This is a genomic window from Sediminibacterium roseum (assembly GCF_009939005.1).
Lineage (GTDB): Bacteria > Bacteroidota > Bacteroidia > Chitinophagales > Chitinophagaceae > Sediminibacterium > Sediminibacterium roseum.
The window spans coordinates 707367-938052 of record NZ_JAACJS010000015.1 but is presented as its reverse complement, the minus strand read 5'-3'; the positions used below and the strand labels follow the sequence as shown (position 1 = coordinate 938052).

Annotated in this window: 206 protein-coding genes, 3 tRNA genes, 3 rRNA genes and 2 pseudogenes (2 of these 214 only partly in view); 109 read left to right on the top strand and 105 right to left on the bottom strand. The window is 48.4% G+C overall.

The window, feature by feature from the left end; all coding sequences use genetic code 11:
* The 6 genes from gap to GWC95_RS19930 form a co-directional block, all read left to right on the top strand.
* A protein-coding gene (gene gap / locus GWC95_RS15275) for a type I glyceraldehyde-3-phosphate dehydrogenase (RefSeq protein WP_161819580.1) crosses the window boundary here: on the top strand, positions 1-389 show its end. 628 nt of this gene lie to the left of the window's left edge; 389 of the gene's 1017 nt are visible here — the last part of the coding sequence; its start codon lies beyond the left edge, outside the window; its stop codon occupies positions 387-389.
* Between the two features lie 291 nt (positions 390-680).
* The gene (locus tag GWC95_RS15270) at positions 681-1877 is read left to right on the top strand and encodes a phosphoglycerate kinase (protein ID WP_161819579.1); all 1197 of its coding nucleotides are present in this window, start codon (positions 681-683) and stop codon (positions 1875-1877) included.
* Positions 1878-2003: 126 nt separating this feature from the next.
* On the top strand, positions 2004-4391 hold the full coding sequence (locus GWC95_RS15265; protein WP_161819578.1) for a TonB-dependent receptor: 2388 nt from the start codon (positions 2004-2006) through the stop codon (positions 4389-4391).
* 178 nt (positions 4392-4569) lie between these two features.
* Complete coding sequence (locus GWC95_RS15260) at positions 4570-5223, top strand: LemA family protein (RefSeq protein ID WP_161819577.1); 654 nt, start codon at positions 4570-4572, stop codon at positions 5221-5223.
* A gap of 26 nt (positions 5224-5249) precedes the next feature.
* Positions 5250-5705, top strand: a complete 456-nt coding sequence (locus tag GWC95_RS15255) for a TPM domain-containing protein (protein ID WP_161819576.1) — start codon at positions 5250-5252, stop codon at positions 5703-5705.
* A gap of 16 nt (positions 5706-5721) precedes the next feature.
* Complete coding sequence (locus GWC95_RS19930) at positions 5722-6576, top strand: TPM domain-containing protein (RefSeq protein WP_161819575.1); 855 nt, start codon at positions 5722-5724, stop codon at positions 6574-6576.
* Between the two features lie 191 nt (positions 6577-6767).
* Here GWC95_RS19930 and GWC95_RS15245 read toward each other — a convergent pair whose 3' ends face one another.
* Positions 6768-9233 carry a M1 family aminopeptidase gene (locus tag GWC95_RS15245; RefSeq protein WP_161819574.1) on the bottom strand — a complete coding sequence of 822 codons (2466 nt, stop codon included), beginning with the start codon at positions 9231-9233 and terminating at the stop codon, positions 6768-6770.
* Positions 9234-9436: 203 nt separating this feature from the next.
* Between GWC95_RS15245 and GWC95_RS15240 the strand changes: the two genes are divergently transcribed.
* The 10 genes from GWC95_RS15240 (at position 9437) to GWC95_RS15195 (ending at position 20102) form a co-directional block, all read left to right on the top strand.
* Positions 9437-10201 (top strand): hypothetical protein, encoded by a 765-nt coding sequence (locus GWC95_RS15240; RefSeq protein WP_161819573.1) that lies wholly within the window; start codon positions 9437-9439, stop codon positions 10199-10201.
* A 4-nt stretch (positions 10202-10205) separates the two neighbouring features.
* Positions 10206-10967 carry a tRNA pseudouridine(38-40) synthase TruA gene (gene truA / locus GWC95_RS15235; protein ID WP_161819572.1) on the top strand — a complete coding sequence of 254 codons (762 nt, stop codon included), beginning with the start codon at positions 10206-10208 and terminating at the stop codon, positions 10965-10967.
* A gap of 693 nt (positions 10968-11660) precedes the next feature.
* Positions 11661-13187, top strand: a 16S ribosomal RNA gene (locus GWC95_RS15230).
* Between the two features lie 138 nt (positions 13188-13325).
* Positions 13326-13399: transfer RNA gene (locus GWC95_RS15225), tRNA-Ile, on the top strand.
* Between the two features lie 14 nt (positions 13400-13413).
* A tRNA-Ala gene (locus GWC95_RS15220) sits at positions 13414-13487 on the top strand.
* 225 nt (positions 13488-13712) lie between these two features.
* A 23S ribosomal RNA gene (locus GWC95_RS15215) occupies positions 13713-16513 on the top strand.
* A gap of 73 nt (positions 16514-16586) precedes the next feature.
* Positions 16587-16697, top strand: a 5S ribosomal RNA gene (gene rrf / locus GWC95_RS15210).
* The 16S, 23S and 5S rRNA genes sit together here with 2 tRNA genes alongside, the layout of an rRNA operon.
* A 489-nt stretch (positions 16698-17186) precedes the next feature.
* The gene (locus tag GWC95_RS15205) at positions 17187-17792 is read left to right on the top strand and encodes a hypothetical protein (protein WP_161819571.1); all 606 of its coding nucleotides are present in this window, start codon (positions 17187-17189) and stop codon (positions 17790-17792) included.
* Positions 17793-17836: 44 nt separating this feature from the next.
* Positions 17837-18697 (top strand): GH25 family lysozyme, encoded by an 861-nt coding sequence (locus GWC95_RS15200; RefSeq protein ID WP_161819570.1) that lies wholly within the window; start codon positions 17837-17839, stop codon positions 18695-18697.
* Between the two features lie 124 nt (positions 18698-18821).
* A complete protein-coding gene (locus tag GWC95_RS15195; protein WP_237722171.1) occupies positions 18822-20102 on the top strand; it encodes a sensor histidine kinase in 1281 nt (426 codons plus the stop codon).
* A gap of 104 nt (positions 20103-20206) precedes the next feature.
* On the opposite strand, the gene GWC95_RS19925 is transcribed toward GWC95_RS15195, so the two are convergent.
* From GWC95_RS19925 to GWC95_RS15170, 5 genes are all read right to left on the bottom strand, one after another.
* Positions 20207-20614 (bottom strand): RNA recognition motif domain-containing protein, encoded by a 408-nt coding sequence (locus GWC95_RS19925; RefSeq protein WP_161819568.1) that lies wholly within the window; start codon positions 20612-20614, stop codon positions 20207-20209.
* A gap of 313 nt (positions 20615-20927) precedes the next feature.
* The gene (rplI, locus tag GWC95_RS15185; RefSeq protein WP_161819567.1) at positions 20928-21374 is read right to left on the bottom strand and encodes a 50S ribosomal protein L9; all 447 of its coding nucleotides are present in this window, start codon (positions 21372-21374) and stop codon (positions 20928-20930) included.
* Between the two features lie 98 nt (positions 21375-21472).
* On the bottom strand, positions 21473-21736 hold the full coding sequence (rpsR, locus tag GWC95_RS15180; protein WP_161819566.1) for a 30S ribosomal protein S18: 264 nt from the start codon (positions 21734-21736) through the stop codon (positions 21473-21475).
* Positions 21737-21738: 2 nt separating this feature from the next.
* Positions 21739-22098 carry a 30S ribosomal protein S6 gene (rpsF, locus tag GWC95_RS15175; protein ID WP_161819565.1) on the bottom strand — a complete coding sequence of 120 codons (360 nt, stop codon included), beginning with the start codon at positions 22096-22098 and terminating at the stop codon, positions 21739-21741.
* A gap of 188 nt (positions 22099-22286) precedes the next feature.
* Positions 22287-23324, bottom strand: coding sequence for an endonuclease/exonuclease/phosphatase family protein (locus tag GWC95_RS15170; RefSeq protein WP_161819564.1), 1038 nt, complete (start codon positions 23322-23324; stop codon positions 22287-22289).
* A 228-nt stretch (positions 23325-23552) separates the two neighbouring features.
* Here GWC95_RS15170 and GWC95_RS15165 point away from each other — a divergent pair, with 228 nt between their 5' ends.
* The 4 genes from GWC95_RS15165 (at position 23553) to GWC95_RS15150 (ending at position 30901) form a co-directional block, all read left to right on the top strand.
* A complete protein-coding gene (locus tag GWC95_RS15165; RefSeq protein WP_161819563.1) occupies positions 23553-26108 on the top strand; it encodes a TonB-dependent receptor in 2556 nt (851 codons plus the stop codon).
* A 9-nt stretch (positions 26109-26117) separates the two neighbouring features.
* Complete coding sequence (locus tag GWC95_RS15160) at positions 26118-27461, top strand: DUF5689 domain-containing protein (RefSeq protein WP_161819562.1); 1344 nt, start codon at positions 26118-26120, stop codon at positions 27459-27461.
* Between the two features lie 474 nt (positions 27462-27935).
* Positions 27936-29786, top strand: a complete 1851-nt coding sequence (htpG, locus tag GWC95_RS15155; protein ID WP_161819561.1) for a molecular chaperone HtpG — start codon at positions 27936-27938, stop codon at positions 29784-29786.
* Positions 29787-29851: 65 nt separating this feature from the next.
* On the top strand, positions 29852-30901 hold the full coding sequence (locus tag GWC95_RS15150; RefSeq protein ID WP_161819560.1) for a ferredoxin--NADP reductase: 1050 nt from the start codon (positions 29852-29854) through the stop codon (positions 30899-30901).
* Here the strand turns inward: GWC95_RS15150 and recJ are convergent.
* The gene (gene recJ, locus GWC95_RS15145; RefSeq protein ID WP_161819559.1) at positions 30890-32620 is read right to left on the bottom strand and encodes a single-stranded-DNA-specific exonuclease RecJ; all 1731 of its coding nucleotides are present in this window, start codon (positions 32618-32620) and stop codon (positions 30890-30892) included. The genes GWC95_RS15150 and recJ overlap by 12 nt on opposite strands.
* Positions 32620-33582: a polyprenyl synthetase family protein gene (locus GWC95_RS15140; RefSeq protein ID WP_161819558.1), complete on the bottom strand. Its 963-nt coding sequence runs from the start codon at positions 33580-33582 to the stop codon at positions 32620-32622. Before GWC95_RS15140 ends, recJ begins: the two co-directional genes overlap by 1 nt.
* A 195-nt stretch (positions 33583-33777) precedes the next feature.
* Here GWC95_RS15140 and GWC95_RS15135 point away from each other — a divergent pair, with 195 nt between their 5' ends.
* From GWC95_RS15135 to GWC95_RS15120, 4 genes are all read left to right on the top strand, one after another.
* Positions 33778-35310, top strand: a complete 1533-nt coding sequence (locus tag GWC95_RS15135; protein ID WP_161819557.1) for an OmpA family protein — start codon at positions 33778-33780, stop codon at positions 35308-35310.
* Between the two features lie 240 nt (positions 35311-35550).
* Positions 35551-38505 carry a PAS domain S-box protein gene (locus tag GWC95_RS15130; RefSeq protein WP_161819556.1) on the top strand — a complete coding sequence of 985 codons (2955 nt, stop codon included), beginning with the start codon at positions 35551-35553 and terminating at the stop codon, positions 38503-38505.
* A gap of 47 nt (positions 38506-38552) precedes the next feature.
* A complete protein-coding gene (locus GWC95_RS15125) occupies positions 38553-38927 on the top strand; it encodes a response regulator transcription factor (protein ID WP_161819555.1) in 375 nt (124 codons plus the stop codon).
* A 39-nt stretch (positions 38928-38966) separates the two neighbouring features.
* Entirely contained in the window at positions 38967-40229 is a 1263-nt protein-coding gene (locus GWC95_RS15120; RefSeq protein WP_202630300.1) for a YaiO family outer membrane beta-barrel protein, read from the top strand.
* Between the two features lie 38 nt (positions 40230-40267).
* Here GWC95_RS15120 and GWC95_RS15115 read toward each other — a convergent pair whose 3' ends face one another.
* On the bottom strand, positions 40268-43846 hold the full coding sequence (locus GWC95_RS15115) for a sulfatase-like hydrolase/transferase (protein ID WP_161819554.1): 3579 nt from the start codon (positions 43844-43846) through the stop codon (positions 40268-40270).
* Positions 43846-44952, bottom strand: coding sequence for a HEAT repeat domain-containing protein (locus GWC95_RS15110; protein WP_161819553.1), 1107 nt, complete (start codon positions 44950-44952; stop codon positions 43846-43848). Before GWC95_RS15110 ends, GWC95_RS15115 begins: the two co-directional genes overlap by 1 nt.
* Positions 44953-45155: 203 nt before the next feature.
* On the opposite strand from GWC95_RS15110, the gene GWC95_RS15105 reads away from it, so the two are divergent.
* Positions 45156-46355, top strand: coding sequence for a GAF domain-containing sensor histidine kinase (locus tag GWC95_RS15105; protein ID WP_161819552.1), 1200 nt, complete (start codon positions 45156-45158; stop codon positions 46353-46355).
* 8 nt (positions 46356-46363) lie between these two features.
* Here GWC95_RS15105 and hxpB read toward each other — a convergent pair whose 3' ends face one another.
* On the bottom strand, positions 46364-47026 hold the full coding sequence (hxpB, locus tag GWC95_RS15100) for a hexitol phosphatase HxpB (protein WP_161819551.1): 663 nt from the start codon (positions 47024-47026) through the stop codon (positions 46364-46366).
* Positions 47027-47168: 142 nt separating this feature from the next.
* Here hxpB and GWC95_RS15095 point away from each other — a divergent pair, with 142 nt between their 5' ends.
* A complete protein-coding gene (locus GWC95_RS15095; RefSeq protein WP_161819550.1) occupies positions 47169-47936 on the top strand; it encodes a lysophospholipid acyltransferase family protein in 768 nt (255 codons plus the stop codon).
* An 85-nt stretch (positions 47937-48021) separates the two neighbouring features.
* On the opposite strand, the gene GWC95_RS15090 is transcribed toward GWC95_RS15095, so the two are convergent.
* Together GWC95_RS15090 and GWC95_RS15085 are read right to left on the bottom strand one after the other, a co-directional pair.
* Positions 48022-48534: an acyl-CoA thioesterase gene (locus GWC95_RS15090; protein WP_161819549.1), complete on the bottom strand. Its 513-nt coding sequence runs from the start codon at positions 48532-48534 to the stop codon at positions 48022-48024.
* 86 nt (positions 48535-48620) lie between these two features.
* Positions 48621-49718, bottom strand: coding sequence for a mandelate racemase/muconate lactonizing enzyme family protein (locus GWC95_RS15085; protein ID WP_161819548.1), 1098 nt, complete (start codon positions 49716-49718; stop codon positions 48621-48623).
* A gap of 164 nt (positions 49719-49882) precedes the next feature.
* Between GWC95_RS15085 and GWC95_RS15080 the strand changes: the two genes are divergently transcribed.
* From GWC95_RS15080 to GWC95_RS15045, 8 genes are all read left to right on the top strand, one after another.
* On the top strand, positions 49883-51070 hold the full coding sequence (locus GWC95_RS15080) for a proline dehydrogenase family protein (RefSeq protein ID WP_161819547.1): 1188 nt from the start codon (positions 49883-49885) through the stop codon (positions 51068-51070).
* Positions 51071-51253: 183 nt separating this feature from the next.
* Entirely contained in the window at positions 51254-52048 is a 795-nt protein-coding gene (locus tag GWC95_RS15075; protein WP_161819546.1) for a thymidylate synthase, read from the top strand.
* Between the two features lie 50 nt (positions 52049-52098).
* On the top strand, positions 52099-52596 hold the full coding sequence (locus GWC95_RS15070; protein WP_161819545.1) for a dihydrofolate reductase: 498 nt from the start codon (positions 52099-52101) through the stop codon (positions 52594-52596).
* A gap of 47 nt (positions 52597-52643) precedes the next feature.
* Positions 52644-53102, top strand: a complete 459-nt coding sequence (locus tag GWC95_RS15065; RefSeq protein WP_161819544.1) for a hypothetical protein — start codon at positions 52644-52646, stop codon at positions 53100-53102.
* Positions 53103-53900 carry an O-methyltransferase gene (locus tag GWC95_RS15060; protein WP_161819543.1) on the top strand — a complete coding sequence of 266 codons (798 nt, stop codon included), beginning with the start codon at positions 53103-53105 and terminating at the stop codon, positions 53898-53900.
* Positions 53901-53966: 66 nt separating this feature from the next.
* Positions 53967-55316 carry a methyltransferase RsmF C-terminal domain-like protein gene (locus GWC95_RS15055; RefSeq protein ID WP_161819542.1) on the top strand — a complete coding sequence of 450 codons (1350 nt, stop codon included), beginning with the start codon at positions 53967-53969 and terminating at the stop codon, positions 55314-55316.
* 8 nt (positions 55317-55324) lie between these two features.
* Positions 55325-56413 carry a LysM peptidoglycan-binding domain-containing protein gene (locus tag GWC95_RS15050; RefSeq protein WP_161819541.1) on the top strand — a complete coding sequence of 363 codons (1089 nt, stop codon included), beginning with the start codon at positions 55325-55327 and terminating at the stop codon, positions 56411-56413.
* 4 nt (positions 56414-56417) lie between these two features.
* Positions 56418-57107, top strand: coding sequence for a thioredoxin domain-containing protein (locus tag GWC95_RS15045; RefSeq protein WP_161819540.1), 690 nt, complete (start codon positions 56418-56420; stop codon positions 57105-57107).
* A 62-nt stretch (positions 57108-57169) separates the two neighbouring features.
* Here GWC95_RS15045 and fmt read toward each other — a convergent pair whose 3' ends face one another.
* Together fmt and GWC95_RS15035 are read right to left on the bottom strand one after the other, a co-directional pair.
* Positions 57170-58111, bottom strand: a complete 942-nt coding sequence (gene fmt, locus GWC95_RS15040; RefSeq protein ID WP_237722170.1) for a methionyl-tRNA formyltransferase — start codon at positions 58109-58111, stop codon at positions 57170-57172.
* A gap of 129 nt (positions 58112-58240) precedes the next feature.
* Positions 58241-59512: an exo-beta-N-acetylmuramidase NamZ family protein gene (locus GWC95_RS15035; RefSeq protein ID WP_161819539.1), complete on the bottom strand. Its 1272-nt coding sequence runs from the start codon at positions 59510-59512 to the stop codon at positions 58241-58243.
* Between the two features lie 185 nt (positions 59513-59697).
* Between GWC95_RS15035 and GWC95_RS15030 the strand changes: the two genes are divergently transcribed.
* Positions 59698-60153, top strand: coding sequence for an FKBP-type peptidyl-prolyl cis-trans isomerase (locus GWC95_RS15030; RefSeq protein ID WP_161819538.1), 456 nt, complete (start codon positions 59698-59700; stop codon positions 60151-60153).
* An 83-nt stretch (positions 60154-60236) separates the two neighbouring features.
* On the opposite strand, the gene GWC95_RS15025 is transcribed toward GWC95_RS15030, so the two are convergent.
* Positions 60237-60788 carry a hypothetical protein gene (locus GWC95_RS15025; RefSeq protein ID WP_161819537.1) on the bottom strand — a complete coding sequence of 184 codons (552 nt, stop codon included), beginning with the start codon at positions 60786-60788 and terminating at the stop codon, positions 60237-60239.
* Positions 60789-60948: 160 nt separating this feature from the next.
* Between GWC95_RS15025 and pepT the strand changes: the two genes are divergently transcribed.
* From pepT to GWC95_RS15005, 4 genes are all read left to right on the top strand, one after another.
* Complete coding sequence (gene pepT / locus GWC95_RS15020) at positions 60949-62181, top strand: peptidase T (RefSeq protein WP_161819536.1); 1233 nt, start codon at positions 60949-60951, stop codon at positions 62179-62181.
* A 188-nt stretch (positions 62182-62369) separates the two neighbouring features.
* Positions 62370-63308 (top strand): SPFH domain-containing protein, encoded by a 939-nt coding sequence (locus GWC95_RS15015; RefSeq protein ID WP_237722169.1) that lies wholly within the window; start codon positions 62370-62372, stop codon positions 63306-63308.
* A gap of 222 nt (positions 63309-63530) precedes the next feature.
* The gene (locus GWC95_RS15010) at positions 63531-64211 is read left to right on the top strand and encodes a MotA/TolQ/ExbB proton channel family protein (protein ID WP_161819535.1); all 681 of its coding nucleotides are present in this window, start codon (positions 63531-63533) and stop codon (positions 64209-64211) included.
* 77 nt (positions 64212-64288) lie between these two features.
* Positions 64289-64693 (top strand): ExbD/TolR family protein, encoded by a 405-nt coding sequence (locus GWC95_RS15005; RefSeq protein WP_161819534.1) that lies wholly within the window; start codon positions 64289-64291, stop codon positions 64691-64693.
* Between the two features lie 66 nt (positions 64694-64759).
* On the opposite strand, the gene prmC is transcribed toward GWC95_RS15005, so the two are convergent.
* On the bottom strand, positions 64760-65626 hold the full coding sequence (gene prmC, locus GWC95_RS15000) for a peptide chain release factor N(5)-glutamine methyltransferase (RefSeq protein ID WP_161819533.1): 867 nt from the start codon (positions 65624-65626) through the stop codon (positions 64760-64762).
* A 44-nt stretch (positions 65627-65670) separates the two neighbouring features.
* Here prmC and ribD point away from each other — a divergent pair, with 44 nt between their 5' ends.
* From ribD to GWC95_RS14985, 3 genes are read left to right on the top strand one after another with little or no spacing between them, the layout of a single operon-like run.
* A complete protein-coding gene (gene ribD / locus GWC95_RS14995; protein ID WP_262886306.1) occupies positions 65671-66732 on the top strand; it encodes a bifunctional diaminohydroxyphosphoribosylaminopyrimidine deaminase/5-amino-6-(5-phosphoribosylamino)uracil reductase RibD in 1062 nt (353 codons plus the stop codon).
* A 22-nt stretch (positions 66733-66754) separates the two neighbouring features.
* Positions 66755-67645 (top strand): EamA family transporter, encoded by an 891-nt coding sequence (locus tag GWC95_RS14990; RefSeq protein ID WP_161819531.1) that lies wholly within the window; start codon positions 66755-66757, stop codon positions 67643-67645.
* Positions 67642-68247 carry an IMPACT family protein gene (locus GWC95_RS14985; RefSeq protein WP_161819530.1) on the top strand — a complete coding sequence of 202 codons (606 nt, stop codon included), beginning with the start codon at positions 67642-67644 and terminating at the stop codon, positions 68245-68247. The genes GWC95_RS14990 and GWC95_RS14985 overlap by 4 nt, the downstream gene beginning before the upstream one ends.
* Before the next feature lies 1 nt (position 68248).
* Here GWC95_RS14985 and GWC95_RS14980 read toward each other — a convergent pair whose 3' ends face one another.
* The 3 genes from GWC95_RS14980 to GWC95_RS14970 form a co-directional block, all read right to left on the bottom strand.
* The gene (locus GWC95_RS14980) at positions 68249-69007 is read right to left on the bottom strand and encodes a YdcF family protein (protein ID WP_161819529.1); all 759 of its coding nucleotides are present in this window, start codon (positions 69005-69007) and stop codon (positions 68249-68251) included.
* Between the two features lie 28 nt (positions 69008-69035).
* The gene (locus tag GWC95_RS14975) at positions 69036-69941 is read right to left on the bottom strand and encodes a 3-hydroxyacyl-CoA dehydrogenase family protein (RefSeq protein ID WP_161819528.1); all 906 of its coding nucleotides are present in this window, start codon (positions 69939-69941) and stop codon (positions 69036-69038) included.
* A gap of 72 nt (positions 69942-70013) precedes the next feature.
* Entirely contained in the window at positions 70014-70661 is a 648-nt protein-coding gene (locus GWC95_RS14970) for a carboxypeptidase-like regulatory domain-containing protein (protein ID WP_161819527.1), read from the bottom strand.
* A 133-nt stretch (positions 70662-70794) separates the two neighbouring features.
* Here GWC95_RS14970 and GWC95_RS14965 point away from each other — a divergent pair, with 133 nt between their 5' ends.
* From GWC95_RS14965 to cmk, 4 genes are all read left to right on the top strand, one after another.
* The gene (locus GWC95_RS14965; protein ID WP_161819526.1) at positions 70795-71889 is read left to right on the top strand and encodes an Mrp/NBP35 family ATP-binding protein; all 1095 of its coding nucleotides are present in this window, start codon (positions 70795-70797) and stop codon (positions 71887-71889) included.
* Positions 71890-72062: 173 nt separating this feature from the next.
* Positions 72063-72689, top strand: coding sequence for an FMN-binding negative transcriptional regulator (locus GWC95_RS14960; RefSeq protein WP_161819525.1), 627 nt, complete (start codon positions 72063-72065; stop codon positions 72687-72689).
* A 188-nt stretch (positions 72690-72877) separates the two neighbouring features.
* Positions 72878-73420 carry a fasciclin domain-containing protein gene (locus GWC95_RS14955; protein WP_161819524.1) on the top strand — a complete coding sequence of 181 codons (543 nt, stop codon included), beginning with the start codon at positions 72878-72880 and terminating at the stop codon, positions 73418-73420.
* A gap of 92 nt (positions 73421-73512) precedes the next feature.
* Positions 73513-74193: a (d)CMP kinase gene (gene cmk, locus GWC95_RS14950; protein WP_161819523.1), complete on the top strand. Its 681-nt coding sequence runs from the start codon at positions 73513-73515 to the stop codon at positions 74191-74193.
* 1 nt (position 74194) lies between these two features.
* Here the strand turns inward: cmk and GWC95_RS14945 are convergent, their stop codons facing one another.
* From GWC95_RS14945 to GWC95_RS14875, 15 genes are all read right to left on the bottom strand, one after another.
* Complete coding sequence (locus GWC95_RS14945; protein ID WP_161819522.1) at positions 74195-74776, bottom strand: hypothetical protein; 582 nt, start codon at positions 74774-74776, stop codon at positions 74195-74197.
* Positions 74777-74892: 116 nt separating this feature from the next.
* A complete protein-coding gene (locus tag GWC95_RS14940; protein WP_161819521.1) occupies positions 74893-75747 on the bottom strand; it encodes a ChaN family lipoprotein in 855 nt (284 codons plus the stop codon).
* A 7-nt stretch (positions 75748-75754) separates the two neighbouring features.
* The gene (locus GWC95_RS14935) at positions 75755-76771 is read right to left on the bottom strand and encodes a DUF3500 domain-containing protein (protein ID WP_161819520.1); all 1017 of its coding nucleotides are present in this window, start codon (positions 76769-76771) and stop codon (positions 75755-75757) included.
* Positions 76772-76847: 76 nt separating this feature from the next.
* Positions 76848-77936 (bottom strand): MBL fold metallo-hydrolase, encoded by a 1089-nt coding sequence (locus GWC95_RS14930; RefSeq protein WP_161819519.1) that lies wholly within the window; start codon positions 77934-77936, stop codon positions 76848-76850.
* A complete protein-coding gene (locus GWC95_RS14925) occupies positions 77936-79066 on the bottom strand; it encodes a Gfo/Idh/MocA family protein (protein ID WP_161819518.1) in 1131 nt (376 codons plus the stop codon). Before GWC95_RS14925 ends, GWC95_RS14930 begins: the two co-directional genes overlap by 1 nt.
* A 166-nt stretch (positions 79067-79232) precedes the next feature.
* Complete coding sequence (locus GWC95_RS14920) at positions 79233-80882, bottom strand: M28 family peptidase (protein WP_161819517.1); 1650 nt, start codon at positions 80880-80882, stop codon at positions 79233-79235.
* A gap of 100 nt (positions 80883-80982) precedes the next feature.
* Positions 80983-81192 carry a hypothetical protein gene (locus tag GWC95_RS14915; protein WP_161819516.1) on the bottom strand — a complete coding sequence of 70 codons (210 nt, stop codon included), beginning with the start codon at positions 81190-81192 and terminating at the stop codon, positions 80983-80985.
* 12 nt (positions 81193-81204) lie between these two features.
* Positions 81205-81612 carry a VOC family protein gene (locus GWC95_RS14910; protein ID WP_161819515.1) on the bottom strand — a complete coding sequence of 136 codons (408 nt, stop codon included), beginning with the start codon at positions 81610-81612 and terminating at the stop codon, positions 81205-81207.
* 11 nt (positions 81613-81623) lie between these two features.
* On the bottom strand, positions 81624-82154 hold the full coding sequence (locus GWC95_RS14905) for an SRPBCC family protein (protein ID WP_161819514.1): 531 nt from the start codon (positions 82152-82154) through the stop codon (positions 81624-81626).
* Between the two features lie 67 nt (positions 82155-82221).
* Positions 82222-82617, bottom strand: coding sequence for a DoxX family protein (locus GWC95_RS14900; protein WP_161819513.1), 396 nt, complete (start codon positions 82615-82617; stop codon positions 82222-82224).
* A gap of 187 nt (positions 82618-82804) precedes the next feature.
* Entirely contained in the window at positions 82805-83242 is a 438-nt protein-coding gene (locus GWC95_RS14895; protein WP_161819512.1) for an SRPBCC family protein, read from the bottom strand.
* An 18-nt stretch (positions 83243-83260) separates the two neighbouring features.
* Positions 83261-83725, bottom strand: coding sequence for an SRPBCC family protein (locus GWC95_RS14890; protein ID WP_161819511.1), 465 nt, complete (start codon positions 83723-83725; stop codon positions 83261-83263).
* A gap of 25 nt (positions 83726-83750) precedes the next feature.
* Positions 83751-84248: an SRPBCC family protein gene (locus tag GWC95_RS14885; RefSeq protein ID WP_161819510.1), complete on the bottom strand. Its 498-nt coding sequence runs from the start codon at positions 84246-84248 to the stop codon at positions 83751-83753.
* Positions 84229-84570, bottom strand: a complete 342-nt coding sequence (locus GWC95_RS14880; protein ID WP_161819509.1) for an ArsR/SmtB family transcription factor — start codon at positions 84568-84570, stop codon at positions 84229-84231. Before GWC95_RS14880 ends, GWC95_RS14885 begins: the two co-directional genes overlap by 20 nt.
* A gap of 190 nt (positions 84571-84760) precedes the next feature.
* Positions 84761-85987, bottom strand: coding sequence for a 4-hydroxy-3-methylbut-2-enyl diphosphate reductase (locus tag GWC95_RS14875; RefSeq protein ID WP_161819508.1), 1227 nt, complete (start codon positions 85985-85987; stop codon positions 84761-84763).
* 163 nt (positions 85988-86150) lie between these two features.
* On the opposite strand from GWC95_RS14875, the gene GWC95_RS14870 reads away from it, so the two are divergent.
* From GWC95_RS14870 to GWC95_RS14850, 5 genes are all read left to right on the top strand, one after another.
* Positions 86151-88616 carry a penicillin acylase family protein gene (locus GWC95_RS14870; protein ID WP_161819507.1) on the top strand — a complete coding sequence of 822 codons (2466 nt, stop codon included), beginning with the start codon at positions 86151-86153 and terminating at the stop codon, positions 88614-88616.
* Between the two features lie 11 nt (positions 88617-88627).
* Positions 88628-88987 carry a hypothetical protein gene (locus tag GWC95_RS14865; protein ID WP_161819506.1) on the top strand — a complete coding sequence of 120 codons (360 nt, stop codon included), beginning with the start codon at positions 88628-88630 and terminating at the stop codon, positions 88985-88987.
* 203 nt (positions 88988-89190) lie between these two features.
* A complete protein-coding gene (locus GWC95_RS14860; protein ID WP_161819505.1) occupies positions 89191-91635 on the top strand; it encodes a DUF5686 and carboxypeptidase regulatory-like domain-containing protein in 2445 nt (814 codons plus the stop codon).
* 137 nt (positions 91636-91772) lie between these two features.
* The gene (gene trhO, locus GWC95_RS14855; protein WP_161819504.1) at positions 91773-92816 is read left to right on the top strand and encodes an oxygen-dependent tRNA uridine(34) hydroxylase TrhO; all 1044 of its coding nucleotides are present in this window, start codon (positions 91773-91775) and stop codon (positions 92814-92816) included.
* Positions 92817-92874: 58 nt separating this feature from the next.
* Positions 92875-95223 (top strand): TonB-dependent receptor, encoded by a 2349-nt coding sequence (locus GWC95_RS14850; protein WP_161819503.1) that lies wholly within the window; start codon positions 92875-92877, stop codon positions 95221-95223.
* Positions 95224-95257: 34 nt separating this feature from the next.
* Here the strand turns inward: GWC95_RS14850 and GWC95_RS14845 are convergent, their stop codons facing one another.
* Positions 95258-96190 (bottom strand): phosphoribosylaminoimidazolesuccinocarboxamide synthase, encoded by a 933-nt coding sequence (locus GWC95_RS14845; protein ID WP_161819502.1) that lies wholly within the window; start codon positions 96188-96190, stop codon positions 95258-95260.
* Positions 96191-96336: 146 nt separating this feature from the next.
* Here GWC95_RS14845 and GWC95_RS14840 point away from each other — a divergent pair, with 146 nt between their 5' ends.
* The 6 genes from GWC95_RS14840 to GWC95_RS14815 all read left to right on the top strand — a co-directional run bounded on the left by GWC95_RS14840 (position 96337) and on the right by GWC95_RS14815 (position 106176).
* A complete protein-coding gene (locus GWC95_RS14840) occupies positions 96337-99225 on the top strand; it encodes a TonB-dependent receptor (RefSeq protein WP_161819501.1) in 2889 nt (962 codons plus the stop codon).
* Positions 99226-99485: 260 nt separating this feature from the next.
* Positions 99486-100472 carry a pyruvate dehydrogenase complex E1 component subunit beta gene (locus tag GWC95_RS14835; protein WP_161819500.1) on the top strand — a complete coding sequence of 329 codons (987 nt, stop codon included), beginning with the start codon at positions 99486-99488 and terminating at the stop codon, positions 100470-100472.
* Positions 100473-100560: 88 nt separating this feature from the next.
* Positions 100561-102648 carry a TonB-dependent receptor gene (locus GWC95_RS14830; protein ID WP_161819499.1) on the top strand — a complete coding sequence of 696 codons (2088 nt, stop codon included), beginning with the start codon at positions 100561-100563 and terminating at the stop codon, positions 102646-102648.
* Between the two features lie 156 nt (positions 102649-102804).
* On the top strand, positions 102805-103956 hold the full coding sequence (locus GWC95_RS14825) for a sigma-54-dependent transcriptional regulator (protein WP_161819498.1): 1152 nt from the start codon (positions 102805-102807) through the stop codon (positions 103954-103956).
* A gap of 140 nt (positions 103957-104096) precedes the next feature.
* Positions 104097-105599 (top strand): signal peptidase I, encoded by a 1503-nt coding sequence (gene lepB, locus GWC95_RS14820; protein ID WP_161819497.1) that lies wholly within the window; start codon positions 104097-104099, stop codon positions 105597-105599.
* 91 nt (positions 105600-105690) lie between these two features.
* Positions 105691-106176 (top strand): cytidine deaminase, encoded by a 486-nt coding sequence (locus GWC95_RS14815; protein WP_161819496.1) that lies wholly within the window; start codon positions 105691-105693, stop codon positions 106174-106176.
* A 9-nt stretch (positions 106177-106185) separates the two neighbouring features.
* Here the strand turns inward: GWC95_RS14815 and GWC95_RS14810 are convergent, their stop codons facing one another.
* From GWC95_RS14810 to GWC95_RS14800, 3 genes are all read right to left on the bottom strand, one after another.
* A complete protein-coding gene (locus GWC95_RS14810; protein WP_161820423.1) occupies positions 106186-108222 on the bottom strand; it encodes a T9SS type B sorting domain-containing protein in 2037 nt (678 codons plus the stop codon).
* 121 nt (positions 108223-108343) lie between these two features.
* Positions 108344-108841 carry a methylated-DNA--[protein]-cysteine S-methyltransferase gene (locus tag GWC95_RS14805; RefSeq protein ID WP_161819495.1) on the bottom strand — a complete coding sequence of 166 codons (498 nt, stop codon included), beginning with the start codon at positions 108839-108841 and terminating at the stop codon, positions 108344-108346.
* Positions 108841-109170 carry a tRNA-binding protein gene (locus GWC95_RS14800; RefSeq protein WP_161819494.1) on the bottom strand — a complete coding sequence of 110 codons (330 nt, stop codon included), beginning with the start codon at positions 109168-109170 and terminating at the stop codon, positions 108841-108843. The genes GWC95_RS14805 and GWC95_RS14800 overlap by 1 nt, the downstream gene beginning before the upstream one ends.
* Positions 109171-109205: 35 nt before the next feature.
* On the opposite strand from GWC95_RS14800, the gene GWC95_RS14795 reads away from it, so the two are divergent.
* Both GWC95_RS14795 and GWC95_RS14790 read left to right on the top strand, forming a co-directional pair.
* The gene (locus tag GWC95_RS14795; protein ID WP_161819493.1) at positions 109206-109622 is read left to right on the top strand and encodes an OsmC family protein; all 417 of its coding nucleotides are present in this window, start codon (positions 109206-109208) and stop codon (positions 109620-109622) included.
* Between the two features lie 110 nt (positions 109623-109732).
* Positions 109733-110173, top strand: a complete 441-nt coding sequence (locus GWC95_RS14790; protein ID WP_161819492.1) for a GNAT family N-acetyltransferase — start codon at positions 109733-109735, stop codon at positions 110171-110173.
* A gap of 33 nt (positions 110174-110206) precedes the next feature.
* Here GWC95_RS14790 and GWC95_RS14785 read toward each other — a convergent pair whose 3' ends face one another.
* Complete coding sequence (locus GWC95_RS14785; RefSeq protein ID WP_161819491.1) at positions 110207-111076, bottom strand: transglutaminase family protein; 870 nt, start codon at positions 111074-111076, stop codon at positions 110207-110209.
* A 231-nt stretch (positions 111077-111307) separates the two neighbouring features.
* On the opposite strand from GWC95_RS14785, the gene GWC95_RS14780 reads away from it, so the two are divergent.
* On the top strand, positions 111308-112387 hold the full coding sequence (locus GWC95_RS14780) for a fatty acid desaturase family protein (RefSeq protein ID WP_161819490.1): 1080 nt from the start codon (positions 111308-111310) through the stop codon (positions 112385-112387).
* 106 nt (positions 112388-112493) lie between these two features.
* Here GWC95_RS14780 and topA read toward each other — a convergent pair whose 3' ends face one another.
* Both topA and GWC95_RS14770 read right to left on the bottom strand, forming a co-directional pair.
* On the bottom strand, positions 112494-115076 hold the full coding sequence (topA, locus tag GWC95_RS14775) for a type I DNA topoisomerase (RefSeq protein ID WP_161819489.1): 2583 nt from the start codon (positions 115074-115076) through the stop codon (positions 112494-112496).
* Between the two features lie 142 nt (positions 115077-115218).
* On the bottom strand, positions 115219-116082 hold the full coding sequence (locus GWC95_RS14770; RefSeq protein WP_161819488.1) for an alpha/beta hydrolase: 864 nt from the start codon (positions 116080-116082) through the stop codon (positions 115219-115221).
* 15 nt (positions 116083-116097) lie between these two features.
* Here GWC95_RS14770 and GWC95_RS19920 point away from each other — a divergent pair.
* The 8 genes and pseudogenes from GWC95_RS19920 to GWC95_RS14735 all read left to right on the top strand — a co-directional run.
* Positions 116098-116382, top strand: a pseudogene (locus GWC95_RS19920) (NAD(P)-binding domain-containing protein); the annotation flags it as partial.
* Positions 116383-116427: 45 nt separating this feature from the next.
* Positions 116428-116874: a DUF2520 domain-containing protein gene (locus tag GWC95_RS19915; protein ID WP_317164141.1), complete on the top strand. Its 447-nt coding sequence runs from the start codon at positions 116428-116430 to the stop codon at positions 116872-116874.
* 94 nt (positions 116875-116968) lie between these two features.
* Positions 116969-117304, top strand: coding sequence for a 2Fe-2S iron-sulfur cluster-binding protein (locus GWC95_RS14760; RefSeq protein WP_161819486.1), 336 nt, complete (start codon positions 116969-116971; stop codon positions 117302-117304).
* 38 nt (positions 117305-117342) lie between these two features.
* Positions 117343-117582 carry a Fe-S cluster assembly protein IscX gene (gene iscX, locus GWC95_RS14755; protein WP_161819485.1) on the top strand — a complete coding sequence of 80 codons (240 nt, stop codon included), beginning with the start codon at positions 117343-117345 and terminating at the stop codon, positions 117580-117582.
* A 52-nt stretch (positions 117583-117634) separates the two neighbouring features.
* Entirely contained in the window at positions 117635-118150 is a 516-nt protein-coding gene (locus GWC95_RS14750; protein WP_161819484.1) for a KdsC family phosphatase, read from the top strand.
* Positions 118151-118214: 64 nt separating this feature from the next.
* Entirely contained in the window at positions 118215-119150 is a 936-nt protein-coding gene (locus GWC95_RS14745) for a geranylgeranylglycerol-phosphate geranylgeranyltransferase (RefSeq protein WP_161819483.1), read from the top strand.
* Positions 119151-119264: 114 nt separating this feature from the next.
* On the top strand, positions 119265-119852 hold the full coding sequence (locus GWC95_RS14740; RefSeq protein WP_161819482.1) for a Maf family nucleotide pyrophosphatase: 588 nt from the start codon (positions 119265-119267) through the stop codon (positions 119850-119852).
* Positions 119853-119923: 71 nt separating this feature from the next.
* Complete coding sequence (locus GWC95_RS14735; RefSeq protein ID WP_161819481.1) at positions 119924-121207, top strand: DUF2851 family protein; 1284 nt, start codon at positions 119924-119926, stop codon at positions 121205-121207.
* A gap of 96 nt (positions 121208-121303) precedes the next feature.
* Here the strand turns inward: GWC95_RS14735 and GWC95_RS14730 are convergent, their stop codons facing one another.
* Positions 121304-121723 (bottom strand): OsmC family protein, encoded by a 420-nt coding sequence (locus GWC95_RS14730; RefSeq protein WP_161819480.1) that lies wholly within the window; start codon positions 121721-121723, stop codon positions 121304-121306.
* 44 nt (positions 121724-121767) lie between these two features.
* Here GWC95_RS14730 and GWC95_RS14725 point away from each other — a divergent pair, with 44 nt between their 5' ends.
* The 3 genes from GWC95_RS14725 to GWC95_RS14715 all read left to right on the top strand — a co-directional run bounded on the left by GWC95_RS14725 (position 121768) and on the right by GWC95_RS14715 (position 124639).
* Entirely contained in the window at positions 121768-122592 is an 825-nt protein-coding gene (locus GWC95_RS14725; protein WP_161819479.1) for a hypothetical protein, read from the top strand.
* A gap of 51 nt (positions 122593-122643) precedes the next feature.
* Positions 122644-123579, top strand: a complete 936-nt coding sequence (gene lipA / locus GWC95_RS14720) for a lipoyl synthase (protein ID WP_161819478.1) — start codon at positions 122644-122646, stop codon at positions 123577-123579.
* Positions 123580-123688: 109 nt separating this feature from the next.
* Complete coding sequence (locus GWC95_RS14715; RefSeq protein ID WP_161819477.1) at positions 123689-124639, top strand: phosphodiester glycosidase family protein; 951 nt, start codon at positions 123689-123691, stop codon at positions 124637-124639.
* Positions 124640-124745: 106 nt separating this feature from the next.
* Here the strand turns inward: GWC95_RS14715 and GWC95_RS14710 are convergent, their stop codons facing one another.
* Positions 124746-125702, bottom strand: coding sequence for an ROK family protein (locus GWC95_RS14710; protein WP_161819476.1), 957 nt, complete (start codon positions 125700-125702; stop codon positions 124746-124748).
* 187 nt (positions 125703-125889) lie between these two features.
* Between GWC95_RS14710 and GWC95_RS14705 the strand changes: the two genes are divergently transcribed.
* From GWC95_RS14705 to GWC95_RS14695, 3 genes are all read left to right on the top strand, one after another.
* Complete coding sequence (locus GWC95_RS14705) at positions 125890-127308, top strand: glycogen synthase (RefSeq protein WP_161819475.1); 1419 nt, start codon at positions 125890-125892, stop codon at positions 127306-127308.
* A 53-nt stretch (positions 127309-127361) separates the two neighbouring features.
* Positions 127362-128645 (top strand): glucose-1-phosphate adenylyltransferase, encoded by a 1284-nt coding sequence (locus tag GWC95_RS14700; protein WP_161819474.1) that lies wholly within the window; start codon positions 127362-127364, stop codon positions 128643-128645.
* Between the two features lie 62 nt (positions 128646-128707).
* A complete protein-coding gene (locus GWC95_RS14695) occupies positions 128708-128905 on the top strand; it encodes a cold-shock protein (protein ID WP_161819473.1) in 198 nt (65 codons plus the stop codon).
* 133 nt (positions 128906-129038) lie between these two features.
* Here GWC95_RS14695 and GWC95_RS14690 read toward each other — a convergent pair whose 3' ends face one another.
* The 4 genes from GWC95_RS14690 to GWC95_RS14675 all read right to left on the bottom strand — a co-directional run bounded on the left by GWC95_RS14690 (position 129039) and on the right by GWC95_RS14675 (position 136316).
* Positions 129039-129776, bottom strand: coding sequence for a GLPGLI family protein (locus tag GWC95_RS14690; RefSeq protein ID WP_161819472.1), 738 nt, complete (start codon positions 129774-129776; stop codon positions 129039-129041).
* Position 129777: 1 nt separating this feature from the next.
* Positions 129778-132549: an outer membrane beta-barrel protein gene (locus GWC95_RS14685; RefSeq protein WP_161819471.1), complete on the bottom strand. Its 2772-nt coding sequence runs from the start codon at positions 132547-132549 to the stop codon at positions 129778-129780.
* Between the two features lie 198 nt (positions 132550-132747).
* Entirely contained in the window at positions 132748-133512 is a 765-nt protein-coding gene (locus GWC95_RS14680) for a GLPGLI family protein (protein ID WP_161819470.1), read from the bottom strand.
* A 26-nt stretch (positions 133513-133538) separates the two neighbouring features.
* Positions 133539-136316: an outer membrane beta-barrel family protein gene (locus tag GWC95_RS14675; protein ID WP_161819469.1), complete on the bottom strand. Its 2778-nt coding sequence runs from the start codon at positions 136314-136316 to the stop codon at positions 133539-133541.
* A gap of 116 nt (positions 136317-136432) precedes the next feature.
* On the opposite strand from GWC95_RS14675, the gene glgB reads away from it, so the two are divergent.
* Together glgB and GWC95_RS14665 are read left to right on the top strand one after the other, a co-directional pair.
* Positions 136433-138448, top strand: a complete 2016-nt coding sequence (gene glgB, locus GWC95_RS14670) for a 1,4-alpha-glucan branching protein GlgB (protein ID WP_161819468.1) — start codon at positions 136433-136435, stop codon at positions 138446-138448.
* 95 nt (positions 138449-138543) lie between these two features.
* Positions 138544-139200, top strand: a complete 657-nt coding sequence (locus GWC95_RS14665; RefSeq protein WP_161819467.1) for a GIN domain-containing protein — start codon at positions 138544-138546, stop codon at positions 139198-139200.
* Positions 139201-139326: 126 nt separating this feature from the next.
* Here GWC95_RS14665 and GWC95_RS14660 read toward each other — a convergent pair whose 3' ends face one another.
* Positions 139327-140502 (bottom strand): sensor histidine kinase, encoded by a 1176-nt coding sequence (locus GWC95_RS14660; protein WP_161819466.1) that lies wholly within the window; start codon positions 140500-140502, stop codon positions 139327-139329.
* Between the two features lie 215 nt (positions 140503-140717).
* The gene (locus tag GWC95_RS14655; protein WP_161819465.1) at positions 140718-141713 is read right to left on the bottom strand and encodes a hypothetical protein; all 996 of its coding nucleotides are present in this window, start codon (positions 141711-141713) and stop codon (positions 140718-140720) included.
* 44 nt (positions 141714-141757) lie between these two features.
* On the opposite strand from GWC95_RS14655, the gene GWC95_RS14650 reads away from it, so the two are divergent.
* On the top strand, positions 141758-142450 hold the full coding sequence (locus GWC95_RS14650) for a ribonuclease H-like domain-containing protein (RefSeq protein WP_161819464.1): 693 nt from the start codon (positions 141758-141760) through the stop codon (positions 142448-142450).
* 66 nt (positions 142451-142516) lie between these two features.
* Here GWC95_RS14650 and GWC95_RS14645 read toward each other — a convergent pair whose 3' ends face one another.
* Complete coding sequence (locus GWC95_RS14645; protein WP_161819463.1) at positions 142517-143596, bottom strand: serine hydrolase domain-containing protein; 1080 nt, start codon at positions 143594-143596, stop codon at positions 142517-142519.
* 146 nt (positions 143597-143742) lie between these two features.
* On the opposite strand from GWC95_RS14645, the gene holA reads away from it, so the two are divergent.
* Complete coding sequence (gene holA / locus GWC95_RS14640; protein ID WP_161819462.1) at positions 143743-144741, top strand: DNA polymerase III subunit delta; 999 nt, start codon at positions 143743-143745, stop codon at positions 144739-144741.
* A 217-nt stretch (positions 144742-144958) separates the two neighbouring features.
* Here holA and GWC95_RS14635 read toward each other — a convergent pair whose 3' ends face one another.
* A complete protein-coding gene (locus tag GWC95_RS14635; RefSeq protein WP_161819461.1) occupies positions 144959-145141 on the bottom strand; it encodes a hypothetical protein in 183 nt (60 codons plus the stop codon).
* Positions 145142-145152: 11 nt separating this feature from the next.
* Positions 145153-145929, bottom strand: coding sequence for a hypothetical protein (locus GWC95_RS14630; protein WP_161819460.1), 777 nt, complete (start codon positions 145927-145929; stop codon positions 145153-145155).
* Positions 145930-146242: 313 nt separating this feature from the next.
* Between GWC95_RS14630 and GWC95_RS14625 the strand changes: the two genes are divergently transcribed.
* A complete protein-coding gene (locus GWC95_RS14625; protein WP_161819459.1) occupies positions 146243-146497 on the top strand; it encodes a helix-turn-helix domain-containing protein in 255 nt (84 codons plus the stop codon).
* On the opposite strand, the gene GWC95_RS14620 is transcribed toward GWC95_RS14625, so the two are convergent.
* The gene (locus GWC95_RS14620; protein ID WP_161819458.1) at positions 146498-147451 is read right to left on the bottom strand and encodes a bifunctional riboflavin kinase/FAD synthetase; all 954 of its coding nucleotides are present in this window, start codon (positions 147449-147451) and stop codon (positions 146498-146500) included. It abuts the gene before it with no gap.
* Positions 147452-147615: 164 nt separating this feature from the next.
* On the opposite strand from GWC95_RS14620, the gene GWC95_RS14615 reads away from it, so the two are divergent.
* Both GWC95_RS14615 and GWC95_RS14610 read left to right on the top strand, forming a co-directional pair.
* Positions 147616-148785 (top strand): AIR synthase related protein, encoded by a 1170-nt coding sequence (locus GWC95_RS14615; RefSeq protein ID WP_161819457.1) that lies wholly within the window; start codon positions 147616-147618, stop codon positions 148783-148785.
* A 131-nt stretch (positions 148786-148916) separates the two neighbouring features.
* Positions 148917-149603, top strand: a complete 687-nt coding sequence (locus tag GWC95_RS14610) for a cell division ATP-binding protein FtsE (protein WP_161819456.1) — start codon at positions 148917-148919, stop codon at positions 149601-149603.
* A gap of 1 nt (position 149604) precedes the next feature.
* On the opposite strand, the gene GWC95_RS14605 is transcribed toward GWC95_RS14610, so the two are convergent.
* A complete protein-coding gene (locus GWC95_RS14605) occupies positions 149605-150726 on the bottom strand; it encodes a glycosyltransferase (RefSeq protein ID WP_161819455.1) in 1122 nt (373 codons plus the stop codon).
* Positions 150726-151811, bottom strand: a complete 1086-nt coding sequence (locus GWC95_RS14600; protein ID WP_237722168.1) for a glycosyltransferase — start codon at positions 151809-151811, stop codon at positions 150726-150728. Before GWC95_RS14600 ends, GWC95_RS14605 begins: the two co-directional genes overlap by 1 nt.
* Positions 151812-152104: 293 nt before the next feature.
* On the opposite strand from GWC95_RS14600, the gene smc reads away from it, so the two are divergent.
* Both smc and GWC95_RS14590 read left to right on the top strand, forming a co-directional pair.
* Complete coding sequence (smc, locus tag GWC95_RS14595) at positions 152105-155626, top strand: chromosome segregation protein SMC (RefSeq protein WP_161819454.1); 3522 nt, start codon at positions 152105-152107, stop codon at positions 155624-155626.
* Positions 155627-155844: 218 nt separating this feature from the next.
* Entirely contained in the window at positions 155845-156129 is a 285-nt protein-coding gene (locus GWC95_RS14590) for a hypothetical protein (RefSeq protein ID WP_161819453.1), read from the top strand.
* Between the two features lie 84 nt (positions 156130-156213).
* On the opposite strand, the gene GWC95_RS14585 is transcribed toward GWC95_RS14590, so the two are convergent.
* Entirely contained in the window at positions 156214-156384 is a 171-nt protein-coding gene (locus tag GWC95_RS14585; RefSeq protein WP_161819452.1) for a hypothetical protein, read from the bottom strand.
* 126 nt (positions 156385-156510) lie between these two features.
* On the opposite strand from GWC95_RS14585, the gene GWC95_RS14580 reads away from it, so the two are divergent.
* Positions 156511-156957 carry a hypothetical protein gene (locus GWC95_RS14580; protein WP_161819451.1) on the top strand — a complete coding sequence of 149 codons (447 nt, stop codon included), beginning with the start codon at positions 156511-156513 and terminating at the stop codon, positions 156955-156957.
* A gap of 41 nt (positions 156958-156998) precedes the next feature.
* On the opposite strand, the gene smpB is transcribed toward GWC95_RS14580, so the two are convergent.
* From smpB to GWC95_RS14555, 5 genes are all read right to left on the bottom strand, one after another.
* Positions 156999-157427, bottom strand: coding sequence for an SsrA-binding protein (gene smpB / locus GWC95_RS14575; protein WP_161819450.1), 429 nt, complete (start codon positions 157425-157427; stop codon positions 156999-157001).
* Between the two features lie 133 nt (positions 157428-157560).
* A complete protein-coding gene (gene accD / locus GWC95_RS14570) occupies positions 157561-158481 on the bottom strand; it encodes an acetyl-CoA carboxylase, carboxyltransferase subunit beta (RefSeq protein ID WP_161819449.1) in 921 nt (306 codons plus the stop codon).
* 116 nt (positions 158482-158597) lie between these two features.
* Positions 158598-159656, bottom strand: a complete 1059-nt coding sequence (locus tag GWC95_RS14565; protein ID WP_161819448.1) for a class I fructose-bisphosphate aldolase — start codon at positions 159654-159656, stop codon at positions 158598-158600.
* Positions 159657-159838: 182 nt separating this feature from the next.
* A complete protein-coding gene (gene fbaA / locus GWC95_RS14560; RefSeq protein WP_161819447.1) occupies positions 159839-160906 on the bottom strand; it encodes a class II fructose-bisphosphate aldolase in 1068 nt (355 codons plus the stop codon).
* A 66-nt stretch (positions 160907-160972) separates the two neighbouring features.
* On the bottom strand, positions 160973-161752 hold the full coding sequence (locus tag GWC95_RS14555; protein ID WP_161819446.1) for an ABC transporter substrate-binding protein: 780 nt from the start codon (positions 161750-161752) through the stop codon (positions 160973-160975).
* A gap of 78 nt (positions 161753-161830) precedes the next feature.
* On the opposite strand from GWC95_RS14555, the gene GWC95_RS14550 reads away from it, so the two are divergent.
* Positions 161831-162595, top strand: coding sequence for a DUF4846 domain-containing protein (locus tag GWC95_RS14550; protein WP_161819445.1), 765 nt, complete (start codon positions 161831-161833; stop codon positions 162593-162595).
* A 66-nt stretch (positions 162596-162661) separates the two neighbouring features.
* Here the strand turns inward: GWC95_RS14550 and GWC95_RS14545 are convergent, their stop codons facing one another.
* The 6 genes from GWC95_RS14545 to GWC95_RS14520 all read right to left on the bottom strand — a co-directional run bounded on the left by GWC95_RS14545 (position 162662) and on the right by GWC95_RS14520 (position 166909).
* Positions 162662-163234: a hypothetical protein gene (locus GWC95_RS14545; RefSeq protein WP_161819444.1), complete on the bottom strand. Its 573-nt coding sequence runs from the start codon at positions 163232-163234 to the stop codon at positions 162662-162664.
* 21 nt (positions 163235-163255) lie between these two features.
* Positions 163256-164614, bottom strand: coding sequence for a pyridoxal-phosphate dependent enzyme (locus GWC95_RS14540; protein ID WP_161819443.1), 1359 nt, complete (start codon positions 164612-164614; stop codon positions 163256-163258).
* Between the two features lie 56 nt (positions 164615-164670).
* Positions 164671-164853, bottom strand: a complete 183-nt coding sequence (locus tag GWC95_RS14535; protein ID WP_161819442.1) for a hypothetical protein — start codon at positions 164851-164853, stop codon at positions 164671-164673.
* Between the two features lie 297 nt (positions 164854-165150).
* Positions 165151-166107 carry a phosphate acyltransferase PlsX gene (gene plsX, locus GWC95_RS14530; RefSeq protein WP_161819441.1) on the bottom strand — a complete coding sequence of 319 codons (957 nt, stop codon included), beginning with the start codon at positions 166105-166107 and terminating at the stop codon, positions 165151-165153.
* A 30-nt stretch (positions 166108-166137) separates the two neighbouring features.
* Positions 166138-166332: a 50S ribosomal protein L32 gene (gene rpmF / locus GWC95_RS14525; RefSeq protein WP_161819440.1), complete on the bottom strand. Its 195-nt coding sequence runs from the start codon at positions 166330-166332 to the stop codon at positions 166138-166140.
* Between the two features lie 34 nt (positions 166333-166366).
* A complete protein-coding gene (locus tag GWC95_RS14520) occupies positions 166367-166909 on the bottom strand; it encodes a YceD family protein (RefSeq protein ID WP_161819439.1) in 543 nt (180 codons plus the stop codon).
* Between the two features lie 118 nt (positions 166910-167027).
* Between GWC95_RS14520 and GWC95_RS14515 the strand changes: the two genes are divergently transcribed.
* Positions 167028-168149, top strand: a complete 1122-nt coding sequence (locus tag GWC95_RS14515) for a DUF3810 domain-containing protein (protein ID WP_161819438.1) — start codon at positions 167028-167030, stop codon at positions 168147-168149.
* A 55-nt stretch (positions 168150-168204) separates the two neighbouring features.
* Positions 168205-168678: a TspO/MBR family protein gene (locus tag GWC95_RS14510; RefSeq protein WP_202630298.1), complete on the top strand. Its 474-nt coding sequence runs from the start codon at positions 168205-168207 to the stop codon at positions 168676-168678.
* Between the two features lie 16 nt (positions 168679-168694).
* On the opposite strand, the gene dcd is transcribed toward GWC95_RS14510, so the two are convergent.
* Positions 168695-169231 (bottom strand): dCTP deaminase, encoded by a 537-nt coding sequence (gene dcd, locus GWC95_RS14505; protein WP_161819436.1) that lies wholly within the window; start codon positions 169229-169231, stop codon positions 168695-168697.
* Positions 169232-169300: 69 nt separating this feature from the next.
* Between dcd and GWC95_RS14500 the strand changes: the two genes are divergently transcribed.
* Positions 169301-169939 carry a 4'-phosphopantetheinyl transferase family protein gene (locus tag GWC95_RS14500; RefSeq protein WP_161819435.1) on the top strand — a complete coding sequence of 213 codons (639 nt, stop codon included), beginning with the start codon at positions 169301-169303 and terminating at the stop codon, positions 169937-169939.
* On the opposite strand, the gene GWC95_RS14495 is transcribed toward GWC95_RS14500, so the two are convergent.
* The 4 genes from GWC95_RS14495 to GWC95_RS14480 form a co-directional block, all read right to left on the bottom strand.
* Entirely contained in the window at positions 169936-171048 is a 1113-nt protein-coding gene (locus GWC95_RS14495; RefSeq protein WP_161819434.1) for a hypothetical protein, read from the bottom strand. The two genes, GWC95_RS14500 and GWC95_RS14495, sit on opposite strands and share 4 nt — an antisense overlap.
* Positions 171041-172147, bottom strand: a complete 1107-nt coding sequence (locus GWC95_RS14490) for a hypothetical protein (RefSeq protein ID WP_161819433.1) — start codon at positions 172145-172147, stop codon at positions 171041-171043. Before GWC95_RS14490 ends, GWC95_RS14495 begins: the two co-directional genes overlap by 8 nt.
* Positions 172140-173384: a DUF2130 domain-containing protein gene (locus tag GWC95_RS14485; RefSeq protein ID WP_161819432.1), complete on the bottom strand. Its 1245-nt coding sequence runs from the start codon at positions 173382-173384 to the stop codon at positions 172140-172142. The genes GWC95_RS14490 and GWC95_RS14485 overlap by 8 nt, the downstream gene beginning before the upstream one ends.
* A gap of 102 nt (positions 173385-173486) precedes the next feature.
* Positions 173487-173987 carry a GtrA family protein gene (locus GWC95_RS14480; protein ID WP_161819431.1) on the bottom strand — a complete coding sequence of 167 codons (501 nt, stop codon included), beginning with the start codon at positions 173985-173987 and terminating at the stop codon, positions 173487-173489.
* Positions 173988-174046: 59 nt separating this feature from the next.
* Here GWC95_RS14480 and argS point away from each other — a divergent pair, with 59 nt between their 5' ends.
* A complete protein-coding gene (gene argS / locus GWC95_RS14475) occupies positions 174047-175834 on the top strand; it encodes an arginine--tRNA ligase (protein WP_161819430.1) in 1788 nt (595 codons plus the stop codon).
* A gap of 124 nt (positions 175835-175958) precedes the next feature.
* Positions 175959-176044: transfer RNA gene (locus GWC95_RS14470), tRNA-Leu, on the top strand.
* A 104-nt stretch (positions 176045-176148) separates the two neighbouring features.
* Here the strand turns inward: GWC95_RS14470 and GWC95_RS14465 are convergent.
* The 3 genes from GWC95_RS14465 to GWC95_RS14455 form a co-directional block, all read right to left on the bottom strand.
* A complete protein-coding gene (locus GWC95_RS14465) occupies positions 176149-176904 on the bottom strand; it encodes a hypothetical protein (RefSeq protein WP_161819429.1) in 756 nt (251 codons plus the stop codon).
* Positions 176905-177087: 183 nt separating this feature from the next.
* Positions 177088-179265: a right-handed parallel beta-helix repeat-containing protein gene (locus GWC95_RS14460; RefSeq protein ID WP_161819428.1), complete on the bottom strand. Its 2178-nt coding sequence runs from the start codon at positions 179263-179265 to the stop codon at positions 177088-177090.
* Between the two features lie 89 nt (positions 179266-179354).
* Entirely contained in the window at positions 179355-181898 is a 2544-nt protein-coding gene (locus tag GWC95_RS14455) for a DUF5686 and carboxypeptidase-like regulatory domain-containing protein (RefSeq protein WP_161819427.1), read from the bottom strand.
* A 294-nt stretch (positions 181899-182192) separates the two neighbouring features.
* On the opposite strand from GWC95_RS14455, the gene dnaK reads away from it, so the two are divergent.
* A complete protein-coding gene (dnaK, locus tag GWC95_RS14450; RefSeq protein WP_161819426.1) occupies positions 182193-184100 on the top strand; it encodes a molecular chaperone DnaK in 1908 nt (635 codons plus the stop codon).
* 101 nt (positions 184101-184201) lie between these two features.
* Here the strand turns inward: dnaK and GWC95_RS14445 are convergent, their stop codons facing one another.
* Entirely contained in the window at positions 184202-184495 is a 294-nt protein-coding gene (locus GWC95_RS14445) for a hypothetical protein (RefSeq protein WP_161819425.1), read from the bottom strand.
* A 361-nt stretch (positions 184496-184856) separates the two neighbouring features.
* On the opposite strand from GWC95_RS14445, the gene namA reads away from it, so the two are divergent.
* Complete coding sequence (gene namA / locus GWC95_RS14440; RefSeq protein WP_237722167.1) at positions 184857-185969, top strand: NADPH dehydrogenase NamA; 1113 nt, start codon at positions 184857-184859, stop codon at positions 185967-185969.
* Positions 185970-185972: 3 nt separating this feature from the next.
* On the opposite strand, the gene GWC95_RS14435 is transcribed toward namA, so the two are convergent.
* Positions 185973-186188, bottom strand: a complete 216-nt coding sequence (locus GWC95_RS14435; protein ID WP_161819424.1) for a VF530 family protein — start codon at positions 186186-186188, stop codon at positions 185973-185975.
* A gap of 72 nt (positions 186189-186260) precedes the next feature.
* On the opposite strand from GWC95_RS14435, the gene GWC95_RS14430 reads away from it, so the two are divergent.
* On the top strand, positions 186261-186857 hold the full coding sequence (locus GWC95_RS14430) for a pseudouridine synthase (RefSeq protein WP_161819423.1): 597 nt from the start codon (positions 186261-186263) through the stop codon (positions 186855-186857).
* Here GWC95_RS14430 and GWC95_RS19795 read toward each other — a convergent pair.
* The 3 genes and pseudogenes from GWC95_RS19795 to GWC95_RS14420 form a co-directional block, all read right to left on the bottom strand.
* Positions 186854-187090 carry a hypothetical protein gene (locus GWC95_RS19795; protein WP_237722257.1) on the bottom strand — a complete coding sequence of 79 codons (237 nt, stop codon included), beginning with the start codon at positions 187088-187090 and terminating at the stop codon, positions 186854-186856. The two genes, GWC95_RS14430 and GWC95_RS19795, sit on opposite strands and share 4 nt — an antisense overlap.
* A gap of 63 nt (positions 187091-187153) precedes the next feature.
* A pseudogene (locus GWC95_RS19790) lies at positions 187154-187366 on the bottom strand (ORF6N domain-containing protein); the annotation flags it as partial.
* 164 nt (positions 187367-187530) lie between these two features.
* Positions 187531-189798: an aconitate hydratase gene (locus GWC95_RS14420; RefSeq protein ID WP_161819421.1), complete on the bottom strand. Its 2268-nt coding sequence runs from the start codon at positions 189796-189798 to the stop codon at positions 187531-187533.
* A gap of 248 nt (positions 189799-190046) precedes the next feature.
* On the opposite strand from GWC95_RS14420, the gene GWC95_RS14415 reads away from it, so the two are divergent.
* Positions 190047-190268, top strand: a complete 222-nt coding sequence (locus GWC95_RS14415) for a PspC domain-containing protein (protein WP_161819420.1) — start codon at positions 190047-190049, stop codon at positions 190266-190268.
* 31 nt (positions 190269-190299) lie between these two features.
* Here the strand turns inward: GWC95_RS14415 and kdsA are convergent, their stop codons facing one another.
* Complete coding sequence (kdsA, locus tag GWC95_RS14410) at positions 190300-191124, bottom strand: 3-deoxy-8-phosphooctulonate synthase (protein WP_161819419.1); 825 nt, start codon at positions 191122-191124, stop codon at positions 190300-190302.
* 142 nt (positions 191125-191266) lie between these two features.
* On the opposite strand from kdsA, the gene GWC95_RS14405 reads away from it, so the two are divergent.
* The gene (locus tag GWC95_RS14405) at positions 191267-192214 is read left to right on the top strand and encodes an NAD-dependent epimerase/dehydratase family protein (RefSeq protein ID WP_161819418.1); all 948 of its coding nucleotides are present in this window, start codon (positions 191267-191269) and stop codon (positions 192212-192214) included.
* Between the two features lie 120 nt (positions 192215-192334).
* Here GWC95_RS14405 and GWC95_RS14400 read toward each other — a convergent pair whose 3' ends face one another.
* Both GWC95_RS14400 and GWC95_RS14395 read right to left on the bottom strand, forming a co-directional pair.
* Positions 192335-193075 carry a DUF3575 domain-containing protein gene (locus GWC95_RS14400; RefSeq protein ID WP_161819417.1) on the bottom strand — a complete coding sequence of 247 codons (741 nt, stop codon included), beginning with the start codon at positions 193073-193075 and terminating at the stop codon, positions 192335-192337.
* Positions 193076-193109: 34 nt separating this feature from the next.
* Positions 193110-193520, bottom strand: a complete 411-nt coding sequence (locus GWC95_RS14395; RefSeq protein ID WP_161819416.1) for an RrF2 family transcriptional regulator — start codon at positions 193518-193520, stop codon at positions 193110-193112.
* A 68-nt stretch (positions 193521-193588) separates the two neighbouring features.
* Here GWC95_RS14395 and GWC95_RS14390 point away from each other — a divergent pair, with 68 nt between their 5' ends.
* A complete protein-coding gene (locus tag GWC95_RS14390) occupies positions 193589-194092 on the top strand; it encodes a hypothetical protein (protein ID WP_161819415.1) in 504 nt (167 codons plus the stop codon).
* Between the two features lie 19 nt (positions 194093-194111).
* Here GWC95_RS14390 and dapB read toward each other — a convergent pair whose 3' ends face one another.
* The 5 genes from dapB to GWC95_RS14365 form a co-directional block, all read right to left on the bottom strand.
* Positions 194112-194828: a 4-hydroxy-tetrahydrodipicolinate reductase gene (dapB, locus tag GWC95_RS14385; protein WP_161819414.1), complete on the bottom strand. Its 717-nt coding sequence runs from the start codon at positions 194826-194828 to the stop codon at positions 194112-194114.
* 84 nt (positions 194829-194912) lie between these two features.
* Entirely contained in the window at positions 194913-195608 is a 696-nt protein-coding gene (locus GWC95_RS14380) for a DUF5683 domain-containing protein (RefSeq protein WP_161819413.1), read from the bottom strand.
* 6 nt (positions 195609-195614) lie between these two features.
* Positions 195615-196538: a ParB/RepB/Spo0J family partition protein gene (locus GWC95_RS14375; protein ID WP_161819412.1), complete on the bottom strand. Its 924-nt coding sequence runs from the start codon at positions 196536-196538 to the stop codon at positions 195615-195617.
* 123 nt (positions 196539-196661) lie between these two features.
* Positions 196662-197462 carry a ParA family protein gene (locus GWC95_RS14370; RefSeq protein ID WP_161819411.1) on the bottom strand — a complete coding sequence of 267 codons (801 nt, stop codon included), beginning with the start codon at positions 197460-197462 and terminating at the stop codon, positions 196662-196664.
* Positions 197463-197505: 43 nt separating this feature from the next.
* Positions 197506-198186: a metal-dependent hydrolase gene (locus tag GWC95_RS14365; protein ID WP_161819410.1), complete on the bottom strand. Its 681-nt coding sequence runs from the start codon at positions 198184-198186 to the stop codon at positions 197506-197508.
* A gap of 276 nt (positions 198187-198462) precedes the next feature.
* On the opposite strand from GWC95_RS14365, the gene GWC95_RS14360 reads away from it, so the two are divergent.
* Together GWC95_RS14360 and GWC95_RS14355 are read left to right on the top strand one after the other, a co-directional pair.
* Positions 198463-199710: a metallophosphoesterase gene (locus GWC95_RS14360; protein ID WP_161819409.1), complete on the top strand. Its 1248-nt coding sequence runs from the start codon at positions 198463-198465 to the stop codon at positions 199708-199710.
* Positions 199711-199832: 122 nt separating this feature from the next.
* On the top strand, positions 199833-200426 hold the full coding sequence (locus GWC95_RS14355) for a porin family protein (RefSeq protein ID WP_202630297.1): 594 nt from the start codon (positions 199833-199835) through the stop codon (positions 200424-200426).
* A 70-nt stretch (positions 200427-200496) separates the two neighbouring features.
* On the opposite strand, the gene GWC95_RS14350 is transcribed toward GWC95_RS14355, so the two are convergent.
* On the bottom strand, positions 200497-202713 hold the full coding sequence (locus tag GWC95_RS14350) for a DUF4954 family protein (protein WP_161819408.1): 2217 nt from the start codon (positions 202711-202713) through the stop codon (positions 200497-200499).
* A 27-nt stretch (positions 202714-202740) separates the two neighbouring features.
* Positions 202741-204579: a glutamine--fructose-6-phosphate transaminase (isomerizing) gene (gene glmS / locus GWC95_RS14345; RefSeq protein WP_161819407.1), complete on the bottom strand. Its 1839-nt coding sequence runs from the start codon at positions 204577-204579 to the stop codon at positions 202741-202743.
* Between the two features lie 102 nt (positions 204580-204681).
* Here glmS and GWC95_RS14340 point away from each other — a divergent pair, with 102 nt between their 5' ends.
* Positions 204682-205281 (top strand): GNAT family N-acetyltransferase, encoded by a 600-nt coding sequence (locus GWC95_RS14340; protein WP_161819406.1) that lies wholly within the window; start codon positions 204682-204684, stop codon positions 205279-205281.
* A 79-nt stretch (positions 205282-205360) separates the two neighbouring features.
* Here GWC95_RS14340 and mgtE read toward each other — a convergent pair whose 3' ends face one another.
* Positions 205361-206752 (bottom strand): magnesium transporter, encoded by a 1392-nt coding sequence (gene mgtE, locus GWC95_RS14335; protein ID WP_161819405.1) that lies wholly within the window; start codon positions 206750-206752, stop codon positions 205361-205363.
* Between the two features lie 151 nt (positions 206753-206903).
* On the opposite strand from mgtE, the gene GWC95_RS14330 reads away from it, so the two are divergent.
* The gene (locus tag GWC95_RS14330; protein WP_161819404.1) at positions 206904-207284 is read left to right on the top strand and encodes an SET domain-containing protein; all 381 of its coding nucleotides are present in this window, start codon (positions 206904-206906) and stop codon (positions 207282-207284) included.
* Positions 207285-207367: 83 nt separating this feature from the next.
* Here GWC95_RS14330 and GWC95_RS14325 read toward each other — a convergent pair whose 3' ends face one another.
* The 5 genes from GWC95_RS14325 to GWC95_RS14305 all read right to left on the bottom strand — a co-directional run bounded on the left by GWC95_RS14325 (position 207368) and on the right by GWC95_RS14305 (position 213000).
* Positions 207368-208648: a TolC family protein gene (locus GWC95_RS14325; protein WP_161819403.1), complete on the bottom strand. Its 1281-nt coding sequence runs from the start codon at positions 208646-208648 to the stop codon at positions 207368-207370.
* 43 nt (positions 208649-208691) lie between these two features.
* The gene (locus tag GWC95_RS14320; protein WP_161819402.1) at positions 208692-210275 is read right to left on the bottom strand and encodes a DHA2 family efflux MFS transporter permease subunit; all 1584 of its coding nucleotides are present in this window, start codon (positions 210273-210275) and stop codon (positions 208692-208694) included.
* A 39-nt stretch (positions 210276-210314) separates the two neighbouring features.
* The gene (locus GWC95_RS14315; protein WP_161819401.1) at positions 210315-211361 is read right to left on the bottom strand and encodes an HlyD family secretion protein; all 1047 of its coding nucleotides are present in this window, start codon (positions 211359-211361) and stop codon (positions 210315-210317) included.
* A gap of 28 nt (positions 211362-211389) precedes the next feature.
* Positions 211390-212010, bottom strand: a complete 621-nt coding sequence (locus tag GWC95_RS14310) for a TetR/AcrR family transcriptional regulator (protein WP_161819400.1) — start codon at positions 212008-212010, stop codon at positions 211390-211392.
* Positions 212011-212118: 108 nt separating this feature from the next.
* A complete protein-coding gene (locus GWC95_RS14305; protein WP_161819399.1) occupies positions 212119-213000 on the bottom strand; it encodes a bestrophin family protein in 882 nt (293 codons plus the stop codon).
* 145 nt (positions 213001-213145) lie between these two features.
* Here GWC95_RS14305 and GWC95_RS14300 point away from each other — a divergent pair, with 145 nt between their 5' ends.
* Positions 213146-214855: a DUF3472 domain-containing protein gene (locus GWC95_RS14300; protein ID WP_161819398.1), complete on the top strand. Its 1710-nt coding sequence runs from the start codon at positions 213146-213148 to the stop codon at positions 214853-214855.
* Between the two features lie 194 nt (positions 214856-215049).
* A complete protein-coding gene (locus GWC95_RS14295) occupies positions 215050-215457 on the top strand; it encodes a hypothetical protein (protein WP_161819397.1) in 408 nt (135 codons plus the stop codon).
* 18 nt (positions 215458-215475) lie between these two features.
* Here the strand turns inward: GWC95_RS14295 and GWC95_RS14290 are convergent, their stop codons facing one another.
* A complete protein-coding gene (locus tag GWC95_RS14290; RefSeq protein WP_161819396.1) occupies positions 215476-216600 on the bottom strand; it encodes a lactonase family protein in 1125 nt (374 codons plus the stop codon).
* A 75-nt stretch (positions 216601-216675) separates the two neighbouring features.
* On the opposite strand from GWC95_RS14290, the gene GWC95_RS14285 reads away from it, so the two are divergent.
* Positions 216676-217398, top strand: a complete 723-nt coding sequence (locus tag GWC95_RS14285) for an endonuclease/exonuclease/phosphatase family protein (protein WP_161819395.1) — start codon at positions 216676-216678, stop codon at positions 217396-217398.
* Here GWC95_RS14285 and hisC read toward each other — a convergent pair.
* Genes hisC through hisG form a run of 4 tightly spaced genes read right to left on the bottom strand, consistent with a single transcriptional unit; the run spans position 217395 to position 221067 of the window.
* Positions 217395-218450 carry a histidinol-phosphate transaminase gene (hisC, locus tag GWC95_RS14280; protein ID WP_202630296.1) on the bottom strand — a complete coding sequence of 352 codons (1056 nt, stop codon included), beginning with the start codon at positions 218448-218450 and terminating at the stop codon, positions 217395-217397. The genes GWC95_RS14285 and hisC overlap by 4 nt on opposite strands.
* Positions 218451-218477: 27 nt before the next feature.
* Positions 218478-218903, bottom strand: a complete 426-nt coding sequence (locus GWC95_RS14275) for a GNAT family N-acetyltransferase (RefSeq protein WP_161819394.1) — start codon at positions 218901-218903, stop codon at positions 218478-218480.
* 10 nt (positions 218904-218913) lie between these two features.
* Positions 218914-220185, bottom strand: coding sequence for a histidinol dehydrogenase (hisD, locus tag GWC95_RS14270; protein WP_161819393.1), 1272 nt, complete (start codon positions 220183-220185; stop codon positions 218914-218916).
* Between the two features lie 21 nt (positions 220186-220206).
* On the bottom strand, positions 220207-221067 hold the full coding sequence (hisG, locus tag GWC95_RS14265; RefSeq protein WP_161819392.1) for an ATP phosphoribosyltransferase: 861 nt from the start codon (positions 221065-221067) through the stop codon (positions 220207-220209).
* A gap of 305 nt (positions 221068-221372) precedes the next feature.
* Here hisG and GWC95_RS14260 point away from each other — a divergent pair, with 305 nt between their 5' ends.
* Together GWC95_RS14260 and GWC95_RS14255 are read left to right on the top strand one after the other, a co-directional pair.
* Positions 221373-222155, top strand: a complete 783-nt coding sequence (locus GWC95_RS14260) for a glycoside hydrolase family 16 protein (protein WP_161819391.1) — start codon at positions 221373-221375, stop codon at positions 222153-222155.
* 31 nt (positions 222156-222186) lie between these two features.
* Positions 222187-224604, top strand: a complete 2418-nt coding sequence (locus GWC95_RS14255; RefSeq protein WP_161819390.1) for an alpha/beta hydrolase family protein — start codon at positions 222187-222189, stop codon at positions 224602-224604.
* Positions 224605-224716: 112 nt separating this feature from the next.
* On the opposite strand, the gene GWC95_RS14250 is transcribed toward GWC95_RS14255, so the two are convergent.
* Positions 224717-225949: a redoxin family protein gene (locus GWC95_RS14250; RefSeq protein ID WP_237722166.1), complete on the bottom strand. Its 1233-nt coding sequence runs from the start codon at positions 225947-225949 to the stop codon at positions 224717-224719.
* Positions 225950-226067: 118 nt separating this feature from the next.
* On the opposite strand from GWC95_RS14250, the gene GWC95_RS14245 reads away from it, so the two are divergent.
* The 4 genes from GWC95_RS14245 to GWC95_RS14230 are packed head-to-tail and all read left to right on the top strand — an operon-like array spanning position 226068 to position 229560.
* Positions 226068-227426 (top strand): PQQ-dependent sugar dehydrogenase, encoded by a 1359-nt coding sequence (locus GWC95_RS14245; protein ID WP_237722165.1) that lies wholly within the window; start codon positions 226068-226070, stop codon positions 227424-227426.
* Positions 227427-227432: 6 nt separating this feature from the next.
* Positions 227433-227885 (top strand): c-type cytochrome, encoded by a 453-nt coding sequence (locus GWC95_RS14240; protein ID WP_161819389.1) that lies wholly within the window; start codon positions 227433-227435, stop codon positions 227883-227885.
* 50 nt (positions 227886-227935) lie between these two features.
* On the top strand, positions 227936-229114 hold the full coding sequence (hisB, locus tag GWC95_RS14235) for a bifunctional histidinol-phosphatase/imidazoleglycerol-phosphate dehydratase HisB (protein ID WP_161819388.1): 1179 nt from the start codon (positions 227936-227938) through the stop codon (positions 229112-229114).
* A gap of 23 nt (positions 229115-229137) precedes the next feature.
* On the top strand, positions 229138-229560 hold the full coding sequence (locus GWC95_RS14230; protein ID WP_161819387.1) for a hypothetical protein: 423 nt from the start codon (positions 229138-229140) through the stop codon (positions 229558-229560).
* Positions 229561-229592: 32 nt separating this feature from the next.
* Here GWC95_RS14230 and GWC95_RS14225 read toward each other — a convergent pair whose 3' ends face one another.
* On the bottom strand, positions 229593-230030 hold the full coding sequence (locus tag GWC95_RS14225; RefSeq protein WP_161819386.1) for a DUF2147 domain-containing protein: 438 nt from the start codon (positions 230028-230030) through the stop codon (positions 229593-229595).
* Between the two features lie 9 nt (positions 230031-230039).
* On the bottom strand, positions 230040-230686 hold the final stretch of the coding sequence (locus GWC95_RS14220) for a metal-dependent hydrolase family protein (RefSeq protein WP_237722164.1). The gene runs 730 nt beyond the window's last position; only the last 647 of its 1377 coding nucleotides appear in the window; its start codon lies beyond the right edge, outside the window; its stop codon occupies positions 230040-230042.

Here is a 230686-nt window from a genome sequence, read left to right as displayed (position 1 = left end):
CCAACAGCACGGGCGCCGCAAAAGCAATCGGGCTGGTACTGCCCGAACTCAAAGGCAAACTCGATGGCGGCGCACAACGCGTGCCAACCATCACCGGGTCGCTCACAGAACTCTGCAGCATCCTCAATAAAAAAGTAACGGCAGAAGAGGTTAACGCAGCCATGAAAGCCGCCAACAACGAAAGCTTTGGCTACAACGAAGACGAGATCGTAAGCACCGACATCATCGGCACGCACTTCGGCTCCATCTTCGATGCCACACAAACCAAGGTAATGACCGTTGGCGATGCCCAACTCGTAAAAACAGTAAGCTGGTACGACAACGAAATGAGCTACGTAAGCCAGCTCGTTCGTACAGTGAAATACTTTGCAGGATTGATCTCTAAATAAACAGGTCAATGCTTTTTCGTAACCAGCAGTGGTAATCCTGCCCGGCACCTGTTGTGTCACTCACTTCAGCGTCCGGATCAGCATTCAGCAAATACAAATAAGTAGGGCCCCGGCAAATACAGCCGGGGCTTTTTGTGCCGGTCAGGTGATGCTTTCTCTCCGGCCGTTTGCGCCGTTCCCGGTTATATTATTATTTTCTTTAGCGGATACTGGCATTGGCCGCTTCTACCTATCCCATTAAAGGATTAACTTAGCAGAGGAACAAGGCACCTAAAAGAAAAATTCTATCCCATGAGCAAATTCACAGACCACAATTTCAAAAATCAAAAAGCGCTGATCCGCGTAGACTTTAACGTTCCGCTGGATGCAAACTTCACCATCACCGATGATACGAGGATGAAAGCCACCATCCCCACCATCAAAAAAATATTGGGCGATGGCGGCAGCGTTGTTTTGATGAGTCACCTGGGCAGGCCCAAAGACGGTCCTTCAGACAAATATTCCCTCAAACACCTCGTAAACCACCTCATAAAATTACTCGACGGCGCCACCGTAAAATTTGCAGACGACTGCATCGGCGAAGAGGCCAGCCAAAAAGCGGCCGCATTGCAACCCGGTGAAGTATTGCTCCTCGAGAACCTGCGCTTCTACAAAGAAGAAGAAAAAGGCGACGAGGCATTCGCAGAAAAACTAAGCAAACTGGGCGATGTCTACATCAACGATGCATTCGGCACCGCACACCGCGCACACGCATCTACCGCGGTGATCGCAAAATTCTTCCCGGGCGATAAAAAAATGTTCGGGCTGGTAATGGAAGGCGAAGTGGCAAGCGCAGAAAAAGTAATGCACCAAAGCGAAAAACCATTTACCGCCATCATCGGCGGCGCCAAAGTGAGCGACAAGATCCTCATCATTGAAAACCTGCTGGAGCGCGCAACAGACATCATCATCGGCGGCGGAATGGCCTACACCTTTATGAAGGCGCAAGGCGGATCGATCGGTAGCTCTCTGTGCGAAGACGACCGCCTGGACACTGCGAGGGATCTTCTAAAGAAAGCAGAAGAAAAAGGAGTTTGCATCCACCTTCCATCCGATTCCGTGATCGCCGACCGGTTTGCGGCAGATGCCGATATCTCTTCGGCCCCCAGCAATGAAATTCCCGCGGGATGGATGGGCCTCGACATAGGCATGAACGCATGCGAACAATTCACCAACTGCATCAAACGCTCCAAAACCATTTTGTGGAACGGCCCGATGGGTGTTTTTGAAATGGAAAAATTCCAGCACGGCACCAAGGGCATCGCTACCGCTGTTGCCCAGGCAACACAAGCCGGCGCGTTCTCGCTGGTAGGCGGCGGCGACAGCGTGGCCGCGGTAAACCAGTTCGGTTTCGCCGATAAGGTCAGCTATGTTTCCACCGGCGGCGGCGCACTTCTCGAATATTTTGAAGGAAAAGTGCTGCCGGGCATCGCGGCAATTAACGGGTAGAAAACTGTTTCAGTTAAAGAGGTTAAACCTTTGGCCGGTTTAACCTCTTTCACAACCTCCCTCCCATAATTTAAATCCACCTGTAACTTTTCCCCGGTCCCTCCGTTCAACGGCAAACACTGCTGTATGAAAAATGGCCTCGCCTTCGTCGTTTCCGTTTGTATATGCCAGTTGCTGCATGCACAAACCATCACAGGAAAGATAACAGACGAAAAAAACAAACCTGTTAAGGGCGCCGTGGTATTGTTGCGCCAGCAAAAAGATTCTGCACTCGTTTCTTCTGCACTCAGCACCGAAAACGGCTCGTATTCCTTCGCAAACATCAGGAACGGTAATTATTATGTGCTGATCGAAATGCTGGGTTATCAAAAGGCCAACAACAAAATATCCCTGGCAGACAATACCGTTTCCGTTCCCGATATGAAACTGGTGCCGCAAGCCTTTTCTCTTGGTGAAGTAACGGTTACATCAACCAAACCCTTTCTTGAACAGCGCGCCGATAAACTGGTGGTGAATGTAGAGAACAGTCCTACCGCCGCTGGCTCAACCGCACTCGAAATACTACAGAAGGTGCCCGGTGTAATGGTGACCAACGACCAGGTAAAACTCGCCGGCAAAAGCGATGTGAATATCATGATCGATGGAAAGCTATCGCAGTATACCGATATGTCTGTTCTCCTGTCCAGCATGGGCGCCTCAAACATCGAAAAGATCGAACTCATCACAAACCCGGGCGCAAAATACGATGCAACCGGCGGCGCCATGATCAACATCATCCTGAAAAAAAATGCCAACCTCGGCACAAACGGAACGGCTTCTTTGACCCTGGGAACAAGCCTTTATAAAAAAGGAGAATTTGGTATCGACAAAAGCTACAACCGTTTGATCCCTTCGTTATCACTCAACCACCGCAAAGGAAAGATCAATGTATACGGAAGCGTAAGCTACGTATACAGGAACAGTTTTGACTACGGCGAATACGACAGGATCATCGGCCCGAACCGTTTCTTACAGATCAACAAAGAAGACAATTCGCGCAATTCGGTGAATTACCGTGCGGGCATTGATCTCTACGCAGACAAGAAAAATACATTCGGTATTCTTATACGCGGCTCTGATTTCAGCAGGCTGTCTGATGCGCTCAATCTTACGCAACAGTTCAATGTGGCATCGGGAAACGTGGTGAGCGAGTTCAACACACTGAACAATAAAAACAATACGAACAACAATTTTGCGGCAGACATCAACTGGAAACATACATTCGACAGCACGGGCAGGGACCTGAACATCGATTTCGATTATTCAAGGTTTGGCATCCGGAACGCGAACGACATCGTTACCCAACTTTCTTCATCAAACACCTACCTGCAAAACCAGTTTGTAAACAACCCGGTAAGGTTTGGTGTGTTGAAAATAGATTATACCAACCCCATCAGCAAGGATGCAAAGTTTGAGCTGGGTATAAAATCAAGTTTTGCAACGATCGACAATTACCTCACCTTCAAAAAAGGAAGTGTGGTCGATCCATCGCGCAGCACCGATTTCGAGTACTCGGAAAACCTGAACGCGGTATACGGAAGTTTCCAGCAGAAAATAAAAAAATGGGAATTCATCGGCGGCCTGCGCGCCGAACAAACCATCGCAAAAGGAACGAACATCGGCGTACGGGTACTCGACAGGAACTACTGGCAACTGTTTCCATCTCTTTTTATCACAAGGCAGGTAAGCGCAGATTTTTCAACCGGGCTGCAATACAGCAGGAGGGTGCGCAGGCCAGGCTACCAGCAGCAGAACCCTTTTGTGCAATACATAGATTCGCTGACCTATACAAAAGGAAACCCGTTGATCAGGCCGCAGGTTTCGGATGTTTTTAAATGGACATTGTCTTACCAGAATCAACCATTCGTTTCCATCAGCTACAACAAAACCAAAGACATCATCTTTAACGATGCGCCCAAGCAGGATGGCAATCTCACCTATACCACACCGGAGAACCTCGCGGCATTCGATAACCTTGTATTTGAAGTAAACTTTCCATTGAATTTCGGAAAGAAGATCAGCGGCTACGGCGGCAATCAACTCATCCTGAACCATTACAAGGCAGATTACCTCGGCGGATTGTACAACCGTTCTGTGTGGAACTGGCAGGCTTACTGGCAGGTCGCCTATAAACCGGCAACAGGCTGGAACATAGAAGTATCGGGTTTTTATACTACTAAGTTCCTGGACGAGTTCATCGACGTAAATGAATTCGGAAACATCAACCTTGCCATCCAAAGAACATTCAAAGACAAAAAGACAAGACTCACGCTCAACGTAAACGATGTTCTTTTTTCCCAGAAGATGCGTGGCCTGATCAAATACCAGGATATCAACGTAGGGTTCCGGAATATAGAAGATTCAAGAAACCTGCGGTTAACACTCTCTTACAGTTTCGGCAACCAGAAACTGAAAGCCGTACGCAACCGCAGCACCGGCTCAGACACGGAAGCCGGCCGCGTCAACACCAATTAAATCGGGTTATTTGCAATAGGATGATGGAAAGAAAGACTGCCAGGGATGGCGGTCTTTTCTTTTAAACGTGAAACCGGCAAAAAAATGACAGAATGCCATTTTTACCCTCCCGGCACTTCTTTTGTAATATTTCGAACTGTATTACGACAAACAAGTAAATTACATTAAAATCAAAAGCATGAAAACTAGAAACCTAACGCTTATCGTCATTGTTGGTTTGATCCTTCTTTTAGGCGGTTGTGGCTGCGGAAGTTATAACTCTATGAATGGTTTGCAGAAAGAAACCTCCGAAGCATGGAGCAATGTTGAGAACCAATACAAACGCCGTTCAGACCTGATCGGTAACCTGGTGAATACAGTAAAAGGTGCTGCCAACTTCGAAAAAGAAACCCTTACACAGGTGATCGAGGCAAGGGCCAGTGCAACATCGATCAAAGTTGACCCAAAAGATCTCACTCCTGAAAAAATGCAGCAGTTCCAGGCGGCGCAAGGACAATTGTCGCAGGCTTTGGGCAGGTTGATGGTGGTTTCAGAAAGATACCCTGAGCTTAAGGCAACAGCGGCTTTTGCAAACCTGCAGACAGAATTGTCGAGCACAGAAAACAAAATTGCCACAGAACGCAGCCGTTACAACGAAAAAGCAAAAACATACAATACAAAGATCACCAATATGCCGAACAGGATCTATGCGGGTTTCTTTGGATTTAAAGAGAAACCTTTCTTCGAGGCAACAGAAGCAGAGAAAACCGTTCCGAATGTTGATTTCAGCACTCCGGCGCCCACTTCGGCTGCACCGGCAGGAAAAGCTGCGCCGGATACGGCAAGAAAATAAAACAATAAACCGTTTCAATTTTTTCAATGTTTGATTTCCTCTTTAAGAAGAAAGAATATTTCACCGCCGAACAGCAGGAGCAGGTAGTGAACGCGATCCGCCAGGCAGAAACGGCCACCAGCGGGGAAGTGAGAATTTATATTGAAACAAAATGTAAAACAGCCGTTCCCCTCGAAAGGGCAATGGCTGTTTTTCAATCTTTGAAAATGGACCAGACCCGCGACCGCAATGCCGTGCTCCTCTACATCGCAATGGGCAGCCGTAAACTGGCTGTGTATGGCGACGAAGGGATCCACAAAATTGTGGGACAGAATTACTGGGACGGAACCATCGCACAACTGGCCATGCATTTCAAGAACGGCAACATGACCGCCGGCATAGTAGAAGCGCTGACAGACATAGGCCAGAAACTGCAAAAACATTTCCCTTATCTCGAAGGAGATAAAAATGAGTTGCCCGATGAAATGGTATTCGGCAAATAAATCGTAAACAAGTTCCATGCGGAAAATTTTTCTTTTACTTTTTGTGTTGATCGCAGGTGTGTTGCAGGCGCAGATCGTTCCGCATGACCTGCTGCCGCCCAAGCCGGCGAATGCACGCGGGGTTGTAGACGTTGCCGACATCCTATCAGACGATGAAGAAAATGCACTCGTAAAAAAGCTCGATGCGTACAATGCAAGCACAAGTAACCAGATTGTTGTGGTTACCGTTAAAACCTTGCACGGGTACGAATCGGATCAATACGCAACAGAGATCGGCCATGCATGGGGCGTGGGCGGACAAGCCAGCAAAGACAACGGTGTTGTTATCCTGGTAAGCACCGGAACAGAGGAGAACGGAAGAAGAAAAGTTTTTATAGCACCAGGTTATGGTCTGGAAGGCGCGCTGCCATCGATCACCGTAAAAAGTATCGTGGACAATGAAATGGTGCCGTTCCTGAAGAACAAAAATTATTACCAGGCATTCGACAACGCGATCGATGCCATCATCAAGGCAGCTGCCGGCGAATACACCGCGCCGGAAGGATATGCAAAGAAAGCCAGTCCTGCCAAAGGCAAATCCATCGGTAAAAACATCCTCCAATTCGTGATCATCGCGGTGATCATCATCGTGATCATCGCGAGCCGCGCGGGCGGTGGCGGCAGGGGCGGTGGGCGAGGCGGTGGCATGATGAGCCGAAGGGGCTGGGGCGGACTTGCAGAAGGCATCATCATCGGTTCACTGCTTAACGGCGGACGAGGCGGTGGCGGTGGTTGGAGCGGCGGCGGAGGCGGCAGCTCAGGCGGAGGCGGCGGCTTCGGAAGCTTCGGAGGCGGCGACTTTGGCGGCGGTGGCGCCGGAAGCGATTGGTAACGGCTGTTAAAATAACCAAAGCAGTTAAATAAGTTTCCAGGAAATCATTTCCTGCGCTTGTTTAACTGCTTTTGTATTTACGGCAGTTTATGCAAAACACTTTATCTTCAGGCTCAATGTTGTTCCCAACATCAACCAAAAAAGCCACCCTGCGCAAGTAGGGTGGCTTTGCTTTTGTAAATAAGTTTGAATTATTTTGAAATCTTGGACCTTGCAAAATCGGCAAGCTCTTTCTGCCCGGCCGAATCTTTTTTATCAGCGATGTTTTTCAGCAACGCATTCAGCTGCGGCTCAAATTGCGCCCTCGCCTGCGATGGAATATCCTGGCGGAACAGTTTTTCGATCTGCTCAACGCCTTTCCTGAAATTTTCCTTGTTGGAAACTTTTGTAAGGAAATTTCCGAAGGTCTCTGCCATTCTTAGTTTGTTTTGTGTCAATGGCATTTCTCCAAAGTTGTCGCTTACGAAATCGAAAGTCGATTCGTCACCATATTGAACGGTAACATTGGTGAGCGCAGTAAGCAAACGCCCGCGGTTATCGTCTTTCGAGAGTTCGTTACGGATGGCGAATGCTCTGGGCCCGTCGAGTAATCCCAACGCTTCCAAAGCTGCGCCTGCAACGCTGTACGAAGAATCACGTGTTGCCTTCACAAAGAAATCTTTATAGCTTTCGTTTCTTTGTTTTGCAAGCAGATCGATCGCCACGGCGCGGGTTGTACTGTTCGCATCTGTTTTTGCGATGGATTCGATTTTACTGAGCGTTGCATCATCCAGTTTCGCGTTTGCAAAACTGTTGATCGCTCTTGAACGCGCCCTCCAGTAAGGATCGCTCAATGCTTTCACCAGCAAATTGTAACCTGTCTGGTCCTTAACATTTTTTGCTGCCGCATCAATCGCTTCCCTCCTGTCTATGTAATTGGTAGCATAGTTGTATTGATGGATGAACTCTGCAAGCGTTTTGTTGTCTTTCTTTTCCAGCAAAGTTGTTTTTGTCGCATCTACATTGATCAGGTCAGGTTTGGATGAAACAGGAAATGAAAAAGTATCTGCCTTATTCTCTGCCCATACATCGAACCGTTTTTTATTGCTGCCATTGTATACATCGATCGCCAGCGGCAGCTTGAATAATTTATCGCCGGGCTGCGTTTGTTTGATGTACACTTTCGCGGTTTGCGTGGGGGCATCGTATCCGTAGCTGATGTCAAGCTTAGGATGGCCGCTTCCAAAATACCATTGGTCAAAGAACCAGTTGAGATCCTTACCGGTAACCTCTTCAAACGCAAGACGAAGTTTGTGCGCATTGCCGTTCCCGAATTTGTAAGTGGTAAGGTATTTATTGAGCGATTTGAAAAATGCACTGTCGCCCACATAGGTTCTCAGCATATGAAGGATTCGTCCGCCTTTTTCGTATGTCACCGCATCAAACATATCTTCTTTGTCTGCGTAGTTGAAGAATACAAGGTCGCGGCTCCTGTCGCCACGCGTGAGGTAGGTCTGCATATCGTTTATGTTCTCAAAGTCGGCCGCATCGGATCCGTATTTGTATTCAAACCAGAGCAATTGGCTGTAGTTGGCAAAGCTTTCGTTAACGGTGAGGTTGCTCCAGCTTTCGGCGGTAACATAATCGCCGAACCATTGGTGAAACAGTTCGTGTGCAACGGTGCTTTCCCATTCGTTGCCATCAACCAGTTCACGTGCATTTTGCTGTGCGCTTTCCTGGTGAAGGGTTGCGGTAGTGTTTTCCATTGCACCGCTTACGTAATCGCGGCCCACTACCTGGCTGTACTTGATCCAGGGATATTCGATGCCCGTGATTTTTTCAGAAAAGAATTTCATCATCTCCGGTGTAAGGCCAAAGATTTTGCGCGCCACTTTTTCGTATTCTTTCTCTACGTAATAGCTCACTTCTTTTCCTTTATAGCTGTCCTTAACTACGGCCCAATCGCCCACGCCAATAAAGAAAAGATACGGCGCATGCGGAAGGTCCATCACCCATGAATCGGTACGCGTTCCATCGGCATTCTTTTTCTGCGTGGTAAGTTTACCGTTTGAAAGTGTAATGAATTTTGAGGGAACGGTGAGGTTGAATTCGTTGGTGGTTTTCTGGTTGGGTTTATCGATCGTAGGCACCCATACAGAGGTTCCTTCCGTTTCGCCCTGCGTCCAGATCTGTGTGGGTTTGGTCTTGTCTTCTCCTGTCGGGTTGATGAAGTACAGGCCCTTTGCATCGGTTATCGCCACGCTTCCTTCACCCTTGTAATCGTTCGGCCTTGCGGTGTAATCGATGTAAACGACGTAGTTTTCGTTGCTCTTGTAGGTTCTGTCCAGTTTGATGTTGAGCACCATGCTGTCGTACCTGTATTTGAGCGGAATGTTTTTCCCTCCTTTAACCAGTTCGACCTTGTTGATGTTCATTCCTTTTGCATCAAGCTGTAAGGAGTCGGTAGGATAGAAATGAGGTTTGAGTGTGATCCACACTTTGCCATTGAGATAAGACCTGCTGTAATCAAAACCTGCGTCAAGCCTGGTGTGTACAAGGTCATTGATCTTTGTCGCAAATGCGCGGTACTCAGGTTTTTCCACCGAAATGGAGACGGTATTCTGCGCCATCAGCAAACCATTTGCAAAAACAGCGATCGCCAGTAAGAGTTTCTTCATAGATAGTTTTTAGAATCTATAAAGATAAAATAGTATCGCTTAGAAAGATGCTAAATCGTGCGCAAAGGTGAGGTGAACTGTGGTGCACCGGCAAAGCTCGGTATTTGTTAAGCATATCCTATTTATCCGGCGAAGGGGCTGCGATTGCCACCCGTGTTTCACGATTGCGCCCTTGTTCGCCCCACATTAATTATCTTCGCCTTATGAATCTGTTCCGAAGCTACTGCTGTTTGATCGTGCTGTGTTTATTTGTGCCGGATGCGTCTGCACAGGAGCAGCAACCCGTTTCGGTGCACCTGCAAACAGAATTCGGCCAGCCCTTTGTGGTCAGATGGAACGGCAAAAAATTTGAGTCTTCTGCTTCCGGTTATCTTGTATTGCCCCAGGTGGGTTCGGGCAACCAGTCGTTCACCGTATTTTTCAATGGAATGGAAAAAGCGGAATTCAGGTATACGATTGCCGTTGGCAATGATACAAAGGGATATACGCTGCGACAGGCAATCGACAACAGCTGGCGTTTATTTGATATGGTGGAATGGGCCACGATAGAAGGCGTATATATAGAGCCGGCACCCAAAGAGGTTATTGCAGAAAAACCCCCGGCATCAATACCCGCGCCCGTTTCAGAAGATAGGCCCGTAGAAAAAATACCAGTCAGGTCTGTGGAAACACCTGCGGTAAAAACGGGTTCGCCGGTTGTTGCGCGGCCCAGGGAGCCATTGACCACGGGCATTTCGAAGATCTTCGATAAATCGGGTTCCACGGGAATTGACCAGGTATATGTACTTACCAATGGGGTGAGATCGGATACGATCGCATTGTTCATCCCCGTGCTCACCGAAGAAATGCCGAAAACAGGAACCAATCCTGCAGCGGTTTTGAAACATACAAATCAAACCATCGATATGGTGGCGCAGAATCGGGAGTGGTTGGCAACCCGCAGGCGCTACCTGTTCATGTCAAATTAGATCTATGCCGCGCTATTTCCTGGAACTTTCATACAAGGGCACGGCCTATAGTGGTTTCCAGGTGCAGGATAATGCACCCACCATCCAGTTCGAGGTAGAAAAAGCTTTGCATACCTTGTTCCGCCAGGGTTTTGAGCTCACCGGCTCATCGCGTACAGATGCGGGGGTACATGCTTTTCAGAACTTCTTTCATTTCGATACGGAGCTGGACATTACTGCAAAGAGCGTTTACAACCTGAATGCGATCCTTCCGCCCGATATAGCCGTGCACGGCATTTACCCCGTGCCAGCAACAGCCCATGCGCGTTTTGATGCGGTTGCACGCGAGTACAAATACTTTATCTATCATAAAAAGAACCCTTTTTTGCCTGATAGGGGATGGATGTATCCTTTTCCGCTGCATCTGGACTTACTACAGCAGGCCGCCGGTATTATAAAGGAGTACCGTGATTTTACCAGTTTCTCGAAAAGGAACACGCAGGTAAATAATTTCAACTGTACGATAGAATATTCCCATTGGGAGAAAGAAGGCGAAGTGTTGGTGTACCGGGTAAGGGCCAACCGGTTTCTGCGGGGGATGGTACGGGGATTGGTGGGCACCATGCTGAAAGTGGGCAGGGCGCAAACGCCGGTCGCGGCATTCCGTGAGATCATCGAAGCGAAGGATTGCAGCCGCGCAGACTTCTCAACACCGGCGCAGGGGCTTTTTTTGAACCGTGTGTATTATAACGATACGTTAAAGCAGTTGCTGGGTCCGGCTCGCTAGTATGCGCTGGCTTGGGCAACACGGGCAATTTCCCCCGTATTTTCCGCATGAATGGTTGTACCCGGGCCGAAACGAAGCCGGCGCCGTAATTTTTTTTTGCGCTGAAACCCTTTGCCAGACGGGGTTTAACGTTTAGCCATGGAAATAGTTTTGAAAAAGATTTGGAGAAAAGGAAACTGCGGTTATCTTTGCATCCCGCTTTTAAAAAAAGAGGATGTTCTTTCAAAATACGGCGAATGATTCATCAGTAAATTTTTCTGATTTTTTTGAAGAAAAATTTGGTGGTAAAAATAACAGTCCTATCTTCGCCGCCCGTTCAACAAAACGGGATGTTCATTGAAGCAAAAACAAAGAGAATCTCACAAAAAATTTGAATAAAATTTGGTGAAGAAAAAAAGCCTCTTATCTTTGCAACCCGTTTGAAAAAACGGTAGTTCTTAAAATGATTTCTGCGGCTAAAAAAGTTTGAAATTTTTTCAAATAAATTTGGTCACTAAAATAAAGGCTCTTACCTTTGCAACCCGATAAAAAGGGAGGCTTAGTAAAGCCAACAAGATCTTTGAAAGTTTGGAAACAACAGCAGCATGAAATTTGAATTTCATGGTAAGATTTACGCTATCAAAAAAAATAACAAACATATCCGACGTTAATTTCAATTTATTGAGAATAATAGTCAGATTGAACAATTCATTTACAATGGAGAGTTTGATCCTGGCTCAGGATGAACGCTAGCGGCAGGCTTAATACATGCAAGTCGTGGGGCAGCAGGGGTAGCAATACTCGCTGGCGACCGGCAAACGGGTGCGGAACACGTACACAACCTTCCGAGAAGTGGGGAATAGCCCAGAGAAATTTGGATTAATACCCCGTAACATAATGAAATGGCATCATTTTATTATTATAGTTTCGACGCTTCTTGATGGGTGTGCGGCTGATTAGATAGTTGGCGGGGTAACGGCCCACCAAGTCTACGATCAGTAGCTGATGTGAGAGCATGATCAGCCACACGGGCACTGAGACACGGGCCCGACTCCTACGGGAGGCAGCAGTAAGGAATATTGGTCAATGGACGAAAGTCTGAACCAGCCATGCCGCGTGAAGGATTAAGGTCCTCTGGATTGTAAACTTCTTTTATCTGGGACGAAAAAAGGGAATTCTTTCTCACTTGACGGTACCAGATGAATAAGCACCGGCTAACTCCGTGCCAGCAGCCGCGGTAATACGGAGGGTGCAAGCGTTATCCGGATTCACTGGGTTTAAAGGGTGCGTAGGCGGGTAGGTAAGTCAGAGGTGAAATCCTAGAGCTTAACTCTAGAACTGCCTTTGATACTATCTATCTTGAATATTGTGGAGGTAAGCGGAATATGTCATGTAGCGGTGAAATGCTTAGATATGACATAGAACACCTATTGCGAAGGCAGCTTACTACGCATATATTGACGCTGAGGCACGAAAGCGTGGGGATCAAACAGGATTAGATACCCTGGTAGTCCACGCCCTAAACGATGATTACTCGACATTTGAGATACACTTTAAGTGTCTGAGCGAAAGCATTAAGTAATCCACCTGGGAAGTACGACCGCAAGGTTGAAACTCAAAGGAATTGGCGGGGGTCCGCACAAGCGGTGGAGCATGTGGTTTAATTCGATGATACGCGAGGAACCTTACCTGGGCTAGAATGCTATTTGACCGCTAGTGAAAGCTAGTTTTGTAGCAATACACAGATAGTAAGGTGCTGCATGGCTGTCGTCAGCTCGTGCCGTGAGGTGTTGGGTTAAGTCCCGCAACGAGCGCAACCCCTATCAGTAGTTGCCAACAGGTAATGCTGGGAACTCTACTGAAACTGCCGCCGTAAGGCGTGAGGAAGGAGGGGATGATGTCAAGTCATCATGGCCTTTATGCCCAGGGCTACACACGTGCTACAATGGGCAGGACAAAGGGCTGCAACATAGCGATATGAAGCCAATCCCAAAAACCTGCTCTCAGTTCAGATTGGAGTCTGCAACTCGACTCCATGAAGCTGGAATCGCTAGTAATCGTATATCAGCAATGATACGGTGAATACGTTCCCGGACCTTGCACACACCGCCCGTCAAGCCATGGGAGCCGGGTGTACCTAAAGTCGGTAACCGAAAGGAGCTGCCTAGGGTAAAATCGGTGACTGGGGCTAAGTCGTAACAAGGTAGCCGTACCGGAAGGTGCGGCTGGAATACCTCCTTTTAGAGACGGTGTAAATCGTTGTCTGTTGTTTCCAACTCTTTCAATTTCCTGCAAGGGAAATTGTCCACCGAAGCCTTGGCGAAGGAGGACAAAACCAGTTCTTTATTTAGTTAACAAAGTACAGTTAGTACCCGATTCAGACCCGTAGCTCAGTTGGTTAGAGCGCTACACTGATAATGTAGAGGTCACCAGTTCAACTCTGGTCGGGTCTACTAATAACACAGCGGGGGGATTAGCTCAGCTGGCTAGAGCACCTGCCTTGCACGCAGGGGGTCAACGGTTCGAATCCGTTATCCTCCACTTTTTAGTACTAAACAGAAAGTTACTGAGGCGGTGCGTTGTACAAGTTAAACATGAGATGTAGGCAACAGGCCACGAGGATCGGATCCTTAACATCTGCGATTACAATTATTAATTCTTATTTACTAATTATTAATTTTTGTATAAGCTCTTTGACATATTGGGAAAGCGAAATCAATTACAAGAGAGGTTATGATTATATGCAAGATCATAACTGATAAATTTTTTAAAGCAATTAAGGGCGCATGGTGAATGCCTAGGGTCTGAGAGGCGATGAAGGACGTGGTAAGCTGCGATAAGCTACGGGGAGATGCACACGATCGATATATCCGTAGATTTCCGAATGGGACAACCCAGTACACTGAAGGTGTATTACTCGAAAGAGAGCCAACCCCGAGAACTGAAACATCTAAGTACCGGGAGGAAAAGAAAATAATAATGATTCCCCAAGTAGTGGCGAGCGAAAAGGGAAGAGCCCAAACCAGGTCGGCGTGCCGATCTGGGGTTGTAGGACCTCGTTTAGAAAGCGTTATCAAATCGAATTAACTGGAAAGTTAAGCCATAGCAGGTGATAGCCCTGTAGATACAAATTAACGTGGACGAGAGGTATCCTGAGTACCGCGGAACCGGAGGAATTCTGCGTGAATCTGCCAGCACCATCTGGTAAGGCTAAATACTCCTCAGACACCGATAGTGAACCAGTACCGTAAGGGAAAGGTGAAAAGCACCCCGAACAGGGGAGTGAAATAGTACCTGAAACCGTGCGCCTACAAGCGGTCGGAGCTCTGAAATATGAGTGACGGCGTGCCTTTTGCATAATGAGCCTACGAGTTAGTCCTGACTGGCGAGGTTAAGTTCTTATTTAACGGAGCCGAAGCGAAAGCAAGTCCAAATAGGGCGATTAGTCAGTCGGGCTAGACGCGAAACTTTGTGATCTATCCATGGGCAGGTTGAAGTTCTGGTAACACAGAATGGAGGACCGAACCCGTTGACGTTGAAAAGTCTTGGGATGACCTGTGGATAGGGGTGAAAGGCCAATCAAACTGAGAGATAGCTCGTTCTCCCCGAAATGTTTTTAGGAACAGCCTCGGATATAGAAGTATGATAGAGGTAGAGCTACTGATTGGGCTAGGGGGCTTCACCGCCTACCAAACCCTGACAAACTCCGAATGCTATCATATATCTCCGGGAGTGAGGCTGCGGGCGCTAAGGTCCGTGGCCGAGAGGGAAATAACCCAGATTAGCAACTAAGGTCCCTAATACATGGTTAAGTTGATCAAACGAGGTGGGATTTCTATAACAGCCAGGATGTTGGCTTGGAAGCAGCCATTCATTTAAAGAGTGCGTAACAGCTCACTGGTCGAGAGATCCTGCACGGAAAATAATCGGGCATCAAACCATGAACCGAAGTTCTAAATTCTAGCTTGCTAGAGTGGTAGGGGAGCATTCAAATCTGCACAGAAGGTGTACGGCGACGTATGCTGGAGCGATTTGAAAAGAAAATGTAGGCATAAGTAACGATAATTAAAGTGAAAAACTTTAACGCGAAAAGTCTAAGGTTTCCTGATCAACGTTAATCGGATCAGGGTTAGTCTGGTCCTTAGGAAAACCCGAAAGGGGTATCTGATGGAAAGAAGGTTAATATTCCTTCACCTACTATGCATTAAAAGTGACGCAGGGACGTGGTGGTTGCGTACGTACGGAAGTGTACGCCTGAGTGGAGTCTTCGGACGAAGCGAAACCATAAAATCCCTGCCAAGAAAAGCGAGCATAGCAGCCAGTACCGGAATCCGACACAGGTAGACGGGATGAGTATTCTAACGCGCTCGGGTGAGCCGTGGAGAAGGAACTAGGCAAATTAACGCTGTAACTTCGGGATAAAGCGTACCGCAGCGATGCGGTCACAGTAAAATGGTTCAACCAACTGTTTAACAAAAACACAGGGCCCTGCAAAAACGAAAGTTGACGTATAGAGCCTGAAACCTGCCCGGTGCTGGAAGGTTAAGGAAGGGTGTTCGGCGCAAGCCAAAGCTCCTGACTGAAGCCCCAGTAAACGGCGGCCGTAACTATAACGGTCCTAAGGTAGCGAAATTCCTTGTCGGGTAAGTTCCGACCTGCACGAATGGTCTAATGAGTTGAACACTGTCTCCTCCACGAGCCCGGTGAAATTGTAGTATCGGTGAAGATGCCGGTTACCCGCCACGGGACGGAAAGACCCCGTGAACCTTCACTACAACTTTGCATTGATTTTGAGCAACAAATGTGTAGGATAGTTGGGAGACTTTGAAGCAGCATCGCCAGGTGTTGTGGAGTCATCGTTGAAATACCAACCTTTTGTTGCTTAGAACCTAACCCCTTGCGGGGGACATTGCATGGTGGGTAGTTTGACTGGGGTGGTCGCCTCCTAAAAAGTAACGGAGGCTCGCAAAGGTACCCTCAGTACGGTTGGTAATCGTACGCAGAGCGCATTAGTAAAAGGGTGCTTGACTGTGAGACAAACACGTCGAGCAGGAGCGAAAGCTGGCTAAAGTGATCCGGTGGTTCTGTATGGAAGGGCCATCGCTCAAAGGATAAAAGGTACTCCGGGGATAACAGGCTGATCTTACCCAAGAGCTCATATCGACGGTAAGGTTTGGCACCTCGATGTCGGTTCGTCACATCCTGGGGCTGGAGAAGGTCCCAAGGGTTCGGCTGTTCGCCGATTAAAGTGGCACGTGAACTGGGTTCAGAACGTCGCAAGACAGTTCGGTCCCTATCTGTGGTGGGCGCTAGTAAATTGAGTGGACATGTCCTTAGTACGAGAGGACCGGGACGTACGTACCGCTGGTGTATCTGTTGTGCCGCCAGGTGCAATGCAGAGTAGCTATGTACGGCAAGGATAAACGCTGAAAGCATCTAAGCGTGAAACCTTCCACAAGATGAGTTTACTTTTAAGGGTCGTCGAAGACTACGACGTTGATAGGCTATAGGTGTAAAGCTGGTAACAGCAAAGCCAAGTAGTACTAATTGCCCGTAAGCTTTATTTTTTTTCTTGTAATTCTTCTAGCTTCCCAATATGTAAATTATTTACGTGTCAGTAATGTTCATGTATTAAGATCTTATGGTGGTTTTGCCGGGGGTGTTCACCTCTTCCCATTCCGAACAGAGAAGTTAAGTCCCCCATGGCCGATGGTACTCGCATCACGCTGGGAGAGTAGGTAGCTGCCATATTTATTGAAAGCCTTTCAGGAAACTGAAAGGCTTTTTTGTTTTTAGACCCTACCCGATTTACTTTTTTGTTAGCGGGTTGCCTCCACCAAGGTACCAGCCTCCACAATTGCTGAATGTCCCACAGAAAACGAAAGGATTTTTGTTATACCAACGCTCGCTCGCGATCATACCACTGCACTTGCAGTTTCGGAAATTAGATAGCCGCTGTTTTTTTGAAAACCTCCAGGCAACTGGGCGTTTTTTTTGTTTTTAGGCAACGACAGACTGCTTCGGGGCTTGCCTGTCTGATACCCCCTACCCATTCAGTTTAAAAAAAATGTATATATATTTAGGAAACTTCCTATCTTTATTTTCTCCTCCCGATCCAGGATCAGTTCCATCCACAGTTTTGCGCCCCCCCAAAATGAAACATACTGAAGTTGTTTAGGGTCCAGGCCCGCTTCTTCGCACCGGTATATTTCAATCGTTTGGCAACCAAAACAATTTTATATGGACCCAAGACTGATCTACCTGTTCGTATTTGCCGTGTTGTTCCTCCTCGCGGTTTTCTTTCAGAAAAAATACTGTTTTATCTGCGATGCCACCAATGTGGTTCATCCCAAACCTTACAGCTACGCGCGTCTTCAATTGGTTTGGTGGACCTTCATCGTGTTCGCTTCCTTTATCTCCATCGCACTTGCCTCAGGGCAGATCCCTACACTCGACTACTCGACTTTAAAACTGCTCGGTATCGGGATACTCACAACAGCCACAGCGCGCATCATCGATATAAGCGACGATGCTTCGGCAAGCGCCGCAGGTGCAGCGGCAACGGCTAACCTGAGTAAGAATTTGCCAAGCCAGGGTTTCTGGCTCGATATCCTTTCAGACAAAAACGGGATCAGCATCCACCGCCTGCAGGCTTTTGTATTCAACCTGGTGTTTGGCGTGTGGTTTATTTATCGTTCCGTAGTCAATATCGGCCCGGTAAATACCAAGTCGGACCCACTCACCGTCATCAATAAAGTGATCCCGGTGATCACCGATCCCAACCTCATCCTGCTCGGGCTCAGCGCCGGCGCGTATGCGGCTTTGAAGAGTACGGAGAATAAATAATACACCGGCTGCAAACCAATATTCCATCATTTAACCAAAATCAAATGTCAATCATTCAACTCAACAGCAACGGCGCTGCCGTTACCCAATGGCAACAATTTTTAGCTTCGCTCGGCTATGCGGTGGGCACACCCGACGGGATCTTCGGCCCTGCAACACAAGCCGCTACCCAGGCATTTCAAACCAAAGAGGGGCTCACGGCCGACGGCATCGTTGGTCCATCAACCTATGCCGCCGCTGCGGCGCTCGGATTCAGCGAGGGCAGCAATCCGGGGGGCGGCTCATCGCCGGTGATCGCCAACTTTTTGGGCATCGATGTTTTTCATGGCAATGGAACGATCGATTGGAACGCCGTGAAAGCAGATCCACAAAATATTAAGTTCGTGTATGTGAAAGCCACGCAAGGCAGCACTTTCCAGGATCCCTGTTATGCGGCCAATATAAAAGGCGCGACCGCAACAGGCTTCGCTACGGGTGCGTATCATTTTTTCTCACTGGAATCAACTGCGCAAAGCCAGGCTGATAATTTTATACAACAGGTTGGCGATACTTATCCCTATACCTTACCACCGGCTTTTGACTACGAGATGAATGTGACTGGTGCAGATTCCGCTTCTGTACTGGCGGCGATTGAGACATGGCTGAATGCGGTAAAAAGCAAATGGGGAATCACACCGGTCATTTACAGTTCGGTGAATTATTGGAGCCAGCTTGGTAATCCCGCCGGATTCAGCCAATACCCGTTGTGGTTGGCCAATTACAACCCGGGTATGCCTGGTGTTCCGGGTGGATGGAACGAATGGGCAATCTGGCAATACAGCGAAAGCGGCTCGGTGAGTGGCGTGAGCGGGGCTGTAGATATGAACAAATACAATACCGCATCAGGATTGCTTCCTGCTTCGTAAGCAAAGCCCCGGTGAGCATTTTCACCGGGGCTTTTTAATAACGTGGTTATCCGGAGGATGTATCCGTTCGCGGTTACTTTGTAACTTCATCGCGCAACAGAACCCATACCCCCCGAACCAGCGCATGCATTTCTTTCAACATATCTATAAAAGGGTTACGGGAATTTTCTATTTGGGAGTTACACCTGGTATGCCGTTTTCCGATGTTCAGAAAACGGTGATGTTCAATATGGCGCTGATCATCGGGCTGCCGTTTATCATCGCCGGCATCCCCATCAATTTTTCCAATGGGCGGTATGAGCTGGCCGTATTTAATTGTGTGCTTCTTTTTTTGTACAGCATCGGGCTTTACATCAATGCCATCCAGAAAAAATTATGGATGCGCACGCTGGTCTTTTTACTTTCTTCGTGGATGTTCATACTCGGCCCGCTGTATTTCCGCAACGGCACAGAATATATATTGTTGATCACGCTCATGAGCGCGGTGATCTTGCTCGACAACAAGTTACTGTTCGTTCTTTTTTCACTCACCATCATCGGTTTTGTTACCTATATCCGCGTGCGCGATATCAACCTGCTTGGCTTTAAATCCTATGCCGAAGCGAATCCATACATCAATATTTTTTATTCGCAGTTTCTGTATGTGTTGTTCCTGTATTCGTTTAAGTATCTCTACGATAAGTACCAGAACCAACTCACCCTTGCGTATCAGAACCTGAAAAGATCAAAAGAAGCAAAGGATAAAATACTGCGTATTGTTGCGCACGATCTCCGAAGCCCCATCGGCGGCATTCATTCGCTCGCTTCTATTGTCCTGGATGGGAAAGACAAGCTTTCGGACGAGAACGAACAATATGTAAAGATGATCCGGCAAACATCCGCGCAGTCGCTGAACCTGATCAACGAATTGTTGAAGAATGATGTTGATGCTTCCGGCGAATTAAACCGCGCGCCAGCGAATCTTAACCTGCTGATCGAAAATGTCGTACGTCTTCTCCGGCCCATCGCAAAGGGAAAAGAGCAAACGCTGGTGGCAGAGCTTCCGCCTGCACCGCTTGAAGGTTTCTTTGACGCTGAAAAGATCACCCGCGTGATCCAGAACCTTGTTTCGAACGCGATCAAGTTTACGCCGGGCGGCGGCAGGATCGTTATTGCTGCAGCATTGAAAAACGAAGGCTTACAGATCACGGTAACCGATAACGGAATTGGTATTCCCGTTGGCCTTCAACCGCATCTCTTCAATATGTTCTCGAAAGCGCAACGCAAAGGCACCGCAGGCGAATCGAGTTTTGGGATCGGGTTGTCTGTTTGTAAAAAGATCATACAGGATCATGGAGGATCGATCGCTGTTTCGGGCGAAGAAAATGCAGGCACCGTTTTCACGGTTCAACTTCCGGCCGGCTGATTTTTTTCACGGTCGAAAAATATTCTGATGTGCGAACGGCGATGCCGGGAAATAAAAAAGTCCGGCTGTATACCGGACTTGAATAATTTTAATTGTGCGTGGGATTAATACCTGTTGTATCCACCGCCACCGCCATTGCCACCACGATCGCGGTTGTATCCGCCACCGCCGCCATTGCGGCTTCCGCCACCGTAGCCACCACCGCCACCAGGACGGCCGCCGCCACCACCGAAGCTCTTCTTCTTGAAGCCGCCTCTTTCGCCTTCAGGGCGTGGTGTCGATTCGTTAACAACGATCTTACGACCCAAAACATCTGTGTCGTGCAACGCTGCGATTGCTGCGCGTGCAGCTTCATCATCAGCCATCTCAACAAAACCGAAACCTTTGCTGCGGTCGTTGTTGAATTTGTCGGTAACAATTTTGGCGCTGGTTACTTCGCCATACGGTGCAAAAAGGTTTTGCAAGTCTTCGCTGGACATGTTCCAGTTCAGATTTCCTACGTAAATGTTCATGTTCTAAAAAAAATTAAATGAAAAAAACCAAAAACAGTAACCAAAACCTTGAAGCATTTACGTGAATAACCTTCCGGAATATAGATCTACTGCCATTGGGAACTATGAAGATAGGGATTTTATGGATTTTAAATGTTTTTTTACAGGTCTTAAAGCAGCGAATTAATACAGGGGTATTTCCCCATTTTGGGGATCGGTAATAGGGGTATTTTGGAAACACGGCCCTGCCGGGCAGGGGGTTTAACCCCTGGTCTGGGCCAAATAAAAAGCCCGTTCGTTGTTCGAACGGGCTCTATGTAGAAGGAGTTTAAGCTTATTCGCCTACCACTTCGAAATCAATTTCAACAACGTTTCCGTTGCCGAAGTCGATAGAAGCCTTGTGCGTACCGAGTTCTTTCACTTCATCAACAATGGTGATGCGGCGGCGGTCGATCTCGTAACCTTTCTGGTCGCGGATCGCTTTGGTGATCTGGAGGGCAGTAACGCTTCCGAAGATCTTGCCGCTTGTACCGGTTTTTGCACCGATGGTTACAGGAGATGCTTTCAGAACATCGATTACTTTATTCAGTTCAGCCAGCATCGCTGCTTCTTTCTTGCTTTGAACTTTCAGGCGCTCTTCGTGCTGTTTCAGGTTTGAAGGGCTCGCCTCGATCGCAAACTTTTGTGGGATCAGGAAGTTACGCGCGTAACCGTTTTTTACAGTTACCAGCTCATTACGGCCACCCAGGTTGTCTACGTCTTGAATTAAGATTACTTGCATTTTATTTTGTTTAGTCCCAAGAGCCCAGGCCTGCGCTGAAGCTTCGGCCTGTCTTCGACAGTTTTGTAGTCGAATTAGGGATGGTTACTAATAATTGTTTATTTCAACAGGTCCGTTACATACGGCAACAATGCCATCTGGCGCGCTTTTTTAACAGCGTCCTGTACTTTACGCTGGTATTTCAGGGAGTTTCCTGTTAAACGGCGCGGCAACAATTTACCTTGCTCGTTGATGAATTTTTTCAGGAACTCGATGTCTTTGTAATCAACGTATTTAATGCCATATTTTTTGAAGCGGCAGAATTTTTTCTTTGGCTTCTCCTGTTTGATGGCCGTCAGGTATTTTATTTCATTCTTTGCCATGATTAAGCCTCCTGTGGTTGTTTATCCTGCATTGCAAATCCGCCATTTCTTTTAACATGGTTGTACTCGACGGCGTATTTATCGAGACGTGTGATCATGTGACGCATAACCTGCTCGTCACGCAATAACTGGATCTTCAATTTTTCGTTCAGATCAGAAGGCCCCTGGAATTCAAATAACCAGTAGATACCGGTTGTTTTCTTTTCGATAGGGTAAGCGAGGGACTTCAATCCCCAAGGGTTGCTGTGCACGGCTGCACCACCCAGTTCAGTGATCAGGTCCGAATATTTTTTCTGTGAAGCTTTGAAGTCTTCTTCAGAAAGAACCGGAGTAAAGATCACCATCAATTCGTAATTGTTCATTACCTGAATTTTTAGGTTTTAAATTGGTTTGTCCCAGTGGTCATCCCTTCGGTCTAACCCGAATCGGAGAATCTGCCAAATACAGATTTGGGGTTGCAAAAGTAGGGAAAAGATGTGGGTTTGGCGTAGGAATACCGGAGTATTTTTGGCTAAAATGCCCGTAAACAGGGGATTTTCACCCGTTTTATTCAATCCGGCGCTTTCAGGAGCACAAGATAAGTAGGAAAATGATCACTGTAACCACCCCGGTAGGTGTTGCCATCCCAGGTACGCATGGGATAACCGGTGTAACGTCCTGCGTTCTCCCGCATAAAATTCCTTGAGAAAATATGCGCCCCGTGGTAGAATAAACCCTCCTGGCGCCGGTTCAGCCACGCATGGGATAGGATGATCTGGTCGAACAACCCCCAACTATCCCTGTTGGCCAGGGTGCCGATCCCCTCCGCATACAGGGCCGCCCAGGGATTGAACAGCTCACCGGGCTTTGTGCGTGCGATGGAAACCCGGGCCTGAAGTGCGTCTACGATACTCGGGCTATCCGGATCGTCGTTCAGATCACCCATCACAATGATCTTGGCCCCGGGTTGCCTGCGAAGAACAGAGTCGAGATGGTGTTTGCAAACCAACGCAGCCGCCTTTCTAGCAGGCGAACTCCTTTCTTCACCGCCGCGCCTGCTGGGCCAGTGGTTCACGTAAACATGGATGGTCTCACCCGCCAGCGATCCTTTTACGTAAAGAATATCCCTTGTAAAAAAAGCTTCCTTGCTGTTGCCCGGCAAGGGAACGAATAATTTTTCTGCTTTTTCGGGGCGAAACATTTTCGGATCATACAAAAGCCCTACATCCACGCCGCGTGCATCCCTCGAATCAAAATGAATGATCTTATAATTGCGTTTAAGCAGGAACGGATGATGAACAAGGTCGTTCAATACCGTATCGTTTTCAATTTCAGCAACACCCAGGATGGTGGCGCCCAGGGGAGAATCGTCCGTGCCGATCAGGCTGATCACGGAAGCCAGTTTATTCACTTTGTCTTTGTAGATCGCGGTATTGTATTTTTTTATACCGCCCGGCGTAAAATCTTCATCGTTTACCAATGTGTTGTCAACCGTATCGTAAAAGTTCTCGAGGTTGTAAAATGCCACGATACATACTTTGTATTTTTTTGTTTGCGCCGGCAGAGACAGGCAAACCATCAACGTTATCGATAAAAATAGTTCCCGCATGGCTTTGTTTTTTCGAATGCAGGGATGACGAATCCTTCAACATTCAAGAGCAAATCTATTACTGCGTTTCATCTTGAAAAAGCGTATTTGCCACCGGATTTAAACACCGTATTTAACGCATAAAATTCACTGTGCTGATTGTTTTGTCGCATCGCATTTTATTTTTACATCCTGTTTGTAAACGCTTCGCGCAGCCTCCTCTTTTTTATTGACAAAAATCATTTCACCATGATCAAGCTATTGTGGTTACTGGCTTTCGTGTGCCTGCAGCAATTGCTATGCGCACAGCGAAGCAAACCCTTTAAAGATAAAAATACAGATACCTCATTGCAGGCGCAGGAGCAGGTATACGAGATGCCCGTGGTTACGGTCAATGAAAACGAACGGTCTGACCAGGGCGCTCCATACGTTCCCTCTGTATTGTATTCGAACCGCGATGTTTTCCTGAACATGGCCTCTTTTCATTTCTCTGCGCTGCGTTTTAAAATGCGTGGTTATGATGCGGATCTGTTCAGCACGCAGGTAAACGGTATGCACATGAACAACCTGGATGATGGCAACACCCAATGGAGTTTATGGTCAGGCCTCAACGATGTTACGCGCAACAGCCAGCTTGTTCTTGCCTTGCGTGCCGGTGAGCAATCGTTTGGCAATGTGGGCAACATGGTATCGACAGACATGCGCGCATCCAAACAAAGGGTGCAAACACAATACGGATATTCATTCGGCAACAGGTCGTATACCCATCGGTGGACGTTCACGGAAACAAAACCGATGAATAAGAAAGGGTGGGCTTACGCTGTTTCGGCCAGTTGGCGAATGGCAAAAACGGGTGTTGTGCCGGGTACGGATTATCAAAGTGCGGCCTATTTTGCGGGCATTGACAAGAAGCTGGGCGGGAACCATCTTTTGTCGCTCGTGCTTTTTGGAAACCATACCACAAACGCGAAGCAGGGGCCCGTACTAAAGGAATGTTCAGCGTTCCTGGAGAATGATTTTCACAATCCATACTGGGGTTACCAGAACGGCAGGAAAAGAAATGCGAACATTGCCCGGGCACATCAACCGGTGATCATTCTGAGCGATGAACACCGCATCAACAACCACACTACCATCGTTACCAGCATCGGCCTGGTAAAAGGAATGAAAAGCAGTACGGCACTGGATTGGTACAAAGCGCCGGATCCGCGGCCGGATTATTACCGGTACCTGCCGTCCTACCAGCCGGATTCAGCGCTTCGGGTGATGTTGAAAGATGCGATAGAAGCCGATCCATCGCTGTTGCAGATCAATTGGGACCGCCTCTATGAAATCAACCGCAACAGCCTTGAGACAACACCGGATGCAGATGGTATCCCGGGCAATGCATACACCGGGCTGCGCGCGCATTATTTGCTCGAAGCGCGTGTTGTGGACCTGCAAAGAATTGAGTTGAACAGGGTATACAATACAAGACTGAATGAATGGCTGGGTTTCAGCGGCGGATGCTCTTTTCAGTCACAGCAGAGCCGCTATTATAAAAAGATACACGACCTGCTGGGGAGCGACTACACCATGGATTGGAACCAGTTTGCCGAAAGAGATTTTCCAGATAACATGACCGCCATTCAGAACGATCTTAACCATCCGAACAGGGTGCTGCATGAGGGTGATGTTTATGGTTACGACTACATGATCCGCACCAGCAAAGCGGCAGGATGGGTACAACTGGTGGCGACAAAAAAACGGTTCGATTTTTTTGCAGCGGCTGAGTTTTCTTATACGAATTACCAGCGCGACGGAAAGATGCGGAACGGTCTGTTCCCGGGTAATTCTTATGGACGATCAATACCGGTTGAGTTTGGCAACCTTGCCGCCAAGGCGGGAATCGTTTATAAGATCAACGGGCGCAAATATTTTTATTTCAACGCGCTGCAGATGAGCAGGCCGCCTTTGTTCGATAACGTTTTCATATCCCCCCGGACAAGGGACACAAAACAGGAAACGATCCAATGCGAAAGCATCACCTCGGCGGAGAGCGGTTTTATCTGCAATGCACCCGCTGTAAAAATGCGGGCAACTTGTTATGTTACCTCGTTTGCGAAAGGGATGAATGTAATGACCTTTTACCACGATGGTTATGGAAACTTTGTGAACTACGCTTTGTCGGGAATTGACAAGATCCATTACGGGATTGAATTTGGCCTTGAATGGAAACTTGCAAAACGATTCACACTGAATGCGGCCGCATCGGCAGGGCGATTTTATTACAACAGCCGGCCCATGGTTTCGGTAACGGCAGATAACGATGCCTATGTTTTGGAGCGGACGGTCATCTACCAGAAGAATTACCGGGTGGGAGGGACGCCGCAGGAAGCCTATGGCCTGGGCATCGGTTACCAATCGGCCAATGGGGCATGGTACCTGAATGTATCAGGTAATTATTTCAGGGAGCAGTGGCTCGACATAAACCCGTTGCGCAGAACGTATGAAGCACTGGAGGATGTTGCCGAGGGAAGTGATCAATGGAACAGGATCATTGCGCAGGAAAAATTACCGGAACAATATACAATAGACTTTTCAGGAGGAGGTTCGGTACGCACAAAATTATTTGGTTCAGCAAAAAGGAAAACCATCGTACTTAATCTGAGCATCAGCAACCTGATGAATAAGAAGAACATGTTTTCGGGCGGGTACGAACAACTGCGTTTCGATGTGGAGACAAAAAATACAGGGAAGTTTCCACCAAAATATTTTTATGCCATGGGATTGAATTTTTCACTTAACTGTTCACTCCGTTTATAAACAGTCGTTATGAAAAAAAGGAATCGGAATTATCTATGTATGTTGTTGATACTGTCTGTTATCGGGTTTTGTTGTTACAGGAAATTTGATATGCCACCTCCGTATACCGGTATAAACCTAACGGCAAATCTTACCATAAAAGAACTCCGGGCGATGCATTTTGCCGGAGGGTTCGAATGTATCCTGGATGATTATGTTATTGAGGGTATTGTTGTTGCAGACGACAGGCATGATAATTTTTACAAATCGATCGTGCTGCAGGATAGCACGGGCGGCATCACCATCCGGATGGACGGTACAGGGTTGTACAACAATTACCCTGTGGGTAGAAAGATCGCCGTGAAACTTAAAACCCTCTGGCTCGGCGATTATGCAAAGATGATCCAGCTTGGCGCTGCTGTTGACAGGTCCGATTCTGCTTTCCCTGAACTGAGGCCGATACCCACGCCGTTGTTTGACAAATTTATCCTGCGCGGCACGCTTAACAATCCCGTCATCCCCAAACCCGTCCGGATGGATGAGTTGCAGGACTCGTTGCAAAGTTGCCTGTTATTGATAGACAATGTTGAGTTTTCGACAGCCGATACAGGAAGAACATACGCCGATGCGGTTAACAAACTTTCTGACAACGCAACCGTAAAATCCTGCACAGGCGGCAGCGCATACCTTCGAACGAGTGGGTTTGCGGGTTTCGCGGGCGCAAAGATTCCCAGGGGAAATGGGAGCCTGGTAGCCGTTTACAGCGTATTCAGAACAGAAAAGCAATTGATGCTGCGCGACACATCCGATGTTCGTATGGATGGATTGAGGTGCACGGCTGCTGGATTTAAAGTGCTGGCAGCGGAGAACTTCGAGCAGGCTGCACTGGGGCAGGAGCTTTCGATCAACGGGTGGAGAAACATAGCAGAAAGCGGGGGCATTCGTTTCGCTGCAAAGAAAACTGGGGGCAATACGTTCGCGGAGATCAGTGCATTCGCCACAGGTAAGGCGGGAGTTGTATCCTGGCTGATCATGCCCTCCATTAACCTCAGCAATTCTGCGAATGAGGTACTTCGTTTTGAAACCAAAGATGCATTCGACAATGGAGGAACCTTGCAGGTATTCGCATCTACGAACTACGATGGTGGCAGCACGCCTTCAAAATTCAAATGGACATTGTTGAAAGCGGTGGTTGCAAAAGGTTCGGTCTCTGCTGTACGGGGAGATTGGTTGTCATCTGGAAAGGTGAGCCTCTCCGGGTTGAACGGCAATGTATGGCTGGCTTTTCGTTACGATGCAGCGGATCCTCCCAGTGCTTTTGATAAGAGGACGACGACCTTTCAGTTAGACAATATTCGCGTTGATGGGAACTGAAGCCAGGAAGTTTGTTTTTGAAGAGGAAAGCTTTTTGGGTGAAATACACATGTATCAACCAAAGGGAGATTGCCTTGTCACCGGGCTCGCGGCCGTGCGAGATGCCTAATACAAAGTCATTGTGTTCCCCGAACAACCGGATCGCTCATTGTGAAAGGCCATTTTTTATGGCAAAGTGGCTTTTTTATTTTTCGAGCGACAGGACCAAACCTGTGCGACTGTTAACAAGCGGGTCTGGTGCCGCTGACTCGTAGATTGGATTGGTAGCCTGCCGTACGAGCAAATAGTTGATCATGGCCAGCCAAAGACAAAAATTCAGATCTTTTCAGGGGGTCGAGCACAGACCGTAACCGTCGCTGCCCCTGCGTTTGACTTCTTTGCAGCCTGGACCAAACGCCACAAAAACGCTTTGCCAATCTGACAGCGGCCCGGGGTTTGGTATTTTCTTTGTTCATTTGCAGCAAAACAAACAATATGCAAAAAGGCCAGATACGTGTTCAGACGGAGAATATCTTTCCGATCATCAAAAAATTCCTGTACAGTGATCATGAGATCTTTTTACGTGAGTTGGTGAGTAATGCAGTCGATGCTTCACAGAAATTAAAGACATTATCGTCGATCGGTGAAGCAAAAGGCGAGTTGGGTGAATTGCGCATAGATGTGGTGCTGGACGCCAAGGAAAAAACACTTAGCATCATCGATCGGGGCGTGGGTATGACCGGCGAAGAGGTTGACAAATACATCAACCAGGTTGCTTTCAGTGGTGCGGAAGAATTCATGCAGAAATACAAGGATGCCAATATCATCGGCCATTTCGGCCTTGGGTTTTACAGTGCCTTTATGGTAAGTGATAAAGTGGAGATCTTTTCAAAAAGCCACAAAGAAGGCAGCGGCGTTTACTGGAGCTGCGATGGAAGCCCGGAATTTGAATTGTATGAAGTTGATTACAACCAGCGCGGCACCAAGATCGTTCTTCACATCAACGAAGAAAGCAAAGAGTTCCTTGAAGCCGGCCGCATAAGGGGAATACTGGAACGGTTCTGTAAGTTCCTGCCGATCCCTATTTATTTTTCAGAAGCGGGAGAAACAAAAAAAGAAGATGAGGTGGAGCAGTCCATCAACAACACAGACCCTATCTGGATCAAAAAACCGTCGGACCTCAGCAAGGAAGATTACGAGAAATTTTACAAAGAGCTCTATCCATACAATGAAACACCGTTGTTCTGGATACACCTGAATGTTGACTATCCTTTCAACCTCACAGGTGTTCTGTATTTCCCCAAGATCAAGCAGAGCTACGAGATACAGAAAGACAAGATACAGTTGTACAGCAACCAGGTTTTTGTTACAGACGAGGTGAAGGATATTGTTCCGGAGTTCCTGATGTTGCTGCAGGGTGTGATCGACAGCCCGGATATTCCATTGAACGTGAGCCGCAGCTATTTGCAGGGAGATCCGAACGTTAAAAAGATCAATGCCCACATCACCAAAAAGGTAGCGGATAAACTCGATGAGATCTTCCGCACAGAAAGAAACGCACTCGAAGAAAAATGGGAAAGTCTGGGCCTGTTCGTGAAATACGGAATGATGACCGATGATAAGTTCCTCGAAAAAGCAAACAAGTTCCTGGTGATGGAAGATACCGATGGCAAGTTCCACACCCTTGAAGAATACAAAACGGCTACGGAGACACTGCAGAAGAACAAGGATGGAAAACAGGTGATCCTGTATACCACCAACCCGGTGCAACAGGACGCATACATCCAGGCAGCGAAAGAAAAAGGGTTCACGATCATAAAAATGGAAACATTGGTGGATGCTGCATTCATCAATACCATGGAGATGAAATGGGATAATGTAAGTTTTGTTCGCGTGGATGCCGATATCGTAGACAATCTCATCGACAAACAGGAATCGAACGAAATGGTGCTGAGCAAAGAGGAAGAAGAGCAATTGAAAAACCTGTTCACGCTCGATATTTCGGACCTGCATGTTACCACCGAGATCAAGGGACTAAGCACAGGCGCCGCACCGGTGGTGGCCACACGGCCGGAGTTTATGCGCCGCATGAAAGACATGGGTGCAGTAGGCGGCGGCATGACTGCCTTCTATGCGCAGATGCCGGATGAAGTAACGCTGACCGTGAACGGCAACCACCCGATCTATCAAACCTTACTCAAAGAAAAAAATACAGAAACGCAGCAAAAACAAGTGAAGAACCTCGCAGACCTTGCGCTGCTTTCACAAGGTTTGCTGAAAGGAAATGCGTTGACAAGTTTCATCAACCGCAGCGTGGAATTGCTGCAGGGCAACAAGGACGCGTAATACAGTTAAATAGTACCAGGGCTGCCCGTTTTGCGGGCAGCTTTTTTTATGCCTACATTTATTTAATGGATGATGTATCACCAAAGGGCGTTTTCCCGCTTCGCATCAGGAAGATCATCGAAGAAACGGGCGATGCAAAATCTTTCGTGCTCGAAACGGTGGATGGAAAGCCGCTGCAGTATACCGCCGGGCAATTTCTCACCTTTGTTTTCAACAAGGACAATGGTAAACAGGAACGACGGAATTATTCATTGTCTTCCCTGCCCGGAAGCGAGCCGGTTATTACGGTAAAACGCATCCCCAACGGAGAGTATTCGCGTTTTCTTTTCGACCACGCGAAAGAGGGCGACCTGCTGCAAACGATCGGCGCTTCGGGTTTTTTTACGTTGCCCGGGAACCGTACATCCTATCGCCAGTATGTTTTTTTTGCGGCTGGAAGCGGTATAACACCTGTGATGGCGCTGGCCAGGGAAATACTTTCCCATGCAGAAGACACGAAAGTGCTGCTGGTGTACAGTAACCGGTCCCTCGACAGCGCAATCTATTATAAACAATTGCTGGAGCTGCAAGAACAACATGCCAACCGGTTCAGGATCGATTTTTTGTTCAGCGATGCGGCACATGTAGAACAGAAACGGATGGGCGTTTATGTGCTCGAAAAGATTTTGGCGGAACATGTGTTGCAACCGGTTTCGGAACAGATCTATTATCTCTGCGGCCCGTTTGAATACATGCGCATGATCACGATCATTTTAAAGAACAACGGCGTGCCGGCTGCGCAGATCCGCAGGGAAACATTTACGATAGAAGTGCCCGCTCACAAGCCGCAACCGGCCGACCAGGACGAACACACGATCCATGTAACGCTTTCAGACAAAACATACCGGTTTAAAAGCAGGTATCCGCAAACCATCCTGCAAGCGGCAAAGGCGGTGCAGATCCCGATGCCATTCAGTTGCGAAGCGGGGCAATGCGGTACCTGTGCCGCAACCTGTATTTCCGGCAACGTTTTTATGTGGCGGAACGATGTTTTGCTTGACGAAGAAATTGCAAAGGGCAGGGTGCTTACCTGTACAGGGTATGCAGTGGGAGGCGATGTTGTGTTACAGGTCTGAGGCCACCGGTACTCCGGGTACGGTGCCCGCCGCACGGAAATCGATCATTTTCAATTGAAGTGTTTTTTCTCCGTTCCATTCGTTTTCGTCGATGGTGAAAACAATATCGATGGGTTGCCTGGTTTGCAGGAGCGGAAACTTCGAAGCCATGTTAAATCCTATTCCCGTAAGCGTTACATTGTTTTGACGCAACACGAAACGAATGTGTTGTTCCTTCACGATCTTTGAAAAACCTGTATCCTGAACATTGCGCGAAACAAAGACAGGGCGCATATTTTCGGGACCGAACGGTTCCATCTGGGTAAGGATGCTGTACATAGACGGATGGATCTCTGTAAAACTGATCTCCGCATCAATGATTATTTCCGGAACAAGCAGGTCGTCGGTGATCAGCCGGCTCACTTCTTTTTCAAAAGCCGCTGCAAATGCAGTTACATTTTCGGGGAGCAGGGTCATACCGGCCGCGGCAAAATGCCCGCCGTAACCCAGCAAATGCTCGCGGCACGCATGCACCGCTTCGTATAAATTAAAACCGGCAACGCTTCTTGCGCTTCCTGCAACATAGTCGCCGCTTTTGGTAAGCACAACGGTTGGGCGGTAATGGGTTTCTATCAAACGGCTCGCAACGATCCCTACCACGCCCTTGTGCCAGTGCTCCTGGAAGACCACGGTTGTTTTCTTCCTGGTAGATGCTGCGTCTCCTGCCAGGATCAGCAAAGCTTCTTCCGTAATGCTGCTGTCTGCTTCGCGCCGGTCTTCGTTGTCGCTGTGCAGCATCTCCGCAAATGCAAGCGCTTGGTTGTAATCTTTTTCGATGAAGAGTTGAACGGCTTTGCGCGCATCGTCCATTCTCCCTGCGGCATTTACGCGTGGCGCAATCACAAAAACCAGGTTGTTGATGTGCATGTGTTTCTGTACGCCGGCCAGTTGCATCAATGCCCTGATGCCTGCACAGGGATCTTCGTTCACTTTCTTCAACCCGTAAAAGGCCAGGGTCCTGTTCTCGCCCGTTATGGGAACAATGTCTGCGGCGATGGCCGTTGCCACAAGGTCAAGGTATACGAGGTACGATTCTTCGGGAAGGCCGAGTTCACCGGCAAGCGCCATCATCAGCTTAAAACCAACGCCGCAGCCGCACAGTTCCTTGTAGGGGTAGGGGCAATCCACCTGTTTCGGGTTTAAGATGGCAACAGCGGGCGGCAATTCCGGATCGGGGAGATGGTGATCGCATACGATAAAATCGATGCCCAATGTTTTTGCATAGGCGATCAGTTCTACCGATTTGATGCCGCAGTCCAGCGAAACGATCAGCCCGAATCCATTCTCTTTCGCAAAATCGATCCCCATCTTTGAAACGCCGTATCCTTCGCGGTAGCGGTGCGGAATGTAAAAATCGGTATCGCTGTAAATGCTTTTGATGAACTGGTACATCCCCGCTACAGATGTGGTGCCGTCCACATCGTAATCGCCAAATACAAGTATCTTCTCCGCTTTTTCAAATGCGGTGAGGATGCGGTGAACGGCCTTGTCCATGTCTTTCATCAGCCAGGGATCATGAAGACTGGATAATTCGGGTCGGAAATATTGTTTTGCCTTTTCAAAATCGTCGATACCGCGCTGGACAAGGATGCTGCAGAGTGTCCTGTTGATCTTCAGGGCTTCGCGGAGCGCGGTTGTTCTGGCTTCGTCGGCGCGTAATATGTTCCATCTCTTCTGCATTAAAATTTCCTGTCGGTGGTATAGCGAACAAGTTCTTCGAGCGCTCTCCGCACATCGGAATCGGGGAAAGTGTAAAGGATCGCCAATGCTTCGTCGCGGAATGCCATCATCTTTTCGGTGGCATATTGTATGCCACCGCTTTGCTGCACGGAATCAATGAGAAACTGCACTTTTTCCTTGTTGGTATTCTCGTTTTTGACAATATAGATCAGCTTTCTCCTGGTTTCTTTATCAGAGTGGTTCAGGGTGTAAATGAGCGGGAGCGTTAATTTTTTTTCCTTGATGTCGTTGCCTGTCGGTTTTCCAACATCCTGCGATCCGTAATCAAAGAGATCGTCCTTTACCTGGAAGGCCATGCCTACTTTTTCGCCGAACAGTTTCATTTTGGCCACCTGCCCGGGGTCATCAAACGTTGTAGCCGCGCCTGATGCACAGGCTGATGCGAGCAACGATGCGGTTTTGCCTTTGATGATGTCATAATATATGTCTTCGTTCAGGTTCAGTTTTCTTGATTTTTCAAACTGGAGCAACTCACCTTCGGCCATCAGGCGGAAGGCATCGGTGAGGATCTCCAGCACTTCATGGTCCTTGTTGGTGAGGGAAAGCAGCAGGCCTTTCGACAAAAGATAATCGCCTACCAGGATCGCGATCTTGTTCTTCCACAAAGCGTTCACCGAAAAAAAACCGCGGCGCTCCATGGAATCGTCTACCACATCGTCGTGCACCAGGGTAGCCGTATGCACAAGTTCAACGAGTGATGCGGCGCGGTAGGTGCTGTCGTTGATCCGGCCCCCGAGTTTCGCGCTCAAAAGCACGAACATGGGCCTCATTTGCTTGCCTTTGCGTTTGACGATGTACTGCATGATCCTGTCCAGCAAAGCGATCCTGCTTTTTACTGCCTCCTTAAAATGCGTTTCAAATAAAGAGAGTTCCTCCGCTATGACCTGTTTTGCTAAATTCATGGATCAAAATATGCTGCAATATAGTGTTGATCTATGCAATAATTCGTGCTGAAGCAGCGTTAGTTAATTTACTGCGGTCTATACGTGGTATTATTACGTGATAATTTTGGCTTAAAAATTGTGTGATTGCGTCGTAAAGCCTAATTTCGCAGCGTTTCCTACCAAGGCAATAATTTTTAATAATAAATATCTCTTATGGCAAGCAAAAAGAACCTTCTAGTCGTGGCACTCGTCGTACTGATACAGTCGGCCGGGTTAGCCCAAACAGATTGGGGTTGGGATTGGAAAGACACTTCCAAGATCGCAGTGAAAAATCTGCCCCAGCACAATGAATTTTTAAACAATCAATACCCTTACCCGGCACGTCCGCGTGACCAGTGGGAACTGGGTTTTGGTGCTGGTTATGCAACAGTTGTTGGTGATGTGAACGCAAAAGCCGGTTTCGGTGGAACCGTTTCCCTGCGTAAATCACTGAACCACACGTTCTCTGTCCGCACAGGCCTTACCGCTTTGTGGATGAACGGTACACCGAATGCTTTTGGTGTTGCCACAGGACAGTTCCAGTACAAAAACAGGACCTACCAACTGGGTGTTGATGTGATTGCATCTTTGAATGCAGCCAGCAACTACCGTGGTAACCCTAAAACAAATGTGTACCTCCTCGGTGGTTATGCATTGAACGCTTCGCTGGTTCAATACAGGAACCCTGCTGCGCTGGGTGCCCAACCGGGTGGCTATAGCTACTACTACGGTTACGGCCAGCCAAACAGCCAGGATGGAACCATCACTACATTTGGTGGTGCTACACAAAATGGCCGTCATGCATACACTTTGTACCATGGCCTGAACCTCGGTGCAGGTATCGCGTTCAAAGTGAACAGCAAGGTAAATGTTGCCCTCGAGCACAAATACACGTTCACTTTCCCTGGATATGATCTCCTCGATGCATACAAGGGTGGTAACAGCGATGATTACATCGGCTTCACAAGTTTCCGTGTAAACATCAACATCGGTAACAAAGCGAAAAGAGTTGAACCATTGTGGTGGCTCAATCCAAACAACTTCATTTACAGCGAGCTGAACTCACCTAAGCATATGAAATTGCCTAAAGTGGTTCTGCCTGATGCTGATGGTGATGGTGTTACCGACCAGTTCGACCTCGAGCCGAACACTCCGAAAGGTGCTCCGGTTGACAGCCATGGCGTATCAAAAGATACAGATGGTGATGGCGTTCCTGATTTCAGGGATAAAGAAGTGCTGACACAAAAATCTTGCTTCCCGGTGAACAATGATGGTGTTGGTACATGCCCAGAACCAGCATGCTGCAAAGAGCTCCGCGATATGATCGGGAACATCAAAACAGCGGCTCCTGAAGTTACCTGCAACATCGGTAACCTGCCAAGCGTACAGTTCAAAGGAAATGCAAAACTGAGCAAAGCGGCTGAAGCTACATTGGCTTCTGCAGCGGCAACCATCAATGCAAATCCAAACTGTAAAGTAAAAGTAACAGGATACGGCGCATCGAGCAAAGCTGCACAGCAGTTGAGCTGGGAGCGTGTGAACGCTGTGATCAAATATCTTTCTGAGAAACAAGGTGTTTCTGAAAGCCGTTTGATCTTCGTTTTCGCCCAGGATGGCGATGCCAACACAGTAGACCTGCAAGGAACACTCGAAGGTGGTCCGAACACAGTGCCTGCTCCGCATCCAAACCTGAGAAGCAAAAATTAATAGACGTTATTTCCATAGACGTTAACAAAGGCCCCGTATTACGGGGCCTTTGTATTTTATAACGGTCCGCTTTTTTAAGCCAGCGTATGATCCGCTGCCGGCTGCACGCCGCTTTGTTGGCCAGGTGTTTTTTTGAAAGGCCCCCTGCCGGCAACAAAAATAAAAGTGATCGCCAGCCGGTAAACCTGGCCTTATTTGTATTATATTCAATAACATTCGATCACGCTCACTGTAATGCCGATGAATTTCTCTTTCCCGATAAAAGAATGGAAGATCCGCTGGCTGCTCGCCATTGCATTGGGTTCATTTGTTGCGTTTGGATATTTTTTATTCCGCCAGGGTTACAGCCAGCGCGAAACGCGGTTCTGGGTAGACCATACCAAGGAGGTGATCCAGAAGATTGACACCGTTAACATACTTTTTTCCGAAACAGATGCGGCCGCGCGTGCTTACCTCTTAACAAAAGACACTGCGTGGATCGATGAGATCCGCAAGCTCCATGGGTTCGTGCAAAGAGACTTGGCAGCGCTGCTGGTGCTCACGAAGAACGAGCCCTCCCAGCAGCGCCGCTTACTCGATCTGCGTTCCCTGATCCGCCGGAAGATCGCTTTCCAGGAGAAGATGGTGGCAGGCAGTTTTGAACGGGAACAGGAGATTGCCAAAACACGGTACAACGGCGAGGGACCCCAGTTTACCCGCGCCGTAAAAGCCGCACTGATAGGTAGTCTCAGGTTCGAAGAACACCTCCTGGCGCAACGCATCGAGCAAAACAAAAAGGACCACGATTCCATTACCTATCTCACCATTTTGGCGGGGCTGTTTTCCATAACGCTGGTATTGATCATCATCAGCCAATTGAACCGCGATATCCGCCGCAGGCGCGCAGCGGAAGACGCCATGCGCGCCAGCGAAGAAAAATACCGCAACCTGATAGAGAACGCCGGGGTAGTGATGTATACGGCCAATTCAAAAGGCGAGATCGGTTTTGCCAACAACCAGGTGGCCGCGCTTACCGGTTATGACGTAAACGAACTGCTCGGCAAACATTTCTCGATATTGCTCGATCCCTCACAGGCAGAAAAAGTGGTGGCCTTCTACATCAGCCAGTTCGTGAATAAAACAAACGATACCACGCTTGAGTTTCCGATCGTTACCAAAACCAGGGAACAGAAATGGGTGGAACAGTCTGCGCAACTGTTGTGGGAAAACAACCAGGTGACAGGGTTCCAGTGCATGGTAAAAGACATCACCGAAAAGAAAAAGATCGAATCGCAGCTGGCCGTATCCGAAGCAACCAGGAAAGAAAACGAATACCGCCTTAATGCCATCCTCGATAATTCCACTGCACTCATCTACATCAAAGACCTCGAAGGCAGGTACCTGATGGCAAACAAACGGTTCAAGGAATTTTTCGGGCTCACAGATGAATTGGTGATCGGCCAGACAGATTATGACTTCAATCTGAAGGCAACAGCGGACCATTTCAAAGACCTGGATAACGAAGTGATCAGAACACGCAAACCGGTGGAAAGCGAAGAGTCGATTGAAACGCTTTCAGGCATCCGTAACCTGCTGTTGCAGAAGTTCCCGCTGGTAACGCCAGACCGCGGCCTGATTGGCGTGAGCGGGATCGCAACCGATATCACGGAGAAAATAGAAATGCGTGAACAGAACCTTGCGGCGCTCGCCAAAGCTGAAGCGGCGAAAGCGGTACAGGACCAGTTCCTGGCAAACATGAGCCATGAGATACGCACGCCGATGAACGGTCTCCAGGGCATGACCAGATTGCTGGAGCAAACCACACTTACGGCCGAACAGAAGCGCTTCCTGGAAATGATCAACCAATCGCTGAACAACCTGCTGGTGATCGTTAACAACGTACTCGATTTTTCGGTTCTGCAATCGGGTAAAATGGTTTTTGCAGATACCGGTTTTGCCTTGCGCGCACTGCTGAACGAAACAAAAAAACAATTTGAAAATACCGTAAAAGAAAAAGGGATCGGCTTCCAGGTTGATATCGCGGAAAACGTGCCCGACCAGTTGCGCGGCGATCCCAACCGCCTCAAACAGGTATTGTTCAGCCTGGTGGGCAACGCCGTAAAATTTACCGGCAAAGGGTCTGTTCAGTTACAGGTGTCGCTTGAAAAGCAGGCCGGCGAACGCGCGGAGATCCGGTTCACGGTAACAGATACAGGCATCGGCATCGCAGCCGATAAAATGGAAACCATTTTTGAAAGCTTTGCACAGGCGAGCAAAGGTATTTCGAGTGGCTACGGAGGATCAGGGCTGGGGTTGAGCATCAGCAAAGGGCTCATTGAACTGCAGGGTGGTTCAATTACGGCCAGCAGTAAGCCGGGCTTGGGCTCCGTATTCAGTTTCAGCCTTCCTATGCAGGTGGGCCGCGCAGCTGCCAACACCGGTGCAGCGCCCCTCGAAGGGAAATATTTTCTTGTAGTAGAAGACAACCCCGTGAACCAGCAGCTGATCAGGTTTGTTTTGCAGAAAGCGGGTATACGGTGCGATATCGCATCCAATGGGAAAGAAGCGATCGCGAAGCTCGAGGAAAACAAAGCGTACGACCTCATCATCATGGACCTGCAGATGCCGGTAATGGATGGATACCAGGCCACAACTTTCATCCGTAACGAGATGGGACTGACGCTTCCCATCATTGCCATGACTGCTACCGCGTTAAAGGAGGACCAGGAAAAAAGCAGGCTCGTGGGCATGAACGATTTTATCCTAAAACCCTTCGATTTCAATGACCTTAACAGGAGGCTGGTGAATATATTGTTCAAAGAACAAGTAGTTGCCGAAGAAAATACAGTACCATCCGGCAACGCGCAAACGGCTGCATTGTTTGACCTTTCATTGATCGAAGACCTGGACGACCCTTCTGAAATAGCAGACGTGATTTCCGTTTTCCTCGAAACAGCTCCCGGCGATATTGCCGCCCTGGAAAGATCTTTTGTGGAAGGGAATGCCACTGAACTAAGGAAAACAGCGCACAAGATCAAAGGCGCGGTATCGTTCCTGCAATCCCAACGGCTGATCCAGCTGATGAAAAAAATAGAAACGGAATCAACTGCAACAGCGGATGTTTCATTGCTCGAACCGGATGTAAATGAGGCGGTAGCGTTGTTTGAAACATTGATCAGGCAGCTGGGGGAAATACGAAGGCAAATGCAGGATTGACAAATCCGATGAAATAATTACTTTTATAGTTGTCTAATATCCCGGTTATGAAAATATTGGTTGCAGAAGATGAAGCGATGCTGCTGAAAACGATTGAGCTGAAATTGCGCAAAGAGGGCTACGAGGTGATTGCTACTAACGACGGAAGGGAAGCACTGAAGAAAATTGTTGAAGTGCAGCCCGATATGGTAATCACAGACATCATGATGCCTTATTCTTCCGGTCTCGAGATCGTTTCCTTTGTGCGTCAGCAGATAGAAAAGAAAATACCCGTGATCGTATTGTCTTCCATGGAACAGGAAAAAGTGGTGATGGAAGCTTTTGACCTGGGTGCCGACGACTATGTTACAAAACCTTTCAGCTTAAATGAATTATTGATACGGGTAAAAAAACTGGCCGCACAGTTCCAGCGGAACGCCTGACACACCGTTTCTATTTTGCATCAACTAAACCCGATTCAGATGCCGACAACCAAAAACATTACGGGCTGTTTGTTATGGATGACGTTATGCCTTTGTTTCAACAATACCGCTGCGCAGGACAGCGCATCCTCCGACGCCCTTTTGCAGGCGGCGCGGACGGCGGCATTTGATCATAAGGATTATCCACTGGCTAAAAGTTATCTGTTCAGGGCACTGGAAAAAAGTCCGGGTTACAGCGATGTGCGGATCTTTCTTGGCCGCATCTATGCATGGACCAAAAATTACGACAGCGCCCGGATGGCATTTCACCAGGTACTTGCGGCGCGACCCGATTATACAGATGCTTCTGTGGCACTTGCCGATCTTGAATACTGGGACGACCGCAATGAAACGGCACTGGCGGTGATCGACAGTGGATTGAAATACAACACTGCCTCGGAAGAATTGCTGGTACGCAGGGCAAGGGTGCTGAATGCCGCGAAAAGATATGCAGAAGCCGATGTGGCGGTAAAGAAAGCGCTTGCCGTAAATCGCAACAACACAGAAGCGCGTTCGCTCGAAAACAGGATCAAGGAGTCTTCTGCCAAAAACAAGATCGGACTCAGCTATGACTATGTCTACTTCGACAAACAATTTGCCGATCCCTGGCACCTCGCAAGCTTTGATTATACACGGAATACGGGCATCGGGTCACTGACGGGCCGTGTCAATTATGCAAACCGGTTTACAGAAAACGGTGTGCAGTATGAATTTGAAGCATACCCGCGCCTGTCTAGAACATTTTACTCGTACGTAAGCCTCGGGTTCTCCGATAAGGTCGGCGTTTTCCCACATTGGCGCGGCGGTTTTTCTCTCTATGCCAACCTGCCCAAAAGTTATGAAGCGGAACTGGGCTTCCGGTACCTGAAATTTACCGACGCACCTACCTGGATCTATACCGCTTACCTTGGGAAGTATTACAAAAGCTGGTTGTTTGGTTTACGCACCTATCTTACGCCGGGTACCTTTACAAACAATGTTTCCGCATCCTACGGCGCTTCGGCCCGGTATTATTATGGCAGCGCAGACGACCTGGTAGGCATCAATGTAGGGTATGGTATCTCGCCGGACGACCGATTGAATTCGATTCAACTCGATAGTAAAATAAGGCTGATATCTTACAAGGCCGGGGTGAGTTTCAAAAAGAAGATCACAAAATTCAGTGTACTCGGCATCGACGGAAGCTGGTTTAACCAGGAGTACCTTCCGCAGACAAAAGGCAATCAATACCAGGTGAGTGTTGGGTGGCTGTACCGCTTTTAACCGCATCCCTATCGTTCTGGTTTACCATGGCGCCCGTTTTATTTACGGAGAAAACGAAGGCGCACACTATCCGGAAGAATGGAAGATGGGTTGGCGATAAACCGCGCATTCTTCGAAAGGAAATGGTTGTAACCTGCCTTTAGCTGCTTTGTTTTTGCATCGTCCGTTTCGGGCGTTAGTTCCATTTTTGCGTTGATGTGGAATAGCTGTCCATTGTTGAGCAGGTATTCGCCACTGATGAAATCCACAAGATCGTTTTTTGTTTGCATGATGGGATAGGCATGCACATTCCGGAAACTGTGTGCGGTATCCAGGCCGCTTCCCATCCAACTCACCAGCGATGGCCGGGTGATTTGATGGCTGCCCTGCAACCACGCCAGCAGGCTCGGTGTGATATCGAAATGCGTGGAAACAGAGGAGAACTTCGCGGTGCGTTTCAACAACGGCGAATAGATGATCAACGGCACATGGTACCTGTCTATCTTGCTTGCCATCGGGATCTCCGGAAGGCGATGGTCGCCTGTAATCAGGAACACAGTGTTCTTGTATCCCGGTTGCCGGCGATACTGTTCCATGAATTTCCGGATCGCATCGTCGGCATACAATATGCTGGCAAACTGTTGCCGGTATACCCTTCTTTGCTGTTTCACATCGTCGCTCATTCCAAGCGTTGTCATGCGCGTTTCAAACCTGCGTAAGTATTCTTCCTGTTCATTGATCAGGAACGGGTCGTGCGTGGATACCGTTAGTACGATCTTCAGGTAAGGCGATGGTGTGCCGGGTTCCACGGCCAGGTAACGCCTGAACAATTCCTTGTCGCCATATCCCCAGCTGAATCCATTCTGCGCGGGCATTTTTACATAACCACCGGGAAAACTTTTCTCGTCCACGATGCTGTCGATCCCGTTGTTGCGCAGGTACAGGCCCATATTGTCGAAACGCGAATCGCCCCCGTAATAAAATGAGCTGTTGTAGCCGTTGTAACGCAAAATGTTTACGAGTGATGCGTGTTCCGGCATCGCATTGCCCAGTTCGGAAAAACCGTTCCTGGCAAATGGCAAAGAGCCGAGCATGGAAGGAAGTACGGCAAAGGTTCTTCCGCCCTCACTGAGAAAATTATCCCAGTAAAGGCTTTGCCTCGACAACGAATCGAGGAACGGTGTAAAATTACCGAGATATGCGCCCTCATTGGTAAATGCACGGCCCAATCCTTCCACCAGCAGGATCACGATGTTCGGCGGAACGGTATCGGTGTTGAAGAAAGGCGACAATACATCCGCTGTACTGTCGCGGTGTAAAAACGGGTAATGCTGTTCGTCTATATAATTGAACGAATTGGCCATACCCGCATTGTCGTTCGCCAATTCATTTCCTGTACCGGGTGCGTTATCCGTGCGTTCCGGAAACAGGTAGCGATAGGTTTTGCTCCAGAAATACGCAGATTTGTTGAGGGTGAGATTGGTGCTGTATTCCTGCCCGGTCTGCCACTTATCTGCTACTGCGCCGATGTTGAAGACCGCCGCCAGCGTAAAGAAAACGAACAACAGGAACCGGCTCAGTCCGCCGATGCGCATGCGTTTGACAAAATACCTGAACGCAAAAATTGCGGCTGCGATGAACAGAACGAACATGCCGATGATCCCTCCTGTAAGAGCGCCCGAAGCGCCTACGGTTTGCCGGATATCATCCGTTGAATACACCCAGAAATCGGCGCCGAGCGGCACAAGTGTTTTTATGAAATACTGCGACAAAGCCAGCTGCGCGATCAGCAGTACAAGCGCCAGTACAATAAAAACCGTATGCGCGAAAGTTTTATGCACCGCATAACACAAAGTGAAAACAAGAAATCCCAGGGGAAATAGGCCCAGGAAAAACGCGAGGTCCTTTGCCAAAGCGAGCACGATCACTTTCCCTAAAAACGGTGTTGCGCCGTGCGCCATATAGTCTGCCGTTAGCTCTATGGCCCTTGCAACAACCATGCATGCCAGCAGCACGAGGGCATGGTTCAGGTAATAAGCAAACGATCTCGACACCAGCGAAACAAAACGGCTGGCGGCAGGAACGATTTTTCTTTCCAGCAACGAAACGTTTTCTCCTTCCGCTTCGGCAACGGGTTGCGCCGCACTATTTGCGACAACCGTATTTTCCGCGGCTACCGGAACAGGAACAACTGGTACGGGCGGCGTTACTGTTTGTTTACCGAGCCCCTGTCTTGTCATTTCACCCCACCCCTTTTTCTTTTTCACGAGATCCCTGAAACCCTTTATGGCGCTGAACACCACGAAGGGGTGATAAAGGAAAGGCTCTGTAAGACCCGTCAGCATCAAACGCAGGATATCGATCCTGCGTTTGTATTGGTTATAGGTAAACACTTCCATCAGGATGGCAAAACAGGAATAGAGATAACCGAAGCAGATGATAAACAAAAAGTAGGTGATGAAAAACGACCAGTCGAGCATCCCGAAAATGGCCATCAGCAGGAAAGCGACAAATCCTGTGAACTCGATCAGCGGTGCACACAATTCAAAGAAGAACCAGTAAGGATAGCTTACCATGCCCAGCAGGTGATACCTCGGATTAAAGAACATCACCTTGTGAAATTTCAATGTTTCAAAGGTTCCCCTGATCCACCGGTTTCTTTGCCTGCCCAATATTTTGAAGGTGGCTGGTGCTTCGGTCCAACAGAGTGGATCCGGTATATAGGTCACGATGTACTTTTCATTTTGTTCCTCCATATACCTGCGCATCCGCACCACGAGTTCCATGTCTTCGCCAACCGTCCTGTGATCGTACCCGCCGCATTTGATGGCGATCTCTTTGTCGAATGCACCGAATGCACCCGAGATCAGCATGAGGCCATTGAGCCTTGTCCATGCCATCCTTCCCAGTATAAATGCCCTGATGTATTCCAGTGTCTGGATCCGGGGAAGGTAATCATCCGGTAATTTTACTTTTACAAGCCGGCCGTCTTCAATCGTGCATGAATTAGCGATCCGTACCACACCGCCCGAAGCGATCACCCTTTTGTCGGTCTGCTCAAGAAACGGTTTGATCATACGCAGCAGTGCATCCTGCTCCAGCACGCAATCAACGTCTATACACACAAGGTATTTGTGCGAGGAAACATTGATGCCCACATTGAGGGCATCGGCTTTTCCGCCATTTACTTTGTCAACCACGATCAGTTTGTGGTACACATTTTTCCGGCTTTTGTAAACGCCCCTCACTTCTTTCGTAGGGATTTGCTCGTGCACAAAAAAATCAACCTTGTAAAGATCATATGCGTCGATCAGTTTGGCGAGGCTGTCGTCTTTGCTTCCGTCGTTGATGATGATCACTTCGAGGTTGCTGTAAAAAATGGATAACAGCGATTTTACATTTTCGACAATGTTCAATCCTTCGTTGTATGCCGGCGCAAGTATGCTTACCGATGGTGCATGCACGGAAGAGGCAAGGATCCTGAAATCGGTAAAAGCATTTTTCCGCAGGTGCTTTTTTGTTTCGCCGATCGAGAACAGGCCGATGAGTATATAAGAAAGCAGCAGCAACGCCGAGTACGCAAATATGCCATACGTTAGAAGGTCGAATAATATTTTAAGTACCAGGTTCCAGTTCATCAGGCAACGGATTGTACATGTAATAAGATCCTGCGATAGGGTTCAGGCTGCATCGCTGCTTTTTTCTCTACCAGCGCCAGGCCGTCGCTGCAGCATTTGGCCAGTACGATCGCTGCTTTCAGTTTCACCTGGTCACGCGGATGCTCCAGCAACGACGATAAGAACGTTTTTTCATTTTCCGACGCCAGCGTTACCAGTGCATCGAGGATATACGCCTGGTTCGATTCGGTTTCCTTTGTAAAATAACCCAGCAGGATGCCCGCTGTACGGTCGTCCGACAAACGCACCAGCGTTTTCAGCGCCTGTTCACGAACCTGTGCCGAAGGATGTACCAGGCAGCCCATCACGTTTTCTTTTGCATCGAACTGCTGGTACTCGTCTGCCAGTTTAAGGGCGAACACCACTACGGTATCGTTTTTCGAGCGGAGCCAGTGTTGAAGCTTGTCGGAAAAATCTGCTTTGTTCTGCGACAAACGAAGTTGTTCGAGCAGCTTCAGTTGTTGCCATTCTGTTATCGGGTATGAGATCACATCGAGAAAACGGAGCCCCTGGAAACCGGTGAGGTGGATCACCCCTGTCTGCGCTTCCATGCGCACATATTCGTTCCTGCTGTTGGTGTTTTTATAGATCCTGGTAAGGGCATCGTGCTGATCCATCATATAAAGCTCCTGTATACCCTTGGCCTTGATATGCCATCCTTTTGACCTTAATTTTTTAAGTGATACCGCTTTGAGCCCGAGTTGCTGGTACAACGCAACGATGTTCAGCGCAACGGAGCCGGAAAAATTTTTTTTTGCATTGACGAGTTCATCGATAACGAATTGTTTGGCAACTGGCTTTTCCATCATCCGGTAGAAACGCCCCGGCATGACGATGCTCTCCGGCGACTCTTCCATGATGATGGCGCTGATCCATTGCTCGAGTATTCTTGAGATGCGGTGTGTGGTAAAAAAAATGCGTTTTTTAAAATACAGGTAGAAATAGATAATGCAAACGATCGCCCCGATCCCTATCGCCAAAACAACTGTGGCAACAGCCAGGTTATTGGTACTGATGTATTTGGTCAATGAAACCGGAAACTGATCAGCGGATAAAAGCGGGCCCATGCAATCAATTGTTTATTGGTACTGCCGGTACAGTATTCGTATGGCCGGGAAGAACCTGTATTGTGTATTCTAAAATTAATGGAAACCGTGTGAATAGCGCTGTGCAACTGAATTTTTTTATAGCCCTGCAGGTAGTGGTTATACTACATGTTTTTCAAAAAAATACCAGTGGCGATTGGTTTAGTTTTGCGAAAATTTTGCGAATGACCATCCCCCTAACAATCCCCGATCGCGAGTTGGAGCGTATCATCAGGTTAGCTGATTTGGACCTCGATTATTCCGGTTTGCAGGATGCGTTCAAGGACCTGACCAAACTGGCCGCCAAAGTAGCGGGCACCGATATTTCATTGATCAACCTGGTGGATACATTTACGCAGTGGACGGTTTCCAGTTACGGTATCGACCTCAGGCAGATGCCGCGTGAAGATTCGGTTTGCCATTATACCATCGAAACAAAAGACGGTTTTGAAGTGCCCGACCTGTCGGCCGATGAACGTTTCAAGGATAAATTTTATGTAGCGGGAAAGGAACAACTGCGTTATTATTTCGGGCTGCCGCTGCAAACCAGTGATGGATTTAACATTGGTGCATTGTGTGTGCTGGACAAAGCGGGCAAAGAAATTCCGCCGGAAAAAGTTGAGATGCTGCGGATCATCGCCGATGAGATCGTAAACCGTTTCGTGGCGCTGAAGGTTATCCAGGAGATGCGCAAGGAACTGCGCGAAGCAGGGGAAACAAACAGGCGCGTTGCACACGATATCAGGGGGCCGATCGGCGGAATCATTAACCTCGCACAGGTGATCATGAGCCAGGACAAAGACAGTAAGATCGAAGACGTGATGGAGTTCATCCGCCTCATACAAAAAAGCGGCAGCTCACTTCTCGAAATGGCCGATGAAATCCTGTCATCAGGTAAAAAAACGATAACCCAGGAAACCGTTCAAAACGAGAACGGGATCACGCTTGCGTGCCTGAAAGAAAAAATTGAGAAGCTGTATGTGCCCCAGGCATTGAACAAGCAGATCGTTTTCACCATAAACATTTCATCACCGGCGGCGCAAAAAACATTTCCTAAAAACAAGCTGTTACAGATCATCGGTAACCTGGTTTCCAATGCAATAAAATTTACACCAAACCATGGAACGGTTACCGTGGATCTTGGCCTCACCGAAAATATGTTTAACATCAAGGTAAGCGACACGGGTGTTGGATTAAACAAAACGGCCATCGAAAACATACTCTCCGGCGAAAGCGCTTCCACAGCGGGCACTGATTCTGAAAAAGGGTATGGGTTTGGTCTCGCGCTCGTGCTCCATCTCGTGAAAAGCCTCGGCGGCACGATCAGCATTCAATCAGAAAAAGGGAGCGAAACGGTTTTCCAGGTTGCACTTCCGCGCCACTAGCCCCGTTCTCAGGATGCGAAGAGGTTGAAATGCAGCTCACCAAAATTCTGGAGCGACGATAGTTTCAGATCGGCCGCTCCCCATCTTTCCTCCTTTAGCTGCGACGCGTGCGGAACGATGACACATTTCATCCGCGCCGCTTTTACAGCGATCATGCCGTTGAACGAATCTTCGAAACAGATACATTCAACAGGTTTGCTGTTTAACAACCCGGCACAGTCGAGATACACTTGCGGATGCGGTTTTCCTAATGCGAGCGACTCGGCAGATTTGGTAGCATGCAGGTAATGGCCGATACCCGTCATACCCACTACCAGGTCTATTAAAGAAGTAGGCGAAGAAGTGGCCAATCCTATTTTAAAATCCCGTTTCGCAAAGAACTCGAAAATATAAGGCACGCCTGGAAGAATCTTTCCCTTGGTCTCAATTTTGTGCAAAACACTTTCAACGATCTTTTTCTCGCCGTTGGCGAATTCGTTTGAACTGATGTTGAAATGGGTGAACCACCATTCAACAAATTCTTTTGTGCGCAGGCCCGTCGTGGTTTTGTATTGATCCTCGGTAAGCGTTACGTCGTATAGTTTGAACACTTCTGCGGCCGCTTCGTTCCAGAGCGGTTCGCTGTCTACCAGTAATCCATCGATGTCAAAAATGACCGTATTCAGTTGCATGTATCCTTTTTTTCGGGAACGCAAATGTACTCGATGTGGTGCGAGAAAAGTTGCCGGGGTTGCGGCAGATTAATACAGACCGGTTAAATCTGCGGCAAACCCTTAAATTTACAGCTTCAACCAATGCTTCTCGAAGCGCCATATGAAATTAGCTGAACGTTTTAAGCATATCAGGATCGTGCGCTCGTTTGTGTACGGTATTGTGGGGGCGATCACATACCCGGGATTGGTTCTGTTCAATAAAATCAGGATCGAGGGCACCGAACACCTGCGCGCATTGCCGCGGCGGAACGTGCTTTTTGTAAGCAATCACCAGACCTATTTCGCCGATGTGATTGCCTTCATCCATATTTTCTGCGCGGTAAAATGGCGGAAGAAAAACAAACTGGGTGTTCCGTACTACCTGCTCAATCCCTTTACAAACGTATACTTCGTTGCCGCAGAAGAAACAATGAACGGCAACTGGCTCACCCGTTTTTTTAAACTTGCAGGCGCCTTAACCGTTAAACGTACCTGGCGCGCCGAAGGAAAAGACGTGAGCCGCGACCGCGATGAATCCGATACTTGTAAAATAGACAAGGCGCTTGGCAGCAGTTGGGTGATCACCTTCCCGCAAGGTACCACCAAGCCGTTTGCGCCGGGCAGAAAAGGAACGGCGCACATCATCAAAAACAACCAGCCCGTTGTGGTTCCGGTTGTGATCAATGGTTTCTGGCGCGCGTTCAATAAAACTGGCCTTACGTTCAAAAAGAAAGGCTCAAGGCTCTCCATCCGATTCAAAGAACCGATGATCATCGATTACACCCAACCCGTTGAGGCCATCCTGGAACAGGTGATGGAAGCGATAGAACAAAGCAGGAACTACATGATGCGGAGCAAACATCACATCATGCACCTGCTGGATAAGTAACGAATGAAAATGGTGAATAAAAAAACGGGCCTGTGCGGTCCGTTTTTTTGTTGAAGTAATTTATCGGTATGCTGCTTAGCCCGGCCTATTTCGTAAAAAACGCTTTCAGCTCACTCGCATCGTCGGGTTTCATTTTTCCTGCGAGGATCAGCCGGAGTTGCCTTCTCCTGAGGGCACCGTCGTAGAGTCGTTTTTCTTCTTCCGTTTCCGGAACCAGTTCAGGCACTTTTCTTGGCTTGCCATTGGGGTCGAGCGCCACAAACGTGAAGAACGCTTCGTTGCTTTCGTATTTGTATTGATGGAGCAGGTCTTCACCCCACACTTTTATATTGATCTCCATCGATGTATTGAACGCGCGGCAAACCTTTGCTTCAATATGTACCACGTTGCCGAGTTTGATGGGGTTTTTAAAACTGATGTTGTCTACGGAAGCCGTCATACTCGGCGTGTTGCAATGCCGTCCCGCAGCAATGCCCGCGGCTATATCCATCCAGTACATCAACCGTCCGCCCATCAGGTTGCCGAATGTATTGGTATCATTGGGCAGAACGAGTTCATTCATTACCACGAAACTTTCACTTGCTTTTCTTGCGTCCATTTTTTTCTTTTGGCAAAGATAGGCTGTTCGCCAGAAGGTATGGAATGTAAGCTGCAGGCTTTTTAAAAACCCTTGTGCCGCATGTGTTAAACGATCACTTTCTCCAGGGTTTCGAGGTAAGCCGGGTCAACATCTGCCCCGATCCCCGGTGCATCGCCCAGGCGGAGATGCATTCCTTCGTACGATACGCCGCCGGTTACGGGATCTTTCAGGTGCCCGAGTAAGCAGGTATCGAGATCGTAAAACTTAATGTTGTTCTTCGCCATTGCAAAATGCACCTTGGCAGTAAGCGCCACGCGGCTTTCGAGCATTCCGCCCATCATGCAGGCGATGTTGTTCTTTTCCGCCACTTCGTTGATCTTGATTGCTTCGTGGATGCCACCGCTTTTCGCAAATTTGATGTTGATGTATGCGCAGGCATTGTTCCGGATGATGCGTTCTGCATCGTGGTGCGTAAATACGCTTTCATCTGCCATCAATGGGATGGGTGACAGCCGGCAGAGTTGCGGCAACAACTCATCGTTCCATTTGCGCATCGGCTGTTCGCAAAACTGGATATTGTATCGGCCAAGTGCAGTCAATGCAACTGCCGCATCTTCATAGCTCCATCCCTGGTTTGCATCGATCCGCAGGATGATGTCATCGCCAATCGCTTCGCGGATCTGCCTGATCCTTTCAATATCATCGCTGACTGCCTTGCCCAGTTTTACCTTGATCATTTTCACACCTTTTTCCTTGAATGCAACCGCAGCAGCGGCCATTTTCCCCGGTGTGTCTATGCCGATCGTCAGATCGCTCTCGATCTCTTTTTTCTCACCACCCAGGTACCTGAACAGGGGCTGGTTTGCTTTTTTTGACGCGAGATCGTACAGGGCCAGGTCGAACGCGCTCTTCGCGGTAAAATTGCCTGCGGTGAAAAGATCCAGCTCATTGAGGCGCATTTCAATATCGCCGGCGGCCTTGCCTTTCCATAATTTTGCAAAATCTTTTGCCATCTCGAAACAGGTGGCCTGTGTTTCGCCCACGATCATCGGGAAGGCCGAGCATTCGCCAATGCCCACCAATCCAGCATCCGTATGTATCCTCACCAATAAATTCTGCGCAAACTCCATCGTTCCCGTAGCGATCGTAAACGGCACCATCGGGATGGTATATTTATATATTTCGGTATGGGTGATTTTCATGGTGCGAAAGTAATGCGTTTGCGGCAGCCGCGCGCTGCCGGCTACCCGCTGCGGTTTTTTTTTATTGCACAAAAGATTTTAAAAAAACAGCCTTCAAAAGCCCGCGACCGGAAGCTCATTGCTCGCGGCTTCTTCCTATATTCGCACCACGAACATCCGTTAGCATGAATATTTCTTTCGACAACACTGAGAACGCATTTGCTTATAAATCAGATAAAGAACTGAAGAGCGCACGGTTCCTCTTCAGAACGATGGGATTTTCCTGGTTTGTTAAGATCGGTACGAGGTTGACCCCTTTTATCATGAAGACCGGCCTGCCCATTCACGGGCTGATACGCAAGACCATCTTTAAACAATTTGTGGGTGGCGAAACACTCGAAGAAACAAAGAACGTGGCTTCTGTATTGGGTAAATACGGTGTGGAAGCGATCCTCGATTATGGCGTGGAAGGGAAGGAAGGTGAAGAAAGCTTTGACCATGCAACAGGAGAGTTCATCCGCGTGATCAACTATGCGGCCACACAGGGCAACCTGCCCTTCATGAGCATCAAGGTAACGGGCTTCGCACGTTTTGCGTTGCTGCAGAAGCTGGATGAGGCGCCGCGCCTGCGCAGCGGAATTCATGACCATGAGGCGGAAACAGCCGAGTGGGACAGGGTACGCGAGCGGATGTACAGCATCTGCGAAGCAGCGGCGGAAAAGAACATCGGTGTGCTGGTGGATGCGGAAGAGAGCTGGATCCAGGATCCTGTTGACAGGCTCACGATGGAGATGATGGAGATCTTTAACAAAGACAGGGTGATCGTGTACAATACGATACAGTTGTACCGCCACGACCGCCTTCATTTTCTTAAACTCTCCCACCAGATCGCCAAACAGCAGGGCTTCCTGCTCGGTGTGAAACTGGTGCGAGGCGCGTATATGGAAAAAGAAAGGGCGCGTGCAGCGGAAAAAGGTTACGAGAGCCCGATCCAGAAAAACAAGGAAGCATCAGACAAGGATTACAATGAAGCAGTAGAATATTGCATCAACAACCTCGAACAGGTCTCCGTGATCGTTGCATCGCACAACGAAAAAAGCAACCTTCTCGCCGCGCGTTTGATGGATGAGAAGGGGTTGCCACACAACCATCCGCACGTACATTTTTCGCAGTTGTACGGGATGAGCGACAACATCACCTTCAACCTTGCCAAAGAAGGATTCAAGGTCAGCAAATACCTTCCGTTCGGTCCCATCCGCGACGTGATCCCTTACCTCATGCGCCGCGCCCAGGAAAACAGCAGTATGAGCGGGCAAACGGGCCGGGAACTCAGCCTCATCAACAAGGAACTGGAAAGGAGAGCAGGAAAATAAGATACCATAACACAAGCCGCCGGGTTAAACAGGAGCTGTGAATTTAAAAGTTCGAGGCCAATATCCTGCCCGGTCCAGTGCTTCCAGGTTGTACCGTTAAAGCAGCTTCCTCCTGATCCCATCAATATTCACAGGTTCTCCCCAATATTGCCATCATCAATGAATACGGTGTAATTTGCATGCATGCAGCAATACCAGCAATTACTCCGGCATATTTTAGAGAACGGCACACAGAAGACCGACCGTACGGGCACAGGTACCATCAGCTGTTTTGGATACCAGATGCGTTTTAATTTACAGAAAGGTTTCCCGATGGTGACCACGAAGAAACTGCATCTCAGGAGCATCGTTTACGAATTGCTCTGGTTTTTACAGGGCGATACGAACATCAAATACCTCAACGATCATAAAGTAAGTATATGGGACGAATGGGCCGATGAAAACGGCGAACTGGGCCCTGTATACGGGAAACAATGGCGCAGGTGGGAAGGTGCGGATGGAACCGTTACCGACCAGGTTACGGACCTCATCGCCCAGATTAAAAAAAATCCCGACAGCCGCCGCCTCATCGTGAGCGCATGGAACGTTGCAGAACTGCCCAGGATGGCATTGATGCCTTGCCATACCTTGTTCCAGTTCTATGTAGCCGACGGAAAACTCAGTTGCCAGCTTTACCAAAGAAGCGCAGATGTTTTCCTTGGCGTTCCTTTCAACATTGCATCGTATGCATTGCTGACGATGATGGTTGCACAGGTATGCGGATTGGAATACGGAGACTTTGTACACAGCTTTGGCGACGTGCACCTTTACAACAACCACATCGACCAGGCCCGCCTGCAACTCACGCGCGAGCCGTATCCCCTTCCCACCATGAAACTCAACCCCAACGTAAAAGATATTTTCAGTTTTCGTTTCGAAGATTTTACCCTGGAAAATTACGAACACCACCCCCCCATCAAAGCACCCGTGGCAGTATAATGAACCAAATTCCTAATTCTTAATTCCTAATTACTAATTCCTAATTAAAAATGGTTGTTTCTCTCATCGTTGCCGCATCCACAAACCATGTGATTGGAAAAAACAACCAGTTGTTGTGGAGTTTGCCCAACGACATGAAGTTTTTCAAAAACACAACATGGGCCATGCCTGTATTGATGGGAAGGAAGACATTCGAATCGCTTGGCAAACCCCTGCCCGGCCGGTTGAACATCGTGATCACGCGCCAGCAGGGATTGCAGCTCCCGGGCGCCACCGTTGTGCATTCGCTCGACGAAGCGCTGAAAGCCGCTGCAGCAGCGGATTACAAAGAATCGTTCGTGATTGGCGGCGGTGAGATTTTCAAAGAGGCGATGGAAACGGCTGATAAAATTTACCTCACCCGCGTAGATGCGGTGCTGGATGGCGATGCATTTTTCCCGGAGCTGGATCCATCAAAATGGAAAATGGTCTCCAATCAATCGCATCCGGCAGATGCAAAACACAAGTATGCCTACCATTTTCAACTGTGGGCCAGGAACAATAGCTAAGCCGAACCTGTTCCGAACCCCGTGTTCCTGTTCCGTCTAATTTACCTATGGAGTTTATTCATGTAGCATACAGCGTTACCGTTCCCATTTACCTTTTGTTGTTGTGGCTGGGTAAAGAACGCGTAAGGCGTTACAGCAGGAACGCCATCGCGGTGGCCAATCTTTTGTTGATCGGCCATGCCATTTTCCTGATTAGGCAGATGATCGGGTTTTACTACCTCGTAAAAGAGTTTGGACAGCTTCCACCTGCCGTAGACAGGCCGCTTGATCCCGCATCCATCCGTTTGTTGCTGCTCATGGTGCTGCCGTTTTTTGCACTCATCGGTTGGGTAAGGCGGAACGTGTTCTTTTGTTTGATCATGCTGTTCCTTTTGTACCATAACCAACCGCTCCATACCTGGAACACTTTTGATCTTTCTTTGAAGATTCCGTTTTACCTGAGCTTGTTTTGTTTTGTTTATGCGTTACTTTGGCTGCTGAAAAAATTACCTTTTCAATCGCGATAAATGTATTCACCTTTTCAACTGGGATTGCGTTACCTGAAATATTTTTTCACCGCCTCAAACGGAAAGGGGCATGGGATGCATTCGCCTTTTGTTTTTGAACTGATCACGAAGGTGATGAACGACAACAGGCATTTTTATGCCTACGAACAGGTTGAACAACTGCGCACTGCATTGCTCGGCGATGAAACAAAACTTACCATCGAAGATTTTGGCGCAGGCTCGCGTGTGAAGAAAAACAATGTGAGAAGCATCAAAGACATTGCCCATTCCTCTCTCAAACCAAAGAAATTCGGGCAGCTCCTGTTTCGCATCATTGCCCATTACCAACCATCGGTATTGTTGGAACTGGGCACCTCGCTTGGTATAACAACCTCGTACCTCGCTTCCGCAAAAGCGGATGCAAAAGTGGTTACGATGGAAGGCGCGAAAGAGGTGGCCGCCACCGCAAGAACGAATTTTGGCAAGCTATCCCTTCACAACATCGAACTGGTAGAAGGAAATTTTGATAAAACGCTTCCCGCAACCATCGAAAAATTAAAGCGTATCGATTTCGCCTTTGTAGACGGGAACCACCGTTACGAACCCACCGTTCGCTACTACCATTCCTTATTGCCTGCCATGCACGAACATTCCATCCTCATCTTCGACGATATCCATTGGAGCAAGGAAATGGAACAGGCATGGGAAGAAATAAAAAACGATAGCGCCGTAACACTGAGCATCGATCTTTTTTTCATCGGCCTCGTATTCTTCCGGAAAGAACAGAAAGTAAAGCAACATTTCACGATCAGGTTTTAGTAAACACCGGTTGGCGAAGATGCTGACCGCTGTTCGCCGTTCTGCGTATATAGCGTATTTTTGAAGATGCCGCTTCCACAAGAGTTATTGAGATCACTTGAGCATGTGAAAGGTTTCAGAAAGGAACCCTTTGAGCAGGTGCATGCTTCGGGTGAACAGGTTACGTCCGTGCGACTGAATCCCGATAAAGCCGTGGAGAACGACGAGTGGAACAAAACACCTGTGCCCTGGTGCCCGTATGGATACTACCTGTCGAGCCGCCCCTCTTTTACCCTGGACCCACTGTTCCATGCCGGTGCCTATTATGTTCAGGAAGCAAGCAGTATGTTTTTATGGCATGCACTGGGAGCATTGATTGGAAACGATACCTCGAAAAAAGTGCTCGATCTCTGTGCGGCGCCGGGCGGAAAAAGCACTTTACTGGCTTCGTATTTTACAGATGGATTGGTAGTGGCCAACGAAGTGATCAAATCCCGCGCAGCGGTATTGGTTGAGAACACCGGCAAATGGGGAAGCGACCAGGTGATCGTAACCAACAATGATCCTTCGCATTTCCGTGCGCTGCCCGGTTATTTTGATGTGATGGTGATCGATGCGCCCTGTAGCGGCAGCGGCCTTTTCCGCAAAGACCCCGGCGCAGTGAACGAATGGAGCGAGGGAAACGTGCAGCTCTGCAGCCAGCGCCAGCAAAGGATCCTGGCCGATGTGCTGCCCGCGTTAAAAGAAAACGGCATATTGATCTATTCAACCTGTTCTTATTCTGTTGAAGAAGACGAAGCGATCGCAGACTGGCTCGTAACGGCGATGAACATGGAGAACAGGAAGATCAACATTGATCCTTCCTGGCAGATTGTTGAAACGCAATCACCGGTTGCAAATGCGTATGGTTACCGTTTTTATCCCGACCGGGTAAAAGGAGAAGGGTTTTTCATTGCCGCGTTTCAGAAAAAAGAAGCGGCAGAGGAGTTGCGCACGAAGGAACAGGCATTAACGCAGTTGTCGAAACAGGAGTTGCAGCAATTGCAATCGTTCATAGAGCTCCCCGCAACATTTACAATGTTTAAGCAGGGAGAATCCATCCGTGCGATCCGTAAGCAATGGCTGCGCGAGCTGCAGGTACTGGCAAAATGTTTATACATAAAAAAAGCAGGTGTAGAGATCGGCTCCATTAAGGGCAGGGATGTGATACCCGCGCACGAACTGGCCCTGAGCGCACTGGCCAAAGGATTTTCAATCACCGGTCTTACAAAGGAACAGGCGCTTCAATACCTTCGCCGCAAAGAGATCAGTTTACCCGATGCGCAAAAAGGCTGGAACCTCGTGGGTTTTGGTGGATTGCCGCTGGGGTGGGTGAAAGTTTTACCCAACCGTGTCAATAATTATTATCCTGCCGAATGGAGAATTTTAAAAGAGTAAATTTGCGTATGGCTATTTTATCAAGCATTAAAAAATATACCTGGCTGCTTGCCTGTTTGTTCTCGCTCCAGGCGGCTGCGCAGGAAAAACTGTTCATAAAGGGCAAGGCCAACGACCGTTTTGTTGTGTACAAGGCAAACGGAAAGGAATCGCTGCAGGCAATCAGCAATGGCTTTGGTTTGTCGGTTAAAAAGATAGCCTCCTACAACAAGATCAACATCAATGCCGCAAAGCCTTTCCCGAAGGGTACGGAGATCAAGATCCCCGTTACAAAAGACAACCTCCTGCAACATGCCGGCGATAACACCGAACCTGTTGTACACGTGATCGGCAAAGGCGATAACCTGTTTAAAGTGAGCCAGGCCTACTACAAAGTGCCGCTTGCATCGATCCGCAGCTGGAACGGTTTGAAAAAAGATGTGGTGAAGAATGGCCAGCAGATCATTGTAGGATATATGGTGAATGCAAAACAAACCGCCGTTGCCGAAAAGAAAACAGAAACGAAAAAAGAAGAATCACAGGTTGTATTGAGCAACGATGCGCCGGTAACGGAAGCAAAACCGGAACCTAAGAAAAACAGCAATGCCGCTGTGGCCCTCAATCAAACAACGCCGCCCGCGGCCGATAAGATCTCCCCGGAACAAAAAAACACACCTGTACCGATACCTGTAAAGAACGATGTGACCGCAGATCCGCCGGTTGCTGAAAAAAAGGAAAAACCTGCGGAGAAAAAAGCAGTGGTTGAAGCCAATACAGACTATGTTCCCAAAGAAGGCGATGAAGGTTTCTTTGCGGCGGGTTATGCCGATCATCCCAAAGAGAAAACCCAGCAGTTCCGTTCGGGGGATGCAGCTGTGTTTAAAACCATCAGTGGGTGGACCGACAGGAAGTTCTATGTACTGATGAATGATGTTGAACCCAAAACGATCGTACGCATCACCGGCACGGCCAACAAAAGCATCTGCGCAATGGTACTGGGGCCGCTGCAGGAAACAAAAGGCGCCGGTGGTCTGTTGCTGCGCCTGAGCAACTCTGCGGCATCCGCATTGGGTTTAACAGGTGAGAAATTTACCGTTACCGTTACTTATTTTGAATAGTGTTATGAAAAAGAACCTTGCGTGTTTCGTGTTTCTCCTGCTGCTGGGTACAACAGCGCTGCATGCGCAGGAAAACATTCCTGCTTCCGATTTTGAAAAAAAGATCAACAACGAAAAACCGCAACTGCTGGATGTTCGCACGGCAAACGAGTTCAAATCGGGCCATCTCAAAAATGCATTGCAGGCTGATTGGTTGAAGAAAGATGAGTTTGCAGACCGCATCAAATACCTCGATAAAACAAAACCGGTGCTTGTTTACTGCGCCTCCGGTGTACGCAGCGATGCTGCCGCGAAATGGATGCGCGACAATGGGTTTACGAGCGTTCAGAACCTCAAAGGAGGCATCAACGCCTGGAAAATGGAAGGCAAACCCATTGATGCGCCTGCTGCTTCCGTACAATTGACGCTGGAGAAATTCCACGAAATTACTGCCGCGCCGGGCGTTACGCTGGTGGACTTTGGTGCAGAATGGTGCCCGCCGTGCAGGCAGATGCAACCCGTGCTCAAAAAACTGCAGGCCGAGCTTGCGGGTAAATTCAAACTCGCGCAGATCAATGCAGACAATGCCACGGATGTGATGAAGGACCAGAAGATCGAACTGATCCCCACGTTTATTATTTACAGGAATGGAAAAGAAGTATGGCGCAAACAAGGTGTAGTGGAAGCCGATGAATTGAAGCGGAAGCTATTGTAACATGCCTGCGCTTGCCATGGAGCGTTTGCAGTTGCGTGGTATCGGCGTGTTCTCAAAACATGCTATCGCGCATTAAGGTGATACCCTCTTAAAAAATCTGCTGCAAGCATTCTTTTTTTTCCTTCCAGTTGCAGATCCAGCACATGAACGTACCCGTCTGTACACGCAAATTTCAAAAATGTTTTTCCATCCGATAACAGCTTGCCTGCCGGGTGATGGTGTGATGCAATTTCTTTTTTGCTCCTGTATACTTTCAGGATCTTTCCATCAAGCGAGGTAAGTGCCCCGGGAAAAGGAGAGAGCCCGCGGATGAAATTGTGGATCTTTTCTGCGGGCTGGTTCCAGTTGATTTGGCAGGTTTCTGTAAATATTTTAGGCGCATGCTTAAGTTCAGAAGTTGCTTGCATGATCGACGCCTGCGCTGTTTCTTCTGCATTGCCGTTCGATAGTCGTTTTACCGTTTCTACCAGCAGGCCGGCCCCGATCAGTTTCATGCGGTCGTGCACTTCTCCTGTTGTTTCATCATCACCGATGGGGAAACTTTGCTGTAACAAAATATCGCCGGTATCAATTTCGTGTTTGAGTTTGAAGGTGGTAACGCCTGTTTCTTTCTCTCCATTGATCACCGCCCAATGAATAGGCGCCGCGCCGCGGTATTGCGGGAGCAGGGAGCCATGCAGGTTAACCGTTCCCAACGGTGGCATGTTCCACACGATCTCCGGAAGCATACGGAAGGCAACAACGATCTGCAGATCTGCCTGCAATGCGCGCAGCTGTTCGATGAACGCAGGGTCCTTTAATTTTTCGGGCTGAAGAATGTTGAGGTTCTTTTCAACCGCATATTTTTTGACCGCGCTTTCCGTCAGCTTCATGCCGCGCCCCGCAGGTTTATCAGGCGCCGTAACCACACCAACAACCTGGAAGCCCGCATTTACCAGCGCATCCAGGGATGCAACGGCAAAATCAGGCGTGCCCATGAAAACGATGCGTAGATTTTTTTGCATGGAACGAAGATAGGAAATGCAATTACCAATTAGGAATTAGGAATTAGTAATTAGTAATTGTTAGTGGTTGTTAGTGGTTGATTGTTGTTGTTGATCTTTAATTCCTAATTCCTAATTTCTAATTCCTAATTATTCAAAGTCTTGGTAAAACAAATACTTTTTCCTTATTGCCTTAAATGCATCCAGCCTGGGTTGCCAGCTTGCGCGGATCTCTTGTTCGGTTTTGCCGGCTTTTAGCTGGGCCATCAGTTCGTTTCCGCCGGCGAGGAGGTTGAAAAAAGATTTATCCGGGTTGCCGCTCTTAGGAAGCGTGAAGAATTTTTCTTTGTCAGGAAACGCTTTGTAGGCGTTGATCAGGATATCGATACTCAGTTTTCCCTGGACACCTTTGCCAGACATATACTGCGCATAAAGATCCATTCCATTGCATTCCTGTCCCTTTAGTTTGGGCTCTTTGGCACCATCGCGGCTGGTGGGTGTGAAAGAGAACGGGTACAGGTTTTTTGGTAAGGATGGATGCCCGAAAATGGCGAAGGGGTGGTCCGTTCCGCGCCCCTCGCTCAACACCGTTCCTTCAAAGAAACAGGTGCTTGCATACCAGTATACACAGGCCTCATCAGGCAGGTTGGGAGAGGGTTTGATGGGCAGCTTGTACCTGCTCCTGTGCGTATAGTTCGCGCATTTGATGACCTGGAAATGAAAGGCAGTGTCTTTTGAATTGGCCGCACGTTTGTAGTAATCGTGTTTTTCATTCGCCTTTGGCGACAACCATTTTTCGCCTGCGATCATCATGGCATACTCAGCTACGGTCATGCCGTACACAACCGGAACGGGCTGCATGCCCACAAAACTTTTATAGGCTGTATCGAGAACCGGGCCATCTACGTAAAAACCGTTGGGGTTGGGACGGTCGAGGATCATGAGCGGTTTGCTGTTTTCAAAAGCGGCCTCCATGAATTCCTGGAGCGAGGAAATAAAAGTGTAGAACCGGGTTCCCACATCCTGGATATCGAATAAAAGAACATCTACATCGGCGAGGTCTTCGGGTGTTGGCTTTCTTTTTTTACCGTACAGGGAAATAACAGGAATGCCGGTGGATGGATCGTTGTAATTCTCCACTTTTTCACCCGCATCGGCCGTTCCGCGAAAGCCATGTTCGGGGCCGAATGCCTTGGTGATCTTGAGTCCCAGCGAAAGCAATGTATCAACCAGGTGCCTGTTGCCAATGGTGGCGGTATGATTGGCAAAAATGCCGATCCGTTTGCCTTTCAGCAGGGGCACGTATACATTGGTGCGGTAGGCGGCGGGTAAAGGCGTGGCGGTGGACTGGGCAGGTGTGGCAGGTGGAAAAAAGAAGGCAAGACACAGGCCTGCGACCAATGCGGGCATCATTTTATTCATAAGAAAGCATTGAGGGCGAAAGTTAATCAAAAATACTTGCCTGTTCTTGATTTAGGATTGTACTTTTGCCGTTTCGGGCAGCTGTTCATATAGCAGGTTCCTGTTCTGCAGCCGAAGTGTGCGACGCAACGAAAGCTGAAAAGAGAACAAGAGCCGGGCTCCCCATTATTCATAAAAAAGTAAACATGCAACAAGTAAAAAAAGGTGATACGGTTAAGATCCACTATCACGGCAAATTGACAGACGGTACAACCTTCGATTCATCTGAAGGCCGCGAACCACTTGAGTTTGAAGTAGGCAGTGGTATGGTCATCCCAGGCTTCGATGCCGGCGTAACCGGAATGGCCGCTGGTGAGAAAAAAACCATTCACATACCTGCAGACGAAGCGTACGGGCCTAAACAGGAAGAGATGATCATGGAGTTTCCGAAAGACAAATTCCCTGCAGACATGACTCCTGAAGTGGGCATGCAGTTGAACATGAGCAATGGACAGGGACAAAATTTTCCTGTTGTGATCGTTGCCGTAAAAGACGAAGCCGTTGTGCTCGATGCCAACCACCCGCTTGCCGGCGAAGACCTGATCTTCGACCTCGAACTGGTGGAGATCTCCGGTAGCAAGCCGTTGATCATTATGCCTTAAACCTTTCTGGCATCAGTAAACCCATATTGAAAAAGCCCGGTGAATTTCGCCGGGCTTTTTGTTTGATACGATCTGCTGAAACGCTATTTTCTTCCGAGCCAATACCCCAGCCACAATCCACACAGTCCCCAGCTTGCCAATGCATCTACCAGGTGTGCCTTTGTATCGAAGGTCTGGTACCAGATATGGGTTGTGTAAGGAACATTGATGAATACGATGAGGCCGGTGAAAATACAGGCCAGGAAAATAGTTCCGAAACCGGCGCGGTTCGATTTAGCGAGGATCCAGCAAAGCAGCCATACCATAATGACAGTGGTAACATATCCCCGCCCCATGTTCATGTACATTTGGTTATTGTCTGCATTCAGCGACCGGTGGTATTGTATGGATGCCCATGGTTTGCCCACGGAGGCTTCCATCTTCGCCCTGGTCTCATCCATAGACGCGCCTTTTGGGGCCATCGGCATCAGGTAACCGCCTTCGGTAAGCGTTGCATTGAGAACGGCCATGATGCTGTCTTGCTTCGGTGTATAATCCTGCGCCGGCCGGTGCAGGTCGAGAACGGTCCACGAAAGCGTTTGCCATAAAAAGATCAGCAGGCCACCAACGATAGATCCTAATAAAGCTCTTTTCATAAGGGGAGTTTTGATTGCATACAAAATAGAAAATGGTTCCGGGATTTGCAAGTGCGCAAGCAGGTTTGTTGTTTACCTGTTAATTGGTACGGAGATATTGTATTTTTATAAAAGATTCTGAATGAAGCAACCATCAGCGATAAACCAATAAAACATAAGAATGACCGTTGTAGAAAGATTCATGCGTTATGTGCAGATCGATACTCAGAGTGATCCGCAGAGCAATACACACCCAAGTACCGCGAAACAAAAACAGCTCTCGCAATTGCTTGCCTCCGAGTTGCTGGCGATGGGCCTTGCAGACGCGCACGCAGATGCGTTCGGATACGTGTACGCAACCATTCCTTCCAATACAAACAAAAAGGTTCCGGTGATCTGCTTCTGCAGTCATGTGGATACGGCGCCGGATTGCAGCGGCACGCATGTAAAACCCATCCTGTACATGGATTACAATGGTAACGATATTGTGTTGCCCGATGATCCTTCGCAGGTCATCTCCATGAAAGATTATCCTTATCTCAAAGAACACATTGGCAACAGCATCATTACGGCGAGCGGGTTAACATTGCTTGGCGCTGATGATAAGGCCGGGGTTGCAGAGATCATGTCGCTCGCCGACCATCTCACCAAACACCCCGAAGTAAAACACGGCACGATCAAGATATTGTTTACACCCGACGAAGAAGTGGGTAAAGGAACCGCGAAGCTGGACCTGCGAAAGCTGGGCGCCGATTTTGCCTACACGCTGGATGGCGGGGAGCTGGGCACTTTCGAAGATGAAACGTTCAGCGCAGACGGCGTGGTGATCACCATCAACGGCGTGATCGCGCACCCGGGTTATGCAAAAAACAAACTTGTGAACGCCCTGAAAATTGCGGGGGAAATTTTAGCCGCATTGCCGGGGAATGAATGGTCGCCGGAAACAACAGATGGCAAACAGGGTTTTGTTCACCCGCTGCACATGGAAGGGCTCGCTGAAAAAGCCACGCTCGAATTCATCATCCGCGATTTTGATACGAAGCAACTGGCGGTACACGAACAAAAGCTGAAAAAAATCGCGGAGACCGTACTTGCCAGGTACCCCAGGGCCACGATGCAGTTTGAGGTGCAGGAGCAATACCGGAATATGAAAGAAGTGCTTGACCGGTACCCGCACATAGCGCAACACGCGGCTACCGCTTATGAACGCGTTGGCCTTTCTGTAACCAGGGAACCGATACGTGGCGGCACAGATGGCAGCCGCCTGAGTTTTATGGGACTGCCCTGCCCGAATCTTTTTACCGGCATGCAGGCCATACACAGCAAACACGAATGGATAGGGGCGCGCGACATGGAGAAAGCCGTTTCCATGCTCGTTGCACTGGTTGGGGTGTGGGAAGAAGCCGGGAATTGAACGGCGGTAACAAGGAACCGGGAAACTTAGTAGGATGCAGCGCATTATGGTTTGGTTGGATGGCTATGCATTCCGGGATCATCATACGTGAACATGGTTGTGCTGCGCGAACGTGATCCGTTGCAGGTGTAATATTTTAAACATTCTCGCTACTAACCGTTACATTCATATCACTAAAACGACTGACCATGAATTTCATGAACATACTTGCCCAATACTGGTGGGTGCTGGTGGGCGTCATCATTGTTTTCAGCGGGCTTGTTACCGTTAACCAGGGAACCATCGCGGTGATCACCATGTTTGGTAAATACCGCCGCATCCTGCGACCGGGATTGAGTTTTAAGCTGCCGATCGTTGAACAGGTTTTTAAAACCGTGAGCATCCAGAACCGCTCTGTAGAGCTCGAGTTCCAGGCCGTTACGCTCGACCAGGCCAATGTATATTTCAAAAGCATGTTGCTGTATTCTGTGCTTAACCAGGAAGAAGAAACGGTTAAGAATGTGGCATTTAAATTCATCAGCGATAAAGACCTGATGCAGGCGCTGATCAGAACGGTAGAAGGCAGCATCCGTGGTTTTGTGGCAACAAAAAGACAGGCCGAAATATTGGTGCTGCGCAGGGAGATCGTGGAGTTTGTGAAAGAGCAGATCGACCAGTCGCTCGAAAGCTGGGGCTACCATTTGCAGGATCTTCAGATCAACGATATTACATTCGATCAGCAGATCATGGACAGCATGAGCAAGGTTGTTGCCAGCAATAACCTGAAGGCTGCTGCTGAAAACGAAGGACAGGCATTGCTTATTACCAAAACAAAAGCGGCGGAGGCGGAAGGCAACGCCATCAAGATCTCTGCAAACGCAGAAAAAGAAGCCGCGCGTTTGCGTGGGCAGGGTGTTGCCCTCTTCCGCGAGGAAGTGGCCAAGGGTATGAGCCAGGCCGCCGAACAAATGAAACAGGCAAACCTGGATACAAACGTGATCCTCTTCAGCATGTGGACCGAAGCCATCAAAAACTTCGCAGAAGTGGGCAAAGGCAATGTTATCTTTCTCGATGGAAGCCCGGAAGGCATGGAAAACAACATGCGCCAGATCATGGCCATGGTGAAGATGAAAGAGGCGGGCAAATAGTGAAACGGTACTTTTCGGATACGAACGGATTAAAAAAACGCTGTAACGGCGTTTTTTTAATTTCCGGCGGCTTCGTAACCATCCCCGGACGCAAGCACACGGCGCACGGCATCCCCAATGTGTAAAAGCTTTCCTAAAACACAAGCCCGTAACAATTTTATTCACAACAATGCTGTTCTTTCGTAGAAGAAGTAATTTTAGCCTTACCTAAACTGTTAAGCAATGTTCGATCTGCTCCAGATAGACACTTTACAAAAAGCGGTGGCCATGCCGGCTGCTGCTGAGAAGATATCGCTTTGGTCGCTCCTCGAAAAAGGGGGATGGATCATGTATCCCCTGTACCTTTTGCTGATCGCTGCTATTTTTGTGTTCATCGAGCGTTTACTGGCCATCCGCAAAGCTTCGCGCATCGATCCCAATTTCATGAACATCATCCGTGACAACATTGTTACGGGGAACGTAACCGCAGCAAGAAGTCTTGCAAAAAACACAAACAACCCTGTTGCGCGCATGATCGACAAAGGCATCCAGCGCATCGGGAAACCGATCGATGCCATCGAAAAAAGCATGGAGAACGTGGGCAAGCTGGAGATGTACAACATGGAAAAAAACCTTTCCATCCTTTCACTCATTGCGGGTATTGCACCTATGTTCGGGTTTTTGGGAACCATCATCGGGATGATCCAGTTGTTTTACGGGATCGCCAGTTCAGGACAGTTCACACTCAATGACATCGCCGGCGGTATCTATGTAAAAATGATCACTTCCGGAACGGGGCTGATCATTGGCCTGCTCGCATACATCGGCCACAATGCACTCACAACACAGATCGATAAAACAGCCAATAAAATGGAATCGGCAAGTGCGGAGTTTATCGATATTCTGCAAGAACCAACACGATAATTAGGAATTGGTAATTAGGAATTAGGAATTATTTGATGGGTGGGATTGTGATTTTTGTTTTTTAATTTTTTGGTGAAATGAATATAAGGAAACGGTTAAAAAGTCATCCTGAGGTACACACGGGCGCGTTGAACGATATCCTGTTCATCCTGCTGTTGTTCTTCCTGATCGTTTCTACCCTCGCCAACCCCAATGTGATCAAAGTCTCGAACCCGAAAGCGAAGAGCGATACCAAATCAAAACAAACGGTGGTGATCACGGTTGACAAGGACCAGAACCTTTATCTCGCACAAAAGAAAATTGCCATCGATCAACTCGAAACAGAGCTCAAGACCTATCTCGATAAAGAAACCGATAAACCTTCCGTTGTGATCAACGGCGATAGCACCTCCCATCTCGGCACCGCCATCCGCGTAATGCAGGTGATCAAAAAACTGGGCGCAACACCTGTGATGGCCGTTGACAACGGCGGACAACGGTAGCGCTGCAACCTCTTTACCGGCTATTGTTGTTTAAAGGGCTGGCGTTGATGTTTACTGATTGCAATGTTACCTGTTTGCAGGAGTGCGTAACATGACCATCCTGTCTTTGCCCTGGAGGTCTTTTTTAACAACAGCTGCGAAACCATTTTGCTCAAACAGTTGCCTGGTTTCTTCGCCCAGCGCTTCATTGATCTCAAGGAACACCATTCCTTTTTCGGCCAGGTGTTTTTTAGCAAACGCCGCGATGCGGCGGTAGAACAACAGCGGATCGTTGTCGGGAACAAACAACGCGATCGCGGGCTCGAATGCAAGCACGTTTTGCGACATCTCCTTCTCTTCCGATTGTTTGATGTAAGGAGGATTGCTGGTGATGATATCAAACACGGGCAACGCATCCCATGTTGCTTCGTTTAAAAAATCGAGTTGGATGAAATTTACTTCTGCAGAGAGGGCGGCGGCATTTTTTTTGGCCACCTGTAACGCTTCTTCACTTATATCCACTGCAGTAACCGAGACCGCCGGATTTTTTTTCTTTATTGAAATGGGGATACAGCCGCTTCCCGTTCCGATATCGAGGAGGTTTTGATTTTGATGTAATGATCGACCGATCTCTTCCGCGACCCATTCAACGAGTTCTTCCGTTTCAGGGCGCGGGATCAAAACATGCTCGTTCACAAAAAAACGGTAGCCCGAAAACCAGGCCTCACCAAGCACGTACTGCACGGGTCTATGGGTGGCCAGCTGCTGAAGGAGGGAGGTGAGTTGCGCTTGCTGCGCGGCTGGCAGCTTTTCCTGCTTGTTCATCAAACGGTCTATCCTTCTTTGGCCGGTCACATGTTCAAGTACCCAGTCGGCTATGTTGGCAGATTCCCGCTCGCTGTACAGCAGCCGCAGCTGCGAAACGGTATGTTGTTGGGCCTGCTGGATGGTCATGCTGCAATGTTAAGCACCATTTGGCTATTTTTGCCAATTCTGTTATGCTTCCAACCGACGAATCTTTCATGCATCGTTGTCTGTACCTCGCCCGGCAGGGCGCGGGTCATGTTGCGCCCAACCCGATGGTTGGGGCGGTTCTTGTGCACAACGGCATCATCATTGGCGAGGGTTATCACCAGGAATATGGCAAGGCGCATGCGGAAGTGAACTGTATTGCCTCTGTTGCAGGTAAAGATGTTCCGCTTATTCCTTCGTCAACCCTGTATGTTTCGCTGGAACCCTGCGCGCATTTCGGGAAGACACCGCCCTGCAGCGACCTGATCATCCATCACCGGATACCAAAGGTGGTAATCGGTTGCCGCGACCCCTTCCCGGAAGTGAATGGGAAAGGAGTGGAGAAATTGAAAAAAGCAGGTGTTGAAGTAGTGACCGGCGTGCTTGAGCATGATTGTATTGCCTTAAACAAACGTTTCTTTACGTCTGTGGTGCAAAAGCGCCCCTACATCATTTTGAAATGGGCGCAGACGGCAGACGGGAAAATTTCGGGCGGCACGGGCCAGCGGTTGCTCATCACGGGGGAACGGGCCAATCGCATCGTGCACCAATGGCGGAGCGAAGAGGCTGCGATATTGGTGGGAACAAATACCGCGTTGCTCGATGACCCATCTTTAACCAACCGCCTGTGGAGCGGGAAAAATCCAACACGCCTGGTGCTTGATCTGTCGCTTAGACTGCCGCATCATTTGCGGTTGTTCGACAGGTCGGTAAAGACCATCGTGTTCAACAGCACGACGAATAAAGAGAACGGTGATCTCATCTATCAAAAGATCGATGCCTCAAACCATATGGTGAACGAAATAGTGAAGGCGGCACACCAGCACCGATTGCAGAGCCTGTTGGTGGAAGGTGGAACAAAACTGCTGCAATCCTTTATCGACGCGGGTTTGTGGGATGAGGCACGCATTATAACAAACCCATCCCTGCATGCCGGGCAGGGATTGCCTGCACCTTTGCTGCAGCACGCAGAAATGACAAAAGAAGAAAATGCGGGAACGGATGTCGTAAAGTATTTTGTGAGAACATCCGCACAAGCAAACCCATAAACCAACACGAATCAACCAGAACATGCTTTATCTCATAGGCAGCATCATACTAACCAGTTACCTGACACTTGCCTTCAAGGCATGCGAAAAATACAAGGTGAGCATTTTCCAGGCGATCGTTTTTAATTACATCACCTGTGTGATCACGGGTTCTTTTGTGAACGGCGGTTTTCCCATCAACAGCGAAGCCATCGCTACTCCGTGGTTCAAATGGGCCTGCGTGATGGGTGTGCTCTTTGTTTCCATTTTTAACGTGGTTGGATTGACCGCGCAGAAGATCGGTGTTGCGGTGGCTTCGGTTGCCAATAAGTTATCGCTCATCATACCCGTTGTGTTATCCGTTTACCTCTACGGAGAAACTGTGCAGGGCTGGAAGCTTGCGGGCGTGGTACTTGCGCTGGCGGCAGTTGTACTTACCTGCTACCAGGGAAAACAACAGGAGCGTAAGATGGAGCCATCCGGGAGAAAATGGGAATATGCGTTGCCGGTTATCCTGTTTATCGGCAGCGGGCTGCTCGATGGGCTCATCAATCACGTACAAAAAAAATACGTGAACGAAGAGAACAGCAATGCATACCTCATCAGTGGTTTTTTATCTGCTGCAACGATCGGTTTTACCTTGCTGCTGGTACAATACGCGAGGAAAAAACAGGCCTTCGCATTTAAGAACGTTCTGGCGGGAATATTGATCGGCATCCCGAATTATTTTTCGATCTGGTGCCTGGTAAGGTTCTTGAAACAAAGCCCATGGGAGAGCAGCGCCAGTATTCCTGTTAACAACATGGGCATCGTGTTGTTCAGCTCGGTGGTTGCATGGTTGTTGTTCAGGGAGCGTTTGTCAAGGATCAACTGGCTGGGAATTGTATTGTCGCTTGTTGCCATTTATTTAATTGCTTTTGGAGATAAATTATGAGTGAGCCCGATTACTATCAAACGATAGACAAAACAGCTTTTGCGGAGTACAAAGACCGTGGCAGCAAATTTATTGCGTATGCATTTCCTGTGTTGTCGGTGGATGATTTCAAACAGTGTGTTCTCCGGTTGAAGAAAGAACATCCCAAAGCAAACCACCATTGTTTCGCCTACCGTTTGGGATGGGATGGAAATACCTTCCGCGTAAGCGACGATGGTGAGCCTTCGGGTACAGCGGGCAGGCCCATACTCGGGCAGATAGACAGCAAAGCGCTTACCAATACCGCTGTAATCGTGGTCCGTTATTTCGGCGGCACCCTGCTTGGCGTTCCGGGTTTGATACAGGCATACAAATCAGCGGCGGCCATGGTATTGCAGCTGGTACCGGTTGTTCAGAAACCCATTGAAGTGATGTTTGAACTGCAGTTCGATTATACGTTGATGAATGAGGTCATGATGATCGTGAAACAATATGGCTGCAGTGTGGCGGCACAGGAAATGCAGTTGTTCTGCCTGCTGAAGATCGGCGTTCCCAAAGCGAGGCTGCAGGAGGTGATGTACAAACTGGAAGAGATCCATTCACTCACCATCCATACATTGTAGTTCAGGCTTTGCCCGTGAGCCTGTATACATTGATGCCTACGAATTCTTTCATCATTGTTGTCCATTCGTACAGCAACGTGATATCTGGCAGTAAGGTGTTTTGAAGCGTAGGCTTTTGTGCAACCACTTTGTAATCGCAGGGGTAAGCTATACAATCCAATCCCGCCTTCTTAAAGCACCGCATCGATCTGGGCATGTGAAAGGCAGAAGTGACCAGCACCAGCGGCTGTTTAAAATGCATCGAGTCGCTGACCTGTTTTGAGAAAACGGCATTTTCGTACGTGTTGCGCGATCGTGTTTCGAGGATGATGGCCGAATCATGCACCCCGTTTTCTATGAACTGTTCGCGCAGGAACAGTGCTTCCGGCGGCACCTCTTTATCGAGCGTTCCATTACCACCGCTGATGATGATCTTTTTGATGATGCCACGGTGGTAAAGATTGGCGGTCTGGATAAACCGGTCGCCATTGTTTCCTATATAACCATGATTGTATTTATCAATTCCCGAAAGTCCGCCGAGAATGATCCCTGCATCGTATACGTTTCCGTCAGCGATCCGTACACGCGGCGCCTGCCACCAAAGTACAACCGACCGGTGTAAAAACGGGTTGGTGAATACGACAACTACCGTGATCACGACAACGGTGAGCCGTTTTTTCAGTTTCTGGTTTTTGGTGCGCCAGATCCATAACAACAGCAGCAGTACCCATGTGATGGGCACGATAAGGAAATAAAGGATCTTGGAGAGAACGAAAAACATAAGCGTTGGTTGCCCTTAAAAATAGCGATTACAACGCAGATCCGCTGAACCGTTTACTCACAACCAGCTCTTTGCTTCCCGCCGTGTAGGTATAAAAACCTTCGCCCGATTTAACGCCCAGTTTGCCGGCGGTTACCATATTAACCAGCAATGGGCAAGGTGCATATTTCGGGTTGCCGAAACCATTGTGTAATACGTTGAGGATACTCAGGCAAACATCGAGGCCGATGAAATCTGCCAACTGCAGGGGGCCCATCGGGTGGGCCATGCCAAGCTTCATCACCGTATCAATGGCTTCTACGCCGGCAACGCCTTCGTATAAACTGCAGATCGCTTCGTTGATCATCGGCATCAATATGCGGTTGGCGATGAAGCCGGGGTAGTCGTTCACCACGCAGGGCATTTTCCCCAGTTGTTGGCTGAGGGCAACGATCTTTTCCGTTACCTCTGCCTGGGTTGCGTAACCATTGATGATCTCTACAAGCTTCATCACCGGCACGGGGTTCATAAAGTGCATGCCGATCACCAACCCGGGGCGTTTGGTGGCCGCGGCGATCCTGGTAATGGAAATAGAGGAAGTATTGCTCGCCAGTATTGCGCCCGCAGGGGCGATGCCGTCGAGCTGGCTGAATATTTTCAGTTTGAGGTCGATGTTTTCCGTTGCTGCCTCCACCACGAGGTCTGCGCCGCCGGCGCCTTTGGTGAGATCTGTTTCGGTTGAAAGATTGGCCAGCGCCTGTTGTTTCTGCTCTGCGGTTAACGCGCCTTTCGATACCTGCCGCTCGAGGTTTTTATCGATGGTCTGTACTGCTTTTTCAAGCTGTGTGGCATTTACATCCACCAGTATTACCCTGAACCCATGCTGCGCAAACACATGCGCAATTCCATTACCCATTGTACCGGCGCCGATGACCGTGATGTTTTGTAGTGACATAACCTTGTTTGAAGCGCGAAGGTAAGCTATTAGGTGTTAGTTTTTCCCGGCTGCGGGCAGGTTCCGGGCGTTCTAGTTCTTGCTCTTGAAATCACCGCGCTTCCAGGCCTGTATAAAATCTGCCCAGGCTGCCGGGTTGAGGATGTTCATCGGGGGAACCTGGCCGGAATAGTAGGCCTTGGTGGCCTGCTGGCGAAGCTGGTAATTGACCGCCTCGCGGCCATCGGCCGGCATGCTGCGGATGAGGATGCGGCGGGTGGCCTCATCGGTATTCTTGCGGGCAGTCTCGTAGAGATCATCCGAAATTTTTACGTTCACAAAATCCCGCTCAAACTGCTCGCGCGAGGGGCGTGGTTTGAGGATCGTGGCCGGGAGATAGGCCGTATCCGTAACCAGCAACTGGATCACGCTGTACTGGTTGCCCTCAAGGTTGTGCGGAATAAGGATGCTCCTGTCTTTAAAACCCACGCTCGAAAACGTGATCTTGTCGCCTTTCAGAACGGCAATCGAAAAAACACCATCGTAACTGGTTACCGTTCCCCGGCCCTTCCCTTCAACGATCACACTACAGGAAGGGATGCCCTGGAGACTGTCGGCCGTCATCACCACACCATACAATTGAACCACGGAATCACGGTACGGGTTGTTTTCCTGTGAGCGCACCTGTTGAAGTGCGAGTAAAGTGATTCCCAGTAAAATGTATCGTAGCGGTTTCTTCATTCTTTCAAAAATACAGGTAGTTGTGCAAAAAACGGTTGGTAAAGTCACTTCCGTATTCCGGAAATTCCAACAAAGTAAGGCTGCCAGCGGTTAACTTTGCAGCCAGATTTCTTTTTTAACAAAAACTTTCGTGATGACAGAAGCAGACATTCTCAAGGCGCTCAGCAACGTCCAGGAGCCCGATCTGGGTAAGGACCTGGTTACGCTCAATATGGTAAAAGACATCGTTATTGAAGGCAATGATGTGAGCTTTACCATCGTACTTACCACGCCGGCTTGCCCCATGAAAGACATGATGCGCAACGCCAGTGAGAACGCTGTAAAAATACTGGTGAACAAAGAGGCAAAGGTGCATGTCAATTTCACGGCCAATACTTCTACCAACCGCAAAGACAACCAGCAGGTGCTTGCTGGTGTCAAGAACATCATCGCGGTGGTGAGTGGAAAAGGGGGTGTGGGAAAAAGTACCATCGCCTCCAATCTCGCTCTGGCACTGGCCGAAGGCGGCGCATCGGTAGGGTTGATGGATGCGGATATCTATGGCCCGAGTGTTCCCATGATGTTTGGCGTGCGCGGCGCAAGACCGATGATGAAGGAAGTGAATGGCAAAGGCATCATCGTTCCCCTTGAAAAATATGGCATCAAACTGATCAGCATCGGGCTGCTGGTAGATGAAAAAAATGCCGTGGTCTGGCGCGGCCCGATGGCGAGCAGCGCGATCAAACAATTCATCACCGATGTGGATTGGGGCGAACTCGATTACCTCGTGATCGATATGCCGCCCGGCACAGGCGATATCCAGCTTACCGTAATGCAAACCATACCGGTAACCGGCGTGGTCATTGTGAGCACACCGCAGAATGTGGCGCTTGCCGATGCAAAAAAAGCGATTGCCATGTTTGGCCAGGCGCAGATCAATGTACCCATCATCGGGCTTGTTGAAAACATGGCCTACTTTACCCCGGCAGAACTGCCCGACAACAAATATTACCTTTTTGGTAAAGAAGGCGGCAAAAGGCTGGCAGATGAATACGACCTGCCTTTCCTGGGCCAGATCCCCCTCGTACAGAGCATCCGCGAGGGTGGCGACAATGGCGTGCCCGCAATGATAGGTGATGACCTGGTTAGCCAGGAGGCGTTCAGAACATTTGTTTCAGCCGCCGTAAGGAACATCGCCATACGAAATGCAGATATGCCGGCCACCAGGCAGGTGGAAGTGGTGGGATAGCAACAGGGAGCCTAATCTAAAACATGGGGTTAAGAAGATAAAAGATCAGGAGGTGATAAACCGTTTGACTTTTTATCTTTTTAACCCTTTCCGTTTCCTACCCAACCTCGCCCAACACCCCGTTCATCATTAAAGTACTCATTTTTTTTGAAGAGTCTTTTTACCTTCGGCACATGTACAACTTACCTTACTACAAAGAAAAAGATGCGGCCGTAGTGATCGACTTCATCAGGCAAAATCCTTTTGGTATACTGATGGGCGTAGATGCCGAACAGCGCCCCGTTGCCACACAGGTTCCGTTTTTGTTTGAAGAACGCGAAGGCGTTTTGTATCTACGCGGGCATATGATGAAAGGGAACGACCACCACAAGGCATTCCTGGAGAACAGCAATGCGCTGGTTCTTTTTACCGGCCCTCATTGTTATGTAAGCGCAAGCTGGTACAGCAATCCGCAGCAGGGCTCAACCTGGAACTACATGACCGTTCATGCGAAAGGTGAATTCCGTTTTTTAGACGACAGCGAATTGCCCGGGTTACTGAACGAACTTACCGCCTTTTACGAAAAAGAAGATTCGGCGGCATCCTACCAACACATTCCCCAGGATTACATCAGCAGGATGGTAAAGGCAATTTCAGCATTTGAAATAAAGGTCACATCGATGGATCATGTGTTCAAACTCAGCCAGGGCCGCGACAAAGAAAGTTTCGACAACATCGTTTCCAAACTAAGCGCGGGCGACGCCAACGAAAAAGCGATCGCAGCCGAAATGGAAAAAAGAAAAGAGAAACTGTTTGCATAATCGGGAATAAGTATGAAGAACGGATAGAACAAGCGCCTGTCCGTTCTTCACAATCATGTTCCCGTACTTACTGCTTAGTGCCTCTACGAGATTCCTTCCCAAATGGTTTTTTTAAAATAAAAAACCTGATTTCACCGCCCGCCGTAAGTGTATCTGTAATCAAATTCAAAACAGATAACACAACAACTATGAAAAAGATCGCAGTATTATTCGTGTCTGCATTCCTGTTCAATGCAGTAATGGCGCAGGAGCCGGTAACCGTTGGTGGCGCGGCCATGTATCCGACAAAAGACATTGTATCGAACGCAGTAAATTCCAAGGAACATACCACGCTGGTAGCGGCTGTTAAGGCGGCTGGACTGGTATCTACTTTACAGGGCACGGGCCCCTTCACGGTGTTTGCACCAACAAATATGGCTTTCGATAAGTTGCCAAACGGCACGGTTGAAACGCTGCTCAAACCCGAGAACAAAGGCACACTTACCAAGGTGCTTACCTACCATGTGGTAGCGGGAAAATGGGACGCGGCAGCCATCGCAAAAATGATAAAAGAAGGTGGCGGATCGGCCAGCCTCAAAACCGTTGCAGGCGGAACATTGAAGGCCTGGATGAAAGGCGATAACCTCGTTCTCACCGACGAAAAAGGCGGCAACGCAACGGTTACCATCAAAAATGTTTACCAGAGCAATGGGGTGATCCATGTGGTAGATACGGTATTGATGCCAAAATAAACCACAAGCTGTAAGCCCATGCCATTGGCTTGGGCGTACAGCTTTTTTTAAAAATAGTAGCGCCTGATGGTTAACATCAGTATTTTCGCTGCATGGGTAAGAAGATCATAATCACACTTGACGGTTATTCATCCTGCGGCAAGAGCACTTTGGCGCGGCAGATGGCAAATGAATTGAATTATGTATTTATAGACAGCGGCGCCATGTACCGCGCGATCACACTGTATTTTTTGCGGAACCACATCAACTGGAAAGATCCCAAAGAAATAAAAAAAGCACTCAGCGAGATCACGCTCGAATTTTCATACAACGAAAGAAGCGGTAAAAGCGATATGCTGCTCAACGACGAAAATGTGGAGGCACTCATACGCGATATGCTGGTTAGTGAAAACGTGAGCGAAGTGTCTGCGCTCAAAGAAGTGCGCGAGTTTGCAGTGGCGCAGCAGCAGCAGATGGGAAAGCAGAAAGGGATCGTGATGGACGGACGCGACATAGGCACTACTGTTTTTCCCCATGCCGAACTTAAGATATTTGTAACTGCAGATCCCGCCGTTCGCGTAGAACGCAGGTTCAAGGAACTGTTTGAAAAAAATCCTGCCATCACCGTCGAAGAAGTGAAATCGAATCTTGAGATGCGCGATTACATCGACAGCAACCGCGAATTCAGCCCGCTGCGCAAAGCAGCAGATGCCATTGAACTCGACAATTCAAACATGACACGGGAAGAACAACTCGAACTCGCCCTGCAATGGGCAAAAGAAAGAATGAAATAGGTCAGGGCAGGTTGTTGCCAAGCGAAAACAGCATTTTGAATTTGGTTTTGTCTGTGTCTTCAGGCATTAGTAAAACCTGTACTTTCCCAAAACCCTTTGTGTTTTTTGTATCGGTGAACTCGGCGATCATTGAGCCGTTCGCGGTATGAATGTAATTTTTTGTGCTAGCCGGTTTGAATGTGTCGATCAGCTTTCCGAACGCGGTTTCGCCATCTGCCTGTGTATCGAAATAGAACCAGAGATGCACATCGTCTACCTGCACACCCAGCACACTCTTGTACCTGCGGCAATCGAATTCAAGTTTACCGTTCCTGAAATTGGTTTTGAAAAACGGGTGCTCCAGGAAAACAAAACCATGTGTTTCAAGATCGAAACTGCTTTCCGTTCCCCTTGCAGTTGTTCTTTTATCCAGCAACGACGGAACGTACAACTTTAGAAACTCTTGAACAGCAGGGTGGGGTTGTTCCCTGAAAACATCAAAGAGCAACTGGTTGGCATAAGAATCCACCGTGGTTGATTGACCGCTTGCAGCATTTCTCAACCCCGCAATCATAACCATGGCCAGTAAATATTTTCGGAGCATCAGGTTGTTTTTGCGTAAACAAGTTAAGCTTTTTTGAGAAATGTAAGGAGCGTGCAACTGAATCGCAGCAACCGTTCGTTATCGACAATTTGTGCGGTTCATTCTGCCGGCGATCATCAATACGTATTCGTCATATCCTCATCCACGCAGATGATATAATCCGCTTTCCCCTTGTTCTCGTCTAGTAATTTGGTGATGTCTTTTTGCGATACGGTAGAGATGGTAGCGTACCTGAGTGCGGGTTGTTTGTTTTTCAGGTGCCACACGATGCCATCGTAGTTATCGGAATGATAGGCGCCGTTGAAATGCAGGAACAGGCTACCAGGTTTGTAATACTTAAGAATGAAATGCGCCATCGTTGCGTCTTTGATGGCCTGCGCTTTGGGCATATTGGGACTTCCATGTCCTGCCATCATTTCCATCATTTTTTTATAACCGGGAAGTTCTGCATCGTAGGCGATGGGCAGTGGCGCGATCCATGCTTTTGCTGTTGCGGGGATGGTATCGAGCGCTTCAAAGCCCCCTTTTGAGATCATGGCTGCATATTTCCTCGGAACATTGGTGGCGGCGAACGCGATGTTGTTTTCTTTTGCAAAATTTACCAGCGGCGCATAATCGGTCGGGTAATTTTTCCAAAGCCGCGCCATCGAGTCAAGCGCTTTTGCCTTGATCTTTCCCTGCAGGTAAAGATCAAGAGCCTCCTGGTTGTCCTGCTCAAACATTTCCGCACCCAATACAAGCTCACGTTTTTCTTTCAGCGATTTGGTTACTTCAAGCTGGAGCCAGTGCGCAATGGCGTTGTTGTGAAACTCGCCAAACAATACGATGTCTTTTTTGCCCAGGATGCGGATCATTTTATCATATCCCACCTTTTTCCCTTTTGCATCGTACAGGATGTAAGCGGGCTTCTGCTGCGCCATCACCGAGGTAAACAATAATGCAGAAAGAACAAACAATAAACCTTTTTTCATGATCGTGTTATTTGGTATGTGCTGTTTTGTAATGTTCGAGCAATTCATCTCCGCCGAAATCGTGCTTCAGGTCGCGCAATACAGAATGTACATGGTTTGCATTGTTCTGTGTGTTGTCGTATTCGATGATGAATGTTGGCCCCTGAACGCGGTAATAATGCGGGTTGCCGATGCCCGGCTGTTTCTTTCCCGCCCATGCAAAATGGATGTTCGCAAGACCAGCACGCTGGATCTCTTGCAACATATCGTCTGCAAATAATTTTGTAAAGCGATGAACATATACACCGATCAATTGCAGCAACAACTGCTTCTGCACATCGCTCAGTTCATCGTAACCTATGCCTGTGTTTTGTGCCATTGCAATGTTCCTGTTGTTGAAAGTAACAATGTCTTTCGGTGCGATGGAATCGGTGATCGTTTTTTTAAGTTGTTCGGCCGTTAAGGTGTTCAGCAAACCGAAACCCGCGTCTGTTTCTTCTTTTAATACCTGTTTGCCTTTGTAGGGCCCATCCTGCACCACGGCGGGATTACTGCCGAGAAATGCCGGCGTGCCTGCCACAACTTTCATCTTGTCCATCGAAAAATTGAAAGAGATGTGATGTCCTTCAAAACGCCAACCCCAAATGGTTGTAGCCGATGGAACGCCAAAAACAGAGAAATGATAGTTGCCCGGATCGCGGTAATGATCCTCCGGTTTTCTTTTTTCGATTTCCTTCAATACAGCATCCAGCTGCATAATGTCCTGTGTTTTTTGAAAGGCGCCGTCGCTCAAACAGGTGCGCATCAGGTTAAGCGCCGCTGTTCTTTGTACATCGTTCATCTCGTTAAACGTAAGGCCCTTTCTTTCGCGCGGAACAAAATGGAAGTTATAGCGCTCTTCGCCCTCGAAAGGAAAAAGGGTGCCTGCTTTTTGTTCGTTGTTCAATGTATTGATGAACCGATTGACCGCAGCAACAACTTGCTGGGCATGACTAACCGTGGTAGTCAGTACAAAAACACATAAATAAAAAACGATCCGTCGCATAAGCAGTGCGTGGTATGTTGCAATACAGTGGAACCGGGATAAATATACAAAAGTTAAGAAGGATGTGTGATAGAGATCAAACGCTTTCCCACCAGCGGTCAAACAACCCGTTCCCATCCAGGTTCAATTTCGCCCCGATCATAGGGTGCGCCAGTTTCAGCCCCGTTTTTGCGGCCTCGGCAGTGGCGCGGATGATCGGCTCATCCCAGGCATGCTGGCTCAAACTGAATTTTGCCCAATGCACCGGCAATAGTGTTTCGGCGCGGAGCGCGATTGCCGCTGCAACCGTCTGTTCCGGCATCATGTGAATGTATTTCCAGTTGCGGTTGTATTGGCCACACTCAAGCACCGCGAGGTCAAACGGGCCATAGCTTTTCCCGATCTCTTCAAAATGCGTGTCGTACCCGGAGTCGCCGCCAATGTATATTCTTTTCGTGGGAGTGATCAGTGCGAACGACATCCACAATACCTGGTTTCTTTTTAAACCCCTTCCCGAAAAATGTCTTGCGGGCAAAGCGTGTACAACGAAACCCGGGTCGGGCTCCGCAACATCGTTCCAGTCGTATTCATCAATGGTGTTTTTTTCAAATCCCCACCGCTCAAAATGCGCGCCCGTTCCCAAACCGGTGATGATTTTTCTGACCTTGGGTTTTAAGGCAAGAACGGTGCGGTAATCAAGGTGATCCCAGTGGTCGTGCGTGATGAAGAGGTAATCGATCTCCGGGAAATCATCCGTTGAATACACATCTGTTCCCGGGTAACTTTTTGTAGTGAAAGAGAACGGGGATGCATTGCCGCTTAACACAGGGTCAACCAGGATCTTCTTTCCATCAACCTGCATGTAATAAGAAGAATGGCCAAACCACACAAGAAAATCCTCATCCGGCGCCGCTGTTTGCAGGTTTGTTTTTTTCGACGGGATCGGGTGCGCAGGTGCCAGTCTTTTGCTTTTGTCGAAAATAAATTCCTTCAGCACCTTGAAAAAATGCACACCTTCTGTCATGGTGGGTGTATGGTGCAGGTTCTGGAAGCTTCCCTCCCTGTAATGCGCGGATCGTTTGATGCGTTTCAACCGTTCGCCTGTTGCGATGGCGCCAAAACGCCTGCTGTTCATAAAGACCAAAACAGCCAGCACAAGTGCGGAAACCAGTAACGCGAATACCATTATTTGAAAGAATTGATCACCTGCGCATTTTTTTGTGCCTTCAGCGCGAGTTCTGTTGCGAGAAAGCAATGATCCTGCGTCATGGCTGTCTCTGTCCTGTTCACCACATCATCCACGAGCTGTTGTCCGAATGGCAAAATTTCCTGGTTGCAATCGATGTACTTTGTTTCTTTCTGGGTTACCAGGTACAGGTGGTTGCCTCCTTTGTGTTCGGTGGCAATGTCTATGTTCTTGCGCACCTCGATAAATCCGTCTGTGCCCAGTATGGTTAACCGGCCATCGCCCCAGGTGGCGAGCCCGTCGGGAGTAAACCAATCCACGCGTATGTATCCTGTTCCCCCGTTTCCGCGCATCATGATGTCGCCAAAATCTTCAAATTTTGGGTACTGCGGAAAATTAATGTTTCCGATCTGGGAGGCAACTACTTCTGCTTTTGTTGAGCCGGTAAAATACAGGAACTGGTCGAACTGGTGCGAACCGATATCGGTGATGATGCCGCCAAATCTTTTTTTATCAAAGAACCATTCCGGCCTTGTTTTCGGGCTCATCCTGTGCGGCGCGATGTTGATCGTCTGCACCACTTTACCGATCGCGCCCGCTTTTACAAGCTCACCCGCTTTCACGGTTGCTTTATTCTCAAAGCGTTCGCTGTACATAATGGAGTAGATGCGTTTGGTATCCTTCTGCACCTTCCGGCATTCTGCGAGTTGATCGAGTGTAATGATGCCGGGCTTGTCAACAAGATAATCTTTCCCATGCTTCATCACCCGCACACCCAAAGGGCCACGCTCGTCAGGGATACCGGAGCTTAATATGAGTTGAATGGAATTGTCTTCCAGTATTTCCTGTTCGCTTTTTGCAACTTTTGCATTGGGAAACTGCTTTGTAAAGTTGGCCAGCAGATCGGGTTCTTTTGCATACACGGAAACAAGCTGTCCGCCGCCCCTGGTAACTGCACCGATCATCCCGTAAATATGGCTGTGGTTGATGTTGATCACGGAGAAACGGATCCTCGGCTCGGCCTTGTAACCTGCAATGCTTTTCTTTGGCAAAGAAGACAAAAGCGCAACGCCGCCCGCTGCGGTAACGGTATCTTTCAGGAAACTACGACGGTTGAAAAAATTTTTCATGATGGCAAGTTGTTGGGTGAATGTTGAATCGCCGGTCGGCAAATTGTTCTTTCAAACTTAGCGGTAACGGCAGTGATTCTGCGGATCGTGCAACATTAAATCTGCGAAATCGATGGCGTAGCAGGGTAACGGTGAATAGCGGCCACCCGCTATTCACCGTCTTCACTTATTTCTTCCCTTCCCTTATGGCTTTAAACTCTGATCCGTTCTTCCACTCCGGCATCTTTGCAGCAAAAGCCAGGCGTTTGCCTACCTGGAACAGCAGTTTCAGATCGTCGATGCCGCCGGCCATTGACCATGTAGCGGCGTTGTATGAATCGGATGGGCGGTGGTAATCTTTTTCGTTGTACGCATCCTGCAGCTTCTGGCCGTATTCCTTTCCCTTTCCTTCCACATCTATTCCTTCGTTGATGTACAATGCGGGAACACCTGCTTTCGCAAAATTGAAATGGTCGGAACGGTAGTAGTGACCGGCTTCCGGGTGACTCTCATACGCTATGTACCTTCCCATTTTCTCCGCTTCTTCTTTCAGGATGTCTTCCAGTTCAGACTGGCCTTCGCCAACCACAACGATGTCCTTTGTTTTTTCAAAACGGTTGAGTTCATCGATGTTGATGTTTGCGAGGGTTTTTGCGTTTGGATAGATGGGGTTTTGCGCATAGTAGGCAGAACCCTGCAGTCCCTGCTCTTCAGAAGTAACGGAAAGGATCACGATCGTCCGCTCGGGTTTTGTTTTCATGCTTTTGAAAGCGCGTGCGAGTTCGATCAGGCCTGCGGTGCCACTTGCATTGTCGTATGCGCCGTTGTAGATCGAATCGCCTGTTGCATCGGGTGTGCCAATGCCCAGGTGATCCCAGTGTGAAGTATATATGATCACTTCATCGGGATGTTTGCTGCCGGTGATCTTGCCGATCACGTTGTGCGATTTGTTGTAAGTGGCCTCCACTTTTACCGAGGTCGATAATTTCATGTTGAGCGAAACCGGTTTCGCACCGCGCTCATTCGCTTTTACCAGCAGGTTGGAATCGAGCCCTGCAGTGGACAGTAATTTTTTTGCAACGCCTTCCTGTATCCATCCCACAACATCACATTTTTTGATGTCCTTTCCACGCGGATCGAGCTGCAGGCGCGATGCGTTGAAATTATTCTGCGGAACGGCAAACGCATAGCTTGCCGCAGCGGTATTGTGAACGATCAGGCAGCCCTTCGCACCTTGCCTTGCCGCTTCTTCAAACTTGTAGGTCCAGCGGCCGTAATAGGTCATTGTTTTTCCCTTGAACAAAGTAGAATCTGTGTTCCAGCCCGGGTCGTTCACCATAACCATCACCACTTTTCCTTTTACATCGATTCCCGCATAATCGTTCCAGTTGTATTCGGGGGCAACCACGCCATAACCTGCAAAAACGAGTTCGTTGTCGGCCAGCGAAACGTTTTCCGTTTTATCGGTCCATATTACATAATCGTCAAAAGCTTTCAATTCAAAGTTGCCTTTTGCAGATTTGACCTGCATTGAAGGCGCCGCAGTTGTCTTGATGTTCACCATCGGTACTTCCTGTAAATAGCTGCTGCCATTACCAGGTTCAAGACCGGCTGCGGCAAATTGTTGCTGCAGGTAAGCAATGGTTTTGGTTTCACCCTCGGTAAAAGGTTTGCGTCCCATAAAATCATCTGAGGCAAGCACGGCAATATGGGCTTTCAGGCTGTCGGCGCTGAAAGCGGCGAGGCCATCTTCCTGGTCAACAGAAGAACTGTTCTGGCTGCAGGATGCCAGCAACACGATGGGAACTGCATACAGCAGTTTGCGGAATGGATACATGGTAATAGGTTAAGCGATTAAAAATCTTGTATCGCTAAAGTTAGTGAAGTTGGCGAAAGAATGGGAGGGAGCAGCGAAAAATGGTTGGGCCTTTCCCGGGCTACAGTAAAACCTCGCAAAAATAACCCGCCGCAACCACCAGTTGCGAAACGCTTTCGATGCACACGTGCTCGCCCTCCACACGGAGGATCCTGTCGCAATCGGAAAGATCGAAATTGATGCGCTTGTCGGGAAAACGTTCAAGAAGCCGCCCGATGATCATTTGCGATTCGGCAACTTCCTGAACATTTGTTTTAAATACTTCTACCATGTGTTGTTTCAATTATCCATGAGGGATCGCGGCGGGGTCCATGTAAAACACCTCCCAAAGGTGGCCATCCGGATCCTCAAAACTGCGTGTATACATAAAACCCATATCGTTCGCAGGTTTCGGGATGGTTGCGCCGGCGTCCTCTGCTTTCTGCGCCAGCTCGTCAACGGCGGCACGGCTTTCACAAGATAAAGCAATGATCGATTCAATGTCTTTTGAAGTATCGCAGATCGCTTTTTGGGTAAATGTTTTGAAGAACGGCTCAACCAGCAGCATGGCATAGATGGTGTCTGAGATGATCATGCAGGTTGCCTTCTCATCTGTAAAATCTGGATTGAAAGTGTACCCGAGCCTGGTAAAAAATTCAATCGATCTTTTCAGGTCCTTTACCGGCAGGTTCACAAAAATTTGTGTAGGCATGGTTTGATTTTTTAGGATTTCTCCAATTGGTTTTTCAGGTTGCGTAAACTGGTAGCCAGGTCCTTGCGCAACACATTTTTCAGGTTGAACAGGAAATGAAAGATGCGCATGCCAAAACTTCGTTTGCCGAAGAACGACCAGCTCACCTGTGTTCCCCCGCCAACCGCGTCTTTTGTTGCGATCGATGCACCGCACACATTTGAAAACGGTTTTACAAACCGGATCTCGTATTCCACCCTTTCCCCCTCTTTGATGGAAGTGATCTCCTGTTCGCCCTGGCCCACGTTTTTCACATCGCTGTCCCATTTGTAAACGGCCCCTTCGGTTCCATCGGTGCCGATGAATTCCTTGCGAAGGTTCGGGTCTTCCATTACCCATTTGTTGAAACGATCCCCGTTGCGCAGGTATTTTACAAAATCAAATACCTGTTGCCTGGAGGCATTGATGGTAATATCCGATTCGATCACATAGTCTTCCGACATACAAGCGGCAGCGACCAGCGGAATAAGAATAAGCATTGCGATAACGATTGCGACGATCATGGTTTTGGTTTTAGCGGGTTTCAGGGTATTGTAAGACGTACGGATGACCAGGTTTGTAATACTTATTTCAATCTGAAATTTTGTGGTAATAAATATAAGAAACTACCAACAGCACAAAGAATACAACAGGCATTAACAACAAAGGAGTAAACCCATCTACCGCCCAGTTGGCAATGAATGCGGAGATCATGGAAATGCCGAACCCAACATATGCCCATTCTTTCAAACGTTTTGGAACCATTGGCAACAGGATGAGGAAGCCACCGATGATCTTCCCGATGCTTACTTCCACCCTGAAATAATCAGGAAACCCAAGGTGTCTTACGCCTTCTTTCGCGAGATCTGAATTGAACCAGAACGCGCCCACAAAATCGAACAGCATCACGATCGAGGTGGCCGTCCAATAAATGATCCTGTCTTTTTTGCCGCCAATTGCCTGCGGCCGGATGGTTGCGGTTTGCATATTTTTTTTGTTTTAGTGATTGGTTATTTGATGGATCAAAGCTACCATCACCCCAACAAAACATGCGGGTGCAAACGCGACTTTGTGAGGGTTGATTGCGACAATGTGTAATTGTGAACGATGAACAATGGAACGCTGTTCAATACAACCCACAACACGCTTGTGTGCTACTCATCAATCAACCTCATTACTTCCCGGAACCATCGCGCAGGTAATCGTTCAGTGCCACTTCCACAAAATGTGTCCAGCCCATAACAAAATTGCTGCGCTGGAAATCGGGGTTGTTGGCGGGGAAGGTTTCCAGTCCGGTATGGGTGAGTACGAGTTTTGTTTTTTCTCCTTCGGGGAACAGTTCAAAACTTACTTCCGAGTCTCCCTCAAAGCCATCGTAGCGCCAGGTATAGCTTAGTTTTTTATTGGGAACCGCGGTGGTTACCCTGCAGAGATGCAGGAACTCACGGCCCTCATGGCCTGCCAGAAAACTGAATTCAAACCCGGGCTCTGCCTTGAACTCGGCAAGGTTGAAATACCATTTGCGGATCTCGTTTATATCGGTAAGTGCCTTCCATATTTTTTCAACAGGAGCGTCGTATGTTTTCTGGATCACAACGGGTTCGTTTTGCATGGGATCGATTTATCGGTTTTAAAAATTATTTTTAAGATAAGCTTCCAGTTTATCCATGGTTTGCCTGTTGCCTTCGATGGCGCCGTATTTCTGAACAACCCTGTCGAATTCTTCTTTCGAAACAAATACCATCCGCATGGTGAGCAATGTTTTATTGTCGTGCTCAGAGAACTGCACCGTTACCTGGAACTGCCTGGGGTCGTTCTCCTTACCGCTCCCATGCGAGTAGCGCAGCAGTTTGTTTTTGATCACTTCGTCGTACACTATTTTATTAGGGTAATCTGTGCCATCGGCGCCATGCATGGTCAATACAAATTCCCCGCCTGGTCTTACATCCATCTTATGAATCGAATTGGTGAAGCCATTCGGCCCCCACCATTTTTCAAGATGCGCGGGTTCTGTCCACACTTTGAAAACAAGGTCAACCGGCGCGTCAAAAATGCGGGTCACTAAGAGTTCGCGGTCTGTGGTGTTGGTTAACATAGGTATTGGTTTATCGTTATAAAAATCAGGAGATAAGTTTTTCCAGTTCATCAAAAGACGAACCGTATCCGCCGCGCATCGAATCGAAGCCTTCTGCAAAAACTGCTTTTTCCGCTTCGGTGGCGTTGTGTGCGCTTACGTTCAGGGTAAGTGTTGTTTTCCCTTTTTCTTCTGACAGCAACAGCACATGCAACATTTCCATGGGCCAGCCGGCGTCCATCGGGTTGCGTACGGGTTCGGCGTGCTCGTTGGTGAACACACTGGTGAAAATTATTTTTTCGGGTGGAACGATCTCGATAAAATCGAACCTTGCATACATTGAAAAATCTTTCATGAACATTCCGAAATGGCAATAACCGCCCTGTTTCAGATCGAAGCTGAACACTTTGTTTTCAAAATCTTTTGGCGGCCACCATTGAACAAACTGGGCAGGGTCGGTGAAGGCCCGGTATACTGTTTCGCGGCTGGCGTTCAGCACGCGGGTAAGTGTTAACCCATCCGAGTTATTTTTTTCGTTTGCCATGTTTTTTCTTTTTGTTTTGAAGGGATGCGAGGTATTGTTCGAGCGAATCAAGTTTGGCGGTCCAGAAACTGCGGTATTGTTCCACCCAATCCGATACTTCATTGAGCTGGTCGAGCCTTGCTTCGCAAAAACGTTCCCGCCCCTGTTGCCTGATCACAACCAGCCCGCATTCGGTAAGTATCTTGATGTGTTTTGAAATGGCCGGACGGCTCACGTCAAACTGGTCTGCCACCGAGTTCAGGTTGAGTGAGCGGTGCGACAACATATTGATGATCTCACGCCTGGTGGGATCTGCAATGGCCTGGAAAACGTCTCTGCGCATAGGAAAACGGGTTTGTGTAACCAATCGGTTACAAATGTATATAAAAGTAACCGATTGGTTACATAATTTTTTTTAAATTTTTTTGGGAGGGCTGCTTGTGATTGAATTTTCAGTTCACTCAAACTGGACCGCGGGCAACCCGCTATTGCGCGCAGAACGCTACAGGCACGTTTCCGTCACAATTCAAGCTTTATATAAAAGAATTGGTAACCACTTCCACTTTTTCTTCTACGCCATAAAACCTTGCGAGTTTCCTGATCACCTGCTCTACCACCGCGTCAGGGCAGCTTGCGCCGCTGGTGACCAGGATCTTGAGGGGTTGCCTGGCCGGAAGGAAATTTTCACGGATGCTTAGTTCTTTTGTTTGCCAGTTGCGTGTTTCAATATGGTCCTTATCGATCAGCCGTTCTGCCGAATCAATGAAGTAGGTGGGCAGTTTGTTTTCGCAGAGTTCCACGAGGTGCGAACTGTTGCTGCTGTTGTGGCCGCCGATTACGATCGCAAGGTCGGCCGTTGTTTCGAGCATACCGGTTACGGCGGTCTGGTTGTCGTTGGTTGCGTAACACAACGTATCGCGCGTATCCGCGAAATGTTCGCTGATGTTTGCGGAGGTAAGGTTGCGGTGGCGTATGATCACGTTTTTCAGGTAATCAGAGATCGCCTGTGTGTCGCTTGCCAGTTGCGTGGTCTGGTTTACCACACCGATCTTTTCAAGGTGTTTGCTGATATCGAATCCCTCTGAATAACGGCCCCTGAACGCTTCGTAGAAATCGTTTGGTTCTTTTTCTCCCGTTATGTATTTGGCGAGCTCGATGGTCTCGGCCATATCATTCACCACAACCGTTGGCGTATGAAAGGAGGCATGTGAAAAAGTGGCGCGTGTTTCCTCGTGTTTGGGTTTGCCGTGTACCACGATGCTGTAGCCTTTCTCCGCGATCTGCTCACTGCGGTTCCATACTTTTTCCACAAAAGGGCAGGTGGTATTGTATTTCGCTGTTGGAATGCCTTTGCTGTTCAGCAGTTGTTCGATCTCCAGCGTGGTGCCGAATGCGGGAATGATGACCACATCATCTGCAGTGATGTCTTCAAAAGGAATGAGCTGCTTTCCGTAGGTATCCTGTAAAAACCTTACGCCCTTTGCAACAAGGTCTGCATTCACCTGCGGGTTGTGTATCATTTCGCTCAGCAGGAAGACACGTTTGCCCGGGTTTTCTGCAATGGTGTTAAAGGCGATCTCGATCGCATTCTCCACACCATAGCAAAAACCAAAATGCCGCGCCAGGTAAATCTGCAGCGGGCCGAGATCAACCAGGGTGGGTGTAAAATCCTTCTTTAATTTATCTTCCTGCTTCCGCCGCTGTTTGATGGCACTGATCAGCGGGCTGCGGTATATGTTCGGGACGTTGAATTGCTTCATCAGGCCGCAAAATTACTGAAAAAGCCCGGTTTTCGGAGGTGGGCGGCGGCCACGGATCATTGAGGCACCCATTGTACCACAGGCGAAAAAATAAAGCAGGCATGACCCGCGGCCCGTAGCCCGCTGCTAAAAAAATCCTACTTTCATCACCTAAAACATTGCCATGAGGATTCTCCCCTTCCTGATCTCCGCGCTGGTTACGGCCGGGTTGGTTACGGCGCTTAATATGCAACTGCCGCTGGGCGGCTCTAAATCGCCGCGACTGGGCTATTTTTTGTCGCCGCAGAGCGGTTTCTGGCAAAACGCCGAGCCTGTCAACACTGTTTTTGATGCCGATGTAAAACTGGCCGGGCTCAAGGGCAAAGTGGATGTGTTTATGGATGAGCGCCTGGTTCCGCATATTTACGCCGACAATGATCTCGATGCCTATTATGTTCAGGGATTTCTGCATGCAAAGTTCCGTCTCTGGCAAATGGAGTTCCAGACAAGGGCCGCAGCAGGCAGGTTGTGCGAGGTATTGGGACCGGATAAAATAGCGATCGACCGCATGTTCAGAAGATTGGGCATGGTATACGGCGCTGAACAGACCATGGCTGCAATGGATAAGAACCCGGAGATGAAAGCCACCGTGGATGCCTATGCGCAAGGGGTGAACGCTTACATCAGGTCGCTGAAACCGCAGGACATCCCTTTCGAATACAAATTACTCGATTACAAACCCGAAGAATGGACGCCGTTTAAAACATACCTGTTCCTGATGTTTATGTCGTACGACCTCAGCGGCCGCGGCGCCACAACGGATCTCCAGATGACCAATGCGCGCAACTATTTTGGTTACGATGATTTTGACCAGCTCTTTACCAATGTGCAGGATTCGCTTGACCCCATCATTCCGAAAGGAACATCGTATGCCAAACCGGGCATCGTTCCGGTTGCGCCAAAACAGGTGGATTCGTTGTACTACCACACCAACAGGCCGGGCGCAACGGCAATGAATACGACCGCGCCCGATAAAGACAATGGAAGCAACAACTGGGTGGTTGCCGGTACAAAAACAAAAAGCGGCAGGCCCATTCTTTGCAACGATCCGCACCTGGGGCTTAACCTTCCATCGCTCTGGTACGAAGTGCAGATCTCCACACCAACGCACAATACCTACGGCGCAAGTTTCCCGGGCTCGCCTTCGGTGATCATCGGTTTTAACGACAGCATCGCATGGGGCGTTACCAACGCGGGAAGAGATGTGATCGATTACTACGATGTGCAGTTCAAGGACGCATCGATGTCTGAATACATGTTCAACGGCCAATGGGTCAAAGCCGAACACCGCAAAGAAGTGATCAAAGTAAGGGGCGGCGGCGATTCTGTTGAAAACATAGCCATGACCGTTTTTGGCCCCGTGATCTACGACAACCACAATTCCACCACAAGCACCACCGGCAGGTACCTCGCCATAAAATGGACGGCGCAACAGGCGGGCACAGGCCTACAGACATTTTACAAACTCAACCGCGCAAAAAATTTTGACGATTATATGTCGGCAATCGACGGCTGGACCTGCCCCGGGCAAAACTTCGCATTCGCATCCAAAACCGGCGATATCGCGATCAAGCAGCAGGGCGCCTTTGTTGCGCGATGGAAAAGACAGGGAGATTTTGTGATGCCGGGAACCGACAGCGCTTTCATGTGGCAGGGAATGATCCCGGTTGATGAGAACCCCATGGCGAAAAACCCGGCGCGCGGTTTTGTAAGCAGCGCAAACCAGATGTCGACCGATTCCACTTACCCTTATTACCTCGGGATGGCAAGCGCATTTCCCGTATACCGCGGGTTAACCATCAACCGAGCGCTGGAAAGGATGAATGATATTACACCGGAAGACATGCAACAACTTCAAATGGACAATTACAATTCGTTCGCAGAAATGGCCCGCCCCGTTTTCCTCAAATACCTTGATGAAACCAAACTGAACAGCGACGAAAAAAAATACGTAAGCATACTGGTTGACTGGAACCTCCGCGGAGACGCTCCGGAAAAAGGCGCAACCGTTTTTAAAGCGATGTGGGACAGCCTTGAAAAAGAGGTCTACAACGATGAATTTGCAAAATCGGCATTGCCACTTCCCAAACCCGATGCGCCTGTGTTGCTCGAGCGTTTGTTGCGGGGCGATACAAGCTGGAAGTTTATCGACAACATCAACACGCCGCAAAAAGAAACCATACGGGATGTTGTAATGACGGCGTGCCGCAAAGCCACGGCCTACCTGAAGGAAACAGACGGTAAAGGCAACCTTGCGTGGGCAAAATACAAAGACACGCGCGTGAACCATCTTTTAAAGATCCCTGCACTGAGCAGGTTGCATTTGCCCATCGGTGGCGGGGAGCATATGGTAAATGCAACAAAAGAGGCGCACGGCCCGAGCTGGCGCATGATCGTTCATTTAACGGATGAAATTGAGGCATATGGCGTTTATCCCGGCGGACAAAGCGGAAACCCCGGCAGTAAATATGCAGACACTTTCGTGGATGCATGGGCCGCAGGAAAATATTACCGCATCCTTTTCCTGAAGAAAGAGGAAGCAGCAAAGAATGAAAAGATTAAATGGCACATGCGTTTTACCAACAGCTAAATTGATTGTTTATGAAAATGTTCTCAGCGATCCTATTAACAGCATTCCTCGCTTTCGTGGTTGGCGTTTACGGTGAATTGCCCTGGTGGAGCTTTGCCGTTACATCACTGGTTGTAGCGGTGGCCATTCACCAGCGGGCGGGGCGTGCCTTTCTCTCCGGTTTCCTGGGGTTGTTCCTTTTGTGGGGCATACTCGCATTTGTAAAAGATGCGGCCAACGAACATATCCTGTCAACAAAAGTGTCGCAGTTGTTTTTGAAGAACGATTCGTACCTTTTATTGATCATTGTAACCGCCATCGTGGGCGGACTGATCAGCGGTTTCGCTGCTTTAACAGGAACCTATCTGAAGCGGGCTCCAAGACGGAGATGAGTTCTTCGTAAAAAAATATTGTATTGTACGGAAACAGCAGACAGCATTGGTTAAAGTCGGTGCTGTCTTTTTTTGCGCCCTGTTTCTTTCCAGGCAACTTTTTGCACGGAAACCGCATTCAGTTGTTGCAAATAAGTTAAACCTAAAGCGGTTCGTAACAAAACACAAACAGAACCGTCTACTTTCGTACCAACCTTAACGCAATGAAACAACTGCTTACTCTTTCCACAGCCATCGTGGCTTTTATTTCTGTGCATGCCGCTACCATCAGCGGAACCATCAAAGACAAAAAAGGCAACCTGCTTCCTTTTTCCTCTATCCTGGTAAAAGGAACAACACAGGGGGCATCTGCCAACAGCAAGGGACAATACTCGCTGCAGTTGAATGCGGGTGAATATACCCTGGTGGCGCAGTTTATCGGTTACCAAACAGAAGAAAAGAAAATAAAAGTGGGAAGGAACGATGAGTTGATCGATTTTGAACTCGAGCAACAGCAATACAACCTGAAGGATGTGGTTGTAAAAAGCGGTGGAGAAGATCCGGCGTATGAGATCATCCGGAAAACGATCGCAAAAAGGGAGGAGCACCTGAAAGAATTGAAGAAGTTCCAGTGCGAGGTGTACATCAAAGGGCAGATGCAGCTGCGCAATTTTCCAAAAACATTTTTCGGCCAGAAGGTAGATTTTGAAGATGGCGATACAAGCAAACGCAAAATGCTTTTTCTTTCCGAAACCGTTGCCAGGTATTCTGTGCTTGAACCCGGCACCCAGAAAGTAGAAGTGATCTCTACAAAGGTAAGCGGCCGCAGCAGTGGTTTTGGGTTGAGCGATCCGCAGATCATTTCCTTTTACCAGAACAATATTTCGGTGGGTGAGGGCTTGAATCCCCGTGGTTTTATTTCACCGATCGCAAGCGGCGCATTGTCGTTTTACAGGTATAAGTTTGAAGGAACCTTTTACGAGAACGGCAAAGAGATCAGCCGCATCAAAGTAATACCGCGCAGAACATACGAGCCGTTGTTCAGCGGTTACATCAACATCATCGAAGACGAATGGCGCCTGCAGAGCGTTGACCTGTTGCTGCTGCGCGAACAACAGATGCAGTACCTTGATACGCTTCGTATACAACAGTTGTATGTTCCATCCGGAAAAACATGGGTGATCAAGAACCAGCTGATCTACCCCGCAGGAAAATTATTCGGTTTCGATTTCTTCGGAACATTTGTGCAGGTGTACGATAAATTCGATATGGAGCCCGCATTCAAACCGAAATTCTTTGATCATACCGTGATCAAATTTTACGATAGTTCCAATAAGAAGACATCGGCGTACTGGGACAGCATCCGCCCGCTTCCGCTACTGGCAGAAGAGCAGCGCGACTACAAAAGAAAGGACAGCCTTGAACAGGCGCGCAAGGATCCGCGCTACCTCGATTCGCTCGACAGGAAAAGAAACAAGATAACCCTTGGCGGATTGTTGTTCACGGGACAGTCGTATTCCGTAAGAAAAAGAAAGGAGTTCATCAGTTTCGATGCATTGATCAGTACACTCAATTACAATACGGTAGAGGGCGCCGTGTTTAATTTTTCCCCGCGTTACAGCAGGCGGTACGAGGGGCGTAAGTTTTTGTCGGTTACACCGGATATCCGTTATGCCATCACAAGCGGGCACCTCAATCCGTCTGTTTCGGTTGGTTATGGATTCGGGAAGAAATATTTGCAGACCATCAATGTTTCGGGCGGAAGACAGGTGCTGCAGTTCAACAATGCAGGATCGATCACACCGCGGATCAATACGATCAAGACCCTGCTGAATGAATACAATTACATGAAGATCTACGAGGCAAATTTCTTCCGCGCATCTTATGGATCGTCGATAGGGAACGGGTTGAGTTTCACGGCCTCGTTCCAGTTCCAGGACAGGCTGCCGCTTGAGAATTTAGCCGATCCCGTGAAATGGAAAGATTTTGAAGGGCGCTCGTTCACACCCAATTACCCGACAGAGATCGCGGCAACGAATATGGTGCGCAACCAGGCATCCTCGTTCAGCCTCGGAGTAACATGGAGGCCGGGGATGGACTACATAGAACTGCCCGACCGCAAATTCGGAATCGGTTCAAAGTACCCTACGATCAGCGCGCTTGTAACCAAAGGCGTAAACGGTTTGCTGGGAAGCGATGTTGACTACACAAAGTGGCGCGTTACGGTTAGCGATGAACTCGATCTCAAACTCGGCGGAAAATTCAACTACAACGTTGGTTTCAGCGGGTTTTTTGATGCGGCGAAAACCTACATCCCAGACTACATTCATTACCTGGGCAACCAAACTATCTTTGCTTCGCGCGAGCTCGCGAGCTTCCAGTTGGCGCCGTATTACAAGTACAGTAATACTTCAAAATTCAACATCGCGGCACACGCGGAGTACCACCTGAATGGTTTGCTCACCAACAAGATCCCATACTTCAAAAAACTCAACTGGTTCCTGGTGGGCGGTGTGAATGCATTGCATGTTGACAAAGCCGCGGATTATGTAGAAGTTTCAGTGGGACTGGAAAACATACTCAAGGTGTTGCGTGTAGACTTTGTGCAGGGCTTTGAGAAGGGTGGTGGCCGGCCGAGCGGGATAAGGATCGCGGCGCCGCTTTTTTAGTAAAATCCTTATCTTTGCCCCGCAAATCGGCCACCCTGCAAGTGGCTCCGTTGTTAATGGAACATTGACGGTACTGCAAAATGCCCGCGCCCACAGGCTGCGTGCAGGCAGCCGCTGATGTCTGAAATGAAAACAAAATGCCAGTACTACACAACCGGGTATCCAACGAGGAACTCAAGAAGCGTTTGATGGAAGAAACGTTCTCCCGCACCACCATTAGTTTTTACCAGTATTTCCCGATCCAGAACCCAAAAGAGTTCCGTGATTTTCTTTACCGGAACCTGGATGCCTTGCAGGTATTCGGAAGGATCTATGTTGCCAAAGAAGGCATCAATGCGCAGATCAGCGTGCCTGCAGAAAAGTTTGAAGCGTTCAGATCTTTCCTGTATTCTATTGAGCCACTGAATGGTTTGCGGTTGAACATTGCGGTTGACGACGACGGGAAAAGCTTCTGGGTGCTGAAAATAAAAGTGCGCGACAAGATCGTTGCCGATGGCATCGATGATCCTGCCTTCAGTATGGAACGCAAAGGAAAATATGTGAATGCCGCGCAGATGAATGAATTGCTCAAGGACCCGGATACAGTGGTGATCGATATGCGCAACCATTACGAATACGAAGTAGGGCATTTTGTAAATGCGCTTGAGGTTCCGTCCGATACGTTCCGCGAGCAATTGCCGATGGCTGTTGAAATGATGAAAGGAAACGAGGAAAGGAACATCATCATGTACTGCACCGGCGGGATCCGCTGCGAGAAAGCGAGTGCGTATATGCTGCACAAAGGATTTCAGAATGTATTTCACCTCGAAGGGGGCATCATCAAGTACGCCAGGGAAGCGAATGAACAATCGCTGGATAAAAAATTCATTGGAAAGAACTTTGTGTTCGACGACAGGCTCGGCGAGCGCATTACCGAAGATGTGATCGCGCATTGCCACCAATGCGGTAAACCCTGCGACGACCACACCAATTGTAAGAACGATGGTTGCCACCTGCTCTTCATCCAATGCGAAACCTGCGCGGCGGAAATGAACGGATGTTGCAGTGTTGAGTGCAAAGACACACTCCATTTGCCCGTGGAACGCCAGAAAGAGATCAGGAAAGGAGTGGAGAACGGGCAGAACATCTTCAACAAAAGCCAGGCACGTTTACGCCCCCGTATAGCGCCCCTTAACCGATAATTAAGGTGGAAGTGAGCTGCTTTGAGATATTTTTGCCTATAGAAACAGCAACTGCTACATGAAGAAAGCGGCCGGGTTGGTTTTATTGTTTTTCCTCTTTGCGCTCTTTGCGCATGCGCAGTTGCCGGTGATGAACTGCGTTGTAAAAGACCTTTATTTTGCGCAGTCCATACCGTTTGCTTCCATCGTGGTTGATGAAAGGGATACCATTTACGCAAACGACAAAGGCGAATGGAATCTTTCTCTCCAGCAAAACCAGTCGGTAACGGTAAAGGTTAGCGCAAAAGGTTACGGCCCCAAAACAGTAGTTGTAAAATTTACCCCCGCACAGTTCACTATTTTTCTTGAGCCGCTCAATTACCAGACCAATTACATACAGGTGCGGGGTTTGTACAATGGCAAAAACCTCTTCAATACCCCGGGATCCATCGCCAATCTTGTTACGCGCGACCTGCAACGCAACAACCAGGTAGAACTTCAGCAGAGCTTTAATGTGTTGCCCGGCGTGCGTATGGAGTTCCGTAACATCAATACCGGCGCGCGGATCATACTTCGTGGTTATGGCAACCAGAACAACAACAACGGCATCGGCTACAAAGCGTATTACAACGATATCCCTTTAACAGAAGCAGACGGCACCACGAATCTCGACGACATTGATTTTGCAACGCTCGCCCGCGTTGAAGTGTTCCGCGGGCCCGTGTCAAGCGTATACGGAACCGGCATTGGTGGCGTTGTAAATTTTGTTTCTGAAAAAGCGCCGCAGGGTATCAGTGTACGCCAATGGTTTCTTACCGGGTCGAACAATACTTTCAGGACCACCTCGTCGGTTGGTGTGGGCAACGATAAATCGAACATCATATTCAATTACGGACAGCAGCGCACCGACGGCTACCGCATGAACAGCGCCTCCAAAAAAGATTTCTGGAACCTCAACGCTTCGTTCTACAACAGTGCGAAGAGCACACTCAGTGCATTTGTTTATTACACGAAATCGAATGACCAGCTATCGGGACAGGTAGACAGTTTCGGCCTGATCAATTACCCCGACAGCGCAGAGATCAGCTACCTGCGCAACAACTCGCACAGCGAGCTGGAGAGCATACGCATGGGTGTTTCGCAGGAGTATAGTTTTAATAAGCTGCTGAGCAACAAAACAACTTTTTTTGTTGGCACGCAGGAGATAGGTCAAGGTGTTGCAACCATCCTTACCAAAACGCACAAGAGCAGTTTCGGCGCGCGCACGGCTTTTATTTTTACACCAACGCTTGGGCCTACCGTTACATCGCGGTTTACGCTGGGCATGGAGGTTCATAAGAACATCATCTACCAAAAATCATACAACCTCAACAACGGTGTATTGGGCACGCTTCGTACCGACCAGGAACTGAAACCTTTGCAATGGAACGTGTTCGGCATGCTTGAGCTCACCATCGCCAAAAACACATTGATGGTGTTCAGCGGCAGCGCGAATTTCATTACCTATGATAACGAGGACCTGCGCGCAACGGCCGGCAGTTACATCAACCAGTCGGGATACAGGACCTTCAAACCACTGGTCACACCGCGCTGGGTAGTGAACCACCTGGTGAGTAAGAACATTTCTGTTTACTCCAATTACAGCATGGGTTATGCGCAGCCGGGCACGGCACAGTTCATCATTCCGCAAACGGGAAAAGTGAACGAGGGTATCAAACCAGAGATCAGCAATACGTTCGAGGTGGGAACAAAGGCAAGTCTTTTCAAAGACGCGATGTACCTCAACTTTGCTTTTTTTAACATGGACGTGACCGATAAGATCGTTACACAAAACTTCCCCGCAGCAGGGGGCAATCCTGCGTACATTGCGTTCGTGAATGCGGGGTCGGTCAACTTCACAGGGGCGGAGCTTACGATCAATTACGCGTTGATACCAAAACAAAAGCAATTCCTCGGGCTCCTGCGGCCGTTCATGTCTTACACCTACAACGGAAGCAGGAACTCGGATCTTAAAAGCGATAACAACAACAATTCATCCACGCGCAATTATTCAAACCTGCATGTAAGCGGGCTGGCAAGAAACATTTTGAATGTTGGTTTTGATGTGGAAGCGGGCGATGGCTTTTATCTGAATGCCACGGATCTTTTTACAGACCGGATACCGATCACGCTTGATAATACCGTGTATGCAGATTCTTATAATCTTGTAAACCTGAAAGCCGGTTACCGAAAAGAGTTTGGCAAAACGGGACGATCACATTTCAGCTTTGATGTGTTCGGGGGAAACAACAATATTTTCAATGCAACCTATGCACAGTTTGTGGTGATCAACCTCGTTCCGGTTGGCGGCGTTGCGCCGAAATATTTTACACCGGGGCCACGATCCACTTTGTATGCGGGCCTGAGCCTCAGGTACACCTTTCGATGATCAACAGGGGCATTTCAATTAAAAGACAAAGGGATCAGATCGCGTTTAACCTCACCAGGGCTTCTTTCACTTTTGATTCGATCACAGCATCTTCAACAGATTCGGGAACAAACGGTCGGCCCGTTACTTTCTCAAACAGTTCAATGTATCTTTTGCTGATGGTATCGATCCATTCATCACTCATTTCCGGAACGGTCTGGCCTTCTTTACCCATGAAGTTATTTGCAATCAGCCACTCGCGTACAAACTCCTTGCTGAGTTGTTTTTGTTTTTCGCCGGACGCCTGTCTTTCTTCAAAACCATCGGCATAAAAGTAGCGCGATGAATCGGGTGTGTGTACTTCATCCATGAGATAGATGGTGTTGCCGATCTTCCCGAATTCGTATTTTGTATCTGCGAGGATCAGGCGTTGTTTTGCAGCGATCTCCTTACCGCGGGCGAATAATTTCAGCGTGTAATCTTCCAGTATTTTCCATTCATCTGCAGAGCAGAGCCCGTTGGCTATGATGTCTTCCTTTGAAATATCCTCATCGTGCCCCGCATCGGCCTTGGTAGAAGGTGTGATGATGGGTTCGGGAAAAAAATCATTTTCCTTCAGGCCCTCGGCCATTGTAACGCCGCATAGCTCTCTTTTACCGCTGCTGTAGGTGCGCCAGGCGTGGCCCACAACATTTCCCCTTACCACCATTTCTATTTTGAACGGTACGCAGCGTTTGCCGATCGATACGTTGGGCGCCGGCACATCAACCAGCCAGTTGGGGCAGATATCGCGGGTGGCGTTGAGCATGTATTCGGCTATCTGGTTGAGAACCTGTCCTTTGAAAGGGATCGGCCGGGGCAGGATCACGTCGAAAGCAGATATACGGTTGCTCGCAACCATCACGAGCCAGCTGGCCCCGATGCTGTAAACATCTCTTACTTTACCGTGGTAAACGTTGGTCTGGGAAGGAAACTGGTAGGATGCCATGCCGCAAAATTAGATAGCGCATTGATAAATAAGGAGTAGTACACATAATTTTTCTTAACACCAGAGCGTTATTTGTGAACAAATTAAATTTCACTACCAATTCAACAAATGCTATTTTTAATTACCATTCATTAAAACTTGCTTATATGAGAAGATCCCGTTATGGGTTACTGGCACTCGGCACAGTCATGTGTATTTCAGCCGTTGCACAGCAATCAACTACCGTTACCGGTAGTATAAAGAACAGTCAAACGAAAGAACCTATTTCGGCTGTCTCTATTTCAATCAAAGGGGGAACCGCCGGAACATTTACCGATGACAAAGGAAATTTTCGTTTTTCCACGGTCCAGAAGCTCCCGTTCACAATCGTTATTTCATCCGTTGGCTATACCACCAAAGAGGTGTCGGTTACAAGCAACAACCAGGTTGTTAATGCAGACCTCGATGTGTCTTTTACCTTGGGTGAAGAGGTGGTTGTAGCGGCATCAAGGGTTGCGGAGAGAATTCTCGAATCTCCTGTTTCCATTGAAAGGATCAGCAATAACGCGATCAGGAATACGGCCGCGGTAAACTATTACGATATGATCACCAACCTGAAAGGTGTAGACGTGGTTTCTGCCAGTTTAACCTTCCGCAGTGTGGGTACGCGGGGTTTCAACGTGAGCGGTAATGCTCGTATGAACCAGATCATGGACGGAATGGACAACCAGGCGCCGGGCCTCAACTTCTCTGTGGGCAGCATCATCGGTTTAACGGAACTGGATGTTGACAACATCGAGCTCCTGCCAGGTGCATCTTCTGCACTCTATGGCTCGGGTGGTATGAACGGAACTTTGCTGATCAACAGCAAGAACCCGTTCAAATACCAGGGATTGAGCTTCCAGGTGAAAGCAGGTATTAAAGATATTGATGGCGCACAACGCCCTACTTCCAAATTCTACGACTGGAGCGTTCGCTTTGCCGATAAGATCAACGACCGTTGGGCGTATAAGATCGGTGCGCAATACATACAGGCGCAGGACTGGCTGGCCAACCAACCAGACAACCGCCAGCGCGGCGGTACCGCAGCAACCACAGGTACACGTTATACAGATCCTAACTACGATGGCATTAACCTGTATGGAGATGAAACAACACAAAACATCGGGCAGATCGCACAGTCGGTATTTGGCGCGGCAGGCATCAGCGCGTTTGTTCCAAATTTCAATGCGTTCCTGGCAGCTAACCCGGGTGCAACACAGTCAGACTTCAATGCTGTTTTGCAGGGAGCGGTAGGCGCAACAAACTATGCCGCCTTGGCTGCACAGGGTGTAAACGTTTTCCTTTATGGCAACGGCCGCGGTTATTTCAATGGCGTAAACGTGAGCCGTACGGGGTATGACGAGAAAGATGTGATCAGTCCGGAAACATACAACTTCAAACTTACAGGTGCATTGCACTATAAACTCACAGAAAAGATCGAAGCATCCCTTTCAGCAAACTGGGGTATCGGTAACAGCGTTTACACAGGCAGCGACCGTTACTCACTCAAAGAACTGAAAATGGGCCAGTATAAACTGGAACTGAAAGCAAAAAACTGGTTCCTGAAAGCATATACCACGCATGAGAACGCAGGTAACGCTTTCAATGCAACCATCACAACACGTTTGTACAACGAGGCGTGGAAACCAAGCCAGACATGGTACTTCCAGTACATGGCGGCATACACTGGGGCAAGGTCGGCGGGACTGGATATTCTCAGCTCGCATGCAACGGCAAGAGGTGTTGCAGACCAGGGCAGGCCGATCGGCTTTATCGGGAACACGCCTTTGTTCAAATCGATCGCAGAAAAACCGATCTCGCAAGGGGGTGGTTTGTTCCTCGACCGTTCAAGGCTGAATGTGTTTGAAGGGCAGTACAATCTTTCAGACGACCTCAAACTCACAGAACACGGAACTGATGTGTTGGTGGGCGCGAACCTGAAACAATATGTGCTGAATTCGCAGGGAACTTTGTTTGCAGATACTACGGGCAACATCAAGATCAATGAATTTGGCGCTTACCTGCAGATCTCCCAGAAATTACTGAACGATGTTTTGAAACTCACCGTTTCGGGACGTTACGATAAGAATACCAATTTCGAGGGCCGTTTCACGCCAAGGGCATCGGCGGTAGTTAAACTGGCACAGGATCATCACCTGCGTTTCTCTTACCAGACAGCTTACCGTTTCCCAACCACGCAAAACCAATGGATCAACCTGACCGTAGGTGGTGGCATCAAATTGATCGGGGGCTTGCCTGCTTTGAAGAATTTCTACAACTTCTCGGGCAATCCAACCTATACCCAGGAAAGTGTGGGTACTTACAGGGCAACCGGAAACGCTGCGGCACTCGTACAACAAACCTATGGCGAATTCAAACCTGAATCGATGCAATCGTTCGAGGTTGGTTACAAGGGCCTCGTTGCGAAAAAATTACTCATCGATGTGTATGCATACTGGGCAAACTACAAAGACTTCCTGAGCAGCGTAAATGCTTATCAGGCAAGGGTGGCGGGTTCTGCACCAACCGCATTGCTGTCTGATGCGAACAGCTTTATCTACACCGTTTCCGTAAACACACCGGGCAGCGTGAAAACAAGCGGCTGGGGAGCATCGGCAGAATACCTGCTGCCGGCTAATTTCTTTGTAAGCGCAAACGTTTACCACGATGAGATCGGCGCATTGCCATCAGCAAGCTTTACTTCCTATTTCAATACCCCTAAATACCGTTTGAACGCAGCGTTGAGCAACAGCGGTTTTGGTAAAGACAAACGCTTTGGTTTCACCTTGCAATACAGGTGGCAGAATTCTTTCTATTATGAAGGAACGTTTGCTTCGGGTATGATCGACTGGATGAGGACACTGGATGCAGTAGTAAGCTACAAGATCCCTTCAACCAAATCGATCATTAAAGTAGGTGGTACCAACGTATTCAACAAATACTACCGCACCGGCTTCGGCAGCCCGCAGATCGGTGGATTGTATTATGTGAGCTTTGGATACAACGTATTCTAGGAAGCATCAGGATACAAACGGGCAGGCACAAGGCCCGCCCCGGAATTGATCCTTTCGAAAGGTCCCCTGTCCTGAAGCGGCAGGGGATTTTTTTTAACCCTTGAACAAGGGGCAGGGCCGGGGCGTATTGCCAGGCGCCGGTTTGTAAACAACGGCGGCTTTTCCGGCGCCCTTTTATTAAAGTTCGGGTTCGCTGTTGCCGTTCCTTGTTCGATGTTCTATTTTTCTTACTTTTGCCCCTCATTTAATAAACTGATACTATGCGTTCTATTGCATTTAGAGAGGCTATCCGCGAGGCCATGAGCGAGGAGATGAGAAGGGATGAGAAAGTGTTCCTGATGGGAGAAGAAGTTGCCGAGTACAATGGCGCCTACAAAGTGAGCCAGGGAATGCTCGCCGAGTTTGGTGCAAAAAGAGTGATCGATACACCGATCGCCGAACTGGGTTTCACGGCCGTGGCCGTTGGCGCAGCACAGAACGGTTTGCGCCCTGTGGTTGAATTCATGACCTGGAACTTTGCCGTACTGGCGATGGACCAGATCCTCAATACCGCATCCAAAATGCTGGCGATGAGCGGCGGGCAGATCAGCTGCCCCATCGTGTTCCGCGGCGGTAACGGAAGCGCTGGCCAGTTGGGTGCGCAGCACTCTACGGCTTTTGAAAGCTATTATGCAAACATTCCGGGTATCAAGGTCGTTTCTCCGTCTACACCCTACGATGCAAAAGGATTGCTCAAACAGGCCATCCGTTACGAACAGGATCCTGTTATGTTTATGGAAAGCGAGGTAATGTATGGCGATAAAGGCGATGTGCCCGAAGAAGAATACTACATCCCGCTCGGCAAAGCCGATGTAAAGAAACAGGGCCGCGATGTAACGATCGTGTCTTTCAATAAAATGATGAAAGTGGCGATCGGCGCAGCAGCAGAGCTGGAGAAAGAAGGCATCAGCGCAGAAGTGATCGATCTGAGAACGATCCGTCCGCTCGACTGGCCTACCATCATCGAGAGCGTTAAGAAAACCAACCGCCTGGTGATCGTGGAAGAACAATGGCCATTCGCTTCTGTTTCTTCAGAGATCACATACCGGATACAGAAAGAAGGTTTCGATTACCTTGATGCGCCGATCCGCAGGATCACCAGTGCCGATGCTCCCATGCACTACGCGCCAAACCTGGCCGCACTCGCCATCCCCGATGTGGCACGCACGGTAAAACTTGTGAAAGAAGTAATGTACCAGAAGAAATAACAACCACCTGATTTTGAAAAACCCGGAACTTAGTTTCGGGTTTTTGTTTTGTGATGGATTGGAATATTTTTTGATGACAATGCCGACGATGAAAAAAATTTCTTTTCTCTTTACGCTGTTTGTTTTTCCTGCGGTTTTATTTTCCCAGCAGAAAGACAGGGCATCACCACTTTCTGATTCTTTGTTGTTAAAACAGCAGGTTCAGGGTGCTCCCATCACTTATGTTACCGTTGAAGCCTTTCAATCCAACCGCCAGTGGAAGACCGTTCCGGCTTCTGTTGCGGTTTTAACGGCCGACGAGTTCAACCGCTATGCAAATACGACGTATGTTCCGCTGTTCAATCTTGTTCCGGGCGTGCGGGTTGAAGAACGTTCGCCGGCAAGTTACCGGTTGTCTATCCGCGGAAGTTTGCTGCGTTCGCCCTTTGGTGTGCGCAACGTAAAAGTGTACTGGAACGGCATCCCGTTAACCGATGGCGGGGGAAACACTTACCTCAACCTGGTTGACCTGAACGAGATCTCTGGCGCGGAAATCATCAAGGGGCCTGCAGCGAGTACCTACGGTGCCGGCACAGGCGGCGCAGTGTTGCTGCAATCGAAACAGGATTTTTCACAGGCCACTCAAAACAGTTTCACCGCCGGTATTTCCGGTGGATCGTATGGACTCTTCCAGCAGCAGCTGGGATGGAACCATACCACTAAAAATTTCACCTCCTCCCTGCAGCAGCTACACCAGCAGTCTGATGGCTACCGCGAACAATCTGCAACCCGCAAAGACATCCTCAAATGGCAAAGCGCGGTGCAGCTCAACCGGCAACAATTGCAGTTCCTGTTTTTTTATACCGATTTGTTTTACCAGACGCCGGGCGCGATCAATCTTGCGCAGTTTCAATCAAACCCCAGGCTCGCGCGTCAGGCCGCCGGAACCATCCCCGGTTCTGTACAGCAAAACGCATCGATCCGTAACAAAACCATTTTTGGCGGCGTGCACCACGATGCCGGCCTGAGTGATCACTTTATGCTGAAAAGTTTTGTGACCGCCAATCACACCTCGTTCACCAACCCATTCATCACCAATTACGAAACCAGGAAAGAGAACAACATAGGTGCGGGAACGGATCTTGTTTACCACATCAAAAACAGCAACACAGATTTCCAGTGGATGAACGGCATCGAATGGCTCCGCAACCATTCACGCATCGATGATTATGGAAACAGGAACGGCGTTGCAGATACCGTTCAGTTCAGGGATGATGTTTACGCCTCGCAGTGGTTTGCGTTTTCACAGGCGCAATGGGGTGTGGGTGAGCGATGGGTGTTTACAGCGGGAGTGAGTTTCAACAACCAGTCTTTCCGCTACAAACGTTTAACGGATGCGGCGCCGGCGTTTGTTTCCAAAGAGATCAATGGTGTTTTCACGCCAAGGCTGGCTGTGTTGTACCGCATTACCAAAGACGTCTCGCTCTATGCCCTCGCTGCCAAAGGGTTTTCACCCCCGGCTTTGGCAGAGGTGCGTCCTTCGGACGGAAATTATTATGGAAACCTCGGTGCTGAATATGGCTGGAACTACGAGGCCGGCATCAAAGGCGAATTGCTGAACGGAAGGATACAGTTTGATGTGGCCGCCTATTTTTTTAGTCTTCAGAACGCGATCGTACGCAGAACAAACAGCACAGGCGCAGAATATTTTGTGAACGCGGGCGGCACCAGGCAAAACGGTGTGGAGGCGCTGCTGAAATACCGGCTCGTCAAAAACAAAACGAATTTTGTTTCGGGCCTTCAATTGTGGAGCAGCTACAGTTTTCAGCCCTATCGTTTCAAAGAATACCAGCAGGCAGGCGTCAATTATTCGGGCAATGAACTTACAGGCGTGCCGCGCAATATCTGGTTGAGCGGCATCGATATAGAACTGAAAAAAGTTTTTTACGTGAATGCCTCCATCAACGCAACCTCATCCCTTCCCCTTACAGATGCGAACGATGCCTATGCCGATGCCTACCAGCTCGTACAATGCAAACTTGGATACCGGCGAAAAACGATCGAAGTATTTGCAGGGATGGATAATGTTTTAAACCAGCGCTATAGCCTGGGGAACGACATCAATGCACTTGGCAAAAGATATTACAATGCTGCGCAGGGCAGGAATGTGTTTGGAGGGCTTGTTGTGCGCTTCTAGTTGTTGCCACAGGTTTCACGGATTTTCACAGAGGGGCTACCGCGCGGCGGTACCCGCAACCTCTTCTGTGAAAATCCGTGAAATCTGTGGCAACCAAAAGTTAATAGTGAAATCAATCCGGAAACTACACTTATCTTAGTATCAAATAAAACCATAATGCCGAATATTCTGATCATAGACGATGAAAAAGCGATACGCAACGTGCTGAAAGATATACTCAGCAACGAAGGGTTTACGGTTGACGAAGCAACGGATGGTGAAGAGGGTCTGAAGAAATTTACTTCGGGCAGTTATGATGTGGTGTTGTGCGATATCAAGATGCCCAAAGTGGATGGGCTCGAGTTTTTGCAGAAAGTGATCGATTCGCAATCTGAGGTTCCCGTGATCATGATCAGTGGCCATGGAAATATTGAAACAGCAGTGGATGCGGTAAAAAAAGGGGCATTCGATTATATTTCCAAACCACCCGATCTGAACCGCCTGCTCATTACCATTCGCAATGCGCTCGACAAAACCGTGCTCGTAAAAGAAACGAAAACGCTGAAGCGGAAAGTGTCGCGTGTGCAAGAGATCATCGGCGAAAGCGAGGGCATCCGGAAAGTAAAGGAAACGATCGATAAGGTGGCGCCTACCGATGCACGTGTACTGGTTACCGGCGAGAACGGAAGTGGTAAAGAACTTGTGGCAAGATGGCTGCATGAAAAAAGCAACCGCAACGAGGGGCCCATTGTTGAAGTAAACTGCGCTGCAATTCCCGGCGAACTGATCGAAAGCGAATTGTTCGGTCACGAAAAAGGATCGTTTACCTCTGCCATCAAACAACGCATCGGCAAATTTGAACAGGCCAATGGAGGAACGCTGTTCCTGGATGAGATAGGGGATATGAGCCTTTCGGCGCAGGCCAAGGTGCTTCGTGCCCTCCAAGAAGGAAAGATCACACGCGTGGGCGGCGATAAGGAAATTGCGGTGGATGTGCGGGTGATCGCGGCCACCAATAAGGACCTGCTCGAAGAAGTGAACGCCAAAAACTTCAGGCTCGACCTCTACCACCGGCTTGGCGTGATCCTGATCCATGTTCCGTCGCTGAACGAAAGACGCGACGATATACCCTTGCTCGTTGAAAAATTCCTCACCGATATTGCCCAGGAATACGGGCAGGCGCCCAAAAAGATCGAGAAAAAAGGAATGGATGCCCTCCAGAAACACGACTGGACCGGCAACATCCGCGAACTGCGCAACGTGGTGGAGCGCCTCGTGATCCTTTCAGGGAAAGAGATCCAGGCCTCGGATGTGGAGGCGCATGTATGATTTTGTATGGCAGGAATGTTAAAGGTTTGTTGTAAGTACTTGGGCAAAATATAAGGGCGGTGGCCAACGGTTCGCGATTCGCTGTTGGCCGTTCACGAATGCCTACTTTACCCTATTTTTGATCCTCTTAAAAAACATCTATGGGTTTATTTTTACTGATCATCGGTACCATCGGCTGGCATGTTGGCATGTATGGCATGTTCAAGAAAGCGGGTATTGAACCGTGGAAAGCTTTGGTGCCGTTTTACAATACCTGGTTGATCGTTGAAAAATGCAAGATCCGCAAGTATTGGTTCTGGCTGCAGTTGATACCGGTTGCAGGACAGTTCATCACCATCTGGATCACGATCATTTTTGTGATGCATTTCAAAAAGGTTTCGCTCATCGATCATACGCTTACCGTTCTTGTTCCCTTTATTTATTTTCCTTACCTCGGTTTTTCAAAAAAAGAAAAATGGCATGGCGCCGAGGTGCTGAAACATTACCACAAACCTGTTTCGCGCGAGTGGATCGATGCGGGTGTGTTTGCGGTGGTGGCGGCCACCATCATCCGTACTTTTATTTTTGAAGCGTATGTGATCCCTACGGGCAGTATGGAAAAGACCCTGCTCATCAATGATTTTCTTTTTGTGAACAAGATGAGCTACGGCGCGCGCATTCCGCAAACGCCGTTGTCGTTCCCTTTTGTTCACAATACAATGCCTTTTTCGGTTACCACGCCTTCCTACATCAAAGCGGTACAACTGCCGTATAAACGTTTGCCTGCCTTCACCGAAGTAAAAAGAAATGATGTGGTGGTATTCAATTTCCCTGCGGGAGATACCATCATCAACCTTCCGCAATACGGAAGCCAGGTAACGTATTACGATGTGCTGCGCAGGGATTACCACAATACAGACAGGGAAGCATTGAATGCCGCTTACCCGGTGATCGTTCACCCGATGGATAAAACGGACAACTACATCAAACGTTGTGTTGCCGTTGGCGGCGATGTGCTGGAAGTGAAGAACACGATCCTGTTCATCAACAACCAGCCCGCTATGATTCCGCCGGGATCGCAGAGCGAATACATCGTTGAAACCAATGGAACGGACCTGTCTGATGATTTTATCCAAAACGAACTCGAACTCGATCCGCAGAACACCGATCATTATGCAAAGCTGAAACCAAATACATTCATGCTCAACATGACCGCCTCCGACGCAGCGGCCGTGAAAAGGCAGCCGAATGTGGTTTCCATCCTTCCGTATGTATCTACCGAAGCAGGAGGTACATGGCCTTATGATGTTGCCAACTTTCCATGGACGATCGACAATTTCGGACCGCTCCGTGTTCCAAAAAAAGGAGACGTGATTACGCTCACGCCGCAGAACATTGCGCTGTACTGGAGACTGATCGAGACTTATGAAAAAAATAAGATCGAACAGGTAAACGGTAAATTCATCATCAACGGAAAAGAGACCACAACCTATACCACCAAATACAATTATTACTGGATGATGGGCGATAACCGCCATCGCAGCCAGGACAGCCGCCTGTGGGGTTTTGTTCCCGAAACAAATATCGTAGGCAAAGCTTCTTTGATCTGGTTCAGCTGGAACAAAGGGCCGAGGTGGAAGCGGTTGTTCAATGGAATTAAATAACCAGTTGCTGCGGGCTTTTTGTTTTGGCAATGCGCAATCAAAAAGTCCGCAGTACGAAGCACCGCCTGGATACCTAAAAAACAACCCAAACATGCAACCCCAACAACTCAGCATCTCCTACACCGCTTACGAATCGAGGGAACAGCTTGATGCGGCCGATGCTGCATTGCTGCAACGCGCGATCGATGCAACGAACGATGCCTATGCACCGTATTCGCATTTTCGCGTGGGCGCCGCGGCTTTGCTGGAGAATGGAGAAGTGGTGCTGGGAAGCAACCAGGAGAATGCAAGCTATCCCGTAGGGCTATGCGCCGAGCGTGTGTTGTTATCAGCGGTGTCTTCTGTATATCCAAACGTTCCCATTAAAACGATGGCCATAACCTACCGCAGCGAATCGGGTAAAAGCAACCGCCCTATCTCGCCTTGTGGTGTATGCAGGCAAACCCTGGTAGAATACGAAAACCGCCTCAAACAACCCATTCGCCTTATCCTCGGCGGCATGGATGGAAAGATCTGGATCATACCGCAGGCCGGGAGCCTGTTGCCTTTCGGGTTTTCGGGTGAAGATCTTTTGTGATCGCCGTGGTTACCTGATCAACACACTTGTTCCTTTTAAAAATACCCTTTGCCCATTGTCGCGGTTGATGTAATCGAGCGTCCACACATATGTGCCGCCGGGTTGGGGCGAGCCCTGGTAGCGGCCATCCCATTTCCGCGTCCAGTCGGCCGTTTGAAAGATCAGTTGCCCGTAGCGGTTGTAAACACGGAACATCAGGTTGTCGGCCTTGAATGCATTCAAGGGGTACAGGTAATCATTCAATCCATCTCCATTGGGCGTAAACGCAGAAGGTACTGCTATGTAACAGCTCGCAAGCACAGTGAGTAATTTGTATGCGGTGTCTGCACAATTGTTTGCATTGCGTACCGACAAGCGTGGGGTATAGGTTATCTGTCTTCCACGCAGTGGATAATTCTGTGCCGGCGGCGCCTGTAAGGTGCTTGTTACACCGTTCCCGAAATTCCAGTTCCAGGCAACGCTGTTGGCAGTGCTTTTGTCTGTGAAATGCAAAGTATCCGTTGGGCACAAACTGTCTTTTACTTCGAATGCCGCTTTCACGGTGTTGTCGATAAAGATCACCTGCGTACCTGCGGTATCGCTGCAAAATCCATTGTTCACCGACAACCTGATGTTGTGCGCCCCGAATGCTTTTGAGATCACCCTTGGGTTCTGTTGTGTGCTGAAGGCAACGCTGTCCATCGTCCATTGCCACTGCGTTGTTCCGCCATAGGCATTGTGTGAAAAATAGACAGTGTCTGATTTGCATCCCGTTCGCACGTCTGCAACAAAATCCGCGGTGGTAATGTTTTTCGTGGTGAATGCAAGCGTGGAACCCGCAGGGGTGATCTGCCCGCACTCATCCACCAGGCTGTTGCCATCGCTACCGTTCCTTAATGTGATGGTGAAAGTGCCATTGGTGCGTATGGGTTTGGTAAGGATGACGAGCACACTCGCGGTTTGTCCGTCAACACAAATACCCGTAGCGGATTTTACCGTTACAGCTGCCGGCCCTGTAACCGTAAAATCACTTCCGTCTGCAGCAATCGAATTGCAGAGCAGCGGCCTGGCAAATACGAGTTGCAGTGTATCTTTTATACAAACCACGGGAACGATACTGTCCATTGGCACAGGCGCGGGCGGCGTAAAATGGATGGTTGCCTTATCGCCCGCCGGCAATGCATTGCCGCAGTTGTCTTCCAGCGTATTCCCGTCTGACCCGGTCTTCGCGGTTACGGTAAAGGTGCCGGGTGGTAATATATTATCGAGTTGTAAAATAATTGAATCGGTATCGAAGCCAACGGAGCAACCGTAGCCGCTGGCGCTAAGCGGCGTTCTGTTCACGGTACCGGTAACACTGAAATCGGAACCATCTTTCGCGATCGATTTACAGGAGATCCTTGCGGATAATTTTACAACCATTTCCTGCCCGTCGCAGATGGCCCGTGCGCTCTTCACCCTGGGAATTACCGGGTTGGTAATGCTTGCCGTTCCTCCCGTGTTGCCGCCAAAAGACAAGGTGTACCCGATCTCATTCGAAGTAAAATGGCTCACGAGCAGCAGGTATTCGTGCCCCTGGACAAGGGTGGGCATTTTTGCGAAAGCGTTGAGGCGGTCGTTGGGGTTGGATGCGCAATCAAACAATTTAGCGCCGGCATCGGAGGCGCCGGTGGGCCCGTAGGTGCCTACCCAGTTGGCGGCAACGATCATGGATTTATCGGTGAAAACATCCATCGGGTTGCGGCCGGTGATGTCGAACAATTGCCAGTCGTAATCTTCGTCGCCCGTACTCAGCGGCGTGATCGTAAAACCCAATGTACCCGCGGCATAACAGGTGAACTTATACCAGTAAGGGCCAACGGCGCCGGTGCTCGACTGCGGGCAGCCATTGAGCGGCACAGTACCGCTGGAGCACATCGGAACATTGGTTTGGGTGAAGGTGGTGGTACCGCAAACGGGGAACGCCGTATTCGGATTCTGGCCGAGTGTTGTACATTGCGCCAGTAGCCCCGTAGCAATACATTGCAGCGCTATGAGAACCAATATGAGTTTACCAACAAATCGCATCACTGTAAAAAAATTTCATTCAAATTGTTGGTTGATATTGGTGCTGTTTATTGACGGTTGATGATTGAACGTGTTGTTGCCGGCGGTTACAATCATCCCTCAAAAACCAGCAAACCGAAAACTAGAATAAGGTTTGCACCCCATGTGCTATTTTAAATTCATGACCCAGTAACCATTTTTTTCTCCATTTGCCGCCTGCATAGCCAACAAGGGAGCTGTCGCTGCCGATCACCCTGTGGCAGGGCACGATGATGGCGATGTTGTTTTTGCCATTTGTGCTGGCGGCGGCGCGTATCACTTTTGGGTCGCCGAGTCTTTTGGCGAGGTCCATGTAACTGATCGTTTTTCCGTATGCGATCTCCATCAATTCGCTCCACACACGAAGCTGGAACTCGGTGCCGTTCTGGTGAACGGGGATGTCGAAATTCCTTCGCTTGCCGTGAAAGTATTCGATCAGCTGTTCCGTACACTGGTGCATCACTTCGGTGATACCGGGTTCGCCATGGGTAAGCTGGTCCGGGTTGTCAACGAAAGTAAGTTCGCAGATGTAGCTGTCGGTACCGCCGATCTTCAGCATTCCCACAGGGCTCTCGTAGTAAGTATAGTGAAGTTCGCTCATCAGCCAATACGTTGTCCGTTTGAAACCGGTTGATCCGGCTGTAATAAAATTACCTGATTATTTTCATCATACACACCCAATACGAGACATTCACTGAAAAAGTTGGCTATTTGTTTCGGCGGGAAATTCACCACTGCCACTACCTGTTTGCCAAGCAATGCTTCTTTTGGGTAGTGGTGCGTAACCTGGGCCGACGATTGTTTGACACCCAAAGTGCCAAAATCGATGCTTAGCTGGTAAGCGGGTTTTTTGGCTTTGGGGAAATCGTTAACTTCAATGATCGTTCCGCTGCGGATGTCTATTTTTTCGAAATCGTCCCAGTTGATCATGTTTTAATTTTCGTCAAATCTAAAAACAAATACTTATGAAACGCACCGCTACAGCCGTTTGGAACGGATCAGGCAAAGAAGGAAAAGGTAATCTTACCACGCAAAGCACCACGCTTAACCAGACACAGTACTCATTTACTTCTCGTTTTGAAGAAGGGGTAGGCACCAATCCCGAAGAATTGATGGCCGCCGCCCATGCGGGATGTTTTACCATGAAGCTCTCTTTTGTACTGGGTGCCGCGGGTTTTACACCCGATTCGCTTGAAACAAGCTGCGCGATCACGCTCGATCCATCCATCGGCTCGATCACAAAATCGGAACTCGTGGTAAAAGCAAAAGTTCCCGGCATCACCCCGGAAAAATTCCAGGAATGCGCCGCCGACGCAAAAGCAAATTGCCCGGTAAGCAAAGCGTACAATATGGATATTACGATGGAAGCAAGCCTTGTTTAAACCAAGGTTGAAACAGGAATCAAAGTACGAAGTACGGATCATTGGTATCTGTGCCTCGTACTTTTTGAGTTTTACATTCTCCCGATTTTTATTCTAACCCCGCACCTTAGATGTTAGTTCGCCAAGCAACCTCCGCCGATTTAGATGAATTGTCCATACTGTTTGATGGGTACAGGATGTTTTACAAACAACCTTCAGACCCCGGCGCTGCCAAACAATTTCTTTCGGAGCGCATTGAAAGAAATGAATCGGTGATCCTGGTTGCGGTATACAATGATGCGATGGTTGGCTTCACCCAGCTTTATCCCATTTTTTCTTCGGTGGGGATGAAGCGTGCCTGGTTGCTCAACGACCTGTTCGTTCCAGAAAACGCGCGCGGTTCAGGCGCCGCAGATGCTTTGCTCGCCGCCGCAGAACAGCTGGGCGCCGATACATCGGCCCGTTACCTCATGCTGCAAACCGCGAAAGACAATTACCGCGCCCAGCGCGTGTATGAGCGGAACGGGTGGGAGCGGGATGCGGAATACCTGGTTTATAACAAGCGCTGCTGATCTTTTTTGAATGGCCCAACACTTACGGTTGCACTACGCATCCAACAGGTCTGCCAGTTTGAGCAGTTCGGTTTGCTTGTAGCTGTTTGATGGGCGGTCGAAGCATTTGGCGGTTTCTTCGAGCAGCACCTGGATGATCCGTTTGTGCGATTGCGGTTTGAAATACGAAGGCGTTGGCGGAACAGAAATGCGTTTGAAATAATTTTCCACGTCTTTGTGCGAGAAGGCCTGGCCCGTTGTGGCATCCACGTAAAAATGGATCTTATCCTGCGGATGGCCTATGTACCCCGCATCATAATCCGAATGATAGAAGGCAATGATGCATTGTTTGGGTATGTTGATGATCTTGGCATTGATGTCGAGCAGATCGCAGAGCACCTGGTATAAAATACCATTGGCAAGTGCGTTGCCTTTTTTTGTTTCAAGCACTTTGTGAATGAAAAACTCATCGGGACTATCGTAGTTTACCTCAACGCCTTTCAGGTTGTAATAATTATAAATGATGCTCGACAATACGTTGGCCTGTTCAAGCGGTGTAAGAAAGCTGTTGAGCTCGAGCCACACGTTCCGGCGGATCTTTTCCACATCCTGCAGAACCGGTGTGGTATGAAGATCGGGGTACTGGAACTTTGAAACAAGCAATGCGCCGCAAAGCAGGTCGTGGTAAGCGCTGTCGCGCCACTCGATCATGTCGTTCTGCAGGTCGGTATAATGCAGGTGGTGGATGATCATTTCGATGCGTTCCTGCACATCCTCACTCAATGTGGTTTCCCATAAATGTTCCAGGTTGGGGATGATGTTCTTACCGTAAGCCACGATCTTCTCCGAAACGGTCGAATACACCTCCTCATCCGGGTCATCTATCAGCGTAAACAGCGCATTGATCTCTTTTGTTTCCTGCATAAAGCTGAGATAGCGGGCGTTTTTACCCCTTATTCAGCATCAAACTAAATTAAATTTTGGTTATGAATGCCGGTTAAGTTATCCCTACCTGTGGAAATATGAACTTATGCTTGCATAATATTATTGTTATATACACGTTACGGTATGAAGGGGTTGGCAAAAATTCCCAAAATTAACAACAGCCCTAAGGCTTTAATAGGTACATTTGAGGTATAATATTTAACGTTCCGCATGTCACAATTTTCTATTCCCAAGTTCCCCCAGGTAGGTAAGTCGCTTCACACAGATCTTAAAAACCGCGTTCAGCAATATTTTGATGAAAAAGGTATCAAATCAACGGGTACCTCCAAACTTTTTACAAAGGCCGCGATCCTGATCACCCTGCTGGTCGCCGTGTACATTCACTTGCTGGTCTTTACACCCGTCTGGTACATCGCCCTTGGCGAGTGCATTGTGATGGGCGGGCTCGTGGCCGCGATCGGTTTCAATGTAATGCACGATGGCAGCCACGGCAGCTTCAGCACCAAAAAAGGTATGAACCGTGTGGCCGCATCTTCTATCAGTTTACTGGGCGCCAATCATTTTATGTGGAACATGAAGCACAACATGATCCACCACAGTTTTACCAATGTGGATGGCGTGGACGACGACATCGAGATCGGCAGCCTCATGCGTATGGCGCCAACCCAGAAACGTCACAAACTCCACAAGTTCCAGCACATTTATTTTGTGGCGATGTACAGCCTGCTTTATGTGTTCTGGATCTTTTATACCGATTATAAAAAATATTTCTCAGGAAAGATCGGCGAGATCCCGCTGAAAAAGATGGCGGTGAAAGACCACATCGAGTTCTGGGCGGTTAAAATATACCATGCTGCAGTGTTTGTTGTGATCCCTATCATTTTTCTCGGTTTTGTAAACTGGCTGATCGGTTTTTCTGTAATGAGCATCGTTGCCGGTTTTATCCTAAGCATCGTGTTCCAGCTTGCCCACGTAGTGGGCGATACGGAGTTCCCTGTCGCAAACATCGAAACAAATAAACTGCCGGATGAGTTTGCGGCGCACCAGATCAAGACAACGGCCAATTTTGCAACCAGGAACAAAGTGATCAGCTGGCTGGTAGGAGGGTTGAACTTCCAGATCGAACACCACCTGTTCCCGAAAATATCACACGTACATTATCCTGCCATCAGCGAGATCGTAAGGAACGTTTGCAGGGAATACAAGCTCCAGTACATCGAATATCCAACCATGCGCCAGGCAGTTGCGGAACACGTACGCTTCCTCAGGCAGATGGGGCGATACGATTGAGTTGCGGGGTCAAGATCCTGAAAAATAAAAAGTGGTTAAAGGAAGGTTGAACTTCTTTTAACCACTTTTTGTTTACGGACGCTTTTTATAGAACCGTCCCGTAAAATTATTTCTTCTTTGCCGCTTTCTTGGGTGCTGCTTTCTTTGCTGCCTTCTTCGGCGCCGCGGTTTTCTTCGCTGCTTTCTTGGCAAAGGCATTCGGCACCTGCTCTTCGATCATTTGTTTGATCACCTCGATGTCGATGTCTGCCAGTTCTTCAGGCGTATACTTGCTGCTGTCTGGCTTGCGGTGCAGTTTGAGCATTTTTTTGTTGAAGCGTATGAACGGCCCCCATCTTCCATTTTCGATAGAGATCTTTTCGGCCGGCCATTGCCTGATGAAACGGTTTTCTTCTTTGGCAATTTTCTTTTCGATCAGTTCATTGATATCGCTCTGCGAAAGCGCATCAAAATTATATGCCCGCGGTATGTTGATGAACATATCGTTCCATTTGATGAACGGTCCAAAACGCCCCTTGCCCTTTGTTACCGGCAGTTCCATGTAAAAAGCGATCGGTGCATCGGCCTGCTGTTTCTCGTTGATCAGCTCTATGGCACGCTCCAATTCGATCTCGTGCAGGTCTTCTCCTTTCGGAATGGAAATGAACTGTTCGCCAAGCTTTACATACGGACCAAACCTTCCTACGTTTACGGAAACCTCCTGTCCCTCGTATTCGCCCAATGTTCTTGGCAAAGAGAACAACTGCATCGCTTCTTCCATGGTGATGGTTTCGATGCTTTGCGATTGTTTGAGTTTGGCGAACCTTGGTTTTTCTGTTTCATCTGATGTGTCGCCGATCTGTACCATCGGGCCATAACGCCCCATACGCGCGATCACTTTTTTGCCCGTGGCCTCATCGATGCCCAGCTCCCTTTCGCCTTTGGCCCGCTCCGCGGTTTCGAGTGTGTGCTCGATGGTTTCGTGGAAAGGTTTGTAAAAACCGTCGATCATTTTGCTCCAGGAAATTTTTCCTTCGGCGATCTGGTCAAACTCTTCTTCGATCTTCGCGGTGAAACTGAAATCCATCACTCGCGTAAAATATTGTTTCAGAAAATCCGTCACCACCAAACCAAGATCGGTCGGGAACAGCTTGTTTTTTTCTGCGCCGGTATTTTCCTGTAAGATCTGTTTGCCGATGTTGTCGTTCTTTGATAAAGTAAGCAGCGCCACTTCCCTTTTCACCCCTTCTTTCTCCCGCTTCTCTACGTAATTTCTTTTTACAATGGTGGAGATCGTTGGCGCATACGTTGATGGCCGGCCGATGCCCAGTTCTTCCAGTTTTTTTACGAGCGATGCCTCCGTATAGCGCGCCGCCGGCCGTGTGAATTTTTCCGAAGCGGTCATCTCGGTAAAATCGAGCTTCATTCCCACCGTCAGTGGCGGAAGCATGCCTTCTGTATTTTCTTCGTCTTCTTCGTCTTTGCCTTCGAGGTATACTTTCAGGAAGCCGTCGAATTTCATCACTTCACCGTTTGCGGACAGGGTTTCCTTATTGGTGCTGATATCGATCTTCGCAGTTGTTTTTTCAAACTCCGCATCGCTCATCTGGGAGGCGATGGTTCTTTTCCAGATCAGTTCGTAGAGCCGGCGCGAGTCTTCATCTTCTACGGATGTTGTACTCATGTACGTTGGCCTGATGGCTTCGTGCGCCTCCTGCGCGTTATCGTTCTTGTTCTTGAATTTCCTGGGTTGATGGTATTGTTCGCCGTACGCGTTGGTTACCTGTTTGCGGATATCGGCCAGTGCGGTATCACTAAGATTCACGCTGTCTGTACGCATGTAGGTGATCTTTCCGCTTTCGTACAGTTTCTGCGCAAGCAGCATCGTCTTGCTCACGCTGTACCCCATCTTGCGCGATGCTTCCTGTTGCAGGGTTGAGGTGGTGAAAGGCGCTGCCGGTGTGCGTTTTGCGGGTTTTACCTGGATGTCCGCAACCGTATAGTTCGCGCCTTTGCAACTTTCCAAAAATGATTTTGCATCTTTTTCGGTAGACATTTTATTGGGCCCGTCTGCCTTGAACGTAACCGTTTTGTTGTTGATGTCCTGCGCCGTAAAAAACGCTTCTATTTTATAACTGCTTTCGGGGATAAAATTGTTGATCTCTCTTTCCCGCTCAACGATCAGTCGCACCGCCACACTCTGCACACGACCGGCGCTGAGGCTGCGCTGCATACCGATCTTGCGCCACAGCACGGGGCTGAGTTCAAAACCAACCAGCCTGTCGAGCACGCGCCTTGCCTGCTGCGCATTCACCAGGTTCATGTCTATTTTGCGTGGATTGTCAACTGCTTTTTTAATGGCCGGAGCTGTGATCTCGTGGAACACGATCCTTTTGGTCTCTTTGGGATCGAGCCCCAATACTTCCGCCAGGTGCCAGCTGATGCTTTCCCCTTCACGGTCCTCATCCGATGCGAGCCATACTTCGTCCGACTTTTTAGCGAGTTGCCTGAGTTCTTTTACGACCCTTTCCTTGTCTTCCGGCACCTTGTAACGGGGCTGGTAGTTATTGTTCACATCGATCCCCATATCGTCTTTTTCCAGGTCGCGGATGTGCCCATAGCAACTCCTGACCTCGAAATCTTTCCCGAGGATCTTTTCTATGGTCTTGGCTTTTGCCGGTGACTCTACGATGAGTAAGTTTTTTGCCATACAGCCTTGTTGGTCCGTTCCGAACGGAATTTTTCGTCTATGTAACCTTATGCCCGAACCCGGAAAATACCGTCCGGCTTGGCCGGATCAGGAGGAGTTCTTCGCTGCAATATTAGGGGAAAGGATCAAAACACAAAAAATATCAGGAAATGCCGTCTGCGAAAAACTGCACGATCTGGCGCCTGATTTTCTCTTCGCGGTAAATTTTATTGTGTCCCAGCCCCTCTGTAACATGAAAGGTCACATGCGGCAGATCCAATGATAATAAAGGCTTAACATCGGCAAAGGGACAGATCACATCGTGCTTGTCGTGGATCCACAAAACCGGCGAATCAAGTGTTTTTACTGCCCTTCCTACCGAGAAATAACTGATGGGGTATTCGCTGAGTTTGTTCACCATGTTCGTGAAACTACGGCGTACATGTTCGTTGAGCCGGGTGATGGTAAAAAAATTATCGATGGCTGTTTCTGTTTCGGCGGGTGCGATGAGCACCAGCTTCCGGTTGGATCGATCTGTAAAGCCCTCAAATGCCAGTGAGGCAGAGAGCCCGCCGAAAGAATGTCCCATCACCCCATAAAAAGGCCCGTAGTGTTTTTCGATCTGTTCGATTACTCTCTTATATATATATGCGTTGATGCGTTTACCCGAACTGAGCCCGTGGGCCGGCGCATCGAAAGCGATCACTTCAAACCCTTCCTGCCTGAGCGCCAGGAAATAGGCCTCGAACTTATAGGAATAGCTGCGGAAGCCGTGCACCACCAGGATCTTCCTGCCATTTGGTTTGGAAGGGTTGAACCTGAAACCGCGGATGGTGGCGCCATCCATTTCAAAAGAAAGTTTCTCCGACCCGTGAAATGCGGGCGGCGGTTTTTTTGGCGCCTTTTCGGAAAAAGGGGTACAGAAAATGTCAAAAGCCTCCCTGGCTGCCTTGCCCGGCGAAACCAGCGCAATGGTCCTGAGTTTGGTTTTATAATAACCGATGAGCAGCCTTTGTGCTAATTTCATCTTCATAAGCTTAAAGATATGAAGGTTACGATCATCGGTTCGGGTAATGTTGCCACGGTTATGGGCAAGGAACTAAAGGAAAGCGGCCACAAAGTGCTGCAGGTATACAACCACCGGCTGCAACACGCCCAAACCCTGGCAGCAGCGCTTGAAGCGGAGGCCACCGACCGGTTATCGCTTATTACACCCAGCGCGGATCTTTATCTCATCGCTGTAACAGACGATGCGGTTGCAGAGGTAGCGGCCCGGTTATCCGTACCCGGTAAAACGGTGGTTCACACCGCGGGGTCCATCTCAAAAAACATCCTGGAAAATACCGGCGGTAAATACGGCGTAGCCTGGCCGATGAAGATGGTAAGGAAGAACATGGCCCATCTTGCCCCGGTAACGATGGTGGTAGACGGCGATTCGCCGGAAACGGTCGCAGAGCTAAGCGCGTTCGCATCCCTTTTTACAAACGACGTGATCGTTGCAGGAGATGAAAAACGGGCGAAACTGCACATGCTGGCTTCGTTTACATTGAACTTCACCAACCATCTTTTTCATCTTGCGGCAGACTATTGTGAAAAGGAGCAGATCGATTTCAGCCTTTTTTACCCCCTGATCGAAGCTTCGGTGCAGCGGTTGCGGCACGGGCATCCGAAAGACCTGCAGGCAGGGCCGGCTTCCAGGGGCGACAGCAAAACCATTGCAAAGCATCTCAAACTGCTTGAAATGCATCCGCAGGCGGCCGGGATTTACAGGGCCATGACGGAAAGCATCCTGTCTATATCCGGAAATAATAACCCGTAAAATCACCCTAATTGAACCCGATCGCCAAGTTTTTCGTTAAGTAAGATGGTTAAGTAACTATTCTAAGATACTTTTGCCTGCCAAAACGGAGGGTATGTATACGATCAAGATAAAATTTGAGCAAAAAGGACTGGAGCCCGTTACGCTTACTGGTATCGCGCACGACCAGAGCTTGCTGGAGGTGTGCCTGGACAATGATATTGAGCTTCACCACAACTGCGGTGCGGTTTGTGCATGCAGTACCTGTCACCTGTACGTTGACAAAGGAATGGACCACCTGGAAGAGCTGAGCGACAGGGAAGAGGATTTCATCGACCGCGCCGTTAATCCACGCATCAATTCGCGGTTGGGTTGCCAGTGTGTGTTGCAGGAGGGAGATGGGGAGATAGAGGTAACATTGCCCGATCAAACGCAATTCTTGGGAGAATAAAGAACGCGCAAACCAACTTCACACTTCAAACCAAAACAATGAGTCATTTTGAACCGCCGATCCACTGGGCAGACCATGAAGACATAGCGATGAAATTATACGAGCGATTTGGTGATGACTTCAATGAGGGGCGCATATACCGCATCCGTTTCACCGACCTGCTCGAATGGATCCTCGAGATCCCCAATTTTGCCGGCACACGCGAGCAAAGCACCGAAGGACACCTGGAAATGATACAGAGTGCATGGGTGTATGAGTGGAGAGACAACCAGAAATAGATTTTGCCTTTGACCCCGCGGCCCGGAACACGGGGCCACAACCGTTCCGCAAATGCTCGACAAATTCAAACATATCACCAGTTTTGTTTTTGATGTTGACGGCGTGTTAACAGACGGAACCCTGCTTGTATTGCCCGGCGGCGTGATGGCCAGGAAGATGAACATCAAAGACGGGTATGCGTTGCAGCTTGCCGTTAAACGCGGGTACCATGTTGTGGTGATATCGGGCGGATATTCGGAAGAAGTAAAGGAACGCCTTTTTAAACTGGGCGTGAAGGATGTATACATGCAGGTCGAAAACAAAGCCGCCGTGTTACAGCAATTCATGAAGCAACACAACCTCGGCCCGGAAAAAGTGCTTTATATGGGCGATGATATTCCCGACCTGGATGTGATGCAACTCACCGGTTTACCCTGCTGCCCGTTTGATGCCGTACAGGAAATAAAAGAGATCGCCGTTTATATTTCACATTACAAGGGCGGCGACGGCTGCGGGAGGGATGTGATCGAAAAAGTAATGAAACTGCGGGGAGATTGGAACAACGATACATCCGTCAGATCAAAGTAAAGTTGTTTGTTTCCTGTTATTGTGTTGTGTTCATGTTCCTTGTTTTCTTGTACCTTGAATCTTTATGATAGTACCTGCTTTTTTTAGACTCATCCGCTGGCCCAACCTCGTATTCATAGCGCTTACGCAGGTGTTGTTTGAGTTTTGCATCTATCGGAAAGTATACCCATCGGGTGGAATGATGGAAGGGGAGACAAAACAATTTATTTTCCTGGTGATCGCTTCCGTAGTGATCGCCGCAGCGGGATACATCATCAACGATTATTTCGACCTGAACATAGACCAGGTGAACAAACCCGATAAAGTAATCGTGAATGTACACATCAACAGGCGCTGGGTTATTTTCTGGCACATGTTCCTGAGTTTGCTGGGTTTGTTCTTCACCGTATCCGCACTACCCATCGCGCAGCACTGGCACCTGGTACTGGCCAATTTCGGAAGCATTATTTTGTTGTGGTTCTATTCAACGAATCTAAAAAAACAACTGCTCATCGGCAACGTATTGATCTCTCTGCTTACGGCATGGGTCATTTTTATTATTTTCTTTTCAAAATACCCGCTGCAGATCAATACGATATTAGCGGTTGATCACAACGAGGTCCGCTTTTTCAGGTTCGCGGTTTTGTATGCTTCGTTTGCATTCATCATCTCTCTTATCCGCGAAGTGATCAAAGACATGGAAGACATGGACGGCGACCGGCGGTATGGATGCAAGACAATGCCCATTGTATGGGGACTGAACGCGAGCAAAGTATTTGTAGCGGTGTGGATCGTTGTACTCGTTGCAACCATAGTGGTGGTGCAGTTTTACGTTCTGCCCTTTGGCTGGTGGCACAGCGCCCTTTATTGTATGCTTTTTGTAGTGGCGCCACTGGTATGGATCTTCCGGAAATTATTCAGGGCCCAATCGCCCGAAGATTTTCACCAGCTCAGCAGCGTTGTAAAACTCGTTATGCTCACGGGCATCCTGTCGATGGTGTTCTTTATGTTCTACCTGTAAGCAAGAACGCTTACGAACATCTGTCCCTCAACGATAAAATTTTTTAATTGCCGGTCAGTTCCTAAATTCACCATCTGCCATTAACTGCCCATCATTCACTACTTACCCTTGAACATGAAAGAGATCATCCTCGCGTCGCAATCCCCACGAAGAAAAATGTTATTGGAATGGGCCGAAGTGCCGTTCCGGGTGATTGTGCAGAACACAGATGAGAGTTTTCCTGCCGACCTGCCACGTACCGAGATTGCGATGCACATTGCGCGCAACAAGGCACATGCGGCGAAGAACTATGTGCAGAGCGCCTTTCATGGCGAGCTTTCACAACGCCCAGTAGTGGCCGCGGATACCATCGTGGTGTTGGATGAGGAAGTGATCAACAAACCGGTTGACCGTGCCGATGCGATCCGCATATTAAAATCGTTATCAGGCAAACAACACAAAGTGATCACGGGTGTGGTGATCCTGCACGGGCACGAAGAAACGGCATTCGCAGATGTAACGGAAGTTGTGTTTTATGAATTGACAGAAGAGCAGATCGTATTTTATGTAGACAAATACCAGCCCTACGATAAAGCCGGCGCCTATGCCATACAGGAATGGATCGGCGTGGTTGGCATAAGATCGATCAACGGAGATTTTTACAACGTGATGGGATTGCCGGTGAGCCGCGTTGTGCAGGCGTTGCATACGATAAATCCGTAAACAAAAATCAGGTATTTATTACGTTCCTATCCTTTGTAATTTTTCAGCCGCCGCAATAAAAGCGGTGTTTTATGAATGAAAAATTACTACAGTTCATCTGGCGGTTCCAATATTTCAACCGCCAGCAACTATGTACCGCGCAGGGAGAAACGATCCATATTGAAAAACCCGGCATACTTAATCTTCACCAGGGGCCCGATTTTTCCGAGGCGGTCATACGCATCGGCCAGACAAAATGGGTGGGCAATGTAGAGTTGCACCTGCTCTCTTCGGATTGGTACAAACACAAACACGGTTCAGACAGGAATTATTCAAACATCATTCTTCATGTTGTTTGGGAAGAAGATGCGCCGGTATATGATGCGCAGGGGAACCTGTTTCCCACACTCGCGCTTCACCAGCGCGTTCCCAAAATCTTACTCGAGCGTTATGCGCAGATGATGGAGACGATGGTAATGATCCCCTGTCATTCTTTCTTACCGGCAATCGAACACCTGGCCTGGTGCGCATGGAAAGAAAGGCTCGCAGCCGAGCGCCTCGAAAGAAGATCGGAACAGGTGCTCAACCTGTTCAGGCAATCCAACTGTAACTGGGAAGAAACCTACTGGTGGATGCTCGCCGCCAACTTCGGGATCAACGTGAACAGCGCTTTGTTTGAGCTGGTGGCCAAAACACTCCCGGTTACGCTGCTTGCCAAACACAGGAACCAGATCCACCAGCTTGAGGCCTTGCTGCTCGGGCAAGCCAACCTCCTCTCAGGGAAATACAAAGACCATTACGCGGTGATGCTGCAGAAGGAATACGTGTTCCTTAAGAAAAAATACGGGTTGCAAACCGTGGGCAAGCAACCTGCTTTCCTGCGCATGCGGCCCGCGGCATTCCCAACCGTACGCCTTGCGCAACTGGCCATGCTGCTGCATACCTCTTCCCATCTTTTTGCTTTGTTGAAGGAAGAAAAGCAGTGTAAAGAAGTGATCGGATCGTTTATGGTTACGGCGAACGACTACTGGAACGATCATTACCGTTTTGACGAAGAAACCGCGCATCAACCCAAACACCTCGGGAAACAGATGGCCGAAAACATCCTCATCAATACCGTGGTACCTGTTTTATTTGCCTATGGTATGTACGGCAACGACGCACGTTCCCGCGAAAAAGCCATCCGGTGGTTGTATGAATTGCCCGCTGAAAAAAATGCCATCACCAGGCAATGGCAGGCATTGAACATCAGCAACCGTTCCTCGCTTGATTCGCAGGCGCTGATAGAATTAACAAATCATTATTGCCTCAACAAACGTTGCCTTGGTTGTGCGGTAGGCAATGGAGTACTGGGAAAATTAGGAATTAGGAATTAGGAATTAGGAATTTGAAAGTAAGCTCGGGTACCGGCAACCCGTAATTCTTAATTCTTAATTCCTAATTCTTAATTCCTAATTCTTAATTACTAATTACTAATTATGGTTTTCGTTCCATTCAAACCCGATCTCCTGTCTCACATCCGGATGCAGCGATCTTGCTACGGGGCAGGTCAGGGCAGTGTGTTCGAGTATGTCGCGTTCTTTTTTATCGAGGGTGAGCGCTTTGGCGAATTTTACGGTTACGGCCAGTTGGCTGATGCGGCGTGGGTCGCTGGCCATCACTTTGGTGATCTCGATCGTGGTTCCCTCGAGCTCGATGTTCATGGTGCGCGATTTGATCGCCATCGTGGTTGCCATACAGGTGGCAAGCGCAACGGCCACCAGGTCTGTAGGTGAAAAACGCTCCCCTTTGCCCTGGTTGTCGGTTGGCGCATCGGTTTCGATCACGGTTCCGCTCTGGATATGGGTGGCGGTGGTTCTTAATTCGCCTTTATAAATAATTTGTGAAGTCATTGTGTCATTTTGCCATAAATTTACAAGTAACAAACCAAATGGAAGTGAAGAAGCTATTTTTAATAACATTCGTATTGAGTTCGTTGGTGGTTTCTGCCCAGCAGAGAGTTAAAACAACTGCCGGCCCCGATGCCAAACAACTGAAAAAGGCGGAGCGCAGGGAAAAGATCAATCAACTGATCAAGCAGGAAGAGGAAGGGGCGCTGATTTTCCAGAAGCAGGGCGCATTTGGTTTCAAATTCAACACAGACGGATGGGGCATGTTCTATGAGCATGGCAAATACAAGACCATTACCAAGACCAACCTCTGGTGGCTCGAGTTTGGTGAAAGAAAACACCCCAAAGAAGAAAAGATACCCACACTCACCGCTTCACAGGGTTTCCTGGTTGTTTCGAGTTACATCTATGGCAAACAGAATAACTTCTATTACCTGAAAGCGGGCCTTGGCCAGCAAACGCTCATTGGCGGCAAGGGCAATAAGAACGGTGTTGCAGTTTCCGCTATTTACGGAGGCGGGCTAACGGCAGGTTTGTTAAAACCTTACTACATCGAGATAGAGAACCCGACCACGCATGCCCGCGAACAGATCAAATACGACAACAACGATGCGCTTTTCCTCGATCCTACCATCATCATCGGCAAAGGCGGCCTCTTCAAAGGGTTTAACGAGATCAAATTTGTTCCCGGCGCACATGCCCGCGCGGCGCTCCGTTTCGACTACGGTCGCTACAATGAGCTGCTTTCGGCCATCGAAGTGGGTGTAAATGCAGAATACTACAGCAAAGCAATGCCCATCATGCTGCTGAACAAGGAGAACAAGTTCTTTTTCAACGCCTATATCTCCCTTGTTTTTGGTAAGAGAAAGTAAGTTACTTTTGTGGTCTGAAGCCCGTCTTCTCACTTATAAAGAGGTACTGAAATGCAAGAATTACCCGTGGTAGCGAAAACAGAAGCTGCTGAATTTCCAGTCAAAAAACCCAACTGGTTACGCGTAAAACTGCCTATTGGCGAGAGCTATAAGCATGTGCGCGGACTCGTAGATACCCATAAGCTCCACACCATCTGCGAAAGCGGCAACTGCCCCAATATGGGTGAGTGCTGGGGCGCAGGAACAGCCACCTTCATGATCCTGGGAAATGTGTGCACCCGCAGTTGCGGATTCTGCGCCGTTGCTACAGGAAGACCGGGCGCCGTTGACTGGGACGAACCCCAGCGCGTTGCCGAGGCCATCAACCTGATGAAGGTAAAACATGCGGTGATCACGAGTGTTGACCGCGACGAACTGAAAGATGGCGGATCGATCATCTGGTACAACACCATCGAGGCCGTAAAAGGGTTGAACCCGGATACCACACTCGAAACACTTATCCCTGATTTCCAGGGAAGGGAAGACCAGGTACAACGCATCATCAATGCAGCGCCCGATGTGGTTAGCCACAACATGGAAACAGTTGAACGCATGACGCGCCAGGTTCGCATACAAGCTAAATACCGCCGCAGCCTGGAAGTACTGCGTTTGCTGAAACAAGGCGGCATGCGCACAAAAACAGGCATTATGCTCGGGCTGGGCGAAACCAAAGAAGAGGTTATCCAAAGCATGGAAGACCTGGTTGCCGTAGGTTGCGATGTGCTTACACTCGGCCAATACCTTCAACCCACAAAAAAACATTTACCCGTTCAACGTTTTGTGCATCCCGATGAGTTTGCTGAATTAAGGGAGATCGGTTATGAACTTGGGTTCGACTACGTAGAAAGCGGCCCGCTCGTGCGTTCTTCTTATCACAGCGAAAAACATGTGATACCGGGCTATGGCAAAAACAAATGGAACGAAGAAAAACTGCAGGCCACAGCGTAAACGGGCCGCAGTGCATGGGCAAAGTTTTAACTTGGATCCCTTCAAAAAAAATAATAAATCATTGACAGGCGCCGGATCAATTCCGGCGTTTCTTTTTTAGTATTGTGGTATGAAAAAAATAGCAGCAGTTTTTGTTCTGGCAATAGCAACCCTGGCTGTGCAGGCACAGTGGAACTGGAAAAATGTTGATTCGCTGTACGGCCCTTTGCCAAAGGGGGTGCATGTTTACACGACCAACGACCTGGTTGACGGGAAACCCAATATCGCTTATTACGTAAGCGCGGACCTGAAAGAAAAAGGGATCGAATTCACTACACAGGTGGGCAACGGCAAACGTTTAACGCCAACGCAATATTTTGAACAGGAAGGCAAGCCGCTGCTGGTGATGAATTGCACCTTTTTTGAATTTGTGCACAACAGCAATCTGAATGTAGTGGTGAAAGAAGGAAAGATGGCCGCCTACCAGCAACATACGATTAACGGAAGGGGGAAAGACACTTTCACTTACCGCCACCCGTTTGGAAGCGCGATCGGCATTGCCCGAAACAGGAAGGCCGATGTGGCATGGCTTTACACCGATTCTGCCCAGTCGATTCCGTACGCGAGCCAGAAGCCCATTGCGGCATTTAAGGATTCCGTTGCAAAACATACAGGAAAAGAAATGTTACAGATGGGAGATTTTAAAAAATGGAAAATGGATGCTGCCGTAGGCGGAGGGCCCGTACTGGTGCAAGACGGTGAGGTAAAGATCTCCAACAACGAAGAAATGAAATTCGGTGGCAAGCAGATAGACGACAAACATCCCCGCACCGCAATGGGCTATACAAAAGACGGCAAACTCATCATGCTCGTGATCGAGGGCCGTTTCCCAAACAAAGCCGAGGGTGCAACTTTAACGCAGGAGGCAAGAATGCTCAAAGAGATCGGCTGCGTTGAAGCATTGAACCTCGATGGCGGCGGAAGCAGTTGTATGCTGGTGAATGGAAAACAAACCATCACACCAAGCGATAAAGAACAGCAACGGCAGGTGCCGGCTGTGTTTATGATCAAGGCCAAATAGGTTACTGATAAAGTTCACGCTTCCTAAAACAAAAGAGAAAAGATGAAGTGAAAGGGGTTTACAGAACTTTCACTTCATCTTTTCTCTTTTGCTTTCCGGGATATCCTTATTTGATCTCCCACACCAATGCCGAAGCGCCAAGAATGGCGGCGTCGGATTCTTTGAGATGGCTCACCAGTATTTTTACTTTGTTCTGGAACACCTGGATCAGGTTTTCCTCCATGTGCTCGCGGGTGGGTTTTAAGATGAGGTCGCCGGCCTTCATCAATCCGCCGAACAATACGATTGCTTCGGGGCTCGAGAACATCACGAAGTTCGCAAGCGCCATACCGAGTATTTTTCCCGTGTATTCAAAAATTTCCTTAGCAAGTTCATCACCCGCCATGGCCGCTTCGTACACTTTTTTGGAGTCGAGTTTTTCTTTCGGGATATCGCGGAGCAGGCTCGGTTTGTCGCTCGCTTCCAACAGTTCAATGGTGGTAAGTGTAACACCTGTGGCCGATGCATAACTTTCGAGCGATCCTTTTTTACCGGTGCCCGCGTGTATGCGCCCATCGGGAATGATGATGGTATGGCCGAGTTCGCCCGCAAAACCGTCGTGCCCGTAAATCAGTGTTCCGTTGGCAACGATACCGCTTCCCACACCGGTGCCGAGGGTGATCATAATAAAGTCTTTCATGCCCTTTGCAACACCATACATCATTTCGCCCAGTGCCGCTGCATTGGCATCGTTGGTAAGCACAACAGGAAGGCCGAATTTTGCTTCCACCAGTTTTGCCAGTGGAAGAATTCCTTTCCATGGCAGGTTGGGTGCATACTCAACGGTACCGGTATAATAATTTCCGTTGGGCGCGCCGAGGCCGATGCCTTTGAACCTGCCCACACCGCCTGATTGTTCGATCAGCGGGAGAAGCCGTTCGTACAACTCGTCAATAAATCCCTCAACGTCTGGATGATTCCTGGTCGACATTTCACTCGAGAACAAAAGGTTGCCCACCGTGTCTACGATCCCGAACTTGGTGCCCGTGCCACCAATGTCAACGCCAATTGATAAAGGTCCCATAATTTATTTAGTCTGCTTTAGGTTGCTGAAAAAGCTACAAGCCACAAGATACACGCTACAGCTCAAACAAGATTCCTGTTCACCAAAAAAGCTTACCGCTAACACCCAGTAGCTTTCAGCGGGCTCAAACAAATTTGTTTTCACGAACAGACTAGCTTAATTTGAAAGACAAATTTTTCCTCCCTCCATGGAAATCATACATGTGTCAGCAGAATGTTACCCGGTAGCCAAGGCAGGGGGCCTTGGCGATGTTGTAGGCGCCTTGCCGAAGTACCAATGCAAGGCCGGCCATATTGCCAAAGTGGTGATGCCGATGTACCGCACCAGGTTTTTGTACGACAGCGAATGGACCGTTGATTTCAAAGGCTCTGCCAACCTCGGCAGCTGGTTCTTTGATTATACCATCATCAAGGAACCGACCAATAAACTTGGGTTTGATCTTTTTCTTGTAGACATCAACGGATTGCTCGACCGTCAGAAAATATACGGGTACGATGATGATACGGAACGTTTCACCGCCTTCCAGATTGCCGTTGTAAGCTGGATCAGCAGCTGGGAACACAGGCCCGATGTGGTGCATTGCCACGACCACCATGCGGGGTTGATCCCGTTCATGATGCAGTACTGTTATGATTTTTCTTCGCTTGCCAATGTGCCGTCCATACTTACCATTCACAATGCCCAATACCAGGGCTGGATGGGTTGGGACAAGAGCCGCTACATACCGCGCTGGGATCTTTGGAAAAGAGGGATGCTCGACTGGGCCGAAAACATCAACCCGCTTGCATCCGGTGTAAAATGTGCGGCGCGTGTAACCACGGTTAGCAACAGTTACATGAATGAACTGAGTGTGAGTTCCAACGGGCTCGAAAAATTGTTCCAGATGGAGCGCGGGAAATGTGTCGGTATCTTAAACGGCATCGATAATGAAGTGTGGGATCCCGCAACGGATAAATACCTGCCGCATCATTTCAGCACAAAAAATGTCACTAAGGGCAAACAGAAAAACAAGGAAGAACTCTGTAAGCAGTTTGGCCTCGATGCAACCAAACCCCTGTTTGTTTTTATAGGAAGGTTGGTAGGAGAGAAGGCCGCAGATATTTTACCCGAAGCCATCCGCTCCGCCATCCACCATACGCAGGCGCAGGCCTGTTTTCTTGTATTGGGCAGCGGCGAAACGCAGGTGGAATGGCAGTTCCAGCAAATGGTGGAGCCTTACAAGGGTATCTTCAACTGTTCCATCGGATACGATGAAACACTGAGCCACAAAATGTATGCTGGCGCAGATTTTTTATTGATGCCCAGCCGGGTTGAACCTTGCGGTTTGAACCAGATGTATGCTATGCGTTATGGCACGGTGCCTGTTGTAAGAAGTACGGGCGGGCTGCAGGATACCGTAACGGATATGGGTGATACCGACGGCTTCGGCATCCGCTTTAACAACGCTACAGTGAGCGATGTGGAATACTCCATCGGCCGCGCCGTTACCGTTTTCAAAGACGCCGCTCAAATGGAAAAAATGCGCAGGCACATGATGCAGATCGATCACAGCTGGGAAAGCACGGTGAACGAGTACCTCGGTGTTTACGAATCGGCCATGGGTTAGAAGCGAGAGCGAATCGGCCCAACTTCAAAAACGAACTTATTAAAACTGTAAATATGAATACCATTTCCAAATCAGTTGTTGCGGTGATCCTCGGTGGCGGAGCGGGCAGCAGGTTGTACCCGCTTACAGCGAGCCGTTCGAAACCGGCGGTTCCCATTGCGGGTAAATACAGGCTGGTAGATATACCCATCAGCAACTGCATCAACAGCAACATCAACCGGATGTTCGTGTTAACGCAGTTCAATTCGGCATCGCTCAATAAACACATCAAGAATACCTACCACTTCAGCGCCTTCAGTACCGGCTTTGTTGATATTCTTGCCGCCGAACAAACACCCGATAACCCGGGCTGGTTCCAGGGCACAGCAGATGCGGTGCGGCAATCGCTGCGGCACATACGGAACATGGATTTTGAATACATCCTTATCCTGAGCGGGGATCAATTGTACCAGATGGACTTTGGTGAGATGATGGAATCGCACAAGAATAACGGCGCCGATATCACCATCGCCACCATACCGGTGGATGAACGCGATGCACCGGAATTCGGCATACTGAAAACAGACGAACAGAGCTACATCACATCGTTCATCGAAAAACCAAAGAAAGAACTGCTGCCGGAATGGGCAAGCGACACGGGCGCCGACATGCAGAAAGCAGGCAAGCACTATCTCGCATCCATGGGTATTTATATTTTCAGCAAACAGGTGCTTTACGACCTGTTGAATACGGCACACCCGAATGCGACCGATTTCGGAAAAGAGATCATTCCCGATTCGATCTCGAATTTTAAAGTGAGCAGTTTCCAGTACGACGGATACTGGACAGACATCGGGAACATTTATTCTTTCTACGAGGCCAACCTCGCGCTCACGCAGGAGATTCCACCGTTCAACCTGTTCGACAACAACAAGACCGTTTACAGCCGCGCGCGTATGCTGCCCCCTGCAAAGATTTCGGGTACCACGCTGGAGAAAACCATCATCGCAGAAGGTTCCATCATCCTGGCAAGCAGGCTTGAACAAAGCGTAGTGGGTATCCGTGCAAGGATCGGCCATGGAACAACCATCGTAAGCACCTACATTATGGGTAACGATTACTATGAAACGATAGAGGAAATGGCCATCAACAAAGAAAGAGGGCTTCCGATGATCGGGATCGGGGAACGCTGCTACATCAAAGACGCAATCATCGACAAAAACTGCCGCATCGGGAACGATGTGCGGATCAACGGCGGGAAACATCTTGTTAATACCGACCATGCATTGTATACCGTGAAAGACGGGATCGTTGTTGTTAAAAAACAAGCCGTTCTCCCGGATGGGTTTGTAATTTAAGAAAAGCTTAAGGAAAAATGGATTAGCTTGTAGTAAACAACATTCACAAAAAAATTACAGCTATGGCTACCGGTACAGTAAAATTTTTCAACGAAACAAAAGGTTTCGGGTTTATCAAAGACGACAGCGATGGAAAAGAATATTTTGTTCACGTTACAGCGCTCTCAACCAAAACACTTAAAGAAAACGAGAAAGTTTCTTACGAAGTAGAAGACGGCAAAAAAGGGCCGATGGCGGTAAGGGTGCAAACGCTCAGCTAGCCGAACCGCAAACAGGAATTGAGAATTGATACTTCATTATAAAATCAAAAAGGCCGATGATCATCATCGGCCTTTTGTATAAATGCATTGGTCGTTGTGTCTGTTAACCCAGTTCAATGAACATTGCCAGGCGCTACAACGACGAAACCCAGATTCTTTTCTCCGCTTCTTTTCCCCAGTCTTTGAAACCTTTCTGCAGTTCTGCCTGCAGTTGGCTCCAGGTAACTTTTTTTCCTTTCTGCACGGGGCTGAGTTGTGCGGTGGTTGGTTCGGTCAGTTCAACTTTTGTTGCAAACCAGGTGGTGTACAACCTTGGAACGGCCAGGCCCAGGATCATACCCGGTAAGCCGCCAAATGTTTCGGGGCCGCTGCTCACGGGGATCTGGTCGGTGTAAAAGGCTACCACGTAAACAGAATCGCAGATCTTTGTTACCGCTTTCCTGCATTCAAAACCCGCGATCTCGCGTGTTTCATCGGTGATGCGCCATTCGAGGTTGCGGAGGCTGTCCTGGATAAGATATGTGTTTTCAAAAACCTCTCTTTTGGTAGAGGTTGTCTTTGCATCCAGGTCCTGCACCACGCCTTCTTCTATGGAAGGTTTGATGCCCTGCAGGTATTTGTTCTCTGTATTTTCTTTTACGAGTTTATATACGGACCGCCTGGTGTCGAAACGCAGTTCGTAGTTATCGTTTACAAACTTCGGGTATACTTTCAGCATCTGCTGGTACCAGACATTGTCTGCCTGGTCTTCCATTGGTTTGTGCTGGTTCATTTTTCTTTCGTACTCTATGCGTCCTTTTGTAACAAATTGCTGTTGTGCCGAGGCGCTGAGCATGAGTGCGCTGAATGCGATGATGAATAGTGTTTTCATATTAAAATCCGCTGTTTGCCGGTTTCCCGTTTTTACTGAAATTATATACCAAAGAGAACAACACGTAACGCTGAATCGTTTCATTCACCGTTTCTGTACGGAAGTTGCTGCTTGCGCTCCTGTTGATGCCCCTGTTCTGGTTGAGCATATCGTTAACAGCAACTTTGAGTTCCCATTTATCGTCTTTTGAAATGATCTGCCTAATGCTCGGGCTGATCACCCAGCTGTCGAGCTGGTTTGCAAATGCTTCTGTTTTCTGGTAGATGGTTCCCTGTATGCCAATGTCTATATAGGTTTTCATTTTCTTCAGCTTCAACTGCACATTTGAATAAGTATTGTACTGCCAGTACGCCGTTGTGATCTCCGGCCTGATGGAAGAAACAGAATTTGAATAGTTGGCATTGAAGTTCATCCAGAAGTTGATCCACTTGTCTGCCCAATAACCACTGTATACTCCTATGTTCACGCCTTTGTTGCTTGTCCTGTTCTCTTTGTTGTTTACATAGTTTACATAGCGGCTAAAGCTTGGTCCCGCATTCAGGCCCACGTTGAGCGATGGAACAAGATCAAACCCATAACCGAGCGATGCGTTGAAATTGTAGTTGCCCGAAACATTGATCGCCTTGCTCACTTTTGCAAATGTTTTCTGGTCTACAAAACTTGCGTTGCTGATCGCATTTTCTGTGATCGATAAATTCGCGTAGATCGACATGCTCTTGCTCTTCAACACCTTGTAATCGGAGGCCCTGAAATTAAAATTGTGGGTGAACGATTGTTTCAGATCCGGGTTGCCGATCACCTGGTTAAACTGGTCGGTATTATCGGTAAGCGGCTGTATCTGCTGCAGCGTCGGGTTGCGGGTGCTTCCGGTATAGTTCAGCGTTACCCTGCGTTGTTGTTTGGGTGTATAATTGAATTGCACCGACGGAACGAAATTGGTAAAGGTTACCTCTCGCGCGGTGTTCTTGTTGAGGTCGGTCATGTGGTAAGTAGAAGTACCAAGACCCGTTCCAACAGAAAAATTCACCTTCTTCACATTGTACCGGATGTTGAATCCGCCCTGGTGGCCGGTAGTATTGAAGATGTAATGATTGCTCAACGTATCTACCAGGTTCTCGTATTTACCTGCGCCGTTCTTGCCAAATGTGTTGCGCTCAGAATTGTTCTGGCTCAGGTTCAGGCGGTAATTGAGGATGAGGAACGTGTTCTTCCACAACGGTTCGGTGTACGTAAGGAGCGAGTTGATGGAGGAGGTTCTTTGTTTGTTAACCTTCATCTGGTCAATGTTCTTCAACGAATCCACTCCGCCGCCTGCACTGAAATAAGTTACATCCTGCACCGACAACAGGCTTTCTTTCCTGTCGCCGAAACTCAGGTCAGAGTTGAACGAAATGGTGCGGCCGGCTTTTTTGAATTTCTTGCGCCAGAAAATATTCCCGGTCAGCGTATTGTTCTCGTCGTTGGAAGATGTTAAACGTTTATTGGTGTTCCTTAGGTGCGCGGCCGAATCGTAGTTGTTGGTAATGTAGTCCGTTTTAACCAGGCTCTTCACGGTCTGCGGTTTTGCAGTGATCTTTAACGAGCTCGATGAATCGATCTGCCATTCGTAAATGCTGGTGAGCTTGTGTCTTGTTCTGTCTGCAACCTGCGACTGCGAGCTGAGGGTTGTATACTGGTTGTTTGGTATCAGGCTCTCTGTTTTTGTGATGGTGGTGCCATGCACGTTCAGGTCGTTGTACTGGTACGTGTTGTTAGTGTTGTGCTTGTCCTGGTTCCATTTGTTGCTGAAATGCAAACCGCCCGTGATGGATTTCGGAAAGCCGCGTCCCCAGCTGAATTCATCACCGCTGGAAAAAATGCTGATACCGCCATCATCGTTGATGGTTGTGGTTGTATTGGCATCGCCTGCATAGTTCCTGTTCTCATCCCAGTTGAGCGATTCAAACTTGGTATTATCGGAGGTGAGATAGCCCGATATTTTTCTTTTGCCTTTGAATGCGTTGAGCAGGGCCTTTCCATAATTGTATTTCGTGAAATCGCTGCCCAGCTCTACTTTTCCGAAGTATCCTTTTTTCTTGTCTTCTTTTAACTGGATGTTCAGGGTCTTTATTTTCTGCCCGTCGTCGATACCGGTAAATGTTGCCTGGTCGCTTTTTTTGTCGAATGCCTGTACTTTATCCACCGCATCTGCGCGAAGGTTCTTGGTAACAACCGCCGGGTCGTCGCTGAAAAATTCTTCGCCATCCACCAGTATCTTTTCTACTTTCTCACCCTGCGCCGTAATTTCTCCTTTGCTGTTTACCTGTATGCCCGGCATTTTGCGCAGCAGTTCCTGCACATCGGCATTGGCACTTACGCGGAAGCTGTCGGCGCGGTATTCTGTGGTATCGCCTTTTACGCGGATGGCGCCGATGCGTTGTTTAACGATCACTTCCTGCAGCAGGTTGGCTTTTGTGATCAGGGGGAGGCTGCCCAGCGATTTATCGGTTCCATCGAGTTTGATCTTTTCTACATATTCTGCATAGGTAGGATAAGACACCATCAGGATGAAATCGCCGCTGCTCAGGTTTTTCAGCTCAAAATTACCCTGCGCATCGGTGCGTGTGAATTTTACAAGCACGGAATCTTTTGCGCGGAGGATGGCGATGGTGGCGTTGGAGAGGTTTTGCTTGTTCAACGTATCCCGGATCGATCCTTTCAGGGAACTTTTCTGCGCCGTTGCTGCGGCGGCAAAAACAACGAGTGAAACAAGTAATACGGTTAATTTTCTCATTTGAAGCAGTGGTTGGTATTGATTAGTCAGGATTTATCATGAATCCCCGCTACGGGATGTAAATGCCATTAATGTTCGAATGGTTGCATCAGGGGGATGATTATTTGCCACTCATTCCTGTTGTCCGCTTATAAGAACGCCGGACCGCACAAAGGTTGGAAAACCGATGTAAAAAAACGTCCGGAGTTATATGAACGGTCATATCATTATTTGCCAGATGTTGCGATCCTTGTTGTTTCCGCTGTACCAATCCCTCATTACCTCTCTCAGTTTCAGGTACAGCTCTGCGTTTTTGATCGGTTTCCCTTTTTTGGGTGCAACCAGTTCCGTTTCTTTTACTTCTTTAAGCTCCAGTTTGGTTGCGTACCAGGTTGTATGCATGCGGGGGATCACCAGGCCGAGTATCATGCCGGGCAAACCGTTAAAACCTTCCGGACCGCTGGTGCAAAGGATCTGCTCGCTGAAAAAGGCTACCACGAATACAGAATCCATCGTTACCGCTGTTGCCTTGCGGCATTCAAAGCCGGCAATGGTTCTCGTATCGTTCGATATTTTCCAGTTGAGTTTGCGAAGCGAATCCTGCACGAGATAGGTGTTCTCAAACACATTTTTCTGTGAGCTGCTTTTTTCATTCGCAAAATCATTGAACACAACGTTCTCGGCGGCCAGCCCGTTTACCCAGTCGGGTATGCGTTGTGTAACGGCTATCTCGCGGCCGGGTTTGTAAATGCTCCTGTTCAGATCGAAGGAGAGGTCGAAGTAACTTACACCGGTTACGGGCATCGTTTTTTTGAAGGTCGCCAGCATGCTGCCGCCTTCATCGTTCTTGAAATTTTCCTCCAGTATCTTATGGATGTTCACGGTTTTCTCAAACTCTATCTTTCCTTTCTGGATATAGGTCTGTTGTGCGTACATGCTTTTTGAAAGAAAGCTGGCAAGAAGAACAAAAAATATCTTTTTCATAAATGCTTTTATCAGGTATCAAATTTTTACTGCGCCGGTGCCGCCGTTGTCGCCGATGGGTTCCTTGTGAAGTTCCAGGTAAACGACAACAGGAAGTAACGCGACAACGTTGAGAACGTGCTTTCTGTTACCGAAGTGGTGCTCGAGTTCCTGCTTACGCCCTTGTTCTGGTCGAGCACATCGAATGCCTTGAAACGGATCTCTGATTTTTTATCCTTGAATAATTTTTTTGCAAGCGATATGTTCCATGCCACAACATTGTTTCCACTGCTGAAGGTAGCGGTAGCCTGGCGCCAGTTACCAGACAGGTCCTGCCCGAATTCAAAATCATGCGGCAGGTAGATGTTGTTGTAGATGTAAAGCGTATGGGTGAAGTAATTGTTCTTTACATCCGGGTTAATGGTTGATACGGATGTGTTGTAGTAGATATAGTAGTCAAAATAAAAATCGTATTTCTTCTCCCTGTTCTTGCCGATGGCCCAGTTGATACCGTACTGTTCGCTTTTTGTTTTGCTGAGGATATTGTTCACATAACCTGTGCTCATTGTTTTGCGATAGGTAAAGAACCCGTCGATGTTCATATCCCATACGCCTTTGAGGTTGCGGTTGTAACCCAGCCTTGCATTGTAATTGTAGTTGCCGTTCGTGTTTACGTAGCGGTAGGTTGTTTTACCTGTTGCCAGGTCGGTCACTGTGTTGTTGCGTATCGCGTTGGCGGTGGTTGAGTAACCGAAGTAAACATTGATGCCGCGTTCTGCGATCGTTTTAAAATCGTAATAGCTGAAACTGAAATTGTGGTTGAACTCCTGCTTGAGATCCGGGTTGCCCACGGGTTGGTAGTTGGGGTTGGTATTGTCTGCCACAGGCTGCAATTGCGAAATGGAGGGTTGTCTTGTATTGCCGTTGTAGTTAAACGTTACCCGCCTGTTGCTGCTGAATTTGTAAGTGAAATTGGAGCGCGGAAAAAGGTTGTTGTAGGCGAACCTGATCAGCGAATCTTTGATGAGGTCCAGTTGTTTGATGTCTGCACGTGTTACATCACCCCCGATCGCAAAAATGGTTTTCTTCGAATTGTAACGGAACATGGTTCCGCCGGTGGTGGTGCCCACATCGTATGCATAGCTGTTGCTGTAGCGCGAATCGAGGGTCGTGTATTTGCCGCCGGCTGCTTTGTTGTACGAAAGCAATTTAGATTCCGTATTGGTTTTACCCATTCCATAACTCAGTTCCCATGTGATCGTTTTTGAAATGGGCTGTGTATAGGCAAGTTTGCCGGTAAGGAATTTGTAGAGGTTCCCGTTTATCTTTTGCTGATCAGTAGTATCGCGTTTCTGAACACCCACCGAATCGTAAAAATTTGACGAATACAGGAAACCATTGGAATTGGTTTCTGTATAACGCTGGTCAACACTCAGCGAGATCGTTTGTCCCGGCTTCGTGAATTTTTTCCTTACGATCAGCGATGTGCTCATGGCCTGTTCATCGCCTTTCGACGAAACGGTCCTGTCGGTCGTGTTCAACAGCTGCCCTGCATCGTTTGTTTGCGCACTCTTGAACAACGAATGTTTTTCGTTTTCACCCTTGTACCCGCGCACGCTCAATTTGGCCGAGAACGAACTGTCGAACATCCACTCGTACGATGCATTGGCCGAATGGCGGAACTTGTTGCTGTAAAATGAACTCGATTGTTTGGTGAGAAGGTAATTGTTCTTTAAGATGTCTTGCCGGGTAGTGGTGCCCACACCTTCGGTCATCATTTTTCCATAACGGTAGGAGCCATTGAGGTTTTGTTTTTCTTCGTTGTATTTATTGCCGTAATTAAGGCCCGCGCTCCAGGCTTTGGGTACGCCATTGCCATAAGAATCATCAAAGTCATCATATTCACGGCCCACATAGGTATTGCCATCGTCTGCGGTAAAGGTTTGTGTGTTGTCGCCCCCGTATTTGTTTTGCTCGTCCCAGCCCAGTCCTGTTTTGCCTGTGCTGCTCATGATGCCGTAAAAAGAGATCCTTCGTTTTCCTTTAAAGGCGTTTGCCATGAGGCTGTTGTTCCATACATCCTGCGGGCCTGCGCCTGCCTCCAGTTTTCCGAAGATCCCTCGTTTGCGGTCGTCTTTCAGTTTGAAGTTGATGGTTTTTGTTTTACTGCCGTCGTCGATGCCTGTGAAAGTGGCCTGGTCGCTTTTCCTGTCGTATACCTGGAACTTGTCTACTGCGGCGGCATCCAGGTTGCGCGTGGCCACGGTTGGGTCGTCGCCAAAAAACTCTTCGCCGTCTACCAATACCTTTTCGATCTTTTCGCCGTTGGCGGTGATCTTTCCATCCTTATCGATCTGGAAACCCGGCACCACGCGCAGCATTTCCTCTATGCTTGCCCCCGGGCGCACCTTAAAACTGTCTGCGCGGTACTCGAGCGTATCTCCTTTTAAACGGATGGCGGCGATCTTCTGGCGAACGATCACGTCTTCGAGCAGGTGCGCTTTGGTGATGAGGTTGATCTTTCCCATGTCGATGGAGGCATCGGCAACAGTTATATCGTCTACATAATCGGCATAATTAAGATAAGTGATGACCGCGCGGTATTTTCCCGGCACAAGGTTTTTGATCTCGAAATTGCCTTGTTTGTCGGCCCGCCCGAATTTATACAAGGTAGAATCCTTTGCGCGCAACAGTGTGATCAGCGCATGTTCAAGATTTTGCCGGGCGGCGGTGTCAGTTATAGTACCTTTAAGAGCAGGCTGCTGGGCACGGGTTGAAATGACAAGCAGGAACAATAGTGCCGTGAGGGCAGTCGTCTTCTTCATGTGCGCAGTAGTTTTAGGTATGGATGCAGTTTGGGCGTAAATTCCACAAATAATTTTAATAACTATCTCTTTAGTCGTTAATTAATGTTAAATCTTTTTGTAATAATTTGTTAACTATGCCAGCGAAAAAAGATAGTATACCCACCCACGGTAACAAGAGCGCAGAAGCAGGAGATGGTTGGAAGCCGGCTGAAAAAAAATACGAGGAGGCGCATTTCATCGACCAGCAGCAGGCGGTTTGGAACTATTCGCTGTTTTCGGATGCCGACATCCGCAATTTCCAGCGCGGCACGCATTACCGCCTTTATGATTTTTTTGGCAACAAACAACTGGAGGTGCTTGGCACAAAGGGCACCTACTTTGCGGTTTGGGCGCCGAATGCAAGTTTTGTGGGTGTGGTTGGGCATTTCAACGATTGGAACAAAACGGCGCATCCCCTAAAGGTTCGCCAGGATCATTCGGGGATCTGGGAAGGGTTCATACCCGGTGTGAACGAGGGCGAGGTATATAAGTATCATATACATGGGTACAAAGGGATCAGGCTCGACAAAGGCGATCCCTTTGCGCACCGGTGGGAGAAACGGCCGCATACGGCGTCGATCACCTGGCAAACGCAGTACGACTGGAAAGATGGCGATTGGATGCGCACGCGAAAAAAACACAATGCCACTTCAGCACCCTATTCGGTGTACGAGGTTCACCTGGCAAGCTGGATGCGCCCGGATAAAAACGATGAGGAAACTTACAATACCTATACGCAGATCACCGAAAGGTTGGTGCCGTATGTAAAGGAAATGGGGTTTACGCATGTGGAGTTTATGCCGGTAATGGAGCATCCTTATGATGGATCCTGGGGCTACCAGGGCACGGGCTATTTCGCACCCACATCGCGTTTTGGTTCACCACAGGAGTATGCGGCCATGGTGGATGCGTTTCACAATGCGGGTATCGGGGTGATACTCGATTGGGTGCCCTCGCATTTTCCCTATGATGCACATGGATTGTTCATGTTCGACGGGACGCATACTTACGAATACGCGGATATGCGCAAAGGCTATCATCCCGATTGGAACTCCTATATTTTCAATTACAAAAGGGGAGAAGTGAAATCATTTCTCATCAGCAGTGCGCGGTTCTGGTGCGACCGGTTCCATACCGATGGCCTCCGCGTAGATGCCGTGAGCTCGATGCTGCGGTTGGATTACAGCCGCAACGACGGACAGTGGGAGCCGAATGAATACGGCGGCAACGGTAACCTGGAAGCGATCGCTTTCATCAAAGACCTCAATGAAACGCTGTACCGCGATTTCCCGGATATACAGACCATTGCAGAAGAGGCCACCGACTGGCCCCGTGTAAGCAGGCCAACGTTTGAAGATGGTTTGGGATTTGGTATGAAATGGATGATGGGATGGATGCACGATACGCTTGATTATTTTAAGATGGATCCCCTGTTCCGCCAGTTTCACCAGGATAAGTTTTCATTCAGCATGATGTATTTCTATGATGAGCATTTCATGCTGCCCCTGAGCCACGATGAAGTGGTACATGGTAAGAGCCCGATGATCTACAAGATGCCGGGCGATGAATGGCAGAAGTTTGCCAACCTGCGTGTACTGTATACCTATATGTTCACGCACCCGGGCGCAAAGCTGCTGTTTATGGGCGATGAGTTCGCATCAACCAGCGAATGGAACTACAAGAGCGAACTTCCCTGGGAGCTGCTCGAGCATGCGCCGCATGCGGGAATGAAGAAGTGCATACAGGCGCTCAACAAACTCTACCGCACAGAACCGGCGCTCTACGAAAAACAATTTGAGCCGGGCGGGTTTGAGTGGGTAGACCTTAACCACCGCAGCGAATCGGTATTGGTTTTTATGCGAAAAGGCAAAAAGGAGAAGGACAATGTGCTCATCATACTCAATGTAACGCCGGTGGTGCGGAACGACTGGGAGGTTTTTGTATACAACAAAGGAAAATGGTCGGAGATCTTTAATACGGATGATAAGGCGTTTTGGGGCACCGGGGATGTTTACAATCCAGCCATTAAAAGTGAATTGGTAGACAAACCCTCCCGGTGTTATAAGATAAAACTGAACCTGCCGGCCCTGGGCGCGATCGTTTTGCGGTAATGGGGCGGGCCGGGTGCCATTGAGAGGCAGATTCAAAAAGAAAAAAACGGTTGTAACTTTTTTCAACCGCATCCGTTACATTCAAAAAACCAGACATGAAACGAATATTTTTATCCCTCACCATCCTTTTGAGCGCGGCGGTGAGCTTCGGTCAGAACGTAGTTTACGGCGATAACGTAGAAAAAAGATCGGTCAGCTCTTTCCATGCCATTGAATCCAATTCGGGAATAGAAGTGATTTTGAGCAAGGGCGATAAAGAAGAACTTGCTGTGAGCGTTGGCAACCAGGAATACCTCAACGAGATCAGGACCGTGGTAGAAGGCGGCGTTCTCAAGATCTCGCGCAGCACCGATTGGAAATTCTGGAACCACTGGAAAAATTTCCGCTGCAAGGTGTATGTGTCTTACAAAAACATCGATGGCGTAAAAGCCACCAGCGGAAGTTCCATAAAAGCAGACGATATTAACGGTGGCAGTTTAAGGGCGCGTATGAACAGTGGCGGAACGATCACGCTCTCGGGAAAAGTAGAATCGATTGACATCGATGGCAGCAGCGGCGGCCAGTTCCGCGGATACTCGCTCAGCGCCAACAACTGCACTGCAGAAGTAAGCAGCGGCGCAGGCATACAGGTAACGGTGAACAAAGAAATTTCAGCCAAAGCAAACAGCGGCGGTTATGTAAGGTTCAAAGGCGAAGGGTTGATCAGGGACATCAACGTGAACAGCGGCGGCTCTGTGAAACGCCAGAGCTAACGAATCAAAAAAAAATACTGAACGATCGAATACAAGAAGGCCGGTGATCTTACACCGGCCTTCTTGTATGATAGGCGTACATCGGCTGCAAATATCTTGTTATCCTTCAGGTTCGCTGTTGAGTAATTATTGTTCCGCACTGCGCTGCAGCGGCAGTATGATGCGGAAGGTGGATCCTTTTCCCGGTTCGCTCCATTTTACAAAAAGTTTTCCCTTGTGGTATTGTTCAATAATGCGTTTGCTGAGGGATAGCCCCAGTCCCCAGCCCCGCCGTTTGGTGGTGAAGCCTGGTTTGAAAACATCATTGAGATGCGTTTTTGAAATTCCTTTCCCGGTATCGGTCACATCTATCAATGCGTAAACTTCATTGGTGCTGGCGGTGATGGTGATGGTGCCGTTGCCTTCGATGGCGTCGAGCGCGTTCTTGATCAGGTTCTCAACAACCCAATCAAAAAGTGGGGGAGAGAGCAATGCCTTTGTATCGGCGATCATTGCATCGTCAAAAATAAAATTTACCTGGCCGCCTGTTCTGCGTTTCATGTAATCTACCATGTGGTGGATCTGTTCCGCAGGTTTTCTCCATTCCAGTTGCGGCTCGCTGCCTATTTTCCCGAACCTGTCGGTGATGAGCAAAAGCCTGTTCACATCTTTTGCTATTTCAGGAACGATGGCATTGTTGGCTTCGTTTTCTTTCAACAACTCGAGCCATCCCTGCAGGCTGGAAACAGGTGTGCCCAACTGGTGTGCGGTTTCTTTGGCCATCGAGGCCCAGAGCTGGTTTTGCGCGCTTTTGTTCGCGGTCTGTAATGCAACTATGGCAATGGTAATGAACAATGCAACGATGATCAGCTGAACGATCGGGTATAGCTGAACCTCTTTCAACAACTCACTCTCTCCATAATAATATTTATTGGCCGTGTACGGATTTTCTTTCAGCACCAGCACGATCGCGTTGTTGTTGTACCGTTTGAACTCGGCGAGTTTTCTGTTGAGGTAATCCTTGTCTTCTTTTACCCGTGTACTGTCGAGGTTCAGGTAATTGCCCGTGATGGCATCTTTCTCATTTGTTTCAATAATGGGTATCTGGCTGTTCTCCGTAGAGATCTTTGTTGCGAGGTTGATGCTTGCACTGTCGGAAGAATTCAGGATGGTACGTTGTGCCTCTACCCATGCCTCAACATTCTTCCGTTCTTCCCTTGCAATTTTACCGGATACATACTGCGAATAAATAATGGTACCGCTCACCAGCAATATCGCTATGCCGACCAGGATCACGCGCCAGTTGAGCCAGTGAGGTTTCATGGAGCTAATTTAGGATTATTGCTGCGATTTGAGCCGTGAGATATAAGTTCCGCATGTCATTGGCTTTTCCAGATTGATGATTGGAGATGTTCCATCAACAGGAAAACAAAAAAAGGCAGTCGTTCAAACGACTGCCTTCTGATATATAGAATGGAAGAATTGTCTTACATAGCCTTGTTCCGTAAGCGAGATCGCTTAATACTTCAGGCAGCAGCTTAACTAAACAATCCGCCTTTCTTCAAAGTCTTTGTTCCTTCACCGATCTTGAAGCCGTTGTTGTAGATCTCGATCTTGTAATCGCCTTCTTTGTATTTATCGCCCTGCGGTGGAATGTTGAATGTAACAGGGATGGCTTTTCCTTGCTCGTAGTTTACGGCTACTTTGCTGGTGAATGGTTTTGAACCCTCTTCACGGGTATTGAAGGTGCTTCCTTCTGTAATTGGTTTGCCATCCGGACCGGTAACCACAACATAGAGGTCTTTCTGACCCGAAGGGGTAACCCTGTTCTCATCGAGCCTGAAACCAACGCGGATCAGGTTTGCCCTTTTTGCCGTAGTGGTTTCTTTTTCTTTTCCATTACTGCCCACTTTGATCGCTGCAATGCCAATGTTCGATGCGTGCAGTGTGGAAGCCACGTCTACTTTATCTTCCAGTACTTTCTTTTCTGTTTTTGTAGCGGTAAGATTTTCTTCGAGGCTTGCCTTGTCAGCGGTGAGCTGTGTTTTTTCCGTTGTCAACTGTTGGTTCGATGTAGTGAGCTGCTGGTTCTCGCCTTTCAGTTTTTCGATTTCAACGAGGTAGCCATCTACTTTGCCGTTGAGTTCGGTGATCATTTGTTTTGCCTGCGCCAGTTCGGCATCGCTTGCATTTTTCTTTTTAAGGATGCTGCCGATGTTGGCCTTCAGTTTCTGGATATCCGTTTTCCTGTCGGTCAGATCGGTATTCAGCTGGATGTTGTTCTGTGTTAGAGAATCCGCTTTGGCAGACACTACCAAGAAGTCTTGCTGAATGGCATTGCGCGCACTGTCGATGTTGACTACGCGGCCCTGGAGTTGGGTCAGGGTTTCTGATGTTTTGCTTTTGTCGTAAATGATGTATCCCCAGGTGCCGATCAATGCGGCGATCAGTATACCGTATATTAGTTTACGGTTGTCTTTCTGTTGCGGATACTGTGATCCCGGAGTCGGATGGTTGCTTGCAGTGTAACTCATGTTTGCGGGGTTTTTTAGGATTTGAAAATTATTATATTTTATCTATGCTCACACAACTTTTACTACTCGATATAGAAACGGTTCCACAGTTTCAAGCCTTTGCAGGCATGGATCCTGGCCGGCAGTCACTTTTTTCGGACAAAATATCGAAAACCGTGCCAGAAGATATGGATCCGGCTGAAATGTATCGCCGGAAAGCCGGCATTTTTGCCGAATTCGGGAAGATCATATGTATCTCTACCGCATTTTTTTATGAAGACGATAACAATCGGCTGTCGCTCCGGATCAAAAGTTTTTCGGGCGATGATGAAGTACAAATACTCCGTGATTTCACGGAATTATGTGAGAGGATGTACCGGCACAACAAGCAGTTCCAGTTTGGCGGTCACAACATACGGGAGTTCGATATACCGTTTATCTGCAGGCGTATGCTCATCAACCGTCTTCGATTACCCGAGTGCCTGAGGCTGCACGACAAGAAGCCCTGGGAGGTAAAAATGTTCGATACTTTCAGCTGGTGGAAATTTGGCGACCATAAACATTATGTTTCCCTTCACCTGCTGGCAAGCGTGCTTGGCATTCCTACTTCAAAGACCGATATGGATGGGAGCATGGTGCAGGATGTTTATTACAAAGACAGGGATCTGGCACGCATCGTCAATTATTGCGAGCGCGATGTGGTGGTTGCGGCAAATGTGATCCTACGGTTTCTCGACAGGCCTTTGTTAATGGAATGATTGGCGGATGATGGATGATCGCCGGCAGGAATAGGTTTAGAAAATATCAGCCTGCTCCCGGAGGGTTCATTTCAAACATTTATCCACCTGTTTTTTCAGATCTTTATACCGTTCGTTCCGTCCATCGTTCTTCAGGTAAAAGGTCATTAAAAAGCCGGTGTATTTTCTATCGTTATCGATCCACGGAAAGCTGCCGAACAAGCCCGGGCTCGTTACGGCAACGCTTTGGCCGGCGCTGTTTTTTTCCATCACCCATTCGCCAAATCCATACCCGAAATCGCCGGCTTCGGCGGGCGCATAGGCAACGCGGACATCTTTGGTAACGCGGTTCGCCTGCATTTCGGTGATGCTGTTTTCGCTGAGGATCCGTTTGCCGTTAAACACGCCTTTGTTCAGGATCATCACCAGGAAATTGGTATAGTCTTCGGGCGTACTGTTGGCGCCGCCTGCCGGGAGTGCAACCTTTCCTGTTCCGAAATCGGAATGTTTCATGTGCAGCGGTTGTGCGATGCGTTCAGCAAACAGCTGGCCGAAACTTTTGCCACTTATTTTTTCGATGACCGCGCCTGCGATCTGGAGGCCCGCATTGCTGTAATGAAAAACTTTTCCATGTTCACCTTCCATGGGCAAGGCGGCAATTGCATTGATGGCATCGTCCATGCTGTTCATACCGCGCATGTCTTCGAGACTTTCTTTGAGAGGGGGTGGTTTGATACCGGTTGTGTGCGAAAGGCATTCGCTGATGGTGATGTTGCCCTTACCGCTGGCAGAAAGCGCGGGCAGGAATCTTCCGACGGTATCGGAGAGGCTGAGTTTGCCTTCGTCTACAAAGGTCATAACCAGCGCCGCGCTGAGCCATTTGCTGCAGCTCGCGATGGGTTGTTTGGAAGAGACGGTATAGTCTTCGGTGTCTGCCGTTTTCCCCTGCCTGCGCGCGAGCACCCGCCCAACCAGTTTTTGCCTGCGACTCATTTCATTGGCTGAATGGCTGTACACGATCTTCCCATCCTTGTAGAGGATGAGATAGGCGCGCCCGCCCATTTTCGCGGTATTGTCTTCCATCCAGTCATCGAGCTTTGAGAAATCATATTGGCAATAACTGTAAGTTGTTGCGAGCAACAGGAGAGATACAAACAAAGTTTTCATACAATATGCGGTAAGGGTTAGTTGTGTTCGCGTTTTTTAAGGCATGGCCTCTCCCTGAGACCGGTTTTTCCGTCTCTGGTTTAAGTGTTTAAAACTTTTTTCCTCTATATGTCAAATTTCGTGGCCCGTGCTTCATCTTTGCAGCCATGTCGGCGGAAAAGATCATCACGGAATGGAAAAAGGGCATCTTCAAACCCATCTACTGGTTGGAGGGCGAGGAGTCTTTTTTCATAGACCAGGTTGTTTCGCATGCCGAGCACCACATCCTCAATGAGGCCGAAGCGGGGTTCAATCTTACGATTTTTTACGGGAAAGATGCGGAATGGGCCGCTGTGGTCAATGCCTGTATGCGGTACCCGATGTTTGCCGAACGACAGGTTGTATTGCTGAAAGAGGCGCAGCAGATGCGGGATATCGAAAAACTGGAGGGCTATATAGAAAACCCAACGCCTTCCACCGTTTTTGTTGTAAGCTACAAGGAAAAAAAGGTAGATGGCCGCTCCAAACTTTCCAAACTGTTGAAGCAGAAAGGGGAGATGCTTACCACGAAGAAGATGTACGAGAGCCAGCTTCCCGAATGGGCCGGGCAAATGGTGCAGCAACATGGACTAAGTATTTCTCCCAAGGCGCTTCATTTGCTGGTTGATCATATCGGCAATGACCTGAGCCGGATCCAGAACGAGATCGAGAAACTGGCGGTTAACCTGGGAGCAAGAAAGAACATCACCGAAGACGATATCGAAAATTACATTGGCGTAAGCAAAGAGTTCAATGTATTTGAACTGCAGGCGGCCATTGCGCAGAAAGATCTCGCAAAGGCGATCCGCATCATCCGTTATTTTGAGGCCAATCCAAAAGCCGGCCCTATCCAGATGATATTGCCAGCGCTGTATAATTTCTTCAGCAAAGTTTACATGATCTACAGCGTGCCGAATCCGGATGAAAAGGCTGTGGCCTCTGCATTGGGCGTAAACCCCTACTTTGTTCGCGATTACTTAAGTGCGGCGCGCAAATACGATTACAGCGGAGTGGAACGCATCCTTCTTTTATTACACCAGTACAATCTCAGAAGCGTAGGAGTTCACGACGGCGGTACTTCTGATGCAGGATTGATGAAGGAGATGACGGTGAAGATGATGGCGTAATAATGTGGTCCGTCGAGGACCCATGATGCGTCGCCCGGATTCGCACGTCATCGATCCAACCAGTTGATTGTAGTACTGTGTTATCCCTGTATTTGAACCGGTACGGTTCCAAAGTATCTATAGTACCTGTTCGAGAACCAACTAAAGAATATTGGTTATGCAGATAAAATGATCATGGAACCTTGTACAAATCCCATGATCATTAATGCAGAACTCCTTAGTTTTTCTTTTTGATGGCTGATTTATCCTTGTCATAAAGGAGATACAGGGCAAGGAAGACGATTGCTACAAAAAAATAATCTTTCTTGCTAACCACGTTCCATCCCATTACATATTGAAGGATGATCACTACCGGGATCGTTATCACCAGTATGCCCAGGAAAATGAGGAAGTTTCTCATGGAATTTCACTTTAGTCTTTGGTTTCATTGTATATGCATACGCCAAAATCGATCAACGTGATGGCGAGCCCCCACCATCCCGCGCGTTCGGCGATCCATTTCGATGCGGTGATCACCACCTGCTGTATACCTTGTTCGGCCAATTTGGTTACCCCCGCTATTCCAATGATACTCGCCGTTCCCAAACCGAGCGCCGATTTAACGCAGGCCCAGACCTCATCGAGCGATAATATTGCCTCCATGCGATTTGTGCCGGTGGTTCGTAACCCGTTGCTTGCTGTCGTTCGGCCATCGTACGCCATGCCCCGGTCAAACCTGAAGCTCCTTTTCACATCCACCCATCTTTGATCGGCCGAATGGACACCTTCATCGATCGCCTTCACAATAATGCGTTGCACCTGCTCTTCTGAGAAACGCAGCAGGAACTTATGCTGGTTCAGCAATCCCAAAAGATCATTGTCGATCCTGTTCTTCAAACCCATCGCCGTTTCGTAATTCAATGCAAACGACCGGTAAGCGCCGGAAAGAGCATTACCATCGCCGGAGGCAAGTTTTACCTGCGCTAAAAAACCGGTTTTGTCGGCCAGTACTGCGGACGACCTGTGGTATTGCATCAACGCGGAAAAATCCGAAATAAAATGCCCGGTGAACGCAATAAAATTTCCCGACGACACCAGGTTCTGCACCGCCTGTTCCTCTGTAACCGATTCATTCGTGTTCTTGGTGCAGGAATAGAATGCAACCATGGTGATCGCAATTATTGAAACAATTAAAACTGTCTTTTTCATACCATCCAATTAAAGGTCCTGTTGAAAAGCATTCGCTTGTTCCCATTTCAACTATGGGTCCTACCTTGCTATTTTTTGAGCGGGCAAAGTTGTCGGAAGGAATTCAAGCCCATTTACCATTCGGCCAAATGATGCATCAAAATTCAACAAGGTTTTTGCCATCACCAAGGAAACGGCAGGGCAGGATGTTATAAAAACCAACAGATGTTTATGGGGGATGAAAATACTTTTTAATTCACCGTAAATATTGCGTGTTTTCACCCTTTTTTATGAGCGGGAAACCCATTACTATTGCTTTCTCATTCTTATATATATGTATAAACTAAGCGAGGAGCGGATCCGCATCGCGCGGAACATCAGGTTGATAAGAGAATTGCGTAATTACAACCAGCGTTATGTGGCCAATGAAATGGGAATAGGGAGGTCTACCTTGTCTACCTGGGAGAACGGATTGGTGGAAGTCAAGATCGGTACCTTACAAAAACTCGCCAGGGTATTCGGGTTGAACAGTTATCTCGACATCATCGATTTTGATCCCGAGCTTTTGTTCCAGAAAAAGAAAAAATGATCAGTGCCGCGCCAGCTTTTCCGTGGCCAGCGATTTGTCTTTCTCCAGTTGCGCTTTCAGTGCATCGAGCCCATTGAATTTCACTTCGCCGCGCAGGTGGCTGTGGAGATGCACCTGGAGCGTCTGGCCGTATATGTCTTTGTCAAAATCAAAAATATTTACCTCTATCACCCGTTTCTTACCGTCTACCGTCGGGCGCAGGCCGATGTTCATCATGCCTTTGTAAGCAACGCTTTGCATGCCGCCGGGTGGGCGGGTTGTGCAGGTCACGGCGTACACGCCATCCCCGGGGATCAGTTTTTCTTCACTCGCCACATGGAGATTGGCCGTGGGATAGCCGATGGTTCTGCCGAGCTTGTTTCCTTCAATCACCGTTCCCTCAAAAAAATAGGGATAGCCGAGAAATTCGTTGGCGGTATCCACCTCATTTTCCATCAATGCGCGGCGGATCTTGGTTGAGCTGATAACGATCTCGTTGATCAGTTGTTCGGAAATCTCTTTTACTTCAAAACCCAGGTTCTCCCCGTAGGTTTTCATCAAATGATAATCGCCTTCGCGGCCCTTGCCAAAACGGTGGTCGTAGCCAATGATCACCGTATGCGGCCTGAAATACCTGTAAAGAAAATCCTTAACGTATTCTTCCGCCGTCTGGTTTGCAAAAACATGGTCGAACGGCACAACAACCAGGTGGTCGATGCCTTCCTTTTCGAGCAGGGCTATCTTCTCGGGCAAGGTGTTGAGCAGTTTGATGTCGCCGGGCACAGACGAAATGATCTTCCTTGGATGCGGATGAAAAGTGATGATCACCGTTTCGCCCCCAATACGCGCCGCTTCCTCTTTCAGTTGGGATAAGATCTGCCGGTGCCCGAGATGTACGCCATCAAAAGTACCGATGGTTACTACGGCTTGCTTAAATTCCGGCAGCGACCCGGCCAATTCGCGGTGAACTTTCATATTAGGGGCAAAAGTAAGCTATTAGGTATTAGTGGCTGGCACCGGGCCGTTTTTTTGGCTGGGTAAACTCGAAAACTAACGGCCAAAACCCAACGGCTAACACCTGCTTTCATTACCTTTGCCCGGATTCAAAAATTCAGCAATCTCAAATCTCAACGTTCCAAATGTCATTATACGCACAACGCGGTGTTTCTGCCCAGAAAGAAGAGGTTCATGCGGCTATTCAGAAGCTTGACCAGGGCCTGTACCCGAATGCTTTCTGTAAAATTTATGCTGATCTTTTGTGCGGCGATCCGGATTGGGTCAATATTATGCACGCAGACGGCGCCGGCACCAAAAGCATACTGGCCTATCTCTACTGGAAAGAAACCGGCGATGTAAACGTTTGGAAAGGCATTGCCCAGGATGCGGTGGCAATGAACCTCGACGACCTGCTTTGCGTGGGTGTTACCGATCATTTTCTTTTTTCATCCACCATCGACCGGAACAAATTGCTGATCACCGGCGAAGTGCTCCAGGCGGTGATCAACGGAACACAGGAATTTTTCGACCGGCTGAAAGGTTTTGGCGTGAACATCCACTACCTCGGCGGGGAAACGGCAGATGTGGGAGATGTGGTACGCACGATCGCAGTAAACGGTACCATGACCTCGCGCTGGCCCAAGAACAAGCTCATCACCAACGACAAGATCGCAGCGGGCGATGTGATCGTTGGTTTTGCGAGCTCCGGCCTGGCATCCTACGAAACAGAATACAACAGCGGGCTGGGCAGCAATGGCCTTACCAGTGCGCGGCACGATGTGCTCGATAAATATTACGCAGAAAAATACCCCGAAACATTTGAACCTAAATTAAGCAATGAGGTGGTATACATCGGGAAAAGCAAAATGACCGATGAGATCGATATCAACGGGGAAAAGATCAGCGCGGGAAAATTGCTGTTGTCGCCCACCCGTACCTATGCACCATTGCTGAAAGTATTGCTCGATGAATATTTCAATGACATCAACGGGTTGATCCACTGCAGTGGTGGCGGGCAAACCAAGTGTATGAAATACCTGCCCAGGCCGCTTAAGATCATAAAGGACGATCTCTTTACCATACCACCGATCTTCCAACTGATCCGGGAAAATTCCGGTGCCGACCTCCGCGAGATGTACCAGGTTTTCAACATGGGGCACCGCCTCGAAATATTCACCAGCGAAGCCGCTGCACAAAAGATGATCGATGCCGCAAAGCCATTCAACATCGAAGCAAAGATCGTGGGCCGCGTGGAAGAAGCAGAGAGATCGGTGTTGGTGCTGAAGGGAGCGTTCGGGGAGATCGTGTATTAGCAAAAGCGTGGTAAAAGGCCGTTGACCAGTGGCCTTTTGTAAGGAACAATCCGGCAAAAAGATAAAAGACCGGCCACCGGGATCCGCGACTTTTAACACTCATATTTCATCATAAATAGTAAATTACAGCCATGTCAGACACCGTTGTATCCATCCAAAGGGCCAATATTTACCAGGGCGGTAACATCGTATTGCGCGATGTGAATTTTACTGTGAACAAAGGCGAATTTGTTTACCTCGTAGGTAAAACAGGAACGGGCAAAAGCTCCCTGCTCAAAACATTGTATGGTGAGCTTACGCTTACAGAAGGAGAGGGTTCTGTTGTGGGGTTTGATTTGCGTACGATGGACTGGAAGAAAGTACCGTTTCTCCGCCGGAACCTGGGTGTTGTGTTCCAGGATTTCCAGTTGCTTACAGACCGGAACGTGCATGAGAACCTTCGTTTTGTACTGAAGGCAACGGGTTGGCAGGATGAGCGTCTGATCGAAGAAAAGATCAATGATGTGCTGGATAAAGTGGGCCTTCGCAGCAAGGGTTTCAAAATGCCTTTTGAAATGAGTGGTGGTGAACAACAACGCGTGGATATAGCCCGGGCACTTTTAAATTCTCCCAAATTGATATTGGCCGATGAGCCAACCGGTAACCTTGATCCCGAAACAAGCGACGAGATCATGCAGTTGCTGATCCAGATCGCAAAAGATTATGGAACCACGGTGTTGATGGCCACACACGATTTTATTGTGATCAACCGCTATCCTTCCCGCATGCTGAAAACCGAAGGTGGAAGGGTAATCGATAGTGCAGCAGTTCCCGCGTAGGTCACCATATTTTGCTGATGATCATTTCCGCGCCTTTTTGGTTGTCAAATGCATCATTCAACAACTTTTTCCTCAGTTCGATCTCATCACCTGTGAATGGCTGGTGATACAATTGGGCGATAATGTCTCTGAATGCATGTGGCGTGGTTCCGGTATGACATGCACTTTCCAACCCGCTGCCCATCACCGTAGCATCGTTTACCACGCAGTGCCGGCCATTGAAGAGGGCATTCAGTAATTTTATTTTGATACCGGTTGTTGTATACGACGGCAATACATTGATATGCGCCTTGGCGATCATATCCTGGATCTCTTTTTCCGATGGATTGGCAACGATGCAGGTATGCCCGTTCTCGTGCGCAGCAGCATATAATTTTTCTGAGGGGTTTTTACCGGCGATCACGAAGGGTACATGCAGTTGACTGAATATTTTATCGATCAGCCATAAGGCGGCCTTTTCATTCGCATCTACACTGAGATCGCCATGGTAAAGACAATAAGAGCCCATTCCCTCAGGGCATTGTACCTGCCAGTCGGGAATAAAAACAGGCAGCAAAGAAATATTCTTACAACCAAGTTCTGTTTGATAGATCGCAACATCATCTGCTGTAATGCCCATGAATGCTGCCCTTGGGGCGATCTTTCTTTCGTACGACCTGAGCAGCCTGCTTTCCATCCAGAAATATAATTTTTTAAGGGGAGAGGATGTGGAGCAGCGAAGATCATAGTAATAGGTATGCTCCACGTTGTGCAAACGCACAAAACATTTGCGGTCGTCGAAACGTTTATCGAGCAAAGGGCAGGTACAATGAACACCTTCCATTAAAACAGGGTGATCGTCTTTGAGCAGCTTGTGCAAAAGCGCTTCATTCTTCCTGCTGGCAACGATATAAGGTAATGTATTGGAAATGCCTTTGTGCCCGGTAAATCTTTCGTAGTAATGCACTTCCTGGCAGTATTGCTCCAGCTTGGGTTGTTCACCACGGCCATAATCGAAACAATGGAGATGGATGTTAACCCCGTTCTCGGCGAGTGCTTTGATCTTATAAAAAACATCCACCGCGCCGCCGTAATCGGCGGGAAAGGGTACGTTGAACGAGATGATATGCAGGTGCTTCTCCATTACAGTAACTTATAAAATCCGAGCAATTTTTTTTCTTCCGTTTCCCAGTTAAGAATGGTCCTTGCTTTGAGGCAGTTGAGCCTGAGTTCTTCATAAAAAACATCATCGGCCATCAAATTGTTCATTGCACGGGCAAGCGTATCCGGGTCTGTGCTGTTTACCGGGTACATGATGTGGTACTGATCGTTGATTGCGGCATACTCAGGGTAATTAACGCAAACCTGGGGCACACCTGCCATTGTGTAATCAAAAAAACGGTTGGCGAGCGATTGGTACTGGTTCATGCCCTCCTGTTCAAAAAGCGTAAGGCCGATGTGCGCAGTTGGGGTGAGTTTGGCCAGGTCGCCCGGCAGTACATAACCCCTGAACTCGATCTTTTGTTCAAGGCCCAGCTTTTTAGTAAGTGCGCGCGCCTGTTCAAAAAAGTTGCCTTCGCCGCAAACAACCAGTTTGGCATCAACATCTTTCATCGCAGGGATCAGGGTTTCGAAACAACGGCCCTCGTTTACCGAGCCCTGGTAGAGGATCCATTTTTCTTTTTTCTCTTTGATAACAGGAAGAACACTTAACCGCGGCAGGTTTCTCACAACCGCATACCCAACGCCATACCGGCGCGTCAGTTCTCCGGCAATAAAATTGTTGACCGTGTATCCGTTCCTGAACCGCGGCACCGCGAAACGTTCAATGGCCAGCCATATGGCATGGATCAACCTCCGCGTAAGAACCTCTTTCTGTTCGGTAAACAACTCATGTGCATCGTATACCCTTTTTTGGTTTTTGATGAGCGTTGTAAAATAGACGGGAAGTATGGTGTCTAGATCGATCGCGCAAACAACATCCGCTTTGCGGAACAGCAAAAAGAAGAAAAGCCTTAGGTTGAACTCCGCATAAAAAAGGAGTCCCGCGGAGAAAACACAGCGCAGCCTTTTTTGGGAGAAACTTTTTTCAACAAGCGGAAGGCTCCCTTTTCTGTGGCGGCCCACCAGCAATACCCGGTATCCGGCAGCGGACAATGAACCGGCGATGCGGTGCATGCGCTGGTCGTAGTTGAGATCGTTGGTTACCGTGAAAATAATCGTGGGCAAAGGAAGGGCTTTGAAACAAATATAAACCCACAGGCCATTGTTCGTTTTTTTTTGCCACGGATTTCACGGATTTTCACAGAGTTTGCCGCCACAAATACCATCCCTTTTTTCTCTGTGAAAATCCGTGAAATCCGTGGCAACACAGATTCCTGGCAATACGCGTTCTTGTATTGAATATCAGTCATTTACAATAGATACCTCATAATTACCCACCTCTTATACACAGCCTTTTTTTCTCTTCTGATTTTGTATCCCATTTACTGTAAGTTCGCAGGTACTTAAAAAGGATAGACGTGAGATTAAAGTCATTAGAGATCAAAGGATTTAAAAGTTTTGCTGATAAGACCGTTGTCAGTTTTGACGAAGGTATTACAGGGATCATCGGGCCGAACGGTTGTGGTAAAAGTAACATCATCGATTCCATCCGCTGGGTGATCGGGGAGCAGAAAATCTCTGCCCTGCGCAGTGAGAACCTCGAAGCGCTTGTTTTTAACGGGAGCAAGACCCGCAGCGCAAGCGGCCTGGCCGAAGTGAGCCTCACTTTTGAGAATACAAAGAACCTGTTGCCTACAGAATTCAATACCGTTACCGTTACGCGCCGTTTTTACAAGAACGGTGAGAGCGAATACCGCCTTAATGATGTTACCTGCCGTTTGAAAGACATTCACAACCTGTTTCTCGATACGGGTGTGAGCACAGACAGCTACGCCATCATTGAACTGGGTATGGTGGATGACATCATCAAAGACAAGGAAAACAGCCGCCGGAGGATGTTGGAACAGGCCGCCGGCATCACCATTTACAAAACAAGAAAGAAGGAAGCGAAAAACAAACTCGATGCAACCGAGCAGGATCTTGCACGCATTGAGGACCTGTTGTTCGAGATCAATAACCAGTTAAAAACGCTCGAGAACCAGGCAAAAAAAGCAGAGAAGTTTTACGAGATCAAAAAAGAATACAAGGAAGTTGCGATCGAGCTTGCGAAAGCTTCGCTTGAAGGTTTCAACATCACTTATAAGGAATTGAACGAACAGCAGGATGCCGAGTCCGATAAAAAGATCCGGCTCGAAGCGGAGATCGCAACAGACGAAGCTGCGATTGAACAGGAGAAAGTAGGGTTTGTTGAAAAAGAACGCGCGCTCCAAAGCATGCAGCACGAGTTCAACGAATACCTGCAGGAATTGCGTACCAGGGAAAACGAAAAAAACCTTGCTACGCAGAAATTGCATTACCTCAAGGAGAAAGAAGGAAGTCTGAAAGAATTCCTGGAGAAGGCAGAAGGGCAATTAAAAACCATCGGCGATTCAATTGAGTACACGCAGATACAGGTTGGCGAGGAAGAATCGAATTTACTGGAGCTGCAGGATAAGGTGGAATCTACCAAACTGGAGGTAGAAGAAAAACGCCGCAGCTTCGATGAAAAAAGAAGCGGCCTCGATTCTTTGCGCAACCGTTACCAGCAGATCCAGCGCAGCCAGTTTGATGCGGAGAAAAAAGTGGCGGTAGCAGATACTTCTATCCTGAACCTGCAAAGGGCGCAGGCGCAATTGAACGATGAGAAACAAAACCGCGAGTCGCAACTGCAGCAGTTAACCATCGAGCTCGAAGAAAAAGAAACCACGCTCGAGGCAAAACGCATAGACCTGCAGCAATTGCAGGAGCACCAGGAAAAAACAAAGGAGCAGATATTTGAAACCCAGGCACAGCTCGAGGTTTTGAGAAACGAACTGAACGAAGAGAACCGCAAACTCGATTCAAAACGCAACGAATACAATTTGTTGAAGAGTTTGATCGATTCGATGGAAGGATACCCCGAGAGCATCAAGTTCCTGCACAAAAACCCGGAGTGGAACCATGCGGCGCCGATCTTGTCAGACATCATCTACGTAAAAGAAGAATACCGCACTGCTGTTGAAAATGTACTGGAACCTTACCTCAACTATTATGTTGTAAATAACCTGGAGGAAGGTTTGCAGGCCGTTCACCTGCTGGATGCCAATAAAAAAGGAAAAGCGAATTTCTTCATGCTAGAGAAGTTTGCAGACAACCGGGTTGAAACGCACCAGCCGAACGATACCATCAAAGCGATGGATGTGATTGAAGTGGATGAGCAATACCGCAAACTTGCCGAGTACCTGCTGGCAAACGTTTACATCGCAGAGAACGACGAAGCGATCGCCAACAGCAATGGCGCAGTGGTATTGGAGAAACACGGTAAATACGTAAAAGGGAAATACACGCTCACCGGCGGAAGCGTTGGTTTGTTTGAAGGAAAGAAGATCGGCCGTGCGAAAAACCTTGAGAAATTATCGGAAGAGATCTCGGACCAGGAGGCGATCGTTAACCTGCTGAAATCAGATATACAGGCGAAGCACAACGAAGTGATCGCGTTCAACGACCAGTTGAAAGAGAACGTGATCAAACAAACCGAGAACGAGATCAACCAGCTTACCAACCAGGTGTTTGCTGCAAAAAACAGGATCGAGAATTTACAGGCCGCACAACAGAACGGGTTGCAGAGACTCGAGGACCTGGAGCAACGCCTCGAAGCAGAACACGAAGCGATCGCAACCACACGCGAAGAATTCCATAGCCTGAACGGGCAATTGCAGACAACAGCTGAGGAATTGAAAACGGTGGAGCAGGATTACCAATCGTCGGAGCACGAATACAACCTTGCTTCCGTTCAATACAACGAAACAAACCTGCAGCTAACAAGGCAACAGAGCAAGATCACCACCCTGAAACAGGAGTTGGTGTTCAAGGAAAACCAATTGAACGACCTGCATGCGCAGATCGGCAACAACACCACCCAGTTGTCTGAAGCATCCGCCAACATTGAAGAAAGCGAGAAAGCGCTGGTAGGTTCGGAAGAACTGTTGCTGGAGATGTTGCGCAGGAAAGACGAGGAAGAAAAGAAACTCAACGAGGCCGACCAGGCCTATTACAATCTCCGCAATGCATTGCAGGAGAAAGAAAGTGAGCTTCGTTTGAAAGTGAAGAGCAAGGAGATGATCGATCATCTCGTAACAGAGATCAAAGACAAGCTGAACGAGTTGAAACTCCAGCTCGCGGGAATGAAGGAAAGGCTGAGCGTTGAATTCAAAGTAGAACTTGACGAGATCCTTGACCAGGAAAGAACAACCGATACAACACTCGAAGAATTGCAGAACAGTTCAGACAGGATGCGCAAGCGTTTGGACAATATGGGCGAAGTGAACCCTACTGCAATTGAAGCATACATGGAAATGAAGAAGCGGTACGAGTTCATTCTCGAACAGAAAAATGACCTTGTATCCGCAAAAGAAAGCCTGTTGCAAACCATCCAGGAAGTGGAAGCAACCGCGAACCAGCAGTTTCTCGACACATTTAACCAGGTGCGTGAGAATTTCCAGAAAGTGTTCAAGGCATTGTTTACAGAAGAGGATACGGCCGATATGATACTTGTGAACCCCGAGAACCTTGCGGAAACAGGGATCGAGATCATAGCCAAACCAAAAGGTAAACGCCCATCTTCTATCACACAGCTGAGTGGAGGAGAGAAGACATTAACGGCAACCGCCTTGCTGTTCTCGATCTACCTCATCAAACCGGCGCCATTCTGTATCCTCGATGAGGTTGATGCGCCGCTGGATGATGCGAACGTTGGTAAGTTCACACAAATGATCAAGAAATTCAGTGACAACTCGCAGTTCATCATCGTAACACACAATAAGCAAACCATGAGCGCGGTTGATGTGATCTACGGTGTAACCATGCAGGAGCCCGGCGTAAGTAAACTGGTTCCGGTGGATTTCAGGAGCCTTGCCAATTAAACTACCCAACCATGAATAACAGGCCCGTTCTGCTGAACGGGCTTTTTTGTGCGCCTATGGAAAATGCCATGCGGATATCAAATTCCGTTTAAACGTTTGATAAAGACTTCCCCAACGTTTAAAAACGGTTGGAGTGGTGAACCACAAAACGAAAGCCTGCTAAGGCCTTTTCCTCCCCACGGCACGATTATTTAAATACTGTTATCAAAACATTTTTTATGAAAACAGTATTGAACATGAAACATAAGCTATTCGCAGTAGCATTTCTGTTAGTGGCATCCCTCAACCTTTTATGGGCGCAGGATGTAAAAGCCGAGATCAAAGGAGAAGAAGTAGGCTCCTGGTTCAGCCAGAACTGGCTCTGGGTTGCCGGTGCAGTTGTACTTCTCCTGCTGATCCTTTTGCTGAGCGGAAGCTCAAGAAGGTCAAGGGTTACTACAACCACAACAGACAGGGGTGGCAATGTTCGCAGAACCACCACCACCGAAGAAGTGGAAGACTAATGTAAAAAAAGCAACAGGAACATAGGGCATACAATGCACGTTGTTCCTGTTGCTTTTCTCTTGCTTCTTATTCTTATTCGGTGATCAGCCGTTCTTGACTTCATCATCAATCGGGATATGATGGTCCTCTTTCTGTATCAGATTGGGTGAAGTTTCGTGGATCTTGCTGTCGATATCCACTTCTTTCTCCAGGGGCTCGTCGTTGAGCCGTGATTTGTCGTCCTGGTTTTCGGGTATTTGAGGTTTTTTTTCCATGGTTTTTGGGTTTGAATTAGTGATGCAAAATTGAGGCCAGCGCTAGTTATCGCTGATTAATCTATACCACAACAATCAACTGTGTTAATCTGTGCAATCTGTGGCTATCTTTTGTAATTTCGAAGCTTGAATAAACTTGTCTTTATATTATATCTCGTCTGTTTCGGATGTTACATTTTATTCACACGCCAACCCGATTATTTTGATGGAGAAAAAGTACCGGCTGTTATTCACTGGTCGGTAGACAGTCTTACCAAACGCTCCATCCCCAAGGCCCTGTACAGGGCAGGTTTAAAAAATTATGCCATAGATGCGCGTTATGTTTTCAGGAACTGGGCGGAGGGCGACAAAGCAGAAGTGATCTACGAAACCAATGCACCCGCAAAAGGCGCGGTATATGCGTGGTGGGGTTATTGGATCACCTGGGGGGAATTGGTGGGGTCTGTGCTGCTGATCATCGCGTTGTTCCAGGTAGCAGTATCGGTAACCAAAAATCCCACCCCGGAAGCACTCATCGAACAACTCGATTACAAAGAAGAACGAAAGCCGAAATACAAAAGGGAAGATGAATAAGCAAAGCGCAAATAAAGATCTACATGCCATTTGTACCTTGATTATTTCAGGTAACGTTTGATCTCTTTTTCAACATCACGGCTTTTGATCGTCTCTCTTTTGTCGTGTAATTTCTTACCGCGGCCCAGGCCGATCTCCACTTTTACCAGGTTCTTCTCGTTAAAGAAAACTTTCAGAGGTATAATGGTGTAGCCTTTCTCTTTCATGCGTGTCTGCAGTTTGTTCAGTTCGCGCTTATTGAGCAGCAATTTCCTGTCGTGTACCTCTATGTGGTTGTTGGATGTGCCATGCGAATACGATGCGATAAAAAGTGCGCGCACCCACAGTTCTCCTTTATCGAACAAACAAAACGAATCATTGAAACTCAGTTTGCCCGCACGGATGGATTTTACCTCGGTTCCCATCAAAGCAATTCCCGCCACATATTTGTCTTCTATGTGGTAATTGAAATAGGCTTGACGGTTGTTCATTTCCACAGCGTGCAAATTAGCAAATGAATAAAATGAATAATCAGTATAAACAATCGGCACCGGCTCATTTACATAAAAGCACTCCTCTCAATTATTAATTCCTAATTCCTAATTAATAATTAATAACAGGGGTTTAGCTCCTAAAAAGCAGCACCATTTGTGCAAGTTTGTCTTTCAGGTTTTTCCTGTCAACGATAAAATCGAGAAAGCCGTGCTCCAGCAAAAATTCGCTGCGCTGGAAGCCTTCCGGAAGGTCTTTTTTGATGGTTTCCTTGATCACGCGGGGCCCCGCAAACCCGATCAGGGCGCCGGGTTCGGCGATATTCAGGTCGCCGAGCATTCCGAAACTTGCGGAGATGCCACCGAAGGTAGGGTCGGTAAGCAACGATATGTAAGGCAGTTTGGCATCGCTCAACTGCGAAAGTTTACCACTGGTTTTGGCGAGCTGCATAAGACTGAACGCGCTCTCCATCATTCTTGCGCCACCGCTTTTACTGATGACGAGATAGGGGAGCCTGTGTTCGATGCAGTAGTCTACCGCGCGACTGAATTTTTCTCCCATAACGCTACCCAGCGATCCGCCGATGAATTCGAAATCCATACAGGCCACCACAAGTCCTTCGCCATTGGCCTTACCAACGCCAACACGCATGGAATCTTTCAGATCGGTTTTCGAATGAATATCGTCGAGGCGTTTCTGGTATGGTTTGAGATCGGTGAAGCCGAGCTTGTCGATGCTCTGGATGTTCCCGAATAGTTCAGTATATTCTTTGTTGTCGAATATGATCTCGAAATATTCTTCGCTGCCAATGCGGTGGTGGTGGTTGCATTTGGGGCAAACGTAGAGGTTTTCTTTGAGTTCGCTGGTGGTGCAGATGTAGTTGCACTCGGGGCACTTGTTCCACAGGCCCTCCGGTGTTTCTTTTTTATCAGCCGTAGAAGTCAAAATACCTTTCCTGATCCGGTTGAACCAACGGGGTTTCGCCTGGTCCTCGCCCTGGCTTTCGTCACCTGTCAGGTTGGCTTCAAAATCTTCTTCACGTTCTTTTTTCATAACGGTCTTCGATTGGGGCGGTGAAGATAAGGAAAAACGCTTGAGGAGTCAGTAGTTTGGAGCCGGGAGTTAGGGGTGGGATGATTTTACCACCGCCAACTCCCGGCTCCTGGTTCTTATGCTATCGTAACGGATGGGTCGAGGTAAATATCCTGTATTGCATTGAGCATTTCGATCCCCTCGTTCATCGGGCGCTGGAAGGCTTTGCGGCCGAGGATAAGGCCCATGCCGCCGGCGCGTTTGTTGATCACCGCGGTGGTAACTGCTTCGGCCATATCGCTCGCGCCCTTGCTCTCGCCCCCTGAGTTGATGAGGCCAATGCGCCCGTTGTAGCAATTGAGCACCTGGTAACGGCAAAGATCGATCGGGTGATCGGTGGTTAGTTTTTCGTAAACAAGTTTGTTGGTCTTGCCATGTTTCGTAGCAAGGTACCCCCCGTTATTGGTAGGTAATTTCTGCTTGATGATGTCTGCCTGCAGCGTTACGCCCAGGTGGTTTGCCTGCCCGGTAAGATCTGCAGCGGTATGATAATCCACGCCATCTACTTTAAAACCTTCGTTGCGCAGATAGCACCAGAGTATCGTAGCCATGCCAAGCTCATGCGCCATTTCGAAGGCTTCAGCCACTTCTTTGAGCTGGCGCGAACTTTCTGCACTTCCCCAGTAGATCGTTGCGCCCACGGCAACAGCGCCCATGTTCCATGCGCTTTTAATGGTTCCGAACATGGTCTGGTCGAAACGGTTGGGCATGCTCAGAAACTCGTTGTGGTTTATCTTTACAATGAACGGGATCTTGTGCGCATACTTGCGGCTCATCAATCCCAACACACCATACGTAGAAGCAACGCCATTGCAGCCGCCTTCGATGGCGAGCTTGATGATGTTCTCTGGATCGAAATAGATCGGGTTGGGGGCAAATGCCGAACCACCGCTGTGTTCAATCCCCTGGTCCACCGGGAAAATACTGCAGTATCCCGTTCCACCCAGGCGGCCATGGTCGAGGAGCGACTGCAGGCTGCGCAGGGTCTGGTTGCTCCGGTTGCTGTTGATCCAGATATCGTCCACATGCGTGGGCGCAGGCAAATGGATCCCGTTTTTATCGATCGTTGTACACTTGTGGTCGAGAAGATAGGCGGCTGAATCGCCCAAAAGATCAAGAAGTTTCTGGTTAGGCATGAAGAAGATTTTTTGGTTTTAGCAATCGCTGAAAGCGGTTCACAAAGGTTGCTAACAATTGTTAGTATGCCAAAAAATATCCCTTGTTTTTTTGGCCAAAGAATGTGTGAGAAACACACAAGGCACAAGCTTGTTAAAACCTGTGCCTTGTTCTTGTATGCTTATGATCTTGTCTTGTATTGCTATGCGTTCCTGTTGATGCAGTTCAGGTCTTCGAAAGCCACTTCCAAACGCTTGCTGAAACTTTCTTCTGCTTTGCGCAGCCATACGCGCGGATCGTAGTATTTTTTGTTTGGTTTTTCCGGCCCTTCGGGATTGCCGAGTTGTCCTTGCAGGTAAGCTTCATTCTTTTGGTAGAACTGGTGAATGCCTTCCCAGAACGCCCATTGCAGATCGGTATCGATGTTCATTTTGATGGCACCATAACTGATCGCTTCGCGGATCTGGTGCTGCGGTGAGCCGCTTCCGCCGTGGAACACAAAGTATACAGGTTTCTTTTTTGTTTTCAGTTCCTGCTCAATATAGTCCTGGCTGTTTTTCAGGATCACGGGTCTTAACTCCACATTACCTGGACTGTACACCCCGTGCACATTTCCAAAGGCGGCGGCAACGGTAAATAAGTTACCTACTTTGCTGAGTTCGGTATAAGAGTAGGCAACGTGTTGCGGTTGCGTGTACAGTTTATCGTTTTCGATGCCGCTGTTGTCAACGCCGTCTTCTTCGCCACCCGTAACACCGAGTTCAATTTCGATGCTCATACCGAGCGGCGCCATGCGTTTGTAGAATTCAACAGAAGTATGGATGTTCTCTTCGATCGGTTCTTCAGAGAGATCGAGCATATGCGAGCTGAAAAGCGGTTGCCCTTTTTCTTTGTAGAACTGTTCGCCCGCATCGATCAAACCACTTACCCATGGCAGCCATTTTTTAGCGGCATGGTCGGTATGCAATACCACCGGAACGCCATAGTGTTTGGCCACATTGTGAATATGCAGGGCGCCGGAGATGCCGCCGGAAATATTGGCCTGCAACTGGTCGTTCGGCATGCCCTTTCCCGCGATGAACTGCGCGCCTCCGTTGGAGAACTGGATGATCACGGGCGAGTTTACCTTGGCCGCTGTTTCCAATACGGCATTGATGGTATTGGTACCGATCGTATTCACCGCAGGGAGCGCAAACTCATTGTCTTTTGCGTCGTTGTATAACGCTTCCAGTTCTTTACCAAAAAGAACGCCGGCACTGTATTTTTTCATGGGTATAGCTATTGTTTGATGGATGGGCAAGATACTTTAAGTGGCGCAAACGGTTGTTAGCTTTTCCTATGAAAGCCGCAATTGCGCGATATAATCCTTCATGTATTTCATCCTGCTCCCATACCAGCTGAAGATCTCGCCGTCTACGCAAATGATCTTTGCTCCTGGCAGTTGTGCCTGCAGCTCATCAACGTGTTTTTGTTTGAAAGGATAAGGCTCGGATGAGAGCATTACAAGAGCTGTTTCTTTTTCGCGCAATATTTCGGGAGTGACAGAAGGATAGCGCGGTTCCGACTGTAATACATTTTCAAACCCGGCCAGGCGCAGCACATCGCTGATAAAAGTGTCGCCGCCGGCGGCCATATAAGGGTCTTTCCAGATGAGATAAGCCGTGCGTATTTTTTCTTTGGGTTGCGCCATTGCCGCAAGATCATCTTTCAACCGGGCGGTCAATCGTTCCGCTTCCGTATTTTTATGCGTAATGCGGCCGATGCTTTCGATCATTTGGAGTGCATCGTTGATGTTGTTCACGTCGCTTACCCAAACCGGTGCAATGGCCTCCAGCGCGTTGATCTGCTCCTTTACATTCTCTTCCTTGTTGGCAATGATAAGATCGGGCCGTAACGTTCTCACCAGTTCTATGTTCACCGTTTTGGTGCCGCCGATCCTTGTCTTGCTCCTGAACCATTCCCCGGGATGCACACAAAATTTGGTAATGCCGATCACTTCTTCTTCCAGCCCCAGGTCTGCCAGCAACTCCGTTTGCGAAGGCACCAGCGAAACAATGCGCATGGGGTGTTCAGGTAGTTGTATGTTCCGCTGCAATTGATCGACAAAAAAACGCATCCGTAAAAATACTGAGAAGTTTAACAGCATGCGTTTGTGAAAAATTCCGGTGGATGAATCATTGAAAAAACCAATGCTATGCTTACCGCTATTTGCAGGCTGCTCCTGTTCTTTTCCTTCGCCGCCACACCTATCACCTTTCCTGCGTTTGATGTTTCGATGCGATCGGTTGCGGACATCCCTTTGCCGCAAGGGTTTGAGCGGGTTCCCGTAGCGCCGGGGTCGTTCGCAGAATACCTGCGCAGGCTTCCGCTGCGCAAAGACAAAACCATTTATTTCTACAACGGCGCCGTAAAACCGAATCAATCGCTGCATTATGCCGTACTCGATGTTTCTACCGGTGCCAAAGACCTTCAGCAATGCGCAGATGCGGTGATGCGATTGCGTGGTGAATATTTTTTTGGTAAAGGGATGTACGACAGCATCCGGTTTTTGAAAGGTGACCGGACTTACTACCAGTTCGCGGCTTATCTCAAGAACAACGCCGCAGATACCCGCGGCAGTTTTTTGAAATTCATGGAAACCGTTTTCGTGTACTGCGGCAGTTACACGCTGGAGCAATCGATGAAACGGGTGAACGATGTCTACTCAATGCAGGCCGGAGATGTGTTTGTAAAAGGCGGTGCACCGGGACATGCGGAAATAGTGGTAGACATGGCCGTACAGCGATCAACTGGGAAAAAGATCTACCTGCTCGCAGAAGGTTATATGCCCGCGCAGGATATGCATATTGTATTGAACCCTGTAAATACAAAGATGGGACCGTGGTATGAATTGACCGATGAACAAAAAATCGTTACGGCCACATGGGTCTTCGACAAGGGCCAATTGCGCAGATGGTAACGCAAAAATGCTTGCTGCAGTTCGCAAGCTTTGTGTCTATTGATGGAGATATCCTGCAGCCAACTGTTAGTCCGTGAAACCTGTTGAATCATCCTTTTCTCTTTCACGTTTGCGGAAGAAGATCATCACTAAAAAACAAACGATCACAAACAAAAAATACGCGGGTGCAATGATCTTGTTGTGGTAGTTTGAATACAGTTCGTCGAATTCAAACAACGCAACCTGTTGTTTGGCGGGCTTGAGCTCGAAGGTCTTGTAGTTGTATGCAAAAACAGTGTCAGGAACATCTTTCGCCCGGAAATAAATGGTCTGGTTGCTGCGCGAAATAGCGAGGCGGTCAATATCGTATTTGCCTGCGCCTGTATTTGGGGCAGGGGCATTGATGAAGGTGCCAACGTCGGTTTCTTTGATGTCAACAGGTGATCGCACAGGTAAGCTCCTGTACTCGTATCCCCCGGAAATAAAATAGAAAGAGGTCATCTTCAAAAATACCAGCAGCAGGAATGCGGTGCAGGCAAAACCGAGCATGGTCACATACCTGACTTTTTTCCTGAAGATCTTTCCGAGCACATAGCAAACCAAAACTGCGGCGCCAACAATGATCGCCGATCTGAACATTTCGAGGATGAGTCCGAACATAGGGGGAGTGTAACAGTAAAATTATTTCGCCAGGCTTTGTATCACATCATATTTTGTAACGATGTGGTATTCGCCCTTTTCATCCTTTGCAAGTACCGCGCCGTTTTCTTTTGTGATGAGGCTGCCCAGTCTTTCAACCGGTGTATCAAAAGCAACAACCGGGTAGGCGGGTTCCAGTACGCTTTCAACAGTTGCGGTTTTTATTTCAGGATGATTGCTGAATACTTTCTGGAACAAACCGTTTTCACTAACCGCGCCGATGGAATCGCCGTTGCTCATTACAGGGATGTGCTCGATATCGTATTTCTTCATCATTTCAACGGCTTCCGCAACCGTGTGCGTTGGCTCGAGGGTTACAAGGCGTTGAGAGCTGCGCCCGCTTACGATGTCTTTAAAAGTTTTTACATCCAAGAAACCGCGTTCCATCATCCACTGGTCGTTGTAAATTTTTCCTACGTAGCGGCTGCCATGGTCGTGGAAGATACATACCACCACATCATCTTTTGTGAGTGTTGATTTGAGTTGCATCAATCCCTGCAGGCAACTGCCGGCGCTGTACCCGCAAAAGAGACCTTCTTCTTTGGCGATGCGTCTTGCCATTACGGCGCCGTCTTTATCCGTTACCTGTTCAAATTTATCTATTACGCTCATGTCGTAATTCTGTGGCACAAAGTCTTCTCCGAATCCTTCGGATATGTACGGGTGCACTTCGTTCATGTCTATTTCACCCGTATTAAAATATTTGGTAAGCAATGAACCGTATACATCGATGGCCCATACTTTTATGTTCGGATTTTTTTCTTTGAGGTACATCGCAGAACCAACGATGGTTCCGCCGGTTCCCGCGGTGCAAACAAGGTGAGTGATCTTTCCTTCTGTCTGCTCCCATATTTCGGGGCCTGTACTTTCGTAGTGCGCCTGGCGGTTCGCCAGGTTATCGTACTGGTTCATGTACATTGAATTCGGGATCTCTTTGCCGAGTCGTTTGGCAACGGAATAATAACTTTTAGGGTCTTCGGGCAGAACGTTTGTGGGGCAAACGATCACTTCTGCGCCAACCGCTTTCAATATGTCTGCTTTCTCTTTGGATTGTTTGTCGGTGGTAACGAAGATGCATTTGTAACCTTTCACACAGGCCGCCAGGGCAAGGCCCATGCCCGTATTTCCACTTGTTCCTTCGATGATGGTACCGCCGGGTTTCAGCTTGCCTTCTTTCTCGGCCACTTCTACCATCTTCAGCGCCATGCGGTCTTTGATGGAGTTGCCGGGATTGAAATAATCCACTTTCGCCAAAACAGTTGCGGGTATGTCTTTCGTGATCTTATTGAGCCTGATCAGGGGAGTATTGCCAATGGTTTCGAGGATGTTGTTGAGCCACATAAACTAACACTTGTTTGGCGCGAAGGTAGGTGTTAATTTTTTTCCAGCCCGCCCGGTTAAAATGTACGCACCAGGTGAAGGATGCTTCCATCATCGTGGCGGTTGTCAGATTCCCTGGCAAGTGTTTCCTCGGTCTTAACATCGCCGGCTTTTTTACTGCGGTTCAGATAGCCTGCAATGACGGCGGGAACAAGTGCAACCAGGGCGGCTACGTAAACGGTGAAAATGAGCTTTTTCATAAAGGTTATTTTTAAGAGGTTATTTACTTTGATAGAACAAAGATATGTCGATTGATAGTACTATGCAAAACAAAGTACCTTCTTTAAGTTGGTATTACGGCAATGGATAATAGTGAGTAATGCTTTGAAACGTAGTAATGACGGGGCTTTCGGCGATTTAAACGCCAATCCGCAGAAATTTTGAATTGTGATGAACGGTAAATATCAGGGATGAAATGTGGAAAATGGCCGGGGAGCTTAGCCTGGGCATACCATCGCCGGGCCAACAGGCTACAGTTCCGGAAACCGCTTTGTTCTTTATTCAGGGAGATTATTAGAGAAAAGTGCGGTGATCTTGCCGCATACATCGCTTTCGATCATCTTTTCTGCAACGGAGATCATGTTCTTGAAAGCCTTGGCATGGGAGATTCCATGGCCGATGATCACCGGCCTGTTTACACCGAGAACCGGTGTTCCGCCATAATTTTCGTAATGAAAACGGGTGAAGTATTCGTCGTTGGCATAACCGCGCGCCTGCACAAGGTCGTACACAGATTCTGCCATTTTGAGGATGATGTTGCCGGTAAAACCATCGCAGATCATCACATCTGCCTTGTTGTTAAAAAGATCGCGCCCCTCTATGTTTCCGACAAAATTGATCTTTTTGTTTTCTTTCAGCAGGGGATAGGTGGCCTGTGCCAGCAGGTTTCCCTTGCCTTCTTCTTCGCCCACATTGATCAGCCCTACTTTGGGGTTGTCTATGTTGAAGATGTTCCCTGCATAGAGGCTGCCCAATACCGCAAACTGGTCCAGTTGTTCCGGCTTGCAATCCGAGTTCAGCCCAGCATCCATGATGATACCTGTGCCACCATCCAGTTTTGGGATAACGGTTGAGATGGTGGGGCGCAGCACGCCCGGTATTGTTTTGATGCTGAACATTGCGCCAACCAGCATCGCGCCCGTATTACCGGCGCTGATAAAAGCATCGATCTTGCCGGTGGCGAGCATATGGAAACCGATGGCAATGGACGACCGTTGTTTTTCTTTCAGGGCCTTGGTGGGATGTTCGTGGTAACCGATCACTTCGGGGGCATGTACCAAATGCAAATTAGGTGATGCAACCTGGTGTTCCTCCAGGAGAGGTTTTACCAGTGTTTCATCACCTATGCAGTATAGAGACGCCGTGCGGTTACTGCCAGACAGGTATAGCTGCAAGCCTTTCACCGCCTCAAGCGGTGCAAAATCTCCACCCATCATGTCCAGGCCAATATTCATCGTGGCAGAAGCTTAAATTGAACTAAAAGGTTACGCTTTCAGAGGAGCTTTCTCAGCTACTACTTTCCCTTTGTAGAACAATTTACCTTCGCTCACGTGCGCGCGGTGGCGTACATGGGTTTCACCTGTGGTGCTGTCTTTGCTTAATGTAACTTCCTGAGCCACGTAGTGTGTTCTTCTCTTTGCGCTACGCTGCTGCGAATGTCTGCGTTTAGGATTCGGCATATCTCGAAATTTATAGTACTTCTATTAAAAAAAATTATTCCAGGTTTTTGAATTTATCCAGCCCCTTCCAGGCCTTGTTGTTGTCTTTCTGGGTGTCTTCTTCCATTTTCCTCAGCTTCTCCAGCACTTCCGGGTTGCATTTGGAATTCCCTTTTTCATCTTTGCCACACATTTTCTGCAGCGGGATACTCAGGTTCACAAATTCGTAGATCCAGTCCCCAACAAACAAATGACTCTCGCCGCGGCTGATGTAATACACATCAGGATCTTCTTCCGTTTCGTTCATCGGCTCGGGATCGTCCACCATCTTTACAATGATGTTGAACTCGTCCCAAAGCTGCGCCGTCAATGTGTTTCCGCACCTGTCGCAGGTTACGTCAACCGTTCCGTCGATGTCAAATTTCAACAGCATAAAACCGTTGTTCTTTTCAAGACTCAGCTTGACATCCGCGTTACAGTTTTCAAAATCCTGCGGTCCGTAAGGAACAAAGAACTTATCCTCAATATGGTACTCATAAACATGAACACCCGGCTTCAAACCAACGAATGCTATTTCAAATTCCCTACGCTGATTCATAACCGTTTTTTAAGGGCTTGCAAAATTACGGCAAAATGGGCGAAATACCAAGAAAAACCACTCCCGGCCGGGATTTCAGGGTTGGCTACGCAAGCGGCAGGCGGGGTATATTTGTGTTATGAACACAAATTTCAGAATTTCCGGTCATAAATGGCTGCGTTTCGCGCTGCTTTTGACTGTTTCCATACTCATTTTCATCTTTTCCCTGTTTCCCGCTGCCGTTGAACGCTGGTATTCTACCGGCGTTTACCGGGGTATTTCTACCACCCAGCGCATGATCACCCGTTGGCTGCCGTTTAGTTTGGGGGATGTCCTGTACGTGGCCCTTTCCATCTGGATCCTGGTAAAACTGGTTTTATGGATCAGGCGGATCATCCGGCGCGATCATTCCGGGGAAATGTTCAAACACACGCTTTTCAGGATGGTAAAACGCATCCTTTGGATCTACGTGGTGTTTAAACTGGCCTGGGGACTCAACTACGACCGCCTCGGTATTTCGTACCAGCTTGGCATCAACAAAACCAGCTATACCAGGGAAGAGGTGGTGCAGCTTACCAACCGGCTCATCGTTAAAGTGAACGAGTGCAGGCGGTTGATCAAAGATTCCATACTGCCCACGCCGCCTCTTGATTCTATTTACCGGGAGGCATTCCTGGCGTACCAGACGGCTTCTTACCAGCATTATTTTCTCAACTATGGCAACCGTTCCGTTAAAGGAAGCCTGTTCAGTGTGCTGGGCGATTACATGGGGTTCACGGGTTATTACAATCCGTTTACCGGCGAGGCGCAACTGCGTACGGATATTCCGCGGATCCTTGTTCCCTATATTGTTACGCACGAAATGGCGCACCAGCTGGGTTATGCAAGCGAGAGCGAGGCAAATTTTGTGGGTTACCTGGCGGCGGCGGAGTCGGCCGATCCTTATTTCCGTTATTCGTTGTACAACGATCTCTTCAGTTATGCGCAGGGCGAAGAATTGTTTATGTTCAGAACGGAGACCGATTTCAAAACATTCGATTCCGTTGTTCAGTACAACCGTTCACAACTCGATACCCTGGTGAAGAAAGAACGGAAAGAAGTACGCGAGTTTTTCCAGAAAAGAAAACACAGGCTCTCACCGGCAGTGTCGAACATGTACGACCAGTACCTGAAAATGAACAAGCAGAACAAGGGAATAGAAAGCTACAACGAAGTGATCGGCTGGCTGATCTCGTATCAGAAAAAGTATGGAAAATTGTGAGTGTGCGCCGTAAAGCTTTCGATGGAACGTTTTTTTAAATATTGAAATCATGAAAATGAAACCGGTCATAAAACTAATCCTGTCTATACTTTTCACGCTCGGGATCGGAACGCTCGGCGGGTTGTTTACCGCGCCCGAGATTGGCGGTTGGTACGCTACTTTGCAGAAGCCTTCTTTCCAGCCGCCAAACTGGCTGTTTGGGCCCGTATGGAGCCTGCTTTATACGCTGATGGGGATCAGTTTGTACATGGTGTGGAAACAGCCGTCTTCCGACCGGCGCAACAAGGCGCTTACCATTTTCATCATCCAGTTTGTACTCAATTTTTCATGGTCGATCATCTTTTTCAACCAGCACCAGGTGGGCTGGGCACTGGTCGAGATCGTTGTGATGTGGGTCTGCATCCTGCTCACCATCATCCGGTTCTATCAAATAAAACCGGCCGCCGCATGGCTCCTTGTGCCCTATATCCTGTGGGTTAGCTTCGCCACGGCTCTGAATGCGGCCATCTGGAAGCTGAACCCGGCGTAAGCGCTTGCGGAGAAAATTAGAAACTATTCTTCCACATCATGCTTTCCACCGGCATATTCGGTTGCCCGCTGTATTTGGCGTTGCCTTTCTGGTTGTATTTTACTTCGATGATGCCTTCTACGGGAAAATAGATGAGCTGGCCGATGGGCATGCCCTTGTAAATGCGCACGGGTTGCTTGCAGGAGATCTCAAGCGTCCAGTTGCCGCAGAAGCCCACATCGCCCTTGCCGGCAGTGGCATGTATATCGATGCCCAGGCGGCCCGTTGACGATTTGCCCTCGAGAAATGGAACATGCGCATGCGTTTCGGTATACTCTTCGGTAACGCCTAGGTAAAAAACATGCGGCTGCAAAACAAAACCTTCATCCGGGATTTCGAAGTGGGTGATCTTGTTGTGTTTTTTTGCATCCAGCTCAGCATCCACGTAAGTGGCAAGGGTTTTGCCCAGGTGTACATCGTAACTGTTGCTGCCAAGATCGGCGCGGTTGTACGGTTCGATCTTGATCGTTCCCTTGGCCATTTCTTCGAGAATGCGTGTATCTGTAAGGATCATTCGGATGATTATTTATGAATTGAATGCAAATAAATCTTAAACCTGCAATGTAATTTCTAAATTTACGCTGTGCCGCTGTTTTATCAACAAGATATCAACTTAACCACGAAGCTGGGTGTCTGGAAGATCGAGGAACCCGAATCTTTTTTCCTCAACGCCGTACCTGTAAAACGGGAGATCACACACCCGCACAAACGGTTGCAGCATCTTGCCGGCAGGTACCTGCTCCTTTTCCTGTTTCCCGATTTTCCGCATGCCGAGATCATGATCGCCGACACGAGAAAACCTTTTCTTCCCGAGGAGCAATACCATTTCTCCATCTCGCATTGCGGTGATTATGCAGCGGCAATTGTGAGCAGCTCGCAGCGCGTGGGCATAGATATTGAAATGATCACACCGCGTATTGAAAAGATCAAACACAAATTCCTGCACGCAGACGAACTGCTTTTTGTGCATTCGCACGACCTGCAACAACAGGTTCCGCTGCTCACTTTGTTGTGGAGCGCAAAAGAATCTATGTTCAAATGGTGGGGCAATGGTGATGTTGATTTCAGCGAGGTATTGCGCACCGAACCTTTTGCTTTTAATGATGGGGGCATCGTTCCATCAACATTTTCGAAAGATAATACACATGTACCGCTCGATATTCATTTTCACATGAGAGATGGCCTGAGCCTGGCCTGGATCGCAGGCGAATCGCCCCGCTAGAAATGAGGGTAGGTATCGCGAAGATGGTTTTCCACTTTTGTTTCTGACAAATACAAATATTTACCTTCTTCTTTTTTCAGAACATATTCATTCCAGAAATGAACATCGTCCATGGTTACAGATGGATCCATAACATCGTAATCGTTTCCCCAATCAGACAGGCCCGCAAGGTTTTCCTGGATCTCAGATAAACCAGGCTCTTGCGGCGTTCTTGTTGCCGGGTAGCTCCATTCGTATATTTTTTGTTCTGCAGGGATGTGAAGAAAATAGTACAAACGCGAGTGTTTGTTTTTATCGGTAACCCCTGCCACCGCCATCACGTACGCTTTGTTTTGGGGGTAGATCAATGGATAAGCGGGCCCATAAGATGGATACACCCAACTGAATTCATCTGCAAACTGGTCCTTTAACATCCGGAAAAAAGGAATAAAAACGGACGAATTAATGTATGCTTCGTATTCCCTGTTCAGTTTTTCTTTCAGTTCCCATTTTAAATGTGCCACCGGTAAAGGCATGCCCACATACGGGCGCAGGTTTGGTGATTGCAGCTTTGTTACTTTCGGAAGCTGGTCGTACGAAGTGCGTTGGATGTAATCGGCAACCGTAACACCGGTATCCGAAAGCGTTTTGTTTAACAGGTCGATGTCTATCATCTCGTAGGTTGGCGGAAGGGGTGCTGTCCATTCCGGGGTTTCGATCTCGTTGCGCAGATCCGATACATGGTTGCCAAGGGTTTCCATTGTATCGAAATAGGCCACGTCTTCTGTTACATACCATTCCTTTTCAAAATAATAACCCCTGAAAAAAACGGTGGCGTATTCGAAAACACCTTCTGCAATAGATGTTTTAAGATCAGGTTCGAATGGATTGTGCCCGGTCCACGACCCGTTTCTCTCCTGATCGTCTTCATTTCTTTTTTGTCCAACCCTGGTAGTATAACTCTTTTCATGGAGATGCATCTCAAACAGTTCATTGAACAAGTCGCTCTTAACCGGAACAACTGTGTACGCAACGAAAAGGTCGCCGGTCTTGTTGAAGACCACTTCCTGCAAACCGTTCAGCAACTGTTCGTCGTATCGGTTGTATAATATGCGTTTGGCATCAATCATCAAACCGGCTTTTTGTTTTTGGCACCAGCAGGAGGTTTTTCTGCAAGGTTTGTTTCAACTGCATCTTTACGAGCTGGCCCATCGTTTTTGCCCGTTTGTAATACGCGGTATTGTTGAAGTATTCTGCCAGTTCATTTTTAAGCTGTTCAAATTTTTCCCGGGTTGAAATGGGATCGGTTGCCATAATATCCAGGATCTCTTTCACCCTATACCGCGCGGAGGCAAGCCTGAATGTCATCATCGTTCTTTCTTCTGCCTGGTATTGCGCAATGGAGTCTTTGTCGAGGTGGCGGATCACAATATCAACCAGCGCCTTGTTCTCTTTAAAAAACTGCGGCAGGTACAGGTTCTTTCTTCCTTCGTACGATTGCTGGTCAAAGTCGATGGCGCGTATGCGGTATTGGAAATCTTCGATATCGGGTGTGATGTTCACAACAAAATTATACGACCGCATATCGCCCAGCAAATGCACAAAGCAACGTTCGTTGAATTTTACAAACTCCTTTGCGAGGCGGATGAGGTTGGTGTTCGGGTCTTTCAGGTAATCGCTGATGAACACATCGCCCGGAATGCCGGGCACATGTTCTTCTATCAATGTATTCTTATCTGTAAAATACAGCATCCGGTTGGGCGAGAGCAAATGCTCGAGTTCCAATCCATAGATCCTGCTGGCATCTGCCTGCTTGATGTAATAATGATCGTAGTTGTCGTTGAATTTATTTACAATGCGGATCCTGAATGGCTGGCTGTTTCCGAAATAACAGAAATCAATTCTCGCCACATCGAGGTGGTTGATGAAGCTCATATCCCCCTCTGTTTTCAGGATCGCATAAATGCGTACCAGGTTTTCCCTGAGAAATTCCCATTCGCGCATGTCGTACGTGGCTTTTTCCCATGCCGTGTCTTTGCCGAACTTGTCTTGCAGCGGCACAGTATACGTAAACCTTTGCAGGTCCTGGTAGCTTACAGGAAGTTTCACCTCTCTTCCGTAATTCACCAGGTACTGGCGCAGTGCGGGATGAACGGGGAAGATGGGTTTTTTCCTCGATGGTTTTTCTGCCTGGTTGCTGCCCGTTGTATTTTCGAAACTGTTATTCATTCTCGCCTTCCTCGAGCAGGTTGATCTCTTTTATTTCCAGGCCGCCTATCCCTTTTACATCACCCAGAAAGCCCATTGAATTATGGAGCATGATCTGTAATTGTTTCTCGCGTTCTGCCCAGTCTTTGCTCACCCTTATTTTTTCTTTGGTGATCTGTTTCTGCATGTTCATGTAAGTAGTAATGATGGCTTCCCATTTTTGTTTGAACTCATTACTCGTCATGTATTTGTACAAGGTTTCTTTTTTGTCGCTTACATTGTCCAGCACCCTGGTGGTTTCATAATGTTTGATCAGGCTTTCCCGCAGGATGCTGGCCACCAGTTTTACATCTGCAAGGCAACAGATCCAGATACCGTCTTTCCTGCCAAACCTGTCTACGTCTTTCGGAACGGTTTGCGTTACCAGCACCGCGATGTCTGCATTGCCTTTCTGTGTATCTTCTTTCAGTTTGTCTATCCATTTATCGCTCCAGTTCTTTGCGCGTTTGGTTTCCCACACAATAACGCCGCAGGATTTCCGCAGCTCGTTGCGTACTTCCTGGATGATGTCGCCGCCTTCTTCCCCTTTTTTTACTTCGCGGATATCGTCGTTCGAAAATTCCGTTTTGAGCAGTGTTTCCAGCGTGAGCTCCAGTACTTCTCCCTGCAGTTGTGTGCTGCCCTGCTCGCCTTTGCGGCGCATTTCTTCAACCAGTTTTTTCTGGTCCTCGAGCTGTTTGTCTTTTTCCTTCAGGCGCAGCAGGAATTCCTGTTCCTTCATGCTCAATTTTTCTGCCTCGTCTTTTTGCAGTTGTTCTTTGAGCCGCTCGCGTTCTTCCATCAACTGGCGTTGAAGGGTCAATTCAAGTTCTTCTTCTTTTGTCTGCAGCATTTTTTCTTTCTGCAGGAACTCGAGTTCTTTTTTGCGTGCCTCTCTTAATTTCTCTTCTTTTTCCTGGTCGCTTTGCTTGAGCAGTTGGATCTGGTTCTCAAAATCGCTGGCCATTGATTTCCGGATGGAAGATTCGAGCTCGTCTTTGAGCCTCTTTTTTTCCGCGTCTATCTGTTTGCGTGTTTCTTCTTCTTTGGCTTTGAGTTGCTGGTCGAACAGTTGTTCCCTTTTTTTAAACTCTTCGTCTTTCTTTTTCCGCCATTCTTCCATTTTGCCGCGCAGCTCATTTTCAATCTGAACGCGGGTAGACTCCCCGGGTTCAAATTCGGTATTGCAGTTTGGGCATGTGATCTTATAATCTGCCATTGTCTTGTTTTTTACAAAGTAAAGGGGAAGCGGGCAACCAGGAAAACGGGGTTACTGGATGAACGATGGTACGCCGGGTTTCCAGCCTGTGATCCCGGATGCTTATCCCGAAACCGCTCCTTTGAATGTATAATTCTTTTGTGTAAGATAACTGAAAGCCACCACAAAAAAAGTGGTGACGAGTTTGGAAGGAGTGGGGTACCATCCGAACACGTTCACAAACAGTTTCAGGAAGCCATAGTTCAGGCAGAGGCATCCCATTACCACCATAAAATATTTTTTCAGCTGCGCCCTTTTTGAAACAGATGTTTCCTGGAAAACCACGTAACGGCTCAGGTAGAACCCGATCGGGAACGTAATGCAGAAACTGATCAGGAACGCGGCAATGTGCGCGCCGATGGTAATGGAGTAAAAGTGCACATCCTGTTTGTAGAGGATGAAATTGTACGAAACAAAGAACAATGAAATATCCAATAACGTATTAAAACCGCCGCAGGCGGCATAACGGAAAGTCTGCAACGGCATCACCCGCCTGAAAATCGGGTAAAACAGGTCCACCATATTAAGTATGAGGCCACGGATGGTATCATGCAGCTTTCGCATAAAGTGGCAACGAAGGTAGCGCTTAAATGGTTACTTTTGCGAGCCGAAATTGTTAAGAAATGAGCGTTGTACAAAAGATAAAAGAGGTTACTGCCACTGCCATCCACCAGTTGTATGGCATTGAGTTACAACCCGCAGATGTGCTGGTGAATGCCACCAAACCCGAATTCGAGGGGGATTATACCGTGGTGCTTTTTGCCTTCATCAAACAACTGAAAAAGTCTCCCGATGCTTTGGGGGCGGAGCTGGGCGGACACATTGTTGCCACCAACCCGGACCTGTTTACAGGTTTTAACGTGATCAAAGGTTTCCTGAACCTGTCGGTGGCAGATGCTTTCTGGCTCACCTTTCTCCACGAAAATTACAGGGACGATTCATTCGGAAACGCACCGGCCAATCATGAAAAGGTGATGGTGGAATATTCATCGCCCAATACCAACAAGCCTTTGCACCTCGGGCACCTGCGCAACAATTTCCTGGGAAGAAGCATTGCTGAAATATTGAAGGCAACGGGTAATGATGTGGTGAAAACATGCATCGTTAACGACCGCGGCATACACATCTGCAAAAGCATGATCGCCTGGCAGATGTTCGGCAACGGCGAAACGCCCGAAAGTACCCATACAAAGGGGGACCATTTTGTGGGCGATTACTATGTTAAGTTCAACAACGAATACAAGCGGCAGACGGAAGAGCTGAAAGCCGCGGGCAGATCGCAGGAAGAGGCCGAGAAAGAAGCGCCGGTAATGAAGGCCACGCAGCAGATGCTGCTCGATTGGGAGGCTGGAAAACCCGAGGTGATGGATCTCTGGCGCAGGATGAACAGTTGGGTGTACGAAGGATTTGACGCAACCTATGAAAGAATCGGAAGCGATTTCGACAAGATCTATTACGAAAGCGATACCTACCTGCTCGGAAAGGACCTCGTGGAATCGGGTCTTGCCAAGGGCGTTTTTTACCAGAAACCGGATGGCAGCGTTTGGATCGATCTCACCGCGGATGGGTTGGACGAAAAACTGGTGAGAAGAAAAGACGGCACTTCCGTTTACATTACGCAGGACATAGGCCTTGCAGAACAGAAACAAAAAGAATTCAACGCCAGCCAGAGCATATACGTAGTGGGGGATGAGCAGAACTACCATTTCAAGGTTTTGAAACTCATCTGCCAGAAACTCGGCCTGCCTTCTGCAGATGGAATTTACCACCTCAGTTACGGCATGGTGGAATTGCCAACCGGTAAAATGAAAAGCCGCGAAGGAACTGTTGTTGATGCCGACGACCTTGTTGCAGAAATGGTGAACATCGCGAAGCAGAAAACCGAGGAGCTGGGTAAGGTAAAAGATTTTACAGAGGAAGAATTGAAAGAATTGTACGATACCATCGGGCTCGGCGCCCTCAAATTTTTCCTGCTGCGGGTAGACCCCAAAAAGAAGATGGTGTTTAACCCGGAAGAAAGCATCGATTTTCATGGGTTCACCGGGCCGTTCATCCAGTATACACATGCGCGGATCAAAAGCATCCTGCGAAAGACAAGGGAAAATACGGATCACCTGATCGGCCACCTGCAAACGGAAAGCCTGTTACCGCTCGAGAAAGAACTGGCGATCCACCTCGAGATGTACCCATCGGTACTTAAGGATGCGGCCACCGAACACGACCCCTCAAAAGTGGCGATCTATGTATTCAATCTTTCTAAAATATTTAATTCATTCTACACGGAGCATTCGATTGCCAACGCGGAGAGCGAAGAAAAAAAGATCCTCAGGCTCCAACTGGCACAGCTCACGGCCCAGGCAATTAAAAACGGGATGGGTGTGCTGGGGATCAGGGTGCCGGAAAGGATGTAACGGGGATTTCCGTTTTGGATCCACGGCCTTTTTGCGGGCCCGGAACCGCCAGAAAAAAACAGATTTTACCCAGATTACTGCTCTTTTTTTTGATCCTTTCCCCTACATTTGCATTCCCAAAGATGCGAAGGTGGCGAAATTGGTAGACGCACTACTTTGAGGTGGTAGCGCCTTTTACCGGGCGTGGGAGTTCGAATCTCCTCTTTCGCACTTATTTAAATTGAAAGCCTGTAATCATTACAGGCTTTTTTCTTGCCCGGGCGGCAGGGTTCGACGGTTTGGTTTTTTCCGCTGTTTCAGTAGAGCATTGTTTTTTAATTCAAATAGTAGCTAAGCGACAGTCCAATACCAAATCCCATCGAAAATTTACTCCTGTTCCCTTTTCCTGTTTCTTCCGGAAAAGTGTCGTCCGTTTTCCAGATGTCGAAAACGGGCAGGGAGAGCGAGGGGCCGAGGCTCAACTGATCCCCAATATTTTTTGCCAGGTCTATTTTTGCCACAACTGATGTCGCGAAATATTTAAAAGCGTTCTTATTATAATCGACACTTCCGCCAGGGTTATAAGACAGTTGATAATACTGGCTGTAGGTAAAATAATTTTTTAGATCGCCCGCCAGCCTTACGCGAAAGCCGTTTTTGAAATTCAATTCTCTTTCCAGCCCGACGGTCACATCAATCGTATGATACCAGTATTTGTCCGTGAGAAACGCGATCAGCAGAGGGCTTGGGTAATTGATTTCCCTGGTTACGCTGTTGCCAAACGAAGTGTTGCGACGGGTTATTTTATTGAAAGCATATTTGTAGTAACCAAGCCCCGTTCGCACCGACCATATTTTTGAAACACTTCTCTTGTAAAAAACATCAAAACCCCATCCCGAACCTTTTATGTCAACAAAATCCGTACTGGACCTTCCACCGATAACATAAGAGAATTGAGGGTATTTATCAAATCTGAGAAATGGCGTAAGCTCCAGCGAATTTTTCACCTGCGCACGCGCAGCAGTGGTAACCACAAACAACAGCAAAAAAATCAGCGAGAATTTACCGCAATTAGACTTTTTTAAAGGCATGGCAAAAAAATGTGTTGACTAACATTAATTAAATTGCAGAAAATATAGCCATGGGGGAGTGGTTTAAAGATAGAGCGAAAATATTTACATATACAAAAAAACAAATAAATAATAAAATATTTCAGGACAAGTGTTTGGAGGTTTGTGCGCGACGCAAAACCTTGCGGATAGTTACTGTTGCGGTCACCTTGAATGCTCAACAGGATCCATGTAAAACTGCAGGCTCGCCAACCCCTTATTTTCCGCATGCACAATTTTGAAATCGTGCATGCCCTTGTTCAACCTGATCGTGGCCCGGTGGTGCGTATTCTCATCAAGCTCCGTGTATTTACTGTTCCATGCATCGATCACTTCTTTGCCATCGATGAATAATTTTACATAATCGTCTGCAGTAATACCAATATTGTATTCGCCTGCTTCAAGCTCCATGGCCGTAGTGGCAACCGTAGCAAAAGAATCTGCCGGCAGGTTTTTCCCGATCGCGCCCCACCATATGTAATCCGGTTTGTCAACCATACTTGTATACGCCGGTTGCGCCGCATCGAATAAACCCGCAAACTGGTTGTAGTCTTTGGAAGGGTCGTGTGCGGCTTCCCATTTGTAAAAACGTACATCCCATTTCGAGGTCGGTTGAAATTCATGGTAGGCAAATGTGTGCGCTGCAGTGCTATCCATCTTTTTCCCGAAAACATCTTTGTACGAGGGCCCATTGTATTTTAAGACGATGTTCCTGTTAGCAATTGTTTTGTCAACGCGCGCCTCGATCACGGAAGGAAATCCTCCGTCTCCTTTGTTAACAACCGTAAACCCGTTTGTGTGCTCCAGCTCCCAATTTCCTTTGGGTCCCAGTATTTCGAAATGATACAGGCCGGTACTGTCCACATTTTTCAGCCAAACAAGCGGGTAGTTGAAATCATAAGGGCCCCATTCTGTAATGCGCATTTCCTTTTTACCCTGCGGGAAGACCATTGTTGGCCTTGCCGTGTCTTTGATGGTTTTCAAACGCTCGTCTTTCTGGTAATCCATATCCAGCAATTCATCTTCCCGCGAAGTATCGATCTCGCTTGTTCTGTCGCCAAGCACGAGGTTTTCCTTCACATTGAATTTTGTATTTCCGCTGAATGCCACCGTATCTGTGCCCATGATGTCGAATGCCTTGTCGTTGCCCGTAAAACGGTTCACCGCTATCCAGTAATTGCGGCTGTCGGTGTTTCGTTTTTTTGCATAGATCCAGTCCTCGGGTTGTTTTTCGCGCGACCACAGCTTTATTCCCGTCTTGTCGTTGGTAAAACTATTGAGCACGATGTTCATATCCTGCCCATGCTCTATGGCAATGCCTATGCGGTTGTTCTCAAAAAGATTGTCGGTGATGTCGGTCTGGTAACTGTAACCGCCCCAGATGCCGTGGTCGCACTCTTTCACCACATTTTTCATGATCAGGTTGCTGCTGAAGGTTACCTCGATGCCGTTGGTGGGTGCGTATGAAAAATCGTTTCCATAAATAAAATTATCGTTGCAGCCACCGGAGCCGGTATCCATTGTGGTTTGTCCTGCCCAGAGAAAAAAACCATCGCCGCTGTGCGTGGCCGAGTTGTAGGCAAAGATGTTGTTGCTGCTTTGTTCAAATACAAGAATACCGGCACTGTCTTGCCCGCGGTTGTATTTTCCGAAATGCACACCGCGTATGTTGTAATCGATCCGGTTGTGGTAGATCTTGTTATTGCTGCTCCTGTACAGACCAATGCCGATGCCGGAGTTGAATGCAAACGTATTGTTGTTCACCTGTATCTTTTCACAACGCACCATCATCAATGCGCATTGGCCGCCGGTAACCGTATTGTTGGTGATGAACGACCGCGTACAGTTCTTCAAATAAATAGCGGCGCCATAACGCAGCCACTCATCGTTCTCGTTCTTGTGGTAGCTCATCCAGTCGCTGATGTCTTCACGCTCGCGGTTGCTTTTGAGTTGCTGCCGCCAGTTGTAACTCAGGTCGCAGTTTTCGATGGTGATGTTTTGTACGCTGTCTGCCATTACCGCCACTTTGTACCCGTGCACTTCTGCATTTTTCAACGTGATGTTCTTCGATCCTTTTTTGATAAGGATGGCAAGCCCGTAAAACTCATCCGGGCGGCTTTTGTCGTTCGACCCCTGTAAAACAGCATGGTTGAAATCAACGGTGATGTTGCTTCCTTCAATTATGATCAATGGTTTTTGCAGCTCTTCCGGTGCATTCAATGCATAACGGTTCGCATGGATGGTAACGGAGCTTGTGATCACCATGCCTGCTTTCAGGTCAACAGCAGCGGCAAACAAAGCGGCGTGTATGAAAAGAAGGAGGGAAGTAAGGAGAAGTTTCATGTATTAAAGATACAGAAACTGCTTTTTTACATAATACCGTATAGACGATCCGGGAGAGATGTTTCCCGGCCGGTATCGCTCTACCCACCTTAAAACTGCAAACGCACACTGCCGAACACGCCAAAATCGTTTGTGTTTGATTTAAACAGGTTCGGGTTTAGTCCCGGCGGGATATTGCGCAGCGGTGCATTTCTCCACACAAGGTCGATGCGAAGCAGTTTGAAAATATTTTCAAAACCCGTTCCTATCTCTGTGTAGAACCCGCCGCGCAGTGAACGCTGGCGGTACTCGTAATAATAATCCTGGATGTTGAGCTTGCGATTGGTTTCCGAAAGATCGCCCCAAACCGCTTTCACGTTCCAGAACTGGCGCATGTTCGATTTGCGCATGAAAGGAAGAAGGTTGAGCAATTTCTTTTCTATGTTATGCTCGATATTGATACCTGCATAATGATCGCTGATGTATTCAAAACGGTTCATCAGGTTAAACGATTGCTTGTTGTAGTAGTACACTTCGTTACCCGGGTGAATTTCGAGCAACATAAAAGGAAGCGGCTCCGGCGTCATCACCCCGCCGCCGTACAACATGTAGTTGATCTTGCCCCAGCGCGGGATGCGCGTAGCGTGCGTGATGCTTGCGGCCAGTCTTGTATAGCTGTAATCCGATTTGAAAAGATCCTGCACGCCAAAAGCGATCCGGCCCTCAAAAACCGGCATATTGCTTTTCAGTTTGATCTCCTTGCGGTGGCGCGAGAACGTGCGTTCTCCCGGCGCATACCTCAGTTTGAAACCCGCCTCGGCATTCGTAATGTGTTCCTGCGAAATACGGCTGAACAAGGTACGGGCGGCCGGTAAGGGCTGGAAGGTTTCATAAACGCTGCGTGTGAAGAAGGGTTGTACAGAGAACTTGTTCTTCCACTCTTTTGTTACTGCAAATTTCAATTCATCAACACCGAGGAACTTCTGCGGCACTCCTTTTCTCCGTATGAGCTGGCTGAAAATATTATCCGTGGTGATGTCTTCATCGTTGTACCGTGTCCGCCCATTGTCAAGATCGTGCGTATATGAAGCGAAAAGGGTGATGCCCTGGTCGCCGGGTAATTTATAAGTAACATCGAACCGCCCTTTCAGTCTTGCATCCTTAAAGCCATAGGCGAGGTAACCGTGGAGGCGGAGGTTTTTGCTGAATTCTTCGGTGGTACCAAGATCAAAGCGCATGCGTATCTTTTCAAGCTGGTTGCCGCTGATCCATTTGTACCAGGGGCCGATCTCTATCTTGCCAAACTTCTTGTGCCCGTCAAAAACAAAGGTGAGTATCTTGGTGTATTTGATAAAAGCGGGAATGGTTTTGATCGTGTCCATCATCTTGTACACTTTCTTTTCATTCACCGAAAGGTCTTCGTGTCTTTCTTTTTCCCAGAACTGCTTGTCTTTGTCGCGCGCATTGTCTGCAACAACCACTTCTTCTTTCTGCGCATTCATTGCGAGCCGCTGCAAAATGGAAGGATCGTTCACGCGAACATTCTTATAGGTACTCGTTCTTCGTGCAATGAAGGATAATTTCTCCTTGCCAAAAGGGGTGAAATCGATCACCGTTTTGTCTTTCGAAAACATCCACGCACTGTCTGCCCCCATGCGGAACTCCTGCACAATGCTCAACCTGTTTACATAGTTGATGTCTGCTGTTTGAGAGATGTTGAGGTTGATGCTGTAAATGCCCCAGTTGCCACCATGGATCCAGCAGTCGCCGGCAAATGTATTTTCCCCTTCGCGCTTTGGTGTAAACAGCAGGTGCAGGTAACGCTGCCCGGCGATGTATTGTGTATCGGCGCCTTTGTAGTTGTAATATTTGTCGCCGAAATCGCTGAGCGGACTGATGAATTCTTTCCCCAGCGCGTTGGTGAAATTTTCGTACACATTCACTTTCTGGTTGATGCCGCCAATGAACTGCAATACGCTTTCGTTCTTCATGCCGTCTGTTTTGGCGGCCTTGATCTCTTCGCGTACGCGGTGCGGATCTACGGAGTAATAGTAGTCGGAGAGCGCCTCCGTCATGTACATCGGCAGAAAAGGCTTGTGGTCTGATGTGCTGTCGATGTTATCCAGCAGGAAAGCAAAGGGTTTGAGCAGTTTTTTATCTGTAAAATACCGTTTGTTCACGTTGCTCATATCGAGCTCCATCTTACTGTATAGTTCGTAGGCGTAGCTGGTGTATTTGTAAGGGTTGTTGGTCTTTTTGTGCGTAACCACGTTCCGCCACCAGCGGAGGCCTTTGCTGAATTTTGATTTTACTTCCACGGCGCTGCCCTGTTTCAGGTCGCGCATCACCATTTCAATCTCTGCAGTGTCCTTTGCGTTGTTGCGGAATGGTTTGAACACATCGGCAAAGCCCACATAACTTACCACGAGGGTATCGATAAGGTTATGGCTCACCCTGATCACAAAATGCCCGGAACTGTCGCTGTTAACGCCAAAGCCCGCTTTCTTCCAGTAAACGCTTGCAAAAGGAATGGGTTCTTTGGTAAAGTCGTTGGTTACTTTACCGCGGAGATTGGTACGCTGCGCCCACGACGAACTGCACAACAAAACGACACAAAACAGCAGGGTTAGCCGGCACATTAAAACGGTTCTCATCAATCTCACTATAAAAGTACACAAGGGGGTTAATCGGTTTTTGCCGGATAGTGGATTTAGGGGTGAATCTTCAAAGTTAGGTGGTGTGGCTTTCCAGCTACATTAAGATGTGCTTTAAAACTAAGGATTAAAGGGCTTTGATCGGCAAAAACTGCCAGAAATCTTGCTTTTAACAGACCTTAACTGTAAGAATGAGGACGAGCGTGCAGTTGGGCTGACATTTTTGCACGTTTTCTGCGGTGGCATGAGGATTGACTGCATATAGGAGATTAATTCATCAGAAACTCAAAGATTATGGGCAAAATAATTGGAATCGACCTTGGTACAACGAACAGTTGTGTGGCCGTTATGGAAGGTAACGAGCCGGTAGTGATCGCCAACGATGAGGGCCGTAGAACTACGCCTTCGGTAGTGGCGTTCTTAAAGAATGGGGAGCGTAAAGTGGGCGATCCTGCCAAAAGGCAGGCCATCACCAACCCGCACCATACCATCAGCAGTGTGAAACGTTTTATGGGTCGCCGTTACGACGAAGTGACCGAAGAGATAAGCCATTGGAGCTATAAGGTTGCCAAAGGTGACAATAATACGGTTCGTGTAGCGATCGAGGACCGGTTGTATACACCACAGGAGATCTCGGCGATGATTCTTCAGAAAATGAAGAAAACGGCGGAAGATTACCTGGGGCAGGAAGTTACCGAAGCGGTGATCACCGTTCCGGCTTATTTTAACGACGCGCAGCGCCAGGCAACCAAAGAAGCCGGCGAGATCGCAGGATTGAACGTGCGCCGTATCGTGAACGAGCCAACCGCAGCAGCATTGGCGTATGGGTTGGATAAAAAACACGCCGACCAGAAGATCGCCGTATTTGACCTGGGTGGTGGTACGTTCGATATTTCCATCCTCGAACTGGGCGATGGCGTATTTGAAGTAAAATCAACCAACGGTGATACACACCTGGGTGGTGACGATTTTGATAAAGTGATTATGGACTGGCTCGCCGACGAATTCAAATCGCAGGAAGCGATCGATCTGAGAAAAGATCCGATGGCATTGCAGCGTTTGAAGGAAGCGTCTGAAAAAGCGAAAGTGGAGTTGAGCTCTTCTTCAGAGACAGAGATCAACCTCCCTTACATCACAGCAGTAGACGGAGTTCCCAAACACCTTGTGCTGAAACTGAGCCGCGCAAAATTTGAGCAGTTGTCGGACAAATTGTTCGCACGCTGCCTTAAACCATGCGAAGAAGCATTGAAAGATGCCGGATACACAGTGAATGATATCAACGAAGTGATACTGGTGGGTGGATCAACAAGGATCCCTAAAGTACAGGAGATCGTAGAGAAGTTCTTCGGCAAAAAACCAAACAAGGGTGTAAACCCGGATGAGGTGGTTGCACTGGGTGCGGCTATCCAGGGTGCGGTATTGAGCGGTGATGTGAAAGACGTATTGTTGCTCGACGTAACACCATTGAGCCTTGGTATCGAAACCATGGGCGGTGTGATGACAACAATGATCCCTTCGAACACCACCATCCCTACCAAGAAAACAGAGGTATATTCTACCGCGAGCGATAACCAGCCAGGCGTACAGATCCATGTATTACAGGGAGAAAGGCCGATGGCGAACCAGAACAAGAGCTTGGGTATGTTCAACCTCGACGGTATTCCACCGGCACCACGTGGCGTTCCGCAGATTGAAGTAACATTTGACATTGATGCGAACGGTATGTTGCATGTAAGTGCGAAAGACAAAGGCACCGGTAAAGAGCAGAAGATCCGCATCGAGGCAGGAAGTGGTTTGAGCAAAGAAGAAGTGGAGAAAATGAAGGCAGAGGCGAAAGCTAATGAAGTAGCGGATAGGGAAGCGAAGGAGAAAGTTGAAAAGGTCAATGCTGCAGACAGTATGATCTTCCAGACAGAAAAACAGATCAAAGAGTTTGGCGATAAGATCCCTGCCGATAAAAAAGCACCGATAGAAGCGGCTCTTGAAAAACTGAAAGAAGCGCACAAGAACCAGGACCTCGCGGCAATTGATACGGCTATGGCAGAAATGAACACTGCATGGACGGCTGCCAGCGAAGAGATCTACAAAGCGCAGGCAGACGGCGCGGCCCAGCAACAACCCGGAGCCGGCCCGCAAGGCCCGCAGGAGGGTGCGCCCAAAAGCAACGATGTAGAAGATGCGCAGTTTGAGGAAGTGAAATAAGCATCTGGATGAAGTAGATCCAGGTTTGGACACGAATAGATAGCAAAGGCTCTCACGAAAGTGAGGGCCTTTTTGTTTCGAACAATGGCCTGGGCGCGAGACTATTTTTTTAGCAGAAGCGTGATAAGCATTAGAACCAGCGCCACAAAGATCCTGATCATCCAGGCCTGGCCCTTTGTGGTGAGGCGTTCAATATCTAACCTCAAACCAGAAATCTCCTGGGTAAGTTCAAATTTCAAATCTTTAACGTCTTCCTTTGTAGCCAACAATTTTGTATTGTTATCATTCGAATCTTTTAACCTGGAATCTACAAAATCAACCAAAGCTTCGGCCTCACTGGTCCCCAGCTTCTTTTTTAAGTTTTCGTATAACTGTATGTTTGTTGATGCCGTCATTTTCTATTTTTTAGTGTGTGCAGAGATCCGGCTTAAAACCTATTTTTTAAAACAAGCGTGACGAGGTAAGGAAATGCCAGATAAAAATTTCCAACATGCAACGGTTGTTTTCGGCGCAGCGAACCAGGGTTGCCTGGTTTCTTTGCCATAGTAGTGGGTTCCGTATAATTAATTTGCGTTGACATAAGGGCCGCTTTTATATCCACAAAACTAGAACCGAAAGATCATTCCTTACCAGGTGTTTATACCTGATTTTTACCGTTTATTGTTTTGCGTAATATCGCAGTGAAATTAATTCAGCCACACATTCTTTCAATGATTCTGACCTGACCGTATTCCAATCTTAGTGAACAATATTCCGATGAAAGCAGTTATACTTGTTCAATCATTCACCCAACTCAATTATACCATGGCAAAGCTGTTCGAACCCTTGACAATAGGATCCATCACTTTAAAAAACCGCATTGTTGTTTCCCCGATGTGCGAATATTCTTCGGAGGATGGTTTTGCAAACGACTGGCACCTGGTTCACCTCGGAAGCCGTGCGGTTGGCGGTGCGGGACTGGTGATTACCGAAGCCTGTGCCGTATCGCCGGAAGGCCGGATCAGCCCTGCGGATCTTGGTATCTGGAAAGACGAGCACATCACTGAACTGAAACACATCAACAGGTTCATCAAAAAGCACGGCGCCGTTCCCGGTATCCAGCTCGCGCACGCGGGAAGAAAAGCGAGTTGCGCAGAGCCGTGGAACGGTGGACAGCAAATTGACCCCGCCAAGGGCGGCTGGCAGGTGGTTGCGCCAAGCACCATTCCCTTCAAGGAAGGAACCATGCAGCCCGTTGCGCTAGATAAAAACGGCATCGATAAAGTGATCACCGATTTTACCAATGCTGCAAAACGTTCGCTGGATGCCGGGTATGAAGTAATAGAAATACATGCGGCGCACGGTTACCTGTTGCACCAGTTCCTTTCCCCCTTGAGCAATACAAGAACCGATGACTACGGCGACAGCTTTGAGAACAGGGTGCGCCTGCTGTTCGAAGTGGTGGAAAACATCAAAGAGGTATGGCCGGCCCATCTTCCTGTGTTCGTGCGCATATCTGCCACAGACTGGAGCGAGGGCGGTTGGAACATTGAGGAATCTGTAAAACTGTCCAGTCTCCTGAAAGAGTCCGGCGTTGCCTTGATCGATACCTCGAGCGGGGGAAATATAGGCCATGCAAAAATCCCGGTGGAGCCAGGCTACCAGGTTCAGTTTGCAAAAGAGATCAAGGAAAAGACAGGTATCCTGACAGGCGCCGTAGGGCTCATCACCGGTGCGCAGCAGGCCGAAACCATTTTGCAAAACCACGAGGCCGATCTCATCTTCATTGCAAGGGAACTGTTGCGCGATCCGTACTTCCCATTGCATGCAGCATCCGAATTGCAACACGATGTTGAATGGCCGCTGCAATACCAGCGTGCAAAAAAATAATGGTTATTGGATCATCCGCAGGTAGAGTTCTTCCACCTTCTTCCTGGCCCATGGCGTTTTACGCAGGAATTTCAAACTCGATTTGATACTGGGATCGCTGTTGAAACAATTGATGCGGATGTGTTGCCCCAGGTCCTCCCAACCCAAATGCGAAACCAGCTCGGTAAGGATCATCTCGAGCGTTTTGCCGTGTAGCGGGTCGTTCGATTTTTGTTGCATGCATACGAAGGTAGCGCACTTAAATTATATTGTACCACCACAGCAGATGCATGTTTTGATTAATTTGCTGGTATGACCCCGCACCGGTATTTTGTTTTGAACAAACCCTACAACATGGTCTCGCAGTTTGTGAGTCCGCACAACGTTCGCCTGCTCGGTGATCTTGGTTTTGACTTTCCCGAAGGCACGCATGCCATCGGGAGGCTCGATAATCAATCGGAGGGGCTGCTTCTGCTTACTACCAATCAAAAAATTACCCGCCTGCTCTTCCAGGGAGAAAGACCGCATGTGCGCACCTACATGGTGCAGGTAAAGAACAGGGTGAGCAACGAGAACCTGCAAAAGTTAAAGAACGGGATCGGCATCAGCGCAAAAAACGGCGGAACGCATTTTACGGGGGTTTGCGATGTGTCCATAATGGAACCCCCGGCAAACCTGTTTTCATCGGGGTATGAATTGCGGGAAGGGGTTGAAAACACCTGGCTGCGGATCAGCCTTACCGAAGGAAAATTTCACCAGGTGCGTAAAATGGTCGGGGCCATTCACCACAAATGCAAAAGACTCATCAGGGTTTCCATTGAGGACCTCGGGTTGGATGGCTTGTTACCCGGGGAGGTTCGCGAAGTAAGCGAAGAAGATTTTTTCAGGAAACTAAGGTTGACGCACTAGCCCTGTTTGTTGAACCCGATCCTTGGCCGGTTTTTGAGGTAATCGTCTTCTTCCTGTTTTCTGTCGACCAGGTAATTAAGCACTTCATTGATCTCCCTGAATTGTTCTTCATTGTTTTCCTCAAGTAGTGCAAGCCTTTCTGCCAGTTCTTTGTATTGGGCCGCTACATGTCTCAATTGGATGAAGGCTCTTATAATAAAAACGTTGGTGTCTACGGCTGTTTCTGACTTCAAGATCCCAGCCAGCATTGCAACCCCATGCTCGGTAAAAGCGAATGGACGCTTACGAAGGCCTCCCCAACTTGAAGTCACAATTTGTGACTTCAAGTTTCGGAACTCAGTTTGCGAAAGCTGAAACATGAAATCGGAAGGGAATCTCCTGCTATTCCGTTTAACCGTTTGGTTAAGTACCTTCGTTTCCACATTATATAAAATAGCAAGATCAAAATCAAGTATTACTTTTTCTCCCCTGATCTCCAATATCTTTCGTTGTATAATTGACGCGTCCATTTTTTCAGGGAAAGATAAGATACCTGAAAAATATTTTTATCGATTAATACGGGTAGAAAATACCTGTTGAATTAATAAGTGCCTAGACGGTTGAAACGACATTTTTATGAAAAAAAAAGAACCTGCTACAAACAGGTTCTTTAGAAGTCTTTAGAAGGAAACAATTATCCCGCCACCTGCTTCCTGATAATATTCAAAGCCGCGCCTGCTTTAAACCATTCGATCTGCTGTTGGTTGTAAGTGTGCTGCACCTGTATCACGTGCCTGCTGCCATCTGCATGGTTCAGCGTTAACGTGAGCGGTGTGCCCGGTGCAAACGTGGTGAGGCCATTGATATCTATGGTATCGTCTTCGAGAATTTTATCGTAATCGGTTTTATCAACAAAGGTCAGCGCGAGCATACCTTGTTTTTTCAGGTTGGTTTCGTGGATACGTGCGAACGATTTCACCAGTATGGCGCGAACACCGAGGAAACGTGGTTCCATAGCTGCGTGCTCGCGTGAACTTCCTTCGCCGTAGTTTTCATCTCCCACCACGATGCTGCCCACACCCGCTGCTTTGTAAGCGCGTTGCGTTGCAGGTACAGGGCCGTATTCGCCGGTGAGCTGGTTTTTTACATTGTCTGTTTTTTCATTGAAGAAATTCACCGCACCGATCAGCATGTTGTTGCTGATGTTGTCGAGGTGGCCGCGGAACTTCAACCATGGACCGGCCATACTGATGTGGTCGGTTGTACATTTTCCTTTTGCTTTGATGAGGAGTTTCAATCCTTTCAGATCGGTACCTTCCCATGCATCAAAAGGAGCGAGGATCTGGAGGCGCTTGCTCGCAGGATCAACCGCAACCGTTACACCGCTTCCATCTACCGCCGGCGCCTGGTAGCCAGGGTCGTCTACTGCAAATCCTCTCACCGGCAATTCATACCCTGATGGGGCGTCGAGTTTTACCTGTTCGCCTTTGTCGTTGGTAAGCGTGTCTGTGAGCGGGTTAAAATTCAGGTCACCCGCAATGGCCAATGCCGTTACCAGTTCCGGCGATCCTACAAAAGCAAATGTATTCGGGTTGCCGTCTGCTCGTTTTGCAAAGTTCCTGTTGAAACTATGCACGATGGTATTTTTTTCCTTCTTCTCCGCACCCACACGGTCCCACATACCGATACACGGCCCGCAGGCATTTGCAAAAACTTTTGCGCCGATGTTGTTGAACTCATCGAGAAAACCATCCCTCTCCACCGTAAACCGCACCTGCTCCGATCCGGGCGTGATGGTGAACTCGCTTTTCAAACTGAGACCTTTTGCCTTTACCTGTTTTGCAAGGCTTACTGCGCGACTGATGTCTTCGTAAGAACTGTTGGTACAGCTGCCGATCAGGCCCACTTCAATTTTGGTTGGCCAGCCGTTTGCAGCGGCGGCTTCTTTCATTTTTGAGATTGGGGTCGCAAGGTCTGGTGTAAACGGCCCGTTCAGATGGGGTTCGAGCTGGTTGAGATCGATCTCGATCACTTCATCGAAATATTGGGTCGGGTCTTCGTACACTTCTTTATCGGCATTGAGGTAGCTGGCGATCGCGTCTGCGGCGGTTGCAATTTCCTCGCGGCCGGTTGCTTTCAGGTAGCGGCTCATGCTTGCATCGTAACCAAAGGTAGACGTGGTTGCACCGATCTCGGCACCCATGTTACAGATGGTTCCTTTACCGGTGCAGCTCATGCTTGTTGCACCTTCACCGAAATATTCAACGATCGCACCGGTTCCGCCCTTAACGGTGAGGATGCCGGCAACTTTCAGGATCACATCTTTGGGAGCGGTCCAGCCATTGAGTTTACCGGTGAGTTTCACACCGATCAGTTTGGGCCATTTCAGTTCCCATGGCAATCCTGCCATCACATCACAGGCATCGGCACCGCCCACACCAATGGCGATCATCCCGAGGCCACCCGCATTAACGGTGTGCGAATCCGTACCGATCATCATACCCCCCGGGAAAGCATAATTTTCAAGCACCACCTGGTGAATGATGCCCGCACCCGGTTTCCAGAACCCGATGCCGTATTTATTGGAAACAGAAGCAAGAAAATCGTACACTTCTTTGCTCTCCATATTGGCCACCTGCAGATCCTGTTTGGCCTCCACTTTCGCGGTGATCAGGTGGTCGCAGTGTACGGTAGACGGAACGGCCACCTTGGGCCTGCCCGCCTGCATGAACTGGAGCAGGGCCATCTGTGCGGTAGCATCCTGCATGGCAACGCGGTCCGGCGCAAAATCAACATAACTTTTGCCGCGCTCAAACGAGGCGGCTTTATAATCAGCATGCACGTGTGCAAACAATATTTTTTCACTCAAAGTAAGCGGCCTCCCCAGTGTTTTACGGGCTGCATCCACTTTCGCGGGCATTTCGGCGTATACCTTTTTGATCATTTCAATGTCAAAAGCCATAAACTATCAATTTTAATTCTTAAAAAAGGGGCACAAAGGCTGGTGTTTGTCCGGCATTTGTTTTTCATGGCATCGTCCCTTGTGTCACTCACTTCAGCTTTTGGTACTATTTTGAGTCAAAAAAGACGTGCAGGTGCCGCGAATTTACGAAAAACAGGCGGCGCTAAAAAATGGTTTTACACTTTTATAGACCGATTTCCTAAATTGCAGGAGAAATGCGCTCCCCCCGCATCGTAAACCAGTGAGCTATGCAAAAGATCAGGGAATTTCTTGAATTGAACGCCTTTGGCGTTTGTGCCAAAATAGGCGAAAAACTGGGTATTGCCTCTTCGCGTATCCGTTTGTGGTTCATCTATATTTCTTTTCTCACGTTAGGATCGCCTGTTATATTATACATGATCCTCGCATTCTGGATCAATATCAAAAACTACATCCTTGCGGGCAAAAGAAACCCGTTGCGGAACTGGTAGGTAATCACCCGCCGGCCCCAAACTTTCAACGCTACACCACCGCTTTCCTCAGTTTCACCAGTTTCTCGAGCAGCCCCTCGAGCAGGTCGAGGCGGAGCATGTTGGCGCCATCGCTAAGGGCGCAGGAAGGGTCGGGGTGCGTTTCAATAAACAATCCATCCGCACCCGTTGCAATGGCCGCACTCGCAACGGTTCCGATGAGTTGCGGGTTACCGCCCGTTACGCCGGAGGTCTGGTTGGGCTGCTGGAGCGAATGCGTGCAATCCATGATCACCGGCACGCCTATTTCTTTCATCCAGGTGATGTTGCGGTAGTCAACCACGAGATCCGTGTATCCGAACGTGTTGCCCCGTTCCGTAAGCATTACTTTTTCATTGCCTGCTTTTTTGATTTTGTCTGCCGCAAATTTCATCGACGGCCCGCTGAGAAACTGTCCTTTTTTCACGTTCACGATCTTCCCCGTTTCCGCTGCGGCCACCAAAAGGTCTGTCTGCCGGCATAGAAACGCAGGTATCTGTAAAATATCAATAAACGGGGCCGCCATCGCCGCTTCCTCGTGCGCGTGTATATCCGAAGTGGTGGGGAGGTTGAAAGCTTCACCCACTTTTTTGATGAGCGACAAACCATTGTCGTCGCCAATACCCGTAAAAGAATTTGCGCTCGTCCGGTTTGCCTTGCGGTAGCTTGCTTTGAATACGTATGGAACCTCGAGGCGCTTGCAGATAGAAGAAACTTTATGGGCCACTTCCATCACCAGTTCTTCATTCTCTACCACGCATGGACCGGCGATGAGAAAGAAATGATCGGGGTTGTACGATTGGTCCTTGAAAAGATCCTGCAGGAATGATGGAAGCATATTTTTGATTTAGGAATGGCAAAGCTAAAGAAAAGAAACAAGAGCGGGAGGTACAACGGCGTTCAGTTGGCGGCGGGTAAAGGTTGTCTTGTGTGCCTGTATTCTTCCTTCCTGTCCCTTACATTTGCAAAAACGATTGCCAATGTCTGTTAACAAAGATAAAATACTCGTAATCGGCGCTTCGGGCCAGATTGGCGTGGAGCTTACGATGGCCCTGCGCAAACAGTATGGGAATGCCAACGTGATCGCCTCCGACCTGCGCGAGCAGAATCCCCTGCTCGAAGGCACGGGCCCCTATGTGAGTCTTGATGTGATGAACAAGGAAATGCTGCATGTACAGGTCATCCGCCAGAACATCACGCAGATCTACCTGCTTGCTGCTATTTTGTCCGCCACCGGCGAAAAAAATCCGAACCTCGCGTGGCACCTGAACATGCAGGGTTTGTTAAATGTGCTCGACATTGCCCGCGAAGAAAAATTACACAAGGTATACTGGCCAAGCAGTATTGCTGTGTTTGGGCCAACGTCTCCTAAAAAGAATTGTCCGCAACAAACCATCATCGAACCCTCTACCGTTTATGGCATCAGTAAATATGCCGGTGAATTCTGGTGCAACTATTACCACAACAGGTATGGTGTTGATGTACGCAGCATCCGTTACCCGGGGCTCATCAGTTACAAATCCGAACCCGGTGGTGGCACTACCGATTACGCTGTGGCCATTTTCCACGAGGCGCTTGAACACAAGGCATATAAATGTTTCTTGTCGGAAGACACCTATCTTCCCATGATGTATATGCCGGATGCCATCCGCGCCACACTCGAGCTGATGAATGCACCATCGGAGAATATCAAGGTGCGCACATCGTATAATATTTCAGGAATGAGCTTCTCGCCCAAAGAGATCGCTGCAGAAATAAGCGGGCATGTTCCGGGTTTCAAGATTTCTTACGAGCCAGACTACCGCCAGGAGATCGCCAACAGCTGGCCACAAAGCATCGACGACAGCGTTGCTGCAAACGACTGGGGATGGAAACCTGAATTCGATCTGAAAAAAATGACTGCGGATATGTTTGAGAACCTGCGATAGTTGTGATGGCAAACCTCATGCTTTTGCTGCAAACGAATAGTCAATAAAAAACGCGCATCCATTGATGCGCGTTTTTTATTGCGGTTTTACTGCTGATTATTCACGATCGGTTACCCGAACTTAGAACCGGAAACCGATACCAATATTCGCCCTCACACCTGCCCATGGGCCGTCTGTTTTAATCTGGGCGCCACTGCCATTAACGGTGTAGGTAAATTTGAAAGGATCTGCTTTGATGTCTTTCAAACTTTGGTTCAATGCATTTTGCTCGTCGCTGTTAAGTGTGGTTGCAAAGTTCAAGTCTCCCTTGCTTGTACCGTAGTGGCCGCCGAGCAATTGGAGATCGAGCACAAATTTGCTTGCGAGCTGGATCTGCCAACCGATCATCAAACCCGGGCTGGTTGATTTTACTTTCCCAACAAAGTTGGCCTCTTTGCTGAAGCTTTGGCCTGCAGTAGGCCCGCTTGTAGAAGTGTACGTGTATTTCACCGGTGTGCTCAAATCGAAGTTTGCGAAGCGCAGGTAAGGAGCGATGTAAAATCCTCTCATACCGCCTTTGCCGAGGTAGATCCTTCCCTCAACGGTCCAGGCAGTGTTGCCCATCTGGAAATTGCTGAAGTTGATATCATCACTCTCAATGGCTTTTTCGAGCTGGCTCTTGAAGGGGACATCGCCTTTTGGCATGGTACGGTAACTGAGGGAAAGGGTAACGCGTTTGGCGATCACTCTTTCATAAGTGAAGTGGTAGTTCTTCAAAGCGAGTGAGCCAATGTTCCAGCGGATCACGTTCTTGCCACCGATCAGGCTCTGTGCTCCCGCGAACATAGGCAGGCATAGAAGAATAACAATAATTCTTTTCATGGTTTTTGTTTTGATTTTGATATTTGGGTGTTTATTATTTTGCTACCAGGTCGTACACCGTTTTGTTTTCCAGGACCTCGAGCATATTGTCGCGTACCTGTATCATAACCCTGTTCAGCCCGCATTTTTTTTCATCGCAGTCTTTACAGCGTTCGTAAAAATTGAGGCTCACGCAGGGGAGAAGTGCAATGGGCCCCTCGATCAGCCGCATTACCTGTGCAAGGCGGATGTCTTTGGGATCAACATTAAAAAAATAACCGCCGCCCTTGCCTTTCTTGCTTTCGAGCAACCCGGCTTTCCTGAGTTCCAGCAAAATATTTTCGAGGAACTTGAGGGGGATCTTTTTTTTCTTTGCGATCTCTGCTATCAGTACGGGCCCGTCTTTTTTCCGCTCAGCGATAAATGTGAGGGCCTTGAACGCATATTGTGTTTTCTTAGATAGCATGATTTTTGTATCATTAACACGGCGAAGGTCGTTTTTCGCCGGATTAATTCACAAATAAAGTACTAAAAATGCGAAAGTTAGTTCAATTTTCAATCTTATTATTGGCCGGTAACCTGTTTTTCACCGCTGTTTCGGCTCAATTGCCCAAGGCGCTTGCTTTCGGCAACTTTACCTACGCAAATACCGGTGGCGATTTCAAGAATTATTCCAATTATGGCATTGGGTATGAAATAGGCGGTGGCGTGGGTCTTGGTAAAACCATGATCATGGGTTCGGTTGGAAGCATTCGTTATAATATCCCGGGATCAACCACGGGTTCGCTTGCAGGCAAGGGACATGTAAATGTTACGCCCATCAAAGTTGGCATCAGGCAATACCTGTTGCTCGGCCTCTTTCTTAACGGCAACCTGGGTCTTGCCACCGGCGGCGGCGAATCGCCGGTACTTTATGAACTGGGCGCCGGCGCCAAACTTGGTTTCTTCGAAATCGGTGCGGCTTACTCGGGATACAAAGTGTATGGCTATACCAACAATGCGGTATTGTTCAAGGGTGGGATCGCGATCAAGATATAGCAGGATGCTTGCGGCCGGGTCACAATCCCAATACATCCTTCATTCCAAACACTCCTTTCTTTCCCGGGGCAAATTCTGCAGCAAGTACGGCGCCGCCGGCGAAACCGATGCGGTTGTGGGCGGTATGGATGATCTCTATATCATCTACCATGGATGAATATTTTATTTTGTGGGTGCCCGGCGCCGGGTCGATCCGTTCCGACACGATCGAAAGCTCTTCCGCAATATCGGTTGGCTGGTTTACCCAGCGTTTTTTCGCCGGGTTGTTCAGTAAGATCTGTTCCGCCAGCGTGATCGCCGTTCCGCTCGGCGCATCTTTTTTCTGCGTGTGGTGGATCTCTTCCATCGATACATTGTAAGACGGATAGTCTTTCATCAATGCCGCCAGCCTTGTATTCAATTCAAAAAAAAGGTTCACGCCAATGCTGTAATTGCTTGCATAAACCAGGGTTCCGTTCTGTTGTTCGCAATACTTTTTTGCATCTTCAAAATGTTCGAGCCATCCCGTAGAACCACACACTACCGGCACACCCAGCTCCAGGCATTTCATCACATTCGCAAAGGCACTGTGCGGGCCGGTAAATTCGATGGCCACATCGGCTTTTGAAATATTTTCTTTGTTGAGGTCGGCCGCATTGTCAACATCGATCTTCAAAACGATGTGATGCCCTTTTCCCAAAGCAATTTCTTCAATGGCCCTGCCCATTTTTCCGTAACCGATGAGTGCTATGTTCATGCTGTCATTTTATTTTTCCTGTATGGTGTGTTGAATGGCGCGCAATGGCTTACCCTTCACATCCCTGTTCACGAAGATAATACATCAACGCACAACCACTGTTGCCTTTCGGGTCGGGGGTTTGAGGTTAAGCGTGAGGCCGAGCCCGGGCGTCCGGGTAACGGGACTGAAGGTAGGAGTGATCTCCATGGAGAGGTCGCTGCTTACGTCGAACTGGTTGAGGTGGCCAAATACGGTGGCGTCTGCAACCTGTAGTCCCCACGCGAGCAGGAACCACAACACCGCGTAATCGCGGCCCTGGCGGAATGCATTGCGGTACGATTGGTAGCTGTTGATACTGAGCAGGGAGCCGTCCTGGTTCTTGATCGATTTATCGATCTGCTTTACAAGGTTTGTATCGCCCCCGTTCTGGTAGGCATACAATGCTTCGTAAGCGAACTTTGTTTTTTTATAATAACTGTTGTTGTAAAAATACAGTACGGTAGGAATGGAAATGATCCCGTACACGATAGGGATCTTCCAGTATTGTTTGTTGTAGGCCTGCCCCCAGCCCGGCAATATCGCCGACCGCAGCGTTGCTTTTTTTGGATCGAATTTTTTGCGCGCCGAATCTCTTTTGGCGGTTGCGGTCTTCCTGGCAGAATCTTTAATGAGGTCTACGGAATCCCTGTTTGCAAAAGAGTTGGCGGATGTGAGGGCTTTCTTATCGTCCTGCGCATGGCCTGTATGAACACAGCATGCACAGATGATCAATAATATGAGAAGCCTGTATGATTTCATGTAAGATTAGCTCACGGTAACATTCATTGCATCCAGTATCTTATTCAGTTCTTCCAATGAAAAATATTCGATGGTGATGCTGCCATAACCTTTTTTGTTATGGATCATCTTTACTTTGGTAGAAAAGTGCGAAGCTAAATTATCCTCAATTTTTTTGTATGCGGGTGGCAGATCGGATTTTACGGAAGATTTAACAGCGCCCGGCTTATCCGCTTTGTACATGTTCCGAACCAGCTCTTCGGTTGCCCTTACGCTGAGTTCTTTTTGTTTGATCTCGTTGTAAACAAACAATTGCTTGTCGATCGTGTCAATATTAACCAATGCCCTTGCATGTCCCATGCTCAATGATCCATTGCGCACGGCAAGCTGTATGTCGGGTGGTAATTTCAAAAGCCGGATGTAATTGGTAACGGTGCTTCTTTCCTTTCCCATTCTTTCGGCCACCTGTTCCTGCGTGTAGGAGAGTTCGTCCATCATGCGTTTGTAACTCAACGCCACTTCAACAGCATTGAGGTCTTCGCGCTGCAGGTTTTCGAGCAGGGCGAGTTCGAGCAACTGCTGGTCGTTTGCCTGGCGTATGTACGCGGGCACATCTGTTAAGCCCGCGATCTTCGAAGCCCTGAAGCGGCGTTCACCCGCGATCAGCTGGTACTTGCCGTTTGCCAGTTTTGAAACGGTAAGCGGTTGAATGATGTCGTGTATCTTAATGGAAGCAGCCAGCTCGTTCAAAGCAGTTTCATCAAAATCGCGTCGCGGCTGTTTGGGGTTTACCTGTATGTCTTTTAAGGCGATGCGGCTGGTTGTAGTGGCCTGTTCAACCACATCTGTCTTCAGAGAGCCTGCCGTATTCTTCAGGTCCGAATCGATATTCTGCAACAAAGAGCGGAGCCCTTTCCCGATGAGGTCCTTGTTCTGTTTAGGAGTAGTCATTGTAATCTGTAATTGATAATTGTTAATCGATAATTGGCCACTAACAATTTCTAACCGTAAAGAGTAACAACGCGAACTGTCAATTACCGATTATCAATTATTAATTTAACCATTATCAATTCATTATTCTATAATTCTCTCTTGGTTCGACATTTTCGTCATCCCGTTGTTCTGTAAAATCTCTTTTGCGAGGTTGAGGTAATTTACGGCGCCCTTGCTTTCCGCGTCGTACAACACTACCGGTTTGCCAACGCTCGGGGCCTCGCTTAACCTGGTATTCCGGTGGATGATGGTATCGAAAACCATATCATCGAAATGCCTTCTTACTTCGCTCACCACCTGGTTACAAAGGCGAAGACGGCCATCGTACATGGTCATCAGGATGCCTTCTATCTGCAGGTCGGGGTTGAGCCGGCTTTGTACGATCTTGATCGTGTTCAGCAATTTTCCAAGCCCTTCCAGCGCAAAAAATTCGCATTGTACCGGAACGATCACGCTGTCGGATGCAACCAGTGAATTTACCGTGATCAGGCCGAGCGACGGTGAGCAATCGATGATGATAAAGTCGTACCTGTCGCGCACCGCATCCAGGATCCCTTTCAGCACATTTTCGCGGTTCGGGTAATTGATCATTTCAATTTCCGCACCAACCAGGTCGATGTGCGATGGAATGATATCGAGGTTGGGCACATCGCTTTTCAGGATCACGTCTGCGGCCTGAACATTGTTCACCATGCAGTCGTACAAACTGTTGGTGATGTTGTGCAGGTCGAAGCCCACGCCCGTGGTACTGTTTGCCTGCGGGTCGGCATCAACCAGCAATGTTTTGAACTCGAGCACAGCGAGACTGGCCGCTACGTTGATAGCTGATGTTGTTTTACCTACCCCGCCTTTTTGATTGGCTACGCCGATGATTCTTGCCATTTTTATCCCCCTGGGCCCCTGGAAGGGGTTTTGTTTAAATATTTTAGAGTTCTATCGTTTCTGAAATAGACGGCAATAATAACTTCTTTCCCGCTTTTTCAAACGACTGTTTTGCTTCTTCTTTGTTTATTTTGATAAAACCGAATGTATCGTAGTGCACGCCAACAACGGTGTTGCAGGCGATGAAATCAGCGGCGCGAACCGCATCCGCCACATCCATCGTAAAATTATCCCCGATCGGGAGGATGGCGAAATCGAGTTTGGCCCAGGTGGGTATGAGCTGCATATCGAGCGTGAGCGCAGTATCGCCCGCATAATAAAACGTGCCCTCACCGGTGGTAAAAATAAAACCCATCGGGTTGCCGCCGTAGCTGCCATCGGGCAAACCGCTGCTGTGCTGGGCCACAACACATTTTACCGTTCCGAAATCAAAGTTCCATTTGCCGCCCGTGTTCATCGGGTGCGTATTGGTGATCCCGTTCTTGCTGAGCCATTCGGTTATTTCCCAGCTGGCCACCACTTTACAGCCCGTGCGCCCGGCAATACTGATGCAATCCGCCGTATGGTCGTTGTGCCCGTGGGAAAGAAAGATGTAATCGGCTTCTATCGAATCAACCTGTACGTCTTTGGCCAGCTCGTTGTACGTAATGAAGGGATCGAACAGGATCTTTTTTCCTTTGATCTCCACGCCAAAACAGGAATGTCCGTAATAGGTCAATTTCATAAACGGCCACTTTCTTTTGAAAGTCGTCAAAAATACGGTTTAGGGAAGATGTGGCGAAAGAATTGTTGCAAAGCAACGGGTTCAGAACCATTAAGTACGGTTTTAGCCAGGACGGGTGAATTTTTCAGACTGCCCCGGCAGCCCCGCCGTTTTATGGAATTGTTCTTTATAACCGATCCAGGGACTGCTTTGATGGTAATCCGAACGTCCTACCCCGTACTTTTACAATAATCCGGTACCACAGCCGTCTACTAATAACACATAAACGATCATTTGATGAGAAATGCAAGCACCTGGTGGATCATAGCAGCGATCATGTTCCTCCTTGATCTCTATGTTTTCCAGGCTCTACGTACCGTAACGCAGAATGCAAACGAGCGTATGCGTACGATCATTCATGTAAGCTATTGGGTCGTTTCCGGGCTCACATTGCTGGCGTTGCTGGCTTTTCCGTATATCTACACTTTGCAGACCTCGAAGCTCTTCCGCAACTATGTATTTGCGATACTGGTGGGGTTGTTTTTTGCGAAACTGGTGGGGGTGGTGTTTTTCGTGGCCGACGATCTCCGCCGGGGATCCATCTTCCTGCTTGGTAGACTGCTGCCCGACACGGGCGCGCGCTTTATGGGCGAAGGGAACTCGATCCCGAGGTCCACATTCCTCAGCTGGCTGGGGCTCGGATTGGGCGGCGGGCTTTTCGGCACGCTGATGTATGGGTTCAGCAACAAGTATAAATACCAGGTAAAAAAGCTTAAACTCGAATTCGCGGGTCTCCCTGCCTCGTTCAAGGGGTTAAAGCTCGTTCACATCAGCGATATACACAGTGGAAGTTTCCAGAACAAAGCCGCGGTAAACCGGGGGGTTGATATGATATTGGCCGAAAAACCCGATCTCATTCTTTTCACCGGCGATCTTGTGAACGACCGTGCCGAAGAAATGACCGAATACATGGACGTGTTCAACCGCCTCAAGGCCCCGATGGGTGTTTACAGCTCATTGGGAAACCACGATTACGGGGATTATGTTTCGTGGCCATCGCCGCAGGCAAAAAAAGAGAACCTCGAGAGCCTTAAGCAGGTGCATGCCAACCTGGGCTGGCGCCTGCTGATGAATGAGCATGTACTGCTTACCCGCAACAACGAGCAGATTGCCCTGTTGGGCATCGAGAACTGGGGCGCAAAAGGCCGTTTTCCCAAATACGGTAAAATGCATGAGGCATACCCCGGCACAGAGAACATCCCTTTCAAAATATTACTGAGCCACGACCCCAGCCATTGGGATGCGGAGGTGAAACCCAAATATCCCGACATCAACCTTATGCTTGCCGGTCATACCCACGGTATGCAATTTGGCCTGGAGAACCCTTATTTCAAGTGGAGCCCCGTACAGTGGATGTACAAACAATGGGCGGGTTTATACCAGGACGGAAATCAAAAACTCTATGTAAACCGCGGCTACGGCTTTATCGGTTACCCGGGCAGGGTGGGGATCCTGCCGGAGATCACGGTGATCGAGTTGGTTTAGGAACCGTGGCAATGAACGGGTCTTGCCGGTCATCAAAAAAATCAACCGAAACCTGTAAAGACCGAACCCGGCGTGGATTCTGGCACGGTCATTGGAAATAGCTAGTAAAACAAATCAATTGTATGAAGAAAGTAGTTTTGTCAGTTTTGGTACTGATCGCAGTTGCATCGGTATCACAGGCACAGGGTATCAGGCTGGGCGTTAAAGTTGGTGGAAACCTCAACAAGATCTCGGGCCAGTCGTTCAACGATGGTTTTGATTTTTCTTACCATGCCGGTGGATTTCTCGAAATCGATTTCAATAAAAAATGGGGGATCCAACCCGAGGTATTGTTCAGCCAGACAACTTCCAAGCCCTCTAATTTTAAAACCGTTTATACAACGGCAGTTAACCCGACCCTCAGCGGAGACGATAAAGTAAAGCTCAATTACCTGAGCATTCCTTTGTTGCTGCGTTACAACGTGGGCAGTATCCTTTCGTTGAATGCCGGGCCGCAGTACAGCATCTTGCTGAACAACAACAAGAACCTGCTGCAAAATGGCCAGGACGCTTTTAAAGACGGAGACTTTGCACTGGTAGCCGGTGCCCAGCTCAATTTCAAGATACTTCGTATCTACGGCCGTTATAACATCGGGCTGCAAAACATCAACGACATCGACAACAAAGACAAATGGACGAACCAGCAGATCCAGTTGGGACTTGGCCTGCGGTTTTAACCCGGATTTTTTAGCAACACATAGAAATACGAAGTACGGATCTTAATTCCCGTACTTCGTATTTGTGTTTCTATTTGGTTTTGAATTTCTTTCTTAACGCCGCTACCTCGGCTTTGAATTCTTTTAGTTCTTCGATCTGGTCGTTGATAAAGCCGTTGTCGCTTAATTTCCCCAGTACGGTGTTCATTTCGCCGGTATTTTCATATACCATTTTGCGGTAAGGGTTCTGGTAGTCTTTTTCCCTTGCGTCTTTGATCCCTTTGGTGATCCATTCTTTCGTGGCCACTGCGCCGTTCAGGAGGTTGGCAAATTGATGGGTATCTATTTTTTTCAGGTTGATGCCTGTGATCTCCGCCAGTGAAGCAAGTGCATGTTTTAATTTCTGTTGCGGGTATTTTTCTCCCTGCGCCGTATAAAATTCATGGATCGCATCCCATGATTTTATTTTTCCTGTTTTGATCCTTTCTTTCAGTAACGCAATATCATCTGCCGGCACCAGTTGCCCGCCAATGTTCATCCATTCTGTTCTCGCCGCTTTCGACGGGAGCGCCGACCTCAATTCCTCCAGCGAAGCGATCTTGTTTTCCCTGATGAGCGAAAGCAACTGCAGCGTTCCATAATAGATCACCAGTTCTTCGTAGATCCGGTACGCAGGCAATGTTTTCAGCAATACCGTTTTGCGCTTGCTGTTTTCCACGCCATCCATCGTGATCTCCAGGTCGTTAACGATCCTGTTGTTGCTTTTCAATAAATATTTTCCCGCGGCCTGATCGTCGGCAAACTTTTGTTCGTTGTTTCCTGCAAGCCTGTAGGCCTTGCCAGTGGCGGTTTCCAGCAGGCTGAGCGAGGTAAAGATCTCGTTTACCGTATCCGGCGCGAGAAAATCGTATTCGAGCAATTGTATTTTTTCCGTGCGTTTGTCCCTGTCTACATACTTCCACGAGTTACGCGCGAGCGCATACAGGTTATAGAGGAACCAGTATCCTGGCATGATGGTGAGCCTGTCTTTACTCACATCGTTGCTCACCAATGCAAACGGGAAGCTGATGTCGAGTTCCGCTGGATAATCGCCTTTGCTTAAAATGGTAAAGCTTGCAAACCTTGAATTGTGTTTCAGGCTCACACACAAACCCGGCCAGAATCCGCGCCCGGTAATGATCTCGCCATCTGCGCTCCTGCTGTTGTGGTTGGAGCCGATGGTGGCGCCTGCGGCGATGTTGCTCTGCCCCATCACCAACGCCGCACACAAAAAAGAATTGTTGTGGTGCTGCTCATGCGCAGGGAAAATCAGCGAATTCAAAACTTCGCAGCAAGAAATGGTTGCATTGTTGCCAAGGTAAGAGTTGATCAGCCTTGCGCCATACTTCAGTTGCGAATGCGATGCCATGATAAAACGGACGGCCTTCACACCATAAAACAACCTGCACCCGAAACCAATGATGCCATTCACGATTTCGCAACCCTCGCCAATCTGCGTTCTTCCTTCGGCACCGGAATTAACGGTGAGGTTCTTGAGCTTGTTTGCACCTTTGAAATAAGCATCCGTTCCCACCCACACGTCTTTGATGATCTTGCAGTTCTTGATCACGGTCCTGTCGCCGATCTTTCCGTAATACCCGCGCCTGTTGTCAAATTTCTGTTCGGTAAATTGTTTGAATTTATCCTGCAGCACTTTGTCGTTCCTGAAGCGACTCCACAGAAAGGCATCGCCTGCGAGCATGCCGTTGAACGGCATTACTTTCCTTCCCGTGTTTTCATTGCACAACTCAACCCAGATGCGCACATTTTCCGGTTCGCCCTCTTTGATAATGCCGTTGCCGAACTTGGCGTGGTTGGTGGTTACCAGTTCGTTCACATTGGTAATGATCACTTCGCTGCCGATGATGTAATGCGATAGATAACTTACGTTATCGATCACCACATTGTCGCCAAAATCGCAACTGATGATGGTGGAATTGTACAAACCCACCGGTGTTTTCAGATCGCTGAACCCCAGGCAAAAAGGCTCCAGCTTCCCGATGCGCACCAGCCCGTAGAACTTGCAGTTCTTTACCAGCTCGGCGTTGAATGCATCGGATACGAGAATGTTGTTCCAGTTATCGCTTGTGTTGCCGTTGCGCACAAGCATTTCTATTTCGTAAGCAGACAGCTGGCGGTAGTTGATGCCGTTCCTGATCTGCATATTGCGCAGGTAAAATTCGTCTTTGCCTTTTGGCAGGTAAGGCGCTTTGACGAAATCGTAACCCAAATCATCCAAAGGCGTTTTACTTATGATATTCTGCAGCATCTGTATTTTTTTTAGCCGTTTAAACGTTTATTCAACGGTTACGCTTTTGGCCAGGTTGCGTGGTTTGTCAACATCAAGCCCTTTTGCCAGGCCAACATAATAACTCAGCAATTGTAAAGGAATAACGCTCAGCAAGGGTGCGATGGCCTCATCGGCATCGGGCACCAGCATTACATCGTCTGCCATTCCTGGGATCACATCATCGCCTGCCGTGGCAACACAGATCACTTTTCCCTTGCGTGCCTTGATCTCCTGTACGTTTGAAACGATCTTCTGGTAATAGGAATCTTTTGTTGCCACAAACACAACCGGCAACTGGTCGTCTACCAGGGCGATCGGCCCGTGTTTCATTTCTGCGGCAGGGTATCCTTCTGCGTGTATGTAAGAAATCTCTTTCAGCTTTAATGCGCCCTCGAGCGCGATGGGGAAATTGTATCCCCGGCCCAGGAAAAGAAAATCGGAAGCGTCTTTGTATTTTTTTGCAATGCGTTCGATGGCGGATGTGTCTTTCAGGATCTCTTTTACTTTTTCCGGAACAGCTTCCAGCTCAACCAATAAATGCTGGTAACGCGTTTCGTCGATCGTTCCTTTTGCAAAACCGATCTTGAGCGCCATCATGGTAAGTACGGCCAACTGGCCTGTAAATGCCTTGGTGCTGGCAACACCGATCTCTGGTCCGGAGTGTGTGTAGGCGCCTGCATGACTCAGCCTCGAAATACTGCTGCCAACGGCATTCACCACGCCGAAGATAAAGGCGCCGTTTTCCTTCGCGCTTTCGAGGGCCACCAGCGTGTCTGCGGTTTCCCCGCTTTGGGAGATGGCGATGATCACATCTCCTTTGTGCACCACCGGGTTGCGGTAGCGGAACTCAGACGCGTACTCAACCTCAACCGGGATGCGGCACAATTCCTCGATCAGGTATTCAGCAACCAGTCCTGCATGCCAGCTCGTTCCGCAGGCAACAATGATGATGCGCGGTGCGTTGATGAATGCGTCCAGATGGTTCTCCACACCACTCATCATGATCTGCCCGCTTTGCGCAAGCAATCTTCCGCGCAGGCAATCAAAAATGGTATCCGGCTGTTCGTGGATCTCTTTCAGCATGAAATGATCGTAACCGCCTTTCTCGATCCGCGCCAGTTCCATATCGAGCCGGGTGATGAAGGGTGTTTGTTTTTCGTTGCCGAGATTCTTTAAGATCAGTTCATCGGGTTTTACGATGGCGATTTCGTAGTCGTTTACATACACCACTTCTTTGGTGTATTCGATAATGGGAGAAGCATCGCTTGCCAGGAAATGCTCGCCTTTGCCAATGCCGATCACCAGCGGGCTACCCTTGCGAGCCGCTATAATGGTTTCGGGATCATCGGCGGAGATCAGCAAAATACAATAGGCGCCCACTACACGTTTCAAGGCAATGCGCAACGCTTCTTCTACGCTGCAGTTGTTGTTGATCTTGATGTCTTCGATAAAATTCAGCAACACTTCCGTATCCGTATCGCTGTTAAAGGTGTAGCCTTTAGAAGTAAGTTCCTGTTTGAGCTGCGTATAGTTCTCGATGATGCCATTGTGTATCATCGCAAGCGCTCCACTCTGCGATTGATGCGGGTGTGCATTGCGGTCGCTCGGCTCCCCATGCGTCGCCCATCGTGTATGCCCGATGCCGATATGCGAATGAAGATCCTTACCGATCACATGCTCCTCCAGCTCACTCACTTTTCCCTTCTTCTTGAACACATTGAGTTTGCCGTCGTTCAACAAGGCAACACCGGAGCTGTCGTAACCGCGGTATTCCAAACGCTTGAGCCCTTTGATGACCACCGGGAACGCTTCCCTTGGGCCTGTATAACCTACAATTCCGCACATAGTATTTTGATAAGTTGAATAAACTGCAAGATTAAATTAATTTGCGTAAAACCGCCGTGGTATTAAACGCGCAAACAGCTTTTAAAATTATAATTTTTGAAAATGAAAGATCAATTCGACCCTTCGGCAGAATATGTGTTGGAAGATGATTGCGTTTTATTGCGTCCTTTGACCGAAGAAGACTGCAATAATCTGCTGTTATTTTCATTGAATGAACCGGAGATCTGGAAGTTCTCGCTGGTTAGGGTAGCGGGTGAAGAAAACCTCAGAAACTATATTCGCACTGCATTACAGGGCCGTAAAGATGCAAAGGAGTATCCATTTATCGTGTTCGACAAGCGCACGCAGGAATTTGCAGGAAGTACGCGTTTCTACGATATTCAACTTTCTCAAAAAACTTTGCAGCTTGGTTATACCTGGTACGGAAAAAAATTCCAGGGAACGGGCCTTAACAAGCATTGTAAATACCTTTTACTGCAATTTGCCTTCGAACAGGGCGGATTCGAACGTGTAGAGTTCCGGGCGGATAACAACAACCAAAGAAGCATCGCCGCTATGAAAAGCATCGGTTGCACGGTTGAAGGGGTACTGCGCAGCAATACGATTAAAGCAGATGGCGGAAGACGCGACAGTATTGTGCTGAGCATTTTGAAAGATGAATGGGAGGGTGGGGTGAAGGAACGGTTGTATGCGCGGCTTTGATCTTTAATTGTTGTTGTTGGTCAGCGAACAACAACGGCCAAGGCCAAAGTCTTCGATCGGCAACAAGTAAAATAACTGCTTACAAAAGAAATCCCGACAGGAACAAATACGCAAAACTAAAATAGATGATCAACCCGGTTACATCAACCAGTGTGGCCACAAACGGCGCGGAAGAAACTGCGGGATCGGCGCCGAGTTTTTTGAGGAGGATGGGAAGCATGGAACCCGACAGCGTTCCCCACAATACAACTCCCACCAGTGAAAAGCCCACCGTGCCCGCGATCCGCATCCAGTAGGGGCCATACATCTCCGGCGCAACGGAATGCCATACCACCACGCGGATAAAACCGATGAACCCGAGTACAAGTCCCAGCAAGAGTCCGCTGCTGATCTCCCTGCGCAGTACGCGCCACCAGTCGGCAATGGTGATCTCGCCAACGGCCATCGCCTGGATGATCAGGGTAGACGCCTGCGAACCGCTGTTGCCACCGCTTGAAATGATCAACGGTACAAACAATGCCAGCACCACCGCCTTGGCAATATCGTGTTCGAAATAACCCATCGCAGTTGCAGTGAGCATTTCGCCCAGGAACAACACCACCAGCCAGCCGATGCGCTTGCGGAATAATTTTACAAGCGGAATGTCAAGGTAAGGCTCGTTCAATGCCTCGGTACCTCCCATCTTCTGCATGTCTTCACTGAACTCTTCGTTCGCAACCCACAACATGTCATCGATGGTAACGATACCCAGCAGTATGTTGTTGTCGTCTACAACCGGCAAGGCCACGCGGTTGTTCATTTTAAAAACCTGGCTCGCATGTTCCTGGTCGTCGTTTACATTGAGCGAAACATAACGGCCATCGATGATCTCGTCGATTCTTTTTTCCGGTGAAGCAAGGATCACATCGCGGATCCTGATGTCGTCTATCAACTGGCCATACTGGTCTATCACGTAGATCACATCAATGGTCTCACTGTTCTTGGCATGTTTCCGGATGGTCTCAAAAACATCACTCACGGTATTGTGCAGGTACACATAAACATAATCGGGCGTCATCAAACGGCCAACGCTGTCTTCCGGGTATCCAAGCAGGGAGAGTGTGATCTTTCGTTCTTCGGGATCAAGCAGCTTGATCAGGTCGCGTATCGCTGCTTTCGGTAATTCTTCCAGGAAGTCGGTACGGTCATCGGCCGGCAACTCATTCAGCAGTTCCGCTGTTTTGGAAGAGGGGAGCTCTTTTACAATATCGCGCTGCTGCGCAATATCAAGGATCTTGAAAACACTGGCCGCACGGTGTATCGCCATATTGGCAATGATCTGGGCTTCGTAATCAGGGTATTCATTGATGAGGTCTGCCACGTCGCTTATATTCTGGTCGTCCAGGAACTCCCGGATCTCCAGTTTATCTTCCTGCGCTATCAGTTGCTCAAACTGCTCGAATATGTTGGGTTGATCGATATCGAGTGACATGGCGCAAATTTAATCAGTAATTGTTAATTAACGGCCAGGAATTAGTGGTGCATTTATTGCCTTGTACCCTCCTGAAAAAAGGCTCCCGCAATATTTCTTCCGTTTTCCATATTCAAATTCGATATTCGGTGTTCAATATCGATGTTCGCTTATGATCCTCCCCGTTTTATTCATTGCCCCATCCGATTTTCGTGGCAGGGGTGTTTACACTTCCGAACCCATACCAAAAGGTACCGTTATAGAAATAGCGCCCGTGCTCGTGCTGAGCAAGGATGAAAGGGCAGCCGTTGAAACAACAAGTCTTTACAATTATATTTTTGAATGGGACGACGCCGGCGGCGCCTGCGTTGCATTGGGATATGTGTCTATTTACAATCATTCCTATCATTCCAATTGCGAGTACGATATGGATTATGAATCGCAGCTCATCACGATACGAACCGTAAGGCCGGTTGCGAAGGGCGAAGAGCTTTTCATCAACTACAATGCGGATGCGGATAATGAAACACCCGTATGGTTTGAAGCAAACTGATGCCGTTTTCCTGCGCAGCAACTTGTGCAAACAAAAAGCGGATCAAACAGATCCGCTTCTCAAATTGACTGTATTTTTTCCCATTACCAATACTGGTAGCCGATCAACCTGGTCAATTCCAATTTCGCCAAACACAATTGGTACTCGTACTGCAATTTTGTAAGCGCCGCACGCTGCACGTTCGTACTTGCATTGGTGATCTCCAGGTTCGTTCCCGTTCCGCTTTTCAAACGGTTGGTGGCAAGCACCTGTGCGCTTTGCGCCTGTTCCGTCTGGCCCTGTGTGTTCTTGATCCTGTCAAGGTTGGTGGCGATATCTGTAAGCGCCTGCTCAATGTCTTTTTTATAAGTGCTGCTCAATGTTTCTACCGCCAGTTCGTTTTGTTTGATGATGTTGCGCTGCAGTTTCTGCTGCTGTTTGTTCTTGCCGCCATTGTAAATGGGGATAGACAATGCCACTCCCGCCGTGTAATTGAAACGCATGTCTGAAATATAGGGCAGGTACCCGTTCTTGATGCCCGCGGCTCCTTTCAGCCCTACCGTTGGCTTATCGGCAAGCTTTGTGATCTCAAGATCGCTCTGCGCCTGTTTGATCCTGTCTTTGGCCAGCACAAAATCAAGATTGCTTGTCTGCGCCGTACCCAGTGCGCTGTTGGCGTCGGTGAGATTGATGTCGAAATCAAAACTCTTTCCCGTGCTTTGTTTTGTACCCGTGGTATATTCCAGCAGGTTGAGTTGTTTCTGGAGATTGTTCTGCAGGTCAACCTTCCTGTTTTCTTCATTGTCGATAGAGGCTTGTATGTTGAGCAGGTCTATCTTCAAGGCCGTTCCGTTTTTCAACTGGCTCTCCACGATCTTTTTGTTCTCGTTCAGAAAATTGAGTACGCTGTCCTGTATACCCATCGCTTTCTTCAGATAAACGATATTGTAATATACCGTTGCCACCTGGTAGGCGAGCTGGGCTTTTACGTATTCAACATTGTGCTTTGCATACGCGAGGTCGTCTTTTGAACGGTTGATGTTTGCCTGTAACCTTCCAAAATCAAACAACGGGTAAGTGGCATTCACCGCACCGTTGAAATTGTGCACCGGCGCAAACTGGATATCGGTTCCATTGATGGGCACCACAATTTTAGGCTGTACAAAAGCATACGATGCATCGCCGGTAATATCCGGCGATTTGTTCAGTTGTGTCAGCGCCAGTTTTTCCTGCGCGGTGGTGATCGTGTTTTCCACTTCTTTTACTTTGGGGAAATAGCTGAACGACTGCCCGATCAATGATTTCAGTTCGTTGTTAACATTCACCTGCGCATCGGCGAGTACCGCGGTTGCGAGTGTAAACATTGTGATCAGTATCTTTTTCATTTTATATAAATTCTGCTGTATAGAAATTCAATAACTTTTAAATCTAATGCGAATCCGCGGCGGCCTTCATCGCTGCAGCCACTTCCTGTTTCGATTTCTTTTTTACCCTGAGAAACCCAACCAGCGGTATCACCAGGATAAAAAAGATGGTGATCAACCGGAACGTATCGAGGTAGGATAGATAGTATGCCTGCCTGTCTACAATATTGTTGATCGTTGCCAGCGCTTTTGTAGAGGCGCCTGCCACATCTCCCGACCTCGCAATGATGCCCTGTGTGATCGTGTTGCTTCGTTCCAGGAACATTTGTGATTCACCGGTAACTTTTGTAACCAGGTCTATCCGGTGTTGTGCATATTGGTGCGCGATGTAGTTGTTCGCCAGCGCAATACCAAATGCACCACCCAATTGCCTGATCATATTGTTCAGGGCAATGCCCGATGCATAATCTTTCGGCTGCAATCCCGCAACCGCCTGGTTGATCAACGGCAACTGCACCATGCTGATGCCCACCGCGCGCAGGGCGAGTGGAACAAAGAAATCCCATTTGCCCACATCCGGGCTCACACCCGCACTCATCCAAGAGTACCCGGCAAACAAAAGAAAACCCACTACCACAAACGGTATGGGCGACACACCTTTGCTCATCAGCTTACCGATGATGGGCATCATCAATACCGTGATCAGTGTTGGAGCAAGCAGTGTCAACCCCGTTTCATACGCAGTGAAACCCAGCGTTCGCTGCGCCAGTACCGGGAACACAAAAACCGAGGTGAACAAACCCACACCTACCACAAAAGTGAAGATGGTGGTGAACGCCAGGTTGCGGTTGCCGAGCACCCTTAAATTAACTGCGGGGTTTTTTATCTTCAGCTCATACCAGATAAAACCGGCCATTCCAATGAATGCGAGAACCGAAGTGATCTGGATCACATTGCTGCTGAACCAGTCTTCCGCTTCGCCTCTTTCCAATACGTATTGCAAACAGCCGATGCCTACCATCAGTAATAAAATACCGGTGTAATCGATCTTGATGTCTTTCTTCTTTTTGCCTTCGCCCTCTTTTTTGCTGATGAAGGTGAACGATAAAAAAGTGGCGATAATACCGATCGGTATATTTATCATAAAGATCAATGGCCAGGAAGCGTGATCGATGATGTAGCCCCCGAGTGTTGGCCCCAGCGTTGGCCCCAGCACGATACCCATCCCAAACAATCCGGATGCGATGGGCCTGTCTTTGGGTTCGAATGCATCAAACAGGATCGCCTGCGAGGTAGACAGCAAAGCGCCGCCCCCCACACCCTGTATAAAGCGCCAGATGATGATCTCCACAAGGCTGCTGGATTGCCCGCACATATAGGAGGCAGCCGTGAAGATGATCATCGAAACGATGTAATAGTTTTTTCTTCCGAAATATTCAGCGAGGAAACCCGTGAGTGGAATGATGATCACATTGGCGATCGCATAGGAGGTGATCACCCAACTGATGTCTTCAATATTCACGCCCAGGCTGCCACTCATATCGCTCAGCGCCACATTCACAATGGATGTGTCGATCAGCTCCATCACCGCTGCGGTGACCGTGGTTATAACGATGATCGCTCTCGCGAATCCCTTAGGTGTTGCCATAAAAAAAATAATTAACTGTGCCCTGCCCGGCGGGAAAGGTTATTTTACTTCCGCGCTCACAAACACACTCAAACCTGCCCTTAGCATTTTTCTGTACTTGTCGATGTCTTTGATCTGGATCTTTACCGGAACGCGCTGCGTAACTTTTACAAAGTTCCCGCTTGCATTATCGGGCGGCAGCAAAGAGAATTTTGCGCCCGTGGCATCACTAAGGCTTTCGATGGTTCCTTTTATTTTTTGATCTGGGAAAGCGTCGATCTCTATGTCTACCTCTTTACCCGGATACAGTTTCTTCAACTGGTTCTCCTTGAAATTTGCGATCACCCAGTAAGTGGTATCGTTTACAATTGAAAACAACGGTGTGCCTGCCTGCACATACTGTCCTTCGGAAACATTCTTCTTACCGATCTTTCCTGCCTGCGGCGAATAGATCTTTGTATAAGTGAGTTTCAGTTTTGTCTGTTCGATCTTTGCCTTTTTCACATCCAGTCCCGCCGCTGCTTTCTGGATGTTTGCCTGCAACACGGCGATGCGGCTCTCTGCCGCAGTGAGATCGGTCTTGCTGTTCTCCACCTGCTGCCCCGCTGTTTCAAGGTTGAATTTTGAATCGTCGAGTTGTTTTTTTGTGATGGCCTGGTCGGCATACAAACTCTGGTCTCTTTTGAGATCGTCTTCCGCCTTTTTCCTGCGCATCTGGCTCAGGTCGATGTTGCCTTTGTTTACGCGTAGGCTGACAACGGCATTGTTCAATGCGGCTTTTGCATTTACCACATCCACTTCGGCCTGCCTGTAATCGGCTTCCATCTCCAGGAGCTGGGTTTGCAGTTCTGCGTCGTCGAGTTCAACAACGAGCTGGCCTGTCTTCACCGAGTCGTAGTCTTTTACAGAAATGGATTTCACATACCCGGCCACCCTTGGTAATACCGGTGTGATCTGTGTTTCAATCTGTGCATTGTCTGTTGTTTCGTGTGTCAATACAAAATTGATCTTTTTGTAACCGAAATAGCCCGCTACGAGTAAGACGAGGATGATAACGATCGTTCTTACCGGCGATTTTTTTTCTTTGGTTGCTGCTTGCTCTGCCATATAAAACTGTTTGTAGTTTGTGTGTGGTTTATTCTTTTACGAGATATGCGTGGATAACCTGTTTGAGGTGTTTGATCAGACGTTGCCTGAAATGCGGGTCGGTATAAGGGTCAAAGCTCCCGTCTTTTTCCATCAGCACATTGCACATGGCTTTGGATAACATGGTCTGGTTGATCGTACCGATCAGCGTGGCCATGGTTAATTCGGGGTCCACTTTCTTAAACACTTTTTTCTTCACACCCATTTCAATGATGTTGCGCAGTGTTTTTATGTTGCGCATGAATATTTTAAGGATGTTGGTGTGCATCGATTCACGCTCACTCACCAATAGTTCCTGGTGAAGCACGCGGTGAAAGGATGGGTTGGATAAGATTTTGGCAACGTAATTTTCAATGATCAGGTCGATCTTCTGTATCTCCGACATTTTTGTATCTGCTTCGATCTCGTCCAGTTTGCCGCGCATAAATGAGGCCTTGTATTCAACGATGGCTTCAAACAGCCTGTCTTTCGACCCGAAATAATAATTCACCATCGCCACATTCACATCGGCGCGTGCGGCCAGGTCGCGGACTGAGGTTCCTTCAAAACCCTTCTCCGCAAACAACTCAATGGCCACATTCATGATGTGCTCTTTCTTGTCAACTGTCATAGTAAGAAATTAGGAAATGCAAAGTTTAAACAAATGTTTGAATTAATCAAACGTTTGTTTAGTTTTTTTGGATGAGCGGTTGCTGAGGGATAAATAAATGATTGATAATCACGCTAAAATTTCATAAACATTTTTCCGGATGTTCTCTGCCATCCGTTGCATCGGCAGGTCGTTGTCGTCTTTCCCAAACGGGTCCTCGATCTCTTCGGCGATCATTTCGAGGCTTCCCAATACATAAGAAATGAATGCCACCACCGGGATGGTCAGATACCCCATTGTTAATGCAAAACCCAGCGGAAGCGTGACCAGGTAAAAGAAGATGAATTTTTTGATGAACACGCTGTACGAATACGGTATCGGTGTATTCTTGATGCGCTCGCAACCGCCGCAGATGTCGAGGAACGCTTGCGCCTCATTGTTCAACATCAGCAACTGGTGCCCGCTGATCTTCTGGTCGCGGTAAAGCAAATTGATCTTGTTCATCAGCAGCATGGCCACCTGGTTGGGTATGTGTTTGCTTGTATCGAAACCGGGAATATCGGGATGTGGCGCGGTATCGAGTGCCAGCCTTGTTCGCTCATTCTGCAAATGCAAACGCAGTTCATCTGCAAACAACGGGATCAGTTTTTTGAAAAAGCTCCTGTCTTTTTCATCGTCGGCAGACAGCATACTGTTGAGCTTCACCGCGAGGTTGCGGCTGTTGTTCACTAGGCTTCCCCAAAGCTTCCTGCCCTCCCACCATCGGTCGTACGCGGCGTTGGTCCTGAACACCAGCAGCATGGAAATTGCAAAACCCAGCAGGCCGTGCATGGTAGGAATGTTCTTCACGAAACTGTTATCGGGCAAATGCAGGAACACGCGCTCTACATATACTGCCCCCCAGGAGTACAGGCTCATCAGTACAATTGCCGGCGACAACGTACGTATCGTATCCGCCTTATGGAAACGAAAGATAAAAGAGAACCATTTCCTGGGATTGTAGTTGATCATAAAATAAAATTACTGGTTGCAGCAACAGGAAACAAGCATCCGGGCATACAAGATTTTATTCCGGCCCGGTTTGTATACGGCAATCCTTGTTTCTTGCTTCTGATAACCTTAACTTGTTGGCGTTTCCTGATCCAAAACCAATGCTATGATCCGTTCAATCATTCTTGTTACCTGTATTTGTTCGTGTATCAAACTTTCGGCACAAGCCATCGCCATCCCTGCATCCACGGGCTATGCAGTGCCTGTGGAAAAAGAGGAGCGCGGTATGTTTTCTGAAAAGAACGGGCTGCACTGGACAAATGCTTCGCAGAAGATCTCTTACACTTTTTACCTGCGCAGAGCCGGTGAACTGGCGATAAGCCTGGACCTGAAAAACAAATCGGCAGGAAATACGATCAGGGTTTCTGTTGAGGATGAACACGGGCCTTCGGCAACGAAAACGGGACAGCCTGCTGTTTCACCGGGCAAAGTTTTTACCGTAGCGGTTCCTTCTTCCGTTGAATACAAAAACACACAAGTTGGAAAGGTGTATGTCAAAGACAGTGGTTTCTATACCATCACTTTGTCTTCCGTAAAAAAAGCGGGCGATGTGATCGCCGATATCCGGTCCGTTCTGCTCTCCGGCAGTGCAACCGAAAACATGCACTTCAACCCGAAACCCAGGCGCAATGCGGCTTCCGTGCATTTGAAATATCCTGTTCCGGACAGCGTGAAGGCAACTTCTTTTTACAATGAGATCACCGTTCCTGCAGGTGCGGATCTTGTACACAGCTATTACATGGCCTGCGGGTTTGCGCGCGGCTATTTCGGGATCCAGGTAAACAGTGCAACGGAACGGCGGGTTATTTTTTCTGTCTGGGATTCAGGTAACGAAGCCATAGACAGAAACAAAGTGGCCGACTCAAACAAGGTGCAGCTCCTCGCCAAAGGTGAGGGTGTGTTTGCCGACGGGTTTGGCAACGAAGGCACGGGCGGCCACAGCCATTGGGTTTACCCGTGGAAAGCAGGGGAGACCTATAAATTCTGGGTAACCGCATTGGCAGACAGTGCCACGCATACCACCATTTACACCGGCTATTTTTTTATTCCTGAACTGCAGAAATGGAAGCTGATCGCGAGTTTCAAAGCGCCGCACGATGGACAAACGCTGCGCAATCTTTATTCCTTCAACGAAAATTTTGTTGGATCGAATGGGCAGCTTCAACGCAAAGCGTATTTCGGGAACCAATGGATACAAAGACAAAACGGGTCGTGGAAAGAACTTACCCAGGCCAGTTTCTCCTACGATGCAACCGGCAAGGCGGGCGACCGTATCGATTATGGAGGGGGAGAGGAGAATGGAAAATTTTATTTGTGGAACGGTGGTTTCCATAAAGCAAATGCACAATATGGCGATGTGTTTTCACGCGCTGCCGCCGGCGTGCGGCCAATGGTTGATGTAACGAAGAATGCCGACAGTCTTGTGCAGGCGGAAAAAGACAAACAGGAAATTCTTGCGCGTGTGAAAAACAAGGAGATCGATACAACCGGAAGCAAGGATGGCGTATACTATCATATACTCAAAGAGGGAACGGGCGATTATGTTTCAATAGATGATACGGTGACATTGTATTACAAAGGCTGGATACTTCAAACGGGGCTTGTCTTCGACCAGACGAAAGACAAACCTGCGGTGTTCCCGCTGCGCCGCCTCATACGCGGCTGGCAGATCGCTGTGCCGATGTGCAAGCCCGGCGGAAAGATCCGCATGTACATTCCTTCAGGTATTGCCTACAGCATAAGAAGCCGCAGCAAGGATATTCCGCCAAACAGTATATTGGTATTTGATGTGGAAGTGTTGAGCTCGAAAAAATAGCTGCGTGAATCGTTGATCGTTCCTGCAATGGTGCGCTGTTGCAGGAACGATCACTCATATAAAAAATATTGAACAAGTAAGCCGGAACAAAGCTTTTTTCCCGCGTTAACAACCGGGGTATTTCCCCTTTTTTTTAAACTGGTTCGCGAGTGGTAGTTGAAATGACATCGTTTACTATTACTTTGTAGCCGGCAATGAAAACCCTCCGGTTCATATCGCTCCTGTTATTGGTGATTATATGCAGTGCCGCTTTGTTTGGCGGCTGTCACATGGTGCATGATCCAAGCGGGGATTCTTTGGGACTTCCTGCTTACCTGTTGTACGAAACGGTGTTCAACGATTATTCTTCTATTGGCTGGCTACTCTTGATCGTGGTGGGATTTTTCAGTTTGTTTGTGACCGTGCTGGTGCTGTGTAAGAGCCGTGTTTATTCTTTCTTCATTATTCTGCAGGGTGTGGTACTCTGCATTTTTATTTTTGTACAATTGCTGTTGCTTCACGAAACTTTCACCATCCAGTATGTTTTCCTCGGCATCGGCGCGGTGTTGATCTACCTGGGTGTATTGCAGAACCAACAGAAGCTTGAGAAAGATACCAGGTAGCCCGTTGTTCGTTTCTCTCTAGAATGCATGCTTCAGCATCTTCAAGCATACAGGGCTCGGGATCTCCAGCTGTTTGCCTGTTTCGGATAACATACCTGTGAATTTATTTCTCCGGAAGATCACAATGTTGTTTGTTTTTTGATTGGCAACCAGCAGAAAATTCCCGGACGGGTCTATCATAAAATTGCGCGGCCCGGTGCCGAGGGTTGATTGGTAGCCGAGGTTCGCGATCATGCCATTCACGGGGTTGATGGCATATATGGCAATGTTGTTCTCATCGCCGCGGTTTGATGCATACAAAAATTTTCCATCGGGTGAAACATGTATATCTGCGCTCCCGGGTTGGCCTTTGTAATCCGACGGATGTGTAGGTACACGCTGTATGAACGTTGCTTCCCCATCGTTGTAGCCATACACATCTATGGCGCCACCTAATTCTTCCAGCACATACATGTATTTTCCACCGGGCGAAAATTCAAGATGCCGCGGGCCCGCACCGGGTTGCGTGGCAACCTGCGGATTGGCTGCCGGCAGCAGCGGTTCTTTTGCGGCGCCATCGAATTTGTAAATGCTGATCATGTCGAGGCCAAGGTCGGGCGAGAACAAATATTTTTCTTCCGGTGAAAAGAATACGGAGTGCACATGCGGTTTTTCCTGCCGTTGCGGGTTGAAGCCTTTTCCTTCGTGCACGAGGTGCTGTGCAAAAGGTTGAAGCGATCCGTCTGTATTCACCGGCAGCATGGCCAGGCTCCCCCCGGTATAATTGGCAACGGCCACCCATTTGCCGTCTTTTGTAACCGAAACATGGCATGGGTTTTCACTGCCACTGGATTGTTTGTTGAGGAAAGACAATTTGCCGTTGGCTGCATCAAATGCATACGAGGCAACAAAACCCGACCTGTCGCGGCTCACTTCGTTTACCGCATACAAATATTTCCCATCACCTGTAACGGCCAGGAAAGAGGGGTTGGCTGAACTGTCTGTATTGCTTACCCAGTTTAGCTCTCCCGTATTGGAATCAAATTTGTAAACATAGATACCCTTGCTACCCGTATTGGTATATGTACCTATGAAAAGATAATGATCCTGTGCAGGTGCCTGCAAAACGAGGCTGAAGAGAAAAGCAGCAAACAATAAACGCATCTTTGTTCTTTTAGAACCGTAAGATAAAGATTGCATCCCGTTTTGCATATACATTTGTGGCGAAATGCGCGCCACATGAAGATCATCACCTGGAACTGCAACATGGCCTTCCGAAAAAAAGCGGCGGCCATTCTTGCGCACGCGCCTGATGTGCTAGTGGTGCCCGAATGTGAACATCCTTCCCGTTTGTCCTTTCCCGAAGGAGTGCCGCCATATACGGATGCGCTGTGGTTCGGTTCAAATGCCAGCAAAGGGCTTGGCATTTTTTCTTACGGAAGTTTCAGGTTGAAAAAAATACGCAGCCATAATCCCGATCTTAAACTGATCGCGCCCATAACCGTGTATGGCGGTGGTTTCGATTTCACACTTTTTGCCGTCTGGGCCAACAACCCTGAAGACCCCGATGGCACTTATGTTGAACAGGTCTGGAAAGCCCTTCATCATTACAACAAACGCATCAACCGGAAACAAACGGTGCTTGCAGGGGATTTTAACAGCAACACCATATGGGACAGGAAATACCGCGTGGGCAATCACTCTCATGTGGTAGAAAAACTGGCGAAGAAAAAAATACAGAGTGTTTACCATCTTCACCACAACCAGTTACATGGCGCGGAACTGCATCCGACGCAATACATGTACAGGCACAAAGACAAACCTTATCACCTCGATTATTGCTTTGTTTCCAAAGATCTTGCTGATAAGATCGTTTCAGTTGAGGTTGGCGAATTTGATAATTGGTGCAGGTACAGCGACCACGTGCCGCTCATCGTGCATTTCAATATCGATAAGGCTTAACGCGCATACCATTCGTGCATGGCCTCCACAAGCAGCGTATTTTCTTTTTCGGTGCCGATGGTTACGCGCAAACAATCTTCACAAAGCGTCACATTGCTCCTGTCGCGCAGCACAATTCCCTTTGTAAGCAGGAACTCATAAATGTTTCGCGCTTCTTTTATTTTTACCAGCAAAAAGTTCGCGTCTGAGGGATACACTTTTTCAACCGTTGGCATCGACCTGAAAACTTCCGCCATTGCTTCGCGCATGTCTACAAGTATGCGGATCATGTCGTTTACCTGTCCCACCTCTTCCAGTGCCTTCAACACGAGTTCCTGTGTTGCCTGGTTGATGTTGTAAGGCGGTTTTACCTTGTCAAGGATCCCGATGATACCTGCAGAAGCAAAGGCCATTCCAAGGCGAAGTCCGGCCAGCCCCCAGGCCTTGCTTAATGTTTGTAACACTACGAGGTTTGGATAGTCTACCAGTTCCTGTATAAATGTTTTTTGTTTGGAGAAGTTGATGTATGCTTCATCGATCACCACAATACCGTTGAAATTATTCAGCACCATTTCTATATCGGCCCGGTTCAATGCATTGCCGGTTGGGTTGTTGGGTGAGCAGAGCCAGATGAGCTTTGTGTTTGCATCAACCAATGTTTCCAGGTGAACGAGGTTCAGCTGGAAGTCTTCCAGCAAGGGCGCCTTGCGTATGGCAATATCGTTTATGTTGGCGCTTACTTCGTACATGCCATAGGTTGGCGGGCAGATCACAACATTGTCTTTTCCCGGTTCACAAAAACTGCGGAACAACAGGTCGATGCATTCATCGCTCCCGTTCCCTAAAAAAATATGTTCGGGCGCAATGCCTTTTATCCTGCCCAGCTTTTCTTTAATGGCACGCTGGTGCGGATCGGGATAGCGGTTGTACCATTTGGTAAGCGGCGAGCCCAGGCTGTTCTCATTCGCGTCGAGAAACACTTTGGCTTCTCCGCTGAATTCATCACGGGCGGATGAATAGGGGGTGAGTTTTTTGATGTTTTCCCGGGTTATCTGTTCGAGGTTGAAAGACATTTTTATTCCAATTTTTGATAAATGATTTTACAAACTTCTCTGGAAATGAAAACCGACGATCCTGTAGCCCTGGTTCATCCAGAATTTTTGCCCGGCGGTATTTGCCGTATAACAATTCAGTTCCGCAGCGATGCAGCCTTTTGATCTCCCATATTCGTGTACCCATTCCATCATTTTTTCACCAAGGCCCTCGCCGCGGTATTCGGGCAGTATCATCACGTTGTCGGGCTCGATGTGGCGGCCGACATAATATTTGGTGAGTATCCACATGCCGCAGATCCCGATGAGTTTTTGGTTGTCGAATACACCCAGGCATTCATAACCGCGCTGCACCATTTCTCCGACGCGCTCACGCAATACTTCTTCGGGAATTTTGTCGTTGAGTATCCTGAGCAGCGGAACGATGCTGAAGATCTCGCCTGCCGGGATGAGTTGGTAAGTATATGTTTTCATAAGCCAGGTTTTACAGGCGGATGCGTACAGCATTTGCGTGTGCCTCCAGCCCTTCCGCTTCCGCCATCAGGGTTACGGTTGATGCGATCTGTTGCAACCCTTGTTTTGATAATTTCTGGTACGTTATTTTTTTAACAAAGCTGTCTACACTCACACCGCTATAGGCTTTTGCAAAGCCGTTGGTGGGCAAGGTATGATTGGTGCCGCTCGCGTAGTCGCCGGCGCTTTCGGGTGAATAGTGCCCAAGGAAAACCGAGCCCGCATTGGTGATCTTTTCTGCAACCGATTCATCGTTTGCGCACGAAAGGATCAGGTGCTCTGCTGCATAGGCATTCACCAGTTCGATGGCCTCATCCATGTTTTTTAATACGATGGCCGCACTGTTCTCCAATGCTTTTGCGGCGAACTCTTTTCTTGGCAAAACGGCAAGCTGTTCCTCCAGTTGCTGCTGCACTTTGGAAACAAGCGTTTCGCTGGTGGCCACGAGCAACACCTGGCTGTCTGCGCCGTGCTCTGCCTGGCTCAACAGGTCGGCGGCAATGAAAGAGGCATCGGCTGTATCATCGGCGAGCACGCATACTTCGCTTGGCCCTGCCGGCATATCGATCGCGGTTCCTTCCTGCTGAACAAGTTGTTTTGCGCAGGTGACGAATTGATTACCCGGCCCGAAAATTTTGTATACCTGCGGTACGGTTGCTGTTCCATAAGCCATCGCGGCGATCGCCTGCACACCACCGATCCTGTAAACAGCCGTGATACCGGTAAGTTGCGCGGCAAACAGGATTGCGGGATGGAGTTTGCCATCCTTGCCCGGTGGCGAGCACAAAACGATCTCTTTGCAACCTGCGATCTTTGCAGGAATGCCCAACATCAATATCGTGGAAAACAAAGGCGCTGTTCCGCCGGGAATGTACAGCCCTACTTTTTCAATGCCGATGCTTTTGCGCCAGCAGCTGATGCCCGGCATTGTTTCGATGACTTCAACAGCTGCCAATTGTTTTTCATGGAACAAACGGATGTTTGCTGCCGCCTGTTCAATCGCGGATTTCAACGCCGGAGAGATAGATGCGGCCGCTTCGTTGATCTCATCAGGTGGAACACTAAGATGCGAAAGAGAAACGCCATCGAATTGTTGTGTAAATTTTTTCACCGCATCGTCGCCGTTTCTTTTTACCTCGCTCATAACGGCGCGCACTTTTTCCTGCAGCAAGCTGTTATCGATGGCAGGGCGTTGCAGTATTTCTTGCCAGGTTTCCCTGCCGGGATATTTGATGATCTTCATATCTGGTTAATTGGGAACAAATCAAACAATCATTTTTTCAATCGGAACCACCAATATGCCCTGTGCGCCTGCGGCTTTCAGTTGTTCAATGATGTCCCAGAACTCGTTTTCATTTAAAACACTGTGAACGCTGCTCCAGCCTTGTTCGGCGAGGGGGAGCACGGTCGGGCTTTTCATGCCGGGTAACAGGCCGATGATCTCGTCCAGTTTTTCGTTGGGTGCATTCAGCAGGATGTATTTGTTGTTCTTTGCTTTTTTTACCGATTGAATGCGGAACAGCAACCTGTCGATGAGCTTTAGTTTTTCAACGGGCAATTGCTGGTTCCTGATCAGCACGGCCTGCGATTGAAGGATGGTTTCCGTTTCTTTCAAACCGTTCATGAATAAAGTAGAACCGCTGCTTACCAGGTCGCAGATCGCGTTGGCCAACCCGATACCCGGCGCTATCTCAACGCTTCCACTGATCTCGTGGATCTCGGCTTCAATATTTTTACCCTTCAGGAAATCACCCAATATAACAGGATAACTTGTGGCGATCTTTTTGTTGGCCAATGAACTTACATCGTTGTAGGTTTCGTTTTTGTTTACGGCGATACTCAACCGGCATTTTCCAAAGCCTAGTTTTTCGATCACTTCCACTTTCTTTTTCTTTTCGTACACCACGTTCTCTCCTACAAAACCAATATCGGCAACGGCATCCTCCACATACTGCGGAATATCGTCGTCGCGCAGAAAATACACTTCAATCGGAAAATTGGTGGCATCCGCTTTCAGTTTGTTTACACCGTTGCTTATGTCGATACCGCATTCCTTCAGCAACCGCATCGAATCTTCGTAGAGCCGGCCGCTTTTCTGGATGGCTAATTTTAATTTTGTATCCATGTCCCTGTTTATAAAGAATAATTAATAATTCCTGATTCTTAATTCCTAATTATCATTCGCTCCGTTCCCAACAAAAAAGGCTTACCAAATCGGTAAGCCTTCATGTTTTATCGTTGTGCACAAAACACCAGCAGCCTACCCCCGGGGTAAGAAATGATGATGGTGGATGTGTGCAAATGTTTTCATATCAGGACACAAAAGTAAAGGCATCTGCATGGATGGGCAAATTTTTTTCTCCAAACGGCCCGTAACGCTGATAAACAGCGGTTTTTGTCTGTATATTGCTAACCCCAACCAGGTCTGCCATGAAAAAACACACGCTTGTTATCATTGCCTGTTTCTCCTGTGCGCTTGTATTTTCCCAATCAACGCAAAAAAGAAAACTGGTGTGGAGCGATGAGTTTGACCGCAATGGTCTTCCCGATCAAACCAAATGGTCGTACAATGTTGGCGGCCACGGATGGGGCAACCAGGAACTGCAGTTTTATACCGATGGGCAAATGCGGAATGCGCGTGTTGAAAACGGTATGTTGGTGATCGAAGCGCTCAAAGAGCAGGTAGGTACAAACCAATATTCTTCGGCGCGGCTTGTTACCAAGGGAAAGGGAGACTGGACCTACGGACGTATTGATGTACGCGCCAGGCTTCCCAAAGGCGTAGGAAGCTGGCCGGCCATATGGATGCTCGGTTCGGCCACACCATTCAAATGGCCAAACGATGGGGAGATCGATATCATGGAACATGTTGGTTACGACCAGGGAATGATCCATGCATCGGTTCATACAAAGAAATATTACCACAGCATCGGCACACAGAAAACGGCGAAGACCTTTCTGGCAGATTGCAGCGAGGCATTTCATGTGTATTCACTGGACTGGGATGCGGAAACCATTACGATGCTCATCGACGAAAAACCATATTTCAGTTTCAGGAACGAACATACAGGCAGCGACGCATGGCCCTTTGATAAACCCATGCACCTGATATTGAACATTGCAGTGGGCGGTGGATGGGGCGGACAGAAAGGTGTGAACGATGCAATTTTTCCATTGAAGATGGAAGTTGATTATGTAAGAGTGTACCAGTAATATTTCAGATCTTTTTATCCAAAACAATCACATGAGAAAAACAACACAGTTTGTAGCGCTGCTGTTTCTTTTATTGTCGTGCCCATATTTGCGCGCGCAGGATGCAGTAGGTTACCAGGCCCCGCCCAGGGAGATCGCCGATCTTTTATTGGCAAAACCAACACCATCCGTGCGCGTAGACAGCAAAGCGGAGTGGATGTTGCTGAGTGAACGGAATTCTTACCCAACCGTAGAGGAGCTCGGCCAGCCCGAGAACCGTATTGCGGGCATGCGTTTGAACCCTAATAATTTTTCGCCGAGCAGGCAAACATTCATCAACAATTTCAGGTTGAAGAACATCAGGACCGATAAGGAATTTGCTGTAGCCGGGCTTCCCGCCGGGCTGCTGGCCGGTAATGGTGTGTGGAACCCCTCTGAAACAAAAATCGCGTTCACCAATGCAACCGGGAGCAGGATAGACCTGTATGTGATCGACATCGCAACAAAAAAAGCAACGAAGATCAACAAACAGCCGGTTAACATGGTATTGGGCGCTCCTTTTTTGTGGGTGGATGACAATACGATCTTTTACAAGGCAACCACACAGTCGGCTACCAATGCGCCCAGAAGACCCATTACACCAAAGGGGCCAACCGTGCAGCAGAATCTCGGGAAAGCCGCGCCCAGCCCTACTTTCCAGGACCTGATCAAATCGCCTTATGATGAACAGCTGTTCGAGTTCTATGCAACTTCCCAACTTGTACAGAACAAGAACGGGGTGGAAAGCAGCATCGGCAAACCGGGTTTGATCAACTCTGTTGTATTATCGCCCGATAAAAAATACATGATGGTACGCACCATCAAAAAGCCTTTTTCTTACCTGGTAACGGCGAATGGATTTCCATCAACCGTTGCCATCACCGACCTTACGGGTAAAGTGGTGAAGGTGCTGGCAGAACTGCCATCTTCGGAAGGAACCCCTTCGGGATACGACAATACGCAGAATGTACCAAGGGCCTTCGACTGGAGAGACGATGAGCCCGCAACCATTACATGGGCCATGCCTTTAGACAGCGGGCTGATCAGGAAACAAATGGAGTATCACGATGTGGTGTATACATTGAGTGCACCTTTTACGGCGGAGCCGAAAGAATTGTTCAGAACAAAAATGCGTTATGCGGGTACAAGCTGGGGAGATGCATCGCTGGCGCTGGTTACAGAGATCTCGAGGTCCAAACAAATGAACCGTGTGAGCCGGTACAATACTGCTGCCAACACGATGGAACCCCTGTGGGAGCGCAATACAACCGATGCGTACAACAACCCGGGTACGCCAGTAACCACCAGGAACAAATTCGGCAGGCCGGTTATCCAGACAACCGATAACGGAACAAAAATCCTGATGAACAATACCACAGGCGCGTCGGCAAAAGGAGACCTCCCTTTCCTTGCCAAGTTTGACCTGGCAACAAAAAAGAACGAGATCATCTGGCGCTGCCAGGAAGGTGTGTTTGAAGTGGTGGAAGATGTGATAGATGCGGATAAACTCGTATTGCTCACCCGCCGCGAATCACAAACCATCGTTCCGAATTATTATATCAAGAACCTGGTGCTGCGCATCGCAGACAAACCGATCACGGATTTCGCAAACCCGTATCCTTCACTCGTAGGCGTTACAAAAGAGAAAGTAAAATACAAAAGGGCAGACGGTGTTGACCTTACAGGCGACCTGTACCTTCCCAAAGGATACAACAAAGACAAAGACGGGCCCTTACCCGTTGTGATCTGGGCCTACCCGAGGGAATTCAACTCGGCCGCAGACGCCGCGCAGATCAGGGGCAGCAAAGATCGTTTTACAACCATCAGCTGGGCATCGCCGATCTTTTATGTTACGCAGGGTTATGCGGTGCTGGACAATGCCGAGATGCCGATCGTTTCTTCAGGCCCCGACAAAAAACCAAACGATGATTTTGTTAAACAACTGCAGCTGAATGCCGAAGCGGCGATCAAAAAATTATCGGACATGGGAGTGGGCGATAAGAACCGCATGGCTGTAGGCGGACACAGCTATGGCGCCTTCATGACGGCCAACCTGCTCGCACATACCAACCTGTTCAAAGCCGGTATTGCAAGAAGCGGCGCATACAACAGAACACTTACGCCGTTTGGTTTTCAGAATGAAGACAGAACCTATTGGCAGGCGCCAGACCTGTACCACGATATGAGCCCGTTCAGCTATGCCGACAAGATCAAAACACCGATCCTCCTGATACATGGCGAAGCCGACGACAATACCGGTACCTATCCCATCAACAGCGAACGCCTGTTTGCGGCCATCAAAGGAAATGGCGGAACGGTTCGTTTCGTGTTCCTTCCCTACGAAGCGCACAGCTACCGCGGAAAAGAAAACCTGCTGCACATGTTGTGGGAGCAGGGACAATGGCTGGATAAATATGTGAAAGGAAAATAACACCGACCCGATACCATTGCATAAAAAAGACCGATGATTGCCATCGGTCTTTTGTTTTTATTATGGAAGAACACTCAACAAAAAGTGAATCGTTGAAAGTTGGTGCCCTTGTTCAATGTTTTATTGGTCGCAACAGTTTATCAATGGTTTCTTCAAACTCTTTTTTCATCGCCTCGTAATGTTCGCCGGTGCCGGGCCCTTCAAATCCTGCTTTCATGGCGGCGACGCGGTGTTTTTTGTTGAGGATGATGGTGGAAGGGAACGATTTGATTCTTGTGAATTGCGGCAGCGTTTTTTCTGTCCGCAAGGTATCACCAACAGAAACGCCCGTATTAAGCATGCTATATTTTACGTTGAAACGTTTTCTGAATTTTTCGATGCTTTGCCTGGCCTTGTCGAAATCGGTTGAGTACTCGTATGCAAGCGCGATCACCTCTACACCACGTGCCTTGTTTTGGTTATAGTATTCGCTCAGGAAAGCTGTTTCGTCCATACAGTTGGGACACCATGATCCCATGATCTGTATCACAACCACCTTGTTCCTGAATTTCGGATCATCGAGTGAGACCCATTTCTTATCCAGGTTGCGGAACCTGAAATTTACTTTTTCATCGCCGTCTTTGAAATACATGGATGCAACATCGGGCAGCGTTGCGGTATCGTTGCGCGTGCCCTGCCATGTTTCCTTTCCCGTTGGCCCGGAATAAAAAGTACCGCCGCTCACACTCCGGTCGTTGTTGATCTTTGCCGTGAGCAGGAACACGTGTACGCCATCAAAAGTGGAGAGCCGCATGCTGTCGCCATCGATCACGCCGGATAAATACCGGTAATCGCCGGTTGGCGTTAAAAAAGTTCCGCGAAGCGTATTGCCCTTTTGCTGCCACTCGCCAATGGCAGGTCTTGTAGTACCATTCTCTCTTGTAAATGTAACCGCCCATCTTCCCGTTACATCCGCCACAGCAGGTTTCAGTGCGGGCGATTGAACACTCATCTGCGTTTCTGCCACAAACGGCATTACCAGTGGGGCTGCCGTAGTTGTTTTGGTCCAGACGCCCTCCCAGCGTTGCGATGAAATTCTCCTTGCTTTGAATGCCGATTCAAAAACAGGCAGCTCAAAAAACACCGAGTCTTTCGTGTAGCGCACCTTGTCCATCTTTATCCGCTCATTGGCATTGATGATGTAGAGAACGGTTTTCCTGTTTTCCATCCTCACATCAAAATGAAAACGGATCACCTGTCCGTCTGGCCTGGCAAGGTTGCCAAACCATGGGCCCTGTTGCAGTTCCTGCGCCATTGCCGTGTTCATCAATAAAACCAATGCCATTAATATTGACCCGATCCGCATTTTGTATGATTTAAGAAGCAAAATTAGGGGTAGTCTATCGGAGTTGTGGGTTTTTTATGGATGAACGCGATTTGCGTCGTGAGTTTGTGCTATTTTTATTCCCTAATCAGACACCTCTATGAAAAGGACGCTTCCTGCTTTATCTTTTTTATCATTGTTTGCAGCCAATGCCCTCTGTGCGCAACAGCCCATGGAAAAAAATTATGTCTACGTTGCAACTGGAAAGAAGGCTGCGTCCACCCACGAAAGGTACAATCACAACCAACCTGTAAAGCCTGCGGCCGTTGAGCCGGATGCCGACAATGCAGGATTGAAGCTCCCTGCAGGGTTCGGAGCATTGAAAGTGGCAGACGGAATCGGAAGGGCGCGTCACATAGCGGTTACTGAGCAGGGAGATATTTATGTGAAGATGAATGGCAGGATCGCAGAAGGCAGGGGCATTTTGAAACTGCACGACAGCAACGGCGACGGAAGAGCAGATGAAACAACAGGCATCGCCAATTACAACGGCACCGGCATCGCGATCAGGAACGGTTATCTCTATGCATCATCCGATAACGATGTTTACCGTTACAAACTGGATGCGCAGGGCAATATTGCCGATGCAAAAGGGGAGAAGATCATTTCAGGATTGCTGAACCGCCATCACCACGAATCAAAATCGATTGCGCTGGATAACGATGGAAATATCTATGTAAACATCGGCGCATTTTCCAACTCGTGCCAGGAAAAACCCGGCCCGGGCAGCAAAGGAATGATGCCTTGTAACATCCTGGATTCTGCAGGCGGCATCTGGCAGTTCAGGGCAGACAAGCTCAACCAGGTATATAGCGACGGTATCAAGTTTGCCACCGGGTTAAGGAATGTGGTGGGCCTCGACTGGAACACACAAACCAACCAGCTTTTCGTAATGCAGCATGGGCGCGATGACCTGCATGTGTTGTGGCCGGATCTGTTTACCGAGCGCGACAACGCAGAGAAACCAGCAGAGTGCATGTATGTTTTGAAAAAAGGCGACAATGCGGGCTGGCCCTATATTTATTACGACCCGGAACAAAAGAAAAAAATTGTTGCGCCGGAATACGGCGGAGACGGAAAAAAAGAAGGCAGTAAAGAATACATAGACCCGGTAATGGCCTTCCCCGCGCACCTTGCGCCTAACGGGCTGTTGTTCTATACCGGCAATATGTTTCCTGCAAAATACAAGAACGGCGCGTTTGTAGCCTTCCATGGTTCATGGAACCGCGCGCCCCTGCCGCAGGAAGGGTATTATGTGGTGTTTGTTCCATTTGAAAATGGAAAGCCAACAGGAAAATGGGAGGTGTTTGCAAGCGGATTTACAGGAATGGAATCGGGCGTAACACCACGCAGTGCGGCGCACCGTCCGTGCGGACTGGCACAGGGGCCCGATGGTTCGTTGTATATTTCAGAAGATTCAAAAGGAACGATCTACCGCGTTGTTTACAACGGAAAATAATTTTCAATGAAACGATATTTCATCGCCTGTTTGCTGGCAGTTACTTTGTTGAGTTTTCAAACGGCGCCTAAAAAAACGGCACAGGCAAAAACCGGAACACTCGCGCCCGCAGCGGGTTTGCAGGCATCGATCGATCGCGGTAAAACCATTTACCTGAAACGTTGCCTTGTTTGCCACCAGGTAGACGGCGGTGGTGTTCCACACCTCAATGCGCCGCTCGACGGGGCATCGCAGGTGATCGGGAAAGACAAAGAGCGCATCATCAGGATCGTATTGAATGGAATGAACGAGAAAGTAGAACTCGATGGCGAAATATACAGCAACATCATGCTTCCGCAAAAGGACCTGAGCGACCAGGAAGTGGCCGATGTGCTCACGTATGCACGCAACAGCTGGACGAACAAGGCAAGCGCGGTAACGCCTGCAGAAGTGAAAGCGGTGCGTGCTAAACTAAAATAACGGACAGCAAAAAAGTATCAAAAAAAGTATACAAGATTACAAGAAACACGATGGCGCAGGTATTTGATAATAACGATCTTCAAACAGTTTCCCCGGGCGGGAAACGCATTTTATTTATAGACCGTGATGGTGTGATATTGCAGGAGCCTCCAACGGATTTCCAGATCGATGCGGTCGAGAAAACATCTTTTGTTCCGGGCGTGATCTCTGCATTGTCCGCGATCGCAGGTGAGCTGGATTTTTATAAAGTAATGGTCACAAACCAGGATGGGCTGGGAACCGATAGTTATCCCGATCATACTTTTCATCCTTACCACGACCTGATGCAGCGCACGCTGGAAGGCGAGGGTTTTGTGTTTGATGAAATGATCATCGACAAAACATTTGCCGCCGATAACAAAGACACCCGTAAACCGGGAACAGGATTGCTTAAGCATTTTCTCGACAACCCGGGGTTTGATCTTGCCAATTCATTTGTGATCGGCGACCGCTGGAGCGATATCCAGCTTGCGAAAAACCTGGGATGCAAGGCCATTTACTTCCGCTCATCGCTGCACGAGCTTACAGAAGAACAGGAAAAAGCATTGCGCGATACGATCGTTTTTGAATCGGGCAATTGGCACGAGGTGTATACTTTCCTGAAACTGGGGTTACGCAAAGTGGTGCACGAAAGAAATACGAACGAAACACAGATCAGGATAGAACTGAACCTGGATGGAAGCGGCAAAGCGAATATTTCTACAGGGCTCGGGTTTTTCGATCACATGCTCGACCAGATCGCGCGCCATGGCAAAATGGATCTGGCGGTGGTTACCAAAGGAGACCTTCACATAGATGAACACCATGCTATTGAAGACACGGGCATCGCATTGGGAGAGGCCTTCGCAAAGGCATTGGCCGACAAGCGCGGGATGGAGCGTTACGGGTTTGCTTTACCCATGGATGAGGCAGAAGCGAAAGTGCTCATCGATTTTGGTGGCCGCAACTGGATCGTCTGGAATGCGGAGTTCAAACGCGAAAAAATCGGGGAGATGCCAACTGAAATGTTCTTCCATTTTTTTAAATCTTTCAGCGATGCGGCTAAATGCAACCTCAACATCGAGTGCAAAGGAGATAACGAACACCACAAGATAGAGGCCATCTTCAAAGCATTTGCCAAAGCCATCCGCATGGCGGTGAAGCGCGATCCTTTGTCGAACCACTTGCCATCTACCAAGGGCGTTTTGTAAGAAAATGTTTTAACAGTTGCAGTATGTCTTATGTTGTTTTCCTGATCGCCCTTTTTGCAGTTATTATGATTGCGGGCATTGTTGCACTGCTTCGCTACCAGCGGAAACAGAAGGAAAAAATATTTTCAGACAAAGTTCTTTTCCTTAAAACCTATGGCAAGGAACTGAAAGTAAATTTTGAAGATTGTGCCATCGTTCACCGTTCTTACCTGGAGGATGGAGAGAATGGCGGGAAGATCGAAAAACATGTTTCTATCGTTACCTGCCATGCAGAAAACATAAACGATAAAAAGGCCTTTTTCAAAACACTGCCTGTTTTCCTGCCCGAAGATGAGTTGCAAAAACGCCTGTCAAAACAGAAGAGAACTTCTGTCTATTACAATCCATCCGATCCTTCGATCTATTTTTTTGATGTCGGTTTCCTGCAGGAGTTTATGACGGTATAGCAACGCGCATTTGCAGCTTTCAGCGATCACGATCACTTGACCCTCGTCCAAATTTCTGTCCGGCCCAGCAAAGAAACGCCCACGTATCCCCGCATGCTCATCGTTTTTGCATCTTTCAATTTGAGGTAGCATTTGTACTCTTTGCCATTCTGCGGATCGTATACGCGGCCGCCTGTCCATTCCCCATCGTTGAATTTAAAATCGCGGAGTATGGTGGAACCTAGAATGGGTTTGTCGCGCAGTGCGGGGTCCGGGTTGTTGTAATCTTTTTTAGGGCCGCCGCGTTTCGGGTCGTCGGGTACTTTCAGCCAGATGATCTTCCCGAAATATTTATCGCCTTCTTTGTAAACCTGTATCTGCGCCTGCCCGTTCTGGCTCAGCCAGTAGCCAAGAATGTCATCGGCGCCGGTTGCCGCGAAAGCGCATGCAAGGGAAAAAATGCAGCAAATGGATAGAAGGATCTTTTTCATAAATGAATATTAACGAATACTATTCAGAAAAACCACGCCATCTTTCATAATTAACACGGTTTTGCGGATATCGGTAATGTTTTTTGAGGGATCGCCCTCTACGGCAACAAGATCGGCAAACCATCCTTTTCTGATCCGCCCGATGCGTTCTGCGTATCCAAACACATCTGCATTTACGGATGTGGCGCTTTTCAATACATCAATGGGTTTCATGCCATAGGCAACCATGGCCTCCATTTCACGGGCGTTGTCGCCATGCGGGTACACCCCAACATCGCCACCGAAGCAGATGGTCACGCCTTTCTGCAAGGCAAGCGCGAAGCTTTTTTTCTTGGTTACAATGCGTGGTGGTTCCGGGAAATTTCCTTTCCGCCAGGGTGTATTGTACTCGCTGGTTGCTTCCGTTGCGCTCAGGGTTGCGCAGTAGGCCACTTTGTGTTTGAGCATCAGGTCAAATATTTCCGCCGTGGCATTGTCGCCGTGTTCAATCGTTGATACACCGGCAAGTATTGCCCTTCGCATTCCTTCTTCCGTAACGGCATGCGCCACCACTTTGCGGCCCGTGCTCGCGGCAACGTTTACAACCGTTTTCAATTCTTCCAAAGTGAAAGTAGGTTCGGAAACATCTTTGTTCAGTCCCCAGCGGTAATCCGCAT

Coding starts and splice junctions, on each gene's coding strand:
- GWC95_RS15105 (WP_161819552.1), top strand. CDS start 45,156: ATGACCATCCCCCTAACAATCCCCGATCGCGAGTTGGAGCGTATCATC.
- GWC95_RS14590 (WP_161819453.1), top strand. CDS start 155,845: ATGAAAACAGTATTGAACATGAAACATAAGCTATTCGCAGTAGCATTT.
- GWC95_RS15240 (WP_161819573.1), top strand. CDS start 9,437: ATGAATCTGTTCCGAAGCTACTGCTGTTTGATCGTGCTGTGTTTATTT.
- GWC95_RS15130 (WP_161819556.1), top strand. CDS start 35,551: ATGAATTTCTCTTTCCCGATAAAAGAATGGAAGATCCGCTGGCTGCTC.
- GWC95_RS14660 (WP_161819466.1), bottom strand. CDS start 140,502: ATGAAACCTCACTGGCTCAACTGGCGCGTGATCCTGGTCGGCATAGCG.
- holA (WP_161819462.1), top strand. CDS start 143,743: ATGTCGGCGGAAAAGATCATCACGGAATGGAAAAAGGGCATCTTCAAA.
- GWC95_RS14740 (WP_161819482.1), top strand. CDS start 119,265: ATGAAAGAGATCATCCTCGCGTCGCAATCCCCACGAAGAAAAATGTTA.
- GWC95_RS15080 (WP_161819547.1), top strand. CDS start 49,883: ATGAATATTTCTTTCGACAACACTGAGAACGCATTTGCTTATAAATCA.
- GWC95_RS15120 (WP_202630300.1), top strand. CDS start 38,967: ATGCCGACAACCAAAAACATTACGGGCTGTTTGTTATGGATGACGTTA.
- GWC95_RS14865 (WP_161819506.1), top strand. CDS start 88,628: ATGAAAATGTTCTCAGCGATCCTATTAACAGCATTCCTCGCTTTCGTG.
- GWC95_RS15245 (WP_161819574.1), bottom strand. CDS start 9,233: ATGAAGAAACTCTTACTGGCGATCGCTGTTTTTGCAAATGGTTTGCTG.
- GWC95_RS14700 (WP_161819474.1), top strand. CDS start 127,362: ATGAATACCATTTCCAAATCAGTTGTTGCGGTGATCCTCGGTGGCGGA.
- GWC95_RS14675 (WP_161819469.1), bottom strand. CDS start 136,316: ATGAAGAAGACGACTGCCCTCACGGCACTATTGTTCCTGCTTGTCATT.
- GWC95_RS14300 (WP_161819398.1), top strand. CDS start 213,146: ATGATCCGTTCAATCATTCTTGTTACCTGTATTTGTTCGTGTATCAAA.
- GWC95_RS14405 (WP_161819418.1), top strand. CDS start 191,267: ATGTCTGTTAACAAAGATAAAATACTCGTAATCGGCGCTTCGGGCCAG.
- GWC95_RS14695 (WP_161819473.1), top strand. CDS start 128,708: ATGGCTACCGGTACAGTAAAATTTTTCAACGAAACAAAAGGTTTCGGG.
- GWC95_RS14230 (WP_161819387.1), top strand. CDS start 229,138: ATGTCTTATGTTGTTTTCCTGATCGCCCTTTTTGCAGTTATTATGATT.
- GWC95_RS14380 (WP_161819413.1), bottom strand. CDS start 195,608: ATGAAATCATACAGGCTTCTCATATTATTGATCATCTGTGCATGCTGT.
- GWC95_RS14395 (WP_161819416.1), bottom strand. CDS start 193,520: ATGCTATCTAAGAAAACACAATATGCGTTCAAGGCCCTCACATTTATC.
- GWC95_RS15135 (WP_161819557.1), top strand. CDS start 33,778: ATGGCAAGCAAAAAGAACCTTCTAGTCGTGGCACTCGTCGTACTGATA.
- GWC95_RS15140 (WP_161819558.1), bottom strand. CDS start 33,582: ATGAATTTAGCAAAACAGGTCATAGCGGAGGAACTCTCTTTATTTGAA.
- GWC95_RS14975 (WP_161819528.1), bottom strand. CDS start 69,941: ATGTCACTACAAAACATCACGGTCATCGGCGCCGGTACAATGGGTAAT.
- GWC95_RS14520 (WP_161819439.1), bottom strand. CDS start 166,909: ATGAATCAGCGTAGGGAATTTGAAATAGCATTCGTTGGTTTGAAGCCG.
- GWC95_RS15015 (WP_237722169.1), top strand. CDS start 62,370: ATGAATTTCATGAACATACTTGCCCAATACTGGTGGGTGCTGGTGGGC.
- GWC95_RS15035 (WP_161819539.1), bottom strand. CDS start 59,512: ATGAATAAAATGATGCCCGCATTGGTCGCAGGCCTGTGTCTTGCCTTC.
- GWC95_RS14550 (WP_161819445.1), top strand. CDS start 161,831: ATGCTTACCGCTATTTGCAGGCTGCTCCTGTTCTTTTCCTTCGCCGCC.
- GWC95_RS14320 (WP_161819402.1), bottom strand. CDS start 210,275: ATGGCAACACCTAAGGGATTCGCGAGAGCGATCATCGTTATAACCACG.
- namA (WP_237722167.1), top strand. CDS start 184,857: ATGAAAGCAGTTATACTTGTTCAATCATTCACCCAACTCAATTATACC.
- GWC95_RS14970 (WP_161819527.1), bottom strand. CDS start 70,661: ATGAAGAAACCGCTACGATACATTTTACTGGGAATCACTTTACTCGCA.
- GWC95_RS14870 (WP_161819507.1), top strand. CDS start 86,151: ATGAGGATTCTCCCCTTCCTGATCTCCGCGCTGGTTACGGCCGGGTTG.
- GWC95_RS14835 (WP_161819500.1), top strand. CDS start 99,486: ATGCGTTCTATTGCATTTAGAGAGGCTATCCGCGAGGCCATGAGCGAG.
- GWC95_RS14375 (WP_161819412.1), bottom strand. CDS start 196,538: ATGACTACTCCTAAACAGAACAAGGACCTCATCGGGAAAGGGCTCCGC.
- GWC95_RS14795 (WP_161819493.1), top strand. CDS start 109,206: ATGAAACGCACCGCTACAGCCGTTTGGAACGGATCAGGCAAAGAAGGA.
- GWC95_RS14625 (WP_161819459.1), top strand. CDS start 146,243: ATGTATAAACTAAGCGAGGAGCGGATCCGCATCGCGCGGAACATCAGG.
- GWC95_RS14445 (WP_161819425.1), bottom strand. CDS start 184,495: ATGACGGCATCAACAAACATACAGTTATACGAAAACTTAAAAAAGAAG.
- GWC95_RS14760 (WP_161819486.1), top strand. CDS start 116,969: ATGTATACGATCAAGATAAAATTTGAGCAAAAAGGACTGGAGCCCGTT.
- fmt (WP_237722170.1), bottom strand. CDS start 58,111: ATGCAAAAAAATCTACGCATCGTTTTCATGGGCACGCCTGATTTTGCC.
- GWC95_RS14630 (WP_161819460.1), bottom strand. CDS start 145,929: ATGAAAAAGACAGTTTTAATTGTTTCAATAATTGCGATCACCATGGTT.
- GWC95_RS14945 (WP_161819522.1), bottom strand. CDS start 74,776: ATGCTCCGAAAATATTTACTGGCCATGGTTATGATTGCGGGGTTGAGA.
- GWC95_RS14685 (WP_161819471.1), bottom strand. CDS start 132,549: ATGAGAAAATTAACCGTATTACTTGTTTCACTCGTTGTTTTTGCCGCC.
- GWC95_RS14565 (WP_161819448.1), bottom strand. CDS start 159,656: ATGCCTAACCAGAAACTTCTTGATCTTTTGGGCGATTCAGCCGCCTAT.
- GWC95_RS14905 (WP_161819514.1), bottom strand. CDS start 82,154: ATGATCGTCGCAATCGTTATCGCAATGCTTATTCTTATTCCGCTGGTC.
- GWC95_RS14730 (WP_161819480.1), bottom strand. CDS start 121,723: ATGACTTCACAAATTATTTATAAAGGCGAATTAAGAACCACCGCCACC.
- argS (WP_161819430.1), top strand. CDS start 174,047: ATGAGCGTTGTACAAAAGATAAAAGAGGTTACTGCCACTGCCATCCAC.
- dapB (WP_161819414.1), bottom strand. CDS start 194,828: ATGAACATAGCACTCATCGGTTACGGAAAAATGGGCAGGGCCATTGAA.
- lepB (WP_161819497.1), top strand. CDS start 104,097: ATGGGTTTATTTTTACTGATCATCGGTACCATCGGCTGGCATGTTGGC.
- GWC95_RS15195 (WP_237722171.1), top strand. CDS start 18,822: ATGCATTTCTTTCAACATATCTATAAAAGGGTTACGGGAATTTTCTAT.
- GWC95_RS14635 (WP_161819461.1), bottom strand. CDS start 145,141: ATGAGAAACTTCCTCATTTTCCTGGGCATACTGGTGATAACGATCCCG.
- GWC95_RS19915 (WP_317164141.1), top strand. CDS start 116,428: ATGAAGATGGTAAGGAAGAACATGGCCCATCTTGCCCCGGTAACGATG.
- GWC95_RS14495 (WP_161819434.1), bottom strand. CDS start 171,048: ATGATTGATGCCAAACGCATATTATACAACCGATACGACGAACAGTTG.
- GWC95_RS14790 (WP_161819492.1), top strand. CDS start 109,733: ATGTTAGTTCGCCAAGCAACCTCCGCCGATTTAGATGAATTGTCCATA.
- GWC95_RS15065 (WP_161819544.1), top strand. CDS start 52,644: ATGGAGTTTATTCATGTAGCATACAGCGTTACCGTTCCCATTTACCTT.
- GWC95_RS14960 (WP_161819525.1), top strand. CDS start 72,063: ATGTACAACTTACCTTACTACAAAGAAAAAGATGCGGCCGTAGTGATC.
- GWC95_RS14965 (WP_161819526.1), top strand. CDS start 70,795: ATGACAGAAGCAGACATTCTCAAGGCGCTCAGCAACGTCCAGGAGCCC.
- kdsA (WP_161819419.1), bottom strand. CDS start 191,124: ATGCTTCCATCATTCCTGCAGGATCTTTTCAAGGACCAATCGTACAAC.
- GWC95_RS15125 (WP_161819555.1), top strand. CDS start 38,553: ATGAAAATATTGGTTGCAGAAGATGAAGCGATGCTGCTGAAAACGATT.
- GWC95_RS15070 (WP_161819545.1), top strand. CDS start 52,099: ATGGTTGTTTCTCTCATCGTTGCCGCATCCACAAACCATGTGATTGGA.
- rpmF (WP_161819440.1), bottom strand. CDS start 166,332: ATGCCGAATCCTAAACGCAGACATTCGCAGCAGCGTAGCGCAAAGAGA.
- mgtE (WP_161819405.1), bottom strand. CDS start 206,752: ATGTCACTCGATATCGATCAACCCAACATATTCGAGCAGTTTGAGCAA.
- GWC95_RS19925 (WP_161819568.1), bottom strand. CDS start 20,614: ATGAACATTTACGTAGGAAATCTGAACTGGAACATGTCCAGCGAAGAC.
- plsX (WP_161819441.1), bottom strand. CDS start 166,107: ATGAATATTGGCCTGGACATGATGGGTGGAGATTTTGCACCGCTTGAG.
- topA (WP_161819489.1), bottom strand. CDS start 115,076: ATGGCAAAAAACTTACTCATCGTAGAGTCACCGGCAAAAGCCAAGACC.
- GWC95_RS14985 (WP_161819530.1), top strand. CDS start 67,642: ATGAGTGAGCCCGATTACTATCAAACGATAGACAAAACAGCTTTTGCG.
- prmC (WP_161819533.1), bottom strand. CDS start 65,626: ATGACCATCCAGCAGGCCCAACAACATACCGTTTCGCAGCTGCGGCTG.
- GWC95_RS15115 (WP_161819554.1), bottom strand. CDS start 43,846: ATGAACTGGAACCTGGTACTTAAAATATTATTCGACCTTCTAACGTAT.
- glmS (WP_161819407.1), bottom strand. CDS start 204,579: ATGTGCGGAATTGTAGGTTATACAGGCCCAAGGGAAGCGTTCCCGGTG.
- iscX (WP_161819485.1), top strand. CDS start 117,343: ATGAGTCATTTTGAACCGCCGATCCACTGGGCAGACCATGAAGACATA.
- fbaA (WP_161819447.1), bottom strand. CDS start 160,906: ATGAAAAAATACAGTGCCGGCGTTCTTTTTGGTAAAGAACTGGAAGCG.
- GWC95_RS14535 (WP_161819442.1), bottom strand. CDS start 164,853: ATGAAAAAGCTCATTTTCACCGTTTACGTAGCCGCCCTGGTTGCACTT.
- GWC95_RS14455 (WP_161819427.1), bottom strand. CDS start 181,898: ATGAGAACCGTTTTAATGTGCCGGCTAACCCTGCTGTTTTGTGTCGTT.
- GWC95_RS14400 (WP_161819417.1), bottom strand. CDS start 193,075: ATGAAAAGAATTATTGTTATTCTTCTATGCCTGCCTATGTTCGCGGGA.
- GWC95_RS14680 (WP_161819470.1), bottom strand. CDS start 133,512: ATGAAAAAGATATTTTTTGTTCTTCTTGCCAGCTTTCTTTCAAAAAGC.
- GWC95_RS14860 (WP_161819505.1), top strand. CDS start 89,191: ATGAAACAACTGCTTACTCTTTCCACAGCCATCGTGGCTTTTATTTCT.
- GWC95_RS15110 (WP_161819553.1), bottom strand. CDS start 44,952: ATGGGCCCGCTTTTATCCGCTGATCAGTTTCCGGTTTCATTGACCAAA.
- recJ (WP_161819559.1), bottom strand. CDS start 32,620: ATGCAGAAGAGATGGAACATATTACGCGCCGACGAAGCCAGAACAACC.
- GWC95_RS15160 (WP_161819562.1), top strand. CDS start 26,118: ATGAAAAAAAGGAATCGGAATTATCTATGTATGTTGTTGATACTGTCT.
- cmk (WP_161819523.1), top strand. CDS start 73,513: ATGGGTAAGAAGATCATAATCACACTTGACGGTTATTCATCCTGCGGC.
- GWC95_RS14510 (WP_202630298.1), top strand. CDS start 168,205: ATGAAACCGGTCATAAAACTAATCCTGTCTATACTTTTCACGCTCGGG.
- GWC95_RS14435 (WP_161819424.1), bottom strand. CDS start 186,188: ATGCAACAAAAATCGAACGACCCGCTACACGGCAAAACGCTCGAGATG.
- GWC95_RS14900 (WP_161819513.1), bottom strand. CDS start 82,617: ATGCAAACCGCAACCATCCGGCCGCAGGCAATTGGCGGCAAAAAAGAC.
- GWC95_RS14920 (WP_161819517.1), bottom strand. CDS start 80,882: ATGTATCCATTCCGCAAACTGCTGTATGCAGTTCCCATCGTGTTGCTG.
- GWC95_RS15265 (WP_161819578.1), top strand. CDS start 2,004: ATGAAAAATGGCCTCGCCTTCGTCGTTTCCGTTTGTATATGCCAGTTG.
- GWC95_RS15005 (WP_161819534.1), top strand. CDS start 64,289: ATGAATATAAGGAAACGGTTAAAAAGTCATCCTGAGGTACACACGGGC.
- GWC95_RS14415 (WP_161819420.1), top strand. CDS start 190,047: ATGCAAAAGATCAGGGAATTTCTTGAATTGAACGCCTTTGGCGTTTGT.
- GWC95_RS14810 (WP_161820423.1), bottom strand. CDS start 108,222: ATGCGATTTGTTGGTAAACTCATATTGGTTCTCATAGCGCTGCAATGT.
- GWC95_RS14830 (WP_161819499.1), top strand. CDS start 100,561: ATGAAAAAAATTTCTTTTCTCTTTACGCTGTTTGTTTTTCCTGCGGTT.
- GWC95_RS14605 (WP_161819455.1), bottom strand. CDS start 150,726: ATGGAGAAGCACCTGCATATCATCTCGTTCAACGTACCCTTTCCCGCC.
- GWC95_RS15255 (WP_161819576.1), top strand. CDS start 5,250: ATGTTTGATTTCCTCTTTAAGAAGAAAGAATATTTCACCGCCGAACAG.
- GWC95_RS14880 (WP_161819509.1), bottom strand. CDS start 84,570: ATGCGCAGAGACGTTTTCCAGGCCATTGCAGATCCCACCAGGCGTGAG.
- GWC95_RS14465 (WP_161819429.1), bottom strand. CDS start 176,904: ATGCCTTTAAAAAAGTCTAATTGCGGTAAATTCTCGCTGATTTTTTTG.
- GWC95_RS14650 (WP_161819464.1), top strand. CDS start 141,758: ATGCTCACACAACTTTTACTACTCGATATAGAAACGGTTCCACAGTTT.
- truA (WP_161819572.1), top strand. CDS start 10,206: ATGCCGCGCTATTTCCTGGAACTTTCATACAAGGGCACGGCCTATAGT.
- GWC95_RS14240 (WP_161819389.1), top strand. CDS start 227,433: ATGAAACGATATTTCATCGCCTGTTTGCTGGCAGTTACTTTGTTGAGT.
- glgB (WP_161819468.1), top strand. CDS start 136,433: ATGCCAGCGAAAAAAGATAGTATACCCACCCACGGTAACAAGAGCGCA.
- accD (WP_161819449.1), bottom strand. CDS start 158,481: ATGAAAAAAGAACGTGAAGAAGATTTTGAAGCCAACCTGACAGGTGAC.
- GWC95_RS14980 (WP_161819529.1), bottom strand. CDS start 69,007: ATGTTTTTCGTTCTCTCCAAGATCCTTTATTTCCTTATCGTGCCCATC.
- GWC95_RS14310 (WP_161819400.1), bottom strand. CDS start 212,010: ATGACAGTTGACAAGAAAGAGCACATCATGAATGTGGCCATTGAGTTG.
- GWC95_RS15165 (WP_161819563.1), top strand. CDS start 23,553: ATGATCAAGCTATTGTGGTTACTGGCTTTCGTGTGCCTGCAGCAATTG.
- hxpB (WP_161819551.1), bottom strand. CDS start 47,026: ATGCAACTGAATACGGTCATTTTTGACATCGATGGATTACTGGTAGAC.
- smpB (WP_161819450.1), bottom strand. CDS start 157,427: ATGAACAACCGTCAAGCCTATTTCAATTACCACATAGAAGACAAATAT.
- GWC95_RS15090 (WP_161819549.1), bottom strand. CDS start 48,534: ATGGACGCAAGAAAAGCAAGTGAAAGTTTCGTGGTAATGAATGAACTC.
- GWC95_RS14735 (WP_161819481.1), top strand. CDS start 119,924: ATGAATGAAAAATTACTACAGTTCATCTGGCGGTTCCAATATTTCAAC.
- GWC95_RS14655 (WP_161819465.1), bottom strand. CDS start 141,713: ATGAGTTACACTGCAAGCAACCATCCGACTCCGGGATCACAGTATCCG.
- GWC95_RS14620 (WP_161819458.1), bottom strand. CDS start 147,451: ATGAAAGTTCACCGCGAATTGGCCGGGTCGCTGCCGGAATTTAAGCAA.
- GWC95_RS14845 (WP_161819502.1), bottom strand. CDS start 96,190: ATGGCATCCTACCAGTTTCCTTCCCAGACCAACGTTTACCACGGTAAA.
- GWC95_RS14610 (WP_161819456.1), top strand. CDS start 148,917: ATGTCAGACACCGTTGTATCCATCCAAAGGGCCAATATTTACCAGGGC.
- GWC95_RS14885 (WP_161819510.1), bottom strand. CDS start 84,248: ATGGCAAACGAAAAAAATAACTCGGATGGGTTAACACTTACCCGCGTG.
- GWC95_RS14555 (WP_161819446.1), bottom strand. CDS start 161,752: ATGCGTTTTTTTGTCGATCAATTGCAGCGGAACATACAACTACCTGAA.
- GWC95_RS14915 (WP_161819516.1), bottom strand. CDS start 81,192: ATGGTAGAAGTATTTAAAACAAATGTTCAGGAAGTTGCCGAATCGCAA.
- GWC95_RS14895 (WP_161819512.1), bottom strand. CDS start 83,242: ATGCAAAACGAACCCGTTGTGATCCAGAAAACATACGACGCTCCTGTT.
- GWC95_RS14925 (WP_161819518.1), bottom strand. CDS start 79,066: ATGAAAAATTTTTTCAACCGTCGTAGTTTCCTGAAAGATACCGTTACC.
- GWC95_RS14260 (WP_161819391.1), top strand. CDS start 221,373: ATGAAAAAACACACGCTTGTTATCATTGCCTGTTTCTCCTGTGCGCTT.
- pepT (WP_161819536.1), top strand. CDS start 60,949: ATGACCGTTGTAGAAAGATTCATGCGTTATGTGCAGATCGATACTCAG.
- GWC95_RS15205 (WP_161819571.1), top strand. CDS start 17,187: ATGGACCCAAGACTGATCTACCTGTTCGTATTTGCCGTGTTGTTCCTC.
- GWC95_RS14430 (WP_161819423.1), top strand. CDS start 186,261: ATGACCCCGCACCGGTATTTTGTTTTGAACAAACCCTACAACATGGTC.
- GWC95_RS14645 (WP_161819463.1), bottom strand. CDS start 143,596: ATGAAAACTTTGTTTGTATCTCTCCTGTTGCTCGCAACAACTTACAGT.
- htpG (WP_161819561.1), top strand. CDS start 27,936: ATGCAAAAAGGCCAGATACGTGTTCAGACGGAGAATATCTTTCCGATC.
- rpsR (WP_161819566.1), bottom strand. CDS start 21,736: ATGGCAAAGAATGAAATAAAATACCTGACGGCCATCAAACAGGAGAAG.
- GWC95_RS15055 (WP_161819542.1), top strand. CDS start 53,967: ATGCCGCTTCCACAAGAGTTATTGAGATCACTTGAGCATGTGAAAGGT.
- GWC95_RS14275 (WP_161819394.1), bottom strand. CDS start 218,903: ATGAAAACATATACTTACCAACTCATCCCGGCAGGCGAGATCTTCAGC.
- GWC95_RS14875 (WP_161819508.1), bottom strand. CDS start 85,987: ATGAAGCAATTCAACGTCCCGAACATATACCGCAGCCCGCTGATCAGT.
- GWC95_RS14935 (WP_161819520.1), bottom strand. CDS start 76,771: ATGCGACGGATCGTTTTTTATTTATGTGTTTTTGTACTGACTACCACG.
- GWC95_RS14690 (WP_161819472.1), bottom strand. CDS start 129,776: ATGAAAACACTATTCATCATCGCATTCAGCGCACTCATGCTCAGCGCC.
- GWC95_RS14250 (WP_237722166.1), bottom strand. CDS start 225,949: ATGCGGATCGGGTCAATATTAATGGCATTGGTTTTATTGATGAACACG.
- hisB (WP_161819388.1), top strand. CDS start 227,936: ATGGCGCAGGTATTTGATAATAACGATCTTCAAACAGTTTCCCCGGGC.
- trhO (WP_161819504.1), top strand. CDS start 91,773: ATGCCAGTACTACACAACCGGGTATCCAACGAGGAACTCAAGAAGCGT.
- GWC95_RS14330 (WP_161819404.1), top strand. CDS start 206,904: ATGATCCTCCCCGTTTTATTCATTGCCCCATCCGATTTTCGTGGCAGG.
- lipA (WP_161819478.1), top strand. CDS start 122,644: ATGCAAGAATTACCCGTGGTAGCGAAAACAGAAGCTGCTGAATTTCCA.
- GWC95_RS14990 (WP_161819531.1), top strand. CDS start 66,755: ATGCTTTATCTCATAGGCAGCATCATACTAACCAGTTACCTGACACTT.
- GWC95_RS14840 (WP_161819501.1), top strand. CDS start 96,337: ATGAGAAGATCCCGTTATGGGTTACTGGCACTCGGCACAGTCATGTGT.
- GWC95_RS14325 (WP_161819403.1), bottom strand. CDS start 208,648: ATGAAAAAGATACTGATCACAATGTTTACACTCGCAACCGCGGTACTC.
- GWC95_RS15260 (WP_161819577.1), top strand. CDS start 4,570: ATGAAAACTAGAAACCTAACGCTTATCGTCATTGTTGGTTTGATCCTT.
- GWC95_RS15200 (WP_161819570.1), top strand. CDS start 17,837: ATGTCAATCATTCAACTCAACAGCAACGGCGCTGCCGTTACCCAATGG.
- GWC95_RS14340 (WP_161819406.1), top strand. CDS start 204,682: ATGAAAGATCAATTCGACCCTTCGGCAGAATATGTGTTGGAAGATGAT.
- hisC (WP_202630296.1), bottom strand. CDS start 218,450: ATGTCTTTCAACCTCGAACAGATAACCCGGGAAAACATCAAAAAACTC.
- dcd (WP_161819436.1), bottom strand. CDS start 169,231: ATGATCCTTACAGATACACGCATTCTCGAAGAAATGGCCAAGGGAACG.
- hisG (WP_161819392.1), bottom strand. CDS start 221,067: ATGGATACAAAATTAAAATTAGCCATCCAGAAAAGCGGCCGGCTCTAC.
- GWC95_RS14890 (WP_161819511.1), bottom strand. CDS start 83,725: ATGTTAACCAACACCACAGACCGCGAACTCTTAGTGACCCGCATTTTT.
- GWC95_RS14420 (WP_161819421.1), bottom strand. CDS start 189,798: ATGGCTTTTGACATTGAAATGATCAAAAAGGTATACGCCGAAATGCCC.
- GWC95_RS14365 (WP_161819410.1), bottom strand. CDS start 198,186: ATGAAATTGACCTATTACGGACATTCCTGTTTTGGCGTGGAGATCAAA.
- GWC95_RS14540 (WP_161819443.1), bottom strand. CDS start 164,614: ATGTGGCTCAACAACATCCTCGAAACCATTGGCAATACTCCCCTGATC.
- GWC95_RS14460 (WP_161819428.1), bottom strand. CDS start 179,265: ATGAAACTTCTCCTTACTTCCCTCCTTCTTTTCATACACGCCGCTTTG.
- GWC95_RS15095 (WP_161819550.1), top strand. CDS start 47,169: ATGAAATTAGCTGAACGTTTTAAGCATATCAGGATCGTGCGCTCGTTT.
- GWC95_RS14295 (WP_161819397.1), top strand. CDS start 215,050: ATGAAAACCCTCCGGTTCATATCGCTCCTGTTATTGGTGATTATATGC.
- GWC95_RS14490 (WP_161819433.1), bottom strand. CDS start 172,147: ATGAATAACAGTTTCGAAAATACAACGGGCAGCAACCAGGCAGAAAAA.
- GWC95_RS19930 (WP_161819575.1), top strand. CDS start 5,722: ATGCGGAAAATTTTTCTTTTACTTTTTGTGTTGATCGCAGGTGTGTTG.
- GWC95_RS14785 (WP_161819491.1), bottom strand. CDS start 111,076: ATGCAGGAAACAAAAGAGATCAATGCGCTGTTTACGCTGATAGATGAC.
- rplI (WP_161819567.1), bottom strand. CDS start 21,374: ATGCAAGTAATCTTAATTCAAGACGTAGACAACCTGGGTGGCCGTAAT.
- GWC95_RS14715 (WP_161819477.1), top strand. CDS start 123,689: ATGAAAAAAATAGCAGCAGTTTTTGTTCTGGCAATAGCAACCCTGGCT.
- GWC95_RS14750 (WP_161819484.1), top strand. CDS start 117,635: ATGCTCGACAAATTCAAACATATCACCAGTTTTGTTTTTGATGTTGAC.
- hisD (WP_161819393.1), bottom strand. CDS start 220,185: ATGAAGATCATCAAATATCCCGGCAGGGAAACCTGGCAAGAAATACTG.
- GWC95_RS14370 (WP_161819411.1), bottom strand. CDS start 197,462: ATGGCAAGAATCATCGGCGTAGCCAATCAAAAAGGCGGGGTAGGTAAA.
- GWC95_RS15025 (WP_161819537.1), bottom strand. CDS start 60,788: ATGAAAAGAGCTTTATTAGGATCTATCGTTGGTGGCCTGCTGATCTTT.
- GWC95_RS14225 (WP_161819386.1), bottom strand. CDS start 230,030: ATGAAAAAGATCCTTCTATCCATTTGCTGCATTTTTTCCCTTGCATGC.
- GWC95_RS15075 (WP_161819546.1), top strand. CDS start 51,254: ATGCAGCAATACCAGCAATTACTCCGGCATATTTTAGAGAACGGCACA.
- GWC95_RS14850 (WP_161819503.1), top strand. CDS start 92,875: ATGAAGAAAGCGGCCGGGTTGGTTTTATTGTTTTTCCTCTTTGCGCTC.
- GWC95_RS15050 (WP_161819541.1), top strand. CDS start 55,325: ATGGCTATTTTATCAAGCATTAAAAAATATACCTGGCTGCTTGCCTGT.
- GWC95_RS15030 (WP_161819538.1), top strand. CDS start 59,698: ATGCAACAAGTAAAAAAAGGTGATACGGTTAAGATCCACTATCACGGC.
- GWC95_RS14955 (WP_161819524.1), top strand. CDS start 72,878: ATGAAAAAGATCGCAGTATTATTCGTGTCTGCATTCCTGTTCAATGCA.
- GWC95_RS14245 (WP_237722165.1), top strand. CDS start 226,068: ATGAAAAGGACGCTTCCTGCTTTATCTTTTTTATCATTGTTTGCAGCC.
- GWC95_RS14480 (WP_161819431.1), bottom strand. CDS start 173,987: ATGCGAAAGCTGCATGATACCATCCGTGGCCTCATACTTAATATGGTG.
- GWC95_RS14390 (WP_161819415.1), top strand. CDS start 193,589: ATGCGAAAGTTAGTTCAATTTTCAATCTTATTATTGGCCGGTAACCTG.
- GWC95_RS14705 (WP_161819475.1), top strand. CDS start 125,890: ATGGAAATCATACATGTGTCAGCAGAATGTTACCCGGTAGCCAAGGCA.
- GWC95_RS15270 (WP_161819579.1), top strand. CDS start 681: ATGAGCAAATTCACAGACCACAATTTCAAAAATCAAAAAGCGCTGATC.
- GWC95_RS14770 (WP_161819488.1), bottom strand. CDS start 116,082: ATGAAATTAGCACAAAGGCTGCTCATCGGTTATTATAAAACCAAACTC.
- GWC95_RS15085 (WP_161819548.1), bottom strand. CDS start 49,718: ATGAAAATCACCCATACCGAAATATATAAATATACCATCCCGATGGTG.
- GWC95_RS14355 (WP_202630297.1), top strand. CDS start 199,833: ATGAAGAAAGTAGTTTTGTCAGTTTTGGTACTGATCGCAGTTGCATCG.
- GWC95_RS14485 (WP_161819432.1), bottom strand. CDS start 173,384: ATGGCAGATTATAAGATCACATGCCCAAACTGCAATACCGAATTTGAA.
- GWC95_RS14305 (WP_161819399.1), bottom strand. CDS start 213,000: ATGATCAACTACAATCCCAGGAAATGGTTCTCTTTTATCTTTCGTTTC.
- GWC95_RS14745 (WP_161819483.1), top strand. CDS start 118,215: ATGATAGTACCTGCTTTTTTTAGACTCATCCGCTGGCCCAACCTCGTA.
- GWC95_RS14315 (WP_161819401.1), bottom strand. CDS start 211,361: ATGGCAGAGCAAGCAGCAACCAAAGAAAAAAAATCGCCGGTAAGAACG.
- rpsF (WP_161819565.1), bottom strand. CDS start 22,098: ATGAACAATTACGAATTGATGGTGATCTTTACTCCGGTTCTTTCTGAA.
- dnaK (WP_161819426.1), top strand. CDS start 182,193: ATGGGCAAAATAATTGGAATCGACCTTGGTACAACGAACAGTTGTGTG.
- GWC95_RS14255 (WP_161819390.1), top strand. CDS start 222,187: ATGAGAAAAACAACACAGTTTGTAGCGCTGCTGTTTCTTTTATTGTCG.
- GWC95_RS15045 (WP_161819540.1), top strand. CDS start 56,418: ATGAAAAAGAACCTTGCGTGTTTCGTGTTTCTCCTGCTGCTGGGTACA.
- GWC95_RS14615 (WP_161819457.1), top strand. CDS start 147,616: ATGTCATTATACGCACAACGCGGTGTTTCTGCCCAGAAAGAAGAGGTT.
- GWC95_RS14545 (WP_161819444.1), bottom strand. CDS start 163,234: ATGTTCGGACTCATCCTCGAAATGTTCAGATCGGCGATCATTGTTGGC.
- GWC95_RS14360 (WP_161819409.1), top strand. CDS start 198,463: ATGAGAAATGCAAGCACCTGGTGGATCATAGCAGCGATCATGTTCCTC.
- GWC95_RS14515 (WP_161819438.1), top strand. CDS start 167,028: ATGAACACAAATTTCAGAATTTCCGGTCATAAATGGCTGCGTTTCGCG.
- GWC95_RS14285 (WP_161819395.1), top strand. CDS start 216,676: ATGAAGATCATCACCTGGAACTGCAACATGGCCTTCCGAAAAAAAGCG.
- GWC95_RS14805 (WP_161819495.1), bottom strand. CDS start 108,841: ATGAGCGAACTTCACTATACTTACTACGAGAGCCCTGTGGGAATGCTG.
- GWC95_RS15150 (WP_161819560.1), top strand. CDS start 29,852: ATGGATGATGTATCACCAAAGGGCGTTTTCCCGCTTCGCATCAGGAAG.
- GWC95_RS14585 (WP_161819452.1), bottom strand. CDS start 156,384: ATGGAAAAAAAACCTCAAATACCCGAAAACCAGGACGACAAATCACGG.
- GWC95_RS14825 (WP_161819498.1), top strand. CDS start 102,805: ATGCCGAATATTCTGATCATAGACGATGAAAAAGCGATACGCAACGTG.
- GWC95_RS14800 (WP_161819494.1), bottom strand. CDS start 109,170: ATGATCAACTGGGACGATTTCGAAAAAATAGACATCCGCAGCGGAACG.
- GWC95_RS14710 (WP_161819476.1), bottom strand. CDS start 125,702: ATGGGACCTTTATCAATTGGCGTTGACATTGGTGGCACGGGCACCAAG.
- GWC95_RS14940 (WP_161819521.1), bottom strand. CDS start 75,747: ATGAAAAAAGGTTTATTGTTTGTTCTTTCTGCATTATTGTTTACCTCG.
- ribD (WP_262886306.1), top strand. CDS start 65,671: ATGCTTCCAACCGACGAATCTTTCATGCATCGTTGTCTGTACCTCGCC.
- GWC95_RS14290 (WP_161819396.1), bottom strand. CDS start 216,600: ATGCGTTTATTGTTTGCTGCTTTTCTCTTCAGCCTCGTTTTGCAGGCA.
- GWC95_RS14910 (WP_161819515.1), bottom strand. CDS start 81,612: ATGCCTACACAAATTTTTGTGAACCTGCCGGTAAAGGACCTGAAAAGA.
- GWC95_RS15170 (WP_161819564.1), bottom strand. CDS start 23,324: ATGCGGGAACTATTTTTATCGATAACGTTGATGGTTTGCCTGTCTCTG.
- GWC95_RS15010 (WP_161819535.1), top strand. CDS start 63,531: ATGTTCGATCTGCTCCAGATAGACACTTTACAAAAAGCGGTGGCCATG.
- GWC95_RS14350 (WP_161819408.1), bottom strand. CDS start 202,713: ATGCTGCAGAATATCATAAGTAAAACGCCTTTGGATGATTTGGGTTAC.
- GWC95_RS14780 (WP_161819490.1), top strand. CDS start 111,308: ATGTCACAATTTTCTATTCCCAAGTTCCCCCAGGTAGGTAAGTCGCTT.
- GWC95_RS14930 (WP_161819519.1), bottom strand. CDS start 77,936: ATGGTATTCGCGTTACTGGTTTCCGCACTTGTGCTGGCTGTTTTGGTC.
- GWC95_RS15060 (WP_161819543.1), top strand. CDS start 53,103: ATGTATTCACCTTTTCAACTGGGATTGCGTTACCTGAAATATTTTTTC.
- GWC95_RS14815 (WP_161819496.1), top strand. CDS start 105,691: ATGCAACCCCAACAACTCAGCATCTCCTACACCGCTTACGAATCGAGG.
- GWC95_RS14665 (WP_161819467.1), top strand. CDS start 138,544: ATGAAACGAATATTTTTATCCCTCACCATCCTTTTGAGCGCGGCGGTG.